Source organism: Salegentibacter sp. BDJ18 (assembly GCF_017579965.1).
Taxonomy (GTDB): domain Bacteria; phylum Bacteroidota; class Bacteroidia; order Flavobacteriales; family Flavobacteriaceae; genus Salegentibacter.
The window spans coordinates 1-230686 of the sequence record NZ_JAFLQX010000023.1 but is presented as its reverse complement, the minus strand read 5'-3'; the positions used below and the strand labels follow the sequence as shown (position 1 = coordinate 230686).

The window sequence follows — 230686 nt, the reverse complement described above, 5'->3', positions numbered from 1 at the left end:
AATTTTTATCTTTCTTTTTATTTTTTCAGGAAAATATTTTATTGAACCGAGGCGGATAGCATTATTGCTATTATGAGCCTTGGATATAAAGAAAGAGCAATGGAAGTATTTACAATTTTAGTCTCGGGATTGGTTGCTACATCGGTTATGACCTTATTTAGCTACGTGGTGTCTAATTTTAAATCTAAGCAATTTAGGGAACCGGAGTTGCTCAACTCCTTAATTTCACGGGCTAAAATTATTTCACTAAAACCTTCCAGAAACCATCTTTTAGGTTGGCTTATACATTATTTAATCGGTTGGTTTTTTGTGTTGGTTTTTAGTTTAATATGGGAATTCACGCAATTTTCGGCAACTATAATTTCTGGAGCTGTTCTTGGTATGGCTGCGGGAATAATTGGGATATTTGGATGGAAAATAATGTTTAAATTAAATCGAAATCCGCTAGAAATAGATTTCAGCCAATTCTATTTACAACTTATAATTGCTCATATTTTATTCGGAATAAGTGCAGCTATGGTGTACTCGCTAATCTAAATGTGTAGTTGAAGTTAATTTTCACCCTATTTTCTCTGCAATTTCTGTTATTTCTTTTACCCAAAAATTAGGTTTTTCGGCTAAATCGTAAAACTTTTTCTCGGGTCTTTCTACAAAACAGGTTTGAAGGTCTGCCCGCTGGGCACCCATTATATCCCAGGCGTGTGCTGCCACCATCATTGCTCTTTTGGGTGTTACCTCGTATTTTTTTAGAATATACCTGTAACTTTCAGGATGTGGTTTATATTTTTTTATTTCTTCTACGCTGTGAATTCCATCAAAAAATGAAGCTATTTCAGCAAATTCAAGTTGTGCATTGAGAATTTCTGGCTTACCATTGCTAAAAGCGACAAGTTTATAACCATCATCTTTTAGCTGCTCTAAACCTGGTTTTACATCGGGATAAGCAGGGAGCTTAGTAATTTCGGAAAGAATATTCTTAATTTCAGAATCAGAAAAATTCTTGTCAAATTTCCCTGAAATCATTTTAAAAGTTGCGGCGGCAATTTCACTAAAATTTTGGTAGTTGCCAGTAGAAGTTTCTACCAGGGAATAGTGGAGTAATTTCGGAAACCAAACATCAAAACCCATCTCGTTTTCCAGCGCGGCGTTTATCTCTTCCTTTAGCGGAATAAGGTTTAAAAGAGTTTCATTTACATCAAAAATTATAATTTTTGGTTTCATTGTAAATCAATGTTTTAGAAAAGGAAAGATAAGTTATTCTTTAAATAAAAAGCATAAAAAAATCCCTTCTGAAAAAGAAGGGATTTATAGTAGCGAGACCGAGATTTGAACTCGGGACCTCCGGGTTATGAACATCGACAAGTAGTTATTCCAAATAGATTAAAAACCGTTAAAATATATGATTATCAGTTAAATACGTAATTTTTGCAATCAATTGAATTCTGTTAAAATCAAGTGATTCTGTACTTATTCTGTACTTATTCTGTACTAGTTTTTAAACTAATTATTTATCTTTATAAAGTTCAAAATTAAATAGTTATGGCTAGCATAAAGATAGTTTTAAGGAAGAATATGATTCGAAAAGATGGAAGAATTCCTTTAGCACTGAGAATTAGTGAGAATTATAAAACTAATTACAAGTGGCTCGGACAATATGTTTTTGAGAAAGATTGGGATAACAATGCTGGAATGGCTAAGAAAAGTCATCCAAACTCGCAACAGCTCAACATTTTTTTAATGAAGAAAATGGTTGAGGCTAATAACCTATTTTTCCACTCTGAAGATCGTGTTACTCCAAAACAGATCAAGCAAAAATTAAAGGGAGCCAGGGGGCAAAAATCATTTTTTGAATTAGCGGCTGAACGTATAATGGAAAAATATGAGAGGGGGATATTCTCAGTTGCAAAAGGTGATTTATCTATACTGTATAATATTGAAGAATTTTTAAACTTTAAAAGGACTAAAAGGAAGTCAGCGATCATTGAGGATATAAAGGAACGCAGATTGAAACGTATCAGTAATGCTCGTCGTAATAAATATGTATGGATGGATGGGGTAGAGCATTTCAAAAAAAGTAAAGCTCTTTCTTTTAGAGATATCGATGAAGTATTCATTAATAAATACAAAACCTTTTGCTATTCTTATTTAGGACAAAAAACCAGAACTATTACTAATCAGCTTATTTTAATTAGAACCCTGTTTAATTTAGCAATTAAGCAAGGAATTATTGATCAAAAATATTATCCTTTTGCCGGAGATAAGGAAAAAATTAGAATTGGTTCTGGTAATAAAGTAGGACTTAGCGTAGAAGAGGTTGAGAAAATTGAACAGTTGAAATTGGAGGAAAATACTTCTATCTGGCATACGCACAACATATGGTTATTTTCTTTTTATTTCGCAGGAATTCGTATTTCCGATGTGGTTAAAATGAAGTGGTCTGATTTTAAGGACGATCGTCTTTATTATGTGATGAACAAAAATGAAAAAGCACTCAGCCTTAAAATTCCTTTGAAAGCGGAAAAAATTTTAAATTATTACAAAAAGGAGAAACACCTTAATAAAGGTTTTGTATTCCCCTTTTTAAGAAATACCAATCCTAAGGATGCTGAACAAATTTATATAAAAACAAAAAGTGCTACGAAGGTTTTTAATAAATGCTTAAAGCTAATTGCCACGGAATGTGGAATCGAAAAAAACTTATCTAATCACATTGCTAGGCATAGCTTTGGTAATATTGCTGGCGATCGAATTCATCCATTAATGTTACAAAAGCTCTATCGTCATAGTGATTTAAAAACTACCTTGAATTATCAAGCTAATTTTATGCACCGGGATGCTGATGAAGCACTTGATGAAGTTATTAATTTTTAAATTTATATGGATTAAAAGTCTGTAATAACATGATTTATGATGGTTAATCAACCGTTGATAAATATCTGACATATGGAAATACCAAGCTTATAACCAGAAGGTCCCTCGAGTCCAGTTCCCTCTACTGGCATTAATAAGGTTTCAAGAAAGTGAAATCCTTTTTTCAAGGACTGGTTACAACATTTTTTGAAAGTTCGAATTCCCTGAAATTTAATATTAACATTATTCAGAATCAAACCTTATGATAACCGGGATAAATATGGTTCCAGAGACCAGACTTGGTTATTTCGTTTTATCAAATATTGTGGTGAAGTGACTACAGAATGAACTTTATATTTTAAATGATATTATTTAGATTATTCTATTGTGCCTATCCCAGATTTTAGACCTATAGAGGGAAATCCCTATTAGTCAATCCCGCTGATACACACCGTAAGGGAAAGGAGCAATACACCAAAAATGACAGGATGGACACTCAGCTCATTAGTCGGAAACTTATAGACGGCCGTCTGGATAGTATTACTATACGTAATATAGAGCGTGAACAATTGCGAAGTCTTTTCCGTCGCTGGATTGAACTGATCCTTATGAAATTGGGGTGATATCATAATATTAATAAATAGCTAAGCTCAAAATAGTAAAAGTTTGTACCACAAAAAAGGTAGGTGGCCAATTAGGATCACATTTTTTAGCAAATGGACGGACTTATTTCACCAATCAGAGTGATGTTGGTGGCGCTCTGGAAATGCCTTAAAAAATTAAATGATTATTAGATAATAAAAATTTAAATATTATTTTTCAGAAACAAGATTATTGCTTTTCTTAGGATACTTTGTTGTCTTGTCCTATTTTAGTTGTTTTACTATTAAAGCTTTTATAAAAATAAAGTAATCCAATAAAGGTAATTATAATGATGCCGGCTATAATGAAGGGATAATAAAACCCACCGGCAATGAGCCAGGTTCCGATGATCGGGCCTAAAATCTGTCCGACACTGTTTGCCGAGGTCTGTACAGAAATATTACTGCCCGCCCTTTCTTTTGAAAGTAAGGAAACGGCTGAAAGTAGGTTAGGGGTTACAATTGCTCCACCAGTGGCGAATGTTACAATCAGTACATAGACATAAATTTCATTGCCGAAAAAAGGAAATGCGATTAGTGAAATGCCTGAAATCAACAATCCGGCTCCAATTTGTTGTTTTGCTGTCAATATTTTCTCTCCATAGGTCGCAAATACAGGTTGTAATACCGCCATTACTATCCCACAGACCATAAAACCAATTCCTATCTGATTACTTGAAAATAGCAACTGATTTTTTCCATAAATTGAAAAAACCGTTTCAAAGAGGGTCACTACAAACTGCATAACAAAAGAGAGCAGTAATAGGACAATAAAGAACCTACTAAAACTAAAATTTAATTTTTGTTTTCCTGAAACAAACCTGCTAACCGGTTTTGTATTCCTAAACGATTTAATCAAAATAACCAATACAGTAAAACCTAAAAGTGCAACCAAAATAAAAGGAACTGAGAACCGGTCCAGATGTAATATCCAAAACGAATATTTAAAGTGTAGGTTAGTTTGGGATAGAAAACTGCCTAAAACAGGTCCAAAAATAACCCCTGAACTTATCGCTACCCCAGACCAAGCCATAATTTTAGTCCTATGTTTTTTAGAAGTGATATCACTGAGAAATGCGTTACTGACAGGAATAACAGCCGAAGTGAATATACCTCCGAGAATACGCGCTATATAGAGCATTGTAAGGGAGGTTGCCAATCCAGTAAGCAGTTGCATTACTATAAACCCAATTAATCCAACAACGATAATGGGCTTACGCCCGTATTTATCGGATAACCTCCCCCAAAGTATAACGAAAAGAAGCTGAAAGAAGGGGTAGATACTCGTTAATAAACCAATATGAAAATTGATCGAATTAGTATCGAGGTTAGCTCCTAAAGCAAGCCTTTCGGTATAGTATGGAAGGATTGGCAATAAAATACCATAACCAAGCATTACCATAAATAAACTCAGCAGGACCAAAAAGATCCTGCCGAGCTTGCTTTTTTTAATCATTATTTTTTTCCGATTTTCTTTTTCAATAATTGAGCATTAATGGCCACTATGATGGTACTCAAACTCATAAGTACAGCTCCAACGGCTGGACCTAAAACAAAACCGGTAGAATAAAGCACTCCGGCAGCCAACGGAATGGCAATAACGTTATACCCCGTCGCCCAAATAAGGTTCTGGATCATTTTATTGTATGTAGCCTTACCGAACAAAATCAAGTTAGCAATATCTTGTGGGTTGCTGTTTACCAAAATAATATCCGCAGTTTCAGCGGCTACGTCTGTGCCAGAACCTACTGCAATACCTACATTGGCTTGAGCCAGAGCCGGTGCATCGTTCACGCCGTCTCCTGTCATTGCCACAAACTCTCCCTTACTTTCCAATTCTTTTACTATTTCCACTTTTTGATGTGGCAAAACTTCGGCGTAGTATCCATCCAAGCCGAGTTTATCGCTAACAGCTTTGGCAGTTCTTTCATTATCACCGGTAGCCATTAAAACTTTTATATTATTCTTTTTAAAGACTTTTATAGCCTCGGCAGATTCTGGTCTTATTTCATCGGCAAGTGCAATATATCCTGCCAGTTTTCCATCAATCAAGACAAAGACGACAGTTTCAGCGGCGTCACTATAGGCATCTTCGGGAATAGTTATTTTTTCATCCCTTAAATAACCAGGACTAACCACTTTTATTTGCTTTCCTTCTACATTTGCTTCCACACCTTTACCCGTAATCGCATTAAAGTTTTCTGGATTTGGGATAGCAACTTTATCTTCTTTTATCTTTTTAATTATTCCAACGGCAATAGGGTGTTCCGAGCTTTGCTCCAAAGCACTCGCCAACCGTAATATTTCCTCTTTCGAAAATTTTTCATTTACAGATTCAATTCTTGTAACCCCAAAATCTCCCTTAGTAAGCGTTCCCGTCTTATCAAATAATAAGGCCGATATTTTTCGGGACTCTTCAAAAGCGGTCCTGTTGCGAATCAACAACCCGTTCTGAGCAGATACAGCTGTTGAAATAGCAACTACTAACGGAATCGCAAGACCTAAAGCGTGCGGACATGCAATAATCATTACGGTTACCATTCTTTCCAATGCATAAACAAATGGAAAGCCCAATATGAGCCAAACCGCTAATGTTCCAAATCCAATTCCCAATGCAACGTAAGTCAACCATTTTGCAGCCCTGTCAGAGAGGTTTTGCATTTTTGATTTAGACTTTTGTGCTTCCTCGACCATAGTGATGACCTTGTTGAGATAGCTGTCCTTTCCGGTATGCTCTACTTTTACTTTTAAACTGCCATTACCGTTTACCGAACCTCCAATTACTTTATCTTTTTTATCTTTTTTTACCGGTTTAGATTCTCCGGTAAGCATGGATTCATTTAGATAACTAGAACCTTCTACTATAATACCATCAGCGGGAACTTTTTCCCCTGGTTTTACAAGTATTACGTCATCTTTCAGTAAATCTTCCAGAGGAATATCTTCAATAGTGTCTCCTTTAACACGATGTGCCTCGGCAGGCATCATGCTTACTAACAGCTGCAAGGCCTTAGAGGCGCCTAGAACGCTTTTCATCTCTATCCAATGACCTACAAGCATAATAGCAATAAGCGTAGCAAGTTCCCAGAAAAAATCGACACCTTCTAAACCAAACACCGTTGCCGAACTATAAAAGTACGCCACGGTAATGGCCATAGAAATAAGGGTCATCATTCCCGGTGCACCTTTTTTAACCTCGGACCAGAATCCGGTAATAAATGGCCAGCCGCCATAGAAATATACTACCGAAGAAAGAGCGAATAAAATGTACTGGTTTCCAGGAAGCAAAAACTCATACCCAATAAAATCTTGTATCATAGGGGAGATGATCAGGATGGGAATGGTCAAGATTAAAGTTACCCAAAACCGTTTTCTAAAATCGGCAATCATCATTTTATGATGGTCGTGCCCGTGTTCTCCGTGCCCTGGATTGTGGCCAGAATGGTCTCCACTGCCGTGGTTCATCTTACTATGATCCATAGCCTTTTCGTGGCCGTGCTTTGTTTTTTCGATATGATGGTCTTTTATCTCTTCTTCTTTTTTTTCTGCATCTATCTTTGTGGAATCTTTCCCTTTGCTTTTATGGCCGTGATTTTTATGGTCTTTGTGATTTTCCATGATTTCTATTTTTAAGTATTAGGATATTTTAGGTTTAGTTTTTTTAAATGCTCCGTAATTATATTGGCAACGCTAAAGTTGCGGTGCCAACGTTTATCTGCGGGTATAATATGCCAGGAAGGTTCATCGCAGTCATTTAATAACATATTGTAGCCAGCTCTATAAGCCTCCCATTTTTTAGCTGCTTTTTTATCATTGGCACTATATTTCCAACGTTTATGAGGTTTTAAAAGTCGTTCTTTTATACGCTGTTTTTGTTCTTCTTTCGAGATATGGAGAAAAAATTTTAGTACATGAATGTTACTCAGTTTAAAATGCTGTTCAAGATGCTTTATGAGTTTACAACGGTGTGCGAGAATCTCTTCTGGAAGGGAATTGTTGAGCCTTGGCATCATTATATCTTCGTAATACGAACGGTTAAAAATTTGAATCATACCCTTTGGTGGAATATGGGGGTAAACACGCCATAAAAAGTCGTGCTTCAACTCTTCCTCGGTCGGTTTTTTAAACGATTTAACCTGAACGCCCTGCGGATTCATACTGCTAAGGGCATGACGAATGGTGCCGTCTTTGCCGGAAGTATCCATGCCCTGTAGGATAATAAGCAAACCAAAACGCCCATCGGCATAAAACATATTCTGAAGTTCAAAAAATTCTTTGCGAAGCTGTGCCAGATTTTTCTTTGCCTCGCCTTTTGAAATCGTTTGGGGTGGTTTGGTTGAAATTTTATCTAAATTTATCATTTTCAAGATTTTATCTTAATTTTTTTCGCATTGCTTCCGTTAGGTTTTCAGCATAGACACCGTAAGCATCTACCAAAAGACCCTTAATGCCGTTTTTAGAAGATATAGCATATAAAATACTATTATCATCGGTACTGCTCATTCCTTCAAAGCGATAGGTTTTATCTACTTTAAAATCTTCTGGCCGGATCTCAATTTTCAGGGAAGGACATTCTAAGCACTCTGGTTTTAAATTGAAATCATAAGGATAGTCGTTTGCTTGTAAGTCATTTATGGCTTCTGAAAGTGTATCGTAATTTGTCATCTGTCTTTATTTATAGTTCATTGTAAAATAGCTCTTATCCTCTTCTGTAAATTCCTGAAAGGTCAATAAACCTTTTTCATTTAATTTTTCGATAACGGTATAATTGAGTTGCTTAATGCGAATTCCCCAGGCATAGGCTTTAATATTAATTTTTGATTTTATAGTGTTTTTCCCATCCTCTAATTTTCGGTCATAAATTTTTATGATGCTTTTGGAACCAAAAAAGTTTAACAAGCCCGAGTCAAAACTCATTTCCAATTTAATATCTTTCAAGTTTTGTAAATCGTAGAGCTTTTTAAAATTTTCAGAAATGGTATTAATTTCGGTTTCTTTTGATTTTGGCTTGGAAAACGGAAAAGCCATTATCATTACATTGGCGTCATCTGGCTCACAACGGTAGGTAGTAGTGTATTTATCGGTTGATTGTTTGTTTTTGTCAAACAATTCTGTAACTATCTTTATTTCATAATATCCATTTTCCTTTATTGTTTCTCCAGCTTCAAAAGTTTGTTTATTGAGAAAATCACCTTCTTTATCAAAATTTTTTCGCACTACATCCCTGCCTGAAATCTGCCCGATAAGCATTTCGTTTTGAGCATTTATACCTGTACAGCCCAAAATAAAATAGAACAATGCTGCCGTGAACATCATAGCTGTGCTATATGTTGTAGGATATTTTCTATTGAATTTTCTAAACATTTTCTTTATAAATTACATTTAGATACTTGATCGTGTATGCTATTCTATGTTTTTTAAAATAAATTCTACCCGTTCAGTTGGTGGCAAAACTGGAACAGAAACAATTGGAAATCCCAAGGAAGTGTAAACATCTATTATTAATTGGTGTATTTTCTTTTGAGCCTCTTCATCCTCAGTACGGGCATAATCTTTGGTGAATGGTAATCGGTCTAAAATGAATATTTTTTTATAGGAAGTGTTTTTAACTGCGGTGAGCAGCTTCTCATCATAATCAAGCTTTAAAAATTGATAGTATGCCATAGCATCTGGAATGGCCCTATCTAAGAAAACCAAGTCTTGGGGCAATATGGAAGCTTCTTGTTCTATTTGCATATCCAAGACCCCTATTTGAAATTTCTTACGATTACTTCTTAATTCTTCAACCGTTTGACCTTCAGTACGCATGGTGTCTATATAGTGCCTTGCATGCTCAATGGTTGTTTTATAACCTCTCTCAGCCAGCATATTAATTACAGTGGTTTTTCCAGTACTAGGTCCGCCGGTAATCACTTGCCAGTTCGTGCTTGCTTTTTTGGTTTGCATTTTTATATGATTAACAAATTATACATTTTCTATACTATATAGCTGTGGGATTTCCGAATCCCATTGATAAGTTTCTTTAATTCCTTTCTGCAATGCTTCCGCACTTTCTTTTTCACCGTGTACTATGAAAATGCGCTCTGGCGTATTTTTTATTTTGCCCATCCATTCTATAAGTTCTTTATGGTCTGCGTGTGCCGAAAGCCCTTCAATTTCTGCAACTTCCATATGAAACGGCACCCATTTTCCGTACACTTTCAATTCCTTATCACCTTCCAATAATTTTCTTCCCCGAGTACCTTCGGCCTGATAACCCACAAAGAGCAAAGTGTTGTTTGAATTTTGTGCTTGGGTTTCGAGATAGTTGAGCATTCTTCCGCCAGTAAGCATTCCGCTTCCTGCAATCACAATTTTTGGTTTGTTATCGGTTCGTAATTCCATAGTTTCCCGATAACTGCTTACGACCGTAAAATGTGAACACATTTCATCACATTCATTCTCATCTAGTCTGTGCCAGTCCCTTGTGCGATGAAACAATTCCAATACACTAGCGCCCATTGGGCTGTCCATTATCATTCGTACTTTTGGGATTTTCTTCTCTTTCAATAATTTCCAAAAAATCACCATCATCAGTTGGGCGCGTTCTACCGAAAAACTTGGAATAAAAAGACTTCCACCTCTATTGATAGTGTCATTGACCAATTTTTCAATCTGCGGAAGTGCTTCTACTTCATCTGGATGAAACCTTCCACCATAGGTTGATTCTATAAATAGTACATTGGCTTTTTTCGGTTTTAACGGTGGATATAATAGTAAATCGTTAGTTCTACCAATATCTCCTGAAAACACAAAACGTTTCCCGTATACATCCAACTCAATGTAAGTGGCACCCAGAATGTGCCCGTTGTATTGGAAACGAACTCTGATACCGTCAAACAATGGAATCCATTGTGCTTGTGGAATACCTTTAAAATGCGGAATGGTTTTTTCTACATCCTTCAAATCGTAAAGTGGTTCGGCAGGACTGTGTTTGGAATAGCCTTCTTTGTTGGCACGTTCTGCTTCCTGTTCCTGAATTTTAGCGCTATCGTTCAAGATGATCGTGGCGATGTCTAATGTGGGATTGGTACCATAGATAGGCCCATTGAATCCTTGCTTGACTAATCGAGGCAGATAGCCCGTGTGGTCTAAATGACCGTGGGTAAGCAAGACCATATCAATTTCCGAAACTTTCACTGGCGGATAGTCCCAGTTTTTAAGGCGTAATTCCTTTAGCCCTTGAAAAAGTCCGCAGTCTATGAGTATTTTTATATCTCCTGTATCCACTAAATATTTTGAGCCGGTTACGGTTCCTGCTGCTCCCAAAAAGTGGATGTTTATTTTATTGGTTTTCATCTTTATAGTATTTTTTTAGTGTCCACCACAGCAGGAAGATGTGTTTCCTTTACCTTGGTTAGATTTGCTCAATTCCACTATTTCTTTATATAGATTACGGGAATCCTTTTTGATAAAAAGAGCCAATTTCCTTATGGATTTAGGTTCAAAGTGTACCATTTCCAGTAATATCTCAAGGGCTTCTTCAAGTAGTTTAGAATCATCTTCCAATGCTTGGTAAAATGGCTCTAAATCGATACTGTCCTTTTCTTTCAGTTCATCTGTTTTCATTTCTTCTATTTTTAAATTAAAAATTTAAATAGTGCTTTAATGAATTCTACATAGTTCTCTTGAATCCTCAAGAATCTTTTTGTGTCTTGATTTTGGCACTCCTACTTGTTCTAAAATTTTTGGTGTTTCGTGAAGCTCTTTGCAGAGCACGATTCCTTTCTCCAATAATTTCATTTTCTCGGCTTTGGTCAGCGTTGTTAAAGCAGTTAAGGGGTGCAAGCCGGACTTGTCTATCCTGTTTTTTAAACCATCGCCCCTTGGGTAATCCCAGCTTGTCAATAATAGCCCAACGCATTTACCATATTGTATAGCATCACTTGTAAATCGGGTGTTGGTATATAAACCTCCTTTGTGAATTTTAGCTTCGTGACCTTTTTGGCGCTCCCATTGTTTTTCTACGTCCAAAAATCTTGAATGGATATAAAGGGGCACTTTAACATTGCAAACCCGCCCTTGATCACTATGGTATTTACATTCAATCATATAATGTTCGTTATCCTGTTGGGCTATCACATCTGTTTCGTGCTGCACGCAATTGCCCTGCACAATCACACCCACCTGTGTTACAAACCCCTCGTGCGTTAATAGTTTGCTCACAAACCTTTCAAATGGAAAGCCCGTTGGGCCCAGCTCCATCAAAGCTTTTTTGAGTTTGTACTTTGAAGCACTTACCCTCGATCTTAATTTTAGCATCTTGAAAGCCAATTGATAGATTTTTTTAGTGGTCATTCCTTCTTCAATCTGCTCTTGCACCTCCTGTGCTATATCTTGAATAAGATCCTCATCTGCCTGTGAACGTCGCAGAGAATTGATGAGTTTGTTTATATCAAAAGCTTCGTACTCGCCGGAATATTTTTTTATTAGGACTGGTTTATTCATTGTTATACCTTAATGGTCATTACCGGCAATTCGGAATGATTGGTTACGCCCTCGGCGATACTTTTGGAGAACAGGCTTAAAAAACCTGTACGGCCACTAGTACACATTGCTATTAAATCGGCATCTTTATATTTCAAAAAATTGTTTATACCTGTTTCTACATCAGGTTCATTATATACATTCATTGAAAAGTTATCCAAATCGGGGAATTTCTTCAAGAATTCCTTGATGGGGTCCAAACCCTGTTCTATACTGTTAAAATCAGTTTGGGTATTAACCCTCAATAAATGAAGATGTGCACCGCACTTTTCCGCAATAGAAATAACCTGCTTAAATGCTTCGCTCACATCTTCCAGAAAATCTGAAACAAAAACAATATTATTAAAAGGAAAAGTTACTTTTTCATCCTTAACCACAATTACAGGGACATCGGCTTTTCTTACAATTTTCTCTACATTGCTTCCCAGTAATTCGCGCACTCCACCTCGGGTGCCGCTGCTTCCTGTAACAATAAAGTCGTGGTGAAAATGACCGGAGTGTTTAAGTATATTTGCCTGTCCGCCATCAAACTCAAGGAACGTCCTGCATTCAAGCTCTTGTTGTTCTGCTTTTTTTTCCAGTGCTCTCAAGGAGGCTTTTGCACTTCCTATTTCTTTTACTGTTTCTGGATATCTTTTTTCTTTTTCCTTATCTAGCTCAACCCAGTTTACGGGGGTGTTAATTAAGTGAAAAAAATGAATTTCTGAATTGTAAAGCTTTGCCATTTCAATTCCGAGTTCCTCTGCTTTCTTGCAGTTTTCTGAAAAGTTTGTAGGTACGAGTATGTTTTTCATGATTTATTGGTTTTAAATTGTTTTCGTTATAATTAAGCTATGGTTATACTATCTTCCAGATATACCTGTTGGACGGAGTGCAGTAACTCAATCCCTCTAATAAAAGGCTTTTGAAATGCTTTTCGACCCATAATCAATCCAGAGCCGCCAGCTCTTTTATTGATTAATGCTGTTGTTACCGCTTCGGTCAAATCTGATTCACCTTTAGAGCCACCGCCGGAATTGATCAATCCTATTTTGCCCATATAGCAATTGGCGACTTGTAATCGACAAAGGTCAATGGGATGTTCTGTGGTAAGGGTTTTATACATTTCATCATCATATTTTCCAAACCCAATTTCCTTAAATCCAAAATTGTTTGTAGGTAATTTTTGTTTGATGATATCTGCCTGTATCGTTACGCCGATATGATTAGCTTGTCCGGTAACGTCGGCGGCAGCGTGATAATCTTTCTTTTCGGTTTTAAAATTTTCATTGCGGGTATAGCACCATAAAATGGTAGCCATTCCTAAACTATGGGCTTCTTCAAAAGCTTCGGCTATTTCCTTTAGCTGTCTATTACTTTCTTCAGAACCAAAATAAATGGTGGCACCCACAGCAACGGCTCCCATATTCCAAGCTGATTTTACTTTTCCGAATAGTGTTTGGTCATATTTGTTTGGGTAGGTAAGCAGTTCATTGTGGTTAATCTTCACGATAAACGGAATTTTATGGGCATATTTTCGTGCGTTTAATCCTAAAACCCCAAAGGTGGAAGCCACTCCATTACATCCTGCTTCTATTGCCAATTTTATAATATTCTCCGGGTCAAAATAATCCGGGTTTTTATAGAATGAAAAAGCAGCACTGTGCTCAATACCCTGGTCTACGGGAAGGATACTTAAATAGCCTGTACCGCCAAGGTTTCCGTGGTTATACAATTGCGAAAGACTTCGCAGTACCTGTGGATTTCTGTTACTTTGAACAAATACCTTATCTATGTTTGCTTTACTGGGGGTTTGCAGTTCATCCTTTGTTATTTTTTCACAAACGTGTTCCAAATAGAAGTCTGCCTTTTCTCCTAAAAGTCCTATTATGTTTTTGCTTATTTTCATCTCGATAGTGTTTAATGGATTCCTAAACTTTCATTTGTTTTGGCGATGGATTTAGCCCCATCTGTTTCAATTCCGGTTAATGCCCTAATAGCATCAATTGTTTCCGGAATTACAATAGCTTGATTATCGACTACATAAGCATAGAAAAGTTCATCGCCATGTACTTTTAGCATATCTTCCCATAGGGCTACTTCGTACATATCGCCCCAAGGCCTTCCCATATCCAAGAACATTTCTTTTATGGTATTGTTGGAAACCAAACCTTGGTCATATTGAATCAATTTGATACGGCTGGACGTTTTAAAAGCATTAAGCACTTCTTCTTTAGAGGCTTGTTTTTTTAACTTCACGTTCCAGTAGTGTAAATGGCTTAAGGTTTGGGGTACCTTTATTGCGGTAGTAATAACATCCAAATCAGGATCTACACTTTTGGCGTCTGGTCCTTGATGGCTCGGAATATCCTTTTCGGGAACCATTGTGTTCATAATCCCGCCTAAATGACTTTCCCAAGGATCTGTAGCTCTTCTCAAGAGTGTCCCTCTGGCATAATCCAATAGATCAGCTTTTTTTAATGCTGTTAAGGTTCTTAAAATAGAGGTGGTGTTGCAGGAAACAACCCTCGTGGCATCTATATTTATAGCCGATTTGTAATTATTTTCGGCACTAAAGGAATGGCCTGTGGTTTCGTGTTTTTCGCCTCCCTGTAAAATAAATTTGATATTTTGTTCTTTATAAATCGCAACATTTTGAACCGCAATTTTTTTAGGGGTACAGTCCACTACAAGGTCTGATTTTTCTAAAAGCTCCTGCATATTGCCTTTTACTGAAATTCCTTCGGACTTCATTTTATCGGCCGCTTCTTGAGTGGCTGCATAAATATCATATTCTTTTCTTACCGCGTTTTGAATGCGCCAGTCGCTAATAACATCACACACGCCTAAAAGTTTCATATCGTCTTGTAGATTGATGGCATCTGCCACTCTTTTTCCAATGACTCCGTATCCTATAACCGCTATACTTTTCATTATTTCTTAACTTTAAGGGTTATCGTTTTTTGGTTATTCTGTAATAGGATTGTCGTTACTATAATCCCTATACTCACTAAGGTCCATAGGATCGCCAGCTTTAGGGTAAAGAGGAAGCCACCGCTTTGAAACAAAGCTTCATCAATGCTCAAAAAGACAAGTACTGGTAGCGGTACCATTGCTATCCGGCTTATCAATTTTTTGCTTTTCATTTTTGTTGTTCTTTTTTTATGTTCCATAATTTTGAGTTTTAAATATTGATTACATTTTTTCTTTTATAGTTTCCTTATCCATTCCCATATGCATATTTCCTTCATCGTCTGTATGCGAAATCATAAAAAGGCGTTCCGCAGCGATTATTAGAATAATCCCAATCGCTGCCACGATAAGCACCAATGGATCGTTTAGGTATTTTATATAAAGAAAGGCCGTGAGTACTGCGACATCCAGTATAATGGCAACCAAGGGGATAATTGGTTTAAAATCAACTTCTTTTTTAAGGTGCCTTACAAGCCCCCAATGAATAGCAATATCCATAATGAGGTAGAAAATAGCGCCGATAGAAGCGATTCTTGTTAAATCGAATAGGACAGTTAGTAATATAGCGAGTGAAACCGTGAATATGAGCGCAGGATTTTTAAAGTTCCCCATCCTTTTTAAAGAAGGCACCTGTTTCATATTGCTGAGCATTGCCAACAAGCGTGAAGAGGAAAAGATACTGGCAATGACCCCAGAAACCGTGGCAATTATAGCAATACCAATAGTAAACCAGGAGCCCCATTCGCCAAAAACAGGTCTTGCTGCGGCCGCAAGGGCATAATCTTTTGCCGCAATAACTTCAGGAATGCTTAAACCTCCGGCAACAGCCAAAGCCAGTGCTACGTAGATGAGCGTACAGATAAGAATAGAAATAATAATAGACCTACCAAGATTTTTATGCGGGTTTTTAATATCGGCCCCTTGGTTCGTGATTGTAGTAAATCCTTTATAGGCAAGGATTGCCAATGCCAATGCAGCCACAAAGCCAAAGCCCTGTGGTAAAGCTTCGGTATTTTGAGGAATATAGCTTCCTGTAATGTCTGCAAATCCAGAAACTATTAAACCTGCAATGGCGAGCAATGCAATACCAAAAACTTTGACAACTGCTGTAAAGGTAGCTGTTGCACCAATAACCTTATTGCCCAGGATATTCACTATATAAGCAATAACAATAAGTCCGACTCCAAGAACAGAGGCATAATTTGCGTAGGAATCTGGAAATAGCCTAAGTGTATAAGCCCCAAAAGTGCCGGCCACCAAACTTTCTGAAACTACCATTGATACGTACATCAGTAAAGAATAAAACCCAGTTGTTGTTCCAGGCCCATAGGATTTGTTAAGGAATTTAACCACACCTCCAGACGACGGAAAAGCATTTGAAAACTTGACATAGGAATATGAACTGAACCCCACCACAACGGCTCCCGCAATAAATGCTATTGGAAATAGATCTCCCACTAATTCAGCTATTTGACCCATTAGGACAAATATGCCAGCACCAATCATTACGCCTGTACCAAGGGATATGGAACCTATTAGGGAAAGCTTATCTTTATTCTCTCTGTTATTCTTCATTTTTAAATTATTTTCCCCTGTTTTTAATCGAAGATTTCGGATTAAAATTTCTAATAATCAGTCGGTTGCTCTTTTCATAAGTGAAATAACTAACCGCCCAATTAAAACCAACCATCAATCTATTTCTAAATCCGCTTATGGACATCAAGTGTACTATGGACCATAGTAACCAGGCGAAATAGCCAGCAAACTTCATTTTTCCCAAGTCGGCTACTGCTTTACGTTTTCCTACGGTTGCCAAAGAACCCTTGTCTTTATATTCGAAAGGTTTTGGTGCCTCGTTCTTAATGATTTTTAATAGTGAATCACCCAACCATTTACCTTGCTGAATAGCTGTCTGTGCTACTTGTGGATGCCCTTTTGGTGTATCTTTAGTAATTATAGCCGCTATATCGCCTATGGCAAAAAAGTTTTCGTAACCTTCTACCATTAAAAATGAGCCAGTTTTTATACGGTTGCCCTTGACCACGTGTTTTTCATCAATACCTTTTGGGAATTGTCCTTTTACGCCAGCCGTCCAGATAAGATTTTTAGCCAAAATGGTCTTACCACTTTTGGTAGTGACTTCGTTGCCGTCATAATTGCTTACAGCTTCATTTAATAATACCTTTACATTCAAATCCTCTAAATATTTGAGGGTTTTCGATGATGCCTTGTCTGACATTGTGCCTAACAACTCATCAATGGCTTCTATTAGATAAATATTCATAATGGAAGAAGGGTACTCTGGGTAATCTTTGGGAAGGATGTATTTGCAAAACTCTGCCAAAGCTCCTGCCATTTCTACGCCTGCTGGACCACCACCTACTATTACAAAATTTGTCAGCGCGTCGCGTTCTTTATCATCACAAGTAATAGCTGCCTGTTCCAAATTTTGCAACATCATATGACGGATGTTGAGGGAATCGCGAATATCCTTCATCCCCAAACTATTTTCGGCCACAGAATCCATCCCAAAGAAATTGGTGGTCGTGCCAGTAGCCAACACTAAATAGTCATAAGAAACACTTCCCTTATTGGTCAATATAGTATTTGAATCAGGTTGAATTTCCTCAACTTCAGCCAAACGAAAGAAAACATTTTTATAGCCATTGATTTGTTTTCTGAATGGAAATACAATACTGTCAGGCTCCAGGGCACTCGTTGCCACTTGATATAATAAAGGCTGAAACTGATGGAAGTTATTTTTATCGAGTAAAACCACTTGAACTTCTTTGTGTTTCAGTTTCTCAACCAATGCCAAACCTGCAAATCCTCCACCAACGATAACCACACGAGGTAATTTAGTATCGGGAAGACATATCTCATCTGTTATCTTACAGGTGGATTCCAACGTAATGCTATGTGTTTGCTTTTCTTTCATTTTTTATTTCTATCTCTTGCAATCAGTACTGAACATTTGGCATTTGTGGTTAAATATTGGGATACTGAGCCCAATACTAAGCGAGAAAAAGCACCGTGACCCTGAGAGCCTACTACAATTAAATCTGCACCCCAATTTTCTGCTTTTTCATTAATAGTACTTTTGGGCAGTCCGCTAACAACACTTGTGGTTATGGTAAGTGCCTTGTTTTCGGCCTTGATTTTATCGGAAGCTTCTGAAACGATTTTGTTTCCCAATTTTTGAGCGTTACTTTTAATTTCTTCTATGTAATTTCCTATCTTGCCGCCCATAGTATGCAATCCCAGACCGGTTGTTTTAGGAAGTTCATAAACATTTATAATATGAATTTCACTATTTGAGGATAAAGTCATTTTCTTAAGCTCGTTAATGGCTACTTCACTAAAATCTGAACCATCTATGGCCAATACAATTTTCATTTTTTTCGTCTTTTTAATCTCTGATTTCGGGTTTAATTCCACTAATTCTGTCCGAATTAGATTTACATGTCAAGCCAAAGAATTTAGTAATCGAATCATTTTGGATATTTCATTTCCAACCTCTCTTATAAACTAGTTGTATTGCATAAGCTTAAGCTTTTTGGTTTTTAAATAATCCACTGTTTCTTTTACCGATAGTGGATACGTAGCATTTCCTGTGCGTACATAAAAAGTGGTGTTTCCTTCATCACTCACATAAACCGGTTCGTTGGAAGGTTCGATATCCACCACGCACACATCTTTCTCATCAATACTGTAGAACGAAATATGGTTGCTGAAACAAGCCTCGTGACCCAATTGTGTAGAGATAATCCTGAACACCGCACGTTCATACCCATCCATGTTTTTATGCTTTAGGGTTTTATAATCTTTTTCCAATCCCAGAACATTTCCGTCGTCATCAACACCAATTATAAGTTTTCCACCCTTGGCATTCATAAAGCCCACAATGGTTTTGGCAATGACCAACTCCAGTTCCCGATTGGTTGTTTTACGGTAATAATCATAGCGTATGGAAGATTTGAATTCCACCCGTTCATTTTCACCGGCCTGGATTAATTCTTCAATATCACGAACAAGCAGCCGCTGTTGTGTGCCAATAATTTCATTTTTCTTTTTCAGGTTTATCCAGAATAAACCTGAAACTATCCCCAAGAATCCTCCCAATAAAGTTAAGAGTCCGCCCATGCCCCGCATATTGAAACTGAAAGATTCCAAAAAACGTTCTTCTAAGACTTGCTGAAACAAGGGGAAAGAGAAGGGCGTATCACTGAACTCAAACCAGTAGATTACCATTGTAAAAGGGTGTACCAGGAAATAAAAAATACCTGCCCCAATAAATAAATGAGTCAAAATGATCTTAATATTTTTATAAGTATTACTGTTTATCATTTTTAGCGGTTTATGAATCTTTGATATAATTATGTTCTAAATTCAAGAGGGCCTTATCTAAACTTTCGATTAAACAATCCTATTTAATGCAAAATCATCTGTTTTTTATTTGGGCATTATAAAATGCCGCAATACACGCTCCAATCAACCAGCCTAAAATGAAGCTTTGCACAATACCAAAAAATGCTTCTAATAGTGGCACGTCCATTCTTATAATATTACTGGTGTCCAGACCGTGTAAAAGGCTGTTGAAAAATATAATCGTTCCTTCCTGTCCTGCTGTAGCCATCACGATCATACAGCCCAAATAAATTAAGGATACTGTTAGACCGAGGGCAAAACCGAATTTTTTTACATTTAATCGATACATAATTTATATGTTTTAAGATTGGTTATCTGATTTTAATAATTTTTTGGATTCTTCAAATTCCTCCTTTGAAATTTCGCCCTTGGCAAACCTGTTTTTTAGGATGTCCAATGGCTTTTCTTTTTTTGGTTTTTGGTATGGGATATCAGTTGGGATAAAGAAAATCCAAATGATAAACGCCATCCAAATAATCCACCATATCAGGTGCATACCTCCGAAACTTCCGTCGTGAAAAAACATAATTTTTGATTTTAAGTTACTTTTATAGTTTTTCAATTGTGTAACCCTCAAGGTTGCTGAGTTGTTTTTGTAATTCATCTACTGAAAGCGTTTCCTTCATAGTGATGATTGTAGCTCCTTTTGGTGCCAGAAAAATTTCTGCCTTTTCAATCTTTGGATGTTCTTCCAATGTCTTTTTGACCCTGCTAATGCAGCCGCCGCAACTAATACCATTAATTTGAAATTTTCGTTTCATAACATAAATTTTAGTGATGTTGTCCTTCTTTTTTTTTATCCTTCTTTTTTAAGTTCTCATTGGACAATCCGTGCGTATGGCTCCCGTGCCGCATGGGCATTAACAAGTGTACTGCGAACATTATTATAATAAATGCAAAAAGCCAGGTGCCACCACCAATTCCAATAGATGGTGCTAAAAAGATGAGTAAAAGCGGCAGTCCACAACCGAGGACCATCCATAACCAGTGATTTTTCATTGTTTTTTATTTTAATTAATGTTTATTCCTCGCCTTTTTAAGACCTGAACTGGCTTATGTTGTAATTGGGGGATTATCAACACAAGCCTTAGGGAGTTCGGGCTTTAGGGTTTTTAATATTATAATTAACACGAAAGCTATCTGTTTTTATGCTACTTCATCTGCATAACTTTCGTTGTTATTTATATAATTTCATCATAGAAATTTCGTTTCCATTTTTCTGTGTTTTTATAGTCGCTCATACTCATTCCCACAATCTCTTTAAACTGTCTTGATAAATGGTTAATGCTACTATAATCCAGCATATATGCCACATCTGAAAAAGAATATTGTTTTAATTGAATAAGTTCTTTTACTTTTTCAATTTTCAGTTTTATAAAGTATTTTTCAATGGTGGTGTTTTCATTTTTAGAAAACAGCCTGCTCAGTATTTTATAATCCCTGTTGAGCGTAGAAGACAAATGTTCTGAAGTATTTGTTTTCAAATGAAGTGGTAACTGAGTAAGCAGTTGGATTAGAATGATTTTTACTTTTTCAACCAGCATTTCCCCTTCACTTTGTACTATTTCAAAATCATTGGAATGAAGTACTTTGGTAACTTTATACGTAACCTCCGTGTTGGTGTTTTTTGAAGATTCAACCAATAGTTTACCTAATTCCAAAGAGAGTACGGTTATTCCCATCTCTTCCAGTTCTTGCGTTATTACTTTTAGACAACGGCTACATACCATATTCTTTATCCAGAATTCTCTCTGTAAATCCATAGTATTAATTATTTATTCTTAGAATGGTATTTATTCTAATAGATTATAAATTTCTGTTTTTCAAATAGTTGAAAGTGTGGTATGCTCAGGATAGAGCGCACCAGTTGTTAGCCTTTGCGTAGTACAGGCCAACATATAAGGTAGGTTGTTTGAAAAAGAACCTACTTAGGATGAAATCAAATTAAATATACCTCGTGGAGTACTTGAAAATCTTTCGGTATGAGGGGTGGGTCATAATCCCTAAAAGGGATTATATTTTGTTCCAACCCTTCGAATAGATTTACGTAAGTGTAAAAAAATGTGTGTAGGAAAATCAGTTTATGATTTTCCATCTCAAATGAAGCTTTTTGAAAGTTATCGCCACTTTCTTTAACTATAGATTTATTAGCACAGCAACCTTTTTTTTCGAACGAACATTTTTTTGAAGGATTGGTCTGAGCCTTCACCGCATTATCACAAACCTGAGCTTTATTTAAAACCGCCATATCCACGAGTTTATCACAGCAGAAATGCATATTCACAGTAAAAGACGATGAAGCAAACATTACTGCAAGTACCAATGAAACAGCTATTATTTTATTAAAGCTTTGCATAATACGAATATAAAAAAAATTAACAAATGTTAACTAATTTTTAATAATGAATTTTTTAGGACTTATTTTTGCCGAACATACTGCAAAAAAGAAAATAAAAATATGATATTTATCATATTTTTAGAAGTTTGATTCTTTTATTTTTGTCGAAAATAGTATAGGAAGTAAAAGTTTAACATAACGAAAAGAATTATTAATGTTTTTATATTTCGTTGTTTTATATATATTTGCAATCTTATGAAATCGTTTTTCCATAAAATATTATCTGTAGCCTTGGCGAGTTTGGTATTTGTTACCACTATGTCGTTTACTGTAAATATGCATTATTGTGGAGATTCATTGGTTGATTTTGCTTTATTTCATAATGCTCAAACCTGTGGTATGGAAAATCAATCATCCCAAAAAAGTTGTGAAGCAGGTTTTTCGGAAAAATCTTGCTGTTCAGATGCACAAATAGTGAATGACGGTCAAGATGATTTAAAAACATCTTACACCAATTTAAGCTTTGAGCATCAAGCCTTTGTTGCTACTTTCTTTTATACTTATATTAATCTTTTTGATGGACTGGATAAGAACATTGTTCCATTTAGAGATTATACACCTCCTTATCTTGTAAGGAACGTACAAAAACTACACGAAACTTATTTAATTTGATTTTAAACAGTTTCCGATAATTATCGGAAAGATTTGCTCTATGGTTACTTCCATCTTGGGCTTACTTTGTTGTGTTTAATTTTCTGATATTATCAGAAAGTTATTCAATGTATAACTGTTTAATTATCAATAAAGATGCTAAATAAAGGCATAAAATTTCTTATAGAAAACAAACTAGTAGCAATTATCCTCCTAGTCCTTTTTGTAGGCTGGGGCGTGGTAAATGCCCCTTTTAATTGGGAAACCGGTTTAATTCCGCGCGATCCCGTGGCGGTAGATGCCATCCCCGATATTGGCGAGAATCAACAAATTGTCTTTACCAAATGGGAGGGGAAATCCCCCCAGGATATAGAAGACCAGATTACCTATCCCCTTACTACTTCGCTCCTGGGAATTCCCGGTGTGAAAACCATCCGGAGTTCCTCTATGTTTGGGTTTTCCAGTATTTATATCATTTTTGAAGAGGATATTGAGTTCTACTGGAGCCGTAGCCGGATTTTGGAAAAACTCAATTCCCTGCCGGCAAACCTGCTTCCCGAAGGTGTAAACCCTGCCCTGGGTCCCGATGCTACCGGGCTGGGCCAGGTTTTTTGGTACACCTTAGAAGGACGTGACAAAGATGGCAATGTTACCGGGGGCTGGGATTTGCACGAACTGCGAAGCATTCAGGATTATTATGTGAAATATGGACTTTCCGGTGCCAGCGGGGTTTCCGAAGTTGCATCCATAGGTGGCTATGTGCAGGAATATCAGGTAGATGTGGATCCCGAACTGATGCGTCAATACGATATTTCCCTGGCACAGGTGGTAAAGGCCGTAAAGGAAACCAACCGTGATATTGGTGCACAAACCTTGGAAATAAATCAGGCCGAATATTTGGTACGTGGGCTGGGCTACGTTCAGGAAATAGAAGATATTGAAAATGCCGTGGTAACTTCAGAAGAATTTACCAGTATCAAAATAAGCGACATAGCCAAAGTAAACCTGGGTCCGGAAACCCGCCGTGGTATCCTGGACAAAGAAGGTGCCGAGGTGGTTGGCGGAGTGGTTGTGGCTCGTTATGGCGCAAATCCGCTGGAAGTAATCAATAATGTAAAGGATAAAATAAATGAACTTAGCCCCGGCCTGCCCACCAAGGTGCTGGAAGATGGTCGCGAGTCGCAGGTAACTATTGTTCCATTTTACGATCGTACGCAACTGATTCAGGAAACCCTGGGCACGCTTAATGAAGCCCTTACATTGGAAATCCTGATTACGGTACTCGTAATTATCGTTATGGTTTTTAACCTACGGGCCTCCATCCTCATTTCCGGTTTATTGCCAGTAGCGGTTTTAATGGTCTTTATCTCGATGAAGTTCTTTAATGTCGATGCCAATATCGTGGCCCTTTCCGGTATTGCCATTGCTATTGGGACCATGGTGGATGTGGGCGTGATCTTATCTGAAAATATCATCCGGCATCTCGATCAGGACAAAGAACGGAAATATTTGACCACGAATGAAATCGTGTACAATGCCACTGCCGAGGTTTCCGGGGCAATTATGACGGCCGTGCTTACCACCATTATCAGTTTCCTTCCCGTCTTTACTATGGTGGGGGCAGAGGGGAAACTGTTCCGCCCACTGGCATTTACCAAGACCATGGCACTGGTGGCTTCCCTAGTGGTTGCGCTTTTCCTTATTCCGCCATTTGCCGCATCTTTCTTTAAGAAACGGACCCGGCGTACTTCCGCGGGCTGGGTAATACAGGGGATTCTGATAATTGCAGGGCTTACCGCTATTGTTTTTGGATATTTCATCGGTATTGTCCTAATTGCTTTTGGCGTAACCGGAATACTGCTTCTTAAAAAGAAAATTAGTTCCAAAAGATCAAATGTTATCAATATAGCTATTTCGGCTTTCGCCATAGTGCTACTTTTAGCCGAGTATTGGCGTCCGTTGGGTCTGGAAAAAAGTGTTTTCTGGAATTTTATTGTGGTAGGGATTATATCCTTTGGTTTGCTGGGTGTTTTTGCCCTGTTCCAAAAATTTTATACCCGCATCCTCAATTGGGCCTTGCGCAATAAGTTGTTGTTCTTGTCGGTGCCCACCGTTTTGGTTATTCTCGGTTTTATGATTATGCGCAACATTGGGCAGGAATTTATGCCCTCACTCAATGAAGGCTCCTTCTTGTTGATGCCCACTTCGCTGCCCCATGCAGGTGTAGAGGAGAACAAGCGGGTCTTGCAGCAGCTGGATATGGCCGTGGCCGCTATCCCGGAAATTGAGACGGTAGTGGGCAAGGCAGGTCGTACAGAGTCGGCCCTGGACCCTGCACCTATATCCATGTATGAAAATACAATCCAATACAAACCTGAATATATGCTGAATGAACACGGCGAACGCCAGCGCTACCAGGTAAATGAAGACGGTTTATTTATGTTAAAAAATGGCAAATTGGCAATAAACCCAAGTTTAGAGGTGGACGAAGATGCAGCTGGCAGTTATAATGACAGCGAAATCGTGGAATTCCACCGCGTAAAAAACAAACAGCTCATTCCAGATGATGACGGGGAATATTACCGTAACTGGCGCCCCGAAATAGAGTCGCCAGATGATATCTGGAACGAGATCACCGCCGCCACCAAGCTGCCGGGGGTAACCTCGGCGCCCAAGCTCCAGCCCATCGAGACACGGCTGGTAATGCTTCAAACGGGGATGCGCGCACCTATGGGAATCAAAGTGCAGGGGCAAAACCTTCGACAAATAGAAGATTTTGGACTCCAACTGGAAGACCTGTTAAAGCAAGTGGAAGGTGTAAAAGACGAAGCCGTTTTTGCCGACCGTATTGTTGGAAAACCTTACCTGCTTCTTGATATCAAGCGTGAACGTTTGGCTCGTTATGGTATTAGCATAGAAGAAGTTCAGCAACTTTTGGAGGTTGCTGTGGGAGGAAAACGCCTAAGTCAAACGGTTGAAGGACGCGAACGCTACGGTGTACGCGTGCGCTACCCAAGGGAATTGCGGGACAGCCCGGAAGATATGGGCAATATCTATGTTCCGGTTGAGGGCGGCTCGCCCGTGCCGTTAGATGAGTTGGTAGATATCCGTTACGAGCAGGGGCCGCAGATTATAAAAAGTGAAGATACCTTCCTTATTGGCTATGTGCTTTTTGATAAACAGGATGGTTTTGCTGAAGTGGATGTAGTAGAAAATGCCCAGGCCCTTATTCAGGATAAAATCGATAACGGGGAGCTCAGGGTGCCCAAAGGTCTCAGCTATAAATTCACGGGGACTTACGAAAACCAGATTCGCGCTGAAAAAACGCTGAGTGTTGTGGTGCCACTGGCACTGATGATTATCTTTTTGATCCTGTACTTTCAGTTTCAAAAAGTTTCTACCTCGCTTATGATCTTTAGTGGGATCCTCGTGGCTTTTTCTGGCGGGTTTATCCTTATTTGGCTCTATGGCCAGGGTTGGTTCCTGAATTTCGACTTTTTTGGCGAAAACCTTCGGCATATGTTTCAGATAAAAACCATAAACCTGAGTGTGGCGGTATGGGTAGGCTTTATCGCCCTCTTTGGTATCGCTACTGATGATGGCGTGGTAATGGGTACCTACCTTACCCAAACTTTTGACCGGAACGAGCCCAAGAGCCGAAAGGAAATCCGTAAATCGGTGGTGGAAGCAGGGTCCAAGCGTGTTCGCCCCGCCTTGATGACCACGGCTACAACAATCCTGGCACTCCTGCCCGTACTGACGTCTTCGGGGCGTGGCAGCGATATTATGATCCCTATGGCCATCCCCGCGGTTGGAGGTATGTCTATAGCATTAATCACATTGTTTGTAGTGCCGGTGTTATTTAGTTGGAGAAAAGAAGCCGGCATAAAAACCCTGGAGACGGCGAATAATGACAAGAGAATTGAAAATAGAAAATAGAAGAAAGCCTTTTACTATGAAATCAAAAGATATTTTAATAATAAAATTGAATAGAAGAAGCGGAATGCTAGCGGTGATTGTCTCTCTTTTCTTTTTTCTTACAGGAACAGCCCAGCAGCTCCAGCCTTACCTTACCCAGGCTTTGGAAAATAACCCGAAGATACAGGCGTTTGAACTGCGTTATGAAACGGCCCGGGAGAGGATTGAAGAAGTTGGGGTACTCCCGGAAACCCAGTTCAGCGTAGGCTATTTTGCCAGCGAACCAGAGACCCGAACGGGCCCACAGCAGTACAAACTATCGGTGCAACAAATGATTCCGTGGTTTGGGACTATCACGGCAAGGGAGAATTATGCATCAAGCCTTGCCGATGCCCAATATGTGGAAATCGCCACGGCCCAGAGGCAACTGCTGCTAAATGTGGCCGAAAATTATTACAGGCTTTATGCCATTAGGGCAAAGCAACGCGTATTGGAACAAAACATAGACCTGCTGGAAGCCTATGAGGAGCTTGCGCTTACTTCCCTGGAGGTAAACCAAGCCTCGTCCGTAGATGTGCTTCGCCTGCAAATGCGGCAAAACCAGCTACGGGAACGTTTGGAAAACTTCGATGAAGAATTTAAAGCCGAACAAGCTACTTTCAATGCCTTGCTCAATACCAGGCCCGGTGCCGCGGTAGAAGTTTACGATTCTCTGGCGGTGCCACAGGAAGACCCGGTACAGTTGCCAGAAGTTCCACAGGTGCACCCGGAGTTGTTGCGTTTTGACAAGCTGTATGAATCGGTAGGGGAAGCAGAAAAAATGAACCGAAAGGAAGCCCTGCCCGATCTGGGATTTGGCCTGGATTACGTTGCGGTGGGGGAAGCCACTGCGATGCAAGCCCCGGATAGCGGAAAGGACATCCTGATGCCGATGGTCTCTATAACGGTTCCAATTTTCGGTAATAAATACAAATCGGTTACGCGGCAAAATGAACTGAAGCAACGTGAGCTAAATGCACAACGGGAGAACCGGCACAACGAATTGGTGTCGCGCCTGGAAGCCGCGGTGAGCAATAGGGCAGAGGCACGCATAAGCTACCGTACCCAGTTGCTCAACATCGAGCAAGCCAATGATGCCGAAGAAATCCTCAGGCGGAATTACGAAACCGGTACCATAGATTTCAATGATGTGCTGGACGTACAGGAGTTACAGCTAAATTTTGAGCTGAACCTGATAGAAGCGGTAAAAAACTATTACCAAGCCAGTGCGAACATTAATTATTTAAGTGAATAATTCAGAATAAATTAAAACAAAAACGATGAAGAAATATATCATTTACACCGGGTTACTGTTAGGAGGACTGCTTCTGGGCTATCTGTTTTTTGGTGGCAATTCGTCTGAAAATAACGTCGAAACAGCCACTACAGAAGAACATAATCACGAGGAGGAAAACCAGCTGTGGACCTGCTCTATGCACCCGCAAATTATGCAGCCCGAGCCGGGTGATTGCCCCATTTGCGGGATGGGCCTTATCCCTGCCGAGAGTGGCGGCGGCGAGGTTGGGCCGCAACAAATAGAAATGTCTGAAACCGCCCTGGCTCTGGCCAATATCCACACCGTGGAGATCGGCGATAGCCTCTTAGGGGATCACGACCTGGTGCTCTCCGGGAAGATCGTGGAGAACGAAGAGGTGAAAAGTGTGCAGGCTTCTTATTTTGGCGGCAGGATAGAAAAACTTTATATAAATTACACCGGGGAGGAAGTACGCCGCGGGCAGGTGTTGGCCACTATTTATTCCCCAGAGCTGGTCTCTGCCCAGCAGGAATTGCTTACCGCTGCGGGGATGAAGGACTCTCAGTCCCGGTTATACGAATCTGTACGCCGAAAATTGAAATTATGGAAACTCAGCGATAAGCAAATTCAGGAAATTGAAGTTTCGGGGGAGGTAAAAGAATATTTTCCTATTTACGCCACGGTTTCAGGTACGGTGACTGAAAAACTGGTGGAAGAAGGCGATTACGTTAAACAAGGGCAACCCCTTTTCGAGATAGCCAATTTAAGTAGCGTATGGGCGCAATTTGATGCTTACGAAAACCAGATCGCCCAACTAGAGGAAGGTCAACAACTAAAGATTACAGTAAATGCACGTCCCGGCAAAGAGTATGAAGTGCCCATTACTTTCATTGAACCACTGCTTAATACCGCAACACGTACGATAACTGTGCGTGCAGTCCTGCCAAATAATGAAGGCCGCTTAAAGCCCGGGATGTTCGTACGTGGGAGAGTGGCACCGGCTCATAAAGAAAATACAGATAATACAGAACCCCAGCTTATTACAGTGCCAAAATCGGCAGTGATGTGGACCGGGGAACGTTCGCTGGTTTACGTACAACCCAATCCGGACAGGCCTGTCTTTGAAATGAGGGAAGTGAGCCTGGGGGCCGCCGCGGGTGGTAATTATGCGGTTACAGATGGCTTGAGTACCGGAGAGCGCATTGTGGTAAACGGTGCCTTTACCGTAGATGCTGCCGCACAACTCCAGGGCAAAAAGTCTATGATGAACAAGGACGGAGGCAAGACATCTACCGGTCACGAGGGCCACGCCGGTATGGACATGGCAGGTAGCGAGGGTAATGCCAATATGGAAACGGCAGGAACCGGCAACGTTGACCATACCGAAATGCAGGAACGCATCGTGGTACCTGAAGAGTTCACCAACCAGCTAAATGGCGTTTTTGATCAATATTTGAAGTTGAAAAACGCCCTGGTGGAAGATGAGGCCAAAACCGCCCAAGCAACTGCAAATAAAGTACTGGAAGCAATGAACAAGATAGATATGAGTCTTTTAGAGGATCGTGAAGCTCACGACCACTGGATGCTGATTTCAAAAGAAGTAATTGGTGCTGCGGAAAAAATAACGGAGAGTGAAGATATTTCTACTCAGCGGGATCATTTTAAACACCTGTCTGCCCATTTGAGCAAAGCGATGCAACTTTTTGGAGTGGGACAGACCGTTTATAAGCAATTTTGCCCTATGGCAGATGACAATGCGGGAGCCTACTGGCTCAGCCGTTCAGAAGAGATCAAAAACCCTTATTACGGTAGCGCAATGTTAACCTGCGGCGAAATCGTGGAAACTATAAACTAAAGCAGGGAAGAACAAATTTTTATAACCTTTAAAACCTATTAAGATGAAAAGAACAATGATGATGCTCCTTCTAACTTTGTTAAGCATGGGAGTTTATGCACAACACGACCACGACAATATGGCTGGTCATGGTGAAGAAATGCAAATGTCGCCTAAGTTCAAAGACAAAGATCTGGGCGCTGCTTATGAACATTACCTATTGGTAAAGGACGCTTTAGTGGCTTCAAATGATGCAAAGGCCGCCAAGCATTCGATGAAACTCGAGAAAACTTTGGCAAAAGTGGAAAATGCTGAGACGGCTCGCAAAGAAGCTTCGCAAATGGCCGGTGCCACTTCTCTGGAAGACCAACGTGACAATTTTAATGCTCTTAGCGATGCAATGTTGAAACTGGTTAAAAATGGGAAGCTTGCCAAAGGTGAAATTTACCTGGAATATTGCCCTATGGCAAACTCTAATAAAGGCGGCTATTGGCTTTCCAATGAAAAGGCGATCAAGAACCCATATATGGGCCAAAAAATGCTGAAATGTGGTAGTGTAAAAGAAACTATCAATTAATAAAGTCCTGCAAGGTATGGATAGACTCTTTTTTATAGATCTATCCATTTTGCAGGCACAAAATTAGATTGAAATGAAAAATACATTCAAAGTTCTAACAGCGGTATTTCTTCTGGCCGTGGTTTTTGGTGCTTGTAACTCCTCTGGGGAGCAGCAAAAACAAAAAAAGCAAGACAAACTGGCTACAGAAATTAGTACAAGTACCGCCAATAAACAAACCTTTTCTTTAGATTTTCAGATAGGAGACAAGTTGCCTAATGACCTGGTATGTATGGTAAACGATGCCTATATGGCCAAACCGCAAATCCCGGTTCCGGTAAACGGGAAAACCTATTATGGTTGCTGCGAGATGTGCGTGGGCACCTTGAACAACGAAGAATCTGCAAGGATGGCCACCGATCCCCAAACAGGGGAAAGAGTGGATAAAACCGAAGCCTTTATTGTACTGCTTGACGCGAATGGCCGGGTTGGCTATTTTAATTCAGAAGCGAATTACACAGCTTACACAAAAAAGAGCTAAGCATAACAAAACTTATTTCAACTTAAATTTAGAAGATATGAATGAGATCAAAGCCTTTATCAGACCCGAAAGACTTAGTGAAGTGACCATGAATCTGCGGGAAGAAAACTTTTGTTGTTTTACCGTATTTCAAGGCGAGGGGGTTGGAGATTACACTGATTCCAAAACCGCTTCCCCCAGCCTGGATTTTCCATTTATGCACAGCAAAGTCATTAAAATGGAGATAGTGTGCGAAAAAGAGGATGTAGATAAAATTGTAAATATTATAAAAGTAAGTGCCCGTACTGGCAAAAGCGGGGACGGGCTCATCTATGTAAGCGACGTGGAACAGCGTATAAAAATAAGGACTGGGGAAAAGGAAAGCCGGTAAGTGCTTTTTTTGTTTCCGGTCGAACAACCAAGTAAAATACTAAGTTCCGGGCTGTGTTTTATGGCATCCGGAAAATTTAATTAATTGCAGTAACAGAAATATCAACCTTTTAAAAACAAGAAAAATGAAAACAGTAAAAGTAAGTTTGGGAGTGATGGCTATGGCATTTGCCGTAATAAGCACTTCTTGCAAGAACAACGAGAAAAACAGCAATACAACTATTGAAGACGCGGCGACCGAGCGCGCTGTCCCGATGGAAGAAAACAGGATGGAAAGCAGCAATGCTGCCCAAACCGATGCCAGCCTGACCACATACTTGGAGCTTAAAAATGCCTTGGTAAATGACGATCAGGAGGCCGCGGCCAAAGCCGGGGAAAAAATGGTGGGACAGTTAAAGACCTTTAAAACGGAAAACTACGAACAGAACGACCAACAAGAACTGCAAGATATCATAGAAGACGCCACTGAGCATGCCGAACACATTGCGGAAAGCCCCATAGGCCACCAGCGGGAACATTTCGACATTTTGAGCAAGGACATGATAGACCTGATTGACATTGTCGGAACCAGCCAAAAGTTGTACCAAGCTTATTGCCCGATGTACAATAATAACAAAGGTGCACAGTGGTTGAGTGTAACCAAAGAAATCAAAAATCCCTATTATGGAAGTAAAATGATGGATTGCGGAGAGGTGCAAAGAGAAATTAACTAAATGAAGACAATCAAAATCATTGCACTGGTTTTTTTAGTTGTGTTGGTGGGCATCCAGTTTGTGCCCACCAATCGCAACCAAAGTGAAGTGGTGCCAAAATCAGATTTTATGCTGGTCAACAATGTCCCACTAGAGGTACAGGATAAATTAAAGCTTTCCTGTTATGATTGCCATAGCAACAATACCGAATATCCCTGGTATAACAAGATACAACCGGTGGCCTGGTTGCTGGAAGACCACATCAGGGAAGGAAAATCTGAACTAAATTTTAATGAATGGGGCGAGCTTTCTGAAAGAAGAAAAAACAGTAAGTTAAGGTCAATAATAAGCCAGATTGAAGATGATGAAATGCCTTTGGATTCATACACTTTTATCCATTGGGATGCTAAATTTTCAGAATTGGAGAAAAAGGAAATCATAAAATATATGACCCAGCTTAAAAATAGTTTATAAAAAATTTTTAAAATGAACAATATCATACCCTTAAAAAAGAAAAGGAATTTTTTTCATTGATTGGTTAGTTAATCTTTTTCATTTGAGGGCGTGATGTTAAAGTCCTGTAAGGGAAGAGTGTTTTTTGTTTAATTAGTTTATAAAGCCTCTTTCCTTGACAGGCACAAAGATTAAAAAATATAATATTGTCAGGCCGCTTGGAAAAAATGAGCATGGTAGCTCAAATAAATGGTTTAAGTATGGTCAAAAAATAAACTTTCAGTAAGCATTATCCAAAATTATGATTATAGAAGTCTTGGTTAAAAATATGGTCTGTAACCGGTGTATTAAAGTAATAAAAAACGAGTTACTTGAAGCCGGGGTGGCAGTAACAAAAGTAGAATTAGGCCGGGTAGTTTATAAAAGCAAAAATATAGCTTGTGATTCTAAAAAGTTGGAAAAGGTCCTGGATGAAAACGGCTTTGAACTATTAGAGGGCGATGACAAAATTTTAATCGAAAAGGTAAAACTGAGTCTAATACGGCTTTTGGAAAACCTGCCCCTGCAAAAATCCGGGACTTTATCCAGCTACTTATCCAAAGAAACCGAAACTGATTATTCGCGGTTGAGCCGGATTTTTTCCTATACCGAAAACATAACGGTAGAAAAGTATTTTATAAAGCTGAAAATTGAAAAAGTAAAAGAGCTCATTCAGTCCAAACAATATAATTTTACCCAGATTAGTCAGCTATTGGATTATACTAATGTAAATTATCTTTCCAGGCAATTTAAAGCAGAAACAGGGATGAATTTATCTCAATATAAAAAACTTAATAACAATTTTAGAAATTCTTTAGACCAAATTTTATAGATGTTTAACCAAATTATGACAATAAATCCTTTTTCTTACCATTAATTTTAAAAATCAAATTTAAAACCAGAAAAAAATGAAAAGTAAAATTTTAAATTTTGGTGTTGTTCTCTTACTAGCTATTGCCCTATTTTCCTGTGTAGATAACAAAGGGAAGCAATCGGTTGAAATAAACACCCCTGAAGAGGTTAAAAAAGCCGAAGAGAAAACAGCAGATATTGCCGATCAGGATTTTATAGATGGAATGACGGGAAAAATCTGGCATAATTACCTGGAAATAAAAATAGCATTAACCAATGCTGATGCAGACCAGGTACAGGATGCGTCTCAAAGTATGGTAGCCTCTTTTTCAGAAGAAAGAGCAGAACTGAAAGCTATTGCACAACAATTATCTGAAACCAGCGAGCTGGAAAAACAAAGGGAATTATTCGCAGCATTTACAGAAAAAGCTGGGCCTATGTTTGAAGATGCATTATCTGGTGGTACGATCTATAAAAAGTTCTGTCCTATGGCTTTTGACAATAAAGGAGCCTATTGGTATGCTGATATCGAAGAAATAAACAATCCATATTTCGGTGATAAAATGCCCAATTGTGGTTCCGTAAAAAAGACAATTAAAAAGTAAAAACCAACCTAACCAAAACCAAAAAATAATGAATTCAGAAGCAAAAAACCACCATAAAACTGGTGGTAGCAATTACGGTAGATTTTTTCTAATGCTCGGGTTATCTTTTATAGCCATGTACATTACCATGTACCTGAATACCTACGAATTTGATCATGTTTATTTCAGCTTGACCCGTTTTTATATGACCTGTTTGGGGATAGCGGCAATGGCGGTAATTATGTTGTCGTTGATGTTGAAAATGTATAAAAATAAGAAGAAGAATATAGCAATTTACGTGGGTAGCCTGGTGCTGTTTGTCTCTGCTTTAGGTTTAGTACGAGCACAACGACCTATTATAGGGGATCTTTTATATATGAAAGCGATGATTCCTCATCACTCTATAGCGATATTAACCAGTAAAAGGGCAGATATTAAAGATCCTGAAACCAAGAAACTAGCCGAGGAGATCATTGAAGCACAGAAACGCGAAATTGCCCAAATGAAGAAGATTATTTATCGTTTAGAGAACGTAAACAAATAAAATAACAAACTATGATATTGAAAAATTACTTTCTAATCCTACTGATATTTTTAGGTTTTTCGGGTTACAGCCAGGAAGAATTAGAGGCATCCGTAGAAGGAAACGTTGACGATCTGCCTGTGCGGGAATACACGTTGACCTTGCGGGAAGAACAGGTCAACAAGGCTGGCAAGCCGGTTATGGGTATGACCGTAAACGGTCAGATCCCCGGGCCCACATTAGATTTTAATGAAGGGGAATATGCCATAATTTATGTGAAGAATGAAATGAGCGTAGAGTCTTCCATTCACTGGCACGGTATGCTGCTGCCCAATTTTTATGATGGTGTACCCTACCTTTCTACCCCACCTATAGAACCCGGCAAAACCTTAAAATATGAATTTGCAATAAAGCAAAATGGTACCTATTGGTACCATTCCCATACGATGTTGCAGGAACAGAGTGGTGTTTTTGGTCCCATCGTCATACAACCGAAAGAAAAAACATTGGAGTATGATAAAGAGCAGGTTTTGGTATTGTCTGACTGGACCAATGAAAAGCCCAGGGATGTAATGCGGTTTTTAAAACGGGGCACCGAATGGTACAACATAAGAAAAGGAACGGCCACACCGCTCAACCAGGTTATTGCCAGGGGGGCACTGGGCGCACAGTTCGATTTTTGGAGGCAACGTATGGAAAGCGCGGATATTGCTGATATTTATTATCCTGCCTTCTTAATTAATGGCGAGGATAAAATTGAATACCCAGATTTTAAACCAGGTGAAAAAGTGAGGATGCGTATTATTGATGGTTCCGCCTCCACTTCATTTTGGATGGCCTTTGGCGGCCCAGACCCTTTGCTTGTCTCTGCAGATGGTAAAGATGTTGTTCCTGTTAAGAAGAACAAGACTTTTATTGCCGTTGCAGAAACCTACGATTTTATCGTGACCATACCGGAGAATGGCAAACTGGAATTTAAAATAATGGCACAGGATGGCTCCGGTACCGCAACTGCCTACTTAGGTCAAGGCCCTATCGTTGCCGCCCCTGACGTTACCAAACCGGATAAAATCGGGATGATGCAGCAAATGGCTAAAATGAAAATGAAAATGGGCGCACCCGCTTTAAAATTTCGACCAGGTAAAGACGAGCGATACGAGATGAAAGAGAAATGGGGGATGCAAATGGACAATAATTTGCAGATGGAAGGAATGAAGGAAATGGATATGATGAATATGGACAAGTCCAATATGAAAAATATGGAAATGAAGAAGGATAAAATGGACGGAATGCAAATGGATATGAAAAAGGATTCAATGCAGATGGACCGTTCCAATATGGTCGGGATGGATACGGAAAAGGATTCCAAAATGAATGAGGCCTCTGAAATGGAGGATATGAACAAGACGAACCCGACTGCCGGACGGGAAGTAATGGACGAAGCAGATGGCATGCAGGGAATGGCTATGTTTTCGCAATACAACTATGACTACCTGAAGGCGCCAGAGAAGACCAGCTATGATCCCGATGTGCCCGTAACCGAAATCCTACTGAACCTTACCGGGAATATGCAACGCTATATCTGGAGTATGAACGGTGTCCCTTTATCTGAGGCAGATAAAATAAAAATCAAGGGAGACGAGGTGACCAGGATTACCTTCAACAACCTGACTATGATGCACCACCCCATGCACCTTCACGGCCATTTCTTTAGGGTCATCAATGAAAATGGGGAATATTCCCCTCTAAAACACACGGTCAATGTACCGCCAATGCAAAAAGTGACCATTGAATTCTATGGCAATGAATACGGCGATTGGTTTTTCCATTGCCATATTCTTTACCATTTAGTAAGCGGTATGGCACGCATTGTCAGCTATGACACCCCTAGGGATCCAAGGCTAGAAGAATATCCGGTCTCCAAGCTTCTGGATGAGACCGATCAGTATTATTCCTATGGAATGATAGATGCGGCATCGCATATGACCACATTGAACCTGATATCGTCTAATATCCGAAATCAGTTTAGTTTCCGGGGGGAATATGGTTGGAACAAAAATATGGAGGTAGAAGCTGCTTATGATAGATACCTTTATGATTATTTGACTGTTTTTGGCGGTATAAATGTCGAAAACGGAATGGAGGATAGCCTCGATGAGATAACAACAACAGCAATAGCAGGTGTACGATATCTCACTCCTTACTTATTTACGTTGGATGTGCGAATGGACAGCAAATTGCGCCCGCAAATTAGCCTGAGCCGTGCGATCAGTATTTTTCCGCGAACAATATTGTTCGGAGTGTACGAGTACCAGGCAGATTTTGGGTGGGTAGATGAACTGCCTCAAGGAGATAATTTCAAAAAAGAGGTTACCTGGAGTACAGGTATTGAATATTTTTTATCCAAGAATTTTTCCTTGATGGGAAGCTATGACAACCGTTTTGGCGCTGGTGGTGGATTATCATTACGATTCTAAACAATATGGGAAATTATAAAGAAAACAGTCTAAGCCTGGTGGGTGCAATATCCATGGGAACCAATGTTATGATTGGTGCAGGGATCTTTGCGCTTCTTGGTCAAGTGGCAGAACTTTCTGGTGAGTATTTTCCAATAGCTTTTATTGTGGGTGGAATTATATCAGGATTTAGTGCTTATTCTTATACCAAAATGTCCAATGCGTATCCATCTGCAGGAGGTATCGCCATGTATTTGGAGAAAGCTTATGGAAAAGGTATTGTAACTGCTTTTGCAGCTTTGCTGATGACGTTCTCTATGATTATTAATGAAAGTCTGGTGGCCAGAACCTTTGGTAGTTATACGTTGCAATTGTTCGATGCGCCAAAAGACAGTTATCTCATTCCTGTTTTAGGGGTGGGCCTACTCATTTTAGCCTTTGTAATTAATATTGCGGGCAATAAGGTAATAGGGAAATCCTCCCTTGCCATGGCGATCCTCAAAACCGGTGGGTTATTGATCTTTGCCGGAGGAGCTATCTATGCCTCGGGTTTTGTAGTATCAGATTTAGTACCTTCAGGAGGTACCGGCGGGGAAAGGGGAGTAATGGAGTACCTTGGAGCACTGGCTTTATCTATCCTTGCCTATAAGGGTTTTACTACTATAACCAATAGTGGTGGTGAAATTGTGAAACCACACAAAAACGTGAGCAGGACCATTATCATTTCATTGCTCATTTGCGGGCTAACCTATTTACTCGTTTCGTGGGGGGTGATTTCCAACTTGAGTATTCCTGAAATCATTGAGGCCAAAGATTATAGTCTAGCTGAAGCTTCCAGGCCATTATTTGGTCAATTTGGTTTATGGTTTACCGTGGCTATTGCTATTATCGCCACTATTTCTGGAGTAATTGCCAGTGTTTTTGCAGTTTCAAGAATGACTGCTATGTTAACTGACATGAAGTTGATACCTCACAGTCACTTTGGTATGAAAGGGAGTATACAAAAGCATATGCTGGTGTATATTATAGTAATTGCCATTGTGCTTACTATCTTTTTCGACCTTTCCAGGATAGCCTCCCTTGGCGCAATATATTATTTGGTGATGGATATTATTATTCATTGGGGAGTGCTTACCAAAATGAGAAAGGACATAGAGGCCAAAGCGGGGATCGTAATAAGCGCAATAATTCTGGATGTGGTAGTTCTGGGTTCCTTCGTTTATATTAAAATAGAACGTGATCCCACCCTAATTTGGATAGCATTTGGTTCTATGTTGCTCATATTTTTAGGTGAAAAATGGTTTCTAAATCGAAAACCTCCAGAAAAAGGGGCGGTAGATTAGCTGTTAAGCAGCCTACGACTTTTAAGTTGTCTAAGTATCTAAAATTTAAGCGGGGCTTTAACCTTCCTTGTGCTGAAATTTTACGAATGCAATTCAAAATAATATAATGATGAAAAAAAACGTAAACAGAAGAAATTTTATACAAACTGCAAGCCTGGCAGCAGCAGGTTTCTATGTAATGCCTTTTTTTGCCTCCTGTAAATCGGATACCTCCACCCGGCATCCTGAGACCGTAAATAAAATGAACAAGGATTTTATTGCCGATTTAGATCTACAACTTACCGCATTACCTTCCCAGACCAACATCTATCCAGACAGTAGTACCAAAACATATTCCTATAGAGCATCTATTATAAAAGGTAGTGAAGATAATTTACAAAATATAGAGGGTAGCTATTTAGGACCTGTTATTCGGGTAAAGAAAGGGGATAAGGTTAGGGTGAGGTATGAAAACCAGATTCCGGCCGAATCTATTGTACACTGGCATGGCCTGCACGTGTCTCACGAGAATGATGGCCACCCAGAGCATGTAATAAGTGAAGGAGAAACCTATTATTATGAATTTGAAGTGATGAACAGGGCTGGAACGTATTGGTTCCACCCACATCCGCATAAACATACAGGGGAACAGGTATATAAGGGACTGGCAGGATTGTTTATCGTATCTGATAAAGAAGAAGAAAAATTAAATTTACCCCAGGGTGAATATGATATTCCTGTGGTAATCCAGGACAGGACTTTTAATGATAATAAGCAGCTCCAATACCTAGGCGATGGTCAGATGGATCGAATGCAGGGTTTTTTAGGTGAGCAAATATTGATCAATGGTAAAATTGATAATACCCTGAACCTGGGCGCAAACGGGAAATATCGTTTAAGGCTCTTAAACGGTTCCAATTCCCGTGCCTATAAATTGGCATGGGATAACGGCGAAGCGATAACCGTATTGGGTGTAGATGGAGGTCTGCTTAAAGCGCCAAAAAGAATGTCTTATTTAATGCTAGGGCCGGCTCAGCGGGTAGATGTATGGTTGGATTTATCTCAACAGTCAGAAAATAGTCGTATTAAACTGGTCCATTTACCTATCCCACTGGACATGATGGGTGGTGGCATGATGAATGGCGGGATGATGGGAAATAGCAGTAGCAATCACTTGCCTTATGACACTCAGTTTGATATTCTGGAAATAAATGTGGGGGCTTTCGCAGAAAACAAAGATGCTCAATTACCTGGTGAGCTCAGTTCTTTCAATACATTGGCGGCCACAGATGCCATCAATAAAGACAATCCCAGGACTTTCACCTTCGCTATGGGCGGAATGATGGAATGGACCATTAACGGTCGCACCTATAATGGCACCGAAGTAGCTGAAGAAGAGACCGTTAAATTAGATACTACTGAAATCTGGCGTATCAATAATGGAAGCCAGTTTTCTTCAGATTCTGATGATGACAGCGGAATGATGGGCGGAGGAATGCATGGCAACGGTGGAATGATGGGCGGTCAGGGAGGCATGGGAAATATGATGCAAATGCCACATCCTGTTCATATCCACCAATTACAATTCAACATCTTAAACCGAGACGCTGATAAGGTAGATGATAAGCTTTGGGAAGCAACCAAAGACGGTTTTATCAACGAAGGCTGGCAGGACAGTGTTTATCTTTTACCAGGAATGCAAATGGATTTGATCATGCGATTTGAAGACTATAAAGGATTGTTTCTATACCATTGCCATAATCTGGAGCATGAGGATATGGGCATGATGAGAAACTTTAAAATAGTGTAGAAAGAACAGGATAAGAGAATTAAAAAAAACTGAACGATGAAATTTTTATTAACTCTAAAACAAAGTAAAATGAAAACAATTGTAAAAACCTTAATGATTATAGTAGCAGTAGGAACATTGATAAGTTGTAAATCAACATTTAACGCTTCTGAAGCAATGGATGTTCCAGACAATCGAAACGCTGTTTACCAGGAAATTATTTCGAACCCAAACCAATTCAATGAATTTATTGATCTGGCACAACAAGACGAAGGGGCAAGAAAACTCATGATGCAAAGCCATATGCAAATGATGGAATCTGGCAAGATGAAAGCCATGATGCAAAAGAACCCGGGGATGAAAGAAAAGATGAAATCCCACATGGAGAAAATGATGGATGATCCTGAAATGAAAGAAAAAATGCATAAGATGATGCAGGAGAGACTGGACAGGAATCCAGAAATGAAGAAAAAGATGAAAGAGAAAATGATGAAAGATCCGGCTATGAAAGAAGCAATGATGGAAGAGATGCATTCCAAGATGAAATCTAATCCCGAAATGGCCGAGAAGATGATGGATAAAATGATCCAGTTTTTGCATGAGAATCCTGAGCTTATGGAAAAGATGAAAGCCAAAATGAAGGCACATCAGGAAAAGATGTAAATTTTAAATGCAGTCAAAAAAATTGTAAAACGCATTAAATAAAAAATCATGGACTATTATTTTAACAAAAGCCTTAAAGGAAATTTCGAAGAGGTAATCGTTAAAGTTACCGAGGAATTGGAAAAAGAAGGTTTTGGGGTATTAACAGAGATCAACGTTACTGAAACTTTGAAGAAAAAGCTGGATGTGGATTTTAGAAACTATCGCATTCTTGGAGCCTGTAACGCGCCTTACGCTTATAAAGCTCTAAAAACGGAAGACAAGATTGGGGCTATGCTGCCCTGCAATGTGATTGTACAGGAAAAAGAGGCAGGAGAGATAGAAGTAGCGGTGGTAAATCCCATTGCTTCCATGCAGGCGGTGGAAGATGATGCGCTAGGCAAAGTGGCTAAAGAGATCAAGGTAAAACTTCAAAAAGTTATTTCGAACCTTTAATTAAATAATTGAACAATGAAAAAATTCAGAATTTTACTGTTAGTCTTATTTGTGGGAACTTTTAACCTTACCATGATTTCCTGTAGGGAAACCACCGAAGATGACCACGGCGATATGGAAATGGAACAGGGAGGGATGGAAGGTGACGATATGGAAATGGACCATAATGAGTCTATGGATCATGATTAGAATCTGGGATTAAAGTTTAAAGGAAATGGAGGGATCGTTGTTTATGATAATTAGTTGAAGTCTTAATTTCCCTCCTTTTTCTTTTTTCATTGTAGAATTCCAAACCATATAGCGATATGGCAGATATTTAAGATACCCGGTATGGATTTTAAATTTATTTTTCGAGTTATCAATTTAAGTTCCATTTTAAATCACCAGAATAATGCGGGTACTTCTAAATAATTTAAGATGTTTGGGCCTAATGAATTTACCATTAAGACATATTTACATTATACTCTGCCACCAATCCACGAATATTTTCTACAATTTATTGGTGGATTCGTGGCTCCTTTGCGCATTTTTGGGCAGATTAAGAATATTCTATGCTTCCGGTAATTAACTTTATAACTCCATTTATTTTTATGAAAAATTTTGTCTTTATATTCTTTTTAATGATGTTGCCATTATTACTCCCGGCGCAAGACGATCATAATCATTCTCCATTAGGTCAGGAACAGGGATTAGACCCCGATACTATAACCACAAATATAGCTACAGAAAATACCAGGCAGGATCCGGCTTTAGGATCAGAAGATAGTTTCAGGGAAGTTAAGGCGGCGCTTGATGATTTTCCAAATCTTCATCCTTTGGTGGTTCATTTTCCCATTGTTTTGCTTTTACTGGGGGCATTTTTGCAGCTAATTCAGATTTTTACTCTGAAAAGGAATCTGGATTGGATAATCCTTTTAACCGTAGGCGGAGGGTTTATCGGTGCCTATATAGCCGGGGTGTATGCCCATCCCCATACCCAGGATTTAACTGAAATGGCCAAAAAAGTATTAGAACAGCATGATAAATTTGCCGAATGGACCATTTATTCCAGCGCAGTTGCTGCTACCTTAAAATTGATCAGCTTATTTTTATTGAAGAAGAACCGGGTTTTTGAAATTTTTGTATTCCTAATTCTTGCTTTTTCAGCATATTCTGTTGCAGAAGCAGGACATTATGGTTCCCAGCTGGTATATATAGAAGGAGTGGGCCCTCAGGGCGAATATCTTGAAACTGAAAAAACAGATGGAAATAGCAAAGGCGAAGGACACTCGCATTAAATTGGATTTATGAGAATTTTTTTTTTAATAGGTTCTTCAGTATCCGCGGTAGGACTTATATTAATTATATTGTGGCGGCCGCATCTATGGTGGATAGCGATTTTATTGCTTCCTATTTATATATTGGGCTTTAAAGATTATTTTCAAAAAGCAGACAATATTCAGCGTAATTATCCTTTATTTGGTAGGCTTACCAATTTATTAGAAGAACAACGTCACGTTTTGCAAGAAGCTTTGTTTCTCAACCGCGCCGAAGGTATGCCCTTCAATTGGATCCAAAAGGAAATTGTATATAAGCGGGCCGCAAATGCAAACATGAATCAGCCATTTGGCACCCAGTTATCTTATGAGAGTACTGGCCGTGAATGGTTTTTGCATTCTACATTTCCCTCAAAGGAATTTCGCGATAATTTTCGTATTAATATTGGAGGTCCAAATTGTACTAAGCCCTACAGTTCAAGTATTTTGAATTTAGGGGCAATGAGTTATGGCTCTATTAGTAAAAATGCTACCCTGGCTTTTAATGGAGGGGCTAAAATAGCGGGATTTGCACAAAACACTGGTGAAGGGGGGCTTACACCTTATCATCAAAAATACGGGGCAGATCTAATCTTTCAATTTGGCACCGGATATTTTGGATGCCGAAATGCTGAAGGGAATTTTGATGCTGAAAAGTTCACTGAAATAGCCCAGAATGATCTCGTAAAAATGATCGAGATTAAAATCTCACAAGGAGCTAAGCCAGGTTTTGGTGCTATACTTCCTGCCAGTAAAAATACCAGGGAGATTTCAGAATATAGGGATATTGAAGCACATACAGAGATTCATTCCCCGGCGCACCACAGTGCTTTCAGTAACCCTAACGAGTTGCTTAAATTTATCAAAGAATTACGTGATCTTTCCTCTGCAAAACCTATAGGGATTAAACTCTGTATTGGTTTAAAACTCGAATTTGATGAGATGATTGAAATATTTTCGAAAAATAAAGAAAATAATTTTCCAGATTTTATTGCGGTAGATGGAGCAGAAGGTGGTTCTGGGGCTGCAAGCATGGATGGATTACATTGGGGCGGAACACCTTTAATTGAGGCGCTCCACTTTGTGGATATAACTTTAAAAAAATATAATCTGCGCAAACATATTAAGGTTATAGCTGCGGGAAAAATAATTTCTTCTTTCGATATTTATAAAGCATTAGCCGTTGGGGCCGATGCTTGTTACAGTGCCAGGGGTATGATGTTTGCCCTGGGGTGTGTCCAATCTTTAAAATGCAATTTAAATACCTGCCCTACCGGAATAACCACTATGGATTCAAAGCGGGTAAAGGCTTTGGTAGTTGAGGATAAGAAACACAAAGTGGCTAATTATCATAAAAACACCATTCAGGGTTTAAAGGAATTGTTACTATCAATGGGTATCTCAGATAGAAATGGAATAAACAAAACCAGTATTGTAAGAAAAATTAGTGAGTCGGATAGTAAATCCTATAGTGAACTTTATAAGTGATCTTTAATGACTAAAAGTAAATTTGTAATGGATTACGTAGGTAAACGTAAACATAATTGCAAACGTAAAAAGAATAATCTAATATATGGAAGTTAATTAGAAATGGTGAAGAGAAAAACAGCGATGAAAATTCGTAAAGCCCATCGATATCTGGGAATCTTTATAGGCATTCAGTTCTTGATGTGGACTATTAGCGGGATGTATTTTAGCTGGACCGATATCGATGAAATTCACGGAGATCACTTTAAAAAATTGCCTCCTGAAACTTCAAATTTTGAAAATCTTGCCGGTATTTCCACGCTCATTCCAGAAATGAAAATTCATAGTATTAGTTTAAAAGAAGTTTCGGGAATGCCTTACTATTTTGTAAACAACGAAAAACTGGTACACGCACAAGATGGCAAAGTTATCGATGAAATTTCAGAAGAAGATGCCAAGAATATTGCGCAACGATATGTAAAAGATGATTTTAAAATAATTTCAGTAGAAAAAATCAACAAAGTCGGGGATCATCATGAATACCGTAGTGGATCTTTTCCGGCTTATGTTATTAATTATGCCCAACCTAAAAACCTAAAAGCCTATGTGGGTGCTACCGATGCAAGTTTTAAAACGGTACGTTATCGCGACTGGCGTTGGTTCGATTTTCTTTGGATGACCCATACCATGGATTACGAAGGAAGGGACGATTTTAATAACCTTATACTACGTATTTTTTCTCTTATGGGCCTTATAACGGTCTTGAGCGGTTTTTTACTCTGGTATATTTCATCACCATCAATAAGAAAATTTCAAAAAAAATTCAAATAAACCTAATTTTGAACATTAATAGCGATAAAATCGGAAAATGAAAAAAATAATTAGAAGCATAACAGTTTTAAGTCTCATTGCTGGAAGTTTAGCGATATTCTCCTGTAAAAATGACCAAAACACAAAGGATGCCCCAAAGCCTATGCAAAATGAAATGCACCAGCCAAACATTGATGAAAATGCTGAAGCAAAAGGCTATGAGGATGAAGGATTGCAAGCAGAATTTAAGGATGAAAAAACTGCTGATCTCTATGACCTGTATGTAGCTATTAAAGACGCATTTGTAAATACCAATTCCCAAGCCGCTAGTGCAAAAGCAGCAGAACTTGCGGAAACGGCAACCAATAAGAAGGGTATAGTGGCTATTGCAAATGAAATTGCAGAAAGCGGTAATATAAATAAGCAGCGGGAAGCTTTTTCTAAACTTACAGAAGCTATGGAACCTGTTTTAAGGAATGCATTAGCCTCTGGAGAAATCTATAAGCAATACTGCCCCATGGCTTTTGAAGGAAAAGGAGACTATTGGTATTCAAATTCAAAAGATATTTTTAATCCATATTACGGAAATAAAATGTTGAAATGTGGTAGAGTTCAAGAAACAATCAAATAAGCGTAAGAATAACTTGCTTGGTTTTCGCACCTTGTAGGTTGTTCAAAAGTTTTTGGGTCAAAGTAAATAAAGGGTGCATAAATAAACGTGGTGTGCTAGAGGTGCTTATAGTGGTAAAAGAAATTTTTAATAATTTGAATATTCCTTTTTCCGTGGTAAACCTTTGTGAGGCCATTAAAGAAAGGAAGCTCTCTGCTGTTGAGAAAGAGCAACTATAAACAGAATTTGAAAAATTAGGGTTCGAGATCATTGAAAGCCGTAATGAAAAATTAATTAGATAAAATCCTTAATTACTAAAAAGGTTTATTCAAAAGACACCGCAAACGATAAATTTTCAACTATGCCTAGCTCGCACCTGCACTTCGATTATAGACATATAACCCACATCTTTACAGATAGGGAGGGACAGAGTATTCAGCAGCTTTACATCTCGGTTCGAATTGAACGCGTAAAAGAACTTTTAAATTACGATGATTGGAGTATCGCGATGATTGCAGATAACCTTGGATATTCCACAGCCGCCTATCTTTCAACTTCATTTAAAAAGGCAACTGGGCTTTCCCCTTCAGGTTATAGGAAGTTACAAGTAAAAGACCGGAAAAGTATAAATATGGTCTAAGTTTCCCTTGGTATGGAAGTTTAACAGGGTTAGCTTGTTCAAGGGGCTACTTAGGTCAAATAAAATAAAGCATAAAATATGAACATTCTTTCAATCTTAGGCATAATTATTTATCTATTAATTGTGTTAGATGTTATTCAAACAACTCTTTCCTTGCAGGGTGGGGGGTGGTTAACCAGCCGGTTTTCCCATTTTTTCTGGAAAGGATTTTTAAATATTTCTGGCAAAGACGGAAGCTCAAAATTTTTAAGTCATGCAGGTTATATCCTGCTTATTGCAATTGTAATAATTTGGGTCTTTGCCCTGTGGAGTAGTATGGTGTTGATTTTATATTCCAATCCTGGATCAATAATTCAAAGTTCCACCAAGACCACCGCAGGATTATGGGAGGTAATATATTATAGCGGTTTTACCCTCTCCACTCTGGGCGTTGGTGATTTTATAGCGGCAGGAAATTATTGGAGGCTACTAACCACTATTTATTCCTTTACAGGTCTTATTCTTCTTACTATGTCGGTAACTTATTTTATTCCCGTTCTTTCAGCAGTTATAGACCAACAAAAATTGGGGATAAAACTTAGTACCTTAGGAAGCACACCGCAAGAAATTGTACTTAATTCCTGGAATAAAAAAGACTTTTCAAGACTGACGAATAAAATTGATGATATATCCGACTCTATTATTAAATACAGCCAGCATCATAGAACATATCCGGTTATTCATTATTTCCACAACCCAAATCAAAGTAACAATGTAGTTTTGCAACTGGCGCGCCTATACGAGGCATTAGTTATCCTTACCCATAAAATAAAAAAGGAAAAACAGCCCCCCTTAGAAGATATTCGGCCTTTGATTGTAGCTTTTGAAAATTATTTTAAAATTATATCTGAAGTTACCCATATCAATATTAAAGAAAAAAATACTGCAAAAATTTCGGTTGCAATTTTGCAGGAACACGGCTTGGTGTCTACCACTATAGAACAAAAAGATATAGAAGAAAAATTTATGAAAAAACGTAGATTTTTCAAGACCTTATTATTGCAGGATGGCTGGAAATGGACACAATTAGAAGAAAAAAAGCCTTAAAATTTTAAGGACTTTGTTAAATACCTTTAAAATTGAAAGATCTTAGCATAATTTTAAAACCCACTTTGGTTTTTAGTTTATAATTTCGACATAAACCATTAAAAATCAATATTATGAGAAATGAAAAATTAATTAATGCACTTGGAAATTGTATTAACCATTGCAATTATTGTGCTGATGCCTGTCTTGATGAAGACAATGTAAAGATGATGAAAGATTGCATTAGAATTGACAGGGTATGTGCTGAAGCCTGTGCTGCTTTAAATCAAATTTTAGCCACGAGTTATAGCGATGTGAATGCCCTGGTTGAATATTGTAAAAAGGTATGTCAGGATTGTGCAGATGAATGCGATAAGCATGATCATCAACACTGCAAGGATTGTGCGCAGGCTTGTAGAGAATGTGTAGAAGCTTGTGAAGCTTATCTGGCTTAATTGTAACTGGGACCCGGTTTAGGCCGGGTTTTTATTTACGATTTAGCAGGCTATGTTAGTTTTTGAACCTATTTGAAAACTACCTCAATGTTTTTGAGGTCGCAACTGGTCAATTGCCAGTTTGATGCTCTTAATCTATAATATTTTGTGCTTTCGCAGTCCTTAAAAACTACTCTTTCCTTTCACTTTCATATATGCGTTTAAAGTAATTTCAGGGCGGTTTTTTGCCTGAGGTTACTTAATAAAATTAGGACGATCATATCTTTTGATTCTTAGCTAATTATAAGAAATAACTCTTAACTGGACAATTTTACCAATCATATAAATATAATATAATGAGTGCAAATAGAAGAGATAGAAGAAAAAATAAAAACCGGAAAAAGTCAAAATCCAAGAAAGATACTGTTTCCAAAAAAGATAAAATTTATGGTATTCTTGCTTTAATTATTTTGTTTTTTGCAGCCTTATTTGCTGCCATTTCTTTTGCTTTTATGGCTTAGAGTATATATTTAAAACCTAAATTATGATTAATACTCTTTATCGAGTTATCAATTTAAGTTCCATTTTAAATGACCAGAATAATGCTGGTACTTCTAAATAATTTAAGATGTTTGGGCCTAATGAATTTACCTTAAAGACATATTTATATTATATTCTGCCACCAATCCACGAATACTTTCTACAATTTATTGGTGGATTCGTGGCTCCTTTGCGCATTTTTGGGCAGACTAAGAATATTCTATGGTCCCGGTAATTGACTTTATAACTCCAACTCTTTATATTAAAAATATGGTGTGTGCACGCTGTATAAGCTCAGTCGCGTTTATCTTAGATAAGTTGAAAATTTCTTACAGTGTCATCAAACTGTGTGAAGTATATTTAGAATAAGAATTAAATGAACAAACAAAAACCTTTTGAAAAAAGAACTTCGGAATTCTGGTTTTAGTCTAAAAACCGATCGAAAAAGTCAACTCATTGAACAAATGAAAAGCCTGGTAGTGGAAAAAATTCACCACTCCAATAAGTTTTTCGATATAAAATGGCCAGAATTTATAAGTGAAAAATTACATCTTAACTATAAGTACCTTAGCTCTTTTTTTCTGCTGTAGAAGGCATAGCATTTGAGTTATACATCATCAACCAGAAAATTGAATGTGTTAAAGAATTCATTGATTATTATAAATTGACTTTAAGTGAGATAGTTTTTAAACTAGATTATAGTAGCGTTGCCTATTTAAGCAATCAGTTCAAAAAAGTAATGGGAATAGCACCCACGCAGTTTAAGAAATCTGTGGACAAACACCGAAAGTCATTGGATGAGATTTGATTAAAGGATTTTAAAAACCAAGGATTGTTTAAAAGTTTACAGTTATTTGCATTATTATTCAAGTATTTTGTTAAATCATACGATAAATATATAATTGTTGTTACTTTGAGTAAAAAAAGATGAGCCTAGAAATAACTTCTCCACGGAATGAAGGGGACAAGAAGCAAATATCGTCTTCCAAGGAAACAATATAATAATTCGGACGGCTTTAAGGCAATAAGCAAAATTCTGTCTCTTGCGGAAAGCGGGGTACGACTGAAAATCCTATTCCTGTTGAACATAGAGAATGAATTGTGCCCTTGCGATATAGCTGACATTCTTAAAATGAGTGTTCCCGCCGTATCTCAGAATATCTGTCTTGACACTAATTGCTGGAACAAGCGATATGGAAATTTAGCAAACAAATAACACAACACGTTATAAGGTAACCGACAAAAGAAAAAGTTAATGGAAACTACTATATTAAAATCAGAAATCACCTATCCTGAATCTCAATACCATTGTTACTGAATGGGGCTATAAAAATTTCAAGGGTAGATAGCGATGGAGATGAATTATTACTTTATTTTCTAGAAAGAGGGGATACTTGTGCGGTGACTCTTACCTGCTGTTTAAATAGAAGCAAAAGTGATATAAAAGCGGTTACCGAAAAGGATACGAAATTAATTATGGTTCCTGTAGGAAAAATGGAGGAATGGATTGTAAAATATAAATCCTGGAGAACATTTGTTTTTCAGAGTTATAGTTTAAGACTTAAGGAAATGCTAGACGCTATTGACTCTGTAGCATTCTTTAGGATGGATAAAAGATTACTGCATTACCTCCGGGATAAGGCTAAAATCAATCAAAATGAAACCTAACAAATAACCCATCAGGAGATCGCTTACGACCTTCATACTTCTCGAGTGGTGATTTCAAGATTGCTTAAAACCCTCGAAATGGATGGCAAAATTTCATTACGAAGAAACAGTTTAGTGGTACTAGATTTATAATTATCTTTTCTATGTGTAACATTTGTTACCTTTTAAATCCTAAGCAATTTGTAAGTTTGTTTCAATGAGTACAAAAGCTCTTATATCATTATTTCTGATCCCTCTATTTTTAGGGAAGTTATTGATTGTAGATGCAAGTCTTATCAACCTGCTGTCAAAGGGGACAATTTCTTTTGTAAATCCTTACTGCGAAAAAAAAGCTTTGAGTTCTGATAAGGAGAAGACGTATGAGTTTGTTCAAAATGTAGAGAATCAGAATTTGATGGTTGAGATTAGCAGTTTTTGTACTCCTCAATTCAATTTTAATATTTTTTCCTGGACGCCTAGATTATCGGAGGTGTTCTTCGAGAAAAATACCATTTATTCTTCAAAATTAAGCTATCTGTATCTGGATAGTCATTCACCACCTCCAAAGTTAGTGTAGTTGAGATTTTAGTTTCTTGCAATGGTTAGTTATACCATTTCAGACCAAATTATCAATTACAATAACATACATAATGACGAACAAAATTTTTATAAGTCGTCGTTCCATTCAGTTATTACGAATATTGGTTAGTGGCATTTTTCTGGTGGCAGGCAGCAATCATCTGCTCAACACTGAGAAAACGGTCCGCCGGCTTGAACAGGCCAGCTTCAAAGGTATCGCTTACTTATTTGGCGAACCAGAATGGCTTGTAATTCTCTCCGGAATCGTAATGCTGGCAGCAGGTTTTTTATTCCTTATTGGATATAAGACCCGATGGGCGGCAATCGTATTAATACTTGTATTACTACCCATAACCCTATCGGTACAGGTAGGACAAATAAACACACTGGGGCCTCTTTTTAAAAACATAGCAATACTGGGTGGCCTTCTGTTTTTTATAATAAATGATACTGATAAACTTTTTAAAACGAAATAAAATGAAAACGATATTTTTTAGCAGCATCTTACTGATGCTTACATTATTTGCAGGAACTGAGGTAAATGCACAGCAGGACATGAAACATAACTATGTGGTACTCACCAAAAAAGTTCCACAGTTACAGCCCATACTTATTACGGCTGAAAATTTGAAAAAAGAAGATGGAGAACATTTTGGGAAATTTGAAGTGATCATCTGTGGAAAAGAAATAGGTGATATAACCGACCCTGCCCAAATGGAAGAATTTATAGCCAGAGCTGAAAACCTGGGGGTTGAACTTGTAGCCTGCGGCTTTTCGTTGAATAAGTTCAAGGTGAATAAAGAGGAAGTCCCCAAGGAGATGAAAATTGTGGAGAACGGAATCCTGTACAATTTCCAACTTCAAAAAAAAGGATATAAAAGTTTAAGTCTGTAAGTATGAAAAAATTCAGAAGTAAATTACTGATCACTTTTGGTTTAATAGGAACCTTTATTATTATCATATCCTTTAAAACCGAGAAAACCCACAAAAGCAGTAATCAAACGGTCAAGGACACCTTAAGTATTACGGTGTTACAAACAGCCGATATACATGGGCAATTGGATACTCATCCAGAATTGTTCTGGGAAAATGAAGAAATTGTTTTTAAGAATAGAGGTGGCCTGGCCAATATAAAGACTCTTTTTGAAAGGGAACGTAAAATGAATCCGGGTAAAACACTTATCGTGGATGGGGGAGACCTTATTCAGGGAAGTGGTTATGCGGCTTTATCAGAAGGTAAAGTAATCCCCGATATTATTAAAAATATGGGCTATGATGTAATTATTCCCGGTAACTGGGAGGTGGTCTATGGCAAAGAAGTGATGCTGGATGTAATGAAAAACTATAATACAAAAGTTATCGCACATAACATGCATCACGAGGAAACTGGGGAGGATCTCTTTCCTCCTTATTGGATAAAAGAAATCGAAGGTGTTAGAATTGGTTTTGTAGGACTTAACGATCCCGATGTGCCGGTAAGACAAAATCCCATCTTTAGTCAAGGGATTGAGTTTAGCGGAATGGATGAGGAATTTACCAATACTCTTGAAAAATTAAAAAAGGAGAAAGAGGTAGATGTTCTTTTCCTTATAACTCATATTGGGATTTTTAAGCAGGTAGAACTTGCAAATAATCCATTGGCAGAGCCTGTAGATTATATTCTGGGGAATGACACTCACGAGCGAGTTCAGGAACTCATTCAGGGTAAATATGCTAAGGTTACGGAGCCCGGAGCTTTCGGCTCTTTTGTGGGTAAACTAAAGTTAAATTTTGTTGATAACAAGCTCGTCAGTGATTCGTACGAGCTTATAGAAGTAGATCCTGAAAAATTTCCGGCAGATGAAAGGATACAATCTCTGGTGGATCAAGCAAAGGAACCTTACAGGGAACATCTGGAAACCGTAATAGGATACACTACTGAACCATTGTACAGGTACTTAACCGTTGAGAATCCTATGGATAATATGATAACAGATGCAGCCAGGTGGAAAACCGGGGTAGATATAGCTATTTCCAATGGCTTCCGTTTCGGGAATCCCATCGTACCTGAAAACGGAGAGCCAGCTCCAATTACCCGGGCAAATCTTTGGAATCTTCTCCCTGTAAACGAAAAAGTAAAAACAGGGAAAGCTTCTGGTAAACAGATAAAAAACTGGCTGGAAACTGAAATGCATAATGCTTTTTCACAGAATCCTACCGAACGTTTCGGAGGATGGCTGGTAAGATTTTCAGGAATGAAGGTAGAATTTAATAGCCAGAACAATAAGGGAGATAGAATTCAAAAGATAACTGTTAATGGAGAACCAATTCAGGATGAAAAACTTTATACGATTTCGGCCTGTGTGAGACCGGGAGATCCATTGAATAATTTATGCCGAATGCCTAATGTAAAAGATGTTGAAATAATGGATTATACCATTCATGACGTGGTTGAGGAATACCTAAAGGAAAATTCCCCTGTTTCTCCTGGCCTGGAAGGAAGAGCTTACTGTGAATATTTAGGAAAATATTCTTTTTCCACGGTACCAGGTACAGAATATAAATTTAATTAAAGAGTATTATGAATAAGACAAAAAATAAAAGAAATAAAAAATGGCTGGAGTATCTCATTTTTGGTGCTATAGCCCTTGTATTATATGCCACCGGTTTACATACTGAGGTTATCGGGTTTGCGCAGAGAGGCTTACTTGAAACAGGATTGATGAATCCTGATGTTACGGAAACAAGAGAAATGGCACAAGCGAGTACATCTGGACCCGAATCTATGGAAGAAATTAGCGAAGATCCGAAAGCAAACATGAATGTTCAGCTTCGTGATCCGGAAGGAAATATAGTTTCTTTATCTGAATTTAAAGGAAAAGTGATTTTTATGAATTTTTGGGCTACTTGGTGCCCACCTTGTGTAGCAGAGATGCCGGCCATTGATAAATTACATGAAGAAATGGGAGATGAAGTGGCCTTCGTTATGCTCTCCAGGGATCAGAATTTCGATACCGCGGTGGCATTCAAAGAAAAAAAGGATTACGGGCTGCCAATTTATGAATTGGCAGGACCATTGCCGGCGATGTATCAATCTTCAGCCTTGCCAACAACCTTTGTAATCGATGCTGAAGGAAATTTGGCACTTACGCATAAAGGAATGGCCGATTATAATACTGATGAATTCAAAAAATTTCTGAATAGTTTAAAATAAATTCAGAAGGTAATTAAGAGGTCATGACGATGTTTAGATTTATAATAGCTTTTATAATGCTGGCTGTGGGTACAAATACCTATGGTCAGCTTATGGAAGCGCCAGAGTGGAATGCAGAGATTTTAGAAGATACTTATATCCCAGGTGACACCGTCACCGCCAGATTCACGGCTAAAATAGCGGAAAACTGGTATATGTATTCCAGTGATTTTAGTAAGAACCTTGGGCCAACTGTCACCGAGTTTCATTTTGAAGACAAACCTGAATTTAAGGTGGTAGGTGAAGTTAATCCCGTGGGGGCGAAAAGGAAGTATGATGAGCTTTATGAAGGAGAATACACGTATTTCACCAATGAAGCCGTTTTTGAACAGAGAATCATAATTAAGAACGTAGACCCGGTCATAAATGCTGAAGCTTCTTACCAGATATGTTCTGATGTAAATGGGCAATGTATACCATTTACCAGTGAGATTTCTGTGACGAGTTTTAAAGAATCCCTTTCCGAAAAAAATAACGATGGAGAGGTATTTAAAATGGAAGCTTTTCAGAATGAATTTCAATCTAACACCAAATCTGAAGAAGGTTTTTCGTTTTTATTAGTATTCTTTTTTATTTCTTTTGGTGCTGGGCTGGCAGCTTTACTGACTCCTTGTGTATTCCCCATGATCCCAATGACGGTTACGTATTTTACGAAATCCAATGCAAGCCGGGCCAATGGAATAAACCAGGCTTTGCTATACGGTTTTTCAATTATCTTAATTTATACCTTGATAGGGACCGTTTTCTCTCTGTTGTTTGGAGCCGATTTTGCAAATTTTTTAAGTACTCACTGGATTCCTAATCTGTTTTTCTTTTTTATCTTCCTGCTGTTTGCGCTATCTTTTTTCGGCTTGTTTGAGATTCGATTACCCAATTCATTTGTAAATAAAATGGATGCTCACTCTAATAAGGGGGGTGTATTGGGTATTTTCTTTATGGCTTTTACTCTGGTGTTGGTTGGTTTTAGCTGCACAGGCCCAATTGCGGGCACCATTCTTTTGCAGGCTGCAAATGGGGAAACCCTTAAACCACTTATTGGGATGCTAGGCTTCTCATTAGCATTTGCACTTCCATTTACATTATTCGCAATATTTCCCCATTGGTTAAAATCATTGCCGAAAAGTGGAGGCTGGCTTAATACTGTTAAGGTGATACTTGGTTTTATAGAATTAGCCCTAGCTCTTAAGTTTTTAAGTATCGTAGATCAGGTTTATCACTGGAATTTGCTTGACCGTGATATATACTTAGCCCTTTGGATCGTTATTTTCGCATTCCTCGGATTTTATTTATTAGGTAAAATTAAATTTCCACATGAAAAGAAAACCGAAAATACCTCGGTATACAGGGTCATTTCAGCCATTTTGGTTTTCACCTTCGTGGTTTACCTGATTCCCGGGTTGTTTGGAGCACCATTAAAACCATTAGCAGGATACTTGCCACCTATGAGCAGCCAGAATTTTGAAATGCAGGCTTCAGTTTCCCAAATAGGGAATGTAAGTGATAACAGTATCGCAAATTGCGGAACTCCTAAATATGATGAGCTTTTAGAATTACCTCATAATATCCAGGGATATTTTGATTATGAACAGGCTTTAGAATGTGCTCAAAAACAGAATAAACCTTTATTTATTGACTTTACAGGACATGGTTGCGTGAACTGTCGTGAAATGGAAGCCACTGTTTGGAGCGATCCCAGAGTACTAAAACGGTTAAAGAATGATTATGTAGTAGTGGCCTTGTATGTAGATGAGAAAACAGAATTACCGGAATCTGAGTGGTATGTATCTGCACATGATCAAAAAGTTAAAAAAACAATTGGTAAACAAAATTTGGATTTTATGATCCAAAAGCTCAATGCCAATGCCCAACCATATTATACACTGGTAGATAATAAAGGATCTTTATTAAGCGCACCAAAAGGTTATGATCTGAATGTTGAAAATTTTGTTGAATTTTTGGACAATGGTATACAGGAATTCCAGGGAAGACAAGGAAATAATATGGCTTCTTCCAGGATAATCCAGAGACAGAATGAATAGAACCTTAAATATTGAACAACCTATTATCCGTAAATATTGGATTCTTTAAAAAGTGAATAACATGAAATTAAATATTTTATTTATAAACGATGTACATGGTTACATCGCTCCACATCCTGAGCTGTTTTATAATGAATGTGGAGAGGTTGTAGAAACTGCTGGAGGCTATGCCCATATTGCCGGCTTTGTTGAGCAGGTGCGTAAAGAAAATCCAAATACATTGTTCTTTGATGGCGGAGATTCCCTACACGGTACAAAACCAGTGGTAGATTCCGGCGGCAAAGTGATGGTTCCCATTTTAAACGCTTTAAAACTTGATGCGCTTGTCGGACATTGGGACTTTGCCTATGGCCCAGATGTCTTAAAAGAAATAGATAGTCAGTTAAATTTTCCTGTCTTCGGCTGTAATGTATTTTCTGAAGATGGCTCAAATTTCATGCAACCCACAGCCTTGTTTGAGAAAGAGAATCTCAAAATTGGGGTGATTGGTATTTGCTCAATGATTGTAGATAAAGTAATGCCTACTGAGATGAGTAAAGGCCTGAAGTTTACTTCTGGTTTGGATGAAATACCAGAACATATAAAAAATTTAAAAGCCAAAGGATCTGATATGATTATCCTGCTTTCCCATAATGGATTTCCACAGGATGTGGAACTATTGCAAAAAGTGGAAGGTATAGATATCTGTTTGAGTGCCCATACCCATAACAGAATTTACACACCAATTGAAATAAATGGAGCAAGAATAGTACAGTGCGGATGTCATGGTGCATTTATAGGTAATTTTACCATCGAAGTTGAGGATAAAGAAATTAAATCTTTTGATTATGAGTTGGTTAGGGTTGATGCTTCTTTACCAATAAATCCAGAAATGGATAGAATGGTTCAGGATATTTTGAAACCATACACTAAGATGAGGACAGTTGCTATTGGTACTACCAGCAAGATTTTACATAGATACAGCACTACAAACTCTACCATGGATGAATTACTCCTCAGGGCAATTGCCAGTAGTACAGACACTGAAATTGCATTTTCTAATGGCTGGCGTTATGGAGCACCCATTCCAAAAGGAAACATCACTGAGGATCACCTATATAATATTGCCCCAATGAACCCTCCTGTTTCAACTGTAGAACTTACAGGAGGAGAAATAAAAGAGATGTTAGAAGAAAATCTGGAACGTAGCTTTTCCTGTAATCCCTTAGGTCAAATGGGAGGATATGTAAAACGTTGTTTAGGGCTACAAGTAAATCTTCGAATTGAAAATCCTAAAGGACATCGTATACAGGAAATATACTATAAAGGAAGACATATTGATTTTGAAAAAACCTATAAGGTCAGCTTCGTTACAACTCAGGGTGTAGCTAGTAAGTATGGTAAGAATCGAAAAAAGTACGATATAAATGCTGTGGAGGCGATGAAGGACTATCTAAAGGAAAATTCAAATTTTGCACCAGGTAATAAAGAAAGCTTCAGATTAGTATAATCAATAGTTACATCAAAACAAACCTCAAACACCTTTAGAATACTAATTTTATTTACATAAGTATTTTTATAATTCACTGTAAAACAAATTTTTAAGTTTAAATATTGTGTTTCAATGACCCTTTCTTTTTTCTTTTACAAAAACTCGACTTTTAATAGAGCAATATCTCTTTTAATTTTTTTGAAGTTCTGCTTATCCTCGAACCTTTTAGCTGCACAAGAAAATAAGGTTCATTTCAGTTCATGGAATAATATTAATATAAATCTAGAACTAGAGAAGAATTTATCGCTAAAAAACGAAATTAAATTTCGTAGAACGAATTTTATAGAAACCTGGCAACAATTTCTTATCCGGCCAGCAATATTATATAGTATTAAGCCGGATATTCAGCTTGGGTTGGGAGTAACCTACAGTAAAAATTATCAATCATTGGAATTAGATGTTCCCATAGATAATTCAGAGAAAAATATATGGCAGCAAATCCTATTTAAGCAGGGATTCGAAAATTTTATGATTTTTCACCGGTTTAGGTTGGAAGAACGGTTTAAGGAAAATATTATTGAAGATGGGGGAAGTTATCTGGTGAAGGGGTATAATTACAAAAACCGTCTTAGATATCGGTTTACAATTAAAATCCCTGTGGGAAACGAAAAAATATTTGAATATATAGCATTGCGATTTAAGGAAGAAATTTTGATGAAAACCAATAAAAGTTTTATTCCAAAAACTATAGATGAAAATCGTTTGTTTCTGGGTTATGATATTCAAATATCCGAAAAATTAACGTTCTCCTCCGGGTACTTATACAGTTATAGTTTTGATAGTCTAAAAGATTCTCAAACATCTAATAATATTTTAGAGACTACTCTGAAATACACCTTATAAATGGAAAAATATAAACAATCTTTCTTGGTCAAGATTCTATGAAATTAAGGGATGAGTGCATAACCTTTCAATTGATAATGAGGCAATACAGTTAAAGCGGATAGTGCCATTTCAGTATAGGCATTCATATCTTCTTTTTTTATCTTTCTCGAAGCCATGGCCTGGCCACAAACAAAAACTGTTACCCCGTTTTCTTTTAAAAGCTTTAATAATTCCATATTAGGGTTCTGTGTTTTAAATCTCTTTTTGTATTCTTCATGGGATAGGATAGCATAAGTCGCCTCTCCATGTATAACCCCAACAATATCTATCTTTTTATGAACTACATTTCCTGCTTTTAATAAATTGAGAGTTCGCGCGATTTTCCATAGCCCTACATTAACACCTTCTTTCTCCTTTTCATTTTCAATATTAAAAATCATTTTATACGTAAGGGAAGTATCCGGTAATTGGGCAACCTCTTCATAATATTGGATTTGTCCATAACCTTCTATCGCAGGTGTTTGCCATTCTTGAGCATTCAATTGAAAACTGATAGTAAGCGTCCCTAGGAGTATGAATATATTTTTCATCTAAATCTTCATTAACAAGAGTGATTATTTGACCACAGTAACTTCTCCCATGTTTTCAGGATATTCAATTTTTGTCATTTCTCTGAATTCTTCTAAAATAAACTCAGTAAGGACAACCTTAGTTTTATGAATATTAGTACCCTTAGCAAATTCAACATAATTATGAATCCCACTGAGCATACCAGAATGTGTGGACACATTATATATCTCGCTATCTACAATAGGCTGATTTTTAATTTTAATTCCCGACACCCGATCTCCTATTGGTTTTGATAAGTCTATATGATAGTGTATACCCGATGACTGTATAAGGCCTCCAACAACCTCTATTTTATTCTCTGGCTTTAAATTAGTTGCAGTTTGTTCTAAAGTTTTTCGAATCTGCGATCCAGTCATTTGCAGGGTAACAATCTTCGCAGGGTGAGGGAGAAGCTTGTAGATGTTTTCACTTGTTATGTCTTCTTTCAAAGAAATACCATATCCAACTCCAGGAAGAAAAGCCACGTCTGTGTTGTACTCTTCTTTCATTATATTAGTTACAACTTTGTCAAAAGGGCTTTCAGATTTGTATTGCCTTCCAATCACCGTATCAGTTCGACTAATATTTTCTTCCAGCCTCACCACGTGAGGTTCCCGTAGTTGCTGAATCAATTGTTCTAAATTCTGATCTGCGGTATATTTGTCATGCCATAAATAATGATATTGGGTATTGATACCCGTTAATTTTTTATTTGTAATTAATAACTCAGTTTCTCCCAAAACAGCGGCATCAGATAAAGCCTGAACTAAATAAGTCTGGTTTATTTTAATTGGAGGTTCGATCACATCATGACTGTGCGCTCCAATGATTATATCTATCCCATTTATTTTTTCAGCAATAATTTTATCTACAGCCATACCTTCATGAGAGAGTAGAATAATAATATCTGCTTTTGTTTTTAACTCCGGGAGATATTTTTCAATGGCTTCTAGGCCGCTGGTAAATTTCAGACCTTGAATATTCTTTGGGTTTCCAGTTAAAGGAGTATTTCGATATCCTACTGGAAGGACACCTATATTCAAACCATCTCTTTTGAACAATTTGTAAGGATCTCTAAAAATAGGATTCCCTGTCTCTTGATCTATTATATTTGCTGCACGCATAGGAAAATTAGCCATTTTCTCCAACTCACGGGTTCTTTTCAGGCTATAGTCAAAGTCATGATTTCCCAAAACCATAAGGTCATAATCTAATTCGTTCATCATACGAATCATCGCTTCTCCTTTAGTAATATTACCTAATTGGTCATCACTAAATGTATCCCCACCATCAAGTAGAATAACATTTTCCGTCCCTTTTTGCTGTCTAATCGATTTGACGGCTGTTGCCATCCACGCAATTCCTCCAATTTCGCCCAATTTTTTAAACCTCATAGGGTTATCAATGGAATCTCCGGTTTGAGCGGTAGCATTATCTAAAGTTGTTTGAAAAGGCATATAGGAGCCATGTATATCATTAGTGTGCAATACTGAAACTCGTTTGTTTAGATCCGGCTTTTCAACATTCATCGTACTTGTATCATTAGTTGTTTTACAACTATTAAATAAAAGGGGAAATGATATTAATATGAGAAAAGATAACTTAAGTTGTGACATTTTTTTCATTTGAAATTTCCTTAAAACTATCAAATATAAAACCTCTTTGGCTAAACTTATGCAACATTTGTTACGTAGGTTTTTAATGGTATACTATATGTTTGAAAACCATAATATTCTCAAAAGTAATTTAGATTGAGTGATTTTAATATTTCAATATGAAGGATTTTAGATCTTTAATAAAATCCATTACTTATTTTTTTTGTTCCTTAATTGTACTTATAGTTGTATTGTTCTCGGGCGTATTACTATTTGAATTTAATCCTTCTTTATTTATTAAAACTGAAATTTCTGCGAAAGACTGGAAACCCAAAGATGTTAAAGTAGAATTAGCTTCAGGTTTTATGCCTGCAGAGGTAAAATATGGCTATCAGCTTATTGCAGAATCCCCAAAGTATATGGGGCCTATGGCTGAAGATCCTGATATGCGTTATGCGGGAAATAATTTGGCTTGTATAAATTGCCATTTGAAAGCAGGTACACAGGCGGGATCAGCATCATGGGTAGGAGTTACGGATCGTTTTCCACAATTCAGGGGAAGATCAAATAGTGAAGGAACCATAGAAGACAGGATCAACGGATGTATGGAACGTAGTATGGATGGGGATAAACTCCCTGTTCTATCCAGGGAAATGAAATCGATTGTAGCTTATATGGAATGGCTGGGTGAAGGTTTGCCAAAGGATAGAGAAAAAGAATTTAAAGGTTTTCCTGAAATTTCCATTCCTGAAGTGGCGGTTGATCTGGAAAAAGGAAAAGATTATTTTCTAAAGAATGTACCGTTTGTCATGGAGAAAATGGAAAGGGGCAGCGTTTTGCAGATTCTACCAAGGGATATAAATACCCACCTCTTTGGGGGGCAGACAGTTATAATAATGGTGCAGGGATGCATCGGGTAATTACCGCCGCCCAATTTATCAAGGGGAATATGCCATTCGGACAGGCAACATGGGATAATCCAAAATTAACCGATGAAGAGGCCTACCATTTGGCTGGATACATCAATAGTTTTGAGCGCCCTCGAAAAAGTAATCTGGAGAAGGATTATCCAGATTTAAAATTAAAACCAGTTTCAACCCCGTACGGCCCTTGGGCAGACGATTTTTCAGCAGATCAACATAAAAACGGACCCTTTCCAACTATTATAAAATATTACAAATTGGAATACGGTATAACAAAAAGCAAATGACAATAATTATTTCTTCTTCAAAACTAATAGCTTACTTATACCACAAGTTTTAATTTTCCAGGAAGTTAAAGAAGAAAAAGCCGTAGTAAACTCAGTGGTCAATTACGATCTTATCGAATGAATATTTTTATTAAAGGCCATTGGTAAACTCTGAATCTGCGAGAATGATTCCGAGTCCAAGGGCTACGTTATCAAATTGAAGCTGGTGATAACACCTTTTTCGGGGCAGGAATATTTAATGCGGTGGCGCGTAGGTCTACGGGAAATTTTATGTATTGGAGAAAGTATAGGTACGTATGCCGTGGGCAGGGACTGGACCGAATCCTGCTCAATATACCGGTAATACTAAATCAGATTTTCTTTTTTTACTAATGCGAACTTTAAAATAACAGAAAACTAAAGTATTGAAACCTGGAATTATTTTATAGACAATGTAAATAACTCTTTTTATTTAAAACCAAAAATCTATATAACTGAAATTGTTAATCTTGAAATGGAATGGTTGCATCAAAATAGGATTGGTGAAGGTGTAATTCCATAGATTCTTTGCGTTACTTTCAAGCTAATTCTTTGGATATCCTAGGAGTAAAAGTAAAATCTAATTGGTACCAAAAATCTTCTATCTCTTAGGATATGACAAAAAATTCCCCATGTTCAGTTTATTTTTCCAAGAGAATGGGGTATAGATTTTTTGTTCAGTTTTCAGAAGAGGGAGCGGAGTGAAGCCTCTCCAGATAATCATGCCTTAATTATAAATTATGATGACACGTAAATATTGGGAGATCCTGAGTTAAAAATGAATACAGTACTCAGTGTAGGACAATAATGGTAACCCTCAGTTTTGAATCAAAAATTAAACAAATGTGCAGTGCAAGGTTATACGCATATCAATTTTTACTTGAATAAAACGGACCTATTTCTTGTAGCTATAATCCTAAGCTATAGCTTTTAGAAAATTAGGTTTCTGATCACAGTAATTGAATTAAACTATCGCCATACTTTAAATTTACCATAAGAATAATTGTTCATAATTTCATTCTGGGCTGTTCAATTTCTGATAGTATTGCCTGTAAGGTTTCAGTAGTTTTTTTTGCAATTTGGGTTAGTTCTTTAGAGGGGGACCAAGTAATACTAATATCTTCAATAGAAACTTCAACCATACCTTGTGCAACCTCCTTTACAGTTACAGAACACGGCAGAAAGATACCGGTTTGAGGATCCTTTGAAATTGCAAGGGAAGCGGTCTCTGGATTACAAACGGATAATATAACGTGTGAGGGCATATCTTTTAAGTGACCTTTTAAGTAGTCTTTTAGATTTAATTCTAACAGAATGTCAAACTCTCTTTTTTTTAAGGCTCCCTTTACGTTATCCACAATTTCAGAATATGGAAGGGAACCATAACGCTGACTTATACAATAAACAGTATGTTGACTTTCAGTATAGTTCTGATTCTTTATTTCTTTATTGGCTGGATTCTTCTTTTCCATTTTTGTGTAATTGCAAAATTATAGCTTATATACTATTTGCTTTAATTTATCTCCAATTTCTGTCGCGATCTTTTCTAAGTCTTTATTCTTTACGGCCTGCATAGATGCCATTGGATTTACTGCAGCGATTTCAATTTTTTCTTTTTCTATTTCCTGCACAATTACATTGCAAGGTAACATTGTACCAATCTTATCTTCTGCTTTCAAGGCTTCGTAAGCATATGGGGCGTTACAGGCACCAAGAATACGATACTTTTTAAAATCCACATCCAGTTTTTTCTTGAGGGTTTCGGTAACATTTATTTCAGTTAGCACCCCAAAACCTTCTTTTTCCAGTTCATCCGTAACTTTTTCAATTACTTCTTCAAATTCTCCCGTAATAGTCTTGTTAAAATAATATTCCATAACTGATGTTTTATCATTACTTATAAAGATAAGAATATATATAAACTCTTAACGTAACGATTGTTACAAACAATCGAAGAATTTTCTAGTGTAACAAAGGTTACATGGAGTAGTATTTAATTCGTATATTTTTGAAAAATCTATGGTGGTTTAACCATAGATAGTGATATTTCTGGTGATAATTTTTTCAGGAAAACTTATCACGGTAGATTCTGATCTATATAGTTTCAAATTGAATAATAATGAGATAATCCTGTTAAATTCTCTGTGTGAAAAAAAATAATAACCTTAAGAAAAATGGCGACAATTTTGAAACCTCTTCTCCATTAAAACTATTGAAACTGGCCAGGATCGGTTCAAACAATTATCAGTTTACAGAAGAAATTGAAATCCTTGAAATTCGGGATCAGAATCTTAGGAAATATGTTTATGTAAGGCCTTTAGTTTTAAGCGTTCATCCCAGAAAATTATACCCGTCTCCCACATATTCAATTATCTGTGATAAAACCGTACAGGAACTTACAAACAAAGAAGAGATGAAGAGCTATATTTAAAAAGAGGAAAAAGTCCACGTAAAATTGTGTTATGTGGGTCCTCCTTAAAAAAAATTAAAGTTAATAAAGAAGATATCCCAGAGGAACTTGAAGTTGTGGACAATGGTATCCTGCATGATTTTCAGCTGCAGAAGAAAGGTTATTTGAGTATAGAACTCTAAGTAGTCAGTAAGTTAATTAGTTGAAGTATAAACCATAAGAGCTAAGGTTCTTATGGTTTATACTATTTTTCCTCAAATCTCTGTGATAAATTATTACTTTTGTAATTAGTGCAAACAAAAAATCAAATAAAGTCCCTATTTCTTCTTGGCGTTTTTATGCTGATGTCTTTTCATCAGGTCATACCGCATGCACACCATGAACATCAGGAGGAGAAGAACGAGGTTGCACATCATCATTCCGGAGAAGATCATCACCACGAAAAGAAGCAGGAAAATAAGCAGGGCGGATTCTTGTCTTATCTGCTGGCCATTCATTCTCATACGAGTACTTCCAATGAAATTCCGGTTGTTAAGGAATATTCCGAGGACGTCAGGGCACAAAAGACAGAAGCCAAAAAGAAAACTTCAAACAAAAACTATTTAGGGAATTGGATTTTAGCTGATCAGGATTCAGAAAATTTTGAAATTTATCAGCCTCCAAATGAATACTTCAATCCTTATTTATCCTTACTCTCACTTCGGGGACCTCCCGACTTAGTTTGATCAACTAGTCAGGCCACTATTTAAAATAGCTGGCTGACCTTATCGTATAGATTAAACTAAAATCAAAATTTATGTACAGAAATATAGTTTCCGCTGTATGCGGAATACTAATATCTATGGGCTCATTTGCCCAAGATACCGGTATGAATGGCATTTTGGAGCAGATTAGCCAGAATAACAGACAACTCAAGGCATATCAGTCTTATATGGGTAGTCAGAATCTTGCTAATAAGTCAGAGAATAACTTGCAGGATCCTGAAATTTCAGTCTTTTATCTTCCATTCGGCGAACATCAAACCGGTGATTATACAGAATATCAGGTTTCTCAGCAATTTGAGTTTCCTACCGTTTATGGTGCCCGAAGCAAGCGAATTGAAAAGCAAAAGGAATTATTGGAACTGGAATATGAAACGCTACGTCAGGAAGTATTACTTAATGCCAAAAAACAGCTTTTGGAATTGCAGGCTTTCCAAAAACGAAAGGACTTGGAGCAGAAAAGAGTAGAGCAGGCCAAACAGGTATATGACCAAATTCAGCGTTTATTCGATGCAGAACAAATCGGCATCCTGGAATTGAATAAAGCCAAAGTAGCCTGGTTACAGGAGCAGTTTGAACTGGATCAGGTCAACATCATGATCAGGAACACATTGCTGGAACTTCAGAAATTGAACGGTGGAAATGCAATTGAAGCAGAACAGATCCAAATTTTTGAAAATCCTGAACTTGCCTCCATACAAAGTCTTTGGGAAGAAAAGCTTTCCGAAGATGCCGAAATTCAGCAGTTAAAAGCTCGTGAGAATCTTGCCCAACAGCAGGTAAAACTGGAAAAGAATAAAATTCTTCCAGACCTAAGCATTGGTTATAATTACCAGGGAGTGAATTCCAGTAATTATTCAGGATTTCTGGGCGGACTATCTATCCCTCTTTGGAACAGTAAGAATAAAGTAAAAGCCGCAGAGGCAAATTTGGAATACACTCAAGCAAGCTCAGGTGCTGAAACTTCAGAACTATACACCAGGTTTCAGGAGAATTCTCAGCAATATCAATTATTAAAGAGAAAATACCAGGAATACCAGAAGACTTTTCAGGATCTGAATTCCGAAGAACTTTTATTTAAAGCCTACGAACTTGGGGAATTCTCATTTCTGGATTATTACCGGGAAGTGGAGTTCTACCGGCAGGCTTATAATAATATGCTGGAGATGGAGAAAGAACTCCTTCAGCTTAAAGCAACACTTTTAAAACATCAATTATAATTAAAATTAAATAATATGAATTTCAAGAATTTAATTTTCGCAGCAATACTAGTATTTGGTTTTTCAGCTTGCAGAGATACAGCAAAAGAAGACCACGGCCATGAACATGAAGAAGGAGCGGAAGCTCACGCCCATGAGGAAGAAGAGCATGGTCATCCACATAATGAAGATGGTAGTCATATGGACGAAGATCATATGGAACAGGAAGAATTCAAAGTTGGTGAAGATTCATTCGATATGCATGAGGATTCTGACCACCATACGCATGATGACGGAACGGAGCATGAGGATCATTAAAAATCAATAGTAGACATGAAATATATTTATATAGTATGCATCTCGCTTTTCCTATTTTCCTGCGGAAATAACGAGGAGGAAGGCCATGCGCACGATGCGGAAGGGAACCACGTAGGTTCAGAAGTACCTGCGATCAGCAAAACCATCTGGACAGACCAGACGGAGCTTTTCGTTGAATTTCCAGCTTTAGTGACAGGGAAAACCAGCAAATTTGCAGCTCACTTTACTGTTCTGGATAAACACCAGCCGGTTCGAAAGGGCTCGGTTACGGTAAGTCTTATTCAGGGAGATAGCGGAATTCGACATAAGGTGGACTCACCCTCTTCACCTGGGATTTTTTCTCCAGCCTTGCAACCAAAAGATACGGGGACTTACGACCTGGTTTTTGATCTGAAAACTCCTGAGTATTCAGACAGGATCGTAATTGAAGATGTTCAGGTGTATGCCTCGGCTGCGGGAGCTTCAGAAAATGTAACGGAAGCTGAAGATGCCGGCATTAGCTTTTTAAAGGAGCAGGCCTGGAAGATCGATTTTCAAACCGAGCCTGTTACAGATGATGAAGTTTATGACATTGTGCATACATCAGGAGTATGGCAAGCCGCTCCGGGAACATATAAGTCTCTTGCAGCAGGAGCCAATGGAATGGTGAATTTTGCTTTAGATAACTTAACGGAAGGTACCGAGGTGAAAAAAGGTCAGCTGTTGATGACTTTGAGCAGCGAAGGACTTTCTTCCAATAATATCCAGGCAGAAATCGCTCAGGCCAAAGCCAGGTACGATCAGGCGAAAGCTGAATATGAAAGAAAAAAGGAACTTTATGAGGATAAAATTGTGCCCAAAGCGGAATTTGAAAGGGTGGAAAGCGACTTTCGGGTAGCCGAATCTAATTACCGTGCACTTGCCTCCAATTACGGAGCTGGCGGGAAGCAGATCAGAGCTCCTTTTGATGGATTCATTAAATCCATCAGCACCTCGAACGGTGATTATGTGGAACAGGGTGCTAACCTTGTTAGCATTGGAACTGACAGATCACGTTTGCTTAAAACGCAATTAAGTGCCTCTCATAATCCAAGTAAAGAAGCTATTGCGAGTGTCTGGTACAAAAATGATGAAGGGACCTGGAGTGAAGTAGAAGAAGGATCTATTGTTTCCGTAGGCAAGGAAGTGGAAGATCGCAAACCAATGATCCCCGTGTATATCAAAGTGAACGATGTAGTTGAAATGCCTGAAGGTAGTTTTACTGAAGTCCAAATTGCGCTTGGAGAAGCTGAAACCGGAATTGTAGTGCCTGAAGCTGCATTACTGGAAGATTACGGTAATTTTTCTGTGATCGTACAAACTGGTGGGGAAAGTTTTGAAAGAAGACCTGTAAAGATCGGCAAACGAAACGGTCAGAACGCCCAGGTACTTAGCGAACTTGAGGCCGGAGACGTTGTAGTGACAACAGGGAATTACCAGGTTAAGATGGCTTCAATGTCTGGACAAACACCCGCACACGGTCATGATCATTAATAAAGAAATAGAAATTAGATGTTAAATAAAATATTATCGATTTCGCTTCAAAACCGGCTTCTGGTTCTTCTGGCGGCTGTGGTACTGAGCGTCACCGGGTTTTACCTCGCACGTAGTATGAACGTGGATGTATTTCCAGACCTTACCGCGCCTACCGTGACCATACTAACGGAAGCACACGGAATGGAAAGTGAAGAGGTAGAGAAACTAGTGACCTATCAGCTCGAAACCGCGATGAACGGTTCGCCGAATGCAAGAAGGATTCGTTCTTCCTCAGCCGCCGGGATCTCCATCGTTTGGGTTGAATTCGACTGGGGTACTGATATTTACAAGGCAAGACAGATCGTAAGTGAACGTATTCCAATGGTTCGTGAAAACCTACCCACAGGAATAGGAGCTCCTACTATGGCACCCATTTCCTCGATTATGGGAGAAGTAATGCTATTGGGAGTCACTTCAGATAGTTTGAACCCAATGGAACTAAGAACATTATCTGACTGGCAGATACGTCCACGGATCAAAGCCATCGGAGGGATTGCAAACGTGGTGGTGATTGGAGGAGATTATAAACAATACCAGGTTTTTGCCGATCCCGGAAAAATGAAATATTACGATGTAAGTCTCGAAGAATTAACCGAGAAGGTTAAAGAGGCAAATACGAATGCTTCCGGTGGTTTTCTGAATCAATACGGAAATCAATACATCATCAAAGGAAGTGGTAGGGCTTATGCGATAGATGATCTGGAGGAAGCTGTGGTAAAACAGGTAAACGGTCAGAGTATTAAAATAAAGGATATTGCGGAAGTACAGATAGGCGCTGCCGATAAGATCGGGGATGGCTCCCTGAATGCGGAACCTGCGGTTATTTTGACAATTTCCAAGCAGCCCGATGTCAATACGCTGGAACTCACGGAAAGACTGGATGAGGCCATTGCCAAACTGGAAACAAGTCTCCCTGAAAGCGTGGAGATCAAAAGTCAGATCTTCCGACAGGCAGACTTTATTGATGCTTCCATCAGTAACCTGAATATGACCCTGCTGGAAGGTGCCTTTTTCGTGGTCATCGTGTTATTCATATTCCTGATGAACTGGCGTACTACCCTAATTTCGCTATTGGCGATCCCAATTTCGTTACTGGTATCGATTATCGTATTAAAAATGCTGGGCTATACCATCAATACCATGAGTTTGGGTGGAATGGCAATTGCAATTGGAGCACTGGTAGATGATGCTATTATTGATGTGGAGAATGTTTATAAACGCCTGCGCGAGAATATTCGAAAACCTAAAGCTGAAAGGCAGTCGGTGATCACCGTGGTAAGGGATGCATCGGTGGAAATTAGAAGTTCCATCATCATAGCAACCCTTATCATTATCGTCTCTTTTGTGCCGCTGTTTTTCCTTGGCGGAATGGAAGGCCGATTGCTGAAACCTCTGGGAATTGCTTTTATCACTTCAGTATTGACGTCGCTGATTGTAGCGGTAACCGTTACTCCCGTGCTGTGTAGCTATCTTCTGAAAAAGGAGAAAATGCTGAAAAAGCAGTCCGAAGGAACAAAAGTGGAAAGATGGTTACAGAAGGCCTACGCCGATATTCTAAATCGTGCCTTAAAGATCCCTAAAACCGTGATCGCGGTAACAGTGGTTGCTTTTTTACTGAGTATTGCGTTATTTACGCAATTAGGAAGAAGTTTTCTTCCTGAATTCAACGAGGGATCACTAGTGATAAGTGTGGTGGGGCCTCCATCCATGTCGCTAGAAGAAAGTAATAAGACTGGAAACCAGGTAGAGCAATTATTGCTTGAAATGGCTGAAGTGGATGTGGTTACCAGAAGGACTGGTAGGGCTGAACTGGACGAGCATGCCCAGGGAGTAAATGCCGCCGAGATCGATGTACCATTCACCCTGGAAGATAAATCGAAGGAGGAGTTTTTTGAAGAGGTACGGAAGAAATTAAGTATCGTTCCGGGGGTTAATATTACGCTGGGGCAGCCCATTGCTCACCGTATCGATCATATGCTTTCAGGTACGAGAGCCAATATCGCAATTAAGATCTTTGGACCCGATCTTCAACAGCTATATGAAATAGGTAAAAACGTGGAGGAGAATATTACTCCTATCGATGGGCTTGCCGATGTAGCTGTTGATCAGCAGATCGAAGTACCACAGATCAAGATAAGCCCAAAACGACAGATCCTTTCAGCTTATGGAATGACCGTAGGACAGTTAATGGAGCAGGTAGATATCGCCTTTGCCGGTCACGAAGTTGGTGAGATTTATGAAGGTCAGAAGTATTTTGACCTGGTGGTGCGTTATAAGGAGGATGTTAGAAACAGCATTGAAAAAATCAGAACTGCCTTGATAGGATTGCCAAATGGTTCACAGGTTCCATTGGAACAGCTCGCTAGTGTTTCTTCTGTAAGCAGTCCTAATACCATTAGCCGGGAAGATGTGCAAAGGAAAATCGTTGTTGCTGCCAATGTGCAGGGTCGGGATTTAAGAAGTGCGGTGGAAGAGATCCAGGTAACCGTGAATTCTTCAGTGACTATTCCCGAAGGTTACAGGGTACAATATAGCGGACAATTTGAAAGTGAATCCAGAGCTTCACAAATGCTGTTGATCACTGCCATTATTGCAATCTTCGTGATTTTCCTCCTGTTGTATTTTGAATTCAACAATGTGAAACTCGCTTTTGTTGTGCTTATCAATTTACCCCTGGCTTTGATTGGTGGAATCTTAATCGTATACTTTACTTCAGGAATTGTAAGTATAGCTTCCACGATAGGTTTTATCAGTTTATTTGGGATCGCGACACGAAACGGAATTCTGCTGGTTTCGAGATATGAAGATCTGCGGAAGGAAGGCCTTAGGGGTTATGAGCTCATTAAATCTGGTGCGCTCGACAGGTTAAATCCAATTCTGATGACCGCGTTTACCACAGGACTGGCACTTATTCCGCTAGCTTTAAAAGGAGGCGAACCGGGAAGTGAGATTCAAAGCCCAATGGCGGTGGTGATACTTGGAGGATTGCTCTCAGCAACGGTACTAAACCTGGTTGTGATACCTTGTGTGTATGAATTAGTTACGAGGGAAGATTAATTCATTTCTAAAATTTTAAAAAAAATTGGCGGGCTCGATGTAGAGTCCGCCATTAATTAATGTTCTTTAAAACTCCCTTTTTCCGGCTAATAAACCTGGGTGATATTTAATTTCCACTTATTAGTTAAATTACCGTCTTCTTCATCCTGAACTATCCCTTTTACTTTTACAATTCCGGGTTTTAACCTGGAACGTAAGTTGGTAGAAGTTGCTTCAGCTATCTTAAAAGTTTCTTTCCCGGTTTGTATTGCATAAGTGCCATCCTGCTCAACGAAGTTGCCCTTTATAACTATTTCGGCATTCTTAGCTGAAAAACCATTCTTTTTTACTTCCTCCTGAATTTGCCTAAGGCTCAAGTTATTGTTATTTGCCAAATCAAGATAAGCTTTACCGTCATTCAGGCTAACCTGCACTTTTTCCAGGCCATCCAATTTTTCAAGACCTCGCTCCAGTCCATAAGCACAGGGGGCACAGTCCATTCCAAACACTTCCTGATCTATTTTCTGAATCTGGGCATTGGAACTAAAACTTCCAAATACAACAACTACAATTAATAATACTATTTTTTTCATCTGTTTATTTTATTAAATTTATTTATACTATAACCAATAACTTAAATTAATGGATACCCGATAGTTTTCTTTGATTGCCTTTGGGGTTAAATCCTGTACCACTGGAAACAGCGCTCCGAAAGAAATACCCCAAGCCCCGTAAAGTCCTAAGAATGAAGGTCCCACTAATACTTTTTTGCTACGTTCGTCTGTAAAATTTTGTTGACCGGTATATTTATTGTCTCCTGGAAACTCGACTAATGATTCAATAAAAACCCGCCAATCGGGTTTAGGATAATCCCCCATAAAAACATCGGGACGATAACCTATCACCATGCTTGCATAGGGTAAATCGCCTAATTGCTGGTTGTCCTTTTCAAAATAATATTGGTAACCGCCACCTAACCAGGCGTACCAGGTACGTGAGGCATATCCCGTAGAAATGGCCCCATGGATAGAGTTCCCTACATTCACCTGTCCGCGAACATCCTCAGTAGGGGCAGATACACCTAAAATTGCTGTGGATTCAAACCTCTTTCCTACCCCAAAAGCATTTGAAAAAAAACGATACCACAAAGCAGCCTCGATATCTCCATTGGAAGGCATCATACTATTTCCACGGGTTCGTGGAGCATTTTCCAGACGCTCAATCACAGTAGGAGTGGTAAGGGTAACCTGTAAATCTTCCGTAATGCCATAGAAAAATGTATACCGAAGCATATAAGAGGCATCGTCTTCGGTCGCTATACTCATTCCGGCAGCGCTCATGTTTATACCGCCTTTCGCCAGAGTGGGCGTCTGCAAACCATAAATAGGGCCATGTCCTTGGGCTTCTACTTGATACAACGTCAATAATCCTATACCCAGGATCAAAAAATATGTCTTCATTTTAATTATATTATAATTCTAAAAATTTTTGAATGGGAAAAAGTAAATAGGCTGCAAAAAGTCCAAAGAGATATAACACAAAGGAAAACCACAAGATCCCTTTGCTCCATTTAGCTGCTGTATCACAGGCCGTTTCATTTCCGTCTTCGTCTATTTCACAACTCTGCTGCCGTTTTCTTCCGTAGAAAAGCCAAAAGTTAAAGCCAATCATTACCCCGGCAATCAAAAAAGTCCAGCTTTTATAGCGGCTCAGGCTAAACAACCAGGGAATATCTGAAGCCAGGCCGGCCACCACAGCTCCCATTCCCAGAGCTACCAATAATGATGGTAACGCGCAACATAAGAGTGTGGAAACGGAGGTGAATAGCGATCCTATACTTACAAAATCTTCTTTTATTTTGGCAAACATCTTTATTTTTTTAAACAAGGGATTAAATGTACACCGGAAGCCCGGGTGGTATCCAAACTTCTAGAGGCTTTTTTTTATAGGTGGTTGTGGATGAGAGATTGGATAGTATTTTTCCCTACTTTATAATCCCATTTATAAAAAAGGAGCAACTTTTTAGCCGCTCCTTTTAAAAAAAATTTCACATTTTTTTTAAGCTGCCATTTCTTTACAGCTTTCGGCACAGGTTCGACATTTTTCTGCGCATTGCTGGCAAACTTCACTGTCAAACTTTGCACATTCATCAGCACAGGCTTTACATAAGTCGGCACAAATTCCGCAAACACGTTTTGAGTAATCAGACTGGCTGGCTAATAGCTGGACGCACGCACTGCATAAAGCAATACAATCCAGACAAAATTTGTGGCATTGTTTCATGTCGGGTTCCCCCAAATGTTGGTCAAGGCAAATTCTCGCCGCAGTAATGCAGGCGTTGCAATCATCGATACATTTTTGCATTTCTGAACTTAATGGTTTCATAATTTAAATGGTTTTAGTTACTTCCAGATTTGCTCGGAAATCAGAAATAAAAGATTAAGAGCCGAACCTCTTTTCAAATATCGACTCATAGCCCGGGGGATAGGCAAGCCGATTAATAAAGATTTAACATTTTAATTTGATTAAAAAAAAAGGCAGCCAAAAATGGCTGCCATAAAAAGTTTCAGATTTTAATTTCAGTACGATGGTTTTGCTAACTGGCTTTTCCTATTCCTGATTCGATAAGTTTTTCTTTGCTTATACCATTGTTTGTACAGCACTCAAGCAATTTTCCATCAACCGCCACCGAGGGAATTCTCTTTACACCGTACTCCTGCACTTTGTCTATACAGGTTTTATCCTCATATTGTTCCACCAGGTTATAGGTGGTAATCTCGCAACTATCGCAGGACAACTCTTTCACCATTTTTACAACCGGATCACAAACCGGACAATTTGCCGTAAATATTTCTATTTGTCTTTTCATTTTTTTTTGAATTTAAATTAACAATCAGTTTTATCCTTCTTATTAAAGAACAATCCAAAGATAAGAGCGGAACCGGGGTGGTCTCCAAATAAAAAAACCTGCTTTTTTACGACAGATTTTTATTAGTATTAAAATTAAATGGAAAATTTTTGAATGTTTTACTCTGATCTATTTTCGGAAATGTAAGATTCCAGCCTTCGTTTAAGTTCATCAATCTCCTTCATTTTATCGGTAAGGCTGTTAAGCTCAAGGTCGGGAAATTGTTTGCGAATAAATTCAATTCGCTCTTCATTACCGCAATTACCGGGACAGGCTTCCACAGTTTCTGAAATTTTGATCGCCAGCGCTTTGCGGTACACTTCATCTAAAAGAAGAAAATGCGCCTTATCAAGTCCTTTTTGCGCCGCTTTGAACTGGATCAGAATCTTTTCTGGATCTTTATTTTCATCCAGCATTTTTATAAGTCCGTTAAGCTGGCCGCTGATGCTCTGCAAGCGAGTTTTTATATCTTTACTTAGATCTCTAGGAATCATACTTTTAATTTTCAGCAAGATACATCTGGAGTGGGGGAGGTCACCAAAAGTATTTTAAATTTTTAGCAGCAATTTGTTCCTTCCTGAATGGGTGGACAGGCAACATTACCATAAGAACAATAAACACAGCAATCACCTTCTTTTGGTTTTAATAAATGCTTACAATTATCACATTGGTAAAAAAACTGACAGGCTGTTGTGGGCATTTCCTCTTCTTTTGTGTGTCCGCAACCAGGACATTTAATGGTAGAAACTAGTTCTATTTCCATAATCTATTTGTTTTTAAAGCATATGAGGAATATCCGATGACAAAGTCGGATACGCAAAGATCATCGTCCTTAACTCATTGATTTTCATTTTGGTCTTTATTGCCATGGCGAATAAATTGATGGTTTCCTCTGTGTTAGGACCTATTAAATGTGCCCCAAGAATAGTCTGATTCTCTTTATCAATAATCGTTTTATAAGTATATTCTTTAACATTCAGTCTTTTTGCATTGAACCAGCTTTCCGCATTGTTATAATTGACCTGATATTCTATCTGTTTTGATTTGGCTTCTGCTTCGGTCAATCCTACTGATGCCAGGGTAGGTAAAGTAAAAACTACGGAAGGCATTGGTGGATAATTAACTTTTTTCTTGTTCCCTTTGATGATGTTTGATGCTACAACATGTCCTTCCATCACCGCGACCGGTGTAAGGGGCAAGCCTCTGGAATCTGCCGAATCTCCTGCTGCATAAATATTAGGGTTAGAGGTGCTTTGAAGGTATTCGTTGACCAGGATTCCTTTTTTTGAAAAAGATATCCCTGCTTTTTCCAAATCTAAATCAAAAATAGCGGGAGGACGACCGGCCGAGTTAAAGACAGAGTCAGTCCTATAAGTTACCTCTTTTCCATTGGATTTTCCTGTTACTACAAAATGATCTTCTTTCTTTTCAATTTTTGAGACTTCAGTTTCCAAAACCAGTTTAATTCCCAGGTTTTGCGTTGCATTCACAAGATGTTGTACAATGTCATGGTCAAAGTTTTCCAATGGATGATCACCACGATGTAATATGGTTACATCGGCACCGGCCCGCGCAGCGATATGGGCAAATTCAAAGGCAATGTAGCCTCCTCCAATAAATAAAAGTGATTCAGGTAGCTTTTTCAGGGTAAGGAAATCTGTACTTGAAAGTGCTAATTTTCCACCTTCAAAATCCAGTACCCGGGGTTTTGCACCTGTTGCGATCACGAATTTCCCAGCTTCAATAACTTTATCACCTAACTGTAAGGTGTTATCAGATAAAAATTTAGCTGAAGTGTGATAGGTGTCTATGTCTTTATTCTTATATCCTTTTTCAATTTTAGGAGGCATGGCATCGACAAAAGATTGCTTAAAAGCCATAATATCTTCCCAATTGACTTCAGGCACAGTATCTATTCCATTTCCTTTAAGTCTTTGGGCAAAATCACGTACTTCCGTTGCTCCTATAATCACCTTTTTAGGATCACAGCCTCTTAGGGCACAGGTTCCACCGTAGGGAAGTTCATCAGTAATGCCCACCTTAAGGCCTTTGGAGGCACATTTATTAGCAACAGTCATACCTGACATCCCGGAACCTATTACAAATACATCATATTTTTTCATCTACTTCTCTTTTTTATTTTCTGTATCGATTACTTTATAACCAGTTGTATTTATTGCTTTTCTGATTGCGGTTAAATCGACTTTAGTTTTATCATATTCTACCACGGTATTAGTATTTGCGTAACTCGCCTTGACTGATAAAATACCATCTAGGTTATTTACCTCACTTTCTACGTGGGCTTCACAGCCTGCGCAGGTCATTCCCTCAACTTCAAAGGTGTGCTTTATTATGTTTGATTGAGAAACATACACTATATCTTTACTGGGCTGTGTATAAAATATATTGGAATAATAAGGGAAAGCCAGCATCAATCCGGCAAATACTGTTACCATGAACAGAAAATTTTTGGACTGCCAAAAAGATGGTTTTTCTTCCTCATCACAGGCACAATCTATTTCTTCTTGTGTTTTAAGTTTCAATTTTAAATACCAGGCCAAACCAAGAATTCCTATAGTAAGCGCAATCAAATAAGGACGAAAGGGTTCTATCCAGGAAAATGTGGTGACAAGTCCACTACTACCTGCTAAAATTGCCAGGAGGGGAGTAATACAACATACAGAAGCAGTTACTGCAGTAAGCAAGCTAACAAAAGCTGGGCTGTTGGACATATTGGATGATTTCATTTTACGCAGTTTTTTTAACCATTTTAATTGTAGTGAAAACAGCATCAAGTACCGCTGTTTTATCCTTCACTAATGAATAATACAACGTTTGCCCATCTCTTCTTGAAGAGATAAAACCTGCATCTTTAATTTTGCGGATGTGTTGGGATATTGCCGGTACACTCATTTCTAAAATATCAGCAATATCACAAGGGCATAATTCGTCTTCCATATTCAAAAGGAATAAAATTTTTAAGCGTACTTCACTACCAGCAATCGATAGTAGTTTGGTCATATCTTGAAAATTATCATCCATTCTTTCCAAAGTGTTTTTGCAATTAAGAAGTTGTTGATGATCAGCCTGAGCTCTTGTACACGAAATTTCCATGGTTAATCTATTATTTAGAGATCAAAAGTATAATAAAATACGTATTTAAGCAAATTCTTAAATAATAGTTAGTATAAATATTCTGCTTCATACATTTAAGAGATTATGACCACTAATTTCAAAGACCTTCTGGTTGTAAATCGGTCAGCACATTACCGCTTCATTCTGCGAAATGCTCCATTTCGGGTAAAGAGCTTCCCTAAGAATATCTTGGGCATCCTTTTTATTTTCCTAAGATGTATCTGACATATAGTAGTTATCGCTCCTCGTGTAGTTTTATACTTAACGAAGTAAAAAAGGACGCCCGCTAAATCGGAATTCCATTCTTGCTTTTACTTCACTTCCGGTTGTTTCTCAATTTCAGTATTTCCATTTCCTTCCCGGCCGTTGCTGTCCCTACCTTTTTTGTAATGCAAAATACCAATATTTAGAAGTTAGTACAGGTTGCATAAGCCAGTCGTCCCTCCTTTTTATAAACCTTCCCTAATTCTAAATATTGAAAATGTATCAGCATCAAAAAAGGTAACAGCAAACGGCTCTATAGGAAGTAAATCAACAAATAACAATTATGAAATCATTTCAAAACAACATACCCGGAAGCGAAATAAAAAAATTAAAAAAGGAAAACGCTCCGGATATAATAAGTAAATCAATGTTTAATCAACCTGCAAAAAAAAGCAGGTATCTAAATCTTTTAATTATGAGTAATCTAAGAAATCAAGTACAGTTAATCGGAAACGTGGGGAATGCCCCTGAAATTAAAAACTTCGAAAGTGGTAAAAAAGTAAGCAGTTTTTCACTGGCTACCAATGAATACTATCACAAGGAAGGAGAGAAAATTCAACAAACCGACTGGCACAATGTAGTGGCCTGGGGAAAACAGGCACAGCTTATCGAGAAATATGTTGATAAAGGTAAAGAAGTGGCTATCCGTGGCAAACTAACTTCCAGATTCTATGAAACCCAAAGCGGAGAGAAACGATATGTTACCGAAATTTTAGTAAGTGAAATCCTCTTTCTTGGAAATAGAGAAATTACTGATTAAGAACCCAAAAAACAAAGAGGGCGTTCCCTTCGAAAGTTGCGCCCTCTTTTAATTATTAACCCTTTAAATAAGCTAATAATGAAATCCAAAGTTAATGAAATAGCGATAAGCTACAGCGGAAGTTTAAAAACAAATTTGCTTCCAAAAATAACCAGTTCCAGGTGTGCGGCAGAATTAGCCTTTGAGCAATGGAATAAAAATAATATTGAATTGCAGGAAACTTTTAAAATTATACTGCTCAATAATGCTAATAAGGTTAAAGGAATTTATGAAGTTTCCAATGGAGGTATTACCGGAACCCTGGTCGATGTTCGAATCCTATTTGCAGTAGTATTAAAGTCCTTAACCACGGCAATAATTTTATTGCACAATCACCCCAGCGGAACCCTTAGACCAAGTGAAGCAGATAAAAGCCTGACCAGAAAAATTAAAAATGCGGCATCATTTTTTGATGTTAAAGTACTGGATCATATTATTCTTATTCCTGATGGTAATTATTACAGTTTTGCGGATGAAGGAATTCTGTAATTTTTAAAAAGTAATTTTTAAACAGATTTTAAAACACTTCTATTTTTAGAGGTGTTTTTTTAGGCTCAGATATTTCTTAATAAATCTTTTAAGCAAAGCAGTTCTATAACAGAACTATAAAAATAGCTTAGTTGGTTGTGCTCAAAAAATAAGGAGCATTTCACTCTCAACTTAAGAAAAAAAGGAAAATCCGCTGTTACCTGGATTTTCCTTTCTATCATTAAATGAAAAATTCAAATGATTATAAATATAGAAAAAAAATTATTCGTTAAGTATTCTTTGCCTTGATTTTATAAAAAAAATGTATCTTTATTTAGCTGATCTTCAGCATTCAAATTTACGCAGGGCTATCCATTTTTGACTTTCGCCGATAAACCTGCACATCAATAAATTATTAATCCGGAAATTTTCTCCGGGAATTGGCAAGTGGCTTTTGACTGTCTATTAAGACAGCCAACAGACCAAATTGTACGGAATTTTTGTCCCGCGCTGCGGGACGAAAAGGAGTAGCAAGAGGGTAACACGCTACGCGATGTTAAGCACTCCTTTTCGTTTTTAAATAACTGTAAATCAGTTGTTTAAAATTTATTCAAATTCCTGAGTTTAAGCAATTTGCGACAAATGCCCTGCCAACGCCCATTTTTAGGGAAGAATTTGCGACAAATCGGCGAATTATGGACTCATTTATCGGCATCAGGTTTAAAAAGGAAACGGCAAAACGTTTCCAGGAATTTTCAAGAACACACTTCAAATCGCACACCGAAGCCCTGGAAACAATGCTCGACTTTTTCTTTTATAATGAAATCTCCCCACACGAAAGATTGGGCCCAACCGGGAGGACTATCGAAGCTTCTTTTAAAAAACGTATCAATGCGGTTATTGCCATTATGCGTGATATGGAGAAAACCCAAACAAAACCTACCGCGGCGATGATCGCTTCACTTTTCCAAACCGAAGTACCTCAAAAGAAACCACTCATCCTGGAAAAGAAAATCCTCCGGGAGAAAAAGGATGGTATTCCCAAACAGGAACGAGATGGTTTGGGTGAAAAGAATTTTTCTGATAATAACCTGTAAAATTTCCTGCTATGTATATCACCATCACACCTCAAAAGTTAGGGGGGAATTACTCCCAAAGTTCCGCCGGTTTTGTTAGCTATCTCGAAAAGGAAAACGAAGGCGTAGAAGAAGTGGCAAAGGAACATTTCTTTAATCAATATGAGGATGCCATCACCCCGGAGGAAGTCGTAAAAGAAATTGATAACAATACCGCCAAGCTCAAAAAGAAAGAACCGAAGTTCTATTCCATTACTGTTAGCCCTTCCAAATACGAATTAAAACGCCTGCAAAATAGTAGCAAGGATCTAAAAAGGTATACCCGGGAACTGATGAAGGATTATGTGGCCTGTTTTAACCGGGAGATAGACGGAAGGCCAATTAATATCAATGATATTAAATATTACGGTAAAATTGAACATAGCAGGAGTTTTAAAGGTACAGATCGCCAGGTTCGCGAAAACCAGCCTTATGCTACTAAAATTCTTCAACTCAAAAGTGAAATCCGAAAAATAGAAACCGGACTGATGCAAGGAAGTATTCAAAAACGGGAAAAAGAAATTGAGAAACTGGAAGCACAGGCGCCACACTGCCAAGATGGTAAGCGAATCGTACAAGGAATGCCCAAAGCAGGCAACCAAAGCCATATCCATATTATCGTAAGTAGAAAAGATGCTTCCAATTCGGTTAGCTTATCACCGGGAAGTAAATACAAAGCTTCGGAAGTTAATTTTAATGGTAAGACCGTTAAACGCGGATTTGACCGGGACCGCTTTTTTGAAAAAGCAGAAAAGACCTTTGATAAAACCTTTGGTTATCAGCGCAATTTTGTGGAAACCTATACGGCTCGAAAGGAATTTATTAAAAACCCGAACCACTATTTTACCTCGCTAATAGGATTGCCGGCTAACGAAAAAGCCCTTGCTTTTAAGCTTATCCGGGAATCGGGTATCCCGATGATGCCCAGCATTCCAACTTCCCAGGCACAACTTGCCCTCAAAATTTTTAACAGGCTTAAGAAAGGGGTGGAGGTAGCCGTTAAATCAAGTTCAATCGGTATTTAATTTTAATTATTATGGACATAGAAAATCTTGTTAGACTGCTTCTGATCATCGGGCTGGTAAGCATTTTGTTCTATATATGTTTTAGGCTGATCAACCGCTTTGCTTTTATTTTGAATTTATTGCTGATAGTGACCCTTGGCATTTATGGGGTCCAGGATAACCAGTGGATTCCGGCTTTGTTATTCCTGGGTTGTCCGTTGCTCCTGATCAATACCCTGATGTATGTCTTTTTGCATAAAGGTCAGGATAATAAAAAGATCGATAAAAAATACCAGGTCGGTTTTGCAACCACCAAAGGAAAATTTAAACTTGAAAATATTAAACGGGGTGCTTCCGTTATTGGCTCTGCCGGAAGCGGGAAGACCGAAAGCGTAGTGTATGGCTTTTTAAAGCATTTTCAACAGGAAAATTTTTGTGGGGTGATCCACGACTATAAGGACTTTGAGCTCACTGAAATGGCCTACCCGCTTTTTAAAGACCGGGAAATTCCCTTTAAGATTATTTCCTTTGATAAGATCCTCCATCGGGTGAATCCCATCGCTCCACCATACCTGGAAAATGAGGAAAGCGTCAATGAAGTCTCCCGGGTACTGGTGGAAAACCTATTGGAACAACGAGAGTCAGGTACCTCGGGGACTACAAAATTTTTTAATGATGCCGCGGAAGGGCTAATCGGAGGACTGATCTGGAAATTAAAAGCGGATTATCCGAAGTTTTGTACCCTTCCACACCTTATCGCCATCTACCAATACCTGGATACCGATAGCCTTATCCAGTTTTTGGAAACCAATACCACCTCTCGAGCGATGGCCGATGCCTTTATCAGCGGTAAAGATTCTGAGCGGCAAACGGCCGGGGTAAAAAGTACCCTGGCCAATGCCCTTAAAAGGATCAGTACCCAACAGATCTTTATGGTCCTTTCTAAAGATGAAGTTCCGCTTCATATTAATAGTGAGCAAAACCCTTCGGTTATTTCAGTGGTCAATAATCCCAAATACGAAGCTTCCTACTCCCCGGTCATAGCCACTATTATCCATACCATCACTAAACAAATGAGTGTGCGTAACTCTAAAGCTTCTTTCCTGCTGATGGAAGAAGCGCCAACACTTCGTTTGCTGAATATGCACCGCATTCCTGCCACGCTGAGGAGTTATGATATCGCTACTATTTATGTAATGCAGGATAAGATCCAAAACGATATGATGTATGGGGATAAAGCCAGTAAGGCAATCCTGAGTAATCTTTCCTATCAGTTCTTTGGAAAGGTAAATGACCCCGACACCGCCAAATATTACGAGCGCTTTTTTGAAATTGTGAAAAAGCCCACGACCAGTGTAAACCGTGGGTACAGCCTTGATTTTGATACGAGGGTAACCACCGGGGAGAAGGAAATCCCAAAAATCCGAGCCGATGTTTTCTTTCGGTTAAAACAAGGAGAGTTTATAACCTATGCAGACGGGAAGGATAAAAAAGTACAGTTTAAATTGCAGAAGATTTACCGCGATCTACCTGCAGCTAATGATCAAAAACCTTATTCTAAAGCTGATTTGAAAGCTAATTTTGAAAGGGTGTATAAGGAAGCCAAATCGATATTTGAGTAAGCTGAAAATAGTTATTAATTATCATTTCATTTTTGGTAGATGTCAAGTAAATACTGTAAAAAACTTGACAATTTATAGATCAATTCACTATCTTTGCCATACTATGAATATTGCGACATCCATAAAGTTTCAAGTAGATCGTATAAATACCGGGAAGGTATTTACCTATGATAGCCTATCCATTTCCCAGAATGAATTCTCTGCTGCTGCAAAAGCTTTAAGTAGGATGGCTGCCAGGGGTGTGATTAAAAGATATAAAAAAGGGATGTATTATAAGCCCAAACAAACTATTTTTGGGGAAATAAAACCAAGTGAGGAAGAATTACTTAAAAGTTATCTTTTTGAAAATGGTGAGCCAATTGCATACATAACAGGCACTCGGTTATATAATGAACTTGGCCTTACTACTCAAATCCCTACAACGCTAAGAGTCGCCAGTTGGGATAAGATGATAAAAACCAAGATTGGAAACCTTGTTGTAAAGCCTGCTAAAAGTTATGCACCTGTTTCCAAAGGAAATATTCCTTTCTTGCAATTACTTGACGTAATGAAAGATTTTAAGAAAATTCCGGATCTGGATATAAAGAAAGGGGTTGATTTTTTAAAGAAAAAAATCAAAGGGCTTTCTAACACGGAGAGAATGCAACTAGTTGATCTTGCTAAATCCTATCCTCCCAAGGTGAGGGCATTTTTAGGAGCTCTTCTTGAAGCACTCTCATTTAACGAGGTGGGGGAACCGCTTAAAAACACTATTAATTATTTAAGTAGTTATGAATTCGGAATATCCGAAAATATATTGTCCACCATTTCAAACTGGAAGATCTCCTGATGAATTTACATAATTATAAAACTGCATTTCAGGGAGCTATTGTTGCTACTGCCCAACACTTTGGGATTTCTGAAATCTATGTAGAAAAGGACTATTGGGTTACTTTAGCACTTAAAGAGATTTTTACCAATAAATCAACCAGGGAGCTTGCCGTTTTTAAAGGTGGAACATCCCTTTCTAAATGCTTCAGGATTATTGAGCGCTTTTCCGAAGATATCGATTTGGTCGTTATAAAAGAGGAGGGGGAAACCGATAATTCCCTAAAACGAAAACTCAAAAAAGTCACTGCTGCACTGGAACCGGTTATGACTGTTATTCCCGACCATCCTTTAGAAAACAAACGAGGCAAAATTAGAAAAGTGGTTTATGGTTATGATAAAGTAGGCGTGGAGGGTGCCTTCGGCCAGATCCGGGATCATATTGTAGTGGAAGCTTCAAGTTTTGGGAAATCCCATCCTTCAGAAATAGTCAGTGTCCATTCTATGATTACGGCCTTTATTGCCACGACTAATAATGTAGATCTTATCAATGCGTACCACCTTGAACCTTTTAAGGTTACGGTATTAAGTATAGAACGTACCTTTTGTGAAAAAATAATAAGCCTGGTCCGGTTTTCCTATACCGAAGACCCTCTGGAAGATTTAAAAGATAAGGTTCGCCATACTTATGATTTGCATCAACTGCTGCAACAAGATAAAATCTCTTCGTTTTTGCAATCTGATGATTTTGAAAAAATGCTGCTGCAAGTAGGTAAAGATGATGATAAGGCCATTCCCAAGGATAAGGAGTGGTTACTGAAACATCCGTCCCAGTCCCTGTTCTTTAGTCAAACAGAGATGGTTTGGAAATCCTTGAGCAAAACCTATTCTGGTTCATTTAGGGAGCTGCTAACCGGAGATCTTCCTGAAGAGGGGAAGGTATTAAAATCCATGATGAGGATTTCCGTAAGGCTAAAGGAAGTGAAATGGGAAATTTAAAACTACCTCCGTTCAAACAAGCCAACAACTAGTTAATATTTAAATTAACAACCTATGTGCTAATCCGGTAACCAAATTACCCTGCAAGAGACCCCGCAAGTCACCCCGCATGTTCAGGATCTCTTAAATGTAATTAATGGTGAAGATAGCAGAAGTGAGTTTCAATACCATTAAGGACTTTCCGATAGAGAAAAATTTAGAAAAATTTATTTGCAACTTGCCCTTGCCGAAGGATTGAAATGACCATTCCCGAGAAACCACAAAGTAGTAAACAGGGTTATAGGCTGACTGTCAGGGGTGCAAAAGCCACAAAAATTTAAAATTTTAAAGTCGGAATTTTTCAATATTATCAATTAGGATCATTAATAAACCGATGGGAAATCTTTAATTTCAAATTCCGTTCTCCGTCTTTTTCATTAAGCTCTAATATCGCCCTCCTTTCTTTAGACAAGGAAAATTTTGGCAGTACATAAACCATTCTTACAGTTTGATTTTTTCCAATCTTGGCCGGCACATTGTATTTAAAAACCGGATCCTGGTATAAACGCTGCAGGGATTTCTTCTTTCCCTTTTTGCGCATTTCAATGGCCAATTTTAAAAAGTTAAGATCATAATCCAGGCTGGATCTATTCTCAATTTCGATCACAAAATAGAGCTGCTTCTTATTAAAAACAATATTCTCAACACTTAAAATAATACCCGTCTTGCGTTTTTTTATGCGGCCTATGCGTTGCTTTTTACTCAGCAGGTAGCTGCAGAATCTGCGGTAATGATCTTCCTTCTTGTTTAAGTTCTTTTGCGGTTTTTTGTCCCTAACTGAATCCTTGACAACTGGCTTTTCCTTTCCAATACTTTCCGCTTCAGGGATAAAATAGTTCAGCCTGGAAAGTTGTTCTTTATACTTCAAAATATAGGAGAAGACAGCTCCATCGGCTCCGATAACCAATAAGTTACTTTCCTTGCCGGGTTTGGCCTGCAGGAGCCCAAAGTGCTGCTGCTTATCCCGGTTATAGGTAAAAACAAAATGCGCTGCTCCAGTAAGCCCCTGGCTAATCGCTTCGGGAAAAAATAGCGCAACATTTTTATGATCGTTGGCGTAGATAGTGTCCAGTTTTTCCTGGGTTTGTGCACTGGTGAAAATAAAAACCAGTAGAGCAGCCTTGGTTAAAATATACTTTTTCATAATGATTGTTTTATTGGTTAGCCATTCCCCAGTTTGATTCAGGTCTGCTGGCTTTGAGAATTAATTTGTAATTATTTAGAATGGTCACTTTTACGTTGCGGTTATTTCGGCGAAATACTTTGCTTATCCCGGTGACCTGGGGTACACTTGGGATATTAATATCACCGATTACATCATCCAGGACTTCCGTAGTTACTTCCGCCCGGAAATTATTCTCGATGTAGATACCTTCGCTACCATCTTCAAGGTCAAAGGCTTTTAGGCTAGTTTGATGCTTATTGATATTTTCAATCTCAATCAGGACACGATTAGGCTGAAAACTCACAAAGCCGAAAACCGGGGTGTTTTTGGGGATAAATTTGTCACCAATACTGGCAGGCTGGGCAAGCCGCATTCGAAGCCTGGAATTGGCTTTGACTACCTGGGTGCCATCGATCACCACTTTAATTTCCTTATCGGTAGTACTTGTTATACGATCCTTAGCTTCTTTGGGAGCAGATGCAAAGAATAATTGATGTTCCAAACCCATTTCTTTGGCTTCGATTTCTCGCTTTTCTTCAATTTCCGCAGTATCTACTTTTGGTACTGTTTTTATTAGGCTCGGGCTGCTATTCTCCGGAGGGCTGGTTAGCCGGGTTTGTGTAAGGTTTGCAATTTGTGCTTGCCGGGCTTTTCCCAATTCATAAATACTATCGATCTTGCGCTCTTTTTCTTTTTCCAAAAGCTCGGTGTCGTAATAGCCTAAAGAGTCCAAAAACGTTTCATCATAAATACTTGGTGCATTCTTATCCCGAACTTCTTTGAGGTTATCAATAGCCTCCAGTTTAGAATCATAGGTTTGCTGGCTTTCTTCTTCAAGGGCTGGGATTTCCGTTTGCCTGAGGTTTTCCTGTTGCTCTTCATCCTCCCCGGTGATCATTATGGTATAGGTGACAAGAAAAATCACAATGACCACCAGGACGCTAATGAATACGATTTTGTTCTTTTCAATTTTCATCCGCTTAAATTTTAATTTTGTGAGGGTACTTTTCTTAAACTGTTTTCGAAATAATCCGTGATGAGAAGTCCGTGTGGATTATGAGGGAAGTGACGATCTACGATGAGCAGTTTTCCCGTGCTAACCAGTTGGTAGGTATCGACAATGCTGCCGCGGTTGATTTCAAAAATAACAGTGGTTTTAAAACCATAGGAACCTTCCTTTTCTTCAAGCTGTGAATCGATCGTTAATACCTTTTGAACCAGCGAGTACTGCAATAAGCGGTTGTAAACCCCTTCGGCCTTTTTCTGCCTGTATAGGTTGTCTACCGAACTATTGCCAAGCCATAATGCTTTTTCCAGGTTTTTCTTAAAGCTATTGGCATCAATATTATAGAAGTAGGTGTGAAACAGCTCCAGGTGGGCAAGGGCCTCCACCTGGAAGTTTTCTTTTTGAGTAACCAGTTTTAATGGAATTATACTGCCATCGGTATTGATTGCAAAAGCGCTATTTAGCGCATTATTCCGTGTGGAGATGGCCATCCAAATGGCAAAGACACTGCAAAGCATCGAGCAGAGCACTACAGCCAGCACGATAAAGCGGTTGAGCTTTAATATCGAATAGATATCTTTATATGGTGTTTTCATTTTGAACTAATTTTTATGACTAAATTGGTTATAACGAAGCTTATTAAGAGATCCAGGTTAAATGGCTTTTATGCCTCAAGTGGTGAACAGTCTCAGGGTAAATGAAATGGCCCGCCGGTAGAGTTTGAATTTTAAAAACACGATAAAAACTATCGAACCCATTTCTACAACCGGTGCAAAAAAACCACTCCCGTAATCCGTCCCGAATAGGTTTTCCCAAAAATTGGTGTTGATTTCCGTATAAAGGGCATTGATAAATACATTAACCAGGAAGAATGCAGGCACCAGCATATATACTGCGGCATACAGCCTGAAAAAACCATAGGCCATCGAGCGAAACTTTTCAAATACCGCCAGGCTTAGTACCAGCGGAAAAAAAGCCTGCATAATACCCAAGAGGAAATAACGTTCCGCCAGGAACAAGGGATAAATGAATAAATCCAGAATCCATAGAAACAGGCTAATTAAAAATGCAAAGGTTTTAAAGCCATATAGTGGTGTGACTAAGGCCTCATAGAGTAAAGCCATAGCTTTACGCATTGCTCCCATAGGGGAGACATCTTCTTCTATAGGAATCTCTTGCATTTGGAGTGGCAATAGGGCAGGGGCAGTATCGCGATATTGGTTTTCAATGGCCACAAGAATATTGTCAAAGAATCCCAGGATCTGCGTTGAAAAAATAACCAGCAGAACTACCGCAAAGTTTTTCGCCAAATCACCGGGGGAAAGCCCCCAGGTATAGCCCTGCCTATCGGCTACCCCTTCATTATACTTTTTAAGGATATTAACCAAAAAGAAGAGCACCGCCAGAGTTTTCATACCTACGATTGTATACTGAGAAAATTCGCTCTCCTGGATGGTTTGGAAAACGCTGTCGATATATTCGACACCTACGGCCAATATGATCATTCCTTCCATCATTAAAAGCCCGTTTCCCGGTTATTGATCTTATCCTGCATTTCCCGAAAAGAAATGATCTCGCGGTAACGCTTGGTCTTCAGCCGCACATCTGTGACCATTTCTTTAGACTCGAGTTCTTTTTGTTTTAAAACTTCGGCCCGCTCGGCATCACTCATTTTTAAATGATCACTTGATAAGATTTCATCGATAAAGCTTGCGGTCTCCAGGGAGTTTTCTACGACGGCACTGAAAGATTCGGTGACCCTACTTACTTCTTCTGGTTTGATGTAAGGGGAATTCAAAATATCCCGAAGGTCATCCTGCATCACCGCAATAAGGCGTTGGTTGTTACGACCTATCTCACGAACGGCCTTTAAATCCTGCACTACGCTATTGACCTTCTCAATACGCTCTTTCTGTGCCTTTAAAAAGTTGACGGTCTTGACAAGATTAGCGGTTTGCTTGGCCGATTCAACCAGGGATTTAACCAGGCTGACAAAGTTCGTATTATCATACACCGGCATCCCCTGGCAGGCAGCGCCTGCAGGCAAGCATAAAGCAAGGGCTATTGTAAATACTAAAGTTTTGTGTTTATTTTTCAAATCAAAGTGTTTTAAATTGTGATGTGCGCTTAGGGCTGTTTGATAAATTCCTTGATAGCCTTTTCCATATTTTTGGTCTTTTTATAAATGGCCATTATGGCCTCGTTTTCGGTTCCGTCGGTGAGATAGGCAGCATAAACTTCGGGTGGTACTTCAAGGCGGAAAATGTTACTTTGTTTACCGATCTTGATGAAGATCTCGGTGTACTTGCGCTTGCCGGTCAAATTATTCCTGATCGATTTCAACTGGTTGAGATCGTGACTGGAGAGGCTCAAGCGCCTGGCCAGTTCTTCATAACCTTTTTCATTATTTAGGCTGTAAATCACTTGGGTGTTTTCCAGGATGCTTGAGGAAGTTGCATTATTAGGAAGCTGATTTATGGATTGTAAGATAATTCCAATGGCCCCGTTCTGTTTACGGATGGCCTGGTAGTAGAATTCCACGCTTTCAAGGACATTTTCAAATTTGAGTTGCTTGGCGAATTCATCAAAAAGAATGATTCCCTTTTCTTCTCTGTTTTTCCAGATCGTACGTTGGATCGCTGACTTGATTAGTTTGAGCATCACCGAGAGGATCTCTTTATTGTCCTTGACTTCATCGAGTTCAAAGACAATCAGCCGCTTATCTTCGATCTTGTAAGTTTGATCTTCGCTAACTTCAAATAAGAAGCTGTATAGACCATCGCCGACATACTCCGAGAGCACGTGCAAAAAGTTGGTAATATTGAAGTAGTCGGGATGGATTTTAAGGGTCTCCAGCAGCTCATCTTTTCGCTGCTCGATAAAACGGTAAAAACTATCTAAGGAATGGTTTCCCGTGGTGTTTTTGTAATAGTAACGGAGGATCTTTTTTATGGCTACGGATTGTGCTTTAGTAACCTTGTCATCTGCAGCAATGAGTTCCAATAGGAACACCGAAAGATCCTCCAGCCGATCCGGGCTTACATCATTGGTATTGGATATGTAGAAAGGATTAATACCTAGACTTTTTCCGCTCTCGTAGCGCAAAACAGTGTACTTATCAGGATAGAGCTTAGCGAACTTGGTATAAGAACCTCCAAGATCGATAATAACCAGGCGCACCCCGTTTTCAAAATATTGACGAAGGATGTTATTGGCCAGAAAGGATTTCCCTTCCCCGGTAGGGGCGAAGATGGAAAAGTTTCGCGCCTTAATGCGTTTCTTTCCCTCATCCCAAACATCTTTTATTACGGGAATATTATGTTCACGGTCATTAAAAATGATACCGTTAGGATCCGATTTATAATTGCTGTTATTGATAAAAAGGCACAAGGCATGTTTCAAATCGGTGACATAGAGATCTTCATCGGAAAAATTGGAAGAGAAGCAGCAGTAGCTGTTTAGCAGGTAATTTTTTCGTTCCTCACCCCGTGGAGCGTAAGGGGTAATATCGAGTTCCTTGAACTCAGCCTTAATTTTAGAGGCAATGCCTTCCAAATTACGAGGATCGCGATCCCAAAAGATTACATTGAAATGGCCACGGATAATCCGCGCATTATCATCGCTATTAATTTTCTCCAGGATTTCCTGGATCTTTCCTAAAATGACTTTGTTTTGAGAGCCAAAGTTGGAACTCTTGCTGAGCTCTTCTACTTTTTTATCCAGTAGCTTGCGCCATTTGTGTTTATCATCCAGGTAGAGTACCTGGTTGACTATATGGTTTTCTCTTAAATGAAGCCCCAGCCCATCAATAAACCCCTGGTGAAATACAAAGTCATCAGATGTGAATTTCTCATTGGTCTTGCTTGACTGTACCCTTTCGCCAAAGCACAGCTCGCTATTGATAGCCAGAGCATCAAAATAATTGTTCCCCGTTTGAATATGTTGTTTTTCCAGTAGCATATCAGTATCGAAACCATCATTGAAACCATTGAAATATTCCGTAGTGAGTTTGGTGATTTCTTCTGGTGGTAATGCTTTTATAGAAACCTTTCGGCTGTTAGCAATAAAGGAAACACAATCGTTTACTGATCCGATAAAGCTTTTAAGGTTGGCATCCAGTTCCCTTACAATTTCTTTGGAGACTTTTCGAAAAGGGTTTAGGTATTTCGGATGCTGTAAAGTCTTATTTCGAGTCAGGGTAAAGAATAATAAAGAGCGGTGTTCAATAAACTCCCGATCCTTAAAATGATTCTGGGTGGCCTTTTCCAAAAAGGTTTTGTTTGGAAGTGACGTTGCAGTGAATGCCTTTTTCTCATAAATATCCTGCTTATGCACTACTGTACCTACCGGTAGGGACTTAAGCGCCTGGAACCAGGTGGCGTGCAGGTCTTCAAAATCTTTTTCCGATAAAGAATAGATTTCAGGTAGGTCCAGCTGATAACACAGCACAACATTACCATTCTTGGCGAAAATAATATTATCCCGGATATCAGCAATTGGCCAGTGGGAGGAAAGATTAATCTTCTTCATAATCGATACCTGAGTTTCTTTTATTACTAATCATTTTTGGAAATGCCCCGGTCATTTGTAGAAATTCCAGGAGCCTACTGATACGGTTTAACCCGATATACAAGAATGCATTAAAGAGCAGGGCGCTAATAATCACACCCAGACTGAAGGAGAAAATGATCACCAGTAGGGACGCGATTATCGAAAGCATCATTAGCGCGAATAGGGTAAGGGGAAGCCCAAAGATTACCGCACCTTTTCGAATATTCCTATAAGGTTCATACTTTTTCATAATTGTTCCTTTGTGTATTTTTAAATCTGGCTTAGCTTCCGATCTAGACTACAATGGTGATCAAATAGGTGAAGATGCCTACCACAGCGCCTGCGATAAGAACAAAGACCAACACCCGGGTTATTCCTTTTTTCAAATCGGAGTTTTCCCCAAAGAAGTGGCCGGCATTAAAAAGAAAGCCGACTAAAAAGATGACTCCAAGGATGATTGGAAATATATTCCTTATAGTATCGGAAATATCGGCTACGGAATCTTCGATCCCACCGATTTGCGCAAAAAGTGACGTGGATAGCAACGAGAAAAAAGTTGCCAGAGAGATAGATTTTTTCATAACGAATAATTTTAAATTTTGGCTCGTTTTCGTTATGAGAAAATTAGAAATTTAATCACTTAAATAATTGAAAATCAATGAATTGTGAATAAAATATTTTTTATATTAAATTGATTTTCAATGCTTTCATTTAGCATTAAATTCTATGAAATTCTGAAAATGAGGTGTTGATAACTTGAAATGTGGAAAGGGGAGAAGGGTACAAAGACGTCAGTTTTGTGATTTTGTTCCTGAATATGTACATCATTTTTGGACAAGAAACTGAAATAAGAAAAGAATAGTGATTGCTTTAGGCTTGGATGATAAAGAGATCGATATTATTGAAATAAATATTAGTGTTTTTAGTAGATTTTGGTGTTTTTATTCAATGAAGTATTTCATAAGAGTTAAAAAACTTCAAGATTGAATTTTAATTTTTCACTGAAGTATAGCTCGTCAAAAAAATTTTGTAGTGTCGGATCTGTTATAACCGTATAATCACTTTTACATAATTCCTTGAAATGTTTTGGTGTTTTCAAAAACATAGCACACAAATCCAATTCATCATTAGTTATTAATCTACCGTGCAATAATTCTCTATACTTTAAAAATTCAAAAAATTTTCTAGCGGGATTATTAAATTTATAATTTAGGACTTTTAGAAATGTTTCTAAATCATCAACATATATAGACCACGGATAGGGGTCTTCATCATTTTCTTTGTTAAGCAATAATCCTAAATCTGTTTGTATGGAAGCAAACCTTTCGGAAGTAACTACGATTGAAAAAATCTCATTAATACTATATGTATAAATTACTTCGTGTTCCTTTTTGTAACTTATAGATACAATATCATTGTTCAATAACTCCTGTTCCACCTGATAGCATTGGTCATAACCTTTTTGAATACATTCTTTAAAATCCGATTTGATTCTTGGATATGCTTGTTCAGTAACTCTTCTTGGTTCTCTGTATCTAGATGATTTACATTCAATAATATAAGCATTGCCATTTACCAAAACTAATATATCCTTTTCCTCAGGTAGGTTGTTTACGAAATAATTAGTGAAAATTTTTATCTTCTTGGATTTCTTAAAAATTTTTTTAAATATAGCTAAAGTATGGTTCTCCAATACAACTTTACCTCTTCGAAGGTTTAGTTGTTCTTTTTCTTTGTTTGTCTTAGTGAGGGTATCGTAGAGTAAATCATAAAAAGCTGATGGTAATTGTTTTTGATGCACGTTTAAATATTCATCATTATTAATCTTAATAATAGGTTTTTGTTCTAAAGGATTTCCTTCAGAATAAAATAAGTTGTCGTGAACATCTTTGATATCAATGGAAAATAAACGACAATAAGTGTCAATATCTTCTTTTTGAAAAGAAGGATAATAGTCTGCTTTTTTGAAAAGTAAACTTTGGTGAGGTTTTTCTACAAAACTCCAAAAAGTCTCTAGAGTATCACTTGGTAGTTCTGAGAATTTTTCTTTGAATTTATGCTCATCTATTAATCCGTTGGCAGATAATCGAGTTAATTTATCAAAGTTTTTATCCAATATAAACGACTTGGACTTAATTGATTTTTCACGATAAAATGATTCCGAATAATTACACAGATCAATCAAAGTTTTAAAGTCTATTTCTAATCTTTTTTTGATTTTATCTTGATAGGGCTTGAATAATCTAATTAACTTATTTATCTCCTGTTCCCTATAATTTAAAATCCCATTTTGAAAGTAATTTTTGAATGCCATTTCATGAACAACTAGTTGTTTTCTCTTATCAGAGATATCATTGAAGAAACCGGCAGGATAATTTTCGGATAAATAAAAGCTAACTATCTGCGAAAGAATACCTGCTACTTCTTGAAGAACCAAATCATTTTCTTTAGAGTAATAAAGCTCTTCATTCCCTTCAGTAGGAGTTGAGAGCCTTAGCATAATCAGGTATAAAGAGTCTTTTAATTTCGATTTAATTTTTTTTGCGAAACCCATATTACCTCTTTCTGGATGATGCCGGATAAAATCAGCAAAAAAGCATACGAAACTCTCTTTTGAATATCTAGAGATTAGCTTCTGAATCTCTAGTGATTTCTGTTAGACATCAATTTTCATCATTGCTTAGAGTTCATCAAATTCAAAATCTAACCCTTTTAATTCTGGTGTAATCTCTAAAGGATTTCCAGCTCTAGTTTGTCTGCCAGTTTCTGAAATTAAATGCAAGTTGGTCTTTGCCCTTGAGCAAATAACATAAAGCAGTTTTTTTGAAGCTGCCACAGGGTCTGCATTAAAAATGTCATTCCAATGAGGAACATAACCATTGAGTAATCCATACGCAATCACAGTTTCAAACTCTTCTCCTTTTACACCGACACAAGTGTTAATGACAACACCTGACATTTCTCTGTAAAAACTCATAAAGGACTTTATATCACTAGGTACTTGAAATGTTGGGTCCTCTAGGCGGCTCTTAATTACATCGAAAAAGGTCTTACGATTTATAAGAAGTTGCTCGTAAATGTTTTGGTCAATGCCAACAGCATCAAGAAATTTGTCAAAACAATCCTTTAGATAATCTATGCCTTCGGTTTCATCAGATGTAATCGAATTAATCAGTCTTAAGACGTTCCTTTCTGTTTGATACTCTTCTTTGAAATCTGTATTCGTATGTTCTTTGAAGTTTTCGATTACTTCAGTACACCATTTGTATCGCAATGAATATATTTTTGGTTTTGGTTGTGTCAAGAATAACCTTGATAATTTATACCAAATATTATTTCGATTTTTTGACATTGGTGCCAAACCAGAAGCATCAAAGTTTACATCTGGTAGTTTTGCCCTTAGCTGTTTTGTGATTGTGGTTATTAACCACCATTGTGGTACCAATACGCAAATTTCATCCTCGGGAATTTCATTATCCAAGCTATGCTCTATAAGTCGTGCAATCTCATCAACCAAATGTCCTTTGTCAACGGTTTGGTTGTAAGTTATTGTGCTTTCAGCTTTATTGTTTTTACCAATTGCTATGATGTCAATAGGATTTGTCTGAAAAATGGAATAAAAGTCAATAATTTTTTGGGTTGACCTATAATTTCCAGACAGCGTAAGTTGTTCGATGGGTAAAGTATTCAACTCATCTTGTATTTCTTCCAGACTCTTGGCAATACCTCCCAAAGAAGCATAGATTGCCTGGTCAGTATCTCCAACTAAAAAAAGGTCTGTACTACCTTCTCCAGCCGTTACAATAGAAGAAATAATTGCGTAAAGCAAATCTTGTGTATCTTGATATTCGTCAACACATATAAGGCTGAAAATATTAGCTAGTGTTTTTTTTATTTTGGGATGTTTGGTTAAGAGCTTATAAGAGTAATAAAGTAGAAGTTCAAAATCAATTAACTTCTCTGCTTGGAGCCTTGCGTGATACTCTTTAAGAACTCTTTTCTGAATTGTTTTTGGCTCGGCAAATGTGCCTTCCCTATTGAATCTGAAATCAATCGGGTCAATAGGTTTTAATTTATGTTTTTCTTTAAGCTCACTTATAATATCCGAGGCATAAGTTTCGTCTGCAATTAAAAATCCATTTTCAAGTTCCGGCAAATAACAGGAATAGGGTTTAATAATCCACTCAAGGCAAAATGAATGCAAAGTACCAGACCAAACCCGCTTGCTGTTGATGCCCATTGCATTTAATCTGCGATATATTTCTTCAGAGGCCCTCACGGTAAAAGTAAGCGCGACTATTCTTTGTTTACTGTCTTCATCAATGTTTTTTAAAGCATAGGCAAGCTTATGTATAATTACCCGAGTTTTTCCACTACCTGGACAAGCGGTTAGAAGTACATTACCATCCTTAACAACGGCATCCTTTTGCTGGGTACTTAAAGTATCTAAAATCATAAATACGATAAGAATTTGGTAAATTGGTCATTGGGAAAACTAGCTACATATTCATCAATAATCTCTTGGTCTTCCTTACCCTTAAAGCTCGTTTTCTTTGCTAATTCAAAATACTCATTGGTTTTGCTACGGCTAATTTTACGTAATCTGTATTTAGCAGTTTTAACTTTAGAAGCATTATTTAAATGTGAAGAAGCAAAAGCTACTGCTCTTAAGATGTATTCTGGAATATAGGTATTATACACTAAATTATCAGCAACCACCAAAGCTAACCATCCCTTACCTTTCTTATCAGCCAATCTTAAAACTTCTACGCCAGCAACTGAAACTGATTTGTCTTGCAATTTTTTCTTTGATGAATCGATAGCTGCCTGTTGCTTGAAAATTTCATCAAGCGATTCTACGAATTCGTAACTATTACCATTCATAAGAAAATCGACCTCAAATGTATAATCTGAATAGAAAGGGTTTAAAAAATCGTTGTTCTTGCAAAACTTATCTAATTTTACTTTTCTTTCTGCCCCACTAACTTGAGATGCCCTGCAATGTTTCTGATAGGTAGAATCATCTTCTTCATTGGCTGGTAAGTCAACTATGCTAGCATCTAAATCAGTAAGGATAGCACATTTTTTTTTAATTCTATCATTGTGAAAAAGTCTCGCCACATTTTTAAAGCCAGTACTCCCAATGTTTACAAGACTAACTCCAATTTCATCGAGTGAAATCCCAAAGACTTTTTTAAACATTTGAGGTATGAGTATTTGTTCTGCATCGCCTTCAACTAGAACAATCCCTTTTGCAAAAAGTAAATTACTTCTAATAGCATCTAAATATCGTTCGGCTCTTGTAATGTATTCATCATCAAGATTGTTTGCAGGCTGATATACCAATGTCTGCTTATTCCCTCTACTCAAAATATTTACTGAACTTATGCGACTAACGGACGAAATATGTGTTGAGTGAGTTGAAATGATAACCTGGGTTTTATTTGTTTGCACGTTATCAAATAGTGTTTTTTGTATATGTGTATGAATATGTGCTTCAGGTTCTTCAATCAGCAGAAAATTTGCGATTCTATCTGTCCTAATTTTTTCATACTCCAGTAATTTGAGTGATAGGTAAATCATATTTGCACCACCTAGACTAAGCTCCCATATTTTACCCATATAACCCTCTTCATCTGGGTCTCCAACCCATAATTTCAGTGATTGTAATAGCTTTTCCATGTTATTCGGAAGCTCGGATTTTACATCTATATTTGGCCCATACGTTGTGCCCACGGCCTCCTTAATACTTTTATCAATTCCGTCTTTAACTTCTTTCACTTCTTTAAGAGAACTAATCTGCTCGTTGAGTTTGTCAATGCTATCAATTATATCCGTTTGTTTTGAAACTTCAACAGTTTTTTCTTTTCCTCTTAGCAAGTTTATTAGGGGATTGGTTGAATAGGAACGTAAGTCGCTTTCAACATCACGAAGTGCCTTGATAAACGTGCAAGAAACTTCATTGTGTACGCTAATTTCTCTTGGTAAAAATGTTCCAAATATTAGTTCTTCTTTATAATCTGGATTGGGGAATTCAACTGTTTCAAAATCTCCAACATATTTTTTGTAAATTTCATCATCGCTAAAATCTCCCATACCTCTACATAGATACGATGTTTCATAATCATCGATAGTGAGCTTATCGAGATAAAGTTGAAGCCCTTCTACACTCTTATCAGGGGATTGCGAGTAATCGTAAAGTTCTTTTCTAAATTGATATTTTGGTCTAAAATAGACCGCATAACTTCCAGTTTTTTTGCCTCCTTCCATATCTCCTGAAGATTGAACGGCAAGCACTTGGGCTTCTTCACTTGCATCTAATTCTTCAAAAGTTACTGATAGAATCATCCAATGCCCAGCCCATTTTCCTAAGCTTCTATTAAAGTCAGACTCATAAAATCTTATATATCTTGGAAGTTTATCATCAATTAAAACCCGTAAGGCAAAAAATAGGTTAGTTTTACCTGAACCATTTTCTCCAATTATAGTATTAGTTCCTTTTTTAAATAGGAATTTAGATTTATAGAAATTTCTAAAATTTCTTAGGGATAATGAACTTATATGCATTATAAAATTCTTATGATATTACTAATGTAAAACAAAAAAAGGCCAATGATAATTCATTGGCTCTTTAATAAATCCTTTTACTTTAAAACATAAATATAATAATATGTTAAACAAAAAACTTATGATTTACCATAATTTGTAAATTCTCATGAATTATAATCGCTTATCTCTACTTTGTTTTTCAAAAGCAATCAGATTAAATAGCTCACGCATCCGGCTGCGAACACGATTACCGTAACGTTCTTCCAATTCTTCAGCATTCAAATTGGTAGTGGCATGGGTTTTTAGTTTTTGACGGGTTTCTGTAAAAAGTTCATACCTTGAGAGTAAGACTTCACCCATAACATTTAAGTCTTTCCCATAAAATCTTCCCGGGGGCTCTACACCTAGATCGTCAAAACAAAAATATTTTGAATTACCGTAGTCTTCGATAGTTTTATATCCTAAATGATTAAAGCTAAAGGTTACATTTCGGCAAGGAATCATTTCGTAAGGGCGTTGAGCCGGAACCAGATGCCTTAATAATTTCATTAAAGAGGTTTTACCGCAACCCACGGGCCCTGAAAGTAAGATTCCCTTATTGATGTCAATATCAAATTTTTTACAAGTAGCTTCATCCCGTATGAAGTACGATGTGAGTTTTAATAGAACAGCTTTATCTTTTTTATAAATTTTAAAATGTTTACCGAATAGCAGCTTTCCTTTTGCATTAAGATAAATCAAGATTTTTGGGAAGTCGTAATGTACACAAGTTCCATCAAATTTGCCCAGAGAATACTCAACGCCACCTTCAGTTATTTTAGAGGGGTTGTCCATAATCTTTATTTTTAGTGGTTCGCAGGTTGTCCTTGAAATGGGATGCTTGCTTTTTATTTAACTTATTTTTTTCTTTCATAAGCGCTTTTTGATGGACCCAATATTTTGCTAAAGCTCTCCAATCTCTCACCTCAGAACCATCGCTTGTTTGCCACTGCCTGTCTTCATAGTACTCGTAGAACTCTTTTGCATATTCCGGATTAAAATTTTTATTACTAAAAAAATCCAGTACCACCTTCAAACTGTTTGGATGTTTATTATGTTTTATTGGTTTAGTATTGTTTATTGTAGATACCAATACTTGTCCACTGACGGGACGCTGCTGGTCTACTACTTGTTCCTTTATGGGATGGTAGCGTTCCGCAAGTTGTTCTAATTTGGGATCGTAATGGGCTTCCTCCGGTTCATCACTTGTCCCAATAATGGACATCTTGATTTTACTGCCTTTGTATGGGTTATTGGAAGGAAAGTATTCCAGGTAACTCCAGGCATTCAGATCGGTTATACATCTGTGATAGGTAGATTTGGAACCTATCTTTGAAGCATTCATTAAATCCCTTCGGTTCACGAAAAAATCCAACGCAAACCTGCTACTATTCCATTCCTGGAATAAAGCCATATACAAGCTGATATGCGTTGGATTAAGACGATCATCAAAATAGAATTTTTCAAAAGCGGCGTTTAAAAGCTTAATATAATTCATTGCTTAATATTCTAAATGATGTACACGGTTCTCTTCCATGACTTTCTGGATTTCCGCTGCATCGTAATAGATAATACCGCCAATCTTAGTGAAGGGTAGCGTGCCATTTATTCGTAGGTTCTGAAGTGTTCCCGGACTTATTTGTAAATAATCCATTACTTCTGCAGATTTCAGGTATTTTTTTATTTTACCTGATTTCTGCTGGTTCAGCAGTTGTTTAATGTCTTCGAGTAACTCCATTTTGAAATCCTGAAGATCGTCCGTAGTAATAATTGATGTTGGCATAATAGAACAAATTTTATGGCTCGGAACATTTCATTTGTTTGTTCCTGACCTGGTTTATAACTGTTCTATAAAATTGAAATTGTTTTCAGGAAATTATTCCCTAGGTTTTTCGTAGTACGAAAAAAATTAACGTTTAATAGAAAACGATGAAAATTGATATAATTTGCTGTTCAGGTAGGAGGGAAGAGGTAGAAATTCTTTGTAAAAATTATGGAGAGCTGATTTTCGTAGTTACGACTTACTACGAAAAATTCACTTTTCATCATCCCGTCGCATTTTTGCTTCTAGGTTAACAGCGATCTGGTATAGGTATTTGGCTCTTGGATCTTTTCTGGCTCTCATCTCACTATATGTCTTATGATAATTATCGAGCTTAATATTAAAAAAATCCTCAAAGGCAGAAATAAGCGTTTTTAGATCTGCAGTCCCGTGGTTGATATCCCCTTTTAAGTATAAACTATAGATTACTTCTACTAAAGAAGTTTTAGAGCCTGACCATAGTAGAAGGTTTGGTTGGCGTTCTCGGAAATCTCCGCTACTTCCCGGTTGAATCAGTTCCAACTTCTCCCTAATATAATGTATATAGCGGTAAAGCGCCTGTACTTTTGACCATAGCATATCGTGACTGGTCGAAAATTCGGGATTTTGATAATAGTTAATGGTTGGGCTAAAGGAGAAATCCATCTTACCACTGCGACTGAAAAATTGTGGATCCAGGTAATTGTGGTTTTGCTCCATATAGTTGACAAAACTGTTATTTTCAGAAAAAAATCTATTGATCTTTTTAATCTCTTTCTCCAAGTAACGAACTTTATGAGAGTTTCCGACCTTTGGGAGCTTTAATTCACAAGTCCTGACTTCGGTAAAATAAATAAGATAGCTCATAGGGAAAGGTTTTATATTTTTAAAAAACTCTATTTCGGCTTGAGTATCTTCAAAATCATCCTTATCTACTTGCTTTTGTAATTTGGAAAGAATTTTAATACATAAACTAATGCCATCTTCAGCTTTCTTCAAATCAGGTTTATCTGACTGAATTAAGCTTTCGACATTTTCGCTGAATATAGACATTGTTTTCTCGAACATGAGACTTGTATTTAATGAAAACAAATAATGCCTTTGCTGTGCTATTTTCAATACGGCTTTTTAAAGGGTAAATATTTAAAAATATGCTTCAAAGGGGGTGTTAATCTTTTTGTAGCCAATCCAAAGCTTCAAGACTGAAGTTATCATCTGCTTGAACATAGGCTATTTTAGGTATTAAAGTGGCTCCCAATTTCTTTTTTTCAAAACTGGCGCTAAGGCCAAAATTAATTTTTTCGAATTTGAAAATCCCGGCTATTTTTATTGCCTGGAATAAAAGCTGGCGATAGACATTGAATTTTTCATTATATTCATAATCCATGCCTACAAAAGCGGGTATGAAAGTTTTCCCGGATCGCGTTATAAACATCACGCCAACGATCTTATCCGATGCGTCGTGATTATCTGCTTTAAGATATAAGGTTAGAAAATCCCACTTCGGACTTTTAACCATTTCAGAAAATAGTTTTTTAGGAAATTTAAAAGTGTTAATTCCTAAATTGTTATTCCAAACCTCTTCAAATAACTGGTAATATTTGTCAATTTCTGCTGGGGTAGGGGAGCTTACGATCCTGGTGTTAAAGTAATTCTCAAATGCCTTAATGTCCTTTTTAAAATGTTTCCTGGAGCGTTTACTGAGCGTGGAAATATGTTGTTCTTCATTTCGCCAATTGAGGTTGGCAATTTCACAGGAATCGGGCATTTCTAAGGAAATAAAACCTTGCTTGTGAAGAAAAGCGTTCAACGTATTTGTTTTTTCAAAATCCCTTAAAATGATGAGTTTAGCCCCTACGTTAGACTTTATTTCATCAATTTTCTCTAGAAATAACCGCATGGCTTGAATATGTAGAGGATGATCATCGTCTAAAAACAAATGGGCTCCCTCTGAAAAAACTGATCCTAAGGATAGCACCATATCGGTCATATAATAGGGATCCTGTTCACGTATTTCTTCAATGGCTTTCGAGGTTTTTGCATCCGATAGCATATCATTTTTTAAAAGCGCACTAGTAAGGGGTGCCGCCAAAATGATTTTCCCTATTTTGTCTTTTATGGTAATGTAATGGAAGGCCCAATTATGCTCCTTTAAATTATTATTGGTAAACACTTTCTCTAAAAAATCAAGACCGTCCCAATCAAATGTACCTTTTCCGAAAAAACAGGTATCCCATTCCGATTTATTTATTTGTTGAATGGTTTGGGTATATTCCAGATTTAGCTCTTCCATTTGAGTAGTTACAGGATTATTCTTTTCGGTTGTTTGAATTCCAAATGATTTGTAAATCCTGGTTAAATCAGTATGGGTTTCTTCCATAGCCAGGGGAAAGTAATAATTCATCGCATCCACTAGGGCCTGAATATCTTTCAATTCGTTATGCCTAGAAATCGTGATTCTAACTCCGGTATTTTTAACCGGAACTGCTGGAAACAAACCAAGATTAACAAAAAAACCGGCATTCATCATTTTGCGTACAAAATTATATCCTGTAGCCGGTAACCCTGTACCAATATAAAATACCGGGGAGGTATTCTTATGTACCAGCGGTAGATCTGAAGCCTCTAGTAATTTATTAAAATATTCAATTTTAGCAGCTAAACCTGACTGTAGCTCATAGATTTCAGGGGAGAGATGAATTTCCGCAGAAGCAGTGGCAGCAGCAACTGAAGCAGGTTCCAATTGGGCTGAAAATGTTAGGGGTCCTCCGAAATTTTTAATTTTTTTATGCAATTTTTTATCAGGACATACTAGCACTGCACCACTAGCCCCAAAAGTTTTACTCAACGTGCCGATTAAGAGTAGATTCTGGGGAAGCTCTTTCAATACAGACATAACATAACCCGAACCGTGCTTTCCTTTCCAACTCATTCCGTGCACATCATCTATATAGAGGTGTAATTGCGGGTACTTTTTGGACAACTCCATTAAGTCCTGTAAAGGGGCAAAATCCCCGTACATGGAATAAACCCCGTCTGCCATATACCAAATTTTATTGGCCTTATTTCTTAAGTCTTTGATATAATGTTCCAGCATATCCATATTGCTATGCCTGATCATCCTTACTGTTACTCCTTTTGATTTTAAAACCTCCGTGGCACTTTGAACACTCCAATGTACCTGGTGATCCAAGATCACCGCATCACCATCCCTTATAGCTGTGGGAATGACTGCTAAATGCCCAAGTGTACTATTTTTAGTAATGAGTATGGGGTGCTGGTACATTTCAAATATTTTTTCTTCCAGCGGAGCATAGAGCGGGTGCGAAATATATGTTTTGGATAGTGGAAACTGGGTTCCGTATTTTTCAATAGCATCTATTGCTGCTCTTTTTAACCTTTTATCTTGTTCAAGTCCTAAGTAACCCGTGGTTCCGAAGTGATAGGAAGGTTTCCCGTTAATGGTTATACGCCGCCCGTTTAATTCATTGCCCTCTGCATGGAGATGGATTACCCCAGCATTGGTTGCATTGGTGATTACTTCATCAACCGTATCCAAGAAATTATTGTGTTTAACTTTAGCCATAACTTTTGATATGAAAATTTCCTTTTCAAGCTATGATAAAAATCTATTACAATTCTGGCTGTTACAATAAAAAGTCTTTTCAGAACAGTTATTCGGCTTTTCGTTCAAATAGCTTTAAAACTTATGAGAATAACTTTATCACATAATATATAATTCAAGAAAAATGTTCTGGTAAGACGTATTGGGATTTTGTTTTATATTAGTGATATCCAAATTATTACGGGATGGTTGTGGATGGTACTTATGCAAAAATGTGGATTTCCAAGGGGATCCTTTATTTTATCTATAAAGAAATTTATGAGATTAATAGGAGTATGGCCAAACAAATCGTAAGCCAGCGATTACAGCTGCAAAATGAAAATTCATATCCTATATTTTGTGATCTAAGGGCTGTCACCCTTGCTCAAAAACAAGCCAGGGACTATTTGGCTATTGAAGGTGCATATATGACAACGGCACTCGCACTCCTGGTTAAAGATGAGCACGCCGAGGTAATCACCCAGATGTATATTAAAATAAATAACCCGGCTTATCCTACCCGGGTATTTACTAATAAGGAAAAGGCGCTTTCGTTCTTGCAGGACTATAAAAGTAACCATTAATAAAATAATAATTATGGAAAAGGAAATCAGCAACGAGGAGAAAATGAGGTTCAATTCTTTGTACCAACAAATCATCGAGATTGCCTGTGGTAATTTTATGTTTCGCCAGGAACCGTCAGGTCGCCGAGACCCACTAGATACTATTGGCGTATTACTAAATATGATGTCCGAAGAAATTTATAATTCCTGTTTTAAATCCCAGCAGCAGGAGGAACATACGGAATATCATTTTTCAATATTCCTGGATAATAGCTACCATATAACTTCATATACTACCCAAACTCCCAAGATCCTGAAATGGGATGAGAAAAAAATTGATAGACCAATTTCAGAAATTCTTTCCAATAATTCCGTAACTGTTTTAAAAAAGGAACTGGAATTAAATGATGGAAAACCTTATCAGCGATTAATTACTTTAGACTTTCTAACTGAAAATAAAAGTCTATATAGGACTCCCTGCACTATTCAGAAGATGACAGGTATTAATTCAGACTGTTCATATGTAATTACCGCTTTTCGTTTCGAAAATAGGATTGAGGAGGACGAGAAAGATAGTAACCCAGCCAGGTCTTCAAAATCAGGAAGGAAGGAGAGTGCCGCAACAAAAATACTGCTAAAGCAAGTACGTCTTTATATTCTCCGGAATCTGCATACTGAACTGCCATCCCTTAAGGAATTAGGACTTATTCACCGTACGAACAAAACTAAACTCAAAGAAGGATTTAAGAAAATGTATGGCACTACCATACCCCGGTTCCATATGAAAAAAAGACTTGAAAAAGGTGCCCTTTTAATTCGAAGTACGGAATTGCCTATTTCCATAATTATGCAGAAATGCGGTTTTAAGGATCATTCACATTTTTCTAAAAATTTCAAACTTCAATATGGTCAGACGCCTTCGCAGTATAGAATGGAAAATGCCTGGTCCATTTTATAACAGAATAGTTTTTCGGCTTTAGCGACCATTTTTTTTGAGGTTATTTGATGAAATTTACTATTGTAAATGATAGTAGCCTTAAGCTTATACTACTTTCAAATTTCAGTATTGTACTGGAATATTTACACCATAAAAGAAAAGTTACAAATCTTTTTGCGCAGAAAGTAGGAGAAGCCGAAAATCCTTCAAAGAGTAGGTATATTTTTAATCTTTATATTATGAAAAAGCTATTTTTAATTCCAGCAATGGCGCTTCTTGTTGTTTTAGGCATGTCCTTTACAAATGTAGGAGGTGAAACCGACAATGAGCCGGCGACCCTGGTCAACGATTATGTCTTGATTAGTGGGAACTGGCAACCAATTGCTGAACAGGATTGTTCAGGTGGACAATATCATTGCCAGGTGAAATTCAGTGAGAATGGACAGGCTTATGATGTGTATGATGAAATGAATGTCAATACACTCAAAGAGAGCCCTACCAGACCACCAAAATTGATTAATCCATAATCATTTAATTTAAGTATCCCGGATTTGTCCGGGATACTTGTTATAAAAGAATTCTATTTATTCTTGGGTATTATTATTATTTCCTGTCGTTTATCCAGAGACAGGTATTTTTTTGCGGCCTCGTTGACATCTTCCAAATCGATGAAATGTTTTAGTAAGGAGGAATACTGTAAAACTTCTTCTGTAGCACTTCTTTCACTGTTCTCATATCTTTTTAGAAAATCCGGCCAAAAATTTACAAGGTAGAACCTATCCAGCCTTGGTTCGTACCTATCTATTCTCAACGGAATGGCTGTCTCCAACCAGGTTGGGGCAACTCCTTTATCACGGAGTTGTTTAAATTCTTCAACAGCCGATTTAATCATTTTGTCCTGATTTCCAAGGTCACTATCAAAACTTATAATAAAAGCATAGATCCCTTTTTCAAAATCCATCCACTTACCATAGGCATGAGGCATATAGGAGCCACTTCTTAAGCGGTCAAAAATCGCCTCGTCTAACCTTTTCCATAAAAGATCCAGCACTACCTGTGTTTTAGAACTATAATCTATTTGCACCGGGAAGTATAGTTCGACTACGGCATTATTGACATCTTCGTATTCAACCGTTTCTGAAATGGTCTTAAAATTATAGGTGAATTGATTCTGGAACATATTATTCTCTATAACCGTTGGAAATTCAGACAGGTAATTTTGAACCTCTGGTATTAATTCTTCTGAGTTAAAATCTCCGGTGATAATAAAGGTGTAGCCATATAAATTTGTAAATTTATTATAGCCTTCATAATAATCTTGAAATGTGAGGGCGGCAATATCTTTTTTACTTATTTGCGGGACCTTGGTAAATAATGTCCTTTCAACCGTTTCACGAATCATCAGATTATGATCTAAGGTTTGGCTGAACTTCAATATTTGATCTTCTTTCCAATTTTCAAATGCCTGTTGATTGTATTTAGGATTGAGCAAATAGCGATGTAATACATTAAAAAAAGACTGTATATCGTTTTTTTGAAAAACTCCGTCAATAATAAACTGATTTTGAATATGATAATAATTCAATCTCATCTGATGATCCAGCATGAACTGCTTTAATTCAAATTTTGAGTAATCTTCAACATCTCCGTAGAACATCAAATCAGGTGCTGTAGTCGCAGTTATATATTCTTTTTTATTTCTAATAGAAATTGGAACTTCTTTGTATCCGTAGATTGAAACTTGATTCTTATAGCGTTCCATCCAGGGTTCTGAAGGCTTAAAGATCAGCTTTATTCCATTTGGCAATATTAATGAGCTTACTCCAATTTCATTTTCCTTTACCATGGATAGATCAACATTTTTTAAAGGTTGAAAAACGTTTGAAATAGTGTCAATTTCCCGGAAAATTAATTTGGATTTTTTTCGGGCTTTTACTTTCGCTTCCTGATACCATTTCATCACATTCTGATGCTTTGGTATGGATGAAACCGGAATATTAATAAAGGTATAATCGGTATTTTCAGAAAGTTGCCAACCGGTATTGATGTAATTCTTGATCTCCGATATTCCAATATCCTCCAATACCTGTCTTAACTCCCTCTCGTATCTTTCGCCAATAACTGCTCTATTTCCTAAAACAAAATGATTCAGTAAACTGATAGATATATCCCTTGATTCTGAATTTTTTGTTACGAGATCATCATATAAAACTTGTTTTGACTTTTCTAACATTTCTTTATCAATAGTCCCTTTCACTAATTCATCCGCTGTAAATAATTGCATCATATTTGACTTGATATCTAAATCATTATCAGTATCCACCATCCAATAATTTATCTGTAGTTGACCGTTCGCTAAAGAATTGCTACTAAAAGAGCTAGTATAGTTTTCAAACGGAGGATCGTATTGATCTTTTAATTTTTTTCCGATTTTATCATACATCATGCTAGTTAGCTTTTGCAGCAACATTTTTCGCAGATCTTCTCGCGAACGCACGAACTTTTCATCATTTTTACGCTTACTGGTAATTACTATCCTGGATGACTCATTAATGGAATCTTTAAGCGACTGGTACTGGTTTTTACCAGGAAGGATAATTTTAAATTGCTCATTGTACCTCTCAGGGCTTTCCGAATCGTAGCCGGACTTTAAATCGTTAAAACGATTAATTATTACCTTTTCGAGGCTGTCGGGGTTGATGTCTCCAACTATGATGGCAGCTTCTAGGTCCGGTCGATACCATTTATTATGGAATTCTTTTAAAGCTTCAATATTCACATTTCTCATACTAGCTTCTGAGCCTGCTTTATCCTGTAGCCCAAAATTCGTATTTGATAGGACGATATTGGAAATCGTATCTAGATACCAATCTCTATAATAAGACTTAGATCGGCCTTCGCCGATCACCGAACCGCTTTCCACCGCTACATCATTCTCTCTTATTATCATATTCCCCGACCATTCATATAGAAATTCCAAAGCAAGGTTCAATTTTTCCGGGCGGTCTGAAGAAAATGTAAGTTGGTACTCTGTAAAATCATAACCGGTTCTGGCCGCAAGAATAAGACTGGCAGAATCAGCAACCTTTAGAAGTTGCGGATATTTTACCGTATGAACGGCGCCAATATGCTCAAGAAGATGAGCATATTCTTTCTGATTTTGTTTTTGTTGATAATAACCCGCCTTCACTGCTAATAGCATTTGAATTTGTCCGGGAGGAACCTCGTTTTTCTTTATATAATAAGTAAACCCGTTTTTCAATTTGCCATATCTTACAGTCGTATCAAGATTTTTTTCAGTCAAAGCTTTAACTTGCTGAGCGAACAGCTGGTTTCCTAGTACTAAGAAAAGTATTGAAAGAAATATATAATTTTTCATTTTAGTACCCTTCATTTTGTGTCAGATTCGGATTCTTTTTTCTCTCGGATTCCGGTATTGGATAAAGCAAATCAGTTGTATTCCATGATGGATCTTCCCCTAGAACCTGTCCAGCCTGGCCGGTTCGCTTTAGATCAAACCAACGATGACTCCATTCCGAAAAAAGTTCCTTTCTTCGTTGTAATAAGATTTCTTCAAAAAGCTCCATCTCTGATATTTCGGGTTTAATTTCCGCAAATGGTTGCAGTCCTGATCTTAATCGGATCTCATCAACATCCTGCAAAGCACCAGCTAAATCACCCTGCTCCAAACGTGATTCCGCACGAATGAGGTATTGTTCGCCTAGCCGAAGAACCATAGAATATTCTTCTATTGGGAATTGGTTGCTAAGGCGCACTTTATATTTATGCACGTAATGAGCATCCAGTGCTTCGTTATACCCCACCCAGTTTTGAAACCTTTTATCGATGGAATCAAATTCAGCTATGAATGGTTCCTCCAATTTAATAGCCGCAAAAAATGAAAAGATTGGATCAATGATTTGAAAATTCCCTTCGTTAGTTTGTGTCGACAAACCCCCAGCTCCTATCGGAGAAATTTGCCAGATTGCCTCAGCACTATTGGCCAGAAAAACCTCGTCTAAGTCCTCTAATAATCCGTAGTTGCCAGTATCATTTATCACCAGACTGCTAAATTTTTCAGCTTCCTGCCAGTTCTCGGAATATAGGTAAACACGAGACAGAAAGGCCCTAACCACTTGTTTATTGATACTTGTTCTCTCGGTATTCCAATATTCTTCAGGAACCTGTTCTTCGGCCATTATTAAATCGGCGAGAATCTGATCATAAATGTCAATTTGGGAAGTTCTTGAAGCCAATTGGTTCTCGCGATAATCTGTCTTCAGTATAAGCGGAACATCCCCGTAAAGATTAGTCAGGTAGAAATAAGTAAATGCACGGACAAACCTCGCCTGACCTTCCATTTGATTTTTGAATGACTGTTCCAGATTATCCGCATTTTGCAAACCTTCCAGAAAAGAGTTCACGGCATAAATCATATTGTAGGCACTGGACCAGATACTTAGATTTTCTATATTATCGGGATCAATTTCATGTTCCTGGAATTGCATCCTGGAAACATTTCCTGTACTAATGGTTTGAATATTATCCGCTGATAAGCCTGCCATAGTGGTGATACTGCTTCTTCCCCCATTAGAATATTCCAACTGAAATAATTGGTAATAGATTCCTGTCATGGCACTTTCCACCGTGGCCTCGCTTTTGAATACCTCTTGCCTTACCAATTGGTTTGCAGGAGGATCGAGATCTACCATCTCTTCACAGGAGTAAAATAGGCAAGCCACTAATAAAATAATGAACTGGTATGTATAAGAATATTTTTTCATGATAATGTGTTAAAAATTAAGCTGTAGTCCTGCTGTAACAGATCTAAGATTTCCCATAGATATTGCTGAGGTAGGTAGTTCCGGATCTAGACCTTCATAAGGCGTCCATGTTAGCAGGTTTTGCCCATGAATAAATAACCGGATCTGGTCGGCATGCAGTCTTTTTGTCCATCTCATTGGTAAATTATAGCCCATGGAAAGTGTTTTGAGGCGTAGAAAAGAAGCGTCAGTAAAAGAAAAATCACTGTTTACCGCATCTATAAAAGCAATTGATGCTTCGTAGGACGCAGAATATCTCTGAAAATCTTCATTACCCAAAGCCACATCAAGAACATTGCTGTTCGTTCCGGCCTGGAATTCGGATAGCCTTCCTTCCTGTTTCACGTATTGTAAAAGAAATTCGAGATTGAAATTTCCATAACGTAAAGAATTGCTCAGGCCGCCAAAGAACTCTCTATTCAGATTTTTAGTAATAATCTGATCTTCAAAACTCAGGTTTCCGTCGTCATTTACATCCCTTACCGTATACAAACCTGTTTCAGGATCCAGGCCAGTATAATCATATAATAGTGCAATATTTAGGGGCTCACCTACGCGGTAAGTATTTGAATAAGAGGATTGATCGATATCCGGATATCGTAGTAATTTATTTTCCGGAAAACTAAGATTCAGATTTGTTCTCCAGCTAAACCTGTCATTACTGAAATTGATAGTTGCGAGTTCAATCTCCAGACCTTTATTTTGAACCGTGGCCGGCAGGTTAGCCTGTACGGAATTGAATCCAGCGATGTAAGGTAGCGAATACCCAACCAGCTGGTTGGAGGATCGGTTACGATACCAACTTACTCCAATATTCAACTTATCTTTCAAGAATCCGAGCTCTGTGGCCAGTTCCAGTTTTTTATTGACTTCCCAGGAATAGTCAGGATTGGCCAGTGCGACAGGATAAAGGCCTCCGGGACCTACGGTTGCCTGGTAGGCATCCAGATAACCATAATCTCCTATTTGGTCGTTCCCCGTGCTTCCATAGCTACCTCGTAGCTTTGCAAAAGATAGAAAGCTATCTACCTTTCCAAAAAAAGACTCTTCAGAAAGAATCCAGGCAGCGCCTATTGCCCCGAAACTGGCAAACCGGTTATTAGTACCAAACCGGGAGGAGCCATCCCTGCGACCGGTAAGGTTTAAAAAATACTTTTGATCCCAATTTAGACCGATTCTGGAAAAAAGGGCGACATACTTATATTCAGCCTGACCACTGCTAGCATTGATTATACTCTCCGCTGAACCTAAATCTCCTATTAATGATTCCGAAGCATAGCCCTGCCCCTGGAAAGAACTTCGGTCAGATCCATTTTTTTGCAAGGTTCCTCCAATTAAAAAATGTGTTTCCAGTTTTCCGAAGTTTTGATCATAGGTCAATTGCGGCTCAATAATCCATGATTTTCTATTAGTTGAAAGATGAGACGACCTGTTAACCGGGTTGGATGCCGGGGCATATGATCGAATGGGTAGTTTCCATAATTCGTCACTGGTAAAATTAGCATAGCCAAAACTGGATTTCAAGCGTAAACCTGATACTATTTCATAAGAAAGTACCAGGTTAGCGTTCAGGTTCCTGGTTTGGGTAGAGGTCGTGTTGAAATATCCCTCCATCGGATTAGATAGCCCGGCCTCACTCCAGTCCTCCCAATTAAGACTTCCATCATCATTAAAAACTGATGGAGCATTTGGAGGTAACAAGATGTTGGCAGGGTTAAGGCCGTTTGTACCTGTTAAATTGTTTTGGTCAATTCCGTAATTCACATGGAGTTTTACCTCAAACAGGTTATCTTTTGATAGGTGATTTAGGGCTAGGTTACTGGTACCTTTGCGATAATCATAATCTCCCGGGTATATCGTTCCCTGTGAGAATACAGAACCTCCTATGCGGTACGTGGTATTGCCTTCCCCACCTGAAATTGCCAGGCTAGCATTGGTCACTTCGGCCTGACCGCCAAAAAAAAATTCCTGCCAGTCTGTATATCTTTCCTGATCCCATAAGACCAGATCGTAGGCATTGAAATTATCTGGCTCCACACCATCATTCTGGAAAGCCTCCCGCCGTACCTGCAAATACTGCGGGGTATTCAATAAATCAAGCTTCTCTGCTATAGAAGAACTACCGGTATAAATACGCGCTTCCAGCCCTCGGTTGCTGCCATTCTTAGTGGTAATTAATACCACCCCGTTTGCCCCCCGTGAACCGTAAATTGCTGTTGCATCTGCATCCTTCAAAACTTCAACACTTTCTATGTTTGCAGGATTCAAATTATTTAACGGATCTATACCGGAATTCGATAAAACCGAATTGCTCTCAACAGGAACAGAACTTACGGGAACCCCATCTATAATGTAAAGCGGATAGTTTCCTTCGCTTCGTAAACTGTTCGTTCCCCGTATCCTAATGGTGGGAGCGCCCCCAGGATTTGCTCCTCCAGAAATTATCTCAACACCTGCCATTCTTCCCTGCAATGCCTGAATAGGGCTCACCACCGGCTGGTTTTCTATTTCCTCGGCCGTTACCCTGGAAATATTACCTGTACTCTCGCGCCTGGTAGTATTATAGTAACCAGCATTAATTTTTACTTCGCCAAGGGCAGAAACATCCTCCTCTAATTGAATGCTAATTTCTTCGTTGTTATCTACCAGGATTTCTACAGTTTTATATCCTATATAGGAAAAGACCAAAATGCCATTGGCAGGAGCAGTGATGTTGTACTCGCCATCCAGGTTAGTTATTGTTCCTCTGTTGGTATTTTTAACTGTAACGGTCACCCCAGGTATAGGAATCCCGTTTTGATCTTGTACTACACCTGAAATTTCTTGCTGTTGCAAGGGCAGTGGGGCAGTGGTTGCCGCATTAGCAGCACTAGCAAGGAAGAAGAGTATCCCGCCTATAATAATTAGCGCCACCCATTTAAGGCGCGAGTAATTATTTTTCATAATTTTACGTGTGATTTTAAGTGAAACATTGTTTTACTTAAGCTTAGGCCTTCCCCTCCAGACGCCAATCTTCAGGGAAGGCTTTGAGCTTAATTCAAATAGTCCCTTTACTCTCGATGGAGGAGCAAGGGTATCCCGGCTCCCTATAGCCGAAACTGCAAACCTATTACTAATGTTCCCAAGCCCTTTTAAGGCTTTTCCCAACCCACGCTGTAAAAAAAATAGGGTATCACAGCACCCACGGGATTGTAAAAATTTTGGCCTGTCCCGCAACAAGCCTAAGATTAGACATACTTTTAGATAACCAAAACAGTTGTTTTGGTGTTGCGAGACTTAAAAAATTGTAGAAAATCACTTTGAAAATTAAGAAGAGAAATGACGTAGTTCGAACTAAAAAATAGACGTGGAACTCAACTTATTGTATAGGAGGTACTGGCGGTACCTTTACCACAAATAAGTGAGCCCACGCCGTTTTATGAGCGTGAGCATGATCACTTATCATCCCGTGGTAATATTAAAACGCCAGTTTTCCTATACGAGATTCAAAGCGTATGCTTCTATATTTTTAGAAGTAAACGCAAATATAATATCACTCAAATATATATAAAAATTTTTAAGTGCGTACGATCGTGCGCAATTATTTTTCAAAGTTCCTCTTCTTTTGTTATATGGCTGGTATAAATTTTATTATTTGTGATTTTATAAATAGGGAGTGGATAAAGCCATGGCTTGATCAGAAACGATCGCAACGTTCTTTCGCTGATAAATGTAACGTAGAAGAAGGAATCATAAGAAAAATTAGAGGAAAAGCAGAATATCGTATTCCGGTGGAAACTCTCGAAAAAATTTGTGATGGTCAAGGAATTACCCTTCATAATTTTTTCAAGAAATTGGGGAAATAATTATTCAATTTCGAAAAAATAAGCTTCACTAACTGGTCTAATTGTTTTTGTAGAAATAATTCTGGTATACCTCAACTTCAAATTGAAAAGTCTATAGTTCCAACTGATTGCTTATTCTCTAACTATACTCACAACTCTTTTCTTTACGGTTTTCCGTATTCTTCTATTATTTTAAGGTTTTATATTTAGTAAAACTGGGTTTATCCTGGTATTTTTTTTAATTAAAAGGGTATTTTAGGTGGGGAGTTGTGCAACATATTTAATGAAAATTCAACTTCAATATAAAATAATTGTATTTTTGATTTGTGGAAAAAATTGGTGACATAGAAATTAGAGTCGTAGGAAAGTCTGGAAATCTTGAATTAAGTCCAGACAACTATGATATTAAGCAGATTGCATCCATTTTGCAAAATGTCGAGGATTTGTTGTATCCAAATAATAAAAAAGATAGACCGATTATTACCTATGATATAGAAGAAGGATCGGTTCGCCACATTTTTAAAACTTCTATTCAAGCGGTTATTGGATTTAGTGCTTTACTTTCTCAAGTTCAAGCGCAAAACAATATTGATTTTTTAGAATTAAAAACTGCAAGGGCCTTAGAGGAAATTCAAAAAATGTCTCGTCAAAAGAATTATGAATTTCAAATTAAGACTTCTTTAGAAAAGGACTATGAATTAAAGATTAATCCCTCCACAAAATTCTTTCGTACAGAAAATATCTGGTCGGATGCAGAATTTTATTTCTATGGTGTTTTAAAAGATGCAGGAGGAAAAAGTAAGGCTAACATACATCTAGATACAAAAGATTACGGTTACTTATCAATAGAAACTGGAGAAGAATTTTTGAAAGAAAGAGAAGAAAACCTTTTATATAAAAAATTCGGTGTTAGAGCATCTGGAAAACAGAATGTGGAAACTGGAGAAATTGACACAAAATCTTTGAAATTACTAGAATTAATAGATTACAATCCAAAATTTGATAACGATTATCTGAATACATTAATTAATAAAGCAAAAAATAATTGGAGAGGAATAAATGCAGATGATTGGTTGTTAAATATGCGGGGAGGTTATGAAGCATAGCGTTTTATTAGACACTAGTTTTTTTATTCGATTACTAAATGACGAAGATCCCCTTCATAGAAATGCAGTAGGTTATTACAAATATTTCTTGGAGAACGATGTAACCTTGAAAATTTCAACAATTTCAGTTGCAGAATATTGCGTTTTAGGCAAATTAGAAGATTTACCCTTAAAAGACCTTCAAATTATTCCATTCAATTTAAAAGAAGGAGAAAGAACTGGCGAATTTGCCAAAATCATTTTTAGTGAAAATAAAATTGAAACTGAAAAATTAACTCCTAGGGCTATAATTCCAAACGATTCAAAGTTATTTGCGCAAGCCGATTTAGATAAAACAATATCCCATTTTGTGACGTCTGATGTGCGATCAAAAAACACTCTCGCACTATTAAAAAGAAGGGTGACTCCAAAATTTTCGATTATTTCCATTGATGTACCTCACACAGAAGCTTTCGGTATTTTAGATTTATAGTAAAAATACGTTGCACAACAAGTCGGTTCATCGCAAATAAAGACGGGTGTTGTCGAAAAAGCGTAATTTAGAAAACCAGGAAACAAAAACGGTAAGTCGGCAAATCCGCTTCCCTACTCCGCCAACTTGCGATAGTGTGCCGACCAAGCAATGACCGGCAATTCAGGCAAGAATCTGCTCAATCTTTAGAATCCTTTAACATTAGAAAGATTTTTCCTAAATTGCTGCGGCTTCTTACCCTACTTCATGAAGCTATTGAAATATTTACTTGTAAGACCCGAATTTTAATAATGGCCAAAAAGAAAACGAGCAAAGAAAAATCGATTGAGGAAAGTCTGTGGGATGCTGCCAATAAACTTCGTGGCTCCATTGAACCTTCAGAATACAAGCACGTAGTACTCGGGCTTATCTTCCTGAAATTTGCTAGTGACAAATTTGAGGTCCGCCGCGAGGAGCTTATTGCCGAAGGCAAAGAAAAGTACCTCGAGATGAAAGACTTCTACAATATGAAGAATGTCTTTTTCTTAGCTGAGACTTCCCGGTGGAATTATCTTATTAAAAATGCAAAACAGGACGATATTGCCTTGAAGATTGATACTGCCTTAAACCGGATAGAAAAGAACAATCCTTCTTTAAAAGGTGCATTGCCGGATAATTATTTTTCCCGTTTGGGACTGGATAAAAGTAAGCTGGCTTCCCTGTTGGACACCATTAATAAAATCGATACCCAAAAAGACAAATCCCAGGATATTGTGGGGCGTGTATATGAATATTTCTTATCCAAATTCGCCTTGGCGGAAGGAAAAGGAAAGGGAGAGTTTTACACGCCAAAAAGTATTGTAAACCTTATTGCCGAAATGATCGAACCCTATAAAGGGATTATTTATGACCCGGCTTGTGGCTCTGGTGGTATGTTTGTGCAGTCTATCAAGTTTATAGAAAGCCACCACGGCAGCAAACGGGAAATTTCCATTTACGGCCAGGAATACACAAATACTACTTACAAACTGGCCAAAATGAACCTGGCCATTCGGGGAATATCGGCAAACCTGGGGGATAAAGCTGCCGATACGTTTAGCAACGACCAGCATAAGGATCTGAAAGCAGATTATATTATGGCCAACCCGCCATTTAATCAAAAAGACTGGCGCGGACCACAGGAATTAATCGATGATCCTCGCTGGCAGGGCTATGAAGTGCCTCCAAAAAGTAATGCGAACTATGGTTGGATCTTAAATATGGTTTCCAAATTATCAGATGATGGGGTTGCCGGATTTATTCTGGCTAACGGATCGCTTTCGGGTGGTGGTGAGGAATATAAAATACGGAAAAAACTAGTGGAGAATAACCTGGTGGAAGCCATTATTATCCTGCCACAAAATATGTTTTATACCACGAATATAAGCGTAACTGTTTGGATCCTGAATAAAAATAAAACTGCCCATACCCGTTCCATTGGAGACGAAGTCCGCCACTACCGCAATCGGGAAGAGGAGGTGTTGTTTATGGATTTGCGGCAAATTGGAGAGCCATTTGAAAAGAAATTTATCCAGTTTAGTGGAACGCAAATTAAAGATATTGCCAGGACTTACCACGATTGGCAACAGGAAGACACGGATTATAAAGATATCCCGGAATATTGCTACAGTGCCACTAAAGCCAATATTGAAAAGAAAGATTTCTCCCTGGTGCCCAGCAAATATATTGAATTTGTAAACCGGGATGAAAACATCGATTTTGATACCAAGATGGCAGGTTTACAAACCGAACTTACAGACTTACTACAACAGGAAGAGCAATCTAAAAAAGAATTGTTGGACGTTTTTAAAGAGCTGGGGTATGCCATCAAACTATAGGCCTATAGGCGATTATATACAATTGGTTGATGAACGTAATAAGGAGTTAAAAGTCACTACACTTTTAGGCCTAAGCATATCCAAAGAGTTTATTCCTTCCGTGGCCAATACGGTAGGAACAAATATGCGCAACTATAAAATTATTCGTGAAAATCAATTTGCCTGTAGTATTATGCAGGTTAGGAGAGATGGTAAAATGCCCGTGGCATTACTTGAAGATATTGAAGAAGCCATTATTTCTCAAGCTTATCCTGTGTTTGAAATAATAGATACGGAGGTTTTACTCCCCCAATATCTAATGATGTGGTTTTCCCGTTCTGAATTTGACAGACAAGCAACATTTCACGCAGTTGGAGGTGTTAGGGGGAGCTTGGAATGGGAAGATTTTTTAGCTTTTGAACTTCCCGTTCCTTCCATAGAAAAACAGCGGGAAATTGTAAAGGAATATAATGTGGTTAAAAACCGTATAAAATTAAATGAAGAAATAAACCAGAAGCTGGAAGAAACTGCCCAGGCCCTTTATAAACATTGGTTTGTTGATTTTGAATTTCCTAATAAAAAAGGTAAGCCTTATAAATCTTCCGGTGGAGAAATGGTTTATAATGAAGAGTTGGATAAGGAAATTCCAGAAGGGTGGATCGCTGGTAGCATTGATGAAATTTGTGACATCGAAGATGGAGATAGAGGGAAAAATTACCCCAAAAAAGAAGAATTCTCAAATGATGGTTATTGCCTATTTCTAAATGCCGGAAATGTAACAAAATCAGGTTTTGATTTTAGTAATAATAGTTTTGTGACTAAAGAAAAGGATGAATTACTGCGAAAAGGAAAATTAAAAAGAAAAGATGTCGTAATGACCACTAGAGGTACGGTTGGGAATATAGGTTACTACAATGATAAATTAGATTTTGAAAATGTCAGGATTAATTCGGGAATGGTGATTTTAAGAAATCCCAGGATTTCATTCTTTTTATATACAAAAATGAAAAGTGCGGAAATGAAAGATCTTATTATAAATCATTTATCTGGATCTGCTCAGCCACAATTGCCGATAACAGACATTAAAAGGATGAAATTTCCAATGCCTGGAAACCAAAACAATCTAACAGAAAATTTTAATTCAAAAGTCACTCCATTGCAAAATTCAATAGATGATAAAAATTTGCAAATTAGATATTTAAATCAACTTCAAAATCTTCTGCTTTCCAGAATTGCAAGGGTAAAACAAGAAAAAATATCTCTTGCCTATGAGTGAAAATTTACAAAAGAATCAGGAAATTAAGGATAAGAAACAAAATATCCCTTTTAACTCCCTTTCTCCAGTTAGTGATCCAGAAAAGCATAAATTTTACTGTGATTCTTTAGAATGGGCTCTGTCTAATCGGAAAGAAAAAGATATAAAAAATATCGCGCTATCTGGAACCTATGGTTCCGGCAAAAGCAGCATTTTAAAAACTTTTCAGAAAACCAATAAAAATGAAAGTTTAAAATTTTTAAATGTTTCATTGGCGACTTTTAAAGAAGAGAAAAGGAATGACACTGATAAATATGCACATTTAAGAAGTGAAAACATAAATAGTGACAAACTTTCAAAAAATGATCAGCTTCGATTAGTAGAATTAAGCATTCTTCAACAAATCTTTTATCACGAAGAATATGATAATATACCTGATTCCAGGTTCAAGAAAATAAGAAGTTTGAATCCCAAGGAAGTTCAGGAAACTACTTGGTTAGTATTCGGACTTATCTTTGTATTATACACTTTTTTTAATTTCCATTTCCTTAGAACCCTAATTAATTTGCCAGAACCAAAATTATGGTTCGCATATATTGTACAGGGCTTATTGGCTATTGGAGGTTTAGTTCTTTCATTTTACTTCCTACGTGCTGTGGTAGGATTTTCTCAAAAACTTACGATTAGTAAATTAAATTTTCAGAATCTTGAAATCCATTTAGCTGATAAAATAGACAAATCTATCCTGAATAATCATCTGGATGAAATTTTGTATTTTTTTGAGGTAACAGATTATAATGTTGTAATCATTGAAGATCTGGACCGTTTTGAGCAAACAGAAATTTTCACCAAGCTTAGAGAAATAAACCTTCTAATTAATAATTCAAAATCGATTAATCGTACCGTAACATTTATTTATGCTATTCGCGATGAAATGTTTAAGGACAAAGACCGGACTAAATTTTTCGATTTTATAATCCCCGTTATACCAGTTATCAACTACTCTAATTCCAATGAACAATTAACCCGGGCATTAGAAAAATTTGATTATTCTTTATCCACAGAATTGATAGATCAGGTCGCATTTTATGTAGATGATATGCGGCTTCTGTATAATATTGTAAACGAATTCCATATTTACTTTCAAAAATTTAAAGGTGAAAAATATCAGAATAAACTTTTTGCAATAATCGTTTATAAAAATATTTATCCTGAAGATTTTGTTATGCTAGGAAAAAATCAAGGCATTCTTTATAAAAACCTTGTAGAGAATAAGTTGGATTGGGTGAATAGTGCAATAGAAAAGATTGAAGAAGACAATTCTAGCTTAAAAATAGAATTAAAAACGCTAGAAGAATCTTTACCTAGAAATTTAGAGGAATTAAAACGCATTTATCTTTTTGAATACATACAAAAGGTTCCAAATCTCATGTATTTTAAAATTCAAAATAAAAATTATACTGTTCAGCAAATGCTTGAAGAGGAAAATTTTGAAAAATTAAAAAGTGGATCTATAAGCTATCGAGAAAGTCAATATACCAGACCGTTCAACTTTAAATTTTCTGATGTAGAATCTCGTCTTGATCCGGAAAAGTCTTACTTGGAAAGAAAAACTGAAATTGAAAGCAAAAATACCGGGAGGGTAAAAGATATTAGAGATAAATTAAAGAAGAATGAAGAAGAAAATAGAAGAATAAAAAATGCAAAGATAAAATATCTTTTAAAGGACAAAAAAATTGCATTGTCTTCAGAGCCCTCCAAACAGGAACAGTTAATAATTTTATTAATTCGTAATGGCTATATAGCTGAAGATTATCTTAATTATATTTCCTATTTCTATCCGGGAAGTATTACTGAAAGAGATCACTGGTTTTTGATGAATGTAAGGAATGAAATGGATAGTAAATTTGATTATAAGCTGGATGAAGTAGAAAATGTTATCAAAAAAATAAGTGAATCAGAATTTGAAAGGAGATTTGTTTTAAATTATAGTCTTCTAGACCAGTTTTTAAAGAGTAAAAAATTTCCCTTGAAAAAGGAATTATTTTTGAAGCAGCTGTCAAACGAATCAAATGATTCTGTCAAATTTATTTACTCTTATATCAAAGAAGGTAAAAATTCCGGATTGTTCATAAAAGCTTTATGTAAAAGTTGGATAGACATTTGGAAGTTTATTGAAGAAGATAGCTCGCTTTCAGAGGATGATAAATCAAATTATCTCTCTCTCCTTCTTAACAACGCAGAAATTGAAGATATAGAAAAAATAGCTTCTACCTCCCAATTAGAGGCAGTTTTAAACCAAAAGGCAGATTTTTTATCAATAGTCAATGATCCAAAGAAACAGATCCAAATCATCGACCAATTTGACCTGAAATTTACATCCTTAAATTTGGATGAATCCTCTGAGGAAATAAAGGAATATATATATTCTATGAATAACTATGCGATCAATACATACATGTTGAAAAGAATGATCAAGGAATTTGGAGAATATAGGGAGGATGATTTTAATCGGAGTAATTATGCAGCCATTCATTCGTCTGGCTGTGATAAATTAATTGAGTATATAGAAAAGAACATAGAGAAGTATATCAGTTCGGTATATTTAAAACTCAAAGATAACTTCAATGAAAAACAGGAATATCTACTTAAGCTACTAAACAATTCAAACATCAAAAAAACTAGCAAAGAAGATATAATATCTCAAACTGAAACTCTGTTGCCTTCTATTTCTGAATTAGAAGATTCTAAGGAATTGAGTGATTTTTTGCTTAAGAATTTAAAGATAGAACCAACCTGGAAAAATGTTATTTTCAACTATCAAGAAAATGAAAATAAATTTTCGGAAACACTAACTGGTTATTTAAATAATCCAAAAATTGCTGAAGTCCTAGTAAAAGAATCTATACCAACAGATAAGGAATTAGTAAGTTTTAGACGTGATTTCTTGTTAAACAATAAGATTCAAGATGAATTGTACAACTCTTATCTAAAAACAGTACCGCTAGCATTCAAAGATTTAAACTTTGAAGATTTATCGTTTAAAAAAGTAGAAGGATTAGTAAATGAGCTAAAATTATCATTTAATCAAGAAAATCATACCAAACTAAGATCAAGTTTTTCTCCCACACATCTCATCTTTATTATCCTGAATATTTCAGAGTTTTTTAAAATATTTTCAGAAATAGTTCTATCAGAATCAGATTTGGCGGAAATCCTGGAAAATTCTATGTTATCTGATTCTCATAAAATAAAATTAATAGAAAAATTCGAAGCTGATAACGCTATTTCGGATCAGAAGGCACTTTCTTTAATAGGAAAAATGGCCTTAAAACACAAAGAACTAAAATTGTCTGATTCAAATATTTCTTCAATTCTATTAAAATCTGCTTTAAAGACTAATGAGAAAATTGAGCTTTTTATGAACAATCTTACTTCCTTTGATAAGGAATTTATAAAACCGTTTTTGAATTCGTTAGGGGGAGATTATAAGCAATTAAATGCAAAAGGTCCTATGCCGTACTTTAAAAACTCTGCCCTTTTGCTCAGTTTTTTTCAATATTTAAAACAAGAAGATAAAATATCTAAAATCAAAGAAAAAAAAGACCATATCCAAGTTACAACATTTAGAAAATAAATGATGCCCGAAACCAACCGTATAGAATATAAACGAAAACTTTCCGGAAATCTGGAAAGAAGATTAAGAATAAGGTGAAAAAGGATTAGCAAAGTAATTTTTGATACGCTTTCCCATAGCACAAGATTAAATACAACATGAAAAACGGCCTACATAATAACCTGGTAAAGGAGTTAAGCCAGCTTATAGAACAGGGAAAACATCAAATCGCGGTACAGGTAAACAGTACCATGACTTTAGTGTTTTGGGAAGTAGGTAAACGTATAAATAAAGAAATACTGCAATATGTACGGGCAGATTATGGCAAAAACATTGTGACAACAGTGTCGTCACAATTGAAAAAGCGCTACGGGAATAGCTTTGGAACATCTAATAAAAAAACCGGAATAAAAATAAATACTGCGATGGTCGCAGCGCGCGAACGTATAGCACAGAAAAAATTGCAATAAACCAGGAATGAGTAAAAAGTTTACCGAAGCACAACTGGAAAGCGTTTTTGCCACACAGCTGGAACAGGAAGGTTATCAGCATCAGTTAGGAGGCAGCATATCCCGAAAGGAAGATGAAGTTCTTATTGAAAGTGACCTTCGGGAATTTCTGATGTCAAGGTACCGGGAAAACGGGATCACCAAAAATGAAGTAGAATCCATCATTCTCAGGCTCAAAACCCTTCCGGCTTCAGACCTTTATGAAAGCAATAAAGGATTTATGCAAATGCTTTCTGATGGTTTTTCGCTAAAGCGGGAAGACCGTTCCCAAAAAGATATCTGGATCTATTTAATTGATTATTCAGTAGAGAACCGCAACACTTATAAATTCGTCAACCAGCTGGAAATTACCGGAACCCAAAAACGTATTCCTGACGGGATACTTTATATCAACGGAATTCCGGTGGTTGTTTTCGAATTTAAAACCGCCATTCAGGAAAACACCACAATTTATGATGCTTACAAACAATTAACCGTTCGTTACCAAAGGGATATACCCGAACTTTTTAAGTATAACGCGTTTTGCGTGATCAGCGATGGCGTAAATACCAAAGCAGGTTCCTTTTTTGCCCCTTATGAATTCTTCTATGCCTGGCGCAGAATCGCAGGGCTGGTAAAAGAGGTTGATGGCATTGATAGCATGTTCATCCTTATCCAGGGGATGTTGCATCAAAACAGGCTTCGGGACATCATTAAAAACTTTATTTATTTACCGGACAGCTCCAAAAAGGATGAAAAAATAGTATGCCGTTATCCTCAATATTATGCGGCGCGGGCTCTATTTGAAAATATTCAGAAAGCTCAAAAACCGGCCGGAAACGGAAAAGGAGGCACCTATTTTGGAGCCACCGGTTCCGGTAAAAGTTTTACCATGCTTTTTCTGACAAGGCTTTTAATGAAAAGCGACCACTTTGAAAGTCCCACTATTATTCTAATTACAGATCGAACTGATCTGGATGATCAACTTGCAGGACAGTTTACCAATGCAAAATCATTTATTGGCGATGATGCTATCGCCAGTGTGGAAAGTCGTGTAGATCTTCGGAAACGCATAAGAGGAAGGGAAAGCGGCGGCGTATTCCTTACCACCATTCACAAGTTTACGGAAGACACAGAATTGCTTACCAATAGAAGCAACGTAATTTGTATATCTGATGAGGCTCACCGGAGCCAGACCAATCTTGACCAGAAAATAAAGATTACCGAAAAAGGGGTTCAGAAAACTTTCGGCTTTGCCAAGTACCTTCACGATTCTTTACCTAATGCTACTTTTGTAGGTTTTACCGGAACGCCAATCGACGCTACTTTAAATGTTTTTGGAAAAGTAGTAGATGAATACACTATGACGGAATCTGTAAAAGACGAGATTACCGTTCGCATAGTCTATGAAGGAAGATCGGCCAGAGTGGCCCTGGAAAACCGGGAATTGCAAAAAATTGAAGATTATTATAGAGTAGCTGAGGAAGAAGGTGCCAATGAGTACCAAGTGGAAGAGAGCAAAAAGCAGTCGGCCAACATGAACGCAATTCTGGGTGATCCCGATCGTTTACAGGCCATAGCAGAAGATTTTATCCAGCATTATGAGAAAAGGCTGAAGGAAGGCGCTACCGTAAAAGGAAAAGCAATTTTTGTAAGTAGTAGCCGGGAGATAGCTTACGAGCTTTATAAGAACATCATCGAACTAAGGCCGGAGTGGGCAAAGATCAGAAAAGCAGAAGAAGGTGCCGAATTAACCGAAAAAGACAGGAAGCAGCTTAAGCCTATTGAGCGCATAAAAATGATCATGACTAGAGGAAAAGACGATCCCAAAGAAATGTATGATCTTTTAGGTACAAAAGAGTACCGGAAAGAGCTGGATCGTCAGTTTAAAAATGAGAAATCGAATTTTAAAATTGCCATTGTAGTCGATATGTGGCTCACCGGTTTCGATGTTCCGTTTTTAGATAGCATCTATATCGATAAGCCCATCCAGCAGCATAACCTAATCCAGACGATTTCCCGGGTAAACCGGAAGTTCCAGGGTAAAAACAAAGGACTGGTAGTAGATTATATTGGCATTAAAAAACAAATGAATTTAGCACTTGCCAAGTATAATAAGGGGGAGCGGCAAAATTTTGAAGATATTGCAAAGTCCCTGAAAATAGTAAGGGACCACCTGGATTTATTGGGAAGGATTTTCCACAAATTTGACAGCACCGATTATTTCCGGGGCGACCCTTTGAGCCAGTTTAACAACCTAAACAAAGCCGTTGAATACGTACAACAAACCAAAGAGTTGGAAACGCGCTTTATGAATTTGGTAAAACGCCTGAAAGCCGCCTATGATATTTGCGCTGGAAGTGAAAAGTTAACTCAGGAAGAACGGGATTATACTCATTTTTATTTAGCTGTAAAGTCTATAGTCTTTAAGCTTACAAAAGGGAACGCACCGGATACCGCCCAAATGAACGCCAAAGTAAGGGAAATGATCAAAAATGCCTTGGCTAGTGAAGGCGTAGAGGAGATCTTTAAAATGGGTGACCAAACCAATAGCCAGCAGGACATTTTTGATGAAGATTATCTGGCAAAGATCGATAAGATCAAACTGCCTAATACAAAAATCAAACTTTTACAGCAATTACTGGCCAGGGCCATTGATGAGATAAAGAAGGTGAACAAGGTAAAAGGAGTTGATTTTTCCAGAAAAATGGAGGGCCTGGTCTCCAGGTACAATGAACGAAAAGGAGATGTGTTACGCAGTGAAGTTTATGAAGAAATGGCGGAACAGCTTACCGATCTTATTTGGCAGGTACAAAAAGAGTTTTCGGCCGGGGAAATGCTGGGAATTGATTTTGAGGAAAAAGCTTTCTACGACATTTTAAAAGAACTATGTATAAAGTATGACTTTCAATATCCGGAAGATAAGCTTATCGAGCTTTCGAAAGCAGTAAAGGATTTGGTGGATGAACAGGCAAAATTCCCGGACTGGAGCAAAAGAAACGACATTAAATCTGCTTTAAAAGTCGGGCTTATCCTATTACTCGATGAGCACGGTTATCCCCCGGTGGAACGAGACGAGGTCTATGAAGAAATCTTTGAACAGGCTGAAAATTTTAAGAAGAATAGACCAGCCTAGAGGAATTCCTAAATTTTAAGGCCTGGCACTAACGGTGTAAATATTTAACCGCTTAAATAGTAAAAATACGTTATAAAAAGTTTTTGAATTTGTATTACTTTGGCTTTCGATAAGACCATTCAGGGAATGGTTCATAAATTTTAAGTTTTTCCATGAACCTCTCCAGGTTATTATATATGTACCCAAGATCTTCATTATCGTATAAATATTCTTCAATATCTGAATCCCAAAAAAAATCACGAAGAATCGCTATCTTTCTCAAAAATGGCATTCTTGATCCCCTTTCAAGATGTTCGAGTAAAACTAATTGACGGTGTAATTCAAGTAATTTGTCAATGACCTCTTTCCTGAATTCATCGTGAAATTGTACTTCTTTAAATGCTCCCTGCTCTTCCATAATTATTGAAAATTTGGTGATTACTAAATAAACTACATTGATTTAAATGGTGATATTTGAAAAAGAATACATAATTAGAATACTTTTTTATGCTTCAAAGTAACCCAACCAGGAAAGGGACAGGAATAGAATTATGGGGTGATTACGGTGACTTAACAAGCCTGTATGAAACGATTCACAAAATAGGAGAGCGTTTAAATGAATATAAGAAAGAAGAGAAGGGGCAATCAGATATAATAATGGGCTTTGCTTATGAGGTTCGAAAGACTTTCCAGCATTCCAGGTTGAAAGAAAATTTTGTTTTTGATTCGGAGAATAAGGTTGAATATTTAGGCTTTAGATACCTATGGACAACTTACTTTATTTGATTTCTGTTCTTCGTTACAATGCAGGTTATGTAGTGTTGGATGCCCTGGATCAGGCGAACCTTTATATCCTCGAATTTAATTGTAAGAAAGCCTTATTTGATTATGATCCCCAGGGCGCACAAAAAATTCAAAATTTCATAGGGCAAAGAATAGATATACATAATGACCTGGTTTTTTTAGTTCTGCAGGGTATTAATATAGAATATTTCAGCAAGACACCGGGAAAAAGAAGATTTCGCGGAATACCAGATTTGTTAATTGCTTATTCCCAATTTTCGCCAGCCTATAAGATGTGGAAGTCTGATATGGAAAGTAGTGCTAAGGCTTTAAAATGTGAGGTGCACGAAATAAGTTATGATAATTACCCTGAAATAGTTTGGTAATGGAAAAAAGCAGCTCATCAGAAAGATTTGATTTTTGAAAATCTACAAACTATCTAAAGCTGCTTTTTTAAACCTTAAACCGTCGCGTAAGGAACTGCAATCCTAAGTCGCATTTAAGGCTTATATAATAAGTCTTATACCATCACCAGGGAAATACCATTGGAGGCTGAATATAAGACTTAAAATTTTAACTGCCGCTCCAAACAAAAAAGGCATCAGTGTAAAATCTTCTTTTTTGGAGGTAATTTAATCCTCGTTTAGAAAAAGGAGCGGCTTGGAGGCTTTCGCCTCCGCGCCACATAAATTTAAGCTCGCACTTAACACGGGACTTAACTGTAGATTAATATCAGATAGCGCCGTCCTTATCAGCCGAAAGTTGCCCCCGTCATCTGCCAGGTGTTGGCCACTCCTTAACCGCTATCTTCAACTTAGGATAAATATAATAATTTTACTAAATAGTTTATATATGTTTTTTAGTGGATAAGAAAAAAGAGAAGAAGATATTATTCAGCCTGCCATAATTAAAATCTTACCTTTTTGATTTTAGAAAAATGTGCTTAGAAGTAGGAGAATTTACCGTTGCATGGTGGGGGAGTGGGAAATAATGATCTTGGGTATATTCAATAACGACTATAGGTTACATCGCGAAACTGTTTGGTGGTACAAGTTTTCTCCTGGTAAACCCATAGTTATATTGAAAAAGATTGCCTTCTAAATTAGATTTTCCAGAATAAACCTAAAATTCAGTTTCAATTGCTATCAGTTGGTAATATTTCAAATGACTCCTAATGAATTATTGAAAATAGATCAAATTCTGTACTTATTCTGTACTAGGTACAAAAATAAAAAGCCTCACATCTCTGTGAAGCCTTGTTATTACTGTAGCGAGACCGAGATTTGAACTCGGGACCTCCGGGTTATGAATCCGACGCTCTAACCAACTGAGCTACCTCGCCGTAATTTTATGTAAACTGCCTGTTGGCCTGACTTTACAAGCATTCTTGCTGGTTGTGAATGCGGGTGCAAATATATAAACATTTTGTATTGACACAAACATTATTTTCTAAAATATTTAATTTGTTTTCTTTTTATCTTTCCAATTAATATCTATATTGCCCGAAACTAATTAAACCTAAAAATGGAAGATAAGATAAAGTACGAAATGGAATTTCCCATTCAGGCTTCTCCTTCATTGTTATACCAATATATATCAACCCCCTCAGGACTAAGTGAATGGTATGCAGATAATGTGAATTCACGGGGCGAATTGTTTACTTTTATTTGGGAAGGAAGTGAAGAGAAAGCCAAATTGGTAAGCAAAAAGAGTGACGAGCGCGTAAAATTTAAGTGGCTTGACGATGAAGACACTCCTTATTTTTTTGAAATAAGAATCCAGGTAGACGAAATTACTAAAGATGTTTCTATAATGATTACCGATTTTGCCGAAGATGAAGATGAAATTGAAGAAGGCAAAATGCTTTGGGAAAATATGATCTCTAACCTTAAACAGGTGTTGGGATCTGCTTAATAATCTTAAGATAAATATTACCTTTGCCCCGTTCTAAAACGGGGCTTTTTTATGATAAATCTAGACGGAAATTTAGTAAAAGATAAGCAGGCATCAATTTCGGTAACCAATCGCGGCTTTGCCTATGGTGATGCGGTGTTTGAAACCATTCGCGTAATTAGCGGAAAAATAATGTTTTGGGAAGACCATTACTTTAGGCTTATGGCCTCTATGCGCATTATGCGTATGGAAATTCCCGCTAATTTTTCTCCTGAATTTCTTGAAGAAGAGATTCTTGACCTGGTAAAAGAAAATGGTTTAGATACTACAGCAGCGCGTGTAAAATTTTCAGCGTACCGCAAAGAAGGAGGTTATTATAAACCGGCAACGCGGGAAATAGGATTCATTATCACTGCTAAAGAACTTTCTGACGCATTTTATTTACTGAATGAAGACGATTATGAAGTAGAACTTTTTAAAGATCACTACGTAACCAGCGGTTTATTTTCTACAATAAAATCGAATAATCGCGCCATAAATGTGCTTGGAAGTATTTTTGCTTCAGAAAATGGCTATGAAAACTGTTTTTTGATCAATGAAAAAAAGAATGTGGTTGAAGCCTTAAATGGTAATTTATTCCTTGTAAAAGGAGATAAAATAAAAACGCCACCACTTACCGATGGTGCTTTAAATGGAATTACCCGGAAGAAATTACTGGAAATTATTAAAACCCTTCCCGATTTAACTTTAGAAGAAACTTCAATTTCTCCTTTTGAACTTCAAAAAGCTGATGAGTTGTTTATAACTAATGTAATTACAGGAATCCAGCCGGTAACAAAATATCGTAAAAAGAAGTTTGGAAATAAAGTCGCTAAAGACCTGCTTTCAAAATTAAATGTAAAAGCAAGACTGGGCTAGTTATAACTGGGGTTTTCTGGTGCGTTAGACCATAAAATATATTCCCCGCCAAGTTGCATCATTTTATCTTTCCAAAAAGAATGGTAAGGACGTTCTATAATGTCTTTAGGATTTTCGTTGGTAGTTACAATCCAGGCGTGTGAACTTAATTCTTCATCTAACTGATTGGCATCCCAACCCGAATATCCTAAAAAGAACCGTATCTCTTTTTCACTAATTAAATTTTGATTAATTAGTTCTGTAACCACATCAAAATTACCGCCCCAGTAAATGCCATTGGCAATTTCTACACTTTGGGGAATAAGATCTGGTATTTTATGAATAAAGTAAAGATTGTCCTGTTCTACCGGGCCACCGTTGTAGATTTTAAAATTAGAAGAAAGGTCAGGTACAAGGTCTTTTAAAGTAAAATCTAATGCCTTATTAAGTATAAAACCTACAGAACCCGCTTCAGAATGATCGGCAAGCAAAACCACAGAGCGGTTAAATGCCACATCTCCAATTATTGATGGTTCTGCTACCAATAGATGGCCTTTGGTTGGTTTTAAAGCGATCATTTTAGCATGTTTTTATCTAATCTACTATTAATTTGAAAAAAAATCAAATTAAAACTTAAATTATTTTCATTAAAAAAGCCTCTCATAAGAGAGGCTTTCAATGTTTTACTAATATAAATTATTAGTTTACAGCTTTTTGTAAATCTGCACCGGCCTTAAATTTCACTACATTTTTAGCAGCAATTTTAATGGTTTTTCCGGTTTGTGGGTTTCTTCCTTCACGGGCAGCTCTTTTAGAAACTGACCAAGATCCAAATCCTACTAAAGAAACACGATCTCCTTTTTTAAGAGACTTTTCTACGTTTTCCAGGAAAGATTCTAAGGCTTTTTTTGCTGCTGCTTTTGAGATTCCAGCGTTTTCAGCCATTGCATCAATTAAATCTGTTTTGTTCATAATTTGAATTTTAAATAAATTGTTGGTTAAACATTCTGTTAAATTGCTTTACAAATTTATATGGAATTCTCGGCCGTGCAAGTAATATCAAGGGAAATGCAGGATATTGTTAATAAGTCGGCCATTTTGTTAATAAACAAGTATAAATTTAGTTGATTTTTATCCGTTTCAGTAACCATAAGGCCTTAGCGGAATTTTGACCCTTCCGTAAAATCATATCCGTTTAAAAGTGATTTCACATCCATTTTTCGCTTTCCGGGAAGTTGTAATTCTTCAATTATAAGGTAACCGCCCTCTGTTGCTACCTTCAGCTTTTTATCTTCAACCAAAATACAGCCATTTTCTAAAGAATGACTGGCAATTTCTTTTTTACAATGGTAGATCTTTACTTTTTCTTCTTTATTATCGTTAAACAAAATAGACCATGCGGCCGGGTAAGGGTTTAAGCCCCGAATTAAGTTATAAATTTGATCTAAAGAATCGTCCCAATTAATTTTTGTGTTCTCCCTGTTTAATTTTGGGGCGTCTTTTAATAGTTCATCAAAAGGTTGTGGAGTGGGAGTGAGGTTGCCATTTTCTATAAGTTCAAGTGTTTCTACCACCAAACCCGAGCCAAGTTCCATTAATTTATCGTGCAATTCACCAACACTTTCTTCGGGAGCAATATCAATTTCCTTCTGAAGTATCATCGCACCGGTATCAATCTTTTCATCAAGAAAAAATGTTGAAACCCCGGTTTTTGTTTCATTATTAATTATAGCCCAGTTTATAGGAGCGGCACCACGATATTGGGGCAGGAGGGAAGCATGAAGATTGAAGGTTCCAAATTTAGGCAAGTCCCAAACAACTTTTGGTAACATTCTAAAAGCCACAACTACCTGTACATTTGGTTCAAGAGCTTTTAATTCTTCAATAAAAGCTTGATCTTTTAAATTAGTAGGTTGCAAAACCTTTAAACCTTTGCTCACCGCAAATTTTTTCACCGGACTTTCCTGTAATTTTCTTCCTCTTCCGGCGGGTTTATCGGGGGCTGTTATTACGCCAACTACATTATAATTGGCGTTTAATATACTTTCCAGGCTGGCCACGGCAAAATCTGGTGTGCCCATAAAAACTATTCTTAATGATCTCATCATCTATTTATTTGGTAAATATTTCCGTTTTTTCGGGAAATTAATTCTTTGTTTATTAATAATCGTAAAACTTCTAAAACCTGATCTTCAGGATAATTAATGGCTTCGGTGAGCTGCCGGGAAGAAGCGTTAGAGGTTTTTAAAATGTTTATTATTTCTTTATAAATCGCATTTTTAAGCTCCCTGGTTAAAGGCGCATTTTGTTTTTGGCAAACCGAACAAATTCCGCAGTTTTCTACTTTTTTCTCTCCAAAATATGCAAGTAATTGCTTGCTTCGGCAAATCTTATCATTCTCCAGGTAAGCTAAAACCGAATCTATTTTTTCTTTTTTAGACTTGTTATGTTGCTTTATATATGGCGCCAACGGAAAAATAACCAAATCGTCTTCCCGTGGAACCAAAAATAAAACGGTTGCATCGTGTTCTGCAAAAACGTATTCCAGCACCTGGTCTTTTTCCAGCTCCTGAAGAAATTTTAGAGCTTTGTCTTGCTCTATATTAGATTTTTTACAAATAGAAGCCAGGTCTATCGTAGTTTTATTCTCCAGGATGCCACCGTAGGTTCTTAAAAGCGCTTTTACAAAACTTTCGTATTTCTGATTTTGCTCTAGATAATATTGAAGCTGTTTTCCAGAAATTATAAAATGAATGCTGGTTCTTTTATGAAATTCCTTTGATAGTTTTAGAATGCTGCATCTATCTAAAAGCTGAAGCACCTCGTAAGTTTTAGAAAATGGAAGTTCGTATTGGGCACAAAATTTTGAAAAACTAAAATTATGTTCGGTTTGTTTCCCTTCGCCATAGGCGATCCTGAAATAGGTGTTTAGTTTTTTATAAACCAGTTTTACATCTTCCAATTGCGGTAAATTTGCCAGGAACTGATTTTTTAAAATAGGAATATCGCTCTTATTGGTTAAAATAGTGGCGATCGCTTTTTTCCCATCTCTCCCGGCGCGGCCGGCTTCCTGGAAATAACTTTCTAAAGATTCCGGAAGATTTAAATGAATAACCTGCCGCACATCCGCTTTGTCTATGCCCATTCCAAATGCGGTGGTGGCCACCATTATCTGGTGTTTATTTTCCAGCCAGTCGCTAAGTCTTTTGGTCTTTTCCTTTGGCTGCAATCCGCCGTGAAAGGCATCAGCTTTAAAGCCTTTTTTATTTAATAGATCAGCAATTTCAAGGCTGGCTTTTCGGCTCCTTACATAAATTATCGCAGGTTCATTCTTGTTATTCAATAGTTGATCCAGACGATAATACTTATCTTCAGCTTTTAGTACATTATAGGCTAAATTGGCCCGGTAGAACGAGTCTTTTAGAACTTCTATATTTTCCAGTTCCAACTCTTTCACAATATCTTTAACTACGGCCGGGGTTGCGGTCGCGGTTAGCGCAATAAAAGGTGTGCCAGGTTTTAAGTCTTTTAACTGAGAAATATTGCGATAAGCAGGTCTAAAATCGTGGCCCCATTGCGAAATACAGTGCGCTTCGTCTACAGCAATAAGATTAACATTCATCAACTTAATGCGTTCCTGCACCAGATCCTGTTGAAGCCTTTCAGGAGATAAATAGAGAAATTTATAATTTCCGTAGATGCAATTATCAAGAGCAGCATCAAGATCGCGATAGGCCATACCGCCGGTTAAGGCCATCGCTTTGATACCTTTTTGCTGAAGCGCGTTCACCTGGTCTTCCATTAAAGCCACAAGAGGGGAGATTACAATACAGATTCCTTCCTGCATTAACGCAGGGATTTGGAAACAAAGCGATTTTCCACCACCGGTAGGCATTAAGGCGAGCACATTTTTTTGCTCCAGGAGCTTTTCTATTATGGGTTCCTGCAGCGGCCTAAAGGACGAATGTCCCCAGTATTTTTTTAGTATGTGATGTGCGTCCTGCAAATAGCTTATTCAATTTGATTTAAAATAAACTGAGTTCTTTCAATAATTGAGGTTTTAGGGACTTCAATGGGCTTGTAACCGTAAGTTTTATACGTTTCAAAAAGATATTTTGAAATTAGACTGGCTTCTTTAAAAGATTCGTAACGTTCGTTATCGCTCTGATAAATTTCCTCCCAGGGCGGTAAAAAGAATATCTTGTCATAAGCATATGCTGTACAGGCATCAGTAAAATATGTGGAATACTCTGTTTTAAAATAATCCATATATGCCAAAACATCTGGGATGCCGCGATCTATAAATATAGTGGAAGTAGGAATCATATCGGCTTCCCTATGTTGAATTTTTCGGCCTTCCAATAGCTTTTCGCTAAAGAGCACAGGTTTTTCGAGGAATAACTGAGCAATTCCCTGCTTTTGTGCTTCTAAGGTTACCTGCCGGGAAATCTCATGAAGACATTCGTGCCCGTGTTTTTCCAGTTGGCGAATTATTGAAGATTTCCCTGTACCGGGGCCACCGGTAATTACTATTTTCTGTTTTTTCACGCTGCAAATTTCGACATTTGAAATTGATTATAAAAATGTATGCAATCCATGTATCTTTGCAGCCTAAAATTAAGTTAGAAAATTATGAGTGGAGCGAAAGATCAGGAAGAGTTTTATAACAAATTAAGAGCGCAATTACAGGATACATCTCTTTGGCCATCTGAATATTTATATAAATTTATAGTTCCTGCAAAGTCCAATCAGGTGAAAATTATTGAGGAGATCTTCAATAATATGGGAGCTGTGATTACTACCAGGAAGTCTAAAAAAGGAACTTATATAAGTACATCGGTAAATGTGCGAATGAAGAATCCCGATGCTGTAATTGAAAAATACAAAGAAGTGGCAGAAAAAGTTGAGGGTGTTATCTCTCTTTAATCCTTTCAAAAGGGGGTAATTAACAAAAAAGCTGACCGCAGATTGTAAAAAATTATTTTCCGAATTACCTTTCTAAAAACTGTAGATTTTTTAATTTTTCAAAAATTTTATCTATCCCGATAATATTTAGTATTTTGCAGCGAATAACTTCTACAGTAAATTACCTCTGGGGGAAGCCTATGAGGCATTAAAGGGAAGATTTTTTTGATTTTGAGCCTGGCCTCAAAGTATTTAAGTCTCGATTATCGAGTAAAGTATCATCTTATAAATTTCAATTTTGACACACGCATTAGAATATAACTCCGAAAGGAGACACTTAATTATTCCCGAATACGGGAGACATCTTCAAAAAATGGTAGAAGAAGCCATTGAAATTGAAGATGATAAAGAACGAAACCAGGTAGCAAAGTCTATTATTGCCGTAATGGGTAATATGCAACCGCATCTTCGCGATGTACCCGATTTTCAACATAAACTATGGGATCAATTATTTATAATTAGTGATTTTAAGCTTGATGTAGAATCACCTTTTCCTAAACCAACCCGGGAAATGCTGGAAGAGCGTCCTGAAATGTTGGGTTATCCTCAAAACTTTCCAAAATATCGTTTCTACGGAAATAATATTAACCGAATGATTAATGAAGTTAAAGATTGGGAAGAAGGTCCTTTAAAAGAAGGTTTGGTTTTAACGATAGCCAACCATATGAAGAAGTCTTACCTTAATTGGAATCGTGATACTGTAGAAGATGAGATAATTTTTGAACATCTTCGGGAACTTAGCGGCGGTAAAATTAATTTAAAAAACGCCGATGAAGATCTTAGTGATGCTTCAAGCCTTATTAGAAATAAGAAGAAGCACACCGGTAAAAACAATAATCCTAAAAAATCCAACCGCAAAAGTGGAGGTGGCCGCAAGCGCTACTAAATAATATTTTACTTTCATGGGAACTTTCCAAATTGAAGGCGGGCAGCAACTTAGTGGCGAAATTCAACCACAGGGAGCCAAAAACGAAGCCCTGCAAATTCTATGTGCCGTATTATTAACTTCAGATGAAGTTGTGATTAATAATATTCCAGATATCCTGGATGTGAATAAATTAATTCGGCTTCTTGAAAATCTTGGAGTAAAAATCAAAAAACTTGGAAAAGGAAGTTATTCTTTTAAAAGCGACGATCTCGATTTAGATTATCTAAGCAGTAACCAGTTTAAAAAAGACGGTAGTGGTTTGCGAGGATCAATTATGATCGTGGGACCATTACTGGCAAGATTCGGTAAGGGATTTGTTCCAAAACCAGGCGGAGATAAAATTGGTAGAAGAAGGCTGGATACACATTTTGAAGGTTTTATTAAACTAGGTGCCAAATTTAGATACAATAAAGAAGAACGTTTTTACGGCGTAGAAGCTCCAAATGGATTGAAAGGCAGTTATATGCTTTTGGAAGAAGCTTCGGTAACGGGTACTGCAAATATTGTAATGGCAGCTGTTCTTGCTGAAGGAACCACTACCATTTATAACGCCGCTTGCGAACCTTATTTACAGCAACTTTGCAATATGCTGAATTCAATGGGCGCAAATATTAGTGGCGTAGGTTCTAACCTTTTAACTATTGAAGGTGTGGATTCCCTAAAAGGTTGCGAGCATAGAATTCTTCCAGACATGGTTGAAATCGGTTCCTGGATTGGTATGGCGGCGATGACCAAGAGTGAACTTACCATTAAAAATGTAAACTGGGACAAGTTGGGAATTATTCCAACAACTTTTAGAAAATTAGGAATCACCATAGAACGCAAGGGAGACGATATTTTTATTCCTGCGCACACCAATGGCTACGAGGTTCAGAGTTTTATAGATGGTTCTATAATGAATATTAGCGATGCTCCCTGGCCAGGTTTTACGCCAGACTTATTGAGTATTATTCTGGTGGTTGCTACCCAGGCTCGCGGAAGTGTACTTATCCACCAAAAAATGTTTGAAAGTAGATTATTCTTTGTGGATAAACTGATAGATATGGGAGCTAAAATTATTCTTTGTGATCCGCACCGGGCTACGGTAATTGGGCACGATTTCCAGTCGCAGTTAAAAGCTACCACAATGACTTCTCCAGATATTAGAGCGGGAATTTCCTTATTAATTGCTGCACTTTCAGCAAAAGGAACTTCTACCATACACAATATTGAACAAATAGACAGAGGTTACGAAAATATAGATGAACGTCTTAAAGCACTTGGCGCTAAAATAGAGCGCGTAGCTTAAAGCTTTTGCAAAGAAAAACCCTGGATTCTGAAATAAATTCAGGATGACTAATAAATAAAAAATCCAGATGATTAATTCATCTGGATTTTTTTGTTAGAATTTTTCTGAAACTAAACTTCGGTTTCAGCTTTTTTCTTGTTCTCTTTATAATGGAAAAGATTATGTTCTTTAATCATTTTAGTTGTTTTTTCTGGAAGCATATCTTCCCAACCTTCTTTTCCTTCACTAATCATTTGTAAAACTTCTCTTGAATAAACATCCAGAATTTCAGGATTATAATTCTCAATATCTTCAACTCTACCATTATACTTAAAGAATTTATACAATTCTTTCATTCTAGGATGAACTTTTAAGTTATCGCTGGTAGTAATTTCTCCGGTTTCTGGATCTTTAAGCGGGTAGAGGTAAACCTTAAGGTCTTTAAAGAATAATTTACCAAAAGCTTCCAGAATACCACCACTTAGATGCCTGTAATATTTCTCATCAAACACATCTACCAGGTTATTTACACCCATAGTTAAGCCCATTCTTTGCTTAGAATATCTTGAGAAGTATTCAACTACACGATAATATTCCTGGAAATTGGAAATCATTACGGTTTGTCCCAGGGAGCATAAAAGTTTTGCCCGGTCCATAAAATCGCGTTCATCAATTTCACCTTCGGCCCTTAGGTTAGAAAGGGTGATTTCAAAAATAACTTCGGTATTTTCTTTTTCTACCTTGCTTTCTTTCAGGAATAATTCAAGCGAACGCTCGTACATATCCATATTTACCTTAGTTACGGGTCTAAAACTTCCGCGTAGCGCAAGGATATTCTTTTTATATAGTATTTTGGCAGGAAGTACGTTATTACCATCTGGAGCAAACATTACGGCATCTGTCATTCCGTTTTTAACCAGCTGTAAGCTCATTAAACGGTTGTCTACACCTTTAAATCGGGGTCCGCTAAAATTTATGGTATCAATTTCTATTTGATCTTTATCTATATGATCGTAGAGGTAACGTAAAAGTTTCTTGGGATTATCATATTTATAATAAGCTCCATAAATTAGGTTTACGCCCAGTATTCCAAGGGTATTTTGCTGGTGGCGGGCATCGTTTTCATGAAATCTTACGTGCAGGCTAATCTCGTTATAATCTTCTTCCGGACTTACCTGATATCTAATTCCTACCCAACCGTGGCCTTTATATTTTTTTGCAAAATCTATAGTAGCAACGGTATTGGCGTAACTAAAAAAAAGTTTATTTGGGTGTTTTTCCCGGGAAATTCGTTGCTCTATTAAGCCAATTTCATGGGAAAGCATCTTCTTTAACCGTGCCTCGGTTACATATCTCCTGTCATTTTCCACTCCGTAAATAGCATCACTAAAGTCTTTATCATAAGCACTCATAGCTTTTGCGATAGTACCGGAGGCGCCACCGGCTCTAAAAAAATTTCTTACCGTTTCCTGGCCGGCACCAATTTCAGAAAAAGTTCCGTAGATATTTTCGTTTAAATTAATGCGAAGTGCTTTGCTTTTTATTGAAGGAACATTTTCAAATTCCTTATCGCCCATTATTGTAATTGGCATAATTTTTCTTTTATGTGTGGTTTCTTTTTTGCTTAATCCAAAGGTACTAAAATCGGTAAGGTATTGAAAAAAAATATCTTTACTTTTGCCTAAAACATAGAATTCTTGGAAGTAATATTTTTAGGTACAGGCACCTCACAGGGAATCCCTATTATAGGCAGTAAACACCCGGTTTGCCTTAGTGATAATCCCAAAGATAAACGCTTGCGGGTATCGGTTTTAGTAAAATGGGAGGAATATAATATCCTTATAGATTGTGGTCCCGATTTTAGGATGCAAATGTTGGCTAACCCTGTAGAAAGCCTTGACGCCATTTTGTACACCCACGAGCATAACGACCATACTGCGGGTTTAGACGATATTAGGCCATTTTTCTTCCGCCAGGGAGATATCCCGGTTTTTGCACATAAAAGAGTGCTGGATTCGCTTAGAAAGCGATTTGGGTATATATTTACTTCAACAAATAAATATCCCGGAGCACCAGGGGTACAGGAGAACGAAATTGTAAATGAAGCTTTTTACTTCAAAGATTTAAAAATTACTCCTATAAATTATATGCATAACCGCTTACAGGTTTTTGGATTTAGACTTAAAGATTTCGCTTATCTTACAGATCTTAAATCTATTGAAGAAGAAGAAGTTCAAAAACTGGATAGCGTAAAGGTGCTGGTAGTTACCGCTTTAAGAATAGAGCCGCACCATTCTCACTTAAACCTCGAGGAAGCCTTAGAATTTATAGCAAGAGTTAAGCCCGAAAGAGCCTATTTAACCCATATTAGTCATTTACTGGGCTTTCATGATGAAGTGCAGCAACAACTTCCCGAAAATGTATTCGTGGCCTACGATAACCTAAAAATCACCATTTAAGATGCGTAAAAATTTATTACTTTACCTTTTTATCTTTTCACTTTTGTTTACCATTTTTATTTATGTGAACGATAAAAAGATTCTTGATGCCCGCGATGCTGAAATTCAAAAATTAAAAGCCGAAGTTGAACGTCTGGAATTAGAGAATGAATCTGCCGCTGCTTTAAACCAAAATGAAAGTTATTTTTCTTTGATGGATAACGAAGATGCAATGACTTATTTTGAAAATAAAGGCATTGAAGCCAAAGATGTTCGTGAGGCTATAGAAAATGAATTAATGAACCAGAATAAGGTAAACGAAGATAATTCTTATGTGCCTTTTGATGGGATGGAAGGCGATATGCACATTAATAAAATTAAAGTTCTAAATCATAAATGGGTTGTTGCCGATTTTACCGATGGTACCTATTGGGGCGAAGTATTTTTCACCTATTTTATTGATGAAAACGGGAAACCCGAACTAATTGTCGAAAAGTCTTTTATTTACCCGGCAGCTAATTAAATACGTTTTTTAAGCCATTCTCTTAATTCATAGAAATTCTGTGGAGCTACACCGTGGCCCACAGGAAATTCTGAATAGCTGTTTTCAATATTCAACTCATCCAATACCGGTTTGGTTTTCCTGGCCCATTCTACCGGAATCACCTGGTCTTGAGAACCGTGCGAACAATAAAACGATAGTTTAGAGAAATCGTTTTTCTCAAATCCCGGAGTTATAATTTCTTTATTTATATAACCACTAAGCGCCACGATGTTTTTAACTTTTTTGGGATAGGAGAGGGCTACTGCATAACTTAAAATGCTTCCCTGGCTAAAACCTAAAAGCGTTACATTTTCAGCATCTAAATTATAGGCTTCAATCGCTTCATCAATAAATTTGGCAATTAGATCTCTTGATTCTTTGGCCTGCGCATCGTCACTAAATTTGCCATCCTGGTTATCCCAGTGAATTGCATACCACGCATTTCCATAAGGTTGCATTGCGTAAGGTGCTTTTACCGAAATCACGAATAATTCATCGGGTAATTCTTCGGCAAAAGAGAAAAGGTCATTTTCATCGCTTCCGTAGCCGTGAAGCATAATAAGCAACGGTGTCTTTTCAGTTTGGGTTTTCGGTTTTCTTATAAGGTGGTGTAGAGAAAGTTCTTTGGTATTCATTTAATTTATTGTACTAAACCATTTTTGAAAATATGCGCCTAAAATTGGCACTTCTTTTTGTTCGCCCTGAATTGCGGTTACCAGGCCATAAATACCCAAAACCGCAATAAAAATATAAAAGGCAGATGAAATTAACCAGCTGTCAAATAATCCTACTAACACTCCTAAAACATAGAAAGTGACGTGGATGCCAAAAGCCTGCCTAATATGAAATGAAGCAAACGGATTTTTATTTTCGTTGTTCATAAAATAGGCTATAATGGTGCCAATAATCGTGAGATAGGCAACTATAGCTGGGGTTTTTCCTTCTTCGGCCACTGTTTTCATAGCTGGTTTTCTAGGTTGTAAAGATATTAAATTTATAGTGAAATCTATAAACCAAAATCTCCCGCTTTGGTAATTATTCCCAAAGCTTTTCCTTTTATTTGATGCCCTTTAAAAATACTGTTTGTTGAAGTCGAAAAAATATGGGCTTCGGTAAATTCATAATTTTCATTTGGGATAAAAAGACTAAGATCTGCAGGATTTCCTTCTTTAATTTCTATGTCTTCTAACCCAAATCTTTGTTTTCCTTTAGAAAGCATTTCTATAACTTCTTCGGTAGAAAAAATTGTACTTAAAGCTCCAAAAGCAGATTCCAAACCAATACTTCCATATAAAGCATTATCAAATTCTACTTTTTTATGCTCGGTATCAATAGGAGTATGATCGCTGGTAATCATATCTATAGTTCCGTCTTTTAAGCCTTTTATGAGCGCTTTTATATCTTCTTTAGTTCTAAGTGGAGGCAAAACCTTAGCATTGGTATCAAAGTCCTGTAGTAGTTCATCGGTAAATATTAGATTATGAATAGCTACACTACAGCTTACATCCAGGCCTTTCTTTTTAGCTTCCTTTATTAAGGAAACCGATTTTTTAGTAGAAATTGTAGGAATATGCAACTTCCCACCGGTGTATTCCAGAAGATATAGATCTCGCGTAATTTGCAATTCTTCGGCCAGGTTGGGAATTCCTTTTAATCCCAGCGAAGTACTGTTTTGTTCCTCGTTCACCATTCCCTTGCCGGCAATACGATCTTCCTGCGGAAAAGATTGCACTAATCCGTTAAAATTTTGAGCATATTGAAGCGCGATTTTCAGCAAATTTGGATTTTTCACAGCACGTTTATAATCTCCAAAAGCAATGGCGCCTCCCTGTTTCATATCATAAAGTTCGGCTAGATCTACGCCTTCACTTTTAATGGTTAAAGCTCCTGTAGGAAACATTTTAACCGGGTGATGTGCTGCCTTTGATTTTACCGAAGTAATTGCACCGTTATTGTCAAGAACCGGAAACGTATTAGGATTTAATGCAATACTGGTAAATCCGCTTTTTGCTGCAGTATCAAGGCCGTTAGCAATTGTTTCCCGCTCTTCAAAACCGGGTTCTCCAAAACTCACACTACTATCAAACCAACCCCGGGAAACGTGAAGATTTTCTTCAGAAATCACTTTATCGGCTTTGGTAGAAATATCGTTTCCTATTTTTATTATAATCCCATTCTCTATTAGAATATCCAGCTTTTTTTTATGGTAAGCTGAGTGTTTATCTATTATTGTTGCCGATTTTAAAAGTAGTTTCATTTAGTTATGTTTTTGTCCCAATTTGTTGCTAATCCCTATTCAGTAATAATGCGATTATTTCAAATATTTTAAAAGAAACATCTCCGCGCTTAAAAATATAAGTGCAAAAATAACAAAGCATTTCCAAAGCTCGTTGCTTTGTGCCGCGGCATTTATTTCATTAAAATAAGAGCCTATATTAGCGTGTATTTTTACGTTTTCTGTTTCCTGGGGATTATTATATTCCAATTCACTTTCGGTCCTTGGTGCGTTAAAACTTATGTAGCCCTGGTTTTCGTTTTTGTATTCCAGCGAATAATTACCTGATGCTATATCCAGGCCGGAAGTTAAAATCTCCAGATTATCACCTAAAGCACGTTGCTGCGGAATAAAATCTTCGGTATCTGAAACAATATGAACAACCTCGTCTTGGTGGGTTTGAAGCGGAATATTAATCTCGTTTTCCTGCCCCGTTTGGTAGTATAAATTTGGCGTTTTTAAAGCACTAAGACCTATATTATAAAAAACAGGAACAATTAATGGGGAATTTTTGAAATTTGAATTTTCAGAATTTAAAGCTGCAGAAAAAAGAAATATCCCATTACTTTCCACTAAAAAGCCTGAATTATTTTGAAGAGAGATCACCTTATTCCCTTTTTGCATATTAAAGTAGGTCTGCACCTTCGGATAATCAAAATTATCAATTCTTTCTTCAAAAACTCCGGCGAGTAAAGGATGATCAAAAGATAATTCGGTTATTAAAGTTTCACGGGTTTTTAATTCAGAAAATCCTGGTGAATTTATTCGTTTAAGAAAGTTATTGTAAGAATTTATATCTAAGTTTTCTGCAGGAATAATTACCAGTGGAACCGCATTCTTTTGAAGGTTTAAAAGGTTAGATTCTAAAGCGGCCGAAATGGTTTCCAGCTCATTTAGCACCACCAAATCTGCGGAGTTTAAACTATTAAAATCAAGTTGATCTATTTCAAAGATTTCAGTATTAAATTCAGGCGGAGTAAGGATGCGGCTAAGAAAACTGGCATCTGTATTCTGACTTATAACCGCTACATTGGCTGGTTTAAGCTTATTTAAGCTAAAAAACATTGAATTATCGTATGCCAAAGAGGCGTCTTCAATACTTATTATTCCTTTAGAAATTTCTTCTTCATTTATTTTAAAAATGGTTTCTGTTGTTTGATTTTCCTCAAAATTTACGGCGGTTTTTGCTAAAAGTTCTTCCCCATTATAGACCGAAACACTTACGGGTTCTAAAATTTCTACTGAACTGCTTAATAAGACTTTTAAACTAATTTCAGAAGCTTTGCGATTGCTTATAAAAACGGAATCTATACTGATATTCTGAGTATTTTCGGGAACTGCGGGAATTAAATGATAATTTATATTAGAAGCTTCTAATAAATCTTCAGTATTCAAAATTTGCTGAAAATCAGAAATAAAAATAAGATCTTTAGTTCCTGTTACATTATTCAGAAGTTGTTCTGCTCTTAAATTCAGCGTATTAAATTCTGTAGAATTTTCTGCAAAATCGAGGTTTTGGAGTTCGCTGATTAATTCTTCCGCAGTAAGGTTTTTAAACTCGTCAGTATGGGTAAACAGGCTTATTTCTTTATCTTCGGGAAGATTTTTAATCAAATCCTGAATGGTGGCGGCCAGTAGTTCGCCATTTTTGCCGGTGGCTTGCATACTGTAAGAATTATCGAGAAAAATAAGCTGAGCACTTTGGGTTGCATCAGGGTTTTTAGCAGGAAAATAGGGTTGAGCAAACGCCAAAATTAAAGCGGTGAGCATAACTATTCTTGTAGCCAGTACCAACCATTTTTTTAAGCGAGAACTCTTTCGGGTTTGGCGAATTACTTTTTTTAGAAATTTTACATTGGTAAAATCTTCCTTTTGGAAACGGCGTAGTTGAAATAAGTGAACAGCCAGCGGTATGAGTAGTAAAAACAGGGCATAAAGTAATTCCGGCTGTTTAAATTCCATAAAGCTTTAAAAAGTTTATCAAATATATGAAATGGAATTTAAGCTAAGGCCGTTTAATTTTGAATTTAAAAGTACTGCCTTTGCCTTTTTCAGAAATCACTTCAATACTGCCATTCATTTGTTCTATATGTTTTTTAACTGTGGCAAGGCCTATGCCACTACCAGGATTGCCGTACCTGTCTTTGGCATCTAGAGTAGCAAAAAGCTGAAAGATCTTTTCCTTATCGGTAGCAGAAATTCCAATGCCATTATCGCTAACTTCAAAACAATAATAAGTTGAAGTAGTTTTAAAATTAATATCCACTTTTCTAACTTTTGCAGTATTATATTTTAAAGCGTTGCTTATTAGATTCATAAAAACCTGGCTAAGCGCAGCTTTATTTATATTTTTAAGATGACCTTTATCAGGGTAGGTGATTTCTACATCTTCTTCCAGTTTATAAAGATCGGTAATTCGCTTTAAAAGGGTAGGGAGGTGCACATCTTCATAATCTTTTTCTAAAACGTGATCGCTGCGATAAAAACTTAAAATTCCATCTACATAATTGCGAAGGGAATAAGACGATTCTACTAAAAAATCAAGATACTGCCTACTTTGTTCATCAAGTTTTTCATTGTTTTCGTCTTTAAGCAATTCGGTTAAGGAAATAATATTGGCGAGAGGCGATTTAATATCGTGCGAAACCAGGCTGGCAAATTTTTCCAGTTCCTTATATTTTTGCTTTAGCTTTCGCTGTACGTGTTGAAGTTTGTTTTTATGTTTTCGCGATTCAAAGAGATTCATACTTTGGTTCGCTAAAGCCAGTAAAGATTTTTTCTGATCTTCATCTAACTCTCTAATTCTTGTATCAAAAATGCAGAAAACGGCTATTGCGTGGCCATTTGCATTTAAAAGAGGCACACCTGCATAAAAATGATACTCGCGATCGTAAATATTCCTGGCATTTTTAAATAATTCTGGATGCTCGCCACTATTTATTATAAAGATTTCTTCGCTTGTGTGAATGGAATGCTCGCATAAAGCATTTTCCCGGGGAAGTTCGGCCAGTTGAGTACCGTAAGCCGATTTATACCAGATATTATTTTTACCAATAATACTAATTTTTGCTACTGGAACCTGGCAAATCTTTGCCGCTAAAAAAGTAAGCTGATCGTAGTCCTTGTCTTCTCCCGATTTAAAAATTGCATATTCAGCAAGTGCTGCCCGACGTAATCGCTCAGTTGAAGAAATTTTTTTTTGTTGCATACTTTTTTGCAATTAATACAATAATATAAAAAAATTCTTCGATTTTTGATGAAAAAGCTTACTATTTAAGCTTTTCGGCTAATAGAAAAATCAAATCTGGTACCTTTTCCTATTTCCGAATTCACTTTTAAATTTCCGCCTAAATTGCCCACCAATCTTTTTACTGTAGAAAGCCCAATACCATTGCCCTTATTTCCAGAGCGATCACTTTTAGCAACGGTGGTAAAAAGTTTAAAAATATCATCTTCTTTCTCCTTTGGAATACCTATCCCGTTATCCTGTATGCTGAAGTAATAAAAGTCGGGGTTTTGAGAGAATTCAATATCAATAACAATCTTGGGTTTATCGTTGTACTTAAGGCTGTTTCCTAATAAATTTAAAAAGATTTGTTCCAGGGCTGCACGGTTAGAACTAATAATGCTATTATCTTCTGGAAGGTTAATTACGCAATCTTCTGTAATATTTAAAAGGTCTATAATTTCTTCCAGCAGTTGGTGCACATCAAATTCTTCGCTGTTTGAAGCGGCAATATTATCGCTCTCATAATGATCTAAAATGCCATTTATGTAACTGCTAAGCTTTAATCCCGCTTGTTTTAGGTTTTTTAAATAATCTAAACCTTCTTCTCCAAGTTTACTACCAAATTTAGCTTTTAAAATATCTGCAGAGATAATCATATTTGCCAGTGGCATTTTCATATCGTGTGAAACCACCCCGGCAAAATCCTTGAGCATTGCATTATGCTCGTTTAATTGCCTTTTAATATTCTCCAGGTAATCGTTTTTTCGTTTTAATTCCAATAGAATTTCTACCTGTTTTGCTAATGATTTTAATGCCTTTTTTTGTTCCTGGCTTAGTTTATTCGGTTTTGTATCAATTACACAAAGAGTGCCCAAAACCATATCATCATAGTTTTTTAGAGGCATACCGGCATAATAAATTATAGGGTCACTATCAGCAAGCACAAAAGGATTATCTAAAAACCGTCCATCTAACCGGGTATCTTCAATCTCCATTAGTTTCTCCGGTTCCAGAATGGCGTGACTACAAAACGAAATATCCCGTTCTGAGGTGCACATATCTGTACCATATTTAGATTTAAACCACTGCTCGTGTTCCCCAACAAGGGAAATTAAAGAAATTGGTGTTTGGCAAATAAAAGACGCGAGTTGAGTGATATTATCAAATTCCTCTTCGGTGGGACTGTATAAAATGTTGGCGTCCTCAAGCGCTTTTAATCGTTGGCTTTCGTTATCTGGAATAGCAGGACTTAACATATATTTGAAGATTGCATTAAAACAAATTTAACAAAATTAAGTGTAACCTGTTAAACTTTTGCTAATACTTTTCGAAGACTCCTAATCCAAATAATGCAAAATCGTATTTAACGGGATCTACTGCATCTAACTTTCGTAACGCCTTATCTAATTCATTTAAAGCTTTGGCATCATTTGCTTTGCGTTTCAAGAGTTTTAATTTCCTGGCTACATTTCCAGAATGTACATCTAAAGGGCAACTTAATTGCGAAGCATGAATGTTCTCCCAAAAGCCAAAATCTACACCGGCCTGGTCTTTTCTCACCATCCACCGCAAGTACATATTTATTCGTTTTGCAGCCGAATTCTTCAGCGGATCACTTACATGTTTCTGGGTTCGTGGGGGATGCGAAATTTCAAAAAATATTTTCTTGAATTCGTGAATAGCGGGTTGAAGGGAATCTTTTTCAGCATATTGGGTAAAAACAGTTTCAATACCACCGTGGTTTAAGTAGATATTTTTTAATGCTGAAATAAAATAAATAAGATCAATATCATTAAAAGTGCGATGAACAAATCCCGTTAAACTTTCCAAATCGCTTTCAGAATGATTTATAATGAAATCGTGCGGACTGCGGTCCAGCATTTCCATTAAGCGATTTGCGTTCTTGAGAATACTTTTTCGGTTTCCCCAGGCAATTGTAGCGGTAAGAAAGCCGCCAATTTCAATATCTTCTTTTTTACTGAATTGATGCGGAATTTGAATAGGATCTGATTCTATAAATTCTGGCGTATTGTATTGTTCGACTTTAAAATCGAGAAAAGATTTGAGTTCACTTTTTTTCAAACTACTTAAATTTCCTTTTTGTCAATAATTTTCCCGTCCTGCATAGTGATTTTTCGGTCGGCCATATCGGCGAGTTCTTCGTTATGGGTTACAATAACAAAAGTTTGCTGAAACTCGTCCCGAAGTTTAAAGAATAATTTATGAAGGTTTTCAGCAGATTCGGTATCTAAATTTCCCGAGGGTTCATCGGCAAAAATCACTGCGGGATTATTAATTAGAGACCTTGCAACCGCAATGCGTTGTTGCTCGCCGCCACTAAGTTCAGCGGGTTTGTGATGTGCCCGGTTTTTAAGGCCTAAAAATCCTAAAAGTTCTTTTGCGCGTTCTTCAGCCTTTTCTTTTGGTGTATTATTAATAAATGCCGGAATGCAAATATTCTCTAAGGCAGTAAATTCAGGCAATAATTGGTGAAACTGAAAGATAAACCCAATATTCTTATTCCTGAATTTAGATAAATCCCGGGACGAAAGTTTATAAATATCGGTATTGTTAATCTCAAGCGTAGACTCTTTGTTTTTTTCAGGTTTATCCAGCGTTCCCAGAATTTGAAGTAAAGTGGTTTTACCCGCTCCCGATGCGCCCACAATAGAAACAATTTCGCTTTTTTTAATATGAAGGTCGAGACCTTTTAATACGTGCAGGTCTCCGTAGTATTTATGAATATTTTTGGCTATTATCATTGTTCGCTAGATAATCGAGATTTAAAAGCTCCAGGGCTTTCCCCGGAAATTATTTTTTACTGAAAACGCCTTTTAACCTGGTTATAGAGATTTATTAGGCTCGTGAAAATTAGCCAAATTCAGCAAAACCCCCAAGCTAAGAATTGAATATGTTTTTTACCCGGTTGTAGTCTATATAATATACTATTCTTAGGCTAAAATTATGTCGCGCCGGCCTGTTGAATAAATTATCCAAACTTTGCTGAAAATCTAGATAACTTAATTCATCTTGGTTAAAAATAGAATTTCTATAGAGTAAAATAGCTTCACTGCCGGGAGCAAACTGCCAGCGGTAGCTTAGATCCAGGTTCCAGATATTAAAATTAGCATCGGGATTATAATTTTCTTCCCTGCTGTAATTTATTGAAGTTAAACTTCCATCTTCGTTTAATTTTGAAAAGCTCCCATCTTGAAACTGCGCCACCGACCAAAAATTTCTAAAACTTAAATTTAAACCCTGTTTCGTGGTGAAATTATAATTTGCCTGAAGCGAATTTTCAAAACTTTTCATATCCCTGTTTCCAAAAATCACCTCTCGCGGTTGAAGGCCTACAAAGCTGGGACGATTTATTTCGTTATCGTATTCAAAACCATAAATCACTAAAAACTTATTGTTTATACGAATTCTGGGTTCAAAAATAAAATTAAAACTTTCCCGGGAACTTTTACTAAAAGTTTGGTAGGTGCTGCGAACATCTACAGCTAACTTTTTTCTATAATCTGAAGATATCCAGCCGTTTGCCGCAATATTCGGTTGATAGGTGATAAAAGTATTCTCGCTTCGTGGTTCAAAAAAGTCTTTAAAAGCCGAATTTATTTCAGCAAAACCTCCAAAAGCAAATCGGTCGCGGGTCATGGCAAAAATACTTACACCCCCGCCGGTTGCAACATTTACATCAGGACGGTAACGCCGTTGGTGATTTGCATATAACTCTATGTTATATTGATTAAAAATGCCGGTGGGTTTAAAAGTTTGATAAGAAGTATTCAGATAAAAATTGTTGTAATTGTTTGTAAAACTTATTCCAAGATCATTAATATCATAAGTTTCGTTAGCAAATTCGTGAGAAACTCCATACCTAAGATTTCCTTTGGTTCTGTTTATTGAAAATAAAGAGGCGAAGCCGGTTTCATTCTGGCCCGGTAAATTCACATTACTCATTTTCGCTTCTCCTACAAAATTAAATGAGTTAGCTTTATTAAAAACGTCAAATAGAAATCCGGTGACATTGGCATCCCTAAAATTCCCTTCCCTGGTAACATTAGTATTAATTAAACTAATAGAAGAATTTTTATTAAAACGTTGGTCAAGCACCAGGATATTGTAATTGGCCAGTGGTTCTGTAATTTTTTCCCTGCTATTGCCGGTGAGGGTGTCTCTAAAAATTGCTTTAGTTTCAGCGGTAACGGCATTAAAAAAACCTACACCCAGACCTCTCTCGGTTCTTCCAGAAATCTTTAAAGCATTAATAAGATCGGTTCTATCAGGATTTTCAAGAATTTCTTCATTATCGAGTTTTTCCCGCTGGGCGCTATTAAAACCAATGGGAGTATTTCCCACGCGGCGAGAATAAAAAAGATCTCCTTTTGTAAAAAGTTCTGTTCCTTCAGTAAAAAATGCGCGGTTTTCCCCAAAGATTTGTTCAAACGGGCCTAAATTTAATTCTACATCATCATACGCAACCTGGCCAAAATCTGGCACTAAAGTCATATCTAAAGTAAAGGCTTTGCTAATTCCATATTTTACATCCAGGCCGGCATTAAAATTGGTTTCAGTTTGACCATCAAATATGTCTATTTCAGCTGAAGTATATGGATAAAAACTAAGTCGGGTAGGAGGTTCAATATTTTTAATACCTGTAAGCAAACCGGTTTGTTGACTCATTAACCCCACGGCTTTATCTACATAATTCCAGGTGTAACTTTCATTTCTATGCGAAATTTGCCTTAAAAACTGAATTCCCCATTCCTGTTCCTGTTTTTCAGGAAATCGCAATGCAGCGTAAGGAATGCGAACTTCGGCATACCACCCACTTTCATCTTGAGAAACTTCTGCTTCCCAAACTATATTAAACCCGAAATCCTCGTTATTTCCGGTTATTTTAGCATCGGCTCTGGTACCCGCAGCGGTAACGGCAAACCTTATTTGATTTTCACCATCGTCATAAGTATTAATATCTATTTGAAAATAATCGCTCTGCTCCAAATTATCCCGTTGGGTAAACTGTTTTACAATCTTTTCCGGTCTATTTTCATATAAATATGCTGCGATATACAGCGCCTCATTAGTATAAACTACTTTCACTTCAGTATTATGACTTTGCGGAATAGGATTGCCATCACCAGGATAATACATTACAAAATTATTAGCGTTGGTAAGGTTATTCCAGGCTTTATCGTCTAAGATTCCGTCAATTACCGGAGATTCCTGAATTTTTGTCGCCGTATAATTTTTACGCGGAAGACTCTCAATTTGAGCCGAAATTTGTTGAGTAAAAATGAAGAATATTAAAATTAACCGGATTTTTGCAGGCATTAATTGATAATTTGATTGAAAATAAGTTCAAATATATCATAGTTCTCAATGCAGTCAAAGCTTTGATTTAAATTCAAGTTAAACTATATCTAATTTGTTTATTATTACCTTAAATTTGCTAAACAAAATTAATCTATGAATACAGAAAATTTAGAACTGGCAACTTTGGCAGGAGGTTGTTTCTGGTGTACCGAAGCTGTTTTTCAACGTCTAAAAGGAGTAGAACAGGTACTTTCGGGATTTACCGGCGGAAATATAAAAAACCCTGCTTATCGTGAAATTATAACGGGCAGAACAGGTCACGCTGAAGCCATACAGATAAGATTTAATCCAGAAATAATTAGTTTTCAGGATTTGCTGTATGTATTTTTTGCCACACACGATCCTACCACATTAAATAGACAACAAAACGATGTGGGAACCCAGTACCGCAGCGCTGTTTTTTATCATTCTGAAAAACAGAAAGAAACCGCAGAAAAGGTGATTGAAGAACTGGAAGAAAAAAAGATATTTGAGAATAAAATTGTTACCGAAATAACTGCAGCAAAAGATTTTTATATTGCAGAAAAAGAGCATCAGGATTTCTATAACCAGCATAGACAGCAGCCATATTGCCAGTTTATTATAGATCCTAAAATAAAAAAACTAACTGAAGTTTTTTCAGATAAACTGAAATAATAAAAAGATGGCTTATAAATTTAAAGAAGAATATAATATTGAGGTTACTGACGGACTTCAGCAAAATTATAAAAATATCCTTGAAGGGATAGGGGAGGATATTAGCCGTGAAGGCATAGAAAACACTCCAGAACGCGCGGCAAAAGCTATGCAATTCTTAACGCAGGGTTATAAAATGGATGCTAAAACCATTTTAGAAAAAGCGATGTTCAAGGAGAGTTATGATGAGATGGTGGTGGTAAAAGATATAGAATTATATTCTTTATGCGAACACCATATGTTGCCTTTTTTTGGAAAAGCTCATATTGCCTACATTCCTAACGGGCATATTGTTGGCTTAAGCAAATTACCCAGAGTGGTAGATGTTTTTGCACGCAGGCTACAGGTACAGGAGCGTTTAACGCATGATATTTTAGAATGTATAAACAACACCCTTAAACCAAAAGGAGTAGCAGTTGTTATAGAAGCAGTACATATGTGTATGATGATGCGAGGAGTGCAAAAGCAAAATAGTGCGACTACAACTTCAGGATTTAGGGGGCAATTTGAGAAGATAGAAACCAGAAATGAGTTTTTAAAACTTATTAGCTCAGATCTTAAATAACAAACTGGCACTTTATTTGCTTTATTTGGCTAAAAGCAATCAAAATGAAACTTTTAAAAGATAAACTATTTATAAAAGGCCTAATGTACGATGCTATTGGTATGGCTACTATGGCAATCCCTTTGGTTGGGCCGTTTCTTGATTTATTATGGGCACCTTATGCAGCCAGAAAAATGGGCGAAATGTACCCTGGCAAAAAAGGAAAAGTAGCTTCTGTACTTGTATTTCTTGAAGAGATTTTACCGGGAACCGATATTATTCCAACATTTACGCTGATGTATTTCTATACTTTTGTGTGGAGTAAAAAGAAGCAGCCTAAAGAACGGGTAATTGAAGTTGAAATAATAGAGTAAAGCCTAAAGCTAATTTTCGATTAACGAAAACTCTTTCAAAATTTTATAAAAGCGGAATTCCTTATCGGGATTCCGCTTTTTTTGCATTTGTTGTAAATTATTTAAAAACTCTTTAACAGCGGGTACTCTTTGGTTTTAAATGTTTTATGTAATTTATGCTGAATGCAAAATTTATAATATGACAGAGTTTGAACAGGACCGAAACACTATTTCCAATCCGTCAAAAATTTCTTTTTCCGGCTGGAAGAAAATAGCAATTATAATAAAAGATAAAATAGATGAGAATAACTTAAGTATAGTCTCTGCCGGTGTTGCTTTTTATGCATTTTTAGCGATTTTCCCAGCTGTAATGGCGCTGGTTTCAATTTACGGGTTGGCGGTAAATCCTGAGCAAATTGAATATCAACTAAACCAGATTGCTTCCATGGTGCCAGAAGAAGCCTTTGGGATTGTTGAAAAGAGGCTGGAAGCATTTATCTCCACTTCGGGTAAAACATTAGGTTGGGGAATGGCAATAGGTATTTTATTTAGTATTTGGAGTGCGAATAAAGGAATGAAATCTTTATTTACCGGTATTGATATTGCTTATGCAACCCGCAGCACCCGGGGATTTATAAAACAGAATGCACTTACTTTAATATTTACTTTTGCCGCTATTATCCTGGTGATTTTAAGTATGGGTTTAATAGTTGTTTTTCCAGCGGTAGTAGGGGAATTAGGCTTGCCTCAAAATATTGAAAACCTTATTAGCTGGTTACGCTGGCCAATTCTAGCATTAATTGTTGGATTTTTTCTTTGCATTATTTATAAATATGCTCCTGCGCGGAATAACCCGAAATTAAAATGGGTGGTTCCCGGGGCGTTGGTCGCCACTATTCTATGGTTAATCGCTTCATGGGGTTTCTCTTTTTATGTTAGTAATTTTGGAAGTTATGGGGAAGTTTACGGTTCTATTGCCGCAGTGGTTATTATGATGCTTTGGCTATTTATAAGCTGCTTTACCGTGCTTTTAGGAGCGCAACTAAATTCAGCTTCAGAAAGATATGCTAAAAAAGTTACCGCTTTTGAATAAAATTTCAACTGAATATTCTCTTGATCTAAGAGCGTTAAAACTGTGTTATTTGAAATCTCTTTAACGTTAGGTATTTAGAATTACCACGATATTTATATAAACCGAGAATTTTCGGAACTAAAACCAAAAAATAATATTATGAATAGTCAGGCAGTAATACAAAAAGGAATGAAATGGCTTAAACGTGCTGTTATCTTAAAAGCAGGAAAGGTGATTATGAAAAAACCGGCAAGTGCTCTTGGAGTGGGCGCGGTAGCAGCTGGAGCAGGAATTGCAGCCTATAGTTTTCTTAAAAAAAGAAAGAAAAATGACCTAACCCATATAGATAATATTGAAGACAATAATCCCGAAGTTAAAGGGAAAAAGAAAATTATAGTTTAAATACCCCAAATACTTAGAATTAGACCTCACAATTCCGCATTTGCGGAATTGTGAGGTCTTTTTATTTGCATAAAATAGGTTCGGTCTTTTTGTGGATTATTTAATTAAAGCAACCACCTTACTGAAACAGAAATATTTCTACCAATATTAGAGATACCGTCAGGTTTTAAACGGGAAAGATGTGAAATATAATCTTTATTCAAAATATTGTTAGCACTTACACCAATTCTCATTTCACTGGAATTAATAGTGAATTGTCCTCCAAATCCTGCACCTAATAGACCATAACCACCGGTGCGGGTTTCAAAAGTATCTACATTATTTTGATTAAATACATTTTTCAATCTTAAGAAAGCATATTTACTATATATTTTATCTTCTGGATTGTCAAATTCTAATCTTAAGGTATTGGTTAGGGAATTTGCTGGAATTAGCGGTAAATATTCTCCATTACTTCTTTTTCCGGTTACGGTCTCAAAACTACTTTCAAGGTGCAACCAGTCTAAAGGGTGCGGGTGAATATGAACTCCAACTTCACCACCATATATTTCAGCATTATTTTGGGTGTATTCAAAAACAGGATTATCATCTATTAATTCTCCCGTAGGCTGTAAATAAATATAATCGCTTATTGAATTATGAAATCCGTTCACGAAAGCTTCAAAATGCTTATTTCGCCATTCTAAAGAAAGATCTACCTGGAAATTCTGTTCATTTTCAAGATTTTGATCTCCAATTTCATACCTATTGGTACCGTGGTGAGAACCGTTAGAGGTTAATTCAGATAAATTTGGCGCTCTAAAACCGGTAGCCAGGTTTAATCTTGCGCTTAAATTTTCGGTAACATTATATTTTGCCCCCAGCGCACCGTTTATACTTTTATACGAATTATTTATTGCAGCAATTTCACCTGTTTCGTGGTCGTGTTCGTGTTCGTGTTCGTGTTCATCTTCATGTTCTTCACCTTCATGTTCGTCTTCAGTATGTTCTTCTTCGTGAGCTTCTATTGCTTTGCTATCTATATTCCTGGTATCAAAACGCAAACCTCCTTGGAAATCCCATCGGTCAAAATGAACGTGGGTAGTGGCGAAAAAACCAAAATCTGTAGTAGTGGCATCTGGGATTAAAATTTCTTCGCCATAGTTTGTATTGGTTTGGTGCATTCCCTGAACTCCCAAAATGGTTTCAAATCTCCCTGTTCTTGGTAAATTATATTTTAAATTATAATTTAAAGTTTCCAGGTGCATTTCTAAAGCAGGATGGTCAGCGCCTTCTTCCTCATGGAGCTCTTCTTCCTCTTCATGTTCTTCTTCCCCGTGTTCCTCTTCGTGGTGGTGTTCTTCAAACTCTTTACGAGTGTTATACTGATAGCCTACTTTAAAATCCAGGCTTGAATTGTTGAAATAAAGCTTATTCTCTAAACTTAAAATATGGTTATCTATTTCCTGGTAGGGAAGAAGGGGATCTTTATCTGTAGATTGTACCCCTATTTCTTCCGGAATTCCAATATTAGATTTATTGAAATTATACCTTAAATCGGTTTTGAATTTAGCATCCTGGTAGCCGATGCCCGCTTTAAAATCGGTTTCATTAAATCGGGTATTAGTAACCCTTTCGCCATCTCCGGTTTCATAATCACTATGTGCGGCGTAACTACCGCGGGCCAGAAATTTTAATTTTTCTCCAGATGTTTTGGCCATCACGCTTCCCTGGTATCCCTGGGTATTGCTGAAATAATTTACATCAGCTTCAGCGTTGGTTTTGTTTGATGCTGCGTAACGTTCTGGATTCAGGTAAAGTACACCACCAATAGCGTCACTTCCGTAAAGTAGGGAAGCCGGGCCTTTTATAACCTCAACGCTTTCAATTCCTTTAGAGCTTATACCAAGCCCGTGCTCATCTCCATACTGCTGATTTTCTAATCTAACTCCCTGTGTATAAACCAAAACACGATTAGAACTTAAACCTCTAATTACCGGTTTTCCAATTCCAACTCCTGTGGTTAAACTTTCCACGCCGGCAATTTGGGTTATCCCGTCGCTTAAAGTAACGGCTCCTTTACGGTTTAATTCTGCTACATTCTCCCGTTCTACACGCATTACATTTTCACTTTGTAACTGGTGAAAAGGAGTAGAGACTATCACTTCTTCCATCTCTATGGCCGATTTTTCTAAAGTGATATTTAAAGTAGAAGTTTCAGGAAAATCTAATTCGTTGGAGTAGGTGCCGAAACCTACCGAAGAAACTACAATTTTAAACTTTCCGTTAGGAATATTTTCAACTGTAAAGTTGCCATCAAGATCGGTCATAGCACCTTTACTTAATTCAGGAAAATAAACATTGGCACTAAATACCGGTTCTTCGGTTTCAGCATTGGTAACCTTGCCCGAGAAGTTATTCTGAGCATATATAATTGGACTCACTGCTATAAAAAGCAATGAGAAAAGTAAACTTTTCATATATTATTTTTAAATAATTAAAATTCTAACAAATAAAAACGGATGTTAGGCAGCCAATGGAGGACCGCGAAGCTCGAAAGGGAGCTTTTGATAATCACTTAAAAATTGATAAAAATCGAAGAATTGTTTTTTGATCTGCTTTTCTACAAGCGGCTCAAAATTTATAAAATCGGCAGCAAGTACCGGACTTTGATGAAAAGAATAGAGTTCACAGTCCAGGCTACTTTCGTGAAAATGCTCATCAGCATAATTTACACATAATTCGTGGCCGTGACCGCTAAAAATATGCGAGAAACTTATTACAACCGGAAGCAAAAGTAATGCTCCCAATAATATAGCGAATATGTGTTTAAAGAGTTTCAAGAATAATTACTGGAATAATTTAGCAAAGCCCATTCTACTTAGCATTTTCTTTTCGAAGGCCCAAAAGAACTGAAACTGGCCAAAAATCCAGCCAAAACTAACCAATAAAACCTGGTAAATAGGAAAAATCAGGAATATTCTAGCGCTCCAGTAAACCGCCCAATGAGAGGATGCCTGGTAGATACCCAGGAAATTACATAGAGGCTCAGCTAATTTAGCTGAAGTAGACCCGGTAATAGCAAACACTATAAATATTATAAATATTTGCCAATTAGAATCTATACCCCAACGTGCTTTTAACTTATTCATGCGGCAAAAATACTAAAAGCTTCGGAGAATTAAAATAATGAGTGTTAAATACGCGTAGGTACAGAGAATCGCTGATTATAATGCCTGCTGAAAAACACAAAGTAATTGTATAGCAAATAATTTACCTCGTACCCGTAATCTATATTAGGATCGTAATTAATTTCCTGCAAATAAAGATCGGAATTATAGACCTGTGGTTGCCTAACGCGTTGATTATAATCTGAAACCAAAATTCGGTTTTTGTTTTCCAGGTATTGTTGAGAATAATAACCTTCAGGTTTTGCTATAGAATTTATAAAAAGATTAAACCCCGGTTCAATAATTATAATTTCATATTCCAGGCTATCGTTTGCAATGCGCACTGTATCCTCATTTATTTGAGAATCTCCAAGGTTTCTATTTCTTGAGCTTCCGCAGCTATAAATAAATAAACCCAGTAGTAAAATATAAATGAAGTTTTTCATGCCTGTTCTTTATTCTAAAATCGAGACTAAATTTTTCAATGTATTCCTTCATTAAACAAGAAGGAATACATTAAAATTTTATCTACTGAAAAATATAAAATTCTTTAAATTAATTTATTTTCCGCCTAACATACCACCAAGCAGACTGCCACCTTTTTTGCCTTTTTTACCCCCAAAAGCCATTCCGGCAACATCATCTATTACGCTACCATCACCATCGGCGTCTAATAAAGTTTCCAGTAAAGATTGGTCGTGAGAATCATCAGATCCCATAACCGAACCTAATAAACCAGATAAACCAGAAGAATTTACATTATCTTTTCTTTTTTGCTGTCCTAATAAGCCCATAACTACCGGGGCAGCCATTTCCAGGATATTATTCACCGTAGATTCATCAATATTTAATGTTCCGGCAATGGTTTTACTAATTCCGCTTTGTTTTGCTCCCAGAACGTGGTTTAAAATCTTGCTACCTTCTTTGGTAAGTTCCTCAGGATCTTTTTGTCCCAAATTATCTAAAACCTCACCATTATGTTTTTCATCTTGTAGCGCTTTATCTAAGCTTTCGGCACCTTTAGGATCTTTAGCGTTTCTTTTCATTGCGCCAAGAATTAACGGCATAGCCATTCCCAATACCGAGGTAATTTTACTTTTATCTTCTGAAGTTTTTGCGCTGGCTTTGTTGACCAGTTGTTCTCCCGTTTGCGTATTAAGTAAATCTAATATTGAAGCCATAATTTTATTTTTTATTTTAATGAATTTACGGCTTTTAAATAGTAAGTCACGTTAAAGCTTTATTATAATCTGCTCGATAATCGAGATTAGATGCTCCGAGGCTCTCATCCAAAATAAACAGCTGTTCGCTATCAATGGCTACTTTGCTTGCTCTCAGGTAGTTTATTTTTTAAAATAGGAGATTATTTGTTTTGAAAGTTCTAAACCTATGCGTTCCTGTGCTTCAAGCGTGGATGCACCAATATGCGGACTTAAAGATAATTTCTCGTTCATTAACAATTTAATAGCCGGTCTTGGTTCGGCTTCAAAAGTATCTAAACCTGCAAAAGCAACTTTACCATCTTCTATAGCTTCCAAAAGTGCTACTTCATCTATAACCCCGCCACGAGATGTGTTGATAATTCCAACTCCCGGTTTCATCGCCTCTAATTCCTTCTTACCGATCAATGGTTTGGTTTGAGCGGGCACATGAAGCGTAATAAAATCTGAATGCTTTATAAGTTCTTCTACCGGTTCGGTTTTTATAGGAATTTCTATGCTTTGATGATTATAAAATTCTAAAGTGATTTTTACTTCCCCGTCTTCTTTATCGCTGGCAATAACCTTCATTCCCAGACCTAATGCAATTTTAGCAACTTCACGGCCAATCTTGCCAAAACCTATAATTCCTAAAGTTTTTCCGCGGAGTTCAATTCCTGCGGAATAGGATTTTTTTAATTCCTTAAATCTCGATTCACCTTCCAAAGGCATATTCCTGTTGGCATCGAATAATTTTCTTACTCCGCTAAAAAGATGGGCAAAAACAAGTTCTGCCACAGAAGCTGAAGCTGCCTGGGGTGTATTAATAACTTTTATGCCTTTGCTTTCAGCATAGTCTACGGCAATGTTATCTAAACCAACGCCGCCACGACCTATTAATTTTAAATTCTTACACGCATCTATAACAGCCTTATCTACCGTGGTGGCACTACGTACCAATAAAACTTTTATGCCTTTAGAATTAATATAATCGGCAAGTTGTTCCTGGGCAACTTTGGTGCTAACAACTTCAAATCCTGCGTTTTCAAGCTGTTCTATTCCAGCTTTTGCAAGACCATCGTTGGCCAAAATTTTAATCTTTTCAGGTTGAGTTGGAGTAGTAGGTTTATTAAAAAAATCTTCAGGTTTCATTTATTTTATAATTTAATCCCTGTATGGGAATTTTCAGGAATATATTTTCCTGTACGTTTTCAGTTTATTAATACTATTTCAGCTGGTTTTAGGCTTTTTTAGGACTGTTTTTCGAGCTTTTGCATGGTTTCAACCAGTACTTTTACGCTTTCAATATCTAAGGCGTTATACATAGAAGCCCGATACCCTCCAACACTTCTGTGACCGTTAAGTCCGTTAATGCCGGCATCTTTCCAAAGTTTGTCAAAATCTTCTTTCTTGCTTTCGTCTACAAGATTAAAAGTGGCATTCATTGGAGACCTGTCTTCAACTTCAGCAAAACCTTTAAAAAGCGGATTTCTATCTATTTCTTTATAAAGTAAATCGGCTTTTTCGGTATTTCGTTTTTCCATGGCTGCAATTCCGCCGTGATTTTTAATCCATCTTAGGGTTAATAGCGAAACATACACCGCGTAAACAGCCGGAGTGTTAAACATACTGTCTTTTTCCAGGTGTACCTTGTAATTGAGCATAGATGGAATTTCACGCTCTACTTTTCCCAAAATATCTTCTTTAATTACCACGAGTGTAGTTCCCGCAGGGCCCATATTTTTTTGAGCTCCCGCATAAATAAGATCGAATTTTGAAAAATCGAGTTCCCTGGAAAATATATCGCTGCTCATGTCACACACCAACGGGGCATCAACATCAGGGAAATCTTTTATTTGCGTTCCGAAAATGGTGTTATTGCTGGTGCAGTGAAAATAATCTACATCAGAAGGAATTTGATAATTCTTTGGGATATAATTGAAGTTTTTATCTTTAGAAGAGGCCACTTCAACTACTTCGCCAAAAAGTTTCGCTTCTTTTATTGCTTTAGAAGACCAGGTACCGGTATTGAGATAAGCTGCTTTTTTATTCAGTAAATTATAAGCCGTCATTAAAAATTGCATACTGGCACCTCCTTGCAGAAACAAGGCTTTATAGCCTTTATTTTGAAGTCCTAAAAGTTCCAGCGAAAGGTTTCGGGCTTCTTCCATCACATCTACAAAAGCAGCGCTGCGATGCGAAATTTCCATAATAGACAAGCCTGAATCCTGGTAATTTAAAATGCCCTGCGCGGCTTCTTTGAAAACTTCCTGCGGTAAAATACAGGGTCCGGCGCTATAATTATGTTTTTTCATAGTTGGTTTATAAAAGTGGTTAGTCTTATGTTTTAAAGTTCTTCTAAAAATTTTAAAGTATCTACGCCATCGGCATAATCCCATAATTTTGGTTGTTGGGTTTGGCCAAAATCAACTTCAGCATTTGTTCCTACAACGCATTGCAGGTTTTCTTTATTTTGTTCAAGTTTTTCCTGTAATTCCTTTTCATCCTCATATTTTTCATAAAACAAGGTGGCGATAGGGGAACCAAAACTTTCGTCTTCTTTTAGAATAAGAAATCCGTTTTCCAGCAATTTAAATTCACTCATTAAATACACTGCTTTATTATAATCGTAATTATTGGAGTATTTAGCTGAATTCAATAAAGTATTCCACGAGTACATAGCCTTAAAGAAAGCATCAAAATTATAGTTTTTGGGAACATAAAGTTTAGAAACATTGCGGCAACCTAAACCAAAATATCTAAAAACATCTTCGCTTAGAGCTTCCAGTTCTTCTTTACTTTCATTACCGGTAAGTATGGCTACCGAATTTCGGTTTTTTCTTATAATATTAGGTTTCCCAGAGAAATAATACTCAAAATAGCGTGCGGTATTGTTACTTCCGGTAGCGATTACCGCATCAAAATTGGTAAGTTTATCTTCAGTAAATCTTATTCGTTCTTCAAATTCTGGCGCTATATTCATTAAAAACCCGGCAATTACCGGTAATAATTGTTTATCGTTAGAAGATTGTTTTACCAGTACTTTATGCCCTGAAATTAAAACCGAAACAAAATCGTGAAATCCAACTAATGGAATATTGCCTGCCATAATAATGGCTACTGTTTTTTGTTCTGGTTTATCGAATTTATAAGGTTCAAGCCATTGATCCAAATTGCTTGGCGTTAGCGCTTTGCTCCATTGCTGAAGTGAAAAAATCACGTTTTCTCGAGTAAACCAGCCGTTATAATGAACAGCCTGATCAATTTTATTATTTAATTCATTAAAAAATCTTTCGTTTTCTGGCGTTATTTTTATTGAATTATTAGTCGCATCCCCAAAAAGACTCAGGAATTTTCCCACTTGAACAAAATATGATTTTCTTTCTTCGATTGTCATTTCCTTATTTGGTTATGATAGCCAATGGCTTTAAATTTGTAGCGCGAAATTAAAACTTAAGGCGGCAAACTCCTAAAAAACGACGGGAAATACCAACTAAGTTTTATGATAATTAAATTACAAAGAAAAAAGCTATGGCAATTGTTATAACAGATGAGTGCATAAACTGCGGTGCTTGCGAGCCCGAGTGCCCAAATACAGCAATTTACGAAGGTGCAGATGACTGGCGTTATGCCGATGGTACAGACCTGGAAGGTAACGTGGTACTACCCAACGGGAAAGAAGCCGATGCTAACGAAGCTCAGGAACCTATTAGTGATGAGATCTATTATATTGTACCAGATAAGTGTACAGAATGTAAAGGATTTCACGAAGAACCACAATGTGCTGCGGTTTGCCCGGTAGATTGTTGTGTACCAGATGATGAACACGTAGAAAGCGAAGAAGAATTACTCGCAAAGCAGAAATTTATGCACGAGAACGAATAAATTCTGCTGAATTTAGAATATACAAGATCCCATTTTAGTTGAAATGGGATCTTTTTTTATATAATAGAATTGCTTATGAAACCGCGAACTTAATCTCGTTACGATAAACCGAAGGTGACTTACCGGTAAACTTTTTAAACTGCTTGTTAAAGTGACTAAAATTATTAAAACCACTTTCAAAGCACACATCGGTGATACTTATTTGCTTTTCGTGTAGTAATTTTGCAGCGTGTACCAGGCGATATTCGTTCACGAATTGTACAAAAGTTTTTCCAGTCGTTTTTTTGAAATATCTACAAAAAGCCGGCACCGTCATACTCACCACATCGGCAATTTCTTCCAGGGCAATATTTCTTTTAAACTCGTTCTTTACAAAATTAAAGATCACGTTAATTCGATTGTGATCTTCCAGTTCGGTATCCAGTACAAAGCCTTCGGCATTTAAAAGCGTAAAATCTTTTGCATTTTCAAGCATATTAAGAACATCTAGCAAACCCAGTAGCCTTTTATAGTTAGTTAATGAGCTTAAGGCTTCTATCTTTTCCCCAATAAGGTTTTTATCTTCTCCGTGAAAAACAATTCCATTTTTGGCCCGCTCAAGTAAAACCCGCACATTTCTCATTTCAGGAATTTCCCAGAAATTTTTTCCGAGGAAATCTGGGCTGAACTGAATAACGGTTTCCCGGTCGTTATTGGTTAAACTATCTGTAAATCCACAGTGCGGAAGATTGGCGCCAATTAATATAAGATCACCGTTTTGATAATAAGAGACGTGGCTTCCAATTTGTCTTTTACCAGATCCTCCGTTTACATAAACAAGTTCAATTTCGGGATGGTAATGCCAAAATGTGTGGTTTTTGTTTTGATGATCCTGGTTAAAATTTTTAAAAGAAAATGAACTTCCAAAGCTTGGGTCTACTTTTTCAAAAGAAGGTTTACTGGTTTTTAGCATATTCTCAATAAATTAACACTTAGTTAATATGGGCTTAATATAGGTCTTTAATGCAAAATTAACTCCAAAATATGCTATATGCACAATAATTCAATATTAAATTAATGTAAAGATCAATATAGCACATTTTCTTGTTTATTCACTACTATTCAGCAGGGTAAAAGTGCGCTATCTTTGTAATTGTAAACAAGGGGTATTAACAATTAAAAATCAAAATTATGAAAAAACTATTGAAAAATTCGTTATTACTAGTAGTATTGGTAACCGGAATAAACATGTATGCAGCTGACCGTGTGGAAGTTAGTGTTGATAAAGGGCAAACGCTAATTGTAGAATTAGATAATGTAAGTACAGTAAGCTTAGAAGATGCTTCAGGATTTATTCTATTTAAGGATAGCCCGGCTCTTGATGGGAATTATAAGAAACAAATAGATTTTAGTCGTATTCCTGCTGGAACTTACTTTTTAAATACAGAAGATCTTAATGGGATTTACACTACAGAAATTAAGAAATCTTCTACTGGAATAAGCATTGAAGATAAAACTGCTGCGGTTGTTTTTAAACCAATTTACAGAGTGGAATCTAAAAAAGTGAAATTTTTTCTAACCAATCCGGCAGAAACTAATGCCACTTTAAAGGTATATGATGCTACAGGAAAACTTGTAGGAGAAGTTAAAGGAAAAGGTTACACAATGAACAAAACCCTGGATTTTTCTAAAATGCCAAAGGGAGAATACACATTTACACTAAACGTTGCTGACAAAACAGTTACAGAAAAACTTTCAATTTAAGTAAGTTTATTAATTCAACTTAAAGCAGGAATTTGCACCTAAAATTCCTGCTTTTATTATTTAAAGGCCGAAACTGGTTTCTCCAGTTTCGGTTTTTTTATTCCTATTAAAATAGTCTCACAAATTTTAAGTATTTTCCAAAACAATTAGCGCTTTATTTTAAATAATTAAATTCAAGTCCAGTAATCCCAATCTGTAATGATTAACCTCACGCAACAAAAAGAAGTATTCCTGTCTTTTCCTGACAATTGTTTCTTATTACTACCAGATGATCCAAAATTTACAATTATTGAAGTTAATCGTGCCTTTATAAATACTTCTGGAATGAAGCGCGACCAATTGGTGGGAAATGGTATGCTGGAAGTTTTTGGTAAAGAAAATAGAGATCACGATTTTATTAGAATAATTACTAAATTTTTTAGGGAAGCTATAGAATTTGGCGAACCAAATCATATTCCCCAGGTAAGATATGACTTGCCAGATGAAAAGGGTGCACTACAGCGAAAAATTTGGGAAGCAGATAATATTCCTATTAAAAATGAAAATGGTGAAATTGAATTTATTTTACACCGGGTACGTGATATAACTCAAGTAATTAGAACCAGAGAAGAGGGGCAGGTTTCGCTGAAAAATTTAAAGGAAAATGAAAAATTTCTAAAAGAAACTCAGGAAGTTGCAAAAATTGGCAGCTGGCAGTTGGATATTGAACAGAATACACTTTCCTGGTCTAAAATGCTTAAGGAAATTCACGAGGTTTCGCAAGATTTTTCACCGGGTCTTGATGCTGCGATAGGTTTTTATAAAACAGAAAAAGATAGGACCACCATAAAAAATGCAGTTTCTAATGCCATTGAAACCGGTAAAACTTTTGATCTTGAACTGGAAATTATTACTGCAAAAAATAATGATAAATGGATAAGAGCCACGGGGAAACCACATTTTAAAAACGGAAAATGTGTTAGAGTATTTGGAGCTACCCAGGATATTACTTCCCGTAAACTTGCTCAAATTAGACTTGAAAACATTAACGATAATATTCCAGGAGTTGTTTTTAGATATAAACTTAAACCAAATGGTGATGACCAATTAATGTACATAAGCGAAGGAGTTCGGAATGTTTGGGGGATCACCCCACAGGAAGCAACGCGAGACAATAGCGTTGTATGGGATTTGTATTATGAAGATGACGTGCCGGGACTTAAAAAAACAATCAATGAATCTGCCGGTAATTTAAATATGTGGACCTATGAGTGGCGGGTAAAACATCCCGAAAGAGGTTTGCGATGGAATAGGGGATTTGGAACTCCGCAGAAACTGGCAGATAAAAGTGTAGTTTGGGATTGCATTGTTTTAGATGTAACCGAAGAAAAATTGGCGTATGAATTATTAGAAATTAATGAATCCAGGCAGCGTAGTTTACTCGAGTCTCAAACCAATTATGTTATTAGAACCGATACCGACGGAAATTATACCTATTACAATTCAAAATTTAAAGAAGATTTTGGTTGGATCCATACAGAGGAGGGTTTAATTGGAAATAGTTGTATGATAGCGGTTGTGGAAGAAGACAGGCCAAAAGTGCAGGAAACTGCCATTAAATGCCTGGAGAATCCTAATGAAACATTTCAAATAGAGATAGGAAAACCCCGAAGGGATGGTAAAACCCGAACTACGGTATGGGATTTTATTGCTTTATGTGATGCCGAAGGAAATCCAAATGAAATTCAGTGTATAGGGATTGATATTTCAGAAAAAAAAGAAGCAGAGTTATCGCTCAATGAAGCCAAAAAGCAATATGAAGGATTAATAAACAGCATAGAAGGTGTTTTTTGGGAAATGGATGCAAAAACCTTTGAGTTTACCTTTGTAAGTGAACAGGCAAAAGATTTAATAGGAATTAAGCCTGAAGATTGGTATCACGATGCAGGCTTTTGGCAAAACCATATACATCCTGAAGACCGTGAATACGCGGTAAATTTTTGTTCTAACCAGGTAAAAAAAGGAAATAACCACAGCTTTGAATACCGAATGCAAAAAGCAGATGGTAGTTATGTGTGGTTAAGTGATGTGGTTTCGGTAATAAGAGAAAACGGGGAAATCAAATGGTTAAGAGGTATTATGACAGATATCTCGAAAAGAAAAAGAGCTGAAGAACAAATTCAGTTAAGCGAGCAACGTTTTAAAGGTTTGGTGCAGGAAGGTGGCGATTTAATTGCCATATTAGATGAAAATGGAGATTATATCTATGCAAGCCCTACTTCAGTTTCTGTTTTAGGCTTTACCCAGGAAGATTTTAAAAATAGAAATGCATTTGATTTTATTCATCCTGACGATCTCCCAAAGGTTCAAAAGGAATTTGCAAAAATAGACCAGCAAAAAAGAATAGAAATTAGTGGCTTTAGGTTTAAGCACAAAAATGGAGATTGGCGATGGTTGGAAACTACCTTAACCAATCTTTCTGATGATCCCGCAGTAAACGGATTTGTTTCTAACGCCAGGGATATTACCGATAAGAAGCGTTTTCAGGAATTAGAGAATTTAGAGCGAAAAGTCCTGGAAATGAATTTTAAAAAAACTTCCCGATTAAAGGAAATCCTTAATTTTTATGTGGAGAGCCTGGAAAAGATAAATCCTAATGCATTTTTTGTTATTCAAAGGTTTGAAAACGAGAATTTATCTTATTGGGCTTCCGGTGAAATTGAGCCCTCTCTTGTAGAAGCTTTAAATGAGCTGGGAATTGAAAAAAGAGAAAAAATATTTTCTGTATTTGACGAGGGGAAACCTGTTAATTTAAAAATAAATAAAGTTCCAGATTCCAATTTAAAAGCACTGGCATTAGAAAATGAAATTGAATCCTGCTCTACTTACCCAATTATAGATTCAAAAGGCGAAAGACTGGGTATTTTTACGGTTTTTTATAAAAAAGAGCATTTTTCTGAAGAAAAAAAGGAGCAAAGAAGTATTAAAAGAGCGGTTGGATTGCTACAGTTAATTATTGAATTTCAGATAAATGAACTCGCCTTAAAACGTAGCAATCAACGCTACGAGTTTGTAAATAAAGCTACCGAAGATGCCATTTATGATTGGGATGTGGTAAAGGATGAGCTTAAATGGGGAGATGGGTTTTACAAAATGGTTGGCGCCGATAGGGAGGATGCAAAGTTTTCACTCGGAAAATGGAGCGAAGGCGTTCACCCCAATCATATAGGTGAAGTATATGAAAGTCTGGAAAATAGTTTAAAAGATAAGAGTAAAAACAAATGGAGTTCTGAATATCTATTTAGAAAAGCCAACGGAGATTTTTTAAATATTATTGATAACGGCTATATTATTAGGAATGAGGAAGGCTTAGCGGTGAGAATGATTGGAGTACTTCGTGATGTTTCAGACATTAGAGCTTACGAAAAGGAACTTGAAAACGCAAACGAAAGATACCGTTATGTAACCAAAGCCACCTCTGATGCTATTTGGGATTATGATGTAGTGGAAGGGGAATTATTCTGGGGGGCAGGATTCGAAAATTTATTCGGCTATAATTTGAACGATTTTAAACCGAAACTTTCTACGTGGTACAATAAAATTCACCCAGAAGATCAGGGAAGAATTGTTAATAGCTTTCAGGAATTTCTTAACAGTGAAGATACTATTTGGGAAGAGGAATATAGGTATATAAATGCCCAGGGTGAATATATGGATGTTTTTGACAGAGGTTTTGTAGTACGTGATAAAAATAATAAAGCCCTTAGGGTAGTTGGTGCAATGCAGGATATTTCGCGTAAAAAACAATACGAAATATCGCTTAAAAAGCTTAATGCAGAATTAAAAGAAAGAGCTAAAGAGCTGGCTACCTCAAATGCAGAATTAGAACAGTTTGCCTACGTAGCCTCTCATGACCTCCAGGAACCATTGCGCATGGTGACAAGCTTTTTAACTCAATTAGAAAAAAAATATGCAGATGTTCTGGACGAAAAAGGTTTGTTGTATATAGATTTTGCCGTAGATGGTGCAAAAAGAATGCGACAAATTATTTTAGATCTTTTAGAATTCTCAAGGGTAGGTAGAACCGAAGATAAACTTGAAACTGTTGCATTAGATGATATTTTAGAAGAAATTAAATACCTGTACAGGAAAAGGATAGAGGAAAGAAATGTAAGGATTGTAAACGTAAATTTACCGGTAATAAAAGTGCCAAAAAGTCCAATAAGACAGGTATTTCAAAATATTATTAGTAACGCTATTAAATACAGCAAAGCAGATGTAAATCCTACGATTACCATTGATTTTCAGGAGACTGCAAATTTCTGGGAATTTAGCATAAAAGATAATGGGATTGGGATAGATAAAGAATATTTTGATCGTATTTTTGTGATTTTTCAGCGCCTGCACCATAGGGATGAATATTCGGGTACCGGAATGGGACTCGCGGTAACCAAAAAAATTATTGAGAACCTGGGCGGTAACATTTGGGTAGAATCCCAGGTAGGAAATGGGAGTATTTTTCACTTTACCATTTCCAAATATATTTCATAATAATAAATAGTTTCTAATAATTAGATTTACATTAAAAATGATTTATATTTTTAGTTAATTATTGCGTAAATCCGTATATTCTACTCGGCAATGGAGATATAAATACATCGATCTTGCTTATAACATTAAATAATTGTCAATTTTGAATACCCCATAAGTTACTATGTGGTAGATTATTATTAAAACTTTCAAATAAATTCTTATAGCTATGGAATCTATCCACATACTTTTGGTTGAAGATAATGAAGGCGATATACTTTTAACTTCTGAAGCGCTTGAAGACGGCAAAATTCTAAATAAATTAAGTGTGGTTAGAGATGGGAAAGAGGCGATGGATTTTCTGGATAAAAAAGGAACGCATGTAAAAGCACTTACCCCAGATCTAATTTTACTGGATGTAAATCTTCCAAAAATGAATGGGCACGAAGTTCTTAAATTTGTTAAACAGCATAAAGATCTGAAACAAATTCCCGTAATTATGCTCACTACTTCGTCTTCCAAAGAAGATATAGATATTTCTTACCAGAATTATGCAAACTGTTATATCACAAAACCTATAGAAGTAGAAGATTTTATGAAAGCCGTGAATCAAATTGAAGAGTTTTGGGTGAATTTGGTAAAACATCCCTCTAAATAGTCGTTTTTCTTCAAAATATAATTAACATTATATTTTAAATCTTTGTTAATTAAAATCCGCTTGCATTGTTTTAACTTTTTGCGCTATACCTTATATTAGCGCCACAACTCCATGAACCACTTATGAGCCAGGAAACAAAGTATACCGAAGATAATATACGGTCTTTAGACTGGAAAGAACATATTAGAATGCGTCCCGGGATGTACATTGGTAAGCTGGGAGACGGCTCCAGTGCAGATGATGGGATTTATATTCTCCTAAAAGAAGTGCTGGATAACAGTATTGATGAATTTGTAATGGGATCTGGGAAAACCATTGAGATTTCGGTGCAAAACCAAAGAGTCATTGTTCGTGATTACGGTCGTGGAATTCCTTTAGGAAAAGTAGTTGATGTAGTTTCAAAAATGAATACGGGCGGGAAATACGATACCCGCGCCTTTAAGAAGTCGGTAGGACTTAATGGTGTTGGTACTAAAGCAGTAAATGCACTTTCATCATATTTTAGAGTAGAATCTTCCAGGGATGGGAAATCTCACGCTGCCGAATTTGAGCAGGGAGAATTAAAGGATGAAGAACATCTTGATGAAACTTCCCGCCGTCGCGGAACCAAGGTAACCTTTGTTCCCGATGAGGTTATTTTCAAAAATTTTAAATTCAGAAATGAGTATATAGAAAAAATGCTGAAAAATTATGTGTACCTGAATCCCGGGTTAACCATAATTTTTAACGGCGAAAAATTCTATTCAGAAAACGGACTTAAAGATCTTTTAAAAGATAGTATTCACGAAGATGAGCGTTTATATGAAATTATCCATATGCGCGGCGAGGATATTGAAGTTGCACTAACACATAGTAAAGCCCAATACAGTGAAGAGTACCATTCTTTTGTAAATGGGCAAAACACTTCCCAGGGTGGTACACACCTTGCGGCTTTTAGAGAGGCAATCGTTAAAACCGTACGCGAGTTCTACGGAAAAAATTACGATGCCAGCGATATTAGGAAATCTATAGTTTCGGCCATTAGTATTAAAGTGATGGAGCCTGTTTTTGAAAGCCAGACCAAAACAAAACTGGGTTCTACAGATATGGGCGGGAAAATGCCCACCGTACGGACATACATTAACGATTTTCTAAAAACACAGCTGGATAATTACCTGCATAAAAACCAGGAAACTGCCGATAGGCTTCAGCGTAAAATTTTACAGGCAGAAAGAGAACGTAAAGATCTTTCGGGAATTAGAAAACTTGCAAAAGATCGGGCTAAAAAAGCCAGTTTGCACAATAAAAAATTGCGTGATTGCCGTATTCATCTTGGGGATAGTAAAAAAGAACGCTATTTAGAAACTACTTTGTTTATTACGGAGGGAGATTCGGCGAGTGGTTCTATTACCAAATCCCGTGATGTAAATACGCAAGCGGTTTTCAGCTTAAAAGGAAAACCTTTAAATAGTTATGGCTTAAGTAAAAAGATTGTTTACGAAAATGAAGAATTCAATTTATTGCAAGCCGCATTAAATATTGAAGAATCTTTAGAAGATCTTAGGTACAATAATATTGTAATTGCAACTGATGCCGATGTAGATGGAATGCACATTAGGTTGTTGTTAATCACCTTTTTCCTTCAGTTTTTTCCTGAATTGATCAAGGAGAATCATTTATATATTCTGCAAACACCTTTATTCAGGGTTCGTAATAAAAAAGAAACTATTTATTGCTACAGCGAGACCGAAAGAAGGAATGCGGTAGAAAAATTAACAGGAAAAGCTGAAATCACACGATTTAAAGGTTTAGGTGAAATCTCTCCAGATGAATTTCAGCATTTTATTGGAGAAGATATTAGATTAGATCCCGTGATGCTGGACAAAGAAAAGTCTATTGACGAAATGCTTAATTTCTATATGGGTAAAAATACGCCCGATAGGCAGGAATTTATTATTGACAATCTTAAAGTTGAACTTGACCTTATTGAAGAGTTAGGCTTATGAGATTCACCAATAGAAATGAAGTAAAAATAGTTCCTTCAATGTACATTGTTTTGGTGGCGATATTTGTCACCAATATTTTTGTGAATATTGAGCTAATGAGCAGCGAAGAACCGGTAAGGTTCAGCCATTATGTGCCAAACATTGTGGTGCTTATACTTGGTTTCTATGTGCATAAAATTGGTCAGAGTTTTGACTTTGATAGTGATGGTGAAACCCTAAATCTAAAGAATAACGGGGTTTTCTTTTCAAAATTTATGGAATACCGGGTAAAGAAGGCTGAATTCCCAAAAAGAAAACTTGGGAAATTTAAATTCAGTGATTACTTTTTTTATTCCGCAGTAACAATTTACATAAGTTCGCGCAGAAGACGCGGTTACAAAAAATATACTTTTAATACTACTTTTCTCAGCCGTAAAAAGAAGCGTGGCATGATAGCTTCTATGCAGAAAATTGTAGAAAATCAAAAAACTACAGCTTAATGGAAGAAAACCAGGAAGAAGCTAAAGATGAACATTTAGAACAACCAAAAGAAGAGCTTATAAAAGTAACCGGGATGTATAAAGACTGGTTTCTTGATTATGCATCTTATGTGATTCTGGAACGTGCGGTACCTGCCATGGAAGATGGTTTTAAGCCGGTGCAACGCCGTATCATGCATTCTATGAAAGATCTGGACGATGGTCGTTACAATAAAGTAGCAAATATCGTTGGGCATACCATGCAGTATCACCCGCACGGTGATGCCAGTATTGGTGATGCCATGGTGCAAATGGGCCAAAAGGATATTTTAATAGATACCCAGGGAAACTGGGGAAATATTTTAACCGGAGACCGTTCTGCCGCGCCAAGATATATTGAAGCCCGTTTATCTAAGTTCGCACTGGAAGTTTTATTTAATCCGAAATTAACTGAATGGCAACTTTCTTACGATGGTAGAAAGAAGGAGCCCGTAAACCTGCCGGTAAAATTCCCAATGTTGCTTGCTCAGGGAGCCGAAGGTATTGCCGTAGGTTTGAGTACTCGTGTGCTTCCGCATAATTTTAATGAACTTATAGATGCTTCTATAAGACATTTAAAAGGGAAAAAATTCACCTTATTCCCCGATTTTCCAACCGGAGGAATTGCAGATATTTCAAATTACAACGATGGGAAGCGTGGAGGTCGTGTTAGAGTGCGAGCTAAAATTAGTCAGTACGATAAAAATACATTGGCAATTACCGAAATTCCCTATGGAACTACCACAACAAGCCTTATAGATTCCATTCTAAAAGCGAACGACAAGGGTAAGATTAAGATCAAGAAGATTGAGGACAATACAGCTGCCGAAGTTGAGATCCTTATTCATCTACCAAATAATATTTCTCCAGATAGGACCATAGATGCGCTTTACGCATTTACTTATTGCGAGAACTCTATCGCACCGCTTGGCTGTGTAATTATTGATAATAAGCCTATTTTCCTTGGTGTTTCAGAAATATTGAGAAGCTCTACAGATCATACGCTTCATTTGCTGAAAAGGGAATTAGAGATCACACTTGACGAACTGGAAGAGCAATGGCATTTTTCATCTTTAGAGCGAATTTTTATTGAAAAACGGATCTATCGTGAGATAGAAGAGGAAGAAACCTGGGATGGTGTGATCAATGCCATAGATGAAGGTTTAAAACCACATATAAAACACTTAAAACGCGCCGTCACCCGCGAAGATATTACCAGGCTTACCGAAATTAGGATCAAAAGAATTTCGAAATTCGATTTAGATAAAGCACAGCAAAAAATTGAGTCTTTAGAAGATGAAATCGCCAATGTGAAACATCATTTAGATCATTTGGTAGATTACGCTGTCGCCTATTTCACTAAACTGAAGAAAGATTACGGAAAAGAAAAAGATAGAAAAACCGAGCTTCGTATTTTTGATGATATTGAAGCTACCAAGGTGGTGATTAGAAATTCAAAACTTTATGTAAACCGTAAAGAAGGTTTTATTGGTACCGCGCTAAAGAAAGATGAATATGTAACCGATTGTAGTGATATAGACGATATTATTTGTTTTACTGCAGATGGTAAAATGATGGTAACCAAGGTAGATACCAAAACCTTTATAGGTAAAGATATTATTCACGTTGCTATTTTTAAGAAAAAAGATAAACGCACCATTTATAATATGATCTACCGAGACGGGAAAGCCGGTGCCTCATATATAAAACGATTCTCGGTAACTTCGGTGACTCGGGATAGGGAATACGATTTGTCCCAGGGAAAAAAAGATTCAAAAGTACATTACTTTACAGCAAATCCTAATGGAGAAGCTGAAGTAGTGACTATTTTTCTAAGACAGGTAGGTAGCATTAAAAAACTAAAATTTGATGTTGACTTTGCCGATATGCTTATTAAGGGCAGAAATGTAAAGGGAAATATTGTTACTAAATATGCTGTAAAACGCGTAGAGCTCAAAGAAGAAGGTGTTTCTACCTTAAAGCCAAGAAGAATCTGGTTTGACGAAACGGTAAAAAGATTAAATGTTGATGAACGTGGAGAACTCCTTGGAGAATTTAGGGGAGAAGATCGAATTCTGATCGTTACCCAGGACGGAACTGCAAAATCTATAATTCCTGAACTTACTACCCGCTTTGATGAAGAAATGGTAGTGTTGGAAAAATGGGTTCCGAAAAAGCCAATTTCAGCAATTTACTGGGAGCCGGAAAAAGAGCGTTTTTTTGTAAAACGTTTTTTAATTGAAAATCCAGATAAAGAAGAAAAGTTTATCAGCGAACATGAAAACTCCTATTTAGAACTGGTTTCTACCGATTATTACCCACAAGCGGAAATAGTATTCTCAAAACAACGTGGCAAAGAACAGCGTCCTAACGAAGAAGTTAACATTGAAGAATTCATTTCAGTAAAAGGTATTAAGGCTCTTGGAAACCAATTGACTACAGATAAAGTGAAACAGATAAATCCGTTAGAACCTTTACCATACGAAGAGGAGGAAGAAACACCTGCAGAAGATATTGAAGTGGTAGACGATGAAGCGGTTTCAGATGGTAAAAACAAGCTAAATATTGTTGGCAAAAAGGAAGATAAAAATGATTCTTCTGAAAGCCAGGGAACATTATTTGATGAGTAAATGGGTATTTTAAAAGAGTTTAAAGAGTTTGCCATAAAAGGAAATATGGTCGATATGGCTGTGGGTATCATAATAGGTACAGCCTTTAATTCGGTGGTGAACACTTTGGTAAAGGAAGTAGTGATGCCGCCACTAAGCCTAATGACCGATGGTATTGAGTTCGCTAACAGGAAATGGGTGCTTAGGGAGGGTGTTACAGAAGCCGAAGGCACGCAATTAGTGGAAGAAGTTGCTATTGGCTATGGAGCGCTAATAGAAGCTTTGCTGGATTTTATAATTATAGGTTTTACAATATTCCTGGTGATAAAATTTATGAACCGATTTAGAAAAAAGGCACAGGATCCCGAAGATAAAAGAGAAGTTACGCCAAAAGATATAGAGCTTTTATCAAAAATGAATCAGCTTATGGAAGAACAAAACCAGTTGCTTAAAAATAACTACCCAAACAAAAAATAAGTTTATTTAACGCGGTTTACAGAGCCACGTTGCTTCTTATCCTGGCCTACAATCCCATATTCAAAGGTATAACCATCTTTATTGGTGGTTAAGATCTTCATATGAATGGGTTTTTCTTCGGCCATGCTTTTTGGATTTAGATTTTTTAGAATATACTCACAGTCGTTTATCCATCTAACCGACGAGGTGTCTGATTTCCCCTGGAATTTATCAATTTCTATAGAATCGTTCCTTATAAAGGTAGAAGTGGCTAATTCGCCGTTTAAATAGGTTTTATACTCAAATGTGCCGGTTTTAAAATCGGTGCAGTTTCTTTCCGGTTCAAAGCAGCCCGTAAAAATAAAAACCAGGCCTAATATTAGTAAAAGCTTCTTCATTATTGCAATTCCTTTTGAACTGCAAAATAAACCTATTTTCTCCGGACTGTCAATTTTCAAAGGCCTCAAAAGTGCCATCTTCATAAAAAATAACAATTTTTCTAATGGGTTTACTTTTTCCTTGCTGCGGAAAAGGAAAAGGCATTTCACTTTTCTCCTGGATAGTATGTTCCAGTGGTGGTTGAGTTTTGCTAATTTCCTGTTTGGTCACAGGTGGAGGTGTGGGTTTTTCTGAAGGAGGAAAACTTCCTTTTCCATTTAATAGCCAATACAATTCAACTTCAGGAAAAGACTTTACAACCTTCATCACAAAGTCTAAACTGGGTTTATTCCTACCCGATAAAATATGGGAAATAGAGGAACGTCCAACTTCAATTTTATCGGCAAAACCGGCGGCAGATAATTCATAAAAGTCAAGAATTCTATGCAGGCGTTTAGAAAAATCTTCAGTGTTTACCATTGTGAATTATATTGGGTGTAATTAGTATTTACAAATGTAATCAAAGCTTAAATAGCCTGCAAATTACAATTGTAATTTATTTAATCCGTATAAATTATATATTTATATAATACCAAATAAATAACTAAAAATAAACATTTTATAGTTTAAAAATAAGCGCATAGGATTTATTCCATGTCGCGTGTATATTCAGTTGAACGAATGTTTACACTTGTAACAAACAAAAGTAAATTTAACCGTTTACAATTGTGAAATTTGTATTGTTTACTTTTGTAAACATGGAAAAATCAGCATTATTTACTCAGCTTTATAAAGACTACAATTCATTTAAAAATCAGGAAATTTCCGGCAGGTATATTAGGCAAAAAGACATTCAGGTTTTACTGGATAAATTGGGAGAAGAATTTTCGCTAAAAGAAATTGGAGCATCGGTTTTAGGAAAACCAATTAATAGTATTCAATTTGGTAATGGGCCGGTTAAAATTCTTGCCTGGTCACAAATGCACGGAAATGAATCTACGACCACTAAAGCTGTTTTTGATCTTCTTAATTATATGAATAAGTATAAGGAGAGTGAATTGGTGAAATCTATTTTAAACAATTGCAGTTTTTGTATAATTCCAATGTTGAATCCAGACGGAGCAGAAGCCTACACCCGGGTTAATGCAAATAAAATAGACTTAAACAGGGATGCACAAGATTTAAGTCAGCCGGAAAGCCGGATTTTACGAGAACAATTCGATAATTTTCATCCTGATTTCTGTCTAAACCTACACGATCAACGCACTATATTTAGCGCCGGGGATAAAGCAGAATCAGCTGTTTTGTCGTTTCTAACGCCTTCTATGGATAAAGACAGGCAAATATTGCCATCCCGAATTAAAAGTATGCAGTTAATTGCTAAAATAGCTTCAGATCTTTCGGAATTACTTCCTGGAAGAATAGGAAGGTATGACGATGCTTTTAATATTAACTGTACCGGAGATACTTTTCAAAGTACCAAAACACCAACCATTCTTTTTGAAGCCGGGCATTTTCCCGAAGATTACCAGCGCGAAGAAAGCAGGAAATATGTGTTTTTGGCTTTAATTTCGGTTTTAAAAGGAATAAGTGAAGAAAGTTTTAAAGACATAGATTATCGCGATTACGAGAATATTCCTGAAAACAAAAAATTGTTCAACGATATTATTTTAAGGGAGGCAAAAACTGAAAATGGAGTAGTAGATATTGCTATGCAGTATAAAGAAGGGGTGAAAGATGAAAAAGTGATGTTTTTACCGGAAATAGAAAAAATAGAACCAAAAATTGACAAGTTCGCACATAAAGAATTCTATTGTGAGAATAAAAAAATTAAAATTAATGGGGAATCTAGGCTTATCGAAAACGTTGTAGTTAATAAAATCACTCTAAATGATGTAGAATTACCTCTTAAATGTGAATAATTCTCAAAAACCTTAGCAATTATTCAAGGATTTTGTATTAATTTTGAATTTCATATAAATAAAGAAATTTAAAAAATGGCCAAGTTTAAATTAGACGAAACAGATCACCAGATTCTCGATATGTTAATTGAGAATACCAGGACTCCATTTACCGATATTGCGAAGAAACTGCTAATATCGGCGGGAACGGTTCACGTAAGGGTTAAAAAAATGGAAGAGGCAGGAATTATAAAAGGCTCTTCTTTAACTCTAGATTATAAGAAACTGGGTTATGCGTTTATTGCCTACGTAGGCGTATTCCTTAAGAATACTTCTCAAACCAAATTTGTATTAGAACGCATTAACGAAATCCCTTTTGTTACTGTTGCTCACGTTACTACAGGTAAATTTAATGTGTTTTGTAAAATTAGAGCACGCAATACCCAACATGCTAAAGAAGTAATCTTTCAATTAGATGATATTGAAGGAGTGTACAGAACAGAAACTATGATTTCTCTAGAAGAGAGCTTAAATGATAAAAAACGTTTAATGCACTCTATTTTTCAGGATATGTAAATAAGCCTAAACTTATTATAAAAACCCTTTAGGCTTCTGTGTTTAAAGGGTTTTTTTATAACTTTAAATTTAATCTTAATCAACTAAAATTAATTATGCACAGAGAACCAAAACTAGAACGTTTTAATGAAAGCGTACTTTCAAAATATCAGGTTTATAACAGTATATTTTTAACGCTGCCTTTTGACGATATTAGTAAAACAGGATCGCTGCTGCCTCTTTTTCAGGAAATTTGTGAAGCAGGCTTTAAGGAAAACAAAAACCCTTCAGAAATTATTGAAAGCTTCTTCAGTAAATATCAGGATGATCCTTCAGAAGAGCATCAAATCAGTTTACTTTTCAGGTTTATTCAATATATAGAAAGACAGGTAGTGCTTTTTGATGCTATTGAAGATGCATCTTTTCCTATAGTAAACAATATGGATGGCCGCGGAACCCTTAGAAATGTAAAAGAGGAAGCCGAAGCTAAAGACAAAACACCAGAGCTGCGGGAATATTTGAAGCGTTTTAACGTAAGGCCAACTTTAACTGCCCACCCAACACAATTTTATCCGGGAGCGGTTTTAGGAATAATCACCGATTTGGACAAAGCGATTCAAAAGAACGATATTACGCTTATTAAAAAATTATTGGCGCAACTTGGTAAAACTCCATTCTTTAAAAAAGAGAAGCCTACACCTTACGATGAAGCCGTAAGTTTAATCTGGTATTTTGAAAATGTCTTCTACCAAAGTGTAAGTAAGATCTATAATTATATTCAGCAGAATATTTTTGATGGTGAAGATATTGGCAACCAGGTCATCAATTTAGGATTCTGGCCAGGGGGAGACCGTGACGGTAACCCATTTGTAACTACTGAAATTACTTTGAAAGTAGCGCAAAGGTTAAGAAGCACTATTTTAATGAATTACTACCGCGATATTAGAAAGCTGAAAAGAAGGGTAACCTTTAGTGAAGTAGACGCCATTATTACTGAAATAGAAACACCGCTATATCAAAGTGCAATATCCAAGACCGGAAAGATTAAAATGTCACTAGAAGACTTTAAGTCTAAATTACATAAAATCAAAGATATAGTTGAAAATAAACACCAGGGGTTATTTGTTGAAGAGATTGATGATCTTATTAACAAAGCAAATATCTTTGGGTATCATTTTGCTACTTTAGATATACGCCAGGATTCTGGGAAACACGCTGAAGTCTTAGAGGAAATTATTAAAACCCAGCCAAATTTATTGCCAAAAAACTATGCTTCTCTTTCTAACGAAGAACAAATAGAAGCGCTTACTAAAGTTGAAGGTAATATAGATCCAGATAAGTATGAAGACGGTATCACCAAATCTACACTTTCCTCAATATACGCAATGCAGGAAATTCAGAGTAAAAATGGAGAAAATGGGGCTAATAGATATATAATTAGCCATAGTGAAGTACCGCAAAGTATTTTGGAGCCTTTTGCATTCTTGAGAATGTGCGGCTGGAATAAACCAACTGTAGACATTATTCCTCTTTTTGAAACCGTACCAGATTTAAAAGCTTCTCCCGATGTGATGGAGACTTTATACAATAATCCTGTATACCGTGAGCAATTAAAAAGGAGAGGAAACAAACAAACTATTATGCTTGGGTTTAGTGACGGTACTAAAGATGGTGGTTATTTAATGGCCAACTGGAGTATTTATAAAGCCAAGGAAATGCTAACTGAGGTTTCCAGGAGATATGAAATAAAAGTTGTATTCTTTGATGGTAGAGGAGGACCACCGGCTCGTGGTGGTGGAAAAACTCACCAATTCTATGCATCTCTTGGTTCTGGAATTGAAAATGAAGAAATCCAGTTAACTGTACAGGGACAAACCATTAGTTCTAATTTTGGAACCCGTGATTCTTGTAGATATAACCTGGAACAACTGCTTAGTTCTGGGGTTTCTAACGAAATATTTAGCAAAGGAAAAAATCAGTTAACCGATGAAGATCGGGAAACAATGACGCATCTTGCTGAGATAAGTTACGAAACCTACACCAACTTTAAACAACACGAAAAGTTTATCCCATATTTGGAAAAAATGAGTACTTTAAAATATTACTCAAAAACCAATATTGGTAGTAGACCATCTAAAAGAAATAAGGATGCTAAACTAAACCTGAACGATCTAAGAGCCATTCCATTTGTAGGAAGCTGGAGTCAATTAAAACAAAATGTTCCAGGTTTCTTTGGAGTAGGTACAGCTTTAGAGAAGTTTGAGCAAGCTGGGGAATTTGACAAAGTTCAGCAGCTTTATAAAAATTCGGTCTTCTTTAAAACTTTACTGGAAAATTCTATGATGAGTCTTACCAAGTCTTTCTTCGCGCTAACCGCGTATATGGAGCAGGATAAGGAATTCGGAGATTTTTGGAAGATTATTTATGCTGAATATAAGCGTACCCACGCAATGCTTTTAAAAGTAACCGGATATGGTGAGCTTATGGAAAATCAGCCGGCCGGTAGAGCGTCAATTCAGGCACGTGAAAGAATTGTTTTACCATTGCTAACCATTCAGCAGCACGCGCTTAGAAAAGTTCAGGAACTTCAGGAACAAGGCGAAAGTGCCGGTAAAATGCTTGAAGTTTATGAGAAAATGGTAACGCGTTCCCTTTACGGAAATATTAACGCAAGTAGAAATTCTGCTTAAAATGATAGCAAAAAACCTAAATTCTAACGAGTACAATGCGTACTACGACAGATATTTACAAAAAATCCCCGGCAATTTAGAGCTGGGGATTTTACTTCTTGAAAACAGAGAAGAGTTCCTGGGATTATTAGACAGGATAAAACCAGAAGACCTTAGTTATAGTTATGCTGAAGGTAAATGGACCGTTGCTGAAGTAATTCAGCATATTATAGATGTAGAACGAATTTTCCAATATAGATCGCTTACACTCGCCAGAGAACCGGAAATTAAATTACCGGGTTTTGATCACGAAGCTTATGTTCCTGCCAGCGCTGCAAAACTGCGAAGTTTAAAAAGTCTCAAAAAGGAATTTAAAGCAGTTAGAAATGCTGGGATTTCGCTTTACCAAAGTTTTTCAAAAGAAATGTTGTTAAGCCAGGGATTTGTTAGCGGAAGTTCTACCAGTTGCAGGGCATTAGGCTTTATTACTGCGGGCCATACCAAACATCATATTGAAATTTTTAAAGAGAAATATCAGATTTAATGAAATTCCTCAAAACTACCTGGTCACTTTTTAAACAGGCCTACATAAGCTGGAATAGGAATGAACCCTATGCTCGTAGTGCTACTATAGCTTATTATGCTCTGTTTTCTTTACCATCTTTATTAATTATTGTGGTAACTATTGCCGGGTATTTTTTTGAACAGGAAGCAGTACAGGGAAGGTTAACTTCAGAGATTAGTGGTTTTGTAGGGCAGGAGCCGGCAGATGCTATAGAAAACATGATTGCCAGTGCCGCTCTGGCCACCGAATCTACCTGGGCAATTATATTTGGAATAGGAATGTTGCTTTTTGGTGCTACCGGGGTGTTTTTTCAGCTTAAAATGGCCATGAATAATATTTGGAATGTAGCGGCCAAACAAACCGATTTTCTTAGAATTTTATTAGATAGACTTATCTCCTTCGGAATGGTAATGGTAATAGGTCTTTTACTTTTGCTCTCCCTCGTTATTTCAGCATTAATTCGAATTTTAAAAGATGAAATTGAGCAATATGCACCCCAGGTAACCGCGTTTATGGTAGAGGCTGTAAATTTTGGTATTTCATTTCTCGTGATAACCACCTTATTTGCTGCCATTTTCAAGTTACTACCTGATATTAAATTACGTTGGAGAATCACTTATTTAGGAGCCGCGGTAACTACTATTTTATTCCTTGTTGGTGAAGCCTTAATAAGTTTCTACTTCGGTAAAAGTGAACCGGCATCTGTTTATGGGGGAGCTTCTTCGGTAGTGTTAATTCTACTTTGGGTTTATTATACCTGTCTTATTTTATTTTTTGGTGCCGAATTTACCGTACAATACGCCCTGCTTAAAAATGAAAGAGTAGTCCCCAATAAATATGGAGAACCGGCGATTTACCAGGAACTGGAAAAATTACAACAAAAGCGCACCCAATTAGAGGAAGAAAAGGAAATTATAGATACGCTTAAAAATAATATGAACTGGGAGAAAAACCGGGAAAATGAGCAGAGGACTAAAAATAAAAAATAGCCTCATTTTAAACAGTTTTAAGAGAATTAATAAAGTTTAACTTTAACCGGGTTTTCTTTTATAAAGACCTTAGCACACTCTCCCTTAAACAAATTTTATCTTTGATTAAACCAAAAAAGAAGATGAAATTATGGAAAAGAGAATAGCAATTTTAGCTACAAACGGATTTGAAAAGAGTGAATTATTTTCACCAAAAGAGGCTTTAGAAAACGAAGGTTTTAAAGTAGATATAGTAAGCCTTGAAAAAGGAAAAATTAAAGGCTGGGAAGGAACTGACTGGTCTGGAGAAATAGATGTTGATCGCAGCATAAATGAGGTAAGCGCTAAAGAATATAATGCCTTAGTACTTCCCGGTGGGGTGATTAACCCAGATCAATTAAGAAGACATGACGAAGTTTTAGTTTTTGTGCGTGACTTCTTTAAACAAAGTAAGCCTGTAGGCGCAATTTGCCACGCAGCCTGGACTCTAATTAATGCAGAAGTTGTAGAAGGCCGAACAATGACTTCTTTTAACTCTATCAAAAAAGACCTGGAAAATGCAGGAGCACTTTGGGTAGATAAAGAAGTAGTTGTAGATGAAGCTTTTGTAACTTCAAGAAATCCCGACGATCTACCGGCGTTTAACGCTAAAATGATTGAAGAGATTAAAGAAGGTAAACACGATTTACAACACGCATAATTCTAAATTTAAGAGTTTAGAATTAAAATGCCTGTAAGGAATATTCCTTACAGGCTTTTTTTATGTTAGTATTTCAGGATTTATGCTTTTTTAAGTTCTGCAGCTACGGCATCAACTTCATCCATCACTCTTAGTAAATTTTCTCCCCAAAGTTTCGCAATTTCGGCTTCGGTATAACCGCGTTTTACCAATTCTTTGGTGATATTTAATGTTTCTGAAGCATCCTGCCAGCCGTCAATGCCGCCGCCACCATCAAAATCTGAGCTAATTCCTACGTGCTCAATTCCAATCAGGTCAACCATATAGTCTATATGATCTACAAAATCTGAAACTCCTACGGGTTCAATTTTTTGTTTTAAAAGTTCAACTTCAGGTGCTGCTGCAGCGCGTACTTTTTGGAAATCGGCGTAGTAAGCATTTCTGTCTTCATTGCTTAACGCTCTTACAGAATCGCGTGGCAAAACTTCAAAACTCATTTCTTCAGCCTTTTTCTCATAAACTTTATCGCTTGCTTCATTAAAGGCCTGGGTTTTTTCGGTATTTACATATGCACTAAAAGCAACGGTTTGAACAACCCCGCCGTGTTCTTTAAATAGTAATAAAAGTTCATCATCTAAATTTCGACTATGGTTGCAAAGTTGACGAGCAGAGGAGTGGGAAGCGATAAGCGGTGCTTTAGAAAGCTCAAACATTTGTTTTATAGCTTCTTTTGAAGGATGTGAAACATCTATCATCATTCCTAGTCGATTCATTTCTGCGATCACTTCTTTCCCTAAATTACTAAGACCGTTGTGCAACCATTCATCATTTTCCTCCCCGGTATTAGAATCACTTAACTGGCTATGTCCCTGGTGAGAAAGAGACATATACCTGGCCCCAAGATCGTAGAACTTCTCAACGTTTTCTATATCTTTTCCTATAGGATATCCATTTTCTACCCCAATCATCGCTACTTTTTTTCCTTCAGAGGTTAATCTTCGCACTTCTTCAGAGTTTGTGGCCAAACCTATTTGATTTGGAGCAAAATCTTTAACGAGTTTATGAATAGCATCAAATTTGCTCATCGCATTTTCATACGCATTTTTAAAACCTTCATCATCAAGCTTATCCTGGCCGGTATAAACAATAAACCAGGCCACATCGAGTCCGCCGGCTTCCATTTTGGGCAGCGTTACCTGGTTTTCAAGATCCATAGTATAATTTCTTTCCTCAGTGAAATTATTGATATTAATATCGGCGTGGGTATCTATGGTGATTACCTTTTCGTGAATTTCTTTAGCTTTTTCCAGTAAAGCATCATCGCTATTTTGTTGGGCTACTACCAGATTTCCCGTGAAAATTAGCGCAAGACTAAGAAGATTTAATTTCATATATATTGGTTTTCATTTTATTGAAGCCCTGAAATTACTAATAAAAATTAAAGAAATAAATTGAATGACTTATTTTGATAAAATTCATTCAAAACGTATTTAATTTTCTCCTACATTTGATAGAATTTTCAATTTCTAAATGAATAAATATATAATTGTAAACCACCCTGAAAAGTGGAAGTTAAAACTGGATAATGTTGAGATAATTTCAGCGCAATCTTATCTAACCAATCCGGAGTTTGCTAAGCTAAAAAATGCAAGGATTTTCAACCTCTGCAAAGATTATTCTTATCAGTCAAAAGGTTATTACGTCTCACTTTTAGCCGAAGCTCGCGGGCATTTGGCCATTCCTACGGTAAAAAATATCGTTGATTTACGAGAGCCGAAACTGGTAAAAATAGTTTCAGAAGAGTTTGACGATTTAATGCAAACCAGCTTAAAAAGTATAAAATCACAGGAATTTACCCTTAGTATATATTTTGGGCAAAACGTAGCACGAAAATATAAAGAGTTGAGTGCGATGTTTCACCGCCACTTTCAAATTCCGTTTTTACGGGTAAAATTCAATTATACCACAAAATGGAATATAAAAAGTATTAAAGCTATTTCTGAAGCCGAAATACCTGAGGATCACTTAGAAAGTATGTACGATTTTGCGGCGCAATATTTTGCTAAAAAACGTTACGACACTCCTCGTGCAAATACTACGGAATATGATTTGGCAATTTTAGTACAGCCAGACGATCCCGCCCCGCCCAGTAATGCCAAAGCATTAAAGAAATTCGTGGAAATTGCGGAAAAAATGGATTTTTATGTAGAAATAATTGCTCCTAAAGATCTCTCTCGCTTATCTGCTTTTGACGCTTTGTTTATTCGCCAAAGCACCGAAGTAAATAATGAAGCTTATGCATTTGCAAGAAAAGCCCAGCAGGAAGGTATTGCCATCATAGATTACCCAGATGCTATTTTGAAATGTTGTAACAAAGTTTATATGGCCGAGGCTTTGGAAAATGCCAATATTCCAACCCCAAAAACGGTGATAATTCATAAGGAAAATAAGGATAAAGTTCTTGAAATTACCGGACTGCCGGTGGTTTTAAAATCTCCCGATTCTACTTTTTCTTTCGGAGTTAAAAAAGCAACAACCCCGGCAGAATATCAGGAACTGGTTACTATGATGCTCAAAAAATCGGAATTAGTGATTGCACAGGAATTTTCACCTTCAGAATACGATTGGCGAATAGGAATTCTGGATAATAAACCTTTTTATGCCTGTAGATATTATATGGCAAAAGGCCATTGGCAAATCTACAACTGGGACGCTAAAGAAAAAGACGACCAGGACGGAAATGCAGATTGCTTACCTATAGAAAAGGTTCCGAAGAAAATATTAGAAGCTGCATTAAAATCGGCTAAATTAATGGGAAAAGGACTTTACGGTATAGATATCAAAGAAGTAGGAGGAAAGCCGCTTGTTATTGAAATTAATGATAATCCTAACATAGACTTTGGTGTAGAAGACGGGTACTATGGGGAACAGGTTTATATTGAGATCATTTCCGCATTAAAAGAAAGATTAGAAAAGAAGTAATTATGAAATATCATCTTTTTGAAGTTTTTGGAATTGAGCTGGAATATATGCTTGTAGGTACGTCCAGTTTTAAGGTGAATCCAATCGTAGACCAGCTTTTTATTAGTAAAAACGGGGAAATCACCTCAGATATTGAAAATGGGGAAATTGAATGGAGCAACGAATTAGTGGCTCACGTTGTAGAATTAAAAACCAATGGTCCAACCGGAGATATAGAAAATCTAGATCTTCTTTTTGCTGAAAATATTAAAGAAGTAAATCTTTTGCTAAAGGAGAAGAACACAAGGCTTTTACCTTCGGCAGCACATCCTTTAATGAATCCCGTTACTGAAACCGAATTATGGAAACACAGTTCCAGTAAAATATACGCACTTTATAATAGAATTTTTGATTGCAGTGGCCACGGCTGGAGCAATGTGCAAAGTATGCATATAAACCTTCCGTTTTTTGGTGATGCTGAATTTGAAAAACTGCACGCTGCAGTGCGTTTACTTTTACCTATAATCCCTGCTTTAAGTGCCAGTTCTCCTATTTTTGAAGGAAAAGACACCGGTTTTAAAGATGCCAGGATGCAGGTTTATAAAACCAATCAAAAGGAAATTCCGGAAATGACGGGAAAAGTAATTCCGGAACAGGTTTTTTCTAAAGACGATTATTACAAAACCATTTTTGAACCGATTAATAAAAAGATCAAACCGCACGATATAGAGAATATCCTGGATCATCACTTTTTGAATTCCCGTGGAGCTATTGCTCGTTTTGATAGAAATGCAATAGAAATTCGTGTAATAGACGTTCAGGAATGTCCAAAAGCCGATATGGCCATTGCTATTTTTATTATTGAATGTTTGAAATTGCTGGTTAGTGAAGATTTAATTGCTATTGGTAAGCAGAAAAAATGGCACGAAAATGATCTTTTTGAAATATTTAATGCCGTAATAAAGGACGCCGAAAATACTAAAATTAGTAATAAAGAATATCTTAAGATATTCGGACTTTCACAAACCATTGAAATTAAAGAGATCTGGCGGATTCTGTTTTCTAAAGTGAAAAGAAATATTGCAGAAAAACACCAGGAAAGCATAAAGTTTCTACTGAATAACGGAAGTCTTTCTACCCGTATTTTAAAGACCTTAGGTGATGATTTTTCAGATGAAAATATTCAAAAAACCTATTTTAAGTTAGCCGATTGCCTTGAAGAAAATAAATTCTTTAAGCCGTGAAACTGGTCTTAACCTGCGAACACGCTTTTAATACTATTCCACCGGAATATCAAAATTTATCTACTAATGCCAGGGAAACTCTGAAATCACACCGTGGCTACGATCCCGGTGCCTTAGATCTGTTTTATGAGCTAAAGGACTTATCCGATTTTTCATTTTTTCACGAAACCGGGCGTTTGTTAGTAGAAGTAAATAGATCTAAAGGGCATTCTAATTTATTTTCTGAATTCACTAAAAATTTATCAGGAAAGCAGAAAAATGAAATTTTAATTCAATACTATTTTCCATATCGGGATTCGATAGAAAAGCAAATTTCGAGTATTATAGAAAAAGGGGAGAAGGCGCTACATTTTTCGGTGCACACGTTTACTCCAAAGTTAAATGAAGAGATTAGAAATACAGATATTGGGCTACTTTACGATCCCACAAGGAGTGAAGAAAAAGAATTCAGTAAAAAATTTAAGCAGAATATAAAGAATCACAATCCTGATTTGAAAATCAGGTTTAATTATCCCTATTTGGGCAAAGCCGATGGATTTACTACTTATTTACGTAAAAAATTCCCTGAAAATTATTTGGGAATTGAACTCGAAGTAAACCAAAAATTTGTGTCCCAAAACCAAATGGATCATCAGATTAAAAATGCAGTGTTTTTAGCATTGAAAGAGGTTGGTTAAAAGTTTTTTACTCGTCATCCTGAACTTGTTTCAGGATCTAAGTTGTTAGAAAACTATACATAATAGAAACTGAAACAAGTTCAGCTTGACGAAAGTAGACTTTTAGCCAACCTCCTATATATTTATATTCTTTTATTTCCTCCTTTTAGGAATATTTCAGAATCTATTGAATCAATTCAGATTCTAAAGTGATCTCGGTATTGAGTAATTTAGAAATTGGGCAATTCTCTTTAGCATCTTTGGCTATTTTTTCAAATTGTGCCTTCTCAATTCCTTTTACTTTCGCTTTTAAAATTAAATGTGACTTTTTCACAGCACCATCTTCAAAAGTGATTTCAGATTTTGTTTCCAGTTCATCTGGCTCAAAACCTTCTTCAGTAAGATTAGCTGAAAGCTGCATGGTAAAACAACCGGCATGTGCCGCACCAATAAGTTCTTCTGGATTGGTACCAATTCCATCTTCAAACCTGGTTTTAAAAGAATATTGCGATCCTTTTAAAACACCACTTTCGGTGCTTACTGTGCCTTTACCTTCTTTAAGATTCCCTTTCCAAACTGCGGTTCCATTTCTTTTCATAATAATACTTTTTGTTGATTTCTTCCTAAGATAAAGATCATTATACCCAACCTCAAATTATTATCAAAACCTTAACCTAAAGCTTAAAATTTAATAAATAAAAAAGCCCGAAACCATTAGGCTTCGGGCTTTCTATATAAGTTAAAAAAACTTATTTGATCTCTACTACTTCAAGATCAAATACCAGGTCTTTTCCTGCTAGTGGATGGTTTCCATCTACCACTATAGTTTCTTCTTTCACATCTTTTACCACAAGGTTCATTTCCTGGCCATCAGGGCTTTTAGAAACAAGTCCCATTCCTACTTCAGGCTTAATTTCCTCAGGAAGTTGGCTCTTTTGTACTTCTTGCACAAGCTCTTCTCTTGGCTCTCCGTAAGCTTCTTCTTTAGGAATATTTATGGTTTTCTTTTCGTTCACTTTCATATCGATAAGGCCTTTTTCAAAACCAGGGATAAGCTGTCCTTGTCCCATAGTAAATTCTATAGGCTCACCTCTTTCTACCGAGCTGTCAAAAACCTGCCCGTCAGCCAGTTTACCTGTGTAATGTACCTTTACCGTGTCATTTGCTTTTACTTGACTCATAATGTTGTTTTTCGAAATTATAATGGGCTTTATTAACAATCTGCCCGTTAAAGAGTGCAAAGGTACAGTTATAAAATCCGCTTCCAAATTATGACCCCTTTAATCCCGAAATCTTTTAAAAATCTTAACATTTAGCTGAGAGATTTATTTTGAAATCATACACTCTGAAAGACAGGGGCTTAATATTTAAATTGGAATTCCCAGAATAAGTAAATACATTTATTAACTCAAAATTTAGAAATATTTTAATAAGCTTAACCCTCTTAACTTAAATCCTGAAACACATGAAAAAAGATGAAACCCCTAAATCTAATTCCAGAAGAAGTTTTTTAAAAACAACTGCCTTGGCCACGGCGGGAATTAGTATTATTCCACGGCACGTAATGGGAGGGCCTGGTTTTTTAGCCCCAAGTGATAAGCTGGTAATTGCCGGAATTGGAGTAGGAGGAAAAGGGGAAAGTGATATTAATAGCTTTTACCAATCTGGGAAAGCCGATATTGGTTTTTTGTGTGATGTTGATAAGAAAAGGGCGGCTCGCTCTATAGCCCGTTTCCCAAAAGCTAAGTTTTATACCGATTACAGGGAAATGCTAGAGAAAGAAGCCAAAAATATAGATGCAGTTTCCATTTCTACGCCAGATCACGGCCACGCAATACAGGCAATGGCAGCTATGGAATTAGGTAAACCGGTGTATGTTCAAAAACCACTTACTCACGATATTTATGAAGCCAGGCAATTAACTGAAGCTGCTAAAAAATATGAAGTGGTGACCCAAATGGGAAATCAGGGAGCTTCTGGCGACGGAGTTAGAAAAATGCGAGAATGGTATGATGCCGACCTTATAGGAAAAGTACATACGGTTTATGTGTGGACTGATAGACCGGTATGGCCGCAAGGAATTCCGTGGCCCAAAGGAAAAACCACTTCGGTTCCTGAAGGTTTAGATTGGGATTTATGGTTAAATACCGCACCGTATAAAAATTATATTGAAGGATTAGTTCCGTTTAACTGGCGTGGCTGGTGGGATTATGGTACCGGGGCACTTGGCGATATGGGTTGCCATTTAATTGAAGCGCCTTACCGTGTTTTAGGCCTTGGCCATCCAAAAGATGTACAATGTAGTGTAGGAAGCGTTTATGTAGATGAATTTCAAAGAGGTTATTTCCCAGAAAGTTGTCCACCTTCAAGCCACGCAGTAATGACTTTCCCAAAAACCGAAAAAACCAGTGAAGATGTTACTTTACACTGGATGGACGGTGGAATTAAACCAAAGAGACCGGAAGAACTTGGGCCAAACGAAACTTTTGGCGATGGTGGAAACGGCGTATTATTTATTGGAGATAAAGGAAAAATGATGTGTGGTACCTATGGTAGAAATCCACGTTTATTGCCAACTTCAAAAACCGACGAAGTAAATGTTGCTGAAAGATATGATCGCGTTCCCGGCGGGGAAGAAGGCCATTATGCACAATGGGTAGAAGGCGCAATTGCCGGCTACGGAAAAAAAGAACTGAGCTCTCCTTTTGAAATTGCAGGACCGCTAACTGAAACTTTATTAATTGCCAATTTAGCTATTAGAGGTTACGATGTTAGAAATGAAAAGATGCGTGATAATGGAGATAAATATTTTGAATATCCCGGCCGTGATATAAAAATGCTCTGGGATTCAGAAGAAATGAGGGTTACTAATTTTGACGAAGCCAATCAATTTGTACGTAGAGATTATCGTGATGGCTGGAAGTTAAGCTAGAATAAGAATTTAAAATTATAAGTTATGAAAGCCGGAATAATAGTTTTTTTAATAATTATTTATTTCGGCTTTATAGCTTGTAATTTTAATGATAAAAATTCCGAAGAGCCATCTACAGTCTGGGACACCCTGGAAGTTACAGCTTCAGCCTATAATTCCCTTAGCTGGCAAACTGGTGCGGGTGGTGCAAATATTACTGCGTGGGGAGACACTTTAAAGCCTGGGTTAAGAGCCATTGCCGTATCGCGAGATTTAATTAAAAAAGGCTTAGACTACAATACGCCGGTAAAAATTGAAGGTTTTGATAGCATTTATCTGGTAAAAGATAAAATGCATTACCGTTGGAAGAATAAAATTGACATCTATATGGATAAAGATGTACAAAAAGCCAGGGAATTTGGAAGGAAAAAATTAAAGATTTACTATGAGGTCCCGGTAGATTCAATTTCAAAGAATAAAAACATAAAAGAATAACTCTTAATGATTAAAAAATACTTTTTTCTATTTAGCTTATTAATTTCAAGTTTCAGTTTTAATGCCCAGCAAGCCCCAGATAGTCTTGATCTCAATAAAACCTTTGTAATTGGGGTCACACCAACTCCTCCTTTTGTGATGAACGAAAACGGTGAATACGCCGGACTTAGCATTGATGCCTGGGATTTGGTAAATGATGAGTTGGATTTTAATTACGAGTTTAAAGAATATGCCTCTCTTGGCGAATTATTAATTGCTATTGAAAATAACGAAGTGGATTTCAGTATTAATCCCGTTACGGTGACCGATAATAGAATGGAGCGAATGGATTTTTCCCAGCCCTATTTTATATCGCATACTGGGATAGCCAAAAGGAGCGAATCTCAGGTTTTTAGTTATTTAGCCAATTTATTTAGCTGGAATTTTATTTCAGCAATACTAATTCTGTTAGCCGTAATTTTCGTTTTCGGCTTTCTGGTTTGGATTTTTGAACGTAAAAAGAATGCTGAAGAATTTGGCGGTGGTTCTCGTGGAATCCTGGAAGGTTTCTGGTGGAGCGCCGTTACAATGACCACGGTAGGTTATGGAGATAAATCGCCCAGAACTCCCGGCGGACGTATAATTGGTTTAATCTGGATGTTTATGGCCATAATTATTATTTCGAGTTTAACGGCTGGAATAGCATCATCACTTACCGTTCAAACAATGAACGATGAAATCACCGGCGTTCAGGATTTATCTAAATTTGAAGTTACCAGCGTAAAAAGTAGTAGTGCCCAGGAACTGCTAAACCTTTACAATATTCAGCATACCGAGGTAATTAGTGAAAAAGAAGGAATAGAACTTTTAGAAAATAAAGAAACAAAGCTCTTTGTTTACGATGAACCTATTTTGCGTTACGAATTAAAAAGAAGAGGCTTAGAAAATGATATTGAAGTTCTCCCCAAAACCCTGAAAAAGGATTATTACGGGTATAGTTTCCCTAAAAATTCGGCTCTATTGAATAAAATTGATCCTGTTCTCATTGGAGTAATGAAAACAATGGAATGGAATACTATTATGGCAGATTACGAATAACTATCCGAGCCCTAGGTAACCAAGAATAATCCAAAGGATTATAAATACCACGATAATCCCTATACACCCGCAGCCGCCGCCAAGTTTTTTGGCGCCCCAACCGGCAAGTATAGCTCTAATGATATTTTTCATAATTGATAATTTATAGGTTAAGTAGCTCTAATTTAGCTGAAATCGAATTTCAAAATTTAGAATTAGGAAATATTTAGCAGCATATTAGTACAAACCTTAAAAATTCTAAAGATTTCTATTTTGTATCTTTATAAAAACTAACAAAAAATATTATGAAATTAAATTCTATTAAAATACTTCTTTTAAGCGTGTTTATTAGTAGTGGCGTTTATGCCCAAAGTACATCTGCCACTTTAATAAAAAAAGTAGAAGGTTTTAGCCATCCCGAATCTGTGGTTTTTAACGAAGCAAAAAATGAATATTATATCTCAAATATGGCCGATAACGAAGCCGGAGATGGCTTTATTTCCAGGGTTTCTGCTGAAGGAGAAATTATTGAGCTAAAATGGATAGATGGTTTGAAAGATCCAAAAGGTTTACTGGTGAAAGATGATAAAGTTTATGTTACCAATAATACTGAAGTAATTGAAATTAGTATTGATAAATCAGAAATTACAAGACGAATTGAAGTTGAGGACGCAAAGTCTCTAAACGATATTACTATAGATGCGGTTGGCAATATTTTTATTTCAGATTCTGGCAAAAGTGCTATTTATTTAATGCCCGGCGATTCAGCTAATATGATGATTCCCGAAAATAAAAAAGGAGAAATTATTGAATATTTAAACACTACAAGATTAGAATATGTAAACGGACTTTACGCCCACAAAGATCATCTTTATGCTGCTGCCTGGGGAGAAAATACAAACGGTAATTTCTTGAAAATTGATATGGATACTCGCGAGATCGAAAAAGTATCTAAAGAAGGAATTGGGAATTTAGACGGCGTTCAACCGGTTGGCGATGATGCTTTTTGTATTTCAGATTGGGCTACGGGAACAATTCACCTTATTAATAAGGACGGGGAACTTAAAGAAGTATTAACTTCAGAAAAAAGCTCGGGAGATATTTTATTTGATGCTGAAAAAAATCAGTTGGTTTTACCTATGAATTTTCAGAATTCCGTTTGGTGGTACCAGTTACAATAATTTAAGAATACCTTATCATTCTTAAATTCTGGAAATATTAATTTTGAAGAAAAACTAACCTATGGAATTAAAAAAAGACGACGAAGAAAAAGATTACATTTTAAAAGACAATAAGAAAACTAATTTCGGGATAGGTTTTATTATTACCATTTTACTTATTCTTATAGTGGCGGTAGTGATCTCTGGTTTTTACTTTGAATTTTGGTAATAGATAAATTCTGAATTCTGAGATAATTTTTACCTATAAAATTTGAACGGGGTAAACCACCCCTTTCTTCAGCAAAGCTGAATTCATTCCCCTCCTTTTAAAGGAGGGGAGCGTCTATTTACTTCTTAATCTCATTAATTAATAAAAACGCCTGGTTTACATATTCCTTTTCTAAGAAAAGGGCGAAATAGTTTGAGGTAGAGATCATTTCAAAAATAGGTATCCCTTCGTATGCCAGCAGTTTAAAAAGGTAGAAATATAATCCGACAAACTGCGAGCTGTTTTTTGGCAGCGCAATAGTTATAGAAGAAAGTTCCTCTTTTATAGAAACCCTTCTTTCATTTCTAAAGCAATCTTCCACAAGGTTTGTTAAGCTGGAAGAAACCAAAATATTACTTTCCTGGTAATTACTGGAATAATTAAGATAAACCCCGGTTTGATCTTTAACCGCATCCAGCAATCTTGCTTTATTGGCGATAATCGTATTAGAATTTAGGAAAGTATATTCGGTAATTCCAGATCGTACCACAATATCTCCCAGCTCCCGTAAATGCTGCATATTAATTTTGGTTCGGCGAGGGGCATAGCGCCTTAGTGCCATTATAATTGAGCCCTGCTTTACCGGTTTGCGCATTTCTTTTTCTACTTGGGGCTGGATGTCTTCTGCGAGTCCGCTAAAATTTACTATATCCCGGGCAATTGCATCATCCAAAAAGGGTTGGTGTCTAATTATATCGTGAACACAGGTAGTAATGGTCTTCATTGTTAAATATTGTACATTTTGTGCAAATGTATATAAATTGATAGATATTTTTTGTTGCAGGAAGCTTTAATTCTAATTATGCATCAAATTATTTCAGTTAATAAAACCGGAATAACAAAAAGAATATTTAAAATTAAAAACCTCACATAGTGAGTAAATATTTAGCAATGAAAGTATTAAAGTTTGGTGGTACTTCAGTAGGATCTGTAGAAAGCATTAGAAATGTTAAGAACATATTAGCTTCAAGAGAAGGAAAGAAAGTTCTTGTACTTTCGGCAATGGCCGGGGTGACTAATAAACTGGTAGAAATTACCGAAAACATTAAGCTTGAAGATCATTCAGTTATTAATTCTATTATTGCTGAATTAAAACAAAAGCACGAAACTACTATAGATGAACTTATAGACAAACCTGGGTTGAATTCTTATGCCAAAGCTTTTGTGAATAATGTGCTTGAAGGTTTACAGGAAATTAGCCGTAATAAATACTCTGAAAAGGTTTACGCTGAAGTTGTGACTACCGGTGAGACTATGCTTACCTATATTTTCTCTACTTTTCTTACGAATTCAGGAATTCAAAATAACTTCCTGGATGCCAAAGATTTTATGCAGGTTTCAAACCTGGAAAATCCTGATACAGATTTAGTTGGCAAACTATTTCAGCAGAATATAGAAAACCTGGAACCCTCAGATATTTATATCACCCAGGGTTTTGTAAGAATTGATGCGCAAAATAATATTAGCACCTTAAAACGAGGCGGAAGCGATTACAGCGCAACAATACTTGCTGCGGCAGTCCAGGCCGAAGAAGTTCAAATTTGGACTGATATTGATGGGTTTCATAATAATGATCCTCGTTATGTTGAAAATACCCACGCAATTGCCGAATTGAGTTTTGAGGAAGCTGCCGAGCTCGCTTATTTTGGCGCAAAAATTTTGCACCCGCAAACGATCTCTCCGGTTATAAAAAGACAGATTCCATTATTTCTAAAAAATACTTTTACTCCCGATCTCCCCGGAACTAAAATTTCAGCTGAAATTCATTCCCGCGGACTTAAAGCAATTTCAGCTAAAGATGGGATTACCGCCATTAAAATTAAGTCTAACCGAATGCTTATGGCGCACGGTTTCTTAAAAAAGATCTTTGAAGTTTTTGATAAATACGAAACTGCAATTGATATGATAACCACTTCTGAAATTGCAATTTCTTTAACCATAGACGACGATAGGAATTTAGACCTTATCCTGGAAGAATTAAACGCCTACGGCGAGATAACAGTAGAAAAAGAACACAGTATTATTTGCATTGTGGGCGAGGGTCTTATTGAAGATAAAAGTACCAGCCGACTGTTTGAATTATTGAACGATATTCCTGTGAGAATGATTTCTTACGGCGGCAGTGACAACAATATTTCTTTACTGGTAGATACTAAAAACAAGATACAAACCCTGCAGGGTTTAAACCATAAATTGTTTGAGGAACGAGAAGTACCTCAATTTGTTTGATTTCTGTTTGTGAACAGGCAACTGTTCCTTTTGTGTAGTGGAACCGCCGGTAGGCTAACCGGCGGTTTTTTTATTTTTCTCTTTTTCTTCAATAAATTTGGCCATAAAATACGTACTTCTATGCTGATGATGCTGCAGCAATTTCCCTACAAAATTCTTTTGCCTGTAGAAATCTATATTCTGAAATAAATCAGTGATTCTTTCTAAGAATTTATGCTGAAATGCGTCTTTATTAAACCTGGAATTAATTATTCTAAAACCATTTTCTACCGAGTTTTGCCATACATTTTCTTCGGAATATAATTGCACCGATTTATCTGCAAACTCTTTAGGATCGTTGGCTATAAAACCATTCCAGTTGAGTTCTCCCGCAATTCCCTCGGCACCAATGCTTGTGGTTATCGAAGGCGTTCCACATTGCATTGCCTGAATTAATTTTCCTTTTAATCCTGCTCCAAACTGAATTGGCGCCAGGCAAACTTTAGCATTTTGCATTAGCTCTGCTGCATTTTCAGCGCGGCCCTTTACAAGAAAACCTTCTTTTTCGTTGTGCAGATTCCATACCTTTTGGGAAGGATAAGCACCATAAATTTCCAGCTTGGAAGCTGGAAGTTGTTGTTTAATCAACGGCCAGATTTCTTCTTTTAAATATAAAACGGCATTCCAGTTAGGCTCATGGAGAAAATTACCAATACTTATAAAATTCCGTCTTTCATTAAATTGGCACAATTCCGTTTTATTCTCTTCGGAAATTGATTCCAGGAGAAAAGGAAGGTAATGCAGAATAGTTTTAGGAATATTGAATTCATTTTGAAGCAATTCCATTTCAACTTCTGAAATTATCAGGCTTAGGTCACAGCGGTAAATACTTGCAATTTCCCTTTTCGTGATATCGACATCAAAATAAAGACTTTCAGCAGAAATATTCTTTTTATAAGCTTCAATCCGGGTTTTTCTTAAAAAATGAAGATCTTCTGTATCTAAGATTTTTATCGCGTTTGGGCAGGTTTCATTTACTCTCCAGCCAAATTGTTCTTCAGTCATAAACCTATCAAAAAGTACCAGATTTGGTTGGATTCTTTTAAGTAAATCATCAAAAGAAGGATGGTTCATTTGTATCACTTCAGAAGCGATATTCATCTCTTCTAAATCTACAGCAAATTCGCTGCGGGCCGCGGTAGTTACAAAGGTGATTTCGTAATTTTCAGAAAGAAAAAAATCTAATAATTGCAGCATTCGACTACCGGCGGCAGAAGAATTAGGTTCGGGCCAAACACAACCAATTACAAGTAAATTGGGCATAATTTTTTTTCAAAAATACCGGAATTTAAACCAGATTCCTAATTATAAACTAGCAGATAGCAGGAGGGAAGCAGTAACCCAAAGTACCAGGGAGACGATACCGCCAATGATAAAAAAGTGCCTAAAACGGTAAATTCCCATCCCATAAATTATGGTATTGGTTTGGTAACCTACAGGTGTAAAAAAACTAAAATTAGAAGCAAATAGCACCGACAGAATAAAGGGTTTTGGATCCATTTGCATACTCGCCGCAATACTTATGGCGATAGGAGTTATTATTATAGCCGTAGCATTATTAGAGATAAATCCGCTTAAAACCATCGTCACCAGAAATAAAATCCCAATTACAATTATATCTGTTTGGTTTTCAAAAATTAGCAATAATTGGTCTGAAATCCATTGATCGGCGCCGGTATTGTTCATTGCTACGCCTAAAGGAATCATCCCCGCTAGCAGGAAAATAATTTGCCAGTTTACCTGGGAATAAATTTTACCCAGGTCTATACATTTCGTAAAAATCATTAAAAAGCAGCCAATAAGTGCACTTTTTAAGATGGGAAAAATAGAAAATGCGGAGAGCGCAATAACCACTAATAGAATTGCAAGCGAAATATATTTTTTAGTTTTAGTAGTAACTTCAATATTCTTGTGTTGCTGCAAGATCGTTACATTTTCAATTTTTTGAAGTTCATCAAGGGCGCTTTCGCTAACTTCAACCAGTAAGCGGTCTCCGACCCTTAATTCAATTTCATCTTTTCCCCGATTAAAAATTCTACGCCTGGGATTTCTAAAATTTCTTCGTTTTCTAATCGCCAGCGGTACCGCCCCGTGAAGATCATACCATCCCACGGTTTTTATACTTTTTCCTATTAATGGGGAGTTGGGCAGCATTAAAATTTCTACTACCTGTACATTTTCTTCCAGTTCTTCAGAGTCAGTAATAGGATCGGCCAGTTTCCTATTGTCTTCCTCTTTAATTACGGTAAATCCCTTAGCATCTTTTAATTTTATAAGATTTGCAAGATTACAGCGCAGTAAAAGTTGATCGCCTTCTTTGAGCGTAGTGAATTTCCCTGGACGATCGTTTATAATCCCGTTTCGTTTTAGCCTTAGAACTTCAATATCTTCATTATTATATAAAAAACTTTCACTAATACTTTTTCCAATTACACTGGAATTTTCGGTAACAATTACTTTAGTGATATATTCATCCAGATTATAATCTTCACTTATTTTAGTCTTTTTGGTGTTGGGGAGTATTTTAATTAAAGCACTTACTATAACAATGGTGATTACCATAAAAATAACTCCATACCAGGTAAATTCAAAGAAACTAAACCTTTCAATACCTCTGTCTATAGCAACTGCGTTTACAATAAGGTTGGTAGAAGTACCCATTAGCGTGCAACTCCCGCCTATAATACCCGCGAAAGAAATTGGTAGAAGCAATTTTGAATTGGGGATATCGTATTTAGCAGATAATTCTGTAATAATCTTTATAAAAACAATTACCACAGCTGTAGTATTTATAAATGCCGAAATACTCCCTGCAATAAACATAAAGACAGGTACCATTAAAAATATTGGAAGAACCCTTAGATTTTTGAGTCCGCTGGCCAGCCAGTCTATAACCCCGTTTGTTTCCAGGCCTATGGCTATTATCATTAAAGCCAGTACCGTAATAGTTGCCGGGCTGGAAAAGCCAGAAATAGCTTCTTCGGGACTTACCAGGTTAGTTAATAATAAGGCGGCAAGAATAAAAAACGCAATTTTATCTACCGGAAAAACTTCCAGGGCAAAGAAAACAATTACCACGATGATGATAAGAAACAATATGGCTATTTCGAGGCTCATTATTTAAATTTATAAAATAAAAATAAGGGAATACCGCCTGGTATAATTCTTCTTCTGAAAGATTTATGAATTAATAAATCAGTATAATTTTTTACCGAAGCATATTAATTCCTATTTTGAAGTTTAAAACTAAATTATGAGCAGAGGATTTGTAAAAGAAGACGACCAGGAAGAAGCTCCTATAATACCGCCAAGAGCGGCTTTACCGGCGGGTGAAACAAATTATGTTACGCCAAATGGATTAAAAGAATTAAAGGAAGAAGAGGAAAAGTTCACAGCAGAACGTGCTAATCTCGATAAAGAAAATGAAACAGAACGTAGAAGGGCACAGGCGGTTATAGATGGCAATCTCAAATTATTAAGAGAGCGAATTAGCACCGCAAGGGTTTTAGACCCTAAAGAGCAACCTGAAGATGAAGTGCGTTTTGGAGCTTTGGTTGAATTGAAGCAAAATGGAAATATTCAAAAGTTTCAAATTGTTGGGGTAGATGAGGCTGATGTTAAAAAACAAAAGATCGCTTTTGTGGCACCTATCGCAAAAGCGGTTACCGGTAAAAAGGTTGGAGATAAAATTGATTTCAAATTAGGCGAAGAAATCCGAAAGCTGGAAATCTTAAAAATCACTTACTAATGGCCATATATATTGTAATGGGTGTTTCGGGTTCTGGTAAAACTACTATTGGAAAACTTCTCGCTAAAGAATTGAATTTACCTTTTTATGATGCCGATGATTTTCATCCTTCCGAAAATGTGGAGAAAATGAAAAACGGTATCCCGCTACAGGATGAAGATCGAAAAGGCTGGTTGGCCATTTTAGCTGAAAATATTCAAAAATGGGAGCAAGGCGGTGGCGCTGTTTTGGCCTGTTCGGCTCTAAAAGAAAAATATAGACAACAATTAACTTCCATTCCTGAAGAACATTTAAATTGGATTTTCCTATCGGCTGATTTTGAAGTGATTTTAGAAAGGTTAAAAACCAGGAAAGGCCATTATTTTAAACCAGAAATGCTCACTTCGCAATTTGAAACCCTGGAAGAACCACAATATGGATTACGAGTAAATGTAAATACTTCTGAAGAAAATATTTTAAAAGAAATTATGACAAAATTAAAAGCTCCTGAAGCTGAAATTGGGCTTATAGGACTTGGAGTAATGGGAAAGAGTTTGGCTTTAAACCTACTTTCAAAAAATATTAATGTTTCTGTTTTTAATAGGCAAGTACCCGGTCTTGAAGAAGATATTGCCAAAAATTTTGTTCAGAAAAATGCAGAAAAATATACCTTTCAGGGTTTTGATGATTTGGAGCAATTCATTTCTTCCTTAACACGTCCCAGGAAGGTTTTATTAATGGTAAATGCCGGCGCTGCGGTTGATGCAGTGATAGAAAGTTTGTTTCCTTTTTTGGAAAAAGGTGATATCATTACCGATGGTGGCAATTCCCATTACAAAGACACCTGTAGAAGGGAAAAGATGTTAAGAGAACAGGGAATTCATTTTATAGGTTGTGGAATATCGGGTGGGGAAGAAGGCGCCTTAAAAGGTCCCTCAATTATGCCCGGTGGCTCTGCAGAAGCGTATAAACAAATGGGACCGCTTTTGGAAAAGATAGCGGCAAAAGACAAAACTGGAAACCCCTGCTGTACTCATATTGGCCCCGATGGTTCAGGACATTTTGTAAAGATGGTTCACAACGGTATTGAATACGGCGAAATGCAACTAATTGCTGAAATCTATCATTTTCTTAGGTTTTATACCAATTCAAAACCGGAAACAATTGCCGATCTTTTTGAAACCTGGAATAAGGAAATGAAAAGCTATTTACTGGAAATTTCAGTAGATATTTTGCGCAAAAAGGAGAATGAAGAATTTTTAATTGATAAAATTTTAGATGCAGCCAAACAAAAAGGTACCGGTGGCTGGTCTACCAACGCCGCTTTAGAACTGGGTGTTCCGCTAGATACTATTACTACTGCGGTTTTGGCCAGGAATATTTCCGGGATGAAAAAAATTCGGGTGGATGCTTCAAATTTGTATAGAAATGAAAATAACCAAAGTGGGAATTTAGAGGAAATAAAAGATGAATTATTCCAGGCTTATAAAACTGCCAGTATAATTAATCATACCATAGGTTATGATTTACTTCGGGTTGCCTCATCAGAATATAGCTGGAACCTTAATTTATCTGAGATTTCCCGTGTTTGGACCAATGGATGTATTATTCGTTCCGGTTTGATGGAAGATTTAGTTGATATTTTTAAAGATTCAAATAATCATTTACTGCTGAATAAAAATATCATTTCAGAAATAGAGAAAAACCAGGCTTCCTTGACAAAAACAGTTAGTATTGCGCTTCAGTCTGGTTTTGCCGTTCCGGTTTTATCGGCTGCCACCAATTATTTACTGAACTTTACTTCAGCTCAAAATTCTGCAAATATGATTCAGGCCCAACGGGATTATTTTGGAGCACATACTTACGAGCGAACTGATAAACCCCGGGGCGAATTTTTTCATACTCAATGGAAAACCAATAATTAATGGAACTACAATTACTCTTTGCGGTTTTTGCCGGGATTGCACTCTTGCTTTTCCTTATTTTAAGATTAAAGATACAGGCTTTTCTGGCTTTGCTAATTGTTTGCATTGCGGTAGGAATTATCGCCGGAATGCCCGCCACAGAGATCCTGGAAACGATGAAAGACGGGATGGGCAGTACGCTGGGTTTTGTCGCTACAGTAGTTGGTTTAGGAGCTTTATTCGGTGGAGTTTTAGAACAATCTGGAGGGGCACAACGCTTAGCTTCATTTTTATTGAAAAAAACGGGTGATAAAAAAGCCCCGTGGGCTATGATGGTTACTGGTTTTGCTGTTGCAATTCCGGTATTTTTTGATGTGGCATTTATTATTTTGGTACCGGTTACTTATGCATTGAGCAAACGTACCGGTAAATCACTTTTGCTGTATGCACTGCCTCTTTTGGCCGGTTTGGCGATTACGCACGCTTTTATCCCGCCCACACCAGGACCAATTGCGGTTGCAGATATTTTGGGCGCCGATTTAGGTTGGGTAATTGTTTTTGGATTTTTGGCAGGAATTCCCGCAGCAATAATCAGCGGACCAATTTTCGCCAGGTATATTTCTAAAAGAATCCAGATTGAACCTAAAACTTTTACCGAAGAAATAGAATACGATGAATCTAAAGCACCTTCTCCCGGACTTATTATTTCTATTATTTTAATTCCAATTTTTCTAATTGTAGGAAATACTTTAGTGCAAAGTCCATTATTTGATGGAGTTTTAATTCCGGAAGGACTTTTATATACGATAGAATTGGTGGGGCATCCATTTTCAGCATTAATAATAGCAAATCTTGTAGCCTGGTATTTTCTTGGAGTTAGAAGAGGAATGCAAAAAGAATTTTTACTGAAAGTAGCTACTAAATCTTTCCAGGCCGCCGGAATAATTATTTTACTTACCGGTGCCGGTGGCGCTTTTAAACAAATTTTAATTGAAACAGGGGCAGGAGAGATGATTGCAGATGCTTTAAATAACGCCTGGTTTAATCCGCTGGTTTTTGGGTTTATTATAGCTGCTTTAGTGAGAATTTTACAGGGCTCTTCTACGGTGGCAATGATAACCGCAGCAGGAATTACTGCGCCGGTTTTAACGGGAGGCGATTATTCTATGGCGCAAACTTCGCTTATTGTGATTGCCATAGCTTCAGGAGCTTCAATTTTATCTCACGTTAACGATAGCGGGTTTTGGCTCGTAGGCCAGTATTTAGGATTAACTGAAAAACAAACTTTTAAATCCTGGACGGTAATGACCAGCTTAATTGCTATTGTTGGATTATCAGTTTCCCTAATTATATGGTTTATAATTTAACTAATCGGCTTCAATGGTAAATTCCAGTGTATCAACAATATCACCGTATTGATCTACTTTAATTTCAAATTCAATTGATTCGCTGGCTGTGTAACCTAATTTCTGCATTTGTACAGGATCAATTTCAGCAGTATAATTTCCGGGTTTTAATCCCAAATAAGTGAAGTATCCGTCTCCTTCAGTTAAAATTTCTTTTACCAGGTTTTCATTTTCATCTAAGATGTTTACGGTAATCCTGCCCTGGCCACGAAGACTGTTTCCTTCTTTAAAATATACCATTCCGGCTACTTCCCCTAGAACTTCTACCGGCACTTCAATCTCCTGAAACTGGTTAGGAACGGTATGCACTTTAATCTTTTCATTTTTAACTTTCCAGGCAATGTTATCCAGACTGTTTGGATCTACTTCCAGAATAATATCTATATAAGGCTGAAGCTCTGTAATTCGCAAAACGGTTTCATCTTCGTTATACGAAAGTCGGCCAGATGTATTATTAATTTCCATTCCTCGCACTGCAGGTTCCATAGGATCTCTTTTGCCGTTGGTGTTATAATCGAGAAACGGAATAATGCTTAAAGCAGCTCTAGACATGGCGGTACGGTTGTTTACCATTACATAACCGGTATTATCGTCTAACATTAAACTACCACGAGCCGATTGTACAAAAGAATTATTTCGGTTCCCCAGCCTGGAAGTCACCGAGGTTTGAGCAAAATTGAACGCATATCTTAACCCAATTTCAAAAATATGGGCATTTCTGAGCATATTATTTTCGTAGGCAACATTTAGAAATCCGTTTTCAAAAACCGGGCGTTCTACTTCCAGGATAATATTATTGAATTGATTTCTGCTAAAATCGTATTGCACCTGCGGTGAAAATAAAAATTTATTTGGTAGCCTGTAATTTTGCGAAAGCGAGGTATAGATAGTTGGTTCTTTTACACGGTCATTGTAGATGCCATAGGTGGTAAGGTTGGTGCTAATTCCCATAATTGCTCCTGAAAGTAATAATTGCGCCGTAGTGAACTCGGTAGTAGGCATAATGATCTGGTTTACACTAAACCTGCTAAACATCGAGAAATTTTTACTTCTAATGGGTGCCGAAAAACTTAATTTTCTTTCTTCCAGGTAATTAAAATTGATTGCTGTCTGGTCTTCATCATATTTTATATAATTAAGATCTACCTGGATATTTCCGGGAGTACGATAACTTAAAATCCCTTCGCCTTTAACGCCGTGCATATATTCTCCTGTAAATAGAAAGTTTGAAGCAAAACGAATAGATGAATTCACAAAAGGCATTACTTCGCCACTGGTCACGCCGGTAAGATATTCGGCACCACCACCAATGGTTACAGAATTACTGAGCCCGTAATTAAAATTAGCCCTGGAAAATCGGTCAAGGTCTTCATTCTCTACAATCCCGGCGCTAACGGTATATTCCAACTCATTTTTTGGAACAAAATTATACGGAATATTGATCACCCTTTCCTGAATGCGTTCTTCGCCATATGGACCATAAAAACGAAGACTTACGGCCGTATTTCCATACATTAACGGCACATCAAACGTGTAAAAACCTGAAGCATCAGCCTGGGTAAATTCAACTAAGATATTATTTACGTAAAGTTCAACCGTCCAGCGTGGTTCGGTATAATCGTTCAACACATAAGTTCCAAATGATCTTCGATTTTGAAACGGGCTGTTGCTAATTTGAACCCCACTTACCGGTGCAAATAGGGAAGAGGTGGCCCGGGTAAAAATTCTACCGGCTGTTACCTGTTTAAAAGCCCGGTTATCATTATTCACATACCGCCACTGGTAAAACTGGTTCCGGGAATCAAATGGAACCCGGGTAGAGTAATTCAACATTAAATTGGTTTCTCCACCAAGAAACATTGTTCCCAAACCTAAGGATAATCGGTTGTCATTTTCAAATTCACTTTGCTGTGTGGTAACCACGCCCCAATCTAATGCCCCACCTTTAAAAACCGGATAACGCCTTTCCATAGTAGTATCAACTTCAACTACTCCGCGTACACGATTCAGATTTTCCCTTACCCTTTTAAGCCGCATTTCTTTAATTACCGGTAGATCTTTTTCGGTTTTCATAGTTACTGAAAGACTTCTAAAAGAGAAATTGGTATTTAAACCGAAGATTTCGCCGAAAAGATTCGATTTTAAATAAAGGTTTAGCGGAGTTTGAATATAATCTTCTTCTGAAAGAGAAAATTCTTCATTTTTATAGATAATCCTATTTTCTGAAGGATTTATTTGATAAGTAGAATCGGGATTTATAATGAAACCTTCTACGCCCTTAGTGGTTTCTTCATTTTTAATCTTCAAGTAATCAAAAAGCTCCTTTATTGGAATATAAGCGTCCTGATTTTTAATAGCGATAGGAATTTCAATAGTACCGAGGTCGGGTACATTCATATCCACACTTAATTCGTCGTATTCGGGAAGATCTTCCTGGGCTAGTCCTGTAAAGGATAATAGCAGGAGACAAAATACCAGAGAAAGTTTTTTGTAAAACTCAATAGAAAAAGCGCAGGTTAGGGTTCGCATTTCGCTTAACTTTCTTATCTATTGATGAATAAAGGTTAAAGTGAAATTACCAAAATAAGTACCGGGAAGAGTCCCAGAATTATCTGGAGGAATGGTTAAAGTACCTCCAACAAAAACTTCATTTGGGGTTTGGGAATTGGGAGCCTGGGTGACAAAAGTTCTTTGGCCAGTGCTAAAACTGTTAATTGTAAGTTTTATTTCGGCTCCTGTATCCTGGTTTAGCAAAATATAATCTCCTAAAGTTTCAATTTGAATAATTGTCCCGGGATTAGCATACACATCAAATAAAGCGGCAGAAACCGGTTCACCAAAATTAAGTTCAACAATATCTCCATTTACGGTTCGTAAGTCATCGTAACTTACCGTCACATTCCCACCCGCACTACCGGCAGTAAACGAACCAAAATTAAGGTTCCTGGAAGTTCTAACTTCAACCTCTATGGGGACTGGCGGATTTTCCTGGGCTTTGATTTCAAATACTGAAAACGTAAGCAATAACAACAAAAAAGTCTCTTTATATAAGCTTCTATTTTGCATAGTTTTTATTTATTTTTTTATTAATACTTTTTTACCGTATTGCGCTTTACCTACCTGAAGATTTATAATATAAACTCCTTCACTGGTAATTCCTTCAAAAATAACCTCGTCTTTGCCGCCTGCTTCCTTTATTTGCAGGATTTGCCCCGTCATGGTACTGGCCCTTAAAATTCCTTGCTTATTTTCTTCTAAATTCATTTTTACAACCACATTTCCATTTTCAACTTCCACATCAAATGGTTCGTTAAAAGCAATGGCAGGACTGGTTACTTTTTCTTCAGAAAACATTAATTCAAACCTGGAATTATGAGTTCCAGCTTGAATACTGAATTTATATTCCGGCTTATTTCTAAGGTTTTGGCCTGTACCTTTTTCGTGGTCAATTAGGTAAATATTAAAGTTTGAATTCAAATTTTCTACCGCTGCCAGCTTGATCTTCATTTCCCCATTTTGATCAACTTTTATTCCCAGGGGAATTTTCTTATAGCTCCTCGATTCTGGGAAAGGAATTGCATTAATGGCCAATTCCTTTTTCTTTTCGGTTAGATTATAAAAGCTTGGAACCGCGGGATCGGTATTCATCAATTTATGGGCATCCATTTCCTTTTCGAAATTTGGGGTGGCATAAGATGAAAAATAGATAACCATAACATCCTGCTGGTTAGAAGTATTAAAACCGGCCTCCAAACGAATTAAAGGTTTTAATTCTTCCTGGGTTCTTAAAAATTCCTGGTCAAAATCGTTTACCCGTACGTTGTTGTCCATTCCAAAACTTCCTGTCACTACGTCCTGGGTGTCAGAATCACTTACTTTAATAAAAAAGCCCTGCATAGAAGGAATAATGTTAGAAGATTTTCCATCAGTTGTAGATACTTGATTTACATAAGCAGAATAGGTACCGGTATACTGACTTGTATCACTGGCGGTGAAAAAATAAATTCCGTCATCAATATTAGTTTTCGTCCAACCCTGGGAAGCATCCCAATCTATTGGGGAAGGGTATGGGTTTCCTACCAAATGAAAACCTCTGGTATATTCACGATGATTATTTTCTAACTGGCGGGTGGGAATTGTACCGTTGTTAACTTCACCACTTAACTCTATAGTTTGTGCAGCGGTTGAAGTTCCAAAATTAAGCGCATAACCTTCAGCTATATTCAAACTATTGGTAGTAGTTGTATATGCTTCCCAGCCGGTAGCATCCCGAACAATATCATTTATATTGATATTTCGGTTTTCATTATAGCTGTAAAAGTGTGGGAATCCAGTAACCGGATCTTCAAAATCCATATAAGGAGCGAAATCTCCTACGGTGGAATTTTGAAATGGGGAACTAAAATATTTATACCCGAAAGCTTTATCCAGATAGCGTTGCATTTTTACGATGCCGATAACTTCACCATTTCCTGCTCCACTTATTAACGTCGTCTGGGTACTATTTGATATAAGAGTTAGTTTATCGCCGGTATAAAAATCTCCATTAAAAACCTGTACTAAGCCAGTTACCTCAATGTTAGCCTGTGAAGTTACATCTACTGAATTTGATATATACAAATTTTCAAGACGATCGTTTTCAAGAAAGTCTGGAGGAATAATTTGAGAAATCTCGGAAGAGAAAAATACAGATCCATTTTCAGCGTTGAAAATTCCCTGGTTCACAGTTTGGCCCGCAATTGCAAATAAGCTTTGATCCACAATAACTGAAGCTCCTGTTTTAATAGTAAGATTTTTGGAAAGACCTGTATCCTCTGGTAATACTACGGGGTAATTTGTAAGACCTGAAGGGATGAGAACGTCAATTTCAAGGGTGGGAACCGTATTACAGCTCCAGTTATTTGCATTGTTCCAGTTGGTGTCTTGGGCGCCGGTCCAGGTATTTTCCTGGCTCACATTAATCGTAAACGTATACGTCTCATTATTAACACATCCATTTTCATCCTCAATCTCAGTTATATTTATAGTTGTGTTCGCAGTAGGGGTCAAGGCATAAGAAAGAGAGGATGATGTAGATGATATGGAAAAAGCCGCACCGTCCATTGTTCCACGCACCGTCCACGGTCCTGTTCCCGTAAGATTGCCTGTTAAATATGTTGTTTCTCCTATACAAATACTACTATCACCACTAATAGAATTAATTGTAGGAAGCTGATTGACTGATATTTCCCCAACATTTGATGAAATTTCTGTGCAGGTGGCGGAACTTACTGTTCTTCTAAACCAGGTTGTTTGCGTGAGAATACCAGGGTCATAATTCTGCGTGTTATTAGTTCCTCCGGCAGGATTAAAACCATTATCCGGACCCGTTGTACTACTTTCCCATAGATAAGAAAAATTTCCATCACCTCCAGTAGGGACGGTACCGGTAATTATTCCGGGATTAGTATCGGTGCAAACTGATTGGATAGAAGTAGATTCATTTGCAAGACTAATGCTGTTATTGGAAAGAGGGGAAAGAACGCTTACTTCTATAATATTAGAAACCAGTTCGCTACAATTATTACTTGCAGTCCTTCTAAACCAGGTAGTCTGAGTAACTGAATCAGGAACATAATTTTTAGAATTATTTGTTCCAGGAGCAGCTGTAAAAGTTCCCGTAGGTCCCTCAGTGCTGGATTCCCATAAGTATTCAACAATACCACCGTTAGCTTCTGAACCTAACAAGGTCTCAGGAGTCCCAGTACCACAAAGGTTCTGGTCGCCTGATATTTCATTGTTCGATACATCTTGTAACACCTTTATTGTAATAGTGCTAACATCGGTGTTGGTGCAGCCATTGGAATCGGTTATTTTAGAAATACTATATGTATTATATTCCTGAGGTTGTTCATCTTCATATAACGTAAAAGTGTCACTATAAAAAATGAAATCGTATGGCACCCCATTTGCGAGAATAGTGACATCCCATGGACCTACTCCGCTTAAAGACCCTGAAAAGGAAATAGTTTCTCCCGCACAAACCGCAGAAGGCCCGTTTAAAGTCCCAGTTGGTAAAGGATTTACAGGAATTTCAACAGTATTAGAACCATAAGGTTCACAGTTATCTGTAAGAATATCTCTTCTAAACCACGTGGTTTGTTCTAATGGACCAGGATTATAATTTTGAAGCTCATTTCTACCCGGAGCTTCGGTAAAGCCTGCATCGGGACCAGTGGTGCTTATTTGCCATGAATAAGTAAAATCTCCACCATTACTTTCCGGAGTGCTCCCTGAAATAGTACCGGGATCGTCCCCGCTACATAAAAGTTCTGTCGGTTCCGCGTAAGTTGCCTGTACATACAGTCTTTTTACCACCCCGCTACAGGGGTCACCAAAAACCGCATTGGTAGCAGGTATTGTTGCAGAATTATTACCAAGCAGATATCCTTCTACCACTGTTTGGCTATTTGTGGCGTGACAGGTACCCAGGGTGAAGTTTTCACAGGTCCCTTCGGGCGTTCCATAACTCGCAAAATCTACCGAAATGAAAACAGTACCTTCAGGAGCCGATATATTTAAATTTCCATTTTCATTAACTGTAGCACACACAGTTCCTGTTTCTCTAAAAACAATTTCATTATTCGATATTTGAGAATTTACTTCCAGGGTGGCCGGATTGGATTCATGAGTAACCTCAGTAGGACTTACTCCGGTATTATTACTACTGGAAAAAGTAACGTTTCTAAAGATATAATAGGTACCAGGTGTATTAAAAGGAGCTGAGGAAATGTTAGGAGTGAAGGATGCGGAAGTTGCACCTGTAATATTGGTGCGGGGTCCATCCAGACTTGTACTATAGGTCCACTGGTACCCAGTACCAACTGGGTTTATTCCTGAAGGAAGGGCACCAAACATATCGCCTGTAATAGGAGACGTACCATCTCCTGTACAATAGTTTTGAGTTATATTTCCTTCTAATTCATTCTCCATTATTTGAACAAGGTTATTAAAATTTACCCTGTTACCTCCATAGGCCTCATAAAATTCATATTCGAGGTTACTGTTTCCGTTCAAGCTGAATAAAACCCGGGGACGTATGCTATGAGCCTGGTCAGTCCAATTATTAAAGACTAACTCCCCATCTACACGTAAACGTGAGCCGTCATCAGATCCTAAATCTACCACAAACACACCATTGCTGGTGGAATTCATTTGGTATCGAACAGAAAATGTTTCTGTTTCAACAAATCCACCTGCTACCATCTCAAAACATACAGCGTCCCCTCCAAAATTACGATCAAAGGTTTCAGGTTCATTATAATGGCCAATATAGGTATCGAAATTAGTACCATCATAAATATGTCCGATCCAGGTATCGTTGCCATAGTCACTTTGAAAATTTATGTCAATAGGCTCACGGAAACCACAAGTCCCGCCTACTGTTAAAACAGCTTCATCGGATAATGAACTACAATCAGAACTATTAGTTGCCCTCATTCTGAATTTATAATTTGGCTGCCACTGCTGTACATTATTTAGTGTCAATTGTGTAGTTCCTGTTCCGCTGTAAGTTCCGTCATCATAAATATCATACCAGCTGCCACCATTATTGGCCTGCCAGCGATAATTTAATCCTGTACCTGTCGCAGAAGATTGAAATGAAACATTTGAGCCTGAATTAACCGCCTGATTAGCAGGGTTATCCGTTATAACTGGAGAATTACTTACTGAAAGAGTAGACGGGGCTGCATATAAATCACAACCATTTTTACTTACTTTGGGGCGATACATATTATTATTCATTGCGGAGGTCGCATTTATAATATCAAGTCTGGCCTGGTTTACATTTTGGTGATTGTCATCATTAACTAAAGTGATCCAGGTATAACCTCCATCCTCACTAAGCTCCCATTGGAAATTGGTTTCTGAAGACTGTGTTTCAAAAAATGTATTCTGACTACTACAAACATTAGCATTTGGAGCCCCATTAACATAATCTGGGGAGTCGATATATTGAAGTAATGCCGAATTTGAATATGCAGTCATTCCGGCTCCATCCGTTATTTTTAACCGGAAGCTTTTATCATCTAACCACTCAGCACCATTTACAGTGAGAACAGATGAATTTGTACCTGTAAAATCAGTGCCGTCAGCAATATCATAGAAATTAGTACTTGTTCCTCCATCATTGCGCTGCCATTTGTAGGTTAAATTTTGCCCATCAACATCTACAGAAAAAGTAGAAGGGGAACCGGCACATACAGTTTGGTCAGTTGGTTGTTGTGTTATGGTAAATCCGCTACCAACTGTAAGAATTGCTGCATTGGATTTATGCCTGGCCAGATAAGTACTGGAAAGCCTGTTGTTGGTGCTGGAGAGGGTAGCAATACGATATATATAATAGGTGCCGGCAGTAGTAAAATGACCTGAAGTGGTGGAAGGTGTGTAGGTTGCTCCTGTTGCTCCGGTAATATTAGTTAAGGCTCCACCTTGCGTGGTACTGTAAGCCCATTGATAACCTGTTCCTGTTCTAGAAATTCCTGTTGGGAGAGTGGATGCATATGTTTCATAAGTATCCCCGCTTATTGTCTGCCCCATATTTCCTATTGGAATACTTTGGCCAGTATTTTGAGTTAAAGTATTTTCAATAATTGGTGTTGTACCACCGCTAATACTTAACCGGTTCCCTCCACCATTTTCATAATAATCCAGTACCAGTTTACTGTTCCCAGTAAGATTAACCAGAATATTCGCATCTACTGTATAACCGCGATCACCCCAGTAATTGTAAACCAGATTATTGTCTATATTTAACCTACTTCCGTCATCAGATCCTATGGAGACAGCGTACAATCCCTTTTGTGAGCTATTCATTCGGTAACGTACCGAGAAGGTATCAGTATAAATAGAAATGGGATTTGAGTTAGCCCGAATAGAGAAACAATTGGAATTTCCTCCAAAAGCCTGATCAAATAGAACGGGTTCAGTATAATTTCCTACGTAATTGGTAAAATTGCCATTATAGGCTACGCCCTGGTTTGTTCCATCATACACATGGGCAATCCAGGAGTCGTTCCCGGCACTTGTCTGGCTGCTATTTGGAACACTTCCACCTACTGTAGTACTCACGGGATTACTGGAACATCCATTCACAGTGGCAACCAGGGTATAAACACCAGCCATTGCAGCCGTAGCATTCGTACGTGCAGGATTTTGTGCAGTAGAGGTGTAGCCATTTGGCCCTGTCCATCTATAAGAAGCTCCTGTAATTGTAGAAGCATTTAATTGTAAAGTTCCTCCTACACAAATGGGACCGTTGTTAGATACTGTGGGATTAGAGGGAGCAGCATTTATTCTAAAAAGAGCAGAATCATATGGAGAAACAGTATTTGGAGAAGATGAGCCTACCCAAATTACATAATTGGAATTAGTAGTATAATTGGACGGAATAGGAACAGTTTCATTAATAATGGTACTTGCATATTGATTATAAGAAGGTGCTGTTGAAGAAGTGAAAGAATGTATCACAGTATTTATAGTGGAATACTGACCATTTATTCTAGTTGATAGGTAAACGTCATAATTTGTACTGGTGGTAAAAGCTTCATTGGTATAAACACCATTGGTCACTTCAAAAGAAATATTAACATTAGATCCCGCACATACCGGGGTTCCCGCTACTGTGGCGGCTCCAATTGTTTGTCCAAATCCGCTAAAATTAAAAAATAAAAAGGCCAGCAAAAATAGGCCTGGTTTAAAGCAAGAAAAAAGTCCCGGGTAGTTTTTTTTCATAGGCCTTTATGCTTATAACTTCAACTCTGAAGTAGCCAAAGTATCCCCTTTTTCTTCTGAGTAAGATATTTTTAAAGTACCGGAATTCAAATCAACTTCAGTAGCATTTCTAAGCTCAAAGCTAAAAATCCTTTTTTCATAAGGCGTATACACTGAAACTCCTTTTACCATCCCAACCTCGGTTTGAGTACCATTAGGGGCGATATGAGTCGCTGTTAAATTCCCGTAGACTGACATATTTCCGGAACGATTAATTACCAGAGATAATCTTGGGTTCTCAGTATCCGTCTCTAATGCAAGATCGGTAAGTGTAATATTTGTTGTAGATGTTCCTTCTCTAATAATAATGGGGATGCTAATTCCAAATACAGTTTTGATGTTAATGGAAATTCCCTCGCTTTCTTCGGTTTCCTCTGCACCAAGCGCAGTTTGATCTTCTACTGCACGAAAATACATATGGGAACGGTATTCACCCTGTTCCAGGTCTCCGGTTCGGGTTTTTTGTACGCGAATAGTTTGGGCTTCATTGGGAGCCAGACTCACACGTCTTGGAAAATAGCGAAGAAAATCTTCAGCAAATCGCTGACCTTCTTCAGGCGCTTCCACCTGTTCAAAATTTCCTTTTTCGGTCATTATGTAATTCACAAAAGAAATAGCATAAACTGCGGTATCGCTGCCGGTATTAGCCAGGTTTATTTCCTGGGAACGCTCAGAACCTTCAAATACCAAACGTTTAGGCATAATCATTAGATCTCCCTGCGCGTATGTAGCAAGTCCTGAAAAAACAAAAATAAAGAAAAGGAGTAGGGGGCTAAGTAGTTTTTTTATCATATCCGTGGGGGCTGGATTTTGGGTTATATCATTGGGTACAAAGATACTAAATAAGAATTTACCTGTTAAGGAAATCTAAAAATTTAATTATAGGATACCGTTACATTAAATCCGGAAGAATTAGTGTAAAACCCCGAAGTCTGGTTGGCTTCCAGGTTTAAAGTACCGCCAATTTTAATGATATCGATAACATTGCCTTCCTGGGGCTGTATCGTGAATTGATCGATAACAAGTACCTGATTAGGATTTTCCTGGTTGTATAACGTAAATTGTTCGGGTAGGCTAATAGAATAATCATTATTACCATGAGTAACTACTGCTTCGGCGGGGTTTACTGTCCCGGGAATCGAGTTTGAAATTTGAACGCCGTAAGCCACTCGGGAACCATCTGGCGACAAAATCACCTGTCCTGGATTATAAGCACTTATTACGTTACCAAAATCTAAATCTACCGTCTTATCAATTTGTATGGGATCTATAACCGTTGCCCTGCTATTTACCGTAGCCGAAGCCGAATTTTGCGCCGAAAGGCCAAACCCGGCTAAGCTTAAAAATAAAATGAAAAGATAATTTTTCATTGTGATTTTCATAAAAACAGTTATACAAATAGTGGTTTAAACTAAAAAACGCCGCCAAAGGGGCGGCGTTTTTTAGTTTATAAAGTAAGTGTTTACTATTCGTAAGTCACAGTTACATCAAAAGTACCAGTGTAATTTCCAGTACCTTGATTAGCGGCAACATTTAAAGTCGCTCCAACACCAACAGTTTGTTCACTACCCGTACCTGTAGTATTCCCTTCTGCATCATGATTAAATCCGTCTACAGTAATATTTACGGTTCCATTAGTAAGATCAACAGACTCTGGTAATGCAATTGAATAACTAAAACCATCGGCTGCTGTTACATTAAAACTCGCAGCAGTTGGAGTTATTGAACCAATCTGAGATAAAGTAGATGTACTTATGTCACTATCGGTTGCAACAACTACAGTTCCGGCAGCATTATTGGCAACTTTTCCAAAATTTAAATCTTGACTGGATTCGATTGCAATTGGACTTACAATATCTGCCGCTGCATTAGCTGTAGCAGATGCTGTAGATTCTGAAACTTGTGCAAAAGCAGTTCCAGAAATAAGGCTTAAAAGTAGGATAAAAGTAATTTTTTTCATTTTGAGTATTTTTTAAGTTTTGATTTGGGTTTCAAAATTTTAACAGTACAAATATGGGGGTAAACCCCTATACGAATGAAATTTATTCGTTCAACAAAACAAAATACTCGTTGAAATACACTTTTAAACATTTCTTAAAAAAAACTATAACGTTATAGTATTCCGTATTAAAAAAAATTAATTATAGTTAACGGTAACTTGCAGATCATCAGTGGTTTTATAATCTCCCGGTTGTTGGTTTGGGTTTACAATTAAACTGGCACCAATTCTTATAGTTTTACCATCCCCGTTTAAACTACTACCATCAAAGTTAGTAGTAAAATCTTGAAGCAACATACTTTCAACACCACTGGTTAACCTGTGGGTTCCTTTTGGTAAGCTAATCCCAAAAGCAAAACCGCTTTGTCCTGTAACTTGAAAAGTAGCTGCAGAAACATTTCCTCCATCGGCTAAAACTAATTCCCCGGTGGTAATCCTGGTATTATCTGGTGTAAGAATAACCGCTCCGCCATTTTGAGCATCTATATTTGCGAATTGCATATTAGTAGTCGTGGTGATTCCTATAGGTTGAATTATTGTGGCAGAAGCTGTAAAATTGGCTGTAGCCGAGACTTGAGAAAAAACAGGTGACATTCCAGTAAAAAGAAGAATTAAGCTTATTAAATATAATCGCGTCATTAATATATTGCATTAAAAGATTTTCGGAATTTAAAGGTAAAGAAATTCTTTTATCATAATCGATAAAAAACCAAATTTATCGATGAAATACACATATTTGCAGAGTTCTTAATTCGCGAATCGTAATTTCAGCTTAAATGCATATTTCTTAGACATTCGAACTAAGATTAGTGATCTTTTTAAAAAATGAAATAATTTCTCTATTATGAAACCGGAAATTCACTGGATTATGAATAGAATATGTTTAATTTAGAAGATTAGTACTACTATTTGAAAAATCTTATCTATGAAAAACGCTTACACCACCAGTTTAAACCTTCAGAATACCGATTTTGGTCTACTCTTATTTAGAATATTTATCTCTGGCTTAATGCTTACCCACGGGGTTCCAAAACTTATTACATTTTTTGGGAGCGAGGAGATTGCTTTTGCCGATCCTATTGGGCTAGGGGAAACCGTAACCTTTACTTTTGCCGTTTTTGCAGAATTTGTATGTGCCTTACTTATATTAGTTGGATGGGCTACCCGGTTTGCAGCAATTCCTTTAATTATTACCATGGCTGTGGCTGCAATTATTGTTCACTGGACCGATGGTTTTGGTCGCCAGGAATTACCTTTATTATATATGGGAGGATTTCTCTTGCTTTTCTTTACCGGTGCCGGTAAATTTTCCCTGGATTATTATCTTTTAAAGAAAAAGTAATGAAAAATGAGCGTCGGGATTTTTTAAAGAAAACCGGGTTGCTGGGAATTGGCGGATTTATCAGTCCGTTTTCTGTTTTTTCTGAAAATCAACACAAACGCTTTCAATTTCAGCAAAATTCCTATTTAATTAAAAATGCTTGCGTTCTTAGTATGGATGAAGAAATCGGCGATTTTAAATCTGCTGATGTTATTATTGAAAATGGAAAAATAACAAGGTTGGGGAAGAATATTGAAGCTTCCTCAAGCACTGAAACAATAAATGCTGAAGGCGGTATTTTAATTCCCGGCCTTATAGATTGTCATTGGCATTTATGGACTTCCTTATTAAGAAGTATGGCCGGGGATTCTGCTGAAGAAGGTTACTTTAAAATGACGGCACGGTATTCCAGATTATACTCGCCTGAAGATATGAAACTAGCCGCAACTTATGCTATAGCTGAAGCAGTTCATTCGGGAATTACCTGCATAAGCGATTATAATCATAATGCCAGGAGCCCGCAATTTGTACAAGCCAGTTTTGATGCTATGGCCGCAATGGGCATTCGAGGTCACGTTAGTTATGGAACCTATCGTGACATGCCCGATAGCCAGCCTACAGATTTTAAAGCAATTAATGAATTAAAACAGCTTATCAATTCAAATTCAAAGTATAAAGATATTAGTTTGGGCCTGGGATCGCGCTCTGTGAATTATAATAATCTTGAAAAAGACTGGAAGCGTGCCCGGGATTTGGGCTTAAGAATTACCATCCACGCAAGTTCAAACGAGAGTCAGAAAGGTCAGATAGCCTCACTTTTTAAAAAAGGTCTTTTAGCTGAAGATGTCAATATTATTCACGGCAATGCAATAACTCCAGATGAAGTTAAAATGATAGAAGATACCGGGACGAGTCTTACCATGACACCATATTCTGAAATGCGCATTGGCTACGGACTTCCTAAAATAAATGAGCTGTACGAAGCTAATATTAATTGCTGCGTAGGTATAGATACTACCGCTTTAACAGGTAACGCTCACTTACTGGATTCTTTGAAATTGCTGCAAAACCTGGCGAATGCAAATGCCAAAAATGAATTTTACCTGCATTCAAAGGAAGTTTTAAAAATGGCAACAATAAATGGAGCTAAAAATTTGGGTATAGATAAGGAGACAGGTTCTATCACTCCTGGAAAAAGCGCCGATTTGGTTTTATTTAAAAAATCTGATATTAACTTTTCTACGGGGAATAAACCTTATCACCTGGTAATTGAAGCGGCGTTTCCGGAAAATATTGATATGGTGATGGCAAAAGGAAAAATTTTAAAGTACGATGGGAAGCTTACTGGTATAAATACCAACGACTTAATAATTCAGGCTAAAAATCGTTTTGCCGAAATGGAAAAAGATATTAATTAAAAACCTTCCCGAAATTATAGCTTTACAGGAAGGTTTTCAAACTTTTCGATCATCGAATCTATTTAAGCTTTCTTGTCTTGCTTTAAATTCAACTAATTATCTTTTGTAGTATCAGGATCGGGAATATCATCCAGGTCTCGCTTTTTCTTTTCGGTTCCTTTTTTATTAAATCGGTAATTTTCTTCGTCTACCAATTCATCCCTATCATTTTTGGCAGTTTGATTACTACCGGGGATATCTAAATTATCAGCAGTAAAATCTACCGGTTTTTCCCTGTCTAATTCTTTATCCTGACCTTTATTCATACTTCGGCCTTTTTTATTTAAGGCTTGTTTATCTTCAGCAGTAACATTAGAATCATACTTTTTCTTTTCTTCTTGCTTACTCATATCTCTATTTTTCTTTTAAATTAAGAAATAGAAAAGAACCTTCAGGTTAAAAACTGGTTAAAATAAAAAGGCCTAAAAAGAATTAAATCTTTTTAGGCCAGTAATATTGGAAATACGGTTGATTATTCAGATTCCAACATTGCAAAGAATTTATCCAGGTTAGGTATAATTACAATTCTGGTTCTTCTATTTTTAGCTCTACTTTCGTTATCTACATTATCTACTAATGGTTGGTAGCTACTTCTACCGGCTGCGATAAGTTTCTCTGGTGCAACATCGTACTTATCCTGAAGTAAACGAACAATTGAAGTTGCTCTTCTTACACTAAGATCCCAGTTATCCTGGATGTAAGAACCTTCTACCATTGTACGGTCGTCAGTATGTCCTTCAATCATTACCTCCATGGCTGGCTCAGAGTTAATAACTTCAGCAAGCTTTTTTAGTAAAGGTTGTGCACTATTAGATACTCTGTAGCTTCCGCTTCCAAATAATAATTTATCTGAAACATTAATCATTACTACAGTTTCATCTACAGTAATATCAATATCTTCATCATCAGAGCCTTCAGAAATATTGCTTTTTAAATTATGAGAAACCGCAAGATTAATAGAATCTTCTAAAGTTTCGGCACCCGCTACTTTTTCGGGATCCATCTTTGCGATTGTTGCCCGCATCTGAGCCTTGTTATTATTAGACATTACAGTAAGATCGTTCATTTCCATCTTACTATCGTTCTCTTCGCGTAAAGAATTGATTTTTGAGTTGTAATCTGCAACGCGTTCTTCTATACGAGCAAATTTTTCTTCGATTTCCTCTTTTTCTACCTGAGTTTTTTGCAACGTACTACGGGTATCGTTTAATTCCTCTTCTAAAGTAACATACTTTTTCTTAGAAACACACGAGCTTAGCATTGTTGCGGCTAAAACGGTTACGGCGATTGTTCTTTTCATATTTCGGATTTTTTAAGTTAGGCCTTGTATAATTTAGATTTGGTTTTTTGTAAGGCTTGTAGATATTGGGCGAGAATCATACCATGTTGGTAAAGTAGTTGATAGTAGAAAGCAGGTAAACCCCGGTAGTTTTTTTATCTTCTCATTTTATGAGACTTAGAAAGACCCTTTAAGGAGAAATTAACTTTTTAGAATGGTTTTTGAATATAATTTCTATTGATGAAACCTGTAGAATTCTGTTAAATTCTGTGGTAAAATTACACACATTTTTGAAGTTTAAATATCGAATTTGCCCTATTCTTTCAGTGATAAATAACTTAACTACAATAACTTGAGATTGATTTACATAAATATTAGTGCTAATTTAAAAATGGGGAATTATGAGAAATTTAGAATCTTTTTACCGGTTGATTTTCGCCTTACTGCTTGTCTTTAGTTTATCGACGGCTTGTAGTAATGATGACGATGTAGATGAAGTAGATGATGTAACCGATGATATAAATGGATCTGACGACGGCGATGGGAATGGAGATGGAAATGGTGAGCCCGATCCTGATACCGCCGCTGTTTTTGTTTTAATAGATGAGGAGAGCATAGATAACGGAAATGAACCAAATGATTTCACTGAAACTGATGTGAATGATGATATTTCTGAAATTGGGCAGAGAGAGGTACTCGCATACTTTAATGAAAACGCAGGAGAAGAAATCACCCTTTATACTGGGCAAACGGGAGACGAAGCCTGGTTTGTATTAAAAGAGATTCCATCTTCCTGGGATGAAGCCGGGCCCAATGAAAGCGGTGCAAGAAATTTTCTGGAAGCCGGCCCCGGTTTGGGACAGGATGAAAGTGAAGATTTATTAGATGAAATTCCCGAGGTCACCCCACTTAGAGCCACCGGCTTATCTATGTTAACCGGTCAAACCATTATTGCGATAGTTTATGATAGCGATATTAGTATTAATTACGATCCCTTAGAAGGTGATTTGCAGGGAGAAAATCTTGGGGTAGTGGCTTTTGAAGTATTAAATGTTACCGAAAGGACAGATGGTTCAGATTCAGATCTTCCTTCTGTAAATATCAGGATATTAGATTATGCAGCAGTTCCAGCGTTGGAATTGAACTTATTTAGCAACGCGCCAACGCCTGAATCTTCTTCAGAACCTGAAGATACCACCCCGCCAGAAACGATTCCAGATATTGAATTAAGTCCCGCTGAATAATGCTTAATTAACTAAACCTTAAGCCTAAAAACTTCATTTTATTGTAAGAATACAATAAATTTGAAATTCTAGCGATCACTGGATTTGGAAAAAGAAAAAAAGAAGAAGAAAAAAAGATACCGCATATTAAAGATCCTCGCAAAATTCTTTGCGGGGCTCTTTATTTTTATAATACTTTTGCTCCTTTTTATTAGAAGTCCCTGGGGCCAGGACATCATTAAAGAGCAGGTAGTGAAGAATATTTCAGGTAAAACGAATACCGAAATTAGCCTCGATAAACTCTTTATAACCTTTGCCGGAAATATCCAACTCGATGGTCTTTATCTGGAAGATAAAAAAGGCGATACCCTGGTTTATTCAAAATCCCTGGAAGCCGATATTCCTATTTGGCCCATTATTCAGGGAAATGCTATAAGTATAGATAATTTAGATTGGGAAGGCTTAAAAGCCAATATTACCCGAAAAGATTCTATTGAAGGTTTTAACTACGAATTTTTAATGAAAGCCTTCGCGGCAGATTCTACCCAACAAACTCAAACCACGACCGCACAAGATACTACTGCCACGCAGGAAATAAATATTGGCGATTTAAGTTTTAAAGATTTTGACATCACTTTTAAAGATGATGTTATGGGAATTGACACCCAGATTGAGCTTGAGGAACTCATCCTGGAACTGGAAAAAACCGATCTTGAAAAAATGGATTTCCGTGCCAAAAATGCCAGGATAACCAACGCTCAAATAAACTATACACAAACCAAACCATTTCCCGAACCACAAAATGAAGAACCGGCACCTATGCCTTATCTGGTGGTAGATAATTTTAACCTGGAAAATGTGCAGGCTAATTATAATTCTATTCCAGATGGTATTAATGCAAATCTTGATATAGATGAATTTTTAGCTGAAGTCCCATTAATGGATCTTAAAGCTCAGGAGATTAAAGTGAATAGTATTGCACTTAATAATTCTGATATTAAAGTTGAAATGAAAACTTTAGAAAAAAATCAGGATAGCACCACAACCGAAGCTTCCCCTTTTACCTGGCCCGAATGGAAAGTTGCTGTAAATGAAATTAATTTTTCTGAAAATAAACTAAGTTATTTAGTAGATAGCGCCGAGCCTAAACGGGGGAGATTTAATCCTGAAGCCCTGGTACTTGATTCTCTTAATTTTAATGCCAATAATTTATTTTTAAAAGATCAAGGTGCAGGGGGAGAAGTTGCTGCTTTAAATTTTAATGAAGCCTCGGGCCTTAATTTAAAAAAGCTGAATTTCAACTTAAATCTCGAAGAAACGCAATTAAACCTTTCAGACCTGGCATTGGCTTTAAATGAAAATGAATTAGAAGGTGAGGCTACAGTAAGATATAATTCCATTCAGGAGTTGATTGATAATTCTGAAAATGCAGAGCTTGCGTTAGATTTCCCTACAATATTAGTAGATATAAAAGATGCTTTTAGATTTCAGCCAGATTTAAGGTCTAATCCTTATATGAAGGAATTAAGCACAAATAAAGTATCGGGTAATCTTCTGGCTTCAGGAAAACTTTCGGCAATAGATATTTCAAGAGCAAATTTTAGATGGAAAAATACTTTATTTTCAGCTAACGGAAATATTTATAATGCTACTGATCCCGATAATATTCGGTTTAATATTCCGCGTTTTAATGCCAAATCCCGAAAATCAGATCTCACCGGGTTTGTTAGCGAAAAAGACCTGGGAATTAGTATTCCTAAAAATATTCAGCTTAGTGGGAATTTTGAAGGAGGCCTGGAAGATCTTTCTACCAAAGCCCTTTTACAAACTTCAGAAGGTGATATTCGTATAAACGGGAACTTCTCAAACCAGGAAGAAATTGTTTTTGAAGGAACCGTGACTTCAGAAGAACTTCAGCTTGGAAATATTCTGCAAAATGAAAGCCTGGGTGCATTAAATATTGAAATTGAAACTTCCGGAAAAGGAAGTACCATAAACACGCTGGATGCTACACTGGATGCGAAAATAACTTCATTTGCATATAACAACTACGAGATAAAAAATCTAAATATTCAAGGTGATATTGAAAATGGAAGCGGGAACATCACCTCAAGTTATAAAGACGATAATTTAGAATTAGCGCTAAATTCACAGGTAGAGCTAGATTCGGTTAAACCTAGAGCGAACCTTAATTTAGATCTAAAAGGGGCCAGGTTACAGGAACTGGGACTGGCTTCCCGGGATATTCGTTTAGCCTTTAAACTTGCCGCGCAATATGAGGGCAATGCTGAAGAATATGAAACTTACGCCGATATTAAAGATGCGGTGGTAGTTTATGATAATAATACCTATCTCCCCGGCGATTTAAGTGCTCACGCTTTTGTGCGAACCGATTCTACTTCACTGCAAATCAGTAACAAGATTTTGGAACTCGATTTAAAATCTAATGCCGATCCTGTAGATTTTTCCAATGCATTAAATCGCCATTACGAATCTTATTTTACCGAGGTAGATCCTTTAGATACGGTACAAAAACCGGTAAATTTAAAACTGCGCGGTACCATAATGGATGATCCTGTTTTAAGCGAAGTTTTCTTAGCTAATTTAGAAGAATTAGATACTATTCATATTGAAGCCGATTTTAATGAAAAAGAGCGAAAACTCGACGCTTTGGTAAGTTTACCATATATAAATTATTACAGCAGTGAAATAGATAGTCTGGAATTCAGCTTAAATTCAGATCCCGAGAATTTTGATTTTAATCTTGGATTTAATGCGATTAATTCAGGCCCAATCGCTATTCAAAAAACCGATTTCTACGGAAGCCTAACGGCAGATAAACTTTTCCTTGATTTCACATCAATGCAAGGCGAAGATCGTTTAATTCATATGGCTTCAGAAATTACGAAACCGGGAGACAGCCTTAAATTTCATATAAATCCTGAAGATTTAATCTTGAATAAAAAAGAGTGGAATATTACTGCCGATAATGAAATGATTGTTTACGAGCAGGAAATTACTGCGAATAATTTTAGGTTAACCCGAAATAACCAGGAAATGCTGTTAAGCAGTGGACTTTCTTATTCCGATAAGAATCATATTGGTTTAGAGTTTAATAATTTCAATTTAGCCGCGCTGCTTAATTATTTAAATCCTGAAGAAGAATTAGCTACAGGACAGTTAAACGGTCATTTAATTTTTGAAGATCCGTTGCAAAAAATTGGAATTCTTGCAGGAATGGAGATCAACCAGCTAAATGTAATGCAGGTAGATCTTGGTAAACTAAGCTTGAATTCTACACCTAAAGCCGATTTCTTATACGATGTTGGCCTTGCGATAAAAGGAGATAATGTAGATCTTGATATGACGGGCGATTTTCAGGCGCTGGATTCTACCACCGTTGTGGATATGGAAATGCAAATCAATAAGATTAGTATGAAAACCGTTGAAGGTTTTTCTATGGGTGAGATTAATAATGGAGAAGGAAGTTTTTCCGGCAATTTAAGCCTTGGAGGGACCACCACCGAACCGGAATATAACGGCCAGCTTCAATTTGATGAAGCACAATTTCGAGTAGCCATGCTTAATGCACCCTTTAAATTTCCATCAGAAACTTTAGAATTTGATAATGCGGGAATCTATTTTAATGAATTTAGAGTGGAAGATAAAGATGCCAACTCGTTTGTAATAAATGGAGAGGTTTTAACCGAAAATTTACTAAATCCTGAATTCGATTTAAATTTTAAAGCCAGGAATTTCCAGGTGCTTAATTCTACCAAAGAAGATAACGAAATGTTCTATGGCACCGCCACCTTTGATGCTGATGCAACTTTAACCGGTGATCTTAATATTCCTATTTTGGATATGAATATCACCATAGGTTCTAATACCGATTTCACCTATGTAATGGTTGAAGAGGAATTGGCTATGCAGGAGCGAGACGGAATTGTGATTTTTACAAACCGGGAAGATCCAGATGATATTCTTACCGGAAACGAAGAAGAAGAATCGGCTACGCTTACTGGTTATGATATTAATGCACGAATTAATATAAATGAAGAAGCCGCATTTAGTATAATTATAGATGAACAAACCGGCGATAATTTTAGGGTAAAGGGAGAGGGAGAATTAGATTTTAATATTTCACCGAACGGAAGAATGAGCCTGGCTGGCCGCTATACAATGAACGACGGGCACTATGAAATGAGTTTATATAATTTGGTAAAGCGTAGATTTGATATCGCTGAAGGCAGCCGAATTTCCTGGGCGGGAGATCCTTTTGATGCTTCTTTAGATGTGAGTGCTATTTATAGGGTAGAAGCTTCACCTTCTTCTCTCATGGCTACAACACAGGGTGCAGGGAATAACCAGTTTAGAAGAGAGTTACCATTTTTGGTTTATCTTAATGTAGATGGAGAATTAATGCAGCCTAAGCTATCTTTTGGCCTGCAAATGCCAGAAGAAGAACGGGGTGCCGGTGGTGGCCAGGTTTACGGTCGCTTACAACAATTGAACAACCAGGAAGCAGAGTTAAATAAACAGGTTTTTTCCTTATTGGTACTTAACCGTTTTTATCCCACATCGGGCAGTGCTGGAGACGGTGGTGGAAATCTTTCTATTGCGCGCGATAATTTAAATCAGGCGCTTTCAGATCAATTAAATATGTTCTCAGATAAATTACTGGGAGATACCGGCGTTGAACTAAATTTTGGAGTAGATAGTTATACCGATTATCAGGGCAATACCGCTACCGAACGTACACAGGTAGATATAGAAGCCCAAAAGCGCTTACTGGACGATCGTTTAATTGTGAGTGTGGGGAGTGAAGTAGATGTGCAGGGAAGTAATCGTCCCGGCGAAGAAGCGAGTCCGGTGATTGGAAATGTAAGCATAGAGTATTTACTTACTGAAACCGGAAGATTTAGATTAAAAGGTTTTAGAAGAAATGAGTTTGAAAATGTTATAGACGGCCAGCTTATTGTTAGCGGGATAGCCTTTATTTTTACTCGGGAATTCAATGAATTTCAAGAGCTATGGGATAATTTCTTTTTGAAAGAAGACGAAGAAGAGCAGCCTGAAAATAAGGATAAAAAAAATTAATAGGCGTAACCAGAATTTTACAAAATCCCCAGGAATTATCAATCTCGGGATAATGTAAGTTTTACCAAATAAACCCTTTAGGATTGAAATTATTATAAATGAAAATTTACTTAAAATATATCGCATATCTATGTGCAGTGCTTTTTCTCCTTCAGGCTTGTAATGTGAAGAAATTTGTTCCCGAAGACGAATTACTTTACAAGGGAGCCAAAATTACCATGGAGAGCGACACAAGTATTAAAAAACGTGCCCGCCTAAAAGCAGAGCTGGAGACGGTTTTAAGACCAGAGCCCAATAGTTCTTTTCTAGGAATGCAACCAGGACTTTATTTTTATTATAAAGCTCAACGTGAAAAGCCGGGTTTCATCAATAAATTTTTGAACAAACAAATAGGGGAAGAGCCGGTTTACGCAAGTGATGTAGATCCTCTTAGAACTGAAGATTTGTTGAAAAACAGGCTGGAGAACAGAGGCTTTTTCTACAGTACCGTAGTTTCTACCGAGAACAGGAAAGAGAAGAAAAAAGAAATGGATGTAGCTTATAATATTGAGGTACCTACGCCATACTTACTGGAGAATTATAAGTTAGACTCAGATTCACTCAAGATTTTTAAGGAAATAGGTAACAATTTAGAAAATTCTCCAATAGAAAAAGGAATGCGATTTGACCTTGCAGCTTTAAAATTGGAAAGAGAGCGAATTGATGCCAATTTAAAATCTAAAGGCTATTATAATTTCAATCCAGGGTTTTTAATTTTTGAAGCAGATACTAATCAATATGAACATAAGAATTTTGATCTCTTTTTAAGATTGAAAAAAGATGTTCCTACTGAAAGTATTATTCCTTATAAATTAAAAAGCGTTAATATTTATCCCAATTATGAAGTAGGAACCGATAGTACTACCGCAAAAACCCGCTATGCTGAAAAGAACTTCTTTCAAAAAGAAATATTTTTTAAACCTAAACATTTAGATCCTTACATTTTACTGGAAGAAGGGCAGTATTATAACCCTGAAAATTCCCGAAATACCGCCAGGAGACTGGGAGACATTGGCGCTTACAAATTCGTAAATATAAATTATACCGAAATTGATAGCCTCTCTATTGATAGTTTGGGAGTGCTGGAAACCAATATTTATCTTTCTCCATTAAATAAACGCTCCTTGCGGGCAGAAATCCAGGCGGTAACAAAATCTAACGGCTTTACCGGCCCAAGTTTAGCTTTAGGCTATACTAACAGGAATCTTTTTAAGGGCGGAGAAATTCTAAATGTTACCGGAGATTTTGGTTATGAAGTACAAACCGGCGGAGGCACGCAGGCGGGATTAAACAGTATACAATTAGGTTTACAGGGAGATCTTATTTTTCCCAGGTTATTATTCCCCATTAATTTTGATAAAAACTGGTTTTCATATTCCATCCCAAAAACAAAGACCAGTTTAGGTTTTGATTATCTTACCCGAAGTAAGCTTTTTAGTCTTGGCTCAGTTTCTGCGCGGTTTGGTTATCTCTGGAATGCCAATCGTTTTGTAACCCACGAGTTCTATCCTATTTCTTTAAATTATGTCAACCTGGGTAATACCACCCAGGAATTTCAGGATATTTTGGACGACAACCCGTTTTTAGAAAGAAGTTTTAACCAGGAATTTATTGCCGGTTTAACCTATTCTTTTCTTTATAACGGTCTTATAGACGGGAATAGCAGGCACCAGTTCTTTATAAACTCTACTTTAGATGTGGCTGGAAATTTAATTGATGCCATAAGCGGGCACGGGGAAGAAAATCCGCAAACCTTTTTAAATCTTGAATATGCCCAATACGCCAAAGCCGATATTGATTTGCGGTATCATTTAAAAACAGGATCAGATTCTAAAATAGCTACCAGGCTGTTTGCCGGCTATGGTTTGCCTTATGGGAATTCTGATGTATTACCCTTTACAAAACAATATTTTGCCGGGGGGCCTTATAGCGTAAGAGCTTTTAATACGCGTTCTTTAGGTCCCGGAACGTATACGCCGCCAGATGAAGAAGGTGCATTTTTTGACCAGGCTGGTAATATTAGGCTGGAAGCTAACCTGGAATATCGTTTTCCGCTTTTTCCATACTTATACGGTGCTGTTTTTGCCGATGCCGGTAATGTTTGGAACACCGGAGAAAACAGCACGCTGGAGGGAGGAGAATTCAGTAAAAACTTTATGAACGAGCTGGGCATTGGTACCGGCTTTGGTTTAAGGGTAGATATTCAAAGTTTTGTGATTCGTGTAGATCTCGCGGCTCCTTTACACGATCCCTCTTTACAGGAAGGTGAGCGCTGGGAATTTGATTATGCAAATCCGGTCTTGAATTTCGCTATAGGTTATCCGTTCTAATAGTGTTGATAATGCATAAAGAAATTTTAAAACACGTAACTTCAAAAATCAATCTTTATAAAGATGAACAACGAGAATTTACTGGTGTTCTATCAGAAAAACGTATTTCAAAAAAAGAATTTCTAATTAAACCGGGGCAGGCTGTAGACTATGAATATTACGTGGTTAAGGGGTGTTTAAAAGCCTTTTATTTAGATGAAAATGGTAATAAGCATATTATTCAGTTTGCCGTAGAAGACTGGTGGATAAGCGATTTTGAAGCTTTCTTCGGAAATTATCCGGCTCAGTTATATGTTGAAACCATAGAGGATTCGGTTCTCCTGGGAATTCATCGCGATACCCTTGAAACTTTATATAAGCGAATTCCTAAATTTGAACGTTTTTTCAGAATTAAAACTACCAATGCTTTTGTGGCACTTAGAAGTAGAATTCTTTCTTCACTTCAAAAAAATAACAAAGAGCGCTACCTCGAATTCTGCCAAACCTATCCCCAAATTGAAATCGCGTTCCCAATTACCATATTGCGAACTATCTTGGTATAAAACCAGAAAGCCTAAGCAGGCTGCGAAAAGAGCTGTCTTAGCTTAACATTTTTTAACACGCGCTGCTAACATACATCAAGTAGTTTCTTTCCTTTTTCATATAATTTAGCTTTTAAAAATTGCTAAGAAAAAGATTGATTAATACAACCGAAAAAAAGCTATGAGTAAAGAACAACATTTATTAAAATCATATAATTTAAACGGATTAGAACTTCCTAATAGAGTGGTGATGGCACCAATGACGCGTAGTAGGGCTGATAATTCTGAAAATACGCCTATTGAAGGTCTACACGACGTTTATTATACACAAAGAGCTTCTGCCGGACTTATTATTACCGAAGGTTCCCAGGTTTCTAAAGAAGCTGTGGGGTATGTAAATACTCCCGGAATTTACAGTAAAGAGCAAATTGCTGGCTGGAAAATGGTAAATAAAAAAGTGCATGAAGCTAAAGGCAGAATGTTTATTCAGCTGTGGCACGTGGGTAGAATGTCTCATCCCGATTTTCATAATGGGAATTTACCTTTATCTGCTTCAGCAATAAATCCTGAAGCCCAATCTTATACACCGGAAGGTTTTAAAGATACCGTGACGCCAAAAGAAATGACGATTGAAGATATTAAAAGAACGATCCAGGATTTTAAAAATGCGGCTAAAAATGCAATGAAGGCCGATTTTGATGGAGTTGAAATTCATTCCTCGAATGGATATTTATTTCACCAGTTTTTTAATGGAACTTCTAATAAAAGAAATGATGAATATGGCGGAAGCATAGAAAATCGTGCAAAGATCTTGTTTGAAACCATAGATGCGATTAAAGAAGTAATGCCAGAGCAAAAAATTGGTTTAAGATTAAACCCGTCCCTGAACGGTATTTTTGGAATGACGATGGATGAAGAAACCATCCCAACTTTCGATTATATTATTAAGAAATTGAACGATTACGATCTTGCTTATCTGCATTTGTCAGAGCCTTTTAACGATGTTTCAGATGTTCCTTATGCGATAACTGAAATCGCGAAAAGATACCGGCCAATGTATAATGGTACTTTAATGATTAACGCAGGCTTTGATCAGGAATCTGGAAATAAAGTAATTGAAGAAGGAAATGCCGATTTGGTAGCCTTTGGAAAACCTTATATCTCTAATCCCGATTTAGTAGAGCGTTTTGCTGAAAATATTCCGCTTTCAGACTGGGACACCGATACTTTCTATGTGCCCGGCGCAAAAGGTTATATAGATTACGAAGCTAAAACCAGAAAGCAGGAAGCTTAAAAGATCCTGTCTAATTGTAATTAGAAGAGGTTGTTTGTTAAGTTTTAAGCCGTCACCCTGAACTAGTTTCAGGGTCTAACATGTTTAAAATCATGAACATATTAGATGCTGAAACGAGTTCAGCATGACGCTAAAAGATTAATTCCAAACAACCTCTTTTTTATTTTAAAACGAAATCACATTCTTGCCAATAGATTTCCCCGATTCTTGAAGACTATGAACTTCTTTAAAAGTTTCGGAACTTAATCCTGAAAAAGTTTTATTTAATGTGGTTTCAATAGTTTTTTCTTCTAAAAGTTTAGAAACTCTCTCCAGTATTTCGTGCTGTTTGTGCATATCTGGAGTTTGAAATTTAGCTCGGGTAAACATCAATTCCCAGTGAAATGCCACACTTTTACCCTTAAGTTTATTTAAATCTACTTTATCTTTTGTTTCAACAATAGAGCAAATTTCTCCCTGTGGTTTTATGAGTTCGGCCATTGCATCCCAATGCAGTTCGGTATCAGAAAAGTTGAGAATATAATCTACGTTTTCATAACCTTTAGTTTTCATTTCATCTACTAAATTCTTATGATTTACAATAACATCAGCGCCCATATTTCTACACCATGCTTCGGTTTCATTCCTGGATGCAGTGGCAATCACATTAAATTTGGTAAGTTTCTTTAAAAGCTGAATTCCAATAGAACCAACTCCGCCGGCACCGCCAATAACAAGAATATCCCGGTTTCCCCCTGAATTTTCTTCAATTTTTAAACGCTCAAAAATACATTCCCAGGCTGTGAGCGCGGTTAGGGGTAAAGCGGCTGCTTCTTCAAAAGAAAGGTTTTTAGGTTTATGGCCTGCAATATTTTCGTTTACTAACTGTAATTCGGCATTGCAACCCGGCCGGTCAATCTCGCCGGCATAAAAAACTTCATCGCCCTGTTTGAATTTAGTCACTTTATTTCCTACCCGTTCTACAATTCCGGCAGCATCCCACCCTAAAATTTTGGGTGTATCTAACTCTTTATCTTTTGCAGCATTTTGCCTCACTTTAAAATCTACAGGATTTACAGAAACGGCTTTAATACGCACCAATAGATCTGAATCTCCCGGCTTCGGTTCTTCAGTATTAAATTCAATAAAACTATCTGAATGATCTATAGGAAGCGATTTTTTTATTCCAACGGCTTTCATAATTTATTTTTTAAGAATTAGCATATTAATATGTGAATTTAAGAAATAAACAAGCCAGCGCCCAGCACTTAAGAAAACAATAAGAACTGGATATTATTAATGCTGAAGTTTGCCGCCATAGCAAAGATCTCCGGCATCCCCAAGTCCTGGGACAATATATCCGCGATCGTTTAATTCTTTATCTATGGTTGCGATCCAGAGTTTGGTATCTGCAGGAAATTCTTCAGCTACGTGGGCAATGCCTTCTTCGGCACCAATTACGGCTACTAAATGAATTTCTTTGGGTTTACCCATATGTTCCAGAGCCTTCATCACATTTACAAAAGAACGGCCGGTAGCCAGCATTGGGTCGGCAAGTATTAGGGTTTTTCCTTCCAGGGAAGGCGAGGCAAGGTATTCTACTACTATTTCAAAATTCTCATCGTTTGTTGGATGATGGCGATATGCTGAAATAAAGGAATTCTCAGCATCATCAAAATAATTTAATAAACCATTATGTAAAGGAAGTCCGGCGCGTAAAATAGAACAAAGTGCAACCTGGGTTTCAGGTAATTGCACTTCAGCATTCCCTAGTGGCGTATTTATATTTTTTGAAGTAAATTTTAGCGTTTTACTTAGTTCGTAGCCTAAAATTTCGCCTAAACGCTCAATATTTCTGCGAAAACGCATTCTATCTTTCTGAATTTCAGTATCTCTGAGTTGTGCTACAAATTTTCCGGCTATAGAATTTTCTTCTAAGAGATGATTTATTTGCATGGTAGTTTTTAAATTTTTGAACTTTCCTGGTGAGTAAAGATAAGTAATTGTTTTTCGAATGGCCTGAGCGGGAGGGCTACATTTCAGGTTTATCTTAAAAGATTTTTCTGTATGCTAATTTGGCTGTATTTTTGATATAATTAGCTTAAAGAATTCATTTTATGAAGTTTATCTATACATTCTTGTTTTTTTGCTTCACCTTAATAAGCTACGGGCAAATAGATCTTCCTGCTACCAATAATACCGGAGGAATTCTAAAAGCTGAGCCTGAAACAAAATCTTCTGGTTTTCCTATTCTTAGAGCCGAAGAATCTAACGAAGAAAGCAAATACCTACGAGAAAAACCTAAAACAATAGACTTTAGAGAAAAACCTAATAATTTAAAAACCGCTGGAGATGCCGTAAAGGAGAAGTGGACAGCAGATAAAGAAGCTTTAAATAAATATAAGGAAGACCAGTATTTAGGCGACTTTAAAACTACCGGTAAATTTGTTGAGCTGTATTGCCGCGACCATCAATTTGTAGATGGTGACCAGGTAAATATTTATGTAAATGGTAATTTTATAAAACGGGTAGTACTGGGCAGCGGTTATCACCCTGTTTTAGTTACGTTAGAAAGCGGGTTTAATAATATTGAATTTGAAGCGATAAACCAGGGCTCTTCAGGTCCTAATACCGCGCAGTTAAAAGTTTTGGAAGAAAACGGAAACCTGGTTGCTTCTAAAGAATGGAACCTTTTAACCGGCGCCAAAGCGAGCTTAATTGTGGTTAAAGAATAAATTTAACCAGATTTCCTTTTTCAACCGATTCATTACCAATTATTCTAATTTTTAAAATTCATTTAATAACTTTATAAGAAATCCCAATCTTATGAAGCGTATATTAATTGCAATAGATTATCATCCTGTTTCAGAAAAAGTGGCTGAAGCCGGTTACAAACTCGCCAAACAATTAGATGCCCGGGTTTGTTTACTTCACGTAATGGCCAATGTAAGTTACTACGGAATTGATTATCCTACGTTTATGGGATATTCTGGCTATGATGAAATGGCTGTAAATTTAGATATCGCACAGGAAATGCGGGAGGTTGTAGAAGATTTTTTGGAGACTGCAGCAAAACACCTTAACGATGAAAATGTAGAAACGCATTTAGCCGAAGGTGATGCCGCCACCGCAATTCTAGAATATTCTAAAACCTGGAATGCCGATTTGGTGGTAATGGGAACGCATAGCCATTCGGTTTTTGAAAAACTTTTAATGGGAACAGTTGCATCAAATGTTTTGGAAAAGACCGAAGTGCCAGTTTTTATGGTGCCAATTAAGAAGGATTGATTTTAAATAATTTCAAATCGTCATTCTGAATTTATTTCAGAATCTAATATGATGAATTAATAACAATTTAAAATGAATCCAGCTTAGTTTTCCGAAATTTACTTTTTAAATTTTACTTTCAATATTTAGCTCTTATGATTTATCTATATTAGTATACGCTTTTATTCTACCTTAATAATATTTCATATATTGCGATATATTATAAATTAAATAGATTTATACGCAAAATTAATTATGAAAGAAAGCTCAAAAATTCCGATTTCTGACTCGCAAAGATTAAAAACAGTATTAGATTTACTGGATATTTCAGCTTATAAATTAGCCAAAACATTAGGCTACAAAACACCCTCTTCTGTTTATCACATTACAGAAGGAAGAAACCAGCTTTCCTCAGATATGATAAATGGAATAGTTAAAAACTACCCAAGAGTAAACTATCTATTTCTGAAAGAAGGAAAAGGAGAGGCTCTGCTTACAATGCAAGATAAAATTAAGGGACAACAAGAACTTTTTGGCTTCAGTAAAGAGAAGTATATTCATATTTCTGAAGAGAAAAAAGATTATCCTTTAAAAGAGGGTGAAAACGCACTTTACTTTCTTAAAGAGATTTGCGAACAGTCCAAACAAACCACCCAGCTTTTAAAGCTTATTTACCAGGAACAAATTGAAATCAAAAAGGCTTTATCAAATAAGTAAATTATCATTCTTGAATGATGATTAAGTTAAAGAAGGAAGACTTTAAAAAAAGGCTTTTTCAGATATGAGATATTTAGGACACTATCCCGCAAAGTGTGTAAAGTTAAAATAACAGGGGTTGGACTTTTTAAAGTCTGACCCTTTTTTCATAGATCGTAAGGAACTGATTTAAAATAATGCCCCAGTTCCTAATTGGCATTGAC

General features: G+C 37.0%; 213 protein-coding genes, 1 tRNA gene and 2 pseudogenes. 114 read left to right on the top strand and 102 right to left on the bottom strand.

Features of this window, described 5'->3' with window-relative positions; translation table 11 throughout:
• Positions 1-99 precede the first annotated feature (99 nt).
• On the top strand, positions 100-537 hold the full coding sequence (locus J0871_RS13315; protein WP_208225802.1) for a hypothetical protein: 438 nt from the start codon (positions 100-102) through the stop codon (positions 535-537).
• 21 nt (positions 538-558) lie between these two features.
• Here J0871_RS13315 and J0871_RS13310 read toward each other — a convergent pair whose 3' ends face one another.
• Positions 559-1221, bottom strand: coding sequence for a haloacid dehalogenase type II (locus tag J0871_RS13310; RefSeq protein ID WP_208225801.1), 663 nt, complete (start codon positions 1219-1221; stop codon positions 559-561).
• A 318-nt stretch (positions 1222-1539) separates the two neighbouring features.
• Here J0871_RS13310 and J0871_RS13305 point away from each other — a divergent pair, with 318 nt between their 5' ends.
• Complete coding sequence (locus J0871_RS13305; protein WP_075327075.1) at positions 1540-2871, top strand: site-specific integrase; 1332 nt, start codon at positions 1540-1542, stop codon at positions 2869-2871.
• An 822-nt stretch (positions 2872-3693) separates the two neighbouring features.
• Here J0871_RS13305 and J0871_RS13300 read toward each other — a convergent pair.
• The 22 genes from J0871_RS13300 to J0871_RS13195 form a co-directional block, all read right to left on the bottom strand.
• Positions 3694-4947 carry an MFS transporter gene (locus J0871_RS13300; RefSeq protein WP_208225800.1) on the bottom strand — a complete coding sequence of 418 codons (1254 nt, stop codon included), beginning with the start codon at positions 4945-4947 and terminating at the stop codon, positions 3694-3696.
• Positions 4947-6971 (bottom strand): copper-translocating P-type ATPase, encoded by a 2025-nt coding sequence (locus J0871_RS13295; protein ID WP_243870505.1) that lies wholly within the window; start codon positions 6969-6971, stop codon positions 4947-4949. Before J0871_RS13295 ends, J0871_RS13300 begins: the two co-directional genes overlap by 1 nt.
• Before the next feature lie 149 nt (positions 6972-7120).
• Positions 7121-7852 carry a PPK2 family polyphosphate kinase gene (locus J0871_RS13290; RefSeq protein WP_208225798.1) on the bottom strand — a complete coding sequence of 244 codons (732 nt, stop codon included), beginning with the start codon at positions 7850-7852 and terminating at the stop codon, positions 7121-7123.
• Positions 7853-7862: 10 nt separating this feature from the next.
• Positions 7863-8156, bottom strand: coding sequence for a phosphoribosylpyrophosphate synthetase (locus tag J0871_RS13285; RefSeq protein WP_208225797.1), 294 nt, complete (start codon positions 8154-8156; stop codon positions 7863-7865).
• Between the two features lie 6 nt (positions 8157-8162).
• Positions 8163-8855 carry a hypothetical protein gene (locus tag J0871_RS13280; protein WP_243870498.1) on the bottom strand — a complete coding sequence of 231 codons (693 nt, stop codon included), beginning with the start codon at positions 8853-8855 and terminating at the stop codon, positions 8163-8165.
• A 39-nt stretch (positions 8856-8894) separates the two neighbouring features.
• A complete protein-coding gene (locus tag J0871_RS13275; protein ID WP_127844260.1) occupies positions 8895-9437 on the bottom strand; it encodes an ATP-binding protein in 543 nt (180 codons plus the stop codon).
• An 18-nt stretch (positions 9438-9455) separates the two neighbouring features.
• Positions 9456-10829, bottom strand: a complete 1374-nt coding sequence (locus tag J0871_RS13270; protein WP_208225796.1) for an MBL fold metallo-hydrolase — start codon at positions 10827-10829, stop codon at positions 9456-9458.
• Positions 10830-10844: 15 nt separating this feature from the next.
• Positions 10845-11099, bottom strand: a complete 255-nt coding sequence (locus J0871_RS13265) for a hypothetical protein (protein ID WP_208225795.1) — start codon at positions 11097-11099, stop codon at positions 10845-10847.
• Positions 11100-11135: 36 nt separating this feature from the next.
• A complete protein-coding gene (locus J0871_RS13260; RefSeq protein WP_208225794.1) occupies positions 11136-11978 on the bottom strand; it encodes an ATP cone domain-containing protein in 843 nt (280 codons plus the stop codon).
• 2 nt (positions 11979-11980) lie between these two features.
• Positions 11981-12811, bottom strand: a complete 831-nt coding sequence (locus tag J0871_RS13255) for a universal stress protein (protein ID WP_075327068.1) — start codon at positions 12809-12811, stop codon at positions 11981-11983.
• Between the two features lie 32 nt (positions 12812-12843).
• Positions 12844-13905, bottom strand: a complete 1062-nt coding sequence (locus J0871_RS13250; protein WP_093302924.1) for a class I fructose-bisphosphate aldolase — start codon at positions 13903-13905, stop codon at positions 12844-12846.
• Between the two features lie 11 nt (positions 13906-13916).
• On the bottom strand, positions 13917-14930 hold the full coding sequence (locus J0871_RS13245) for a type II glyceraldehyde-3-phosphate dehydrogenase (RefSeq protein WP_208225793.1): 1014 nt from the start codon (positions 14928-14930) through the stop codon (positions 13917-13919).
• On the bottom strand, positions 14930-15169 hold the full coding sequence (locus J0871_RS13240) for a hypothetical protein (protein ID WP_208225792.1): 240 nt from the start codon (positions 15167-15169) through the stop codon (positions 14930-14932). The genes J0871_RS13245 and J0871_RS13240 overlap by 1 nt, the downstream gene beginning before the upstream one ends.
• Before the next feature lie 22 nt (positions 15170-15191).
• Positions 15192-16544, bottom strand: coding sequence for an APC family permease (locus tag J0871_RS13235; protein ID WP_208225791.1), 1353 nt, complete (start codon positions 16542-16544; stop codon positions 15192-15194).
• Between the two features lie 7 nt (positions 16545-16551).
• Positions 16552-17907 carry an NAD(P)/FAD-dependent oxidoreductase gene (locus J0871_RS13230; RefSeq protein WP_208225790.1) on the bottom strand — a complete coding sequence of 452 codons (1356 nt, stop codon included), beginning with the start codon at positions 17905-17907 and terminating at the stop codon, positions 16552-16554.
• On the bottom strand, positions 17904-18365 hold the full coding sequence (locus J0871_RS13225) for a universal stress protein (protein ID WP_075327984.1): 462 nt from the start codon (positions 18363-18365) through the stop codon (positions 17904-17906). Before J0871_RS13225 ends, J0871_RS13230 begins: the two co-directional genes overlap by 4 nt.
• A gap of 132 nt (positions 18366-18497) precedes the next feature.
• Complete coding sequence (locus J0871_RS13220) at positions 18498-19316, bottom strand: ATP-binding protein (RefSeq protein WP_037314446.1); 819 nt, start codon at positions 19314-19316, stop codon at positions 18498-18500.
• Between the two features lie 94 nt (positions 19317-19410).
• Positions 19411-19686, bottom strand: coding sequence for a DUF5676 family membrane protein (locus J0871_RS13215; protein WP_027884440.1), 276 nt, complete (start codon positions 19684-19686; stop codon positions 19411-19413).
• Between the two features lie 12 nt (positions 19687-19698).
• Positions 19699-19923 carry an SHOCT domain-containing protein gene (locus tag J0871_RS13210; RefSeq protein ID WP_027884439.1) on the bottom strand — a complete coding sequence of 75 codons (225 nt, stop codon included), beginning with the start codon at positions 19921-19923 and terminating at the stop codon, positions 19699-19701.
• A 22-nt stretch (positions 19924-19945) separates the two neighbouring features.
• Positions 19946-20158 (bottom strand): heavy metal-associated domain-containing protein, encoded by a 213-nt coding sequence (locus J0871_RS13205; protein WP_027884438.1) that lies wholly within the window; start codon positions 20156-20158, stop codon positions 19946-19948.
• Positions 20159-20168: 10 nt separating this feature from the next.
• Positions 20169-20396: a hypothetical protein gene (locus tag J0871_RS13200; RefSeq protein WP_034892122.1), complete on the bottom strand. Its 228-nt coding sequence runs from the start codon at positions 20394-20396 to the stop codon at positions 20169-20171.
• A gap of 182 nt (positions 20397-20578) precedes the next feature.
• A complete protein-coding gene (locus tag J0871_RS13195) occupies positions 20579-21160 on the bottom strand; it encodes a helix-turn-helix domain-containing protein (protein WP_027884436.1) in 582 nt (193 codons plus the stop codon).
• 830 nt (positions 21161-21990) lie between these two features.
• Between J0871_RS13195 and J0871_RS13190 the strand changes: the two genes are divergently transcribed.
• The 36 genes and pseudogenes from J0871_RS13190 (at position 21991) to J0871_RS13020 (ending at position 57438) form a co-directional block, all read left to right on the top strand.
• Positions 21991-22407 (top strand): hypothetical protein, encoded by a 417-nt coding sequence (locus J0871_RS13190; protein WP_057481156.1) that lies wholly within the window; start codon positions 21991-21993, stop codon positions 22405-22407.
• A gap of 135 nt (positions 22408-22542) precedes the next feature.
• Positions 22543-26325: an efflux RND transporter permease subunit gene (locus J0871_RS13185; RefSeq protein WP_093302934.1), complete on the top strand. Its 3783-nt coding sequence runs from the start codon at positions 22543-22545 to the stop codon at positions 26323-26325.
• Between the two features lie 64 nt (positions 26326-26389).
• Positions 26390-27598, top strand: coding sequence for a TolC family protein (locus J0871_RS13180; protein ID WP_208225861.1), 1209 nt, complete (start codon positions 26390-26392; stop codon positions 27596-27598).
• Positions 27599-27623: 25 nt separating this feature from the next.
• Entirely contained in the window at positions 27624-29453 is a 1830-nt protein-coding gene (locus tag J0871_RS13175; protein ID WP_208225789.1) for an efflux RND transporter periplasmic adaptor subunit, read from the top strand.
• A gap of 43 nt (positions 29454-29496) precedes the next feature.
• The gene (locus J0871_RS13170; protein ID WP_034892138.1) at positions 29497-30009 is read left to right on the top strand and encodes a DUF3347 domain-containing protein; all 513 of its coding nucleotides are present in this window, start codon (positions 29497-29499) and stop codon (positions 30007-30009) included.
• Between the two features lie 73 nt (positions 30010-30082).
• Positions 30083-30529, top strand: a complete 447-nt coding sequence (locus J0871_RS13165; RefSeq protein ID WP_037314436.1) for a hypothetical protein — start codon at positions 30083-30085, stop codon at positions 30527-30529.
• A gap of 37 nt (positions 30530-30566) precedes the next feature.
• A complete protein-coding gene (locus tag J0871_RS13160) occupies positions 30567-30899 on the top strand; it encodes a P-II family nitrogen regulator (RefSeq protein WP_208225788.1) in 333 nt (110 codons plus the stop codon).
• Positions 30900-31023: 124 nt separating this feature from the next.
• Positions 31024-31611, top strand: coding sequence for a DUF3347 domain-containing protein (locus J0871_RS13155; RefSeq protein ID WP_034894378.1), 588 nt, complete (start codon positions 31024-31026; stop codon positions 31609-31611).
• A complete protein-coding gene (locus tag J0871_RS13150) occupies positions 31612-32064 on the top strand; it encodes a heme-binding domain-containing protein (protein WP_208225787.1) in 453 nt (150 codons plus the stop codon). It begins immediately after the preceding gene.
• A 280-nt stretch (positions 32065-32344) separates the two neighbouring features.
• A complete protein-coding gene (locus tag J0871_RS13145; RefSeq protein ID WP_208225786.1) occupies positions 32345-32914 on the top strand; it encodes an AraC family transcriptional regulator in 570 nt (189 codons plus the stop codon).
• Positions 32915-32990: 76 nt separating this feature from the next.
• A complete protein-coding gene (locus tag J0871_RS13140; RefSeq protein WP_093302939.1) occupies positions 32991-33539 on the top strand; it encodes a DUF3347 domain-containing protein in 549 nt (182 codons plus the stop codon).
• 28 nt (positions 33540-33567) lie between these two features.
• On the top strand, positions 33568-34062 hold the full coding sequence (locus J0871_RS13135) for a DUF305 domain-containing protein (protein ID WP_208225785.1): 495 nt from the start codon (positions 33568-33570) through the stop codon (positions 34060-34062).
• 11 nt (positions 34063-34073) lie between these two features.
• Positions 34074-36518 (top strand): multicopper oxidase domain-containing protein, encoded by a 2445-nt coding sequence (locus J0871_RS13130; protein ID WP_208225784.1) that lies wholly within the window; start codon positions 34074-34076, stop codon positions 36516-36518.
• A 5-nt stretch (positions 36519-36523) separates the two neighbouring features.
• Positions 36524-37840, top strand: a complete 1317-nt coding sequence (locus J0871_RS13125; RefSeq protein WP_208225783.1) for an APC family permease — start codon at positions 36524-36526, stop codon at positions 37838-37840.
• Between the two features lie 109 nt (positions 37841-37949).
• Positions 37950-39629: a multicopper oxidase family protein gene (locus J0871_RS13120; RefSeq protein WP_243870497.1), complete on the top strand. Its 1680-nt coding sequence runs from the start codon at positions 37950-37952 to the stop codon at positions 39627-39629.
• Between the two features lie 69 nt (positions 39630-39698).
• Positions 39699-40271 carry a hypothetical protein gene (locus tag J0871_RS13115; RefSeq protein ID WP_075327058.1) on the top strand — a complete coding sequence of 191 codons (573 nt, stop codon included), beginning with the start codon at positions 39699-39701 and terminating at the stop codon, positions 40269-40271.
• 48 nt (positions 40272-40319) lie between these two features.
• The gene (locus tag J0871_RS13110; protein WP_037314420.1) at positions 40320-40706 is read left to right on the top strand and encodes a DUF302 domain-containing protein; all 387 of its coding nucleotides are present in this window, start codon (positions 40320-40322) and stop codon (positions 40704-40706) included.
• Positions 40707-40721: 15 nt separating this feature from the next.
• On the top strand, positions 40722-40895 hold the full coding sequence (locus J0871_RS13105) for a hypothetical protein (RefSeq protein WP_156101175.1): 174 nt from the start codon (positions 40722-40724) through the stop codon (positions 40893-40895).
• Positions 40896-41296: 401 nt separating this feature from the next.
• Entirely contained in the window at positions 41297-41983 is a 687-nt protein-coding gene (locus J0871_RS13100; protein ID WP_075327981.1) for a DUF2231 domain-containing protein, read from the top strand.
• A gap of 9 nt (positions 41984-41992) precedes the next feature.
• Positions 41993-43489, top strand: a complete 1497-nt coding sequence (locus J0871_RS13095; RefSeq protein WP_037314417.1) for an FMN-binding glutamate synthase family protein — start codon at positions 41993-41995, stop codon at positions 43487-43489.
• A gap of 102 nt (positions 43490-43591) precedes the next feature.
• On the top strand, positions 43592-44299 hold the full coding sequence (locus tag J0871_RS13090; RefSeq protein WP_057481174.1) for a PepSY domain-containing protein: 708 nt from the start codon (positions 43592-43594) through the stop codon (positions 44297-44299).
• 37 nt (positions 44300-44336) lie between these two features.
• Positions 44337-44909: a DUF3347 domain-containing protein gene (locus J0871_RS13085; RefSeq protein WP_051931246.1), complete on the top strand. Its 573-nt coding sequence runs from the start codon at positions 44337-44339 to the stop codon at positions 44907-44909.
• A gap of 340 nt (positions 44910-45249) precedes the next feature.
• A complete protein-coding gene (locus tag J0871_RS13080; RefSeq protein WP_051931248.1) occupies positions 45250-45528 on the top strand; it encodes a helix-turn-helix transcriptional regulator in 279 nt (92 codons plus the stop codon).
• 78 nt (positions 45529-45606) lie between these two features.
• Positions 45607-46614 carry a potassium channel family protein gene (locus J0871_RS13075; RefSeq protein ID WP_051931249.1) on the top strand — a complete coding sequence of 336 codons (1008 nt, stop codon included), beginning with the start codon at positions 45607-45609 and terminating at the stop codon, positions 46612-46614.
• Positions 46615-46727: 113 nt separating this feature from the next.
• The gene (locus tag J0871_RS13070) at positions 46728-47048 is read left to right on the top strand and encodes a four-helix bundle copper-binding protein (protein WP_034892172.1); all 321 of its coding nucleotides are present in this window, start codon (positions 46728-46730) and stop codon (positions 47046-47048) included.
• Between the two features lie 335 nt (positions 47049-47383).
• Complete coding sequence (locus tag J0871_RS13065; RefSeq protein WP_208225781.1) at positions 47384-47548, top strand: hypothetical protein; 165 nt, start codon at positions 47384-47386, stop codon at positions 47546-47548.
• A 614-nt stretch (positions 47549-48162) separates the two neighbouring features.
• Positions 48163-48375, top strand: coding sequence for a hypothetical protein (locus J0871_RS17405; protein ID WP_346014347.1), 213 nt, complete (start codon positions 48163-48165; stop codon positions 48373-48375).
• Positions 48376-48522: 147 nt separating this feature from the next.
• Positions 48523-48783, top strand: coding sequence for an ArsR family transcriptional regulator (locus J0871_RS13060; RefSeq protein ID WP_166636579.1), 261 nt, complete (start codon positions 48523-48525; stop codon positions 48781-48783).
• A gap of 65 nt (positions 48784-48848) precedes the next feature.
• A pseudogene (locus J0871_RS13055) lies at positions 48849-49367 on the top strand (Crp/Fnr family transcriptional regulator); the annotation flags it as partial.
• A 497-nt stretch (positions 49368-49864) separates the two neighbouring features.
• On the top strand, positions 49865-50269 hold the full coding sequence (locus J0871_RS13050) for a DoxX family protein (RefSeq protein WP_037321872.1): 405 nt from the start codon (positions 49865-49867) through the stop codon (positions 50267-50269).
• Position 50270: 1 nt separating this feature from the next.
• The gene (locus J0871_RS13045; RefSeq protein ID WP_037321871.1) at positions 50271-50687 is read left to right on the top strand and encodes a sulfur reduction protein DsrE; all 417 of its coding nucleotides are present in this window, start codon (positions 50271-50273) and stop codon (positions 50685-50687) included.
• Between the two features lie 2 nt (positions 50688-50689).
• Positions 50690-52345 carry a 5'-nucleotidase C-terminal domain-containing protein gene (locus J0871_RS13040; protein WP_208225780.1) on the top strand — a complete coding sequence of 552 codons (1656 nt, stop codon included), beginning with the start codon at positions 50690-50692 and terminating at the stop codon, positions 52343-52345.
• Between the two features lie 8 nt (positions 52346-52353).
• A complete protein-coding gene (locus J0871_RS13035) occupies positions 52354-52986 on the top strand; it encodes a TlpA disulfide reductase family protein (protein WP_037314406.1) in 633 nt (210 codons plus the stop codon).
• A 29-nt stretch (positions 52987-53015) separates the two neighbouring features.
• Positions 53016-55064: a thioredoxin family protein gene (locus J0871_RS13030; protein WP_243870496.1), complete on the top strand. Its 2049-nt coding sequence runs from the start codon at positions 53016-53018 to the stop codon at positions 55062-55064.
• Between the two features lie 61 nt (positions 55065-55125).
• Positions 55126-56553, top strand: a complete 1428-nt coding sequence (locus J0871_RS13025; protein WP_208225778.1) for a 5'-nucleotidase C-terminal domain-containing protein — start codon at positions 55126-55128, stop codon at positions 56551-56553.
• Positions 56554-56667: 114 nt separating this feature from the next.
• Positions 56668-57438, top strand: coding sequence for a DUF2490 domain-containing protein (locus tag J0871_RS13020; RefSeq protein WP_243870495.1), 771 nt, complete (start codon positions 56668-56670; stop codon positions 57436-57438).
• Positions 57439-57482: 44 nt separating this feature from the next.
• Here J0871_RS13020 and J0871_RS13015 read toward each other — a convergent pair whose 3' ends face one another.
• Together J0871_RS13015 and J0871_RS13010 are read right to left on the bottom strand one after the other, a co-directional pair.
• Positions 57483-58010 carry a DsrE family protein gene (locus J0871_RS13015; RefSeq protein WP_208225776.1) on the bottom strand — a complete coding sequence of 176 codons (528 nt, stop codon included), beginning with the start codon at positions 58008-58010 and terminating at the stop codon, positions 57483-57485.
• Positions 58011-58034: 24 nt separating this feature from the next.
• Complete coding sequence (locus J0871_RS13010) at positions 58035-59645, bottom strand: bifunctional UDP-sugar hydrolase/5'-nucleotidase (RefSeq protein ID WP_243870494.1); 1611 nt, start codon at positions 59643-59645, stop codon at positions 58035-58037.
• Positions 59646-59803: 158 nt separating this feature from the next.
• Here J0871_RS13010 and J0871_RS17340 point away from each other — a divergent pair, with 158 nt between their 5' ends.
• The 3 genes and pseudogenes from J0871_RS17340 (at position 59804) to J0871_RS13000 (ending at position 61177) form a co-directional block, all read left to right on the top strand.
• Positions 59804-60544, top strand: coding sequence for a hypothetical protein (locus J0871_RS17340; RefSeq protein WP_243870493.1), 741 nt, complete (start codon positions 59804-59806; stop codon positions 60542-60544).
• A pseudogene (locus J0871_RS13005) lies at positions 60460-60834 on the top strand (cytochrome C); the annotation flags it as partial. The gene J0871_RS17340 and the pseudogene J0871_RS13005, both read left to right, overlap by 85 nt.
• 205 nt (positions 60835-61039) lie before the next feature.
• The gene (locus tag J0871_RS13000; protein WP_208225774.1) at positions 61040-61177 is read left to right on the top strand and encodes a hypothetical protein; all 138 of its coding nucleotides are present in this window, start codon (positions 61040-61042) and stop codon (positions 61175-61177) included.
• Positions 61178-61859: 682 nt separating this feature from the next.
• On the opposite strand, the gene J0871_RS12995 is transcribed toward J0871_RS13000, so the two are convergent.
• Positions 61860-62324, bottom strand: a complete 465-nt coding sequence (locus J0871_RS12995) for a DUF302 domain-containing protein (RefSeq protein ID WP_208225773.1) — start codon at positions 62322-62324, stop codon at positions 61860-61862.
• Positions 62325-62342: 18 nt separating this feature from the next.
• Positions 62343-62729, bottom strand: a complete 387-nt coding sequence (locus J0871_RS12990) for a DUF302 domain-containing protein (RefSeq protein WP_208225772.1) — start codon at positions 62727-62729, stop codon at positions 62343-62345.
• Between the two features lie 269 nt (positions 62730-62998).
• Here J0871_RS12990 and J0871_RS17335 point away from each other — a divergent pair, with 269 nt between their 5' ends.
• From J0871_RS17335 to J0871_RS12960, 6 genes are all read left to right on the top strand, one after another.
• A complete protein-coding gene (locus J0871_RS17335; RefSeq protein WP_243870492.1) occupies positions 62999-63283 on the top strand; it encodes a hypothetical protein in 285 nt (94 codons plus the stop codon).
• A 269-nt stretch (positions 63284-63552) separates the two neighbouring features.
• On the top strand, positions 63553-63987 hold the full coding sequence (locus J0871_RS12980) for a hypothetical protein (protein WP_208225771.1): 435 nt from the start codon (positions 63553-63555) through the stop codon (positions 63985-63987).
• Between the two features lie 71 nt (positions 63988-64058).
• Positions 64059-65243, top strand: a complete 1185-nt coding sequence (locus tag J0871_RS12975) for a TolC family protein (protein WP_208225770.1) — start codon at positions 64059-64061, stop codon at positions 65241-65243.
• A 15-nt stretch (positions 65244-65258) separates the two neighbouring features.
• Entirely contained in the window at positions 65259-65540 is a 282-nt protein-coding gene (locus J0871_RS12970; protein ID WP_208225769.1) for a hypothetical protein, read from the top strand.
• 15 nt (positions 65541-65555) lie between these two features.
• The gene (locus J0871_RS12965; protein WP_208225768.1) at positions 65556-67052 is read left to right on the top strand and encodes an efflux RND transporter periplasmic adaptor subunit; all 1497 of its coding nucleotides are present in this window, start codon (positions 65556-65558) and stop codon (positions 67050-67052) included.
• A gap of 18 nt (positions 67053-67070) precedes the next feature.
• The gene (locus J0871_RS12960) at positions 67071-70151 is read left to right on the top strand and encodes an efflux RND transporter permease subunit (RefSeq protein ID WP_208225767.1); all 3081 of its coding nucleotides are present in this window, start codon (positions 67071-67073) and stop codon (positions 70149-70151) included.
• 86 nt (positions 70152-70237) lie between these two features.
• Here J0871_RS12960 and J0871_RS12955 read toward each other — a convergent pair whose 3' ends face one another.
• The 10 genes from J0871_RS12955 to J0871_RS12910 form a co-directional block, all read right to left on the bottom strand.
• Positions 70238-70723 (bottom strand): heavy metal-associated domain-containing protein, encoded by a 486-nt coding sequence (locus J0871_RS12955; RefSeq protein WP_034892175.1) that lies wholly within the window; start codon positions 70721-70723, stop codon positions 70238-70240.
• A 27-nt stretch (positions 70724-70750) separates the two neighbouring features.
• Positions 70751-71455 carry a hypothetical protein gene (locus J0871_RS12950; protein ID WP_231563215.1) on the bottom strand — a complete coding sequence of 235 codons (705 nt, stop codon included), beginning with the start codon at positions 71453-71455 and terminating at the stop codon, positions 70751-70753.
• Between the two features lie 145 nt (positions 71456-71600).
• On the bottom strand, positions 71601-71999 hold the full coding sequence (locus J0871_RS12945) for a hypothetical protein (RefSeq protein WP_037314326.1): 399 nt from the start codon (positions 71997-71999) through the stop codon (positions 71601-71603).
• Between the two features lie 74 nt (positions 72000-72073).
• Positions 72074-72322, bottom strand: a complete 249-nt coding sequence (locus tag J0871_RS12940) for a hypothetical protein (RefSeq protein ID WP_156101173.1) — start codon at positions 72320-72322, stop codon at positions 72074-72076.
• A gap of 404 nt (positions 72323-72726) precedes the next feature.
• Complete coding sequence (locus tag J0871_RS12935) at positions 72727-72999, bottom strand: thioredoxin family protein (protein ID WP_208225766.1); 273 nt, start codon at positions 72997-72999, stop codon at positions 72727-72729.
• Between the two features lie 158 nt (positions 73000-73157).
• Complete coding sequence (locus J0871_RS12930; RefSeq protein WP_208225765.1) at positions 73158-73532, bottom strand: metal-sensitive transcriptional regulator; 375 nt, start codon at positions 73530-73532, stop codon at positions 73158-73160.
• Between the two features lie 62 nt (positions 73533-73594).
• Entirely contained in the window at positions 73595-73801 is a 207-nt protein-coding gene (locus tag J0871_RS12925) for a GDCCVxC domain-containing (seleno)protein (RefSeq protein WP_011709212.1), read from the bottom strand.
• Between the two features lie 13 nt (positions 73802-73814).
• Complete coding sequence (locus tag J0871_RS12920) at positions 73815-75161, bottom strand: NAD(P)/FAD-dependent oxidoreductase (protein ID WP_208225764.1); 1347 nt, start codon at positions 75159-75161, stop codon at positions 73815-73817.
• Positions 75162-75785 (bottom strand): mercuric transport protein MerTP, encoded by a 624-nt coding sequence (merTP, locus tag J0871_RS12915; RefSeq protein ID WP_133549886.1) that lies wholly within the window; start codon positions 75783-75785, stop codon positions 75162-75164.
• 1 nt (position 75786) lies between these two features.
• Entirely contained in the window at positions 75787-76152 is a 366-nt protein-coding gene (locus J0871_RS12910; RefSeq protein WP_093406103.1) for a metalloregulator ArsR/SmtB family transcription factor, read from the bottom strand.
• Positions 76153-76852: 700 nt separating this feature from the next.
• Between J0871_RS12910 and J0871_RS12905 the strand changes: the two genes are divergently transcribed.
• From J0871_RS12905 to J0871_RS12875, 7 genes are all read left to right on the top strand, one after another.
• Positions 76853-77197: a single-stranded DNA-binding protein gene (locus tag J0871_RS12905; protein WP_208225763.1), complete on the top strand. Its 345-nt coding sequence runs from the start codon at positions 76853-76855 to the stop codon at positions 77195-77197.
• 78 nt (positions 77198-77275) lie between these two features.
• A complete protein-coding gene (locus J0871_RS12900) occupies positions 77276-77725 on the top strand; it encodes a JAB domain-containing protein (protein ID WP_037317162.1) in 450 nt (149 codons plus the stop codon).
• Positions 77726-78399: 674 nt separating this feature from the next.
• Positions 78400-78801 carry a BfmA/BtgA family mobilization protein gene (locus tag J0871_RS12895; RefSeq protein ID WP_057481270.1) on the top strand — a complete coding sequence of 134 codons (402 nt, stop codon included), beginning with the start codon at positions 78400-78402 and terminating at the stop codon, positions 78799-78801.
• Positions 78802-78812: 11 nt separating this feature from the next.
• Positions 78813-79844, top strand: a complete 1032-nt coding sequence (mobB, locus tag J0871_RS12890) for a MobB family relaxase (RefSeq protein ID WP_208225762.1) — start codon at positions 78813-78815, stop codon at positions 79842-79844.
• Between the two features lie 11 nt (positions 79845-79855).
• Positions 79856-81445 carry a type IV secretion system DNA-binding domain-containing protein gene (locus J0871_RS12885; RefSeq protein WP_208225761.1) on the top strand — a complete coding sequence of 530 codons (1590 nt, stop codon included), beginning with the start codon at positions 79856-79858 and terminating at the stop codon, positions 81443-81445.
• 103 nt (positions 81446-81548) lie between these two features.
• Entirely contained in the window at positions 81549-82274 is a 726-nt protein-coding gene (locus J0871_RS12880; RefSeq protein ID WP_208225760.1) for a DUF6088 family protein, read from the top strand.
• On the top strand, positions 82274-83251 hold the full coding sequence (locus tag J0871_RS12875; protein ID WP_208225759.1) for a nucleotidyl transferase AbiEii/AbiGii toxin family protein: 978 nt from the start codon (positions 82274-82276) through the stop codon (positions 83249-83251). The genes J0871_RS12880 and J0871_RS12875 overlap by 1 nt, the downstream gene beginning before the upstream one ends.
• Before the next feature lie 349 nt (positions 83252-83600).
• On the opposite strand, the gene J0871_RS12870 is transcribed toward J0871_RS12875, so the two are convergent.
• The 16 genes from J0871_RS12870 to J0871_RS12795 all read right to left on the bottom strand — a co-directional run bounded on the left by J0871_RS12870 (position 83601) and on the right by J0871_RS12795 (position 101987).
• Entirely contained in the window at positions 83601-84434 is an 834-nt protein-coding gene (locus J0871_RS12870; RefSeq protein WP_208225758.1) for a DUF4138 domain-containing protein, read from the bottom strand.
• A gap of 10 nt (positions 84435-84444) precedes the next feature.
• A complete protein-coding gene (gene traM, locus J0871_RS12865; protein ID WP_208225757.1) occupies positions 84445-85431 on the bottom strand; it encodes a conjugative transposon protein TraM in 987 nt (328 codons plus the stop codon).
• 11 nt (positions 85432-85442) lie between these two features.
• On the bottom strand, positions 85443-86057 hold the full coding sequence (locus J0871_RS12860; protein WP_208225756.1) for a conjugal transfer protein TraK: 615 nt from the start codon (positions 86055-86057) through the stop codon (positions 85443-85445).
• Positions 86058-86132: 75 nt separating this feature from the next.
• Positions 86133-86975, bottom strand: a complete 843-nt coding sequence (locus J0871_RS12855; protein ID WP_208225860.1) for a hypothetical protein — start codon at positions 86973-86975, stop codon at positions 86133-86135.
• Between the two features lie 2 nt (positions 86976-86977).
• Positions 86978-87481 carry a conjugal transfer protein gene (locus J0871_RS12850; protein WP_243870503.1) on the bottom strand — a complete coding sequence of 168 codons (504 nt, stop codon included), beginning with the start codon at positions 87479-87481 and terminating at the stop codon, positions 86978-86980.
• A 107-nt stretch (positions 87482-87588) separates the two neighbouring features.
• A complete protein-coding gene (locus tag J0871_RS12845; protein WP_208225754.1) occupies positions 87589-89991 on the bottom strand; it encodes a TraG family conjugative transposon ATPase in 2403 nt (800 codons plus the stop codon).
• Positions 89978-90262 (bottom strand): hypothetical protein, encoded by a 285-nt coding sequence (locus J0871_RS12840; RefSeq protein ID WP_208225753.1) that lies wholly within the window; start codon positions 90260-90262, stop codon positions 89978-89980. The genes J0871_RS12845 and J0871_RS12840 overlap by 14 nt, the downstream gene beginning before the upstream one ends.
• 43 nt (positions 90263-90305) lie before the next feature.
• Positions 90306-90593 (bottom strand): hypothetical protein, encoded by a 288-nt coding sequence (locus J0871_RS12835; RefSeq protein WP_208225752.1) that lies wholly within the window; start codon positions 90591-90593, stop codon positions 90306-90308.
• 386 nt (positions 90594-90979) lie between these two features.
• Positions 90980-92566, bottom strand: coding sequence for a hypothetical protein (locus J0871_RS12830; RefSeq protein WP_208225751.1), 1587 nt, complete (start codon positions 92564-92566; stop codon positions 90980-90982).
• A 126-nt stretch (positions 92567-92692) separates the two neighbouring features.
• Positions 92693-94468, bottom strand: a complete 1776-nt coding sequence (locus J0871_RS12825) for an ATP-dependent helicase (RefSeq protein ID WP_208225750.1) — start codon at positions 94466-94468, stop codon at positions 92693-92695.
• On the bottom strand, positions 94465-96579 hold the full coding sequence (locus J0871_RS12820; RefSeq protein ID WP_208225749.1) for an AAA family ATPase: 2115 nt from the start codon (positions 96577-96579) through the stop codon (positions 94465-94467). The genes J0871_RS12825 and J0871_RS12820 overlap by 4 nt, the downstream gene beginning before the upstream one ends.
• A 153-nt stretch (positions 96580-96732) precedes the next feature.
• Positions 96733-97395: an ATPase gene (locus J0871_RS12815; protein ID WP_208225748.1), complete on the bottom strand. Its 663-nt coding sequence runs from the start codon at positions 97393-97395 to the stop codon at positions 96733-96735.
• Positions 97379-98098, bottom strand: coding sequence for a hypothetical protein (locus J0871_RS12810; protein ID WP_208225747.1), 720 nt, complete (start codon positions 98096-98098; stop codon positions 97379-97381). The genes J0871_RS12815 and J0871_RS12810 overlap by 17 nt, the downstream gene beginning before the upstream one ends.
• 3 nt (positions 98099-98101) lie before the next feature.
• Positions 98102-98383, bottom strand: coding sequence for a helix-turn-helix domain-containing protein (locus tag J0871_RS12805; protein ID WP_208225746.1), 282 nt, complete (start codon positions 98381-98383; stop codon positions 98102-98104).
• 252 nt (positions 98384-98635) lie between these two features.
• The gene (locus J0871_RS12800; protein ID WP_208225745.1) at positions 98636-99469 is read right to left on the bottom strand and encodes an RteC domain-containing protein; all 834 of its coding nucleotides are present in this window, start codon (positions 99467-99469) and stop codon (positions 98636-98638) included.
• Between the two features lie 100 nt (positions 99470-99569).
• Positions 99570-101987, bottom strand: a complete 2418-nt coding sequence (locus tag J0871_RS12795) for a bifunctional aminotransferase class I/II-fold pyridoxal phosphate-dependent enzyme/GNAT family N-acetyltransferase (protein WP_208225744.1) — start codon at positions 101985-101987, stop codon at positions 99570-99572.
• Positions 101988-102211: 224 nt separating this feature from the next.
• Between J0871_RS12795 and J0871_RS12790 the strand changes: the two genes are divergently transcribed.
• From J0871_RS12790 to J0871_RS17330, 3 genes are read left to right on the top strand one after another with little or no spacing between them, the layout of a single operon-like run.
• Positions 102212-102589 carry a hypothetical protein gene (locus tag J0871_RS12790; RefSeq protein ID WP_133549771.1) on the top strand — a complete coding sequence of 126 codons (378 nt, stop codon included), beginning with the start codon at positions 102212-102214 and terminating at the stop codon, positions 102587-102589.
• A gap of 13 nt (positions 102590-102602) precedes the next feature.
• Positions 102603-103526 carry an AraC family transcriptional regulator gene (locus tag J0871_RS12785; RefSeq protein ID WP_133549773.1) on the top strand — a complete coding sequence of 308 codons (924 nt, stop codon included), beginning with the start codon at positions 102603-102605 and terminating at the stop codon, positions 103524-103526.
• Between the two features lie 47 nt (positions 103527-103573).
• Positions 103574-104032, top strand: a complete 459-nt coding sequence (locus J0871_RS17330; RefSeq protein ID WP_243729703.1) for a DUF6520 family protein — start codon at positions 103574-103576, stop codon at positions 104030-104032.
• Positions 104033-104085: 53 nt separating this feature from the next.
• On the opposite strand, the gene J0871_RS12775 is transcribed toward J0871_RS17330, so the two are convergent.
• From J0871_RS12775 to J0871_RS12765, 3 genes are read right to left on the bottom strand one after another with little or no spacing between them, the layout of a single operon-like run.
• On the bottom strand, positions 104086-106884 hold the full coding sequence (locus J0871_RS12775; protein WP_166636601.1) for an insulinase family protein: 2799 nt from the start codon (positions 106882-106884) through the stop codon (positions 104086-104088).
• Position 106885: 1 nt separating this feature from the next.
• Positions 106886-108247: a RagB/SusD family nutrient uptake outer membrane protein gene (locus J0871_RS12770; RefSeq protein ID WP_346014346.1), complete on the bottom strand. Its 1362-nt coding sequence runs from the start codon at positions 108245-108247 to the stop codon at positions 106886-106888.
• Positions 108248-108298: 51 nt separating this feature from the next.
• Positions 108299-111271, bottom strand: coding sequence for a SusC/RagA family TonB-linked outer membrane protein (locus tag J0871_RS12765; RefSeq protein WP_208225742.1), 2973 nt, complete (start codon positions 111269-111271; stop codon positions 108299-108301).
• A gap of 1207 nt (positions 111272-112478) precedes the next feature.
• Here J0871_RS12765 and J0871_RS12760 point away from each other — a divergent pair.
• From J0871_RS12760 to J0871_RS12730, 7 genes are all read left to right on the top strand, one after another.
• Complete coding sequence (locus J0871_RS12760; protein WP_034892291.1) at positions 112479-113258, top strand: hypothetical protein; 780 nt, start codon at positions 112479-112481, stop codon at positions 113256-113258.
• Positions 113248-113730, top strand: a complete 483-nt coding sequence (locus J0871_RS12755; protein WP_034892294.1) for a hypothetical protein — start codon at positions 113248-113250, stop codon at positions 113728-113730. The genes J0871_RS12760 and J0871_RS12755 overlap by 11 nt, the downstream gene beginning before the upstream one ends.
• 290 nt (positions 113731-114020) lie before the next feature.
• Positions 114021-115586 (top strand): class I SAM-dependent DNA methyltransferase, encoded by a 1566-nt coding sequence (locus tag J0871_RS12750; protein WP_208225741.1) that lies wholly within the window; start codon positions 114021-114023, stop codon positions 115584-115586.
• Positions 115570-116841: a restriction endonuclease subunit S gene (locus tag J0871_RS12745; RefSeq protein ID WP_208225740.1), complete on the top strand. Its 1272-nt coding sequence runs from the start codon at positions 115570-115572 to the stop codon at positions 116839-116841. Before J0871_RS12750 ends, J0871_RS12745 begins: the two co-directional genes overlap by 17 nt.
• Positions 116834-120457, top strand: a complete 3624-nt coding sequence (locus J0871_RS12740; protein ID WP_208225739.1) for a hypothetical protein — start codon at positions 116834-116836, stop codon at positions 120455-120457. The genes J0871_RS12745 and J0871_RS12740 overlap by 8 nt, the downstream gene beginning before the upstream one ends.
• A gap of 137 nt (positions 120458-120594) precedes the next feature.
• Entirely contained in the window at positions 120595-120906 is a 312-nt protein-coding gene (locus J0871_RS12735; RefSeq protein WP_034892306.1) for a DUF1016 N-terminal domain-containing protein, read from the top strand.
• A 7-nt stretch (positions 120907-120913) separates the two neighbouring features.
• A complete protein-coding gene (locus tag J0871_RS12730) occupies positions 120914-124060 on the top strand; it encodes a type I restriction endonuclease subunit R (protein ID WP_208225738.1) in 3147 nt (1048 codons plus the stop codon).
• A 94-nt stretch (positions 124061-124154) separates the two neighbouring features.
• On the opposite strand, the gene J0871_RS12725 is transcribed toward J0871_RS12730, so the two are convergent.
• A complete protein-coding gene (locus J0871_RS12725; protein WP_034892311.1) occupies positions 124155-124457 on the bottom strand; it encodes a hypothetical protein in 303 nt (100 codons plus the stop codon).
• An 89-nt stretch (positions 124458-124546) separates the two neighbouring features.
• On the opposite strand from J0871_RS12725, the gene J0871_RS12720 reads away from it, so the two are divergent.
• Together J0871_RS12720 and J0871_RS12715 are read left to right on the top strand one after the other, a co-directional pair.
• Positions 124547-124825, top strand: a complete 279-nt coding sequence (locus J0871_RS12720; protein ID WP_208225737.1) for a hypothetical protein — start codon at positions 124547-124549, stop codon at positions 124823-124825.
• Entirely contained in the window at positions 124804-125208 is a 405-nt protein-coding gene (locus J0871_RS12715) for a hypothetical protein (RefSeq protein ID WP_208225736.1), read from the top strand. Before J0871_RS12720 ends, J0871_RS12715 begins: the two co-directional genes overlap by 22 nt.
• Before the next feature lie 882 nt (positions 125209-126090).
• On the opposite strand, the gene J0871_RS12710 is transcribed toward J0871_RS12715, so the two are convergent.
• Positions 126091-126164 (bottom strand) — tRNA-Met (locus J0871_RS12710).
• Positions 126165-126346: 182 nt separating this feature from the next.
• Between J0871_RS12710 and J0871_RS12705 the strand changes: the two genes are divergently transcribed.
• Positions 126347-126736, top strand: a complete 390-nt coding sequence (locus J0871_RS12705; protein ID WP_075327023.1) for an START-like domain-containing protein — start codon at positions 126347-126349, stop codon at positions 126734-126736.
• A 51-nt stretch (positions 126737-126787) separates the two neighbouring features.
• Entirely contained in the window at positions 126788-127633 is an 846-nt protein-coding gene (locus J0871_RS12700; RefSeq protein ID WP_075327022.1) for an aminotransferase class IV, read from the top strand.
• Here J0871_RS12700 and J0871_RS12695 read toward each other — a convergent pair.
• The 5 genes from J0871_RS12695 to J0871_RS12675 form a co-directional block, all read right to left on the bottom strand.
• Positions 127630-128190 (bottom strand): YqgE/AlgH family protein, encoded by a 561-nt coding sequence (locus J0871_RS12695; RefSeq protein ID WP_208225735.1) that lies wholly within the window; start codon positions 128188-128190, stop codon positions 127630-127632. The genes J0871_RS12700 and J0871_RS12695 overlap by 4 nt on opposite strands.
• A gap of 121 nt (positions 128191-128311) precedes the next feature.
• Positions 128312-128584, bottom strand: a complete 273-nt coding sequence (locus J0871_RS12690) for an HU family DNA-binding protein (protein WP_006990442.1) — start codon at positions 128582-128584, stop codon at positions 128312-128314.
• Positions 128585-128769: 185 nt separating this feature from the next.
• On the bottom strand, positions 128770-129717 hold the full coding sequence (gene fmt, locus J0871_RS12685; RefSeq protein ID WP_208225734.1) for a methionyl-tRNA formyltransferase: 948 nt from the start codon (positions 129715-129717) through the stop codon (positions 128770-128772).
• The gene (locus J0871_RS12680; protein WP_208225733.1) at positions 129717-131618 is read right to left on the bottom strand and encodes an ATP-dependent DNA helicase RecQ; all 1902 of its coding nucleotides are present in this window, start codon (positions 131616-131618) and stop codon (positions 129717-129719) included. The genes fmt and J0871_RS12680 overlap by 1 nt, the downstream gene beginning before the upstream one ends.
• Positions 131619-131623: 5 nt before the next feature.
• Positions 131624-132160 (bottom strand): ATP-binding protein, encoded by a 537-nt coding sequence (locus tag J0871_RS12675; RefSeq protein ID WP_208225732.1) that lies wholly within the window; start codon positions 132158-132160, stop codon positions 131624-131626.
• Positions 132161-132244: 84 nt separating this feature from the next.
• Between J0871_RS12675 and J0871_RS12670 the strand changes: the two genes are divergently transcribed.
• From J0871_RS12670 to murA, 3 genes are all read left to right on the top strand, one after another.
• Positions 132245-132538: a DUF493 family protein gene (locus J0871_RS12670; protein ID WP_075327017.1), complete on the top strand. Its 294-nt coding sequence runs from the start codon at positions 132245-132247 to the stop codon at positions 132536-132538.
• Between the two features lie 277 nt (positions 132539-132815).
• Positions 132816-133463, top strand: coding sequence for a DUF4290 domain-containing protein (locus tag J0871_RS12665; protein WP_208225731.1), 648 nt, complete (start codon positions 132816-132818; stop codon positions 133461-133463).
• 16 nt (positions 133464-133479) lie between these two features.
• Entirely contained in the window at positions 133480-134793 is a 1314-nt protein-coding gene (murA, locus tag J0871_RS12660) for a UDP-N-acetylglucosamine 1-carboxyvinyltransferase (protein WP_208225730.1), read from the top strand.
• A gap of 110 nt (positions 134794-134903) precedes the next feature.
• On the opposite strand, the gene J0871_RS12655 is transcribed toward murA, so the two are convergent.
• Positions 134904-136364, bottom strand: a complete 1461-nt coding sequence (locus J0871_RS12655; RefSeq protein WP_208225729.1) for a TonB-dependent receptor — start codon at positions 136362-136364, stop codon at positions 134904-134906.
• A 105-nt stretch (positions 136365-136469) separates the two neighbouring features.
• Between J0871_RS12655 and J0871_RS12650 the strand changes: the two genes are divergently transcribed.
• Positions 136470-137231 carry an MBL fold metallo-hydrolase gene (locus J0871_RS12650; RefSeq protein WP_208225728.1) on the top strand — a complete coding sequence of 254 codons (762 nt, stop codon included), beginning with the start codon at positions 136470-136472 and terminating at the stop codon, positions 137229-137231.
• 1 nt (position 137232) lies between these two features.
• Positions 137233-137733 carry a hypothetical protein gene (locus tag J0871_RS12645; RefSeq protein WP_208225727.1) on the top strand — a complete coding sequence of 167 codons (501 nt, stop codon included), beginning with the start codon at positions 137233-137235 and terminating at the stop codon, positions 137731-137733.
• Here J0871_RS12645 and J0871_RS12640 read toward each other — a convergent pair.
• The 9 genes from J0871_RS12640 to J0871_RS12600 form a co-directional block, all read right to left on the bottom strand.
• Positions 137730-138389 carry an alpha/beta fold hydrolase gene (locus tag J0871_RS12640; RefSeq protein ID WP_208225726.1) on the bottom strand — a complete coding sequence of 220 codons (660 nt, stop codon included), beginning with the start codon at positions 138387-138389 and terminating at the stop codon, positions 137730-137732. The two genes, J0871_RS12645 and J0871_RS12640, sit on opposite strands and share 4 nt — an antisense overlap.
• Positions 138390-138716: a hypothetical protein gene (locus tag J0871_RS12635; protein ID WP_075327010.1), complete on the bottom strand. Its 327-nt coding sequence runs from the start codon at positions 138714-138716 to the stop codon at positions 138390-138392. It abuts the gene before it with no gap.
• Between the two features lie 44 nt (positions 138717-138760).
• Positions 138761-140011, bottom strand: coding sequence for a dihydroorotase (locus J0871_RS12630; protein WP_208225725.1), 1251 nt, complete (start codon positions 140009-140011; stop codon positions 138761-138763).
• 54 nt (positions 140012-140065) lie between these two features.
• Positions 140066-141991 carry a BatA domain-containing protein gene (locus tag J0871_RS12625; RefSeq protein ID WP_208225724.1) on the bottom strand — a complete coding sequence of 642 codons (1926 nt, stop codon included), beginning with the start codon at positions 141989-141991 and terminating at the stop codon, positions 140066-140068.
• A 43-nt stretch (positions 141992-142034) separates the two neighbouring features.
• Positions 142035-143237 (bottom strand): GAF domain-containing sensor histidine kinase, encoded by a 1203-nt coding sequence (locus tag J0871_RS12620; RefSeq protein ID WP_208225723.1) that lies wholly within the window; start codon positions 143235-143237, stop codon positions 142035-142037.
• A gap of 65 nt (positions 143238-143302) precedes the next feature.
• The gene (locus tag J0871_RS12615; RefSeq protein WP_208225721.1) at positions 143303-144514 is read right to left on the bottom strand and encodes a GAF domain-containing sensor histidine kinase; all 1212 of its coding nucleotides are present in this window, start codon (positions 144512-144514) and stop codon (positions 143303-143305) included.
• A gap of 61 nt (positions 144515-144575) precedes the next feature.
• The gene (locus J0871_RS12610; protein WP_208225719.1) at positions 144576-145340 is read right to left on the bottom strand and encodes a TIGR02757 family protein; all 765 of its coding nucleotides are present in this window, start codon (positions 145338-145340) and stop codon (positions 144576-144578) included.
• Positions 145341-145345: 5 nt separating this feature from the next.
• Positions 145346-146020: an ABC transporter ATP-binding protein gene (locus J0871_RS12605; protein ID WP_208225717.1), complete on the bottom strand. Its 675-nt coding sequence runs from the start codon at positions 146018-146020 to the stop codon at positions 145346-145348.
• 136 nt (positions 146021-146156) lie between these two features.
• A complete protein-coding gene (locus J0871_RS12600; protein WP_208225715.1) occupies positions 146157-148595 on the bottom strand; it encodes a DUF5916 domain-containing protein in 2439 nt (812 codons plus the stop codon).
• Positions 148596-148730: 135 nt separating this feature from the next.
• Here J0871_RS12600 and msrA point away from each other — a divergent pair, with 135 nt between their 5' ends.
• From msrA to J0871_RS12575, 5 genes are all read left to right on the top strand, one after another.
• Positions 148731-149273, top strand: coding sequence for a peptide-methionine (S)-S-oxide reductase MsrA (gene msrA / locus J0871_RS12595; RefSeq protein WP_208225713.1), 543 nt, complete (start codon positions 148731-148733; stop codon positions 149271-149273).
• A 7-nt stretch (positions 149274-149280) separates the two neighbouring features.
• Entirely contained in the window at positions 149281-149877 is a 597-nt protein-coding gene (gene folE / locus J0871_RS12590; protein ID WP_093305417.1) for a GTP cyclohydrolase I FolE, read from the top strand.
• Positions 149878-149921: 44 nt separating this feature from the next.
• Positions 149922-150230, top strand: a complete 309-nt coding sequence (locus J0871_RS12585; protein ID WP_208225711.1) for a hypothetical protein — start codon at positions 149922-149924, stop codon at positions 150228-150230.
• 178 nt (positions 150231-150408) lie between these two features.
• Complete coding sequence (locus J0871_RS12580; RefSeq protein ID WP_208225710.1) at positions 150409-151302, top strand: YihY/virulence factor BrkB family protein; 894 nt, start codon at positions 150409-150411, stop codon at positions 151300-151302.
• Positions 151303-151440: 138 nt separating this feature from the next.
• Positions 151441-151683, top strand: a complete 243-nt coding sequence (locus J0871_RS12575; protein ID WP_075326999.1) for a hypothetical protein — start codon at positions 151441-151443, stop codon at positions 151681-151683.
• A gap of 104 nt (positions 151684-151787) precedes the next feature.
• Here J0871_RS12575 and J0871_RS12570 read toward each other — a convergent pair whose 3' ends face one another.
• From J0871_RS12570 to J0871_RS12535, 8 genes are all read right to left on the bottom strand, one after another.
• Entirely contained in the window at positions 151788-154142 is a 2355-nt protein-coding gene (locus J0871_RS12570) for a TonB-dependent receptor (RefSeq protein ID WP_208225708.1), read from the bottom strand.
• Between the two features lie 45 nt (positions 154143-154187).
• Positions 154188-154472 (bottom strand): hypothetical protein, encoded by a 285-nt coding sequence (locus J0871_RS12565; protein WP_208225706.1) that lies wholly within the window; start codon positions 154470-154472, stop codon positions 154188-154190.
• Positions 154473-154511: 39 nt separating this feature from the next.
• Entirely contained in the window at positions 154512-154814 is a 303-nt protein-coding gene (locus tag J0871_RS12560) for a DUF6787 family protein (RefSeq protein ID WP_075326996.1), read from the bottom strand.
• A 44-nt stretch (positions 154815-154858) separates the two neighbouring features.
• A complete protein-coding gene (locus tag J0871_RS12555) occupies positions 154859-155278 on the bottom strand; it encodes a DUF6146 family protein (protein WP_075326995.1) in 420 nt (139 codons plus the stop codon).
• Positions 155279-155392: 114 nt separating this feature from the next.
• Positions 155393-156013, bottom strand: coding sequence for a DUF937 domain-containing protein (locus J0871_RS12550; protein ID WP_208225704.1), 621 nt, complete (start codon positions 156011-156013; stop codon positions 155393-155395).
• A 162-nt stretch (positions 156014-156175) separates the two neighbouring features.
• A complete protein-coding gene (locus J0871_RS12545; RefSeq protein ID WP_208225859.1) occupies positions 156176-157129 on the bottom strand; it encodes a D-2-hydroxyacid dehydrogenase in 954 nt (317 codons plus the stop codon).
• Positions 157130-157281: 152 nt separating this feature from the next.
• Positions 157282-158346 (bottom strand): 3-phosphoserine/phosphohydroxythreonine transaminase, encoded by a 1065-nt coding sequence (serC, locus tag J0871_RS12540; protein WP_208225702.1) that lies wholly within the window; start codon positions 158344-158346, stop codon positions 157282-157284.
• Positions 158347-158378: 32 nt separating this feature from the next.
• Positions 158379-159428 carry an acyl-CoA reductase gene (locus tag J0871_RS12535; RefSeq protein WP_208225700.1) on the bottom strand — a complete coding sequence of 350 codons (1050 nt, stop codon included), beginning with the start codon at positions 159426-159428 and terminating at the stop codon, positions 158379-158381.
• Positions 159429-159562: 134 nt separating this feature from the next.
• Between J0871_RS12535 and J0871_RS12530 the strand changes: the two genes are divergently transcribed.
• Positions 159563-159916: a 4Fe-4S dicluster domain-containing protein gene (locus J0871_RS12530; protein WP_057483042.1), complete on the top strand. Its 354-nt coding sequence runs from the start codon at positions 159563-159565 to the stop codon at positions 159914-159916.
• A gap of 73 nt (positions 159917-159989) precedes the next feature.
• On the opposite strand, the gene J0871_RS12525 is transcribed toward J0871_RS12530, so the two are convergent.
• Positions 159990-160868: a helix-turn-helix domain-containing protein gene (locus J0871_RS12525; RefSeq protein WP_075326991.1), complete on the bottom strand. Its 879-nt coding sequence runs from the start codon at positions 160866-160868 to the stop codon at positions 159990-159992.
• A 218-nt stretch (positions 160869-161086) separates the two neighbouring features.
• Between J0871_RS12525 and J0871_RS12520 the strand changes: the two genes are divergently transcribed.
• The 7 genes from J0871_RS12520 (at position 161087) to mscL (ending at position 172394) form a co-directional block, all read left to right on the top strand.
• Positions 161087-161659: a T9SS type A sorting domain-containing protein gene (locus J0871_RS12520; protein WP_093305398.1), complete on the top strand. Its 573-nt coding sequence runs from the start codon at positions 161087-161089 to the stop codon at positions 161657-161659.
• A 198-nt stretch (positions 161660-161857) separates the two neighbouring features.
• On the top strand, positions 161858-166189 hold the full coding sequence (locus J0871_RS12515; RefSeq protein WP_208225698.1) for a PAS domain-containing protein: 4332 nt from the start codon (positions 161858-161860) through the stop codon (positions 166187-166189).
• Positions 166190-166397: 208 nt separating this feature from the next.
• The gene (locus J0871_RS12510; protein ID WP_075326988.1) at positions 166398-166826 is read left to right on the top strand and encodes a response regulator; all 429 of its coding nucleotides are present in this window, start codon (positions 166398-166400) and stop codon (positions 166824-166826) included.
• A 122-nt stretch (positions 166827-166948) separates the two neighbouring features.
• Entirely contained in the window at positions 166949-168811 is a 1863-nt protein-coding gene (locus tag J0871_RS12505; protein WP_208225696.1) for a DNA topoisomerase IV subunit B, read from the top strand.
• Positions 168808-169290, top strand: a complete 483-nt coding sequence (locus tag J0871_RS12500) for a hypothetical protein (RefSeq protein ID WP_075326986.1) — start codon at positions 168808-168810, stop codon at positions 169288-169290. Before J0871_RS12505 ends, J0871_RS12500 begins: the two co-directional genes overlap by 4 nt.
• Positions 169290-171938, top strand: coding sequence for a DNA gyrase/topoisomerase IV subunit A (locus tag J0871_RS12495; protein WP_208225694.1), 2649 nt, complete (start codon positions 169290-169292; stop codon positions 171936-171938). The genes J0871_RS12500 and J0871_RS12495 overlap by 1 nt, the downstream gene beginning before the upstream one ends.
• Positions 171939-172394, top strand: coding sequence for a large-conductance mechanosensitive channel protein MscL (gene mscL / locus J0871_RS12490; protein ID WP_208225692.1), 456 nt, complete (start codon positions 171939-171941; stop codon positions 172392-172394). It abuts the gene before it with no gap.
• A 2-nt stretch (positions 172395-172396) separates the two neighbouring features.
• On the opposite strand, the gene J0871_RS12485 is transcribed toward mscL, so the two are convergent.
• Positions 172397-172771 carry a DNA topoisomerase IV gene (locus J0871_RS12485; protein WP_208225690.1) on the bottom strand — a complete coding sequence of 125 codons (375 nt, stop codon included), beginning with the start codon at positions 172769-172771 and terminating at the stop codon, positions 172397-172399.
• 49 nt (positions 172772-172820) lie between these two features.
• The gene (locus J0871_RS12480; RefSeq protein WP_208225688.1) at positions 172821-173231 is read right to left on the bottom strand and encodes a helix-turn-helix transcriptional regulator; all 411 of its coding nucleotides are present in this window, start codon (positions 173229-173231) and stop codon (positions 172821-172823) included.
• A gap of 278 nt (positions 173232-173509) precedes the next feature.
• Between J0871_RS12480 and J0871_RS12475 the strand changes: the two genes are divergently transcribed.
• The 6 genes from J0871_RS12475 to J0871_RS12450 all read left to right on the top strand — a co-directional run bounded on the left by J0871_RS12475 (position 173510) and on the right by J0871_RS12450 (position 180109).
• Complete coding sequence (locus J0871_RS12475) at positions 173510-174673, top strand: M14 metallopeptidase family protein (RefSeq protein WP_208225686.1); 1164 nt, start codon at positions 173510-173512, stop codon at positions 174671-174673.
• 75 nt (positions 174674-174748) lie between these two features.
• Entirely contained in the window at positions 174749-175228 is a 480-nt protein-coding gene (locus J0871_RS12470) for a winged helix-turn-helix transcriptional regulator (RefSeq protein WP_037314044.1), read from the top strand.
• A gap of 95 nt (positions 175229-175323) precedes the next feature.
• Entirely contained in the window at positions 175324-177897 is a 2574-nt protein-coding gene (locus J0871_RS12465) for a phosphoenolpyruvate carboxylase (RefSeq protein WP_208225685.1), read from the top strand.
• Position 177898: 1 nt separating this feature from the next.
• Positions 177899-178420 carry a DinB family protein gene (locus tag J0871_RS12460; RefSeq protein ID WP_208225684.1) on the top strand — a complete coding sequence of 174 codons (522 nt, stop codon included), beginning with the start codon at positions 177899-177901 and terminating at the stop codon, positions 178418-178420.
• Positions 178420-179430, top strand: coding sequence for a YihY/virulence factor BrkB family protein (locus tag J0871_RS12455; RefSeq protein WP_208225683.1), 1011 nt, complete (start codon positions 178420-178422; stop codon positions 179428-179430). The genes J0871_RS12460 and J0871_RS12455 overlap by 1 nt, the downstream gene beginning before the upstream one ends.
• Before the next feature lie 130 nt (positions 179431-179560).
• Positions 179561-180109: a type 1 glutamine amidotransferase domain-containing protein gene (locus J0871_RS12450; RefSeq protein ID WP_075326977.1), complete on the top strand. Its 549-nt coding sequence runs from the start codon at positions 179561-179563 to the stop codon at positions 180107-180109.
• A gap of 80 nt (positions 180110-180189) precedes the next feature.
• On the opposite strand, the gene J0871_RS12445 is transcribed toward J0871_RS12450, so the two are convergent.
• Complete coding sequence (locus tag J0871_RS12445; protein ID WP_208225682.1) at positions 180190-181479, bottom strand: dipeptidase; 1290 nt, start codon at positions 181477-181479, stop codon at positions 180190-180192.
• Positions 181480-181618: 139 nt separating this feature from the next.
• Here J0871_RS12445 and J0871_RS12440 point away from each other — a divergent pair, with 139 nt between their 5' ends.
• From J0871_RS12440 to J0871_RS12430, 3 genes are read left to right on the top strand one after another with little or no spacing between them, the layout of a single operon-like run.
• Positions 181619-183070 carry a RimK family protein gene (locus J0871_RS12440; protein ID WP_208225681.1) on the top strand — a complete coding sequence of 484 codons (1452 nt, stop codon included), beginning with the start codon at positions 181619-181621 and terminating at the stop codon, positions 183068-183070.
• Positions 183071-183072: 2 nt separating this feature from the next.
• Entirely contained in the window at positions 183073-184293 is a 1221-nt protein-coding gene (locus tag J0871_RS12435; RefSeq protein WP_208225680.1) for a glutamate-cysteine ligase family protein, read from the top strand.
• The gene (locus tag J0871_RS12430) at positions 184290-184970 is read left to right on the top strand and encodes an N-formylglutamate amidohydrolase (RefSeq protein WP_208225679.1); all 681 of its coding nucleotides are present in this window, start codon (positions 184290-184292) and stop codon (positions 184968-184970) included. Before J0871_RS12435 ends, J0871_RS12430 begins: the two co-directional genes overlap by 4 nt.
• 163 nt (positions 184971-185133) lie before the next feature.
• On the opposite strand, the gene J0871_RS12425 is transcribed toward J0871_RS12430, so the two are convergent.
• Both J0871_RS12425 and J0871_RS12420 read right to left on the bottom strand, forming a co-directional pair.
• The gene (locus J0871_RS12425; RefSeq protein ID WP_208225677.1) at positions 185134-185547 is read right to left on the bottom strand and encodes an OsmC family protein; all 414 of its coding nucleotides are present in this window, start codon (positions 185545-185547) and stop codon (positions 185134-185136) included.
• A gap of 151 nt (positions 185548-185698) precedes the next feature.
• A complete protein-coding gene (locus tag J0871_RS12420) occupies positions 185699-186130 on the bottom strand; it encodes a peptidylprolyl isomerase (RefSeq protein ID WP_037314024.1) in 432 nt (143 codons plus the stop codon).
• A 284-nt stretch (positions 186131-186414) separates the two neighbouring features.
• Here J0871_RS12420 and J0871_RS12415 point away from each other — a divergent pair, with 284 nt between their 5' ends.
• From J0871_RS12415 to J0871_RS12405, 3 genes are read left to right on the top strand one after another with little or no spacing between them, the layout of a single operon-like run.
• A complete protein-coding gene (locus J0871_RS12415; RefSeq protein ID WP_208225675.1) occupies positions 186415-187881 on the top strand; it encodes a Gfo/Idh/MocA family oxidoreductase in 1467 nt (488 codons plus the stop codon).
• A 24-nt stretch (positions 187882-187905) separates the two neighbouring features.
• Positions 187906-188355 carry a 3D domain-containing protein gene (locus J0871_RS12410; protein WP_243870490.1) on the top strand — a complete coding sequence of 150 codons (450 nt, stop codon included), beginning with the start codon at positions 187906-187908 and terminating at the stop codon, positions 188353-188355.
• A gap of 6 nt (positions 188356-188361) precedes the next feature.
• Positions 188362-189432: a transporter substrate-binding domain-containing protein gene (locus tag J0871_RS12405; RefSeq protein ID WP_208225673.1), complete on the top strand. Its 1071-nt coding sequence runs from the start codon at positions 188362-188364 to the stop codon at positions 189430-189432.
• Here the strand turns inward: J0871_RS12405 and J0871_RS17375 are convergent, their stop codons facing one another.
• Positions 189433-189564: a hypothetical protein gene (locus J0871_RS17375; RefSeq protein ID WP_257787182.1), complete on the bottom strand. Its 132-nt coding sequence runs from the start codon at positions 189562-189564 to the stop codon at positions 189433-189435. It lies immediately after the preceding gene.
• A gap of 152 nt (positions 189565-189716) precedes the next feature.
• On the opposite strand from J0871_RS17375, the gene J0871_RS12400 reads away from it, so the two are divergent.
• Together J0871_RS12400 and J0871_RS12395 are read left to right on the top strand one after the other, a co-directional pair.
• Positions 189717-190592 carry a hypothetical protein gene (locus J0871_RS12400; protein ID WP_208225671.1) on the top strand — a complete coding sequence of 292 codons (876 nt, stop codon included), beginning with the start codon at positions 189717-189719 and terminating at the stop codon, positions 190590-190592.
• A gap of 61 nt (positions 190593-190653) precedes the next feature.
• Complete coding sequence (locus J0871_RS12395) at positions 190654-190800, top strand: hypothetical protein (RefSeq protein WP_208225669.1); 147 nt, start codon at positions 190654-190656, stop codon at positions 190798-190800.
• A gap of 118 nt (positions 190801-190918) precedes the next feature.
• Here J0871_RS12395 and J0871_RS12390 read toward each other — a convergent pair whose 3' ends face one another.
• A complete protein-coding gene (locus J0871_RS12390) occupies positions 190919-191563 on the bottom strand; it encodes a hypothetical protein (protein ID WP_079734003.1) in 645 nt (214 codons plus the stop codon).
• 167 nt (positions 191564-191730) lie between these two features.
• On the opposite strand from J0871_RS12390, the gene J0871_RS12385 reads away from it, so the two are divergent.
• The gene (locus J0871_RS12385) at positions 191731-193068 is read left to right on the top strand and encodes an aspartate kinase (RefSeq protein WP_208225667.1); all 1338 of its coding nucleotides are present in this window, start codon (positions 191731-191733) and stop codon (positions 193066-193068) included.
• Between the two features lie 54 nt (positions 193069-193122).
• Here J0871_RS12385 and J0871_RS12380 read toward each other — a convergent pair whose 3' ends face one another.
• Both J0871_RS12380 and J0871_RS12375 read right to left on the bottom strand, forming a co-directional pair.
• Complete coding sequence (locus J0871_RS12380; RefSeq protein WP_208225665.1) at positions 193123-194370, bottom strand: glycosyltransferase; 1248 nt, start codon at positions 194368-194370, stop codon at positions 193123-193125.
• Positions 194371-194412: 42 nt separating this feature from the next.
• Positions 194413-196224, bottom strand: coding sequence for an SLC13 family permease (locus J0871_RS12375; RefSeq protein ID WP_208225664.1), 1812 nt, complete (start codon positions 196222-196224; stop codon positions 194413-194415).
• A gap of 136 nt (positions 196225-196360) precedes the next feature.
• Here J0871_RS12375 and J0871_RS12370 point away from each other — a divergent pair, with 136 nt between their 5' ends.
• The 3 genes from J0871_RS12370 to J0871_RS12360 are packed head-to-tail and all read left to right on the top strand — an operon-like array spanning position 196361 to position 200105.
• Positions 196361-196855 carry a GreA/GreB family elongation factor gene (locus J0871_RS12370; protein WP_208225663.1) on the top strand — a complete coding sequence of 165 codons (495 nt, stop codon included), beginning with the start codon at positions 196361-196363 and terminating at the stop codon, positions 196853-196855.
• A complete protein-coding gene (gndA, locus tag J0871_RS12365) occupies positions 196855-198759 on the top strand; it encodes an NADP-dependent phosphogluconate dehydrogenase (protein WP_208225662.1) in 1905 nt (634 codons plus the stop codon). The genes J0871_RS12370 and gndA overlap by 1 nt, the downstream gene beginning before the upstream one ends.
• Positions 198759-200105, top strand: a complete 1347-nt coding sequence (locus J0871_RS12360) for a gluconate:H+ symporter (RefSeq protein ID WP_208225661.1) — start codon at positions 198759-198761, stop codon at positions 200103-200105. Before gndA ends, J0871_RS12360 begins: the two co-directional genes overlap by 1 nt.
• Here J0871_RS12360 and J0871_RS12355 read toward each other — a convergent pair whose 3' ends face one another.
• The 7 genes from J0871_RS12355 to J0871_RS12325 form a co-directional block, all read right to left on the bottom strand.
• Positions 200106-202673: a carboxypeptidase-like regulatory domain-containing protein gene (locus J0871_RS12355; RefSeq protein ID WP_208225660.1), complete on the bottom strand. Its 2568-nt coding sequence runs from the start codon at positions 202671-202673 to the stop codon at positions 200106-200108.
• A gap of 18 nt (positions 202674-202691) precedes the next feature.
• The gene (locus J0871_RS12350; RefSeq protein ID WP_208225659.1) at positions 202692-203210 is read right to left on the bottom strand and encodes a DUF4402 domain-containing protein; all 519 of its coding nucleotides are present in this window, start codon (positions 203208-203210) and stop codon (positions 202692-202694) included.
• A 9-nt stretch (positions 203211-203219) separates the two neighbouring features.
• On the bottom strand, positions 203220-209918 hold the full coding sequence (locus tag J0871_RS12345; RefSeq protein WP_208225658.1) for a hypothetical protein: 6699 nt from the start codon (positions 209916-209918) through the stop codon (positions 203220-203222).
• A 12-nt stretch (positions 209919-209930) separates the two neighbouring features.
• Positions 209931-210749, bottom strand: coding sequence for a molecular chaperone (locus tag J0871_RS12340; protein WP_208225656.1), 819 nt, complete (start codon positions 210747-210749; stop codon positions 209931-209933).
• Between the two features lie 83 nt (positions 210750-210832).
• Positions 210833-211327, bottom strand: a complete 495-nt coding sequence (locus J0871_RS12335; RefSeq protein WP_208225654.1) for a DUF4402 domain-containing protein — start codon at positions 211325-211327, stop codon at positions 210833-210835.
• Positions 211328-211422: 95 nt separating this feature from the next.
• Positions 211423-211917 (bottom strand): DUF4402 domain-containing protein, encoded by a 495-nt coding sequence (locus J0871_RS12330; RefSeq protein WP_208225652.1) that lies wholly within the window; start codon positions 211915-211917, stop codon positions 211423-211425.
• Positions 211918-212094: 177 nt separating this feature from the next.
• Positions 212095-212595: a DUF4402 domain-containing protein gene (locus J0871_RS12325; RefSeq protein WP_208225650.1), complete on the bottom strand. Its 501-nt coding sequence runs from the start codon at positions 212593-212595 to the stop codon at positions 212095-212097.
• A 286-nt stretch (positions 212596-212881) separates the two neighbouring features.
• On the opposite strand from J0871_RS12325, the gene J0871_RS12320 reads away from it, so the two are divergent.
• Together J0871_RS12320 and J0871_RS12315 are read left to right on the top strand one after the other, a co-directional pair.
• Positions 212882-213298, top strand: coding sequence for a DoxX family protein (locus tag J0871_RS12320; protein ID WP_208225649.1), 417 nt, complete (start codon positions 212882-212884; stop codon positions 213296-213298).
• The gene (locus J0871_RS12315) at positions 213298-214695 is read left to right on the top strand and encodes an amidohydrolase family protein (RefSeq protein ID WP_208225648.1); all 1398 of its coding nucleotides are present in this window, start codon (positions 213298-213300) and stop codon (positions 214693-214695) included. Before J0871_RS12320 ends, J0871_RS12315 begins: the two co-directional genes overlap by 1 nt.
• A 92-nt stretch (positions 214696-214787) precedes the next feature.
• On the opposite strand, the gene J0871_RS12310 is transcribed toward J0871_RS12315, so the two are convergent.
• Both J0871_RS12310 and J0871_RS12305 read right to left on the bottom strand, forming a co-directional pair.
• Positions 214788-215084 (bottom strand): hypothetical protein, encoded by a 297-nt coding sequence (locus J0871_RS12310; RefSeq protein WP_208225647.1) that lies wholly within the window; start codon positions 215082-215084, stop codon positions 214788-214790.
• A 122-nt stretch (positions 215085-215206) separates the two neighbouring features.
• Positions 215207-216034, bottom strand: coding sequence for an OmpA family protein (locus tag J0871_RS12305; RefSeq protein ID WP_208225646.1), 828 nt, complete (start codon positions 216032-216034; stop codon positions 215207-215209).
• A 380-nt stretch (positions 216035-216414) separates the two neighbouring features.
• Between J0871_RS12305 and J0871_RS12300 the strand changes: the two genes are divergently transcribed.
• The 5 genes from J0871_RS12300 to J0871_RS12280 all read left to right on the top strand — a co-directional run bounded on the left by J0871_RS12300 (position 216415) and on the right by J0871_RS12280 (position 226520).
• Positions 216415-217257: a hypothetical protein gene (locus J0871_RS12300; RefSeq protein ID WP_208225645.1), complete on the top strand. Its 843-nt coding sequence runs from the start codon at positions 216415-216417 to the stop codon at positions 217255-217257.
• 84 nt (positions 217258-217341) lie between these two features.
• Positions 217342-222336 carry a translocation/assembly module TamB domain-containing protein gene (locus J0871_RS12295; RefSeq protein ID WP_208225644.1) on the top strand — a complete coding sequence of 1665 codons (4995 nt, stop codon included), beginning with the start codon at positions 217342-217344 and terminating at the stop codon, positions 222334-222336.
• Positions 222337-222434: 98 nt separating this feature from the next.
• Positions 222435-224705, top strand: a complete 2271-nt coding sequence (locus tag J0871_RS12290; RefSeq protein ID WP_208225642.1) for a BamA/TamA family outer membrane protein — start codon at positions 222435-222437, stop codon at positions 224703-224705.
• An 11-nt stretch (positions 224706-224716) separates the two neighbouring features.
• Positions 224717-225247, top strand: a complete 531-nt coding sequence (locus J0871_RS12285; RefSeq protein WP_346014345.1) for a Crp/Fnr family transcriptional regulator — start codon at positions 224717-224719, stop codon at positions 225245-225247.
• A 160-nt stretch (positions 225248-225407) separates the two neighbouring features.
• Complete coding sequence (locus J0871_RS12280; RefSeq protein ID WP_208225640.1) at positions 225408-226520, top strand: alkene reductase; 1113 nt, start codon at positions 225408-225410, stop codon at positions 226518-226520.
• Between the two features lie 165 nt (positions 226521-226685).
• Here J0871_RS12280 and J0871_RS12275 read toward each other — a convergent pair whose 3' ends face one another.
• On the bottom strand, positions 226686-227699 hold the full coding sequence (locus J0871_RS12275; RefSeq protein WP_208225638.1) for a zinc-binding alcohol dehydrogenase family protein: 1014 nt from the start codon (positions 227697-227699) through the stop codon (positions 226686-226688).
• A 96-nt stretch (positions 227700-227795) separates the two neighbouring features.
• The gene (upp, locus tag J0871_RS12270; RefSeq protein WP_075326945.1) at positions 227796-228455 is read right to left on the bottom strand and encodes a uracil phosphoribosyltransferase; all 660 of its coding nucleotides are present in this window, start codon (positions 228453-228455) and stop codon (positions 227796-227798) included.
• Positions 228456-228616: 161 nt separating this feature from the next.
• Between upp and J0871_RS12265 the strand changes: the two genes are divergently transcribed.
• The 3 genes from J0871_RS12265 (at position 228617) to J0871_RS12255 (ending at position 230483) form a co-directional block, all read left to right on the top strand.
• Positions 228617-229234, top strand: a complete 618-nt coding sequence (locus J0871_RS12265; protein WP_208225636.1) for a hypothetical protein — start codon at positions 228617-228619, stop codon at positions 229232-229234.
• Positions 229235-229325: 91 nt separating this feature from the next.
• Positions 229326-229787, top strand: coding sequence for a universal stress protein (locus J0871_RS12260; RefSeq protein WP_208225634.1), 462 nt, complete (start codon positions 229326-229328; stop codon positions 229785-229787).
• Positions 229788-230021: 234 nt separating this feature from the next.
• Positions 230022-230483: a hypothetical protein gene (locus J0871_RS12255; RefSeq protein ID WP_208225632.1), complete on the top strand. Its 462-nt coding sequence runs from the start codon at positions 230022-230024 to the stop codon at positions 230481-230483.
• Positions 230484-230686: the final 203 nt, after the last annotated feature.

Coding starts and splice junctions, on each gene's coding strand:
- J0871_RS13315 (WP_208225802.1), top strand. CDS start 100: ATGGAAGTATTTACAATTTTAGTCTCGGGATTGGTTGCTACATCGGTT.
- J0871_RS13310 (WP_208225801.1), bottom strand. CDS start 1,221: ATGAAACCAAAAATTATAATTTTTGATGTAAATGAAACTCTTTTAAAC.
- J0871_RS13305 (WP_075327075.1), top strand. CDS start 1,540: ATGGCTAGCATAAAGATAGTTTTAAGGAAGAATATGATTCGAAAAGAT.
- J0871_RS13300 (WP_208225800.1), bottom strand. CDS start 4,947: ATGATTAAAAAAAGCAAGCTCGGCAGGATCTTTTTGGTCCTGCTGAGT.
- J0871_RS13295 (WP_243870505.1), bottom strand. CDS start 6,971: ATGGATCATAGTAAGATGAACCACGGCAGTGGAGACCATTCTGGCCAC.
- J0871_RS13290 (WP_208225798.1), bottom strand. CDS start 7,852: ATGATAAATTTAGATAAAATTTCAACCAAACCACCCCAAACGATTTCA.
- J0871_RS13285 (WP_208225797.1), bottom strand. CDS start 8,156: ATGACAAATTACGATACACTTTCAGAAGCCATAAATGACTTACAAGCA.
- J0871_RS13280 (WP_243870498.1), bottom strand. CDS start 8,855: ATGTTTAGAAAATTCAATAGAAAATATCCTACAACATATAGCACAGCT.
- J0871_RS13275 (WP_127844260.1), bottom strand. CDS start 9,437: ATGCAAACCAAAAAAGCAAGCACGAACTGGCAAGTGATTACCGGCGGA.
- J0871_RS13270 (WP_208225796.1), bottom strand. CDS start 10,829: ATGAAAACCAATAAAATAAACATCCACTTTTTGGGAGCAGCAGGAACC.
- J0871_RS13265 (WP_208225795.1), bottom strand. CDS start 11,099: ATGAAAACAGATGAACTGAAAGAAAAGGACAGTATCGATTTAGAGCCA.
- J0871_RS13260 (WP_208225794.1), bottom strand. CDS start 11,978: ATGAATAAACCAGTCCTAATAAAAAAATATTCCGGCGAGTACGAAGCT.
- J0871_RS13255 (WP_075327068.1), bottom strand. CDS start 12,811: ATGAAAAACATACTCGTACCTACAAACTTTTCAGAAAACTGCAAGAAA.
- J0871_RS13250 (WP_093302924.1), bottom strand. CDS start 13,905: ATGAAAATAAGCAAAAACATAATAGGACTTTTAGGAGAAAAGGCAGAC.
- J0871_RS13245 (WP_208225793.1), bottom strand. CDS start 14,930: ATGAAAAGTATAGCGGTTATAGGATACGGAGTCATTGGAAAAAGAGTG.
- J0871_RS13240 (WP_208225792.1), bottom strand. CDS start 15,169: ATGGAACATAAAAAAAGAACAACAAAAATGAAAAGCAAAAAATTGATA.
- J0871_RS13235 (WP_208225791.1), bottom strand. CDS start 16,544: ATGAAGAATAACAGAGAGAATAAAGATAAGCTTTCCCTAATAGGTTCC.
- J0871_RS13230 (WP_208225790.1), bottom strand. CDS start 17,907: ATGAAAGAAAAGCAAACACATAGCATTACGTTGGAATCCACCTGTAAG.
- J0871_RS13225 (WP_075327984.1), bottom strand. CDS start 18,365: ATGAAAATTGTATTGGCCATAGATGGTTCAGATTTTAGTGAAGTAGCC.
- J0871_RS13220 (WP_037314446.1), bottom strand. CDS start 19,316: ATGATAAACAGTAATACTTATAAAAATATTAAGATCATTTTGACTCAT.
- J0871_RS13215 (WP_027884440.1), bottom strand. CDS start 19,686: ATGTATCGATTAAATGTAAAAAAATTCGGTTTTGCCCTCGGTCTAACA.
- J0871_RS13210 (WP_027884439.1), bottom strand. CDS start 19,923: ATGTTTTTTCACGACGGAAGTTTCGGAGGTATGCACCTGATATGGTGG.
- J0871_RS13205 (WP_027884438.1), bottom strand. CDS start 20,158: ATGAAACGAAAATTTCAAATTAATGGTATTAGTTGCGGCGGCTGCATT.
- J0871_RS13200 (WP_034892122.1), bottom strand. CDS start 20,396: ATGAAAAATCACTGGTTATGGATGGTCCTCGGTTGTGGACTGCCGCTT.
- J0871_RS13195 (WP_027884436.1), bottom strand. CDS start 21,160: ATGGATTTACAGAGAGAATTCTGGATAAAGAATATGGTATGTAGCCGT.
- J0871_RS13190 (WP_057481156.1), top strand. CDS start 21,991: ATGAAATCGTTTTTCCATAAAATATTATCTGTAGCCTTGGCGAGTTTG.
- J0871_RS13185 (WP_093302934.1), top strand. CDS start 22,543: ATGCTAAATAAAGGCATAAAATTTCTTATAGAAAACAAACTAGTAGCA.
- J0871_RS13180 (WP_208225861.1), top strand. CDS start 26,390: ATGCTAGCGGTGATTGTCTCTCTTTTCTTTTTTCTTACAGGAACAGCC.
- J0871_RS13175 (WP_208225789.1), top strand. CDS start 27,624: ATGAAGAAATATATCATTTACACCGGGTTACTGTTAGGAGGACTGCTT.
- J0871_RS13170 (WP_034892138.1), top strand. CDS start 29,497: ATGAAAAGAACAATGATGATGCTCCTTCTAACTTTGTTAAGCATGGGA.
- J0871_RS13165 (WP_037314436.1), top strand. CDS start 30,083: ATGAAAAATACATTCAAAGTTCTAACAGCGGTATTTCTTCTGGCCGTG.
- J0871_RS13160 (WP_208225788.1), top strand. CDS start 30,567: ATGAATGAGATCAAAGCCTTTATCAGACCCGAAAGACTTAGTGAAGTG.
- J0871_RS13155 (WP_034894378.1), top strand. CDS start 31,024: ATGAAAACAGTAAAAGTAAGTTTGGGAGTGATGGCTATGGCATTTGCC.
- J0871_RS13150 (WP_208225787.1), top strand. CDS start 31,612: ATGAAGACAATCAAAATCATTGCACTGGTTTTTTTAGTTGTGTTGGTG.
- J0871_RS13145 (WP_208225786.1), top strand. CDS start 32,345: ATGATTATAGAAGTCTTGGTTAAAAATATGGTCTGTAACCGGTGTATT.
- J0871_RS13140 (WP_093302939.1), top strand. CDS start 32,991: ATGAAAAGTAAAATTTTAAATTTTGGTGTTGTTCTCTTACTAGCTATT.
- J0871_RS13135 (WP_208225785.1), top strand. CDS start 33,568: ATGAATTCAGAAGCAAAAAACCACCATAAAACTGGTGGTAGCAATTAC.
- J0871_RS13130 (WP_208225784.1), top strand. CDS start 34,074: ATGATATTGAAAAATTACTTTCTAATCCTACTGATATTTTTAGGTTTT.
- J0871_RS13125 (WP_208225783.1), top strand. CDS start 36,524: ATGGGAAATTATAAAGAAAACAGTCTAAGCCTGGTGGGTGCAATATCC.
- J0871_RS13120 (WP_243870497.1), top strand. CDS start 37,950: ATGAAAAAAAACGTAAACAGAAGAAATTTTATACAAACTGCAAGCCTG.
- J0871_RS13115 (WP_075327058.1), top strand. CDS start 39,699: ATGAAAACAATTGTAAAAACCTTAATGATTATAGTAGCAGTAGGAACA.
- J0871_RS13110 (WP_037314420.1), top strand. CDS start 40,320: ATGGACTATTATTTTAACAAAAGCCTTAAAGGAAATTTCGAAGAGGTA.
- J0871_RS13105 (WP_156101175.1), top strand. CDS start 40,722: ATGAAAAAATTCAGAATTTTACTGTTAGTCTTATTTGTGGGAACTTTT.
- J0871_RS13100 (WP_075327981.1), top strand. CDS start 41,297: ATGAAAAATTTTGTCTTTATATTCTTTTTAATGATGTTGCCATTATTA.
- J0871_RS13095 (WP_037314417.1), top strand. CDS start 41,993: ATGAGAATTTTTTTTTTAATAGGTTCTTCAGTATCCGCGGTAGGACTT.
- J0871_RS13090 (WP_057481174.1), top strand. CDS start 43,592: ATGGTGAAGAGAAAAACAGCGATGAAAATTCGTAAAGCCCATCGATAT.
- J0871_RS13085 (WP_051931246.1), top strand. CDS start 44,337: ATGAAAAAAATAATTAGAAGCATAACAGTTTTAAGTCTCATTGCTGGA.
- J0871_RS13080 (WP_051931248.1), top strand. CDS start 45,250: ATGCCTAGCTCGCACCTGCACTTCGATTATAGACATATAACCCACATC.
- J0871_RS13075 (WP_051931249.1), top strand. CDS start 45,607: ATGAACATTCTTTCAATCTTAGGCATAATTATTTATCTATTAATTGTG.
- J0871_RS13070 (WP_034892172.1), top strand. CDS start 46,728: ATGAGAAATGAAAAATTAATTAATGCACTTGGAAATTGTATTAACCAT.
- J0871_RS13065 (WP_208225781.1), top strand. CDS start 47,384: ATGAGTGCAAATAGAAGAGATAGAAGAAAAAATAAAAACCGGAAAAAG.
- J0871_RS13060 (WP_166636579.1), top strand. CDS start 48,523: ATGAAGGGGACAAGAAGCAAATATCGTCTTCCAAGGAAACAATATAAT.
- J0871_RS13050 (WP_037321872.1), top strand. CDS start 49,865: ATGACGAACAAAATTTTTATAAGTCGTCGTTCCATTCAGTTATTACGA.
- J0871_RS13045 (WP_037321871.1), top strand. CDS start 50,271: ATGAAAACGATATTTTTTAGCAGCATCTTACTGATGCTTACATTATTT.
- J0871_RS13040 (WP_208225780.1), top strand. CDS start 50,690: ATGAAAAAATTCAGAAGTAAATTACTGATCACTTTTGGTTTAATAGGA.
- J0871_RS13035 (WP_037314406.1), top strand. CDS start 52,354: ATGAATAAGACAAAAAATAAAAGAAATAAAAAATGGCTGGAGTATCTC.
- J0871_RS13030 (WP_243870496.1), top strand. CDS start 53,016: ATGTTTAGATTTATAATAGCTTTTATAATGCTGGCTGTGGGTACAAAT.
- J0871_RS13025 (WP_208225778.1), top strand. CDS start 55,126: ATGAAATTAAATATTTTATTTATAAACGATGTACATGGTTACATCGCT.
- J0871_RS13020 (WP_243870495.1), top strand. CDS start 56,668: ATGACCCTTTCTTTTTTCTTTTACAAAAACTCGACTTTTAATAGAGCA.
- J0871_RS13015 (WP_208225776.1), bottom strand. CDS start 58,010: ATGAAAAATATATTCATACTCCTAGGGACGCTTACTATCAGTTTTCAA.
- J0871_RS13010 (WP_243870494.1), bottom strand. CDS start 59,645: ATGTCACAACTTAAGTTATCTTTTCTCATATTAATATCATTTCCCCTT.
- J0871_RS17340 (WP_243870493.1), top strand. CDS start 59,804: ATGAAGGATTTTAGATCTTTAATAAAATCCATTACTTATTTTTTTTGT.
- J0871_RS12995 (WP_208225773.1), bottom strand. CDS start 62,324: ATGGAAAAGAAGAATCCAGCCAATAAAGAAATAAAGAATCAGAACTAT.
- J0871_RS12990 (WP_208225772.1), bottom strand. CDS start 62,729: ATGGAATATTATTTTAACAAGACTATTACGGGAGAATTTGAAGAAGTA.
- J0871_RS12975 (WP_208225770.1), top strand. CDS start 64,059: ATGTACAGAAATATAGTTTCCGCTGTATGCGGAATACTAATATCTATG.
- J0871_RS12970 (WP_208225769.1), top strand. CDS start 65,259: ATGAATTTCAAGAATTTAATTTTCGCAGCAATACTAGTATTTGGTTTT.
- J0871_RS12965 (WP_208225768.1), top strand. CDS start 65,556: ATGAAATATATTTATATAGTATGCATCTCGCTTTTCCTATTTTCCTGC.
- J0871_RS12960 (WP_208225767.1), top strand. CDS start 67,071: ATGTTAAATAAAATATTATCGATTTCGCTTCAAAACCGGCTTCTGGTT.
- J0871_RS12955 (WP_034892175.1), bottom strand. CDS start 70,723: ATGAAAAAAATAGTATTATTAATTGTAGTTGTTGTATTTGGAAGTTTT.
- J0871_RS12950 (WP_231563215.1), bottom strand. CDS start 71,455: ATGAGTATAGCGACCGAAGACGATGCCTCTTATATGCTTCGGTATACA.
- J0871_RS12945 (WP_037314326.1), bottom strand. CDS start 71,999: ATGTTTGCCAAAATAAAAGAAGATTTTGTAAGTATAGGATCGCTATTC.
- J0871_RS12935 (WP_208225766.1), bottom strand. CDS start 72,999: ATGAAAAGACAAATAGAAATATTTACGGCAAATTGTCCGGTTTGTGAT.
- J0871_RS12930 (WP_208225765.1), bottom strand. CDS start 73,532: ATGATTCCTAGAGATCTAAGTAAAGATATAAAAACTCGCTTGCAGAGC.
- J0871_RS12925 (WP_011709212.1), bottom strand. CDS start 73,801: ATGGAAATAGAACTAGTTTCTACCATTAAATGTCCTGGTTGCGGACAC.
- J0871_RS12920 (WP_208225764.1), bottom strand. CDS start 75,161: ATGAAAAAATATGATGTATTTGTAATAGGTTCCGGGATGTCAGGTATG.
- merTP (WP_133549886.1), bottom strand. CDS start 75,785: ATGAAATCATCCAATATGTCCAACAGCCCAGCTTTTGTTAGCTTGCTT.
- J0871_RS12910 (WP_093406103.1), bottom strand. CDS start 76,152: ATGGAAATTTCGTGTACAAGAGCTCAGGCTGATCATCAACAACTTCTT.
- J0871_RS12905 (WP_208225763.1), top strand. CDS start 76,853: ATGAGTAATCTAAGAAATCAAGTACAGTTAATCGGAAACGTGGGGAAT.
- J0871_RS12900 (WP_037317162.1), top strand. CDS start 77,276: ATGAAATCCAAAGTTAATGAAATAGCGATAAGCTACAGCGGAAGTTTA.
- J0871_RS12895 (WP_057481270.1), top strand. CDS start 78,400: ATGGACTCATTTATCGGCATCAGGTTTAAAAAGGAAACGGCAAAACGT.
- mobB (WP_208225762.1), top strand. CDS start 78,813: ATGTATATCACCATCACACCTCAAAAGTTAGGGGGGAATTACTCCCAA.
- J0871_RS12885 (WP_208225761.1), top strand. CDS start 79,856: ATGGACATAGAAAATCTTGTTAGACTGCTTCTGATCATCGGGCTGGTA.
- J0871_RS12880 (WP_208225760.1), top strand. CDS start 81,549: ATGAATATTGCGACATCCATAAAGTTTCAAGTAGATCGTATAAATACC.
- J0871_RS12875 (WP_208225759.1), top strand. CDS start 82,274: ATGAATTTACATAATTATAAAACTGCATTTCAGGGAGCTATTGTTGCT.
- J0871_RS12870 (WP_208225758.1), bottom strand. CDS start 84,434: ATGAAAAAGTATATTTTAACCAAGGCTGCTCTACTGGTTTTTATTTTC.
- traM (WP_208225757.1), bottom strand. CDS start 85,431: ATGAAAATTGAAAAGAACAAAATCGTATTCATTAGCGTCCTGGTGGTC.
- J0871_RS12860 (WP_208225756.1), bottom strand. CDS start 86,057: ATGAAAACACCATATAAAGATATCTATTCGATATTAAAGCTCAACCGC.
- J0871_RS12855 (WP_208225860.1), bottom strand. CDS start 86,975: ATGGAAGGAATGATCATATTGGCCGTAGGTGTCGAATATATCGACAGC.
- J0871_RS12850 (WP_243870503.1), bottom strand. CDS start 87,481: ATGCCGGTGTATGATAATACGAACTTTGTCAGCCTGGTTAAATCCCTG.
- J0871_RS12845 (WP_208225754.1), bottom strand. CDS start 89,991: ATGAAGAAGATTAATCTTTCCTCCCACTGGCCAATTGCTGATATCCGG.
- J0871_RS12840 (WP_208225753.1), bottom strand. CDS start 90,262: ATGAAAAAGTATGAACCTTATAGGAATATTCGAAAAGGTGCGGTAATC.
- J0871_RS12835 (WP_208225752.1), bottom strand. CDS start 90,593: ATGAAAAAATCTATCTCTCTGGCAACTTTTTTCTCGTTGCTATCCACG.
- J0871_RS12830 (WP_208225751.1), bottom strand. CDS start 92,566: ATGGGTTTCGCAAAAAAAATTAAATCGAAATTAAAAGACTCTTTATAC.
- J0871_RS12825 (WP_208225750.1), bottom strand. CDS start 94,468: ATGATTTTAGATACTTTAAGTACCCAGCAAAAGGATGCCGTTGTTAAG.
- J0871_RS12820 (WP_208225749.1), bottom strand. CDS start 96,579: ATGCATATAAGTTCATTATCCCTAAGAAATTTTAGAAATTTCTATAAA.
- J0871_RS12815 (WP_208225748.1), bottom strand. CDS start 97,395: ATGGACAACCCCTCTAAAATAACTGAAGGTGGCGTTGAGTATTCTCTG.
- J0871_RS12810 (WP_208225747.1), bottom strand. CDS start 98,098: ATGAATTATATTAAGCTTTTAAACGCCGCTTTTGAAAAATTCTATTTT.
- J0871_RS12805 (WP_208225746.1), bottom strand. CDS start 98,383: ATGCCAACATCAATTATTACTACGGACGATCTTCAGGATTTCAAAATG.
- J0871_RS12800 (WP_208225745.1), bottom strand. CDS start 99,469: ATGTTCGAGAAAACAATGTCTATATTCAGCGAAAATGTCGAAAGCTTA.
- J0871_RS12795 (WP_208225744.1), bottom strand. CDS start 101,987: ATGGCTAAAGTTAAACACAATAATTTCTTGGATACGGTTGATGAAGTA.
- J0871_RS12790 (WP_133549771.1), top strand. CDS start 102,212: ATGGTTGTGGATGGTACTTATGCAAAAATGTGGATTTCCAAGGGGATC.
- J0871_RS12785 (WP_133549773.1), top strand. CDS start 102,603: ATGGAAAAGGAAATCAGCAACGAGGAGAAAATGAGGTTCAATTCTTTG.
- J0871_RS17330 (WP_243729703.1), top strand. CDS start 103,574: ATGAAATTTACTATTGTAAATGATAGTAGCCTTAAGCTTATACTACTT.
- J0871_RS12775 (WP_166636601.1), bottom strand. CDS start 106,884: ATGAAAAATTATATATTTCTTTCAATACTTTTCTTAGTACTAGGAAAC.
- J0871_RS12765 (WP_208225742.1), bottom strand. CDS start 111,271: ATGAAAAATAATTACTCGCGCCTTAAATGGGTGGCGCTAATTATTATA.
- J0871_RS12755 (WP_034892294.1), top strand. CDS start 113,248: ATGAAGCATAGCGTTTTATTAGACACTAGTTTTTTTATTCGATTACTA.
- J0871_RS12750 (WP_208225741.1), top strand. CDS start 114,021: ATGGCCAAAAAGAAAACGAGCAAAGAAAAATCGATTGAGGAAAGTCTG.
- J0871_RS12745 (WP_208225740.1), top strand. CDS start 115,570: ATGCCATCAAACTATAGGCCTATAGGCGATTATATACAATTGGTTGAT.
- J0871_RS12740 (WP_208225739.1), top strand. CDS start 116,834: ATGAGTGAAAATTTACAAAAGAATCAGGAAATTAAGGATAAGAAACAA.
- J0871_RS12735 (WP_034892306.1), top strand. CDS start 120,595: ATGAAAAACGGCCTACATAATAACCTGGTAAAGGAGTTAAGCCAGCTT.
- J0871_RS12730 (WP_208225738.1), top strand. CDS start 120,914: ATGAGTAAAAAGTTTACCGAAGCACAACTGGAAAGCGTTTTTGCCACA.
- J0871_RS12725 (WP_034892311.1), bottom strand. CDS start 124,457: ATGGAAGAGCAGGGAGCATTTAAAGAAGTACAATTTCACGATGAATTC.
- J0871_RS12720 (WP_208225737.1), top strand. CDS start 124,547: ATGCTTCAAAGTAACCCAACCAGGAAAGGGACAGGAATAGAATTATGG.
- J0871_RS12715 (WP_208225736.1), top strand. CDS start 124,804: ATGGACAACTTACTTTATTTGATTTCTGTTCTTCGTTACAATGCAGGT.
- J0871_RS12705 (WP_075327023.1), top strand. CDS start 126,347: ATGGAAGATAAGATAAAGTACGAAATGGAATTTCCCATTCAGGCTTCT.
- J0871_RS12700 (WP_075327022.1), top strand. CDS start 126,788: ATGATAAATCTAGACGGAAATTTAGTAAAAGATAAGCAGGCATCAATT.
- J0871_RS12695 (WP_208225735.1), bottom strand. CDS start 128,190: ATGATCGCTTTAAAACCAACCAAAGGCCATCTATTGGTAGCAGAACCA.
- J0871_RS12690 (WP_006990442.1), bottom strand. CDS start 128,584: ATGAACAAAACAGATTTAATTGATGCAATGGCTGAAAACGCTGGAATC.
- fmt (WP_208225734.1), bottom strand. CDS start 129,717: ATGAGATCATTAAGAATAGTTTTTATGGGCACACCAGATTTTGCCGTG.
- J0871_RS12670 (WP_075327017.1), top strand. CDS start 132,245: ATGAGTGGAGCGAAAGATCAGGAAGAGTTTTATAACAAATTAAGAGCG.
- murA (WP_208225730.1), top strand. CDS start 133,480: ATGGGAACTTTCCAAATTGAAGGCGGGCAGCAACTTAGTGGCGAAATT.
- J0871_RS12655 (WP_208225729.1), bottom strand. CDS start 136,364: ATGCCAATTACAATAATGGGCGATAAGGAATTTGAAAATGTTCCTTCA.
- J0871_RS12645 (WP_208225727.1), top strand. CDS start 137,233: ATGCGTAAAAATTTATTACTTTACCTTTTTATCTTTTCACTTTTGTTT.
- J0871_RS12640 (WP_208225726.1), bottom strand. CDS start 138,389: ATGAATACCAAAGAACTTTCTCTACACCACCTTATAAGAAAACCGAAA.
- J0871_RS12635 (WP_075327010.1), bottom strand. CDS start 138,716: ATGAAAACAGTGGCCGAAGAAGGAAAAACCCCAGCTATAGTTGCCTAT.
- J0871_RS12630 (WP_208225725.1), bottom strand. CDS start 140,011: ATGAAACTACTTTTAAAATCGGCAACAATAATAGATAAACACTCAGCT.
- J0871_RS12625 (WP_208225724.1), bottom strand. CDS start 141,991: ATGGAATTTAAACAGCCGGAATTACTTTATGCCCTGTTTTTACTACTC.
- J0871_RS12620 (WP_208225723.1), bottom strand. CDS start 143,237: ATGCAACAAAAAAAAATTTCTTCAACTGAGCGATTACGTCGGGCAGCA.
- J0871_RS12615 (WP_208225721.1), bottom strand. CDS start 144,514: ATGTTAAGTCCTGCTATTCCAGATAACGAAAGCCAACGATTAAAAGCG.
- J0871_RS12605 (WP_208225717.1), bottom strand. CDS start 146,020: ATGATAATAGCCAAAAATATTCATAAATACTACGGAGACCTGCACGTA.
- J0871_RS12600 (WP_208225715.1), bottom strand. CDS start 148,595: ATGCCTGCAAAAATCCGGTTAATTTTAATATTCTTCATTTTTACTCAA.
- msrA (WP_208225713.1), top strand. CDS start 148,731: ATGAATACAGAAAATTTAGAACTGGCAACTTTGGCAGGAGGTTGTTTC.
- folE (WP_093305417.1), top strand. CDS start 149,281: ATGGCTTATAAATTTAAAGAAGAATATAATATTGAGGTTACTGACGGA.
- J0871_RS12585 (WP_208225711.1), top strand. CDS start 149,922: ATGAAACTTTTAAAAGATAAACTATTTATAAAAGGCCTAATGTACGAT.
- J0871_RS12580 (WP_208225710.1), top strand. CDS start 150,409: ATGACAGAGTTTGAACAGGACCGAAACACTATTTCCAATCCGTCAAAA.
- J0871_RS12575 (WP_075326999.1), top strand. CDS start 151,441: ATGAATAGTCAGGCAGTAATACAAAAAGGAATGAAATGGCTTAAACGT.
- J0871_RS12570 (WP_208225708.1), bottom strand. CDS start 154,142: ATGAAAAGTTTACTTTTCTCATTGCTTTTTATAGCAGTGAGTCCAATT.
- J0871_RS12560 (WP_075326996.1), bottom strand. CDS start 154,814: ATGAATAAGTTAAAAGCACGTTGGGGTATAGATTCTAATTGGCAAATA.
- J0871_RS12555 (WP_075326995.1), bottom strand. CDS start 155,278: ATGAAAAACTTCATTTATATTTTACTACTGGGTTTATTTATTTATAGC.
- J0871_RS12550 (WP_208225704.1), bottom strand. CDS start 156,013: ATGGCTTCAATATTAGATTTACTTAATACGCAAACGGGAGAACAACTG.
- serC (WP_208225702.1), bottom strand. CDS start 158,346: ATGAAAAAACATAATTATAGCGCCGGACCCTGTATTTTACCGCAGGAA.
- J0871_RS12535 (WP_208225700.1), bottom strand. CDS start 159,428: ATGACAATCGAAGAAAGAAAATCATATTTTGTTCAAGTGGGAAAATTC.
- J0871_RS12530 (WP_057483042.1), top strand. CDS start 159,563: ATGGCAATTGTTATAACAGATGAGTGCATAAACTGCGGTGCTTGCGAG.
- J0871_RS12525 (WP_075326991.1), bottom strand. CDS start 160,868: ATGCTAAAAACCAGTAAACCTTCTTTTGAAAAAGTAGACCCAAGCTTT.
- J0871_RS12520 (WP_093305398.1), top strand. CDS start 161,087: ATGAAAAAACTATTGAAAAATTCGTTATTACTAGTAGTATTGGTAACC.
- J0871_RS12515 (WP_208225698.1), top strand. CDS start 161,858: ATGATTAACCTCACGCAACAAAAAGAAGTATTCCTGTCTTTTCCTGAC.
- J0871_RS12510 (WP_075326988.1), top strand. CDS start 166,398: ATGGAATCTATCCACATACTTTTGGTTGAAGATAATGAAGGCGATATA.
- J0871_RS12505 (WP_208225696.1), top strand. CDS start 166,949: ATGAGCCAGGAAACAAAGTATACCGAAGATAATATACGGTCTTTAGAC.
- J0871_RS12500 (WP_075326986.1), top strand. CDS start 168,808: ATGAGATTCACCAATAGAAATGAAGTAAAAATAGTTCCTTCAATGTAC.
- J0871_RS12495 (WP_208225694.1), top strand. CDS start 169,290: ATGGAAGAAAACCAGGAAGAAGCTAAAGATGAACATTTAGAACAACCA.
- mscL (WP_208225692.1), top strand. CDS start 171,939: ATGGGTATTTTAAAAGAGTTTAAAGAGTTTGCCATAAAAGGAAATATG.
- J0871_RS12485 (WP_208225690.1), bottom strand. CDS start 172,771: ATGAAGAAGCTTTTACTAATATTAGGCCTGGTTTTTATTTTTACGGGC.
- J0871_RS12480 (WP_208225688.1), bottom strand. CDS start 173,231: ATGGTAAACACTGAAGATTTTTCTAAACGCCTGCATAGAATTCTTGAC.
- J0871_RS12475 (WP_208225686.1), top strand. CDS start 173,510: ATGGAAAAATCAGCATTATTTACTCAGCTTTATAAAGACTACAATTCA.
- J0871_RS12470 (WP_037314044.1), top strand. CDS start 174,749: ATGGCCAAGTTTAAATTAGACGAAACAGATCACCAGATTCTCGATATG.
- J0871_RS12465 (WP_208225685.1), top strand. CDS start 175,324: ATGCACAGAGAACCAAAACTAGAACGTTTTAATGAAAGCGTACTTTCA.
- J0871_RS12460 (WP_208225684.1), top strand. CDS start 177,899: ATGATAGCAAAAAACCTAAATTCTAACGAGTACAATGCGTACTACGAC.
- J0871_RS12455 (WP_208225683.1), top strand. CDS start 178,420: ATGAAATTCCTCAAAACTACCTGGTCACTTTTTAAACAGGCCTACATA.
- J0871_RS12450 (WP_075326977.1), top strand. CDS start 179,561: ATGGAAAAGAGAATAGCAATTTTAGCTACAAACGGATTTGAAAAGAGT.
- J0871_RS12445 (WP_208225682.1), bottom strand. CDS start 181,479: ATGAAATTAAATCTTCTTAGTCTTGCGCTAATTTTCACGGGAAATCTG.
- J0871_RS12440 (WP_208225681.1), top strand. CDS start 181,619: ATGAATAAATATATAATTGTAAACCACCCTGAAAAGTGGAAGTTAAAA.
- J0871_RS12435 (WP_208225680.1), top strand. CDS start 183,073: ATGAAATATCATCTTTTTGAAGTTTTTGGAATTGAGCTGGAATATATG.
- J0871_RS12425 (WP_208225677.1), bottom strand. CDS start 185,547: ATGAAAAGAAATGGAACCGCAGTTTGGAAAGGGAATCTTAAAGAAGGT.
- J0871_RS12420 (WP_037314024.1), bottom strand. CDS start 186,130: ATGAGTCAAGTAAAAGCAAATGACACGGTAAAGGTACATTACACAGGT.
- J0871_RS12415 (WP_208225675.1), top strand. CDS start 186,415: ATGAAAAAAGATGAAACCCCTAAATCTAATTCCAGAAGAAGTTTTTTA.
- J0871_RS12410 (WP_243870490.1), top strand. CDS start 187,906: ATGAAAGCCGGAATAATAGTTTTTTTAATAATTATTTATTTCGGCTTT.
- J0871_RS12405 (WP_208225673.1), top strand. CDS start 188,362: ATGATTAAAAAATACTTTTTTCTATTTAGCTTATTAATTTCAAGTTTC.
- J0871_RS17375 (WP_257787182.1), bottom strand. CDS start 189,564: ATGAAAAATATCATTAGAGCTATACTTGCCGGTTGGGGCGCCAAAAAA.
- J0871_RS12400 (WP_208225671.1), top strand. CDS start 189,717: ATGAAATTAAATTCTATTAAAATACTTCTTTTAAGCGTGTTTATTAGT.
- J0871_RS12395 (WP_208225669.1), top strand. CDS start 190,654: ATGGAATTAAAAAAAGACGACGAAGAAAAAGATTACATTTTAAAAGAC.
- J0871_RS12390 (WP_079734003.1), bottom strand. CDS start 191,563: ATGAAGACCATTACTACCTGTGTTCACGATATAATTAGACACCAACCC.
- J0871_RS12385 (WP_208225667.1), top strand. CDS start 191,731: ATGAAAGTATTAAAGTTTGGTGGTACTTCAGTAGGATCTGTAGAAAGC.
- J0871_RS12380 (WP_208225665.1), bottom strand. CDS start 194,370: ATGCCCAATTTACTTGTAATTGGTTGTGTTTGGCCCGAACCTAATTCT.
- J0871_RS12375 (WP_208225664.1), bottom strand. CDS start 196,224: ATGAGCCTCGAAATAGCCATATTGTTTCTTATCATCATCGTGGTAATT.
- J0871_RS12370 (WP_208225663.1), top strand. CDS start 196,361: ATGAGCAGAGGATTTGTAAAAGAAGACGACCAGGAAGAAGCTCCTATA.
- gndA (WP_208225662.1), top strand. CDS start 196,855: ATGGCCATATATATTGTAATGGGTGTTTCGGGTTCTGGTAAAACTACT.
- J0871_RS12360 (WP_208225661.1), top strand. CDS start 198,759: ATGGAACTACAATTACTCTTTGCGGTTTTTGCCGGGATTGCACTCTTG.
- J0871_RS12355 (WP_208225660.1), bottom strand. CDS start 202,673: ATGCGAACCCTAACCTGCGCTTTTTCTATTGAGTTTTACAAAAAACTT.
- J0871_RS12350 (WP_208225659.1), bottom strand. CDS start 203,210: ATGCAAAATAGAAGCTTATATAAAGAGACTTTTTTGTTGTTATTGCTT.
- J0871_RS12345 (WP_208225658.1), bottom strand. CDS start 209,918: ATGAAAAAAAACTACCCGGGACTTTTTTCTTGCTTTAAACCAGGCCTA.
- J0871_RS12340 (WP_208225656.1), bottom strand. CDS start 210,749: ATGATAAAAAAACTACTTAGCCCCCTACTCCTTTTCTTTATTTTTGTT.
- J0871_RS12335 (WP_208225654.1), bottom strand. CDS start 211,327: ATGAAAAATTATCTTTTCATTTTATTTTTAAGCTTAGCCGGGTTTGGC.
- J0871_RS12330 (WP_208225652.1), bottom strand. CDS start 211,917: ATGAAAAAAATTACTTTTATCCTACTTTTAAGCCTTATTTCTGGAACT.
- J0871_RS12325 (WP_208225650.1), bottom strand. CDS start 212,595: ATGACGCGATTATATTTAATAAGCTTAATTCTTCTTTTTACTGGAATG.
- J0871_RS12320 (WP_208225649.1), top strand. CDS start 212,882: ATGAAAAACGCTTACACCACCAGTTTAAACCTTCAGAATACCGATTTT.
- J0871_RS12315 (WP_208225648.1), top strand. CDS start 213,298: ATGAAAAATGAGCGTCGGGATTTTTTAAAGAAAACCGGGTTGCTGGGA.
- J0871_RS12310 (WP_208225647.1), bottom strand. CDS start 215,084: ATGAGTAAGCAAGAAGAAAAGAAAAAGTATGATTCTAATGTTACTGCT.
- J0871_RS12305 (WP_208225646.1), bottom strand. CDS start 216,034: ATGAAAAGAACAATCGCCGTAACCGTTTTAGCCGCAACAATGCTAAGC.
- J0871_RS12300 (WP_208225645.1), top strand. CDS start 216,415: ATGAGAAATTTAGAATCTTTTTACCGGTTGATTTTCGCCTTACTGCTT.
- J0871_RS12290 (WP_208225642.1), top strand. CDS start 222,435: ATGAAAATTTACTTAAAATATATCGCATATCTATGTGCAGTGCTTTTT.
- J0871_RS12285 (WP_346014345.1), top strand. CDS start 224,717: ATGCATAAAGAAATTTTAAAACACGTAACTTCAAAAATCAATCTTTAT.
- J0871_RS12280 (WP_208225640.1), top strand. CDS start 225,408: ATGAGTAAAGAACAACATTTATTAAAATCATATAATTTAAACGGATTA.
- J0871_RS12275 (WP_208225638.1), bottom strand. CDS start 227,699: ATGAAAGCCGTTGGAATAAAAAAATCGCTTCCTATAGATCATTCAGAT.
- upp (WP_075326945.1), bottom strand. CDS start 228,455: ATGCAAATAAATCATCTCTTAGAAGAAAATTCTATAGCCGGAAAATTT.
- J0871_RS12265 (WP_208225636.1), top strand. CDS start 228,617: ATGAAGTTTATCTATACATTCTTGTTTTTTTGCTTCACCTTAATAAGC.
- J0871_RS12260 (WP_208225634.1), top strand. CDS start 229,326: ATGAAGCGTATATTAATTGCAATAGATTATCATCCTGTTTCAGAAAAA.
- J0871_RS12255 (WP_208225632.1), top strand. CDS start 230,022: ATGAAAGAAAGCTCAAAAATTCCGATTTCTGACTCGCAAAGATTAAAA.